The 225,149-nt window shown below is 67.9% G+C and carries 209 protein-coding genes, 4 tRNA genes and 1 pseudogene (1 of these 214 running past the window's edge); 130 read left to right on the forward strand and 84 right to left on the reverse strand.

Features of this window, described 5'->3' with window-relative positions; translation table 11 throughout:
* Positions 1 to 55: the 3' end of an SH3 domain-containing protein gene (locus tag ACX40P_RS06445; protein WP_459125500.1), read on the forward strand. The gene continues 434 nt to the left of window position 1, outside the view; 55 of the gene's 489 nt are visible here — the last part of the coding sequence; its start codon lies off the left edge, out of view; the stop codon is at positions 53 to 55.
* Between the two features lie 12 nt (positions 56 to 67).
* The gene (locus ACX40P_RS06450) at positions 68 to 445 is read left to right on the forward strand and encodes a VOC family protein (protein ID WP_459125501.1); all 378 of its coding nucleotides are present in this window, start codon (positions 68 to 70) and stop codon (positions 443 to 445) included.
* Between the two features lie 33 nt (positions 446 to 478).
* Here ACX40P_RS06450 and ACX40P_RS06455 read toward each other — a convergent pair whose 3' ends face one another.
* The 4 genes from ACX40P_RS06455 to ACX40P_RS06470 all read right to left on the reverse strand — a co-directional run bounded on the left by ACX40P_RS06455 (position 479) and on the right by ACX40P_RS06470 (position 4,955).
* The gene (locus ACX40P_RS06455) at positions 479 to 1,669 is read right to left on the reverse strand and encodes an acetyl-CoA C-acyltransferase (protein ID WP_459125502.1); all 1,191 of its coding nucleotides are present in this window, start codon (positions 1,667 to 1,669) and stop codon (positions 479 to 481) included.
* Between the two features lie 44 nt (positions 1,670 to 1,713).
* On the reverse strand, positions 1,714 to 3,321 hold the full coding sequence (locus ACX40P_RS06460) for a DHA2 family efflux MFS transporter permease subunit (protein ID WP_459125503.1): 1,608 nt from the start codon (positions 3,319 to 3,321) through the stop codon (positions 1,714 to 1,716).
* Between the two features lie 118 nt (positions 3,322 to 3,439).
* Positions 3,440 to 4,516 (reverse strand): HlyD family secretion protein, encoded by a 1,077-nt coding sequence (locus tag ACX40P_RS06465; protein ID WP_459125504.1) that lies wholly within the window; start codon positions 4,514 to 4,516, stop codon positions 3,440 to 3,442.
* Positions 4,509 to 4,955: a MarR family winged helix-turn-helix transcriptional regulator gene (locus tag ACX40P_RS06470; protein WP_459125505.1), complete on the reverse strand. Its 447-nt coding sequence runs from the start codon at positions 4,953 to 4,955 to the stop codon at positions 4,509 to 4,511. The genes ACX40P_RS06465 and ACX40P_RS06470 overlap by 8 nt, the downstream gene beginning before the upstream one ends.
* A gap of 65 nt (positions 4,956 to 5,020) precedes the next feature.
* Between ACX40P_RS06470 and ACX40P_RS06475 the strand changes: the two genes are divergently transcribed.
* The 4 genes from ACX40P_RS06475 to ACX40P_RS06490 are packed head-to-tail and all read left to right on the forward strand — an operon-like array spanning position 5,021 to position 8,856.
* The gene (locus ACX40P_RS06475; RefSeq protein ID WP_459125506.1) at positions 5,021 to 5,461 is read left to right on the forward strand and encodes a GFA family protein; all 441 of its coding nucleotides are present in this window, start codon (positions 5,021 to 5,023) and stop codon (positions 5,459 to 5,461) included.
* Positions 5,436 to 6,212, forward strand: coding sequence for an alpha/beta fold hydrolase (locus ACX40P_RS06480; protein ID WP_459125507.1), 777 nt, complete (start codon positions 5,436 to 5,438; stop codon positions 6,210 to 6,212). The genes ACX40P_RS06475 and ACX40P_RS06480 overlap by 26 nt, the downstream gene beginning before the upstream one ends.
* A gap of 59 nt (positions 6,213 to 6,271) precedes the next feature.
* Positions 6,272 to 8,107, forward strand: a complete 1,836-nt coding sequence (locus ACX40P_RS06485; RefSeq protein ID WP_459125508.1) for a M2 family metallopeptidase — start codon at positions 6,272 to 6,274, stop codon at positions 8,105 to 8,107.
* A complete protein-coding gene (locus ACX40P_RS06490; protein WP_459125509.1) occupies positions 8,101 to 8,856 on the forward strand; it encodes an SIMPL domain-containing protein in 756 nt (251 codons plus the stop codon). Before ACX40P_RS06485 ends, ACX40P_RS06490 begins: the two co-directional genes overlap by 7 nt.
* A gap of 91 nt (positions 8,857 to 8,947) precedes the next feature.
* Here the strand turns inward: ACX40P_RS06490 and ACX40P_RS06495 are convergent, their stop codons facing one another.
* The 4 genes from ACX40P_RS06495 to ACX40P_RS06510 all read right to left on the reverse strand — a co-directional run bounded on the left by ACX40P_RS06495 (position 8,948) and on the right by ACX40P_RS06510 (position 12,466).
* Positions 8,948 to 9,466, reverse strand: coding sequence for a hypothetical protein (locus ACX40P_RS06495; protein WP_459125510.1), 519 nt, complete (start codon positions 9,464 to 9,466; stop codon positions 8,948 to 8,950).
* A gap of 179 nt (positions 9,467 to 9,645) precedes the next feature.
* Positions 9,646 to 11,100, reverse strand: a complete 1,455-nt coding sequence (locus ACX40P_RS06500) for an AMP nucleosidase (protein WP_459125511.1) — start codon at positions 11,098 to 11,100, stop codon at positions 9,646 to 9,648.
* Between the two features lie 489 nt (positions 11,101 to 11,589).
* On the reverse strand, positions 11,590 to 11,904 hold the full coding sequence (locus ACX40P_RS06505) for a hypothetical protein (protein WP_459125512.1): 315 nt from the start codon (positions 11,902 to 11,904) through the stop codon (positions 11,590 to 11,592).
* A gap of 79 nt (positions 11,905 to 11,983) precedes the next feature.
* Entirely contained in the window at positions 11,984 to 12,466 is a 483-nt protein-coding gene (locus tag ACX40P_RS06510; protein ID WP_459125513.1) for a redoxin family protein, read from the reverse strand.
* Positions 12,467 to 12,586: 120 nt separating this feature from the next.
* Here ACX40P_RS06510 and ACX40P_RS06515 point away from each other — a divergent pair, with 120 nt between their 5' ends.
* The 11 genes from ACX40P_RS06515 (at position 12,587) to ACX40P_RS06565 (ending at position 28,716) form a co-directional block, all read left to right on the forward strand.
* On the forward strand, positions 12,587 to 13,147 hold the full coding sequence (locus ACX40P_RS06515) for a YqgE/AlgH family protein (RefSeq protein WP_459125514.1): 561 nt from the start codon (positions 12,587 to 12,589) through the stop codon (positions 13,145 to 13,147).
* A 45-nt stretch (positions 13,148 to 13,192) separates the two neighbouring features.
* Positions 13,193 to 14,032, forward strand: coding sequence for a sterol desaturase family protein (locus ACX40P_RS06520; protein WP_459125515.1), 840 nt, complete (start codon positions 13,193 to 13,195; stop codon positions 14,030 to 14,032).
* 80 nt (positions 14,033 to 14,112) lie between these two features.
* Positions 14,113 to 15,534, forward strand: coding sequence for an adenosylhomocysteinase (ahcY, locus tag ACX40P_RS06525; protein ID WP_459125516.1), 1,422 nt, complete (start codon positions 14,113 to 14,115; stop codon positions 15,532 to 15,534).
* A gap of 148 nt (positions 15,535 to 15,682) precedes the next feature.
* The gene (locus tag ACX40P_RS06530) at positions 15,683 to 18,028 is read left to right on the forward strand and encodes a sensor histidine kinase (protein WP_459125517.1); all 2,346 of its coding nucleotides are present in this window, start codon (positions 15,683 to 15,685) and stop codon (positions 18,026 to 18,028) included.
* A complete protein-coding gene (tsaE, locus tag ACX40P_RS06535) occupies positions 18,025 to 18,468 on the forward strand; it encodes a tRNA (adenosine(37)-N6)-threonylcarbamoyltransferase complex ATPase subunit type 1 TsaE (protein ID WP_459125518.1) in 444 nt (147 codons plus the stop codon). Before ACX40P_RS06530 ends, tsaE begins: the two co-directional genes overlap by 4 nt.
* Positions 18,465 to 19,430 carry an aminoglycoside phosphotransferase family protein gene (locus tag ACX40P_RS06540; RefSeq protein ID WP_459126022.1) on the forward strand — a complete coding sequence of 322 codons (966 nt, stop codon included), beginning with the start codon at positions 18,465 to 18,467 and terminating at the stop codon, positions 19,428 to 19,430. The genes tsaE and ACX40P_RS06540 overlap by 4 nt, the downstream gene beginning before the upstream one ends.
* Entirely contained in the window at positions 19,427 to 20,185 is a 759-nt protein-coding gene (locus tag ACX40P_RS06545) for a nucleotidyltransferase family protein (RefSeq protein WP_459125519.1), read from the forward strand. Before ACX40P_RS06540 ends, ACX40P_RS06545 begins: the two co-directional genes overlap by 4 nt.
* Positions 20,178 to 23,111 carry a double-strand break repair protein AddB gene (gene addB / locus ACX40P_RS06550; protein WP_459125520.1) on the forward strand — a complete coding sequence of 978 codons (2,934 nt, stop codon included), beginning with the start codon at positions 20,178 to 20,180 and terminating at the stop codon, positions 23,109 to 23,111. Before ACX40P_RS06545 ends, addB begins: the two co-directional genes overlap by 8 nt.
* A gap of 138 nt (positions 23,112 to 23,249) precedes the next feature.
* Entirely contained in the window at positions 23,250 to 26,660 is a 3,411-nt protein-coding gene (gene addA / locus ACX40P_RS06555) for a double-strand break repair helicase AddA (protein WP_459125521.1), read from the forward strand.
* Positions 26,661 to 26,709: 49 nt separating this feature from the next.
* Positions 26,710 to 27,033 carry a thioredoxin gene (gene trxA / locus ACX40P_RS06560; protein ID WP_459125522.1) on the forward strand — a complete coding sequence of 108 codons (324 nt, stop codon included), beginning with the start codon at positions 26,710 to 26,712 and terminating at the stop codon, positions 27,031 to 27,033.
* Between the two features lie 84 nt (positions 27,034 to 27,117).
* On the forward strand, positions 27,118 to 28,716 hold the full coding sequence (locus tag ACX40P_RS06565; protein ID WP_459125523.1) for a methyl-accepting chemotaxis protein: 1,599 nt from the start codon (positions 27,118 to 27,120) through the stop codon (positions 28,714 to 28,716).
* Between the two features lie 41 nt (positions 28,717 to 28,757).
* On the opposite strand, the gene ACX40P_RS06570 is transcribed toward ACX40P_RS06565, so the two are convergent.
* Both ACX40P_RS06570 and argJ read right to left on the reverse strand, forming a co-directional pair.
* Complete coding sequence (locus ACX40P_RS06570; RefSeq protein WP_459125524.1) at positions 28,758 to 28,973, reverse strand: hypothetical protein; 216 nt, start codon at positions 28,971 to 28,973, stop codon at positions 28,758 to 28,760.
* Positions 28,974 to 29,206: 233 nt separating this feature from the next.
* Positions 29,207 to 30,430 carry a bifunctional glutamate N-acetyltransferase/amino-acid acetyltransferase ArgJ gene (gene argJ, locus ACX40P_RS06575; protein ID WP_459125525.1) on the reverse strand — a complete coding sequence of 408 codons (1,224 nt, stop codon included), beginning with the start codon at positions 30,428 to 30,430 and terminating at the stop codon, positions 29,207 to 29,209.
* Between the two features lie 181 nt (positions 30,431 to 30,611).
* Here argJ and ACX40P_RS06580 point away from each other — a divergent pair.
* The 4 genes and pseudogenes from ACX40P_RS06580 to secA form a co-directional block, all read left to right on the forward strand.
* A pseudogene (locus tag ACX40P_RS06580) lies at positions 30,612 to 30,812 on the forward strand (energy transducer TonB); the annotation flags it as partial.
* Between the two features lie 81 nt (positions 30,813 to 30,893).
* Positions 30,894 to 31,106 (forward strand): hypothetical protein, encoded by a 213-nt coding sequence (locus ACX40P_RS06585; protein ID WP_459125526.1) that lies wholly within the window; start codon positions 30,894 to 30,896, stop codon positions 31,104 to 31,106.
* 160 nt (positions 31,107 to 31,266) lie between these two features.
* A complete protein-coding gene (locus ACX40P_RS06590; RefSeq protein WP_459125527.1) occupies positions 31,267 to 31,512 on the forward strand; it encodes a hypothetical protein in 246 nt (81 codons plus the stop codon).
* 82 nt (positions 31,513 to 31,594) lie between these two features.
* Entirely contained in the window at positions 31,595 to 34,333 is a 2,739-nt protein-coding gene (secA, locus tag ACX40P_RS06595) for a preprotein translocase subunit SecA (protein WP_459125528.1), read from the forward strand.
* A gap of 199 nt (positions 34,334 to 34,532) precedes the next feature.
* On the opposite strand, the gene ACX40P_RS06600 is transcribed toward secA, so the two are convergent.
* The 6 genes from ACX40P_RS06600 to moaA all read right to left on the reverse strand — a co-directional run bounded on the left by ACX40P_RS06600 (position 34,533) and on the right by moaA (position 38,796).
* Positions 34,533 to 35,120, reverse strand: a complete 588-nt coding sequence (locus ACX40P_RS06600; RefSeq protein WP_459125529.1) for a CC0125/CC1285 family lipoprotein — start codon at positions 35,118 to 35,120, stop codon at positions 34,533 to 34,535.
* A gap of 164 nt (positions 35,121 to 35,284) precedes the next feature.
* Complete coding sequence (locus ACX40P_RS06605) at positions 35,285 to 35,803, reverse strand: phosphoribosyltransferase (RefSeq protein WP_459125530.1); 519 nt, start codon at positions 35,801 to 35,803, stop codon at positions 35,285 to 35,287.
* The gene (locus ACX40P_RS06610; protein ID WP_459125531.1) at positions 35,800 to 36,816 is read right to left on the reverse strand and encodes an adenosine deaminase; all 1,017 of its coding nucleotides are present in this window, start codon (positions 36,814 to 36,816) and stop codon (positions 35,800 to 35,802) included. Before ACX40P_RS06610 ends, ACX40P_RS06605 begins: the two co-directional genes overlap by 4 nt.
* Before the next feature lie 63 nt (positions 36,817 to 36,879).
* Positions 36,880 to 36,954: transfer RNA gene (locus ACX40P_RS06615), tRNA-Asn, on the reverse strand.
* Positions 36,955 to 37,018: 64 nt separating this feature from the next.
* Positions 37,019 to 37,795 (reverse strand): NAD kinase, encoded by a 777-nt coding sequence (locus tag ACX40P_RS06620; protein ID WP_459125532.1) that lies wholly within the window; start codon positions 37,793 to 37,795, stop codon positions 37,019 to 37,021.
* 11 nt (positions 37,796 to 37,806) lie between these two features.
* On the reverse strand, positions 37,807 to 38,796 hold the full coding sequence (gene moaA, locus ACX40P_RS06625; protein WP_459125533.1) for a GTP 3',8-cyclase MoaA: 990 nt from the start codon (positions 38,794 to 38,796) through the stop codon (positions 37,807 to 37,809).
* An 88-nt stretch (positions 38,797 to 38,884) separates the two neighbouring features.
* Between moaA and ACX40P_RS06630 the strand changes: the two genes are divergently transcribed.
* A complete protein-coding gene (locus ACX40P_RS06630) occupies positions 38,885 to 40,456 on the forward strand; it encodes an EAL domain-containing protein (protein WP_459125534.1) in 1,572 nt (523 codons plus the stop codon).
* Positions 40,457 to 40,526: 70 nt separating this feature from the next.
* On the opposite strand, the gene ACX40P_RS06635 is transcribed toward ACX40P_RS06630, so the two are convergent.
* The 3 genes from ACX40P_RS06635 to ACX40P_RS06645 all read right to left on the reverse strand — a co-directional run bounded on the left by ACX40P_RS06635 (position 40,527) and on the right by ACX40P_RS06645 (position 44,965).
* Positions 40,527 to 41,003: a hypothetical protein gene (locus ACX40P_RS06635; RefSeq protein WP_459125535.1), complete on the reverse strand. Its 477-nt coding sequence runs from the start codon at positions 41,001 to 41,003 to the stop codon at positions 40,527 to 40,529.
* A gap of 119 nt (positions 41,004 to 41,122) precedes the next feature.
* Positions 41,123 to 44,578, reverse strand: coding sequence for a transcription-repair coupling factor (gene mfd / locus ACX40P_RS06640; RefSeq protein ID WP_459125536.1), 3,456 nt, complete (start codon positions 44,576 to 44,578; stop codon positions 41,123 to 41,125).
* A gap of 123 nt (positions 44,579 to 44,701) precedes the next feature.
* A complete protein-coding gene (locus tag ACX40P_RS06645) occupies positions 44,702 to 44,965 on the reverse strand; it encodes an FAD assembly factor SdhE (RefSeq protein ID WP_459125537.1) in 264 nt (87 codons plus the stop codon).
* A gap of 180 nt (positions 44,966 to 45,145) precedes the next feature.
* Here ACX40P_RS06645 and recG point away from each other — a divergent pair, with 180 nt between their 5' ends.
* Entirely contained in the window at positions 45,146 to 47,209 is a 2,064-nt protein-coding gene (recG, locus tag ACX40P_RS06650) for an ATP-dependent DNA helicase RecG (protein WP_459125538.1), read from the forward strand.
* Between the two features lie 23 nt (positions 47,210 to 47,232).
* Here recG and ACX40P_RS06655 read toward each other — a convergent pair whose 3' ends face one another.
* From ACX40P_RS06655 to ACX40P_RS06675, 5 genes are read right to left on the reverse strand one after another with little or no spacing between them, the layout of a single operon-like run.
* Positions 47,233 to 48,585, reverse strand: a complete 1,353-nt coding sequence (locus ACX40P_RS06655) for a sensor histidine kinase (RefSeq protein WP_459125539.1) — start codon at positions 48,583 to 48,585, stop codon at positions 47,233 to 47,235.
* Entirely contained in the window at positions 48,582 to 49,571 is a 990-nt protein-coding gene (locus tag ACX40P_RS06660) for a DUF2336 domain-containing protein (protein WP_459125540.1), read from the reverse strand. The genes ACX40P_RS06655 and ACX40P_RS06660 overlap by 4 nt, the downstream gene beginning before the upstream one ends.
* 36 nt (positions 49,572 to 49,607) lie before the next feature.
* Complete coding sequence (locus ACX40P_RS06665) at positions 49,608 to 50,789, reverse strand: hypothetical protein (RefSeq protein WP_459125541.1); 1,182 nt, start codon at positions 50,787 to 50,789, stop codon at positions 49,608 to 49,610.
* Between the two features lie 5 nt (positions 50,790 to 50,794).
* Positions 50,795 to 51,991 carry an exo-beta-N-acetylmuramidase NamZ family protein gene (locus tag ACX40P_RS06670; protein WP_459125542.1) on the reverse strand — a complete coding sequence of 399 codons (1,197 nt, stop codon included), beginning with the start codon at positions 51,989 to 51,991 and terminating at the stop codon, positions 50,795 to 50,797.
* Positions 51,992 to 51,994: 3 nt separating this feature from the next.
* On the reverse strand, positions 51,995 to 52,528 hold the full coding sequence (locus ACX40P_RS06675; RefSeq protein ID WP_459125543.1) for a DOMON-like domain-containing protein: 534 nt from the start codon (positions 52,526 to 52,528) through the stop codon (positions 51,995 to 51,997).
* A gap of 395 nt (positions 52,529 to 52,923) precedes the next feature.
* On the opposite strand from ACX40P_RS06675, the gene tyrS reads away from it, so the two are divergent.
* Together tyrS and ACX40P_RS06685 are read left to right on the forward strand one after the other, a co-directional pair.
* Positions 52,924 to 54,153, forward strand: coding sequence for a tyrosine--tRNA ligase (gene tyrS, locus ACX40P_RS06680; protein ID WP_459125544.1), 1,230 nt, complete (start codon positions 52,924 to 52,926; stop codon positions 54,151 to 54,153).
* A 91-nt stretch (positions 54,154 to 54,244) separates the two neighbouring features.
* Positions 54,245 to 54,556 carry a PilZ domain-containing protein gene (locus ACX40P_RS06685; protein WP_459125545.1) on the forward strand — a complete coding sequence of 104 codons (312 nt, stop codon included), beginning with the start codon at positions 54,245 to 54,247 and terminating at the stop codon, positions 54,554 to 54,556.
* Positions 54,557 to 54,560: 4 nt separating this feature from the next.
* Here the strand turns inward: ACX40P_RS06685 and ACX40P_RS06690 are convergent, their stop codons facing one another.
* Genes ACX40P_RS06690 through gltX form a run of 3 tightly spaced genes read right to left on the reverse strand, consistent with a single transcriptional unit; the run spans position 54,561 to position 57,514 of the window.
* Positions 54,561 to 54,758 (reverse strand): hypothetical protein, encoded by a 198-nt coding sequence (locus ACX40P_RS06690; RefSeq protein ID WP_459125546.1) that lies wholly within the window; start codon positions 54,756 to 54,758, stop codon positions 54,561 to 54,563.
* Positions 54,759 to 54,763: 5 nt separating this feature from the next.
* On the reverse strand, positions 54,764 to 56,038 hold the full coding sequence (locus ACX40P_RS06695) for a citrate synthase (protein ID WP_459125547.1): 1,275 nt from the start codon (positions 56,036 to 56,038) through the stop codon (positions 54,764 to 54,766).
* Positions 56,039 to 56,077: 39 nt separating this feature from the next.
* A complete protein-coding gene (gene gltX / locus ACX40P_RS06700; RefSeq protein ID WP_459125548.1) occupies positions 56,078 to 57,514 on the reverse strand; it encodes a glutamate--tRNA ligase in 1,437 nt (478 codons plus the stop codon).
* Between the two features lie 58 nt (positions 57,515 to 57,572).
* Between gltX and ACX40P_RS06705 the strand changes: the two genes are divergently transcribed.
* Positions 57,573 to 59,459 (forward strand): ComEC/Rec2 family competence protein, encoded by a 1,887-nt coding sequence (locus tag ACX40P_RS06705; protein WP_459125549.1) that lies wholly within the window; start codon positions 57,573 to 57,575, stop codon positions 59,457 to 59,459.
* Positions 59,384 to 59,686, forward strand: a complete 303-nt coding sequence (locus ACX40P_RS06710; RefSeq protein WP_459125550.1) for a hypothetical protein — start codon at positions 59,384 to 59,386, stop codon at positions 59,684 to 59,686. The genes ACX40P_RS06705 and ACX40P_RS06710 overlap by 76 nt, the downstream gene beginning before the upstream one ends.
* Positions 59,687 to 59,755: 69 nt before the next feature.
* Here the strand turns inward: ACX40P_RS06710 and lexA are convergent, their stop codons facing one another.
* From lexA to ACX40P_RS06750, 8 genes are all read right to left on the reverse strand, one after another.
* Positions 59,756 to 60,442: a transcriptional repressor LexA gene (gene lexA / locus ACX40P_RS06715; RefSeq protein ID WP_459125551.1), complete on the reverse strand. Its 687-nt coding sequence runs from the start codon at positions 60,440 to 60,442 to the stop codon at positions 59,756 to 59,758.
* Positions 60,443 to 60,498: 56 nt separating this feature from the next.
* A complete protein-coding gene (locus ACX40P_RS06720) occupies positions 60,499 to 61,680 on the reverse strand; it encodes a molybdopterin molybdotransferase MoeA (RefSeq protein WP_459125552.1) in 1,182 nt (393 codons plus the stop codon).
* Positions 61,681 to 61,788: 108 nt separating this feature from the next.
* Positions 61,789 to 65,094, reverse strand: coding sequence for a glycosyltransferase (locus ACX40P_RS06725; protein ID WP_459125553.1), 3,306 nt, complete (start codon positions 65,092 to 65,094; stop codon positions 61,789 to 61,791).
* 75 nt (positions 65,095 to 65,169) lie between these two features.
* On the reverse strand, positions 65,170 to 65,886 hold the full coding sequence (locus ACX40P_RS06730) for an AcvB/VirJ family lysyl-phosphatidylglycerol hydrolase (RefSeq protein WP_459125554.1): 717 nt from the start codon (positions 65,884 to 65,886) through the stop codon (positions 65,170 to 65,172).
* 1 nt (position 65,887) lies between these two features.
* Positions 65,888 to 68,521 carry a bifunctional lysylphosphatidylglycerol flippase/synthetase MprF gene (gene mprF, locus ACX40P_RS06735; protein ID WP_459125555.1) on the reverse strand — a complete coding sequence of 878 codons (2,634 nt, stop codon included), beginning with the start codon at positions 68,519 to 68,521 and terminating at the stop codon, positions 65,888 to 65,890.
* Positions 68,514 to 68,930: a DUF2147 domain-containing protein gene (locus tag ACX40P_RS06740; protein ID WP_459125556.1), complete on the reverse strand. Its 417-nt coding sequence runs from the start codon at positions 68,928 to 68,930 to the stop codon at positions 68,514 to 68,516. Before ACX40P_RS06740 ends, mprF begins: the two co-directional genes overlap by 8 nt.
* A gap of 33 nt (positions 68,931 to 68,963) precedes the next feature.
* Complete coding sequence (locus ACX40P_RS06745) at positions 68,964 to 69,686, reverse strand: AcvB/VirJ family lysyl-phosphatidylglycerol hydrolase (protein ID WP_459125557.1); 723 nt, start codon at positions 69,684 to 69,686, stop codon at positions 68,964 to 68,966.
* Positions 69,683 to 70,033, reverse strand: coding sequence for a hypothetical protein (locus ACX40P_RS06750; RefSeq protein ID WP_459125558.1), 351 nt, complete (start codon positions 70,031 to 70,033; stop codon positions 69,683 to 69,685). Before ACX40P_RS06750 ends, ACX40P_RS06745 begins: the two co-directional genes overlap by 4 nt.
* A 60-nt stretch (positions 70,034 to 70,093) precedes the next feature.
* Here ACX40P_RS06750 and ACX40P_RS06755 point away from each other — a divergent pair, with 60 nt between their 5' ends.
* The 4 genes from ACX40P_RS06755 to ACX40P_RS06770 all read left to right on the forward strand — a co-directional run bounded on the left by ACX40P_RS06755 (position 70,094) and on the right by ACX40P_RS06770 (position 73,231).
* Positions 70,094 to 70,837, forward strand: coding sequence for a winged helix-turn-helix domain-containing protein (locus ACX40P_RS06755; protein WP_459125559.1), 744 nt, complete (start codon positions 70,094 to 70,096; stop codon positions 70,835 to 70,837).
* Positions 70,834 to 72,213, forward strand: a complete 1,380-nt coding sequence (locus tag ACX40P_RS06760; protein ID WP_459125560.1) for a sensor histidine kinase — start codon at positions 70,834 to 70,836, stop codon at positions 72,211 to 72,213. The genes ACX40P_RS06755 and ACX40P_RS06760 overlap by 4 nt, the downstream gene beginning before the upstream one ends.
* An 80-nt stretch (positions 72,214 to 72,293) precedes the next feature.
* Positions 72,294 to 72,761, forward strand: coding sequence for an RNA polymerase-binding protein DksA (gene dksA, locus ACX40P_RS06765; protein ID WP_459125561.1), 468 nt, complete (start codon positions 72,294 to 72,296; stop codon positions 72,759 to 72,761).
* Positions 72,762 to 72,868: 107 nt separating this feature from the next.
* Positions 72,869 to 73,231, forward strand: a complete 363-nt coding sequence (locus ACX40P_RS06770) for a PilZ domain-containing protein (RefSeq protein ID WP_459125562.1) — start codon at positions 72,869 to 72,871, stop codon at positions 73,229 to 73,231.
* Positions 73,232 to 73,331: 100 nt separating this feature from the next.
* Here the strand turns inward: ACX40P_RS06770 and ACX40P_RS06775 are convergent, their stop codons facing one another.
* Positions 73,332 to 73,532, reverse strand: a complete 201-nt coding sequence (locus ACX40P_RS06775; RefSeq protein WP_459125563.1) for a YdcH family protein — start codon at positions 73,530 to 73,532, stop codon at positions 73,332 to 73,334.
* Between the two features lie 90 nt (positions 73,533 to 73,622).
* Here ACX40P_RS06775 and ACX40P_RS06780 point away from each other — a divergent pair, with 90 nt between their 5' ends.
* Together ACX40P_RS06780 and ACX40P_RS06785 are read left to right on the forward strand one after the other, a co-directional pair.
* A complete protein-coding gene (locus tag ACX40P_RS06780) occupies positions 73,623 to 73,820 on the forward strand; it encodes a YdcH family protein (protein WP_459125564.1) in 198 nt (65 codons plus the stop codon).
* Positions 73,821 to 73,918: 98 nt separating this feature from the next.
* Entirely contained in the window at positions 73,919 to 74,383 is a 465-nt protein-coding gene (locus ACX40P_RS06785) for a DUF1465 family protein (RefSeq protein ID WP_459125565.1), read from the forward strand.
* Positions 74,384 to 74,555: 172 nt separating this feature from the next.
* Here ACX40P_RS06785 and ACX40P_RS06790 read toward each other — a convergent pair whose 3' ends face one another.
* Positions 74,556 to 75,512, reverse strand: a complete 957-nt coding sequence (locus ACX40P_RS06790; protein WP_459125566.1) for an NAD(P)H-dependent flavin oxidoreductase — start codon at positions 75,510 to 75,512, stop codon at positions 74,556 to 74,558.
* A 158-nt stretch (positions 75,513 to 75,670) separates the two neighbouring features.
* Between ACX40P_RS06790 and ACX40P_RS06795 the strand changes: the two genes are divergently transcribed.
* The gene (locus tag ACX40P_RS06795) at positions 75,671 to 78,259 is read left to right on the forward strand and encodes a M1 family metallopeptidase (protein ID WP_459125567.1); all 2,589 of its coding nucleotides are present in this window, start codon (positions 75,671 to 75,673) and stop codon (positions 78,257 to 78,259) included.
* A 52-nt stretch (positions 78,260 to 78,311) separates the two neighbouring features.
* Here ACX40P_RS06795 and ACX40P_RS06800 read toward each other — a convergent pair whose 3' ends face one another.
* Together ACX40P_RS06800 and ACX40P_RS06805 are read right to left on the reverse strand one after the other, a co-directional pair.
* Positions 78,312 to 78,962, reverse strand: a complete 651-nt coding sequence (locus tag ACX40P_RS06800) for a peptidylprolyl isomerase (RefSeq protein WP_459125568.1) — start codon at positions 78,960 to 78,962, stop codon at positions 78,312 to 78,314.
* 134 nt (positions 78,963 to 79,096) lie between these two features.
* Positions 79,097 to 79,684: a PEPxxWA-CTERM sorting domain-containing protein gene (locus ACX40P_RS06805; protein ID WP_459125569.1), complete on the reverse strand. Its 588-nt coding sequence runs from the start codon at positions 79,682 to 79,684 to the stop codon at positions 79,097 to 79,099.
* Positions 79,685 to 79,860: 176 nt separating this feature from the next.
* Between ACX40P_RS06805 and ACX40P_RS06810 the strand changes: the two genes are divergently transcribed.
* Complete coding sequence (locus tag ACX40P_RS06810; protein ID WP_459125570.1) at positions 79,861 to 80,322, forward strand: hypothetical protein; 462 nt, start codon at positions 79,861 to 79,863, stop codon at positions 80,320 to 80,322.
* A 7-nt stretch (positions 80,323 to 80,329) separates the two neighbouring features.
* On the opposite strand, the gene ppk2 is transcribed toward ACX40P_RS06810, so the two are convergent.
* The gene (ppk2, locus tag ACX40P_RS06815; RefSeq protein ID WP_459125571.1) at positions 80,330 to 81,064 is read right to left on the reverse strand and encodes a polyphosphate kinase 2; all 735 of its coding nucleotides are present in this window, start codon (positions 81,062 to 81,064) and stop codon (positions 80,330 to 80,332) included.
* Between the two features lie 90 nt (positions 81,065 to 81,154).
* On the opposite strand from ppk2, the gene nadC reads away from it, so the two are divergent.
* The 3 genes from nadC to ACX40P_RS06830 all read left to right on the forward strand — a co-directional run bounded on the left by nadC (position 81,155) and on the right by ACX40P_RS06830 (position 83,208).
* Positions 81,155 to 81,994, forward strand: a complete 840-nt coding sequence (gene nadC, locus ACX40P_RS06820; protein WP_459125572.1) for a carboxylating nicotinate-nucleotide diphosphorylase — start codon at positions 81,155 to 81,157, stop codon at positions 81,992 to 81,994.
* A 78-nt stretch (positions 81,995 to 82,072) separates the two neighbouring features.
* Positions 82,073 to 82,495 (forward strand): hypothetical protein, encoded by a 423-nt coding sequence (locus tag ACX40P_RS06825; protein WP_459125573.1) that lies wholly within the window; start codon positions 82,073 to 82,075, stop codon positions 82,493 to 82,495.
* Positions 82,495 to 83,208 carry a ribonuclease T2 family protein gene (locus ACX40P_RS06830; protein ID WP_459126023.1) on the forward strand — a complete coding sequence of 238 codons (714 nt, stop codon included), beginning with the start codon at positions 82,495 to 82,497 and terminating at the stop codon, positions 83,206 to 83,208. Before ACX40P_RS06825 ends, ACX40P_RS06830 begins: the two co-directional genes overlap by 1 nt.
* Before the next feature lie 4 nt (positions 83,209 to 83,212).
* Here ACX40P_RS06830 and ACX40P_RS06835 read toward each other — a convergent pair whose 3' ends face one another.
* The 7 genes from ACX40P_RS06835 to aroA form a co-directional block, all read right to left on the reverse strand.
* A complete protein-coding gene (locus ACX40P_RS06835) occupies positions 83,213 to 83,626 on the reverse strand; it encodes a DUF4112 domain-containing protein (protein ID WP_459125574.1) in 414 nt (137 codons plus the stop codon).
* Positions 83,627 to 83,634: 8 nt separating this feature from the next.
* Complete coding sequence (locus tag ACX40P_RS06840) at positions 83,635 to 84,891, reverse strand: ABC transporter substrate-binding protein (protein ID WP_459125575.1); 1,257 nt, start codon at positions 84,889 to 84,891, stop codon at positions 83,635 to 83,637.
* Between the two features lie 161 nt (positions 84,892 to 85,052).
* Positions 85,053 to 85,139 (reverse strand) — tRNA-Leu (locus tag ACX40P_RS06845).
* Between the two features lie 290 nt (positions 85,140 to 85,429).
* Positions 85,430 to 85,711, reverse strand: coding sequence for an integration host factor subunit beta (locus tag ACX40P_RS06850; protein WP_459125576.1), 282 nt, complete (start codon positions 85,709 to 85,711; stop codon positions 85,430 to 85,432).
* A 165-nt stretch (positions 85,712 to 85,876) separates the two neighbouring features.
* Positions 85,877 to 87,583 carry a 30S ribosomal protein S1 gene (gene rpsA, locus ACX40P_RS06855; protein ID WP_459125577.1) on the reverse strand — a complete coding sequence of 569 codons (1,707 nt, stop codon included), beginning with the start codon at positions 87,581 to 87,583 and terminating at the stop codon, positions 85,877 to 85,879.
* Positions 87,584 to 87,779: 196 nt separating this feature from the next.
* The gene (gene cmk, locus ACX40P_RS06860) at positions 87,780 to 88,415 is read right to left on the reverse strand and encodes a (d)CMP kinase (RefSeq protein WP_459125578.1); all 636 of its coding nucleotides are present in this window, start codon (positions 88,413 to 88,415) and stop codon (positions 87,780 to 87,782) included.
* Positions 88,412 to 89,758, reverse strand: coding sequence for a 3-phosphoshikimate 1-carboxyvinyltransferase (aroA, locus tag ACX40P_RS06865; RefSeq protein ID WP_459125579.1), 1,347 nt, complete (start codon positions 89,756 to 89,758; stop codon positions 88,412 to 88,414). The genes cmk and aroA overlap by 4 nt, the downstream gene beginning before the upstream one ends.
* A gap of 102 nt (positions 89,759 to 89,860) precedes the next feature.
* Between aroA and ACX40P_RS06870 the strand changes: the two genes are divergently transcribed.
* Both ACX40P_RS06870 and ACX40P_RS06875 read left to right on the forward strand, forming a co-directional pair.
* Positions 89,861 to 90,178 (forward strand): TIGR02300 family protein, encoded by a 318-nt coding sequence (locus ACX40P_RS06870; protein WP_459125580.1) that lies wholly within the window; start codon positions 89,861 to 89,863, stop codon positions 90,176 to 90,178.
* 118 nt (positions 90,179 to 90,296) lie between these two features.
* A tRNA-Ala gene (locus ACX40P_RS06875) sits at positions 90,297 to 90,372 on the forward strand.
* Between the two features lie 11 nt (positions 90,373 to 90,383).
* On the opposite strand, the gene ACX40P_RS06880 is transcribed toward ACX40P_RS06875, so the two are convergent.
* Both ACX40P_RS06880 and ACX40P_RS06885 read right to left on the reverse strand, forming a co-directional pair.
* Complete coding sequence (locus ACX40P_RS06880) at positions 90,384 to 91,583, reverse strand: M24 family metallopeptidase (protein WP_459125581.1); 1,200 nt, start codon at positions 91,581 to 91,583, stop codon at positions 90,384 to 90,386.
* A 16-nt stretch (positions 91,584 to 91,599) separates the two neighbouring features.
* Positions 91,600 to 92,814 carry an NAD(P)/FAD-dependent oxidoreductase gene (locus ACX40P_RS06885; RefSeq protein ID WP_459125582.1) on the reverse strand — a complete coding sequence of 405 codons (1,215 nt, stop codon included), beginning with the start codon at positions 92,812 to 92,814 and terminating at the stop codon, positions 91,600 to 91,602.
* Positions 92,815 to 92,883: 69 nt separating this feature from the next.
* On the opposite strand from ACX40P_RS06885, the gene ACX40P_RS06890 reads away from it, so the two are divergent.
* From ACX40P_RS06890 to ACX40P_RS06905, 4 genes are all read left to right on the forward strand, one after another.
* Entirely contained in the window at positions 92,884 to 93,798 is a 915-nt protein-coding gene (locus ACX40P_RS06890) for a dihydrodipicolinate synthase family protein (RefSeq protein ID WP_459125583.1), read from the forward strand.
* Between the two features lie 14 nt (positions 93,799 to 93,812).
* Positions 93,813 to 94,811: a 4-hydroxyproline epimerase gene (locus ACX40P_RS06895; RefSeq protein WP_459125584.1), complete on the forward strand. Its 999-nt coding sequence runs from the start codon at positions 93,813 to 93,815 to the stop codon at positions 94,809 to 94,811.
* Between the two features lie 61 nt (positions 94,812 to 94,872).
* Positions 94,873 to 95,526: a GntR family transcriptional regulator gene (locus ACX40P_RS06900; protein ID WP_459125585.1), complete on the forward strand. Its 654-nt coding sequence runs from the start codon at positions 94,873 to 94,875 to the stop codon at positions 95,524 to 95,526.
* Between the two features lie 49 nt (positions 95,527 to 95,575).
* Positions 95,576 to 95,785 carry a hypothetical protein gene (locus tag ACX40P_RS06905; protein WP_459125586.1) on the forward strand — a complete coding sequence of 70 codons (210 nt, stop codon included), beginning with the start codon at positions 95,576 to 95,578 and terminating at the stop codon, positions 95,783 to 95,785.
* A 3-nt stretch (positions 95,786 to 95,788) separates the two neighbouring features.
* Here the strand turns inward: ACX40P_RS06905 and ACX40P_RS06910 are convergent, their stop codons facing one another.
* The 3 genes from ACX40P_RS06910 to ACX40P_RS06920 are packed head-to-tail and all read right to left on the reverse strand — an operon-like array spanning position 95,789 to position 101,815.
* Positions 95,789 to 97,369, reverse strand: coding sequence for a family 43 glycosylhydrolase (locus ACX40P_RS06910; RefSeq protein ID WP_459125587.1), 1,581 nt, complete (start codon positions 97,367 to 97,369; stop codon positions 95,789 to 95,791).
* A gap of 17 nt (positions 97,370 to 97,386) precedes the next feature.
* Entirely contained in the window at positions 97,387 to 100,695 is a 3,309-nt protein-coding gene (locus ACX40P_RS06915; protein ID WP_459125588.1) for a TonB-dependent receptor domain-containing protein, read from the reverse strand.
* A gap of 1 nt (position 100,696) precedes the next feature.
* Entirely contained in the window at positions 100,697 to 101,815 is a 1,119-nt protein-coding gene (locus ACX40P_RS06920) for a pectinesterase family protein (RefSeq protein ID WP_459125589.1), read from the reverse strand.
* Positions 101,816 to 102,013: 198 nt separating this feature from the next.
* Between ACX40P_RS06920 and ACX40P_RS06925 the strand changes: the two genes are divergently transcribed.
* Positions 102,014 to 102,190 carry a hypothetical protein gene (locus ACX40P_RS06925; RefSeq protein WP_459125590.1) on the forward strand — a complete coding sequence of 59 codons (177 nt, stop codon included), beginning with the start codon at positions 102,014 to 102,016 and terminating at the stop codon, positions 102,188 to 102,190.
* Here ACX40P_RS06925 and ACX40P_RS06930 read toward each other — a convergent pair.
* The gene (locus ACX40P_RS06930) at positions 102,172 to 103,326 is read right to left on the reverse strand and encodes a glycosyltransferase family 4 protein (protein ID WP_459126024.1); all 1,155 of its coding nucleotides are present in this window, start codon (positions 103,324 to 103,326) and stop codon (positions 102,172 to 102,174) included. The genes ACX40P_RS06925 and ACX40P_RS06930 overlap by 19 nt on opposite strands.
* Positions 103,327 to 103,390: 64 nt before the next feature.
* On the opposite strand from ACX40P_RS06930, the gene ACX40P_RS06935 reads away from it, so the two are divergent.
* The 5 genes from ACX40P_RS06935 (at position 103,391) to ACX40P_RS06955 (ending at position 110,727) form a co-directional block, all read left to right on the forward strand.
* Positions 103,391 to 104,095, forward strand: a complete 705-nt coding sequence (locus ACX40P_RS06935; protein WP_459125591.1) for a glutathione S-transferase family protein — start codon at positions 103,391 to 103,393, stop codon at positions 104,093 to 104,095.
* A gap of 392 nt (positions 104,096 to 104,487) precedes the next feature.
* Positions 104,488 to 105,861, forward strand: coding sequence for a DNA repair protein RadA (radA, locus tag ACX40P_RS06940; RefSeq protein WP_459125592.1), 1,374 nt, complete (start codon positions 104,488 to 104,490; stop codon positions 105,859 to 105,861).
* A 129-nt stretch (positions 105,862 to 105,990) separates the two neighbouring features.
* On the forward strand, positions 105,991 to 106,563 hold the full coding sequence (locus ACX40P_RS06945; protein ID WP_459125593.1) for a CvpA family protein: 573 nt from the start codon (positions 105,991 to 105,993) through the stop codon (positions 106,561 to 106,563).
* Positions 106,564 to 106,716: 153 nt separating this feature from the next.
* On the forward strand, positions 106,717 to 108,945 hold the full coding sequence (parC, locus tag ACX40P_RS06950; protein ID WP_459125594.1) for a DNA topoisomerase IV subunit A: 2,229 nt from the start codon (positions 106,717 to 106,719) through the stop codon (positions 108,943 to 108,945).
* A 210-nt stretch (positions 108,946 to 109,155) separates the two neighbouring features.
* The gene (locus ACX40P_RS06955) at positions 109,156 to 110,727 is read left to right on the forward strand and encodes a putative bifunctional diguanylate cyclase/phosphodiesterase (RefSeq protein WP_459126025.1); all 1,572 of its coding nucleotides are present in this window, start codon (positions 109,156 to 109,158) and stop codon (positions 110,725 to 110,727) included.
* Here ACX40P_RS06955 and ACX40P_RS06960 read toward each other — a convergent pair.
* From ACX40P_RS06960 to ACX40P_RS06990, 7 genes are all read right to left on the reverse strand, one after another.
* Entirely contained in the window at positions 110,697 to 111,884 is a 1,188-nt protein-coding gene (locus ACX40P_RS06960; protein ID WP_459125595.1) for a CCA tRNA nucleotidyltransferase, read from the reverse strand. The two genes, ACX40P_RS06955 and ACX40P_RS06960, sit on opposite strands and share 31 nt — an antisense overlap.
* Complete coding sequence (locus tag ACX40P_RS06965) at positions 111,878 to 112,492, reverse strand: CoA pyrophosphatase (RefSeq protein ID WP_459125596.1); 615 nt, start codon at positions 112,490 to 112,492, stop codon at positions 111,878 to 111,880. The genes ACX40P_RS06960 and ACX40P_RS06965 overlap by 7 nt, the downstream gene beginning before the upstream one ends.
* Positions 112,489 to 113,040, reverse strand: a complete 552-nt coding sequence (locus ACX40P_RS06970; protein WP_459125597.1) for a DUF1285 domain-containing protein — start codon at positions 113,038 to 113,040, stop codon at positions 112,489 to 112,491. Before ACX40P_RS06970 ends, ACX40P_RS06965 begins: the two co-directional genes overlap by 4 nt.
* 86 nt (positions 113,041 to 113,126) lie before the next feature.
* Positions 113,127 to 114,071, reverse strand: a complete 945-nt coding sequence (locus ACX40P_RS06975; RefSeq protein WP_459125598.1) for a Gfo/Idh/MocA family protein — start codon at positions 114,069 to 114,071, stop codon at positions 113,127 to 113,129.
* The gene (araD1, locus tag ACX40P_RS06980) at positions 114,068 to 115,063 is read right to left on the reverse strand and encodes an AraD1 family protein (RefSeq protein WP_459125599.1); all 996 of its coding nucleotides are present in this window, start codon (positions 115,061 to 115,063) and stop codon (positions 114,068 to 114,070) included. Before araD1 ends, ACX40P_RS06975 begins: the two co-directional genes overlap by 4 nt.
* Positions 115,060 to 115,695 (reverse strand): 2-dehydro-3-deoxy-6-phosphogalactonate aldolase, encoded by a 636-nt coding sequence (locus tag ACX40P_RS06985; RefSeq protein ID WP_459125600.1) that lies wholly within the window; start codon positions 115,693 to 115,695, stop codon positions 115,060 to 115,062. Before ACX40P_RS06985 ends, araD1 begins: the two co-directional genes overlap by 4 nt.
* The gene (locus ACX40P_RS06990) at positions 115,692 to 116,573 is read right to left on the reverse strand and encodes a 2-dehydro-3-deoxygalactonokinase (protein WP_459125601.1); all 882 of its coding nucleotides are present in this window, start codon (positions 116,571 to 116,573) and stop codon (positions 115,692 to 115,694) included. Before ACX40P_RS06990 ends, ACX40P_RS06985 begins: the two co-directional genes overlap by 4 nt.
* 122 nt (positions 116,574 to 116,695) lie before the next feature.
* Here ACX40P_RS06990 and ACX40P_RS06995 point away from each other — a divergent pair, with 122 nt between their 5' ends.
* The 3 genes from ACX40P_RS06995 to ACX40P_RS07005 all read left to right on the forward strand — a co-directional run bounded on the left by ACX40P_RS06995 (position 116,696) and on the right by ACX40P_RS07005 (position 120,586).
* Positions 116,696 to 117,568: an SMP-30/gluconolactonase/LRE family protein gene (locus ACX40P_RS06995; RefSeq protein ID WP_459125602.1), complete on the forward strand. Its 873-nt coding sequence runs from the start codon at positions 116,696 to 116,698 to the stop codon at positions 117,566 to 117,568.
* Between the two features lie 98 nt (positions 117,569 to 117,666).
* A complete protein-coding gene (locus ACX40P_RS07000) occupies positions 117,667 to 118,779 on the forward strand; it encodes an aldose epimerase family protein (protein WP_459126026.1) in 1,113 nt (370 codons plus the stop codon).
* A gap of 16 nt (positions 118,780 to 118,795) precedes the next feature.
* Complete coding sequence (locus tag ACX40P_RS07005; protein ID WP_459125603.1) at positions 118,796 to 120,586, forward strand: IlvD/Edd family dehydratase; 1,791 nt, start codon at positions 118,796 to 118,798, stop codon at positions 120,584 to 120,586.
* Between the two features lie 197 nt (positions 120,587 to 120,783).
* Here ACX40P_RS07005 and ACX40P_RS07010 read toward each other — a convergent pair whose 3' ends face one another.
* Positions 120,784 to 121,491 carry a FadR/GntR family transcriptional regulator gene (locus ACX40P_RS07010; RefSeq protein WP_459125604.1) on the reverse strand — a complete coding sequence of 236 codons (708 nt, stop codon included), beginning with the start codon at positions 121,489 to 121,491 and terminating at the stop codon, positions 120,784 to 120,786.
* Positions 121,492 to 121,556: 65 nt separating this feature from the next.
* Positions 121,557 to 123,671, reverse strand: coding sequence for a TonB-dependent receptor (locus tag ACX40P_RS07015; RefSeq protein WP_459125605.1), 2,115 nt, complete (start codon positions 123,669 to 123,671; stop codon positions 121,557 to 121,559).
* A 154-nt stretch (positions 123,672 to 123,825) separates the two neighbouring features.
* On the opposite strand from ACX40P_RS07015, the gene ku reads away from it, so the two are divergent.
* Together ku and ligD are read left to right on the forward strand one after the other, a co-directional pair.
* Complete coding sequence (ku, locus tag ACX40P_RS07020) at positions 123,826 to 124,710, forward strand: non-homologous end joining protein Ku (RefSeq protein ID WP_459125606.1); 885 nt, start codon at positions 123,826 to 123,828, stop codon at positions 124,708 to 124,710.
* The gene (ligD, locus tag ACX40P_RS07025) at positions 124,710 to 127,199 is read left to right on the forward strand and encodes a DNA ligase D (RefSeq protein ID WP_459125607.1); all 2,490 of its coding nucleotides are present in this window, start codon (positions 124,710 to 124,712) and stop codon (positions 127,197 to 127,199) included. Before ku ends, ligD begins: the two co-directional genes overlap by 1 nt.
* A gap of 123 nt (positions 127,200 to 127,322) precedes the next feature.
* Here the strand turns inward: ligD and ACX40P_RS07030 are convergent, their stop codons facing one another.
* The 4 genes from ACX40P_RS07030 to ACX40P_RS07045 are packed head-to-tail and all read right to left on the reverse strand — an operon-like array spanning position 127,323 to position 133,801.
* A complete protein-coding gene (locus tag ACX40P_RS07030; RefSeq protein WP_459125608.1) occupies positions 127,323 to 128,756 on the reverse strand; it encodes an efflux transporter outer membrane subunit in 1,434 nt (477 codons plus the stop codon).
* Positions 128,749 to 131,961 carry a multidrug efflux RND transporter permease subunit gene (locus tag ACX40P_RS07035; protein WP_459125609.1) on the reverse strand — a complete coding sequence of 1,071 codons (3,213 nt, stop codon included), beginning with the start codon at positions 131,959 to 131,961 and terminating at the stop codon, positions 128,749 to 128,751. Before ACX40P_RS07035 ends, ACX40P_RS07030 begins: the two co-directional genes overlap by 8 nt.
* Positions 131,962 to 131,966: 5 nt before the next feature.
* On the reverse strand, positions 131,967 to 133,211 hold the full coding sequence (locus tag ACX40P_RS07040) for an efflux RND transporter periplasmic adaptor subunit (protein ID WP_459125610.1): 1,245 nt from the start codon (positions 133,209 to 133,211) through the stop codon (positions 131,967 to 131,969).
* Positions 133,208 to 133,801 carry a TetR/AcrR family transcriptional regulator gene (locus ACX40P_RS07045; RefSeq protein ID WP_459125611.1) on the reverse strand — a complete coding sequence of 198 codons (594 nt, stop codon included), beginning with the start codon at positions 133,799 to 133,801 and terminating at the stop codon, positions 133,208 to 133,210. Before ACX40P_RS07045 ends, ACX40P_RS07040 begins: the two co-directional genes overlap by 4 nt.
* A 101-nt stretch (positions 133,802 to 133,902) precedes the next feature.
* Here ACX40P_RS07045 and ACX40P_RS07050 point away from each other — a divergent pair, with 101 nt between their 5' ends.
* Genes ACX40P_RS07050 through ACX40P_RS07065 form a run of 4 tightly spaced genes read left to right on the forward strand, consistent with a single transcriptional unit; the run spans position 133,903 to position 138,408 of the window.
* Positions 133,903 to 134,466: a molybdenum cofactor guanylyltransferase gene (locus ACX40P_RS07050; protein WP_459125612.1), complete on the forward strand. Its 564-nt coding sequence runs from the start codon at positions 133,903 to 133,905 to the stop codon at positions 134,464 to 134,466.
* Between the two features lie 32 nt (positions 134,467 to 134,498).
* Positions 134,499 to 135,290, forward strand: a complete 792-nt coding sequence (gene fdhD / locus ACX40P_RS07055) for a formate dehydrogenase accessory sulfurtransferase FdhD (protein ID WP_459125613.1) — start codon at positions 134,499 to 134,501, stop codon at positions 135,288 to 135,290.
* Complete coding sequence (locus ACX40P_RS07060; protein WP_459125614.1) at positions 135,287 to 135,832, forward strand: biliverdin-producing heme oxygenase; 546 nt, start codon at positions 135,287 to 135,289, stop codon at positions 135,830 to 135,832. Before fdhD ends, ACX40P_RS07060 begins: the two co-directional genes overlap by 4 nt.
* Positions 135,829 to 138,408, forward strand: coding sequence for an HWE histidine kinase domain-containing protein (locus ACX40P_RS07065; RefSeq protein ID WP_459125615.1), 2,580 nt, complete (start codon positions 135,829 to 135,831; stop codon positions 138,406 to 138,408). The genes ACX40P_RS07060 and ACX40P_RS07065 overlap by 4 nt, the downstream gene beginning before the upstream one ends.
* Before the next feature lie 137 nt (positions 138,409 to 138,545).
* Here the strand turns inward: ACX40P_RS07065 and ACX40P_RS07070 are convergent, their stop codons facing one another.
* Entirely contained in the window at positions 138,546 to 138,947 is a 402-nt protein-coding gene (locus tag ACX40P_RS07070) for an acyl-CoA thioesterase (RefSeq protein ID WP_459125616.1), read from the reverse strand.
* A 62-nt stretch (positions 138,948 to 139,009) separates the two neighbouring features.
* Positions 139,010 to 140,407, reverse strand: a complete 1,398-nt coding sequence (locus ACX40P_RS07075) for a helix-turn-helix domain-containing protein (protein WP_459125617.1) — start codon at positions 140,405 to 140,407, stop codon at positions 139,010 to 139,012.
* 104 nt (positions 140,408 to 140,511) lie between these two features.
* Between ACX40P_RS07075 and ACX40P_RS07080 the strand changes: the two genes are divergently transcribed.
* The 18 genes from ACX40P_RS07080 (at position 140,512) to mmsB (ending at position 158,165) form a co-directional block, all read left to right on the forward strand.
* Positions 140,512 to 142,038, forward strand: a complete 1,527-nt coding sequence (locus ACX40P_RS07080) for an acyl-CoA carboxylase subunit beta (RefSeq protein WP_459125618.1) — start codon at positions 140,512 to 140,514, stop codon at positions 142,036 to 142,038.
* Between the two features lie 35 nt (positions 142,039 to 142,073).
* The gene (locus ACX40P_RS07085) at positions 142,074 to 142,256 is read left to right on the forward strand and encodes a hypothetical protein (RefSeq protein WP_459125619.1); all 183 of its coding nucleotides are present in this window, start codon (positions 142,074 to 142,076) and stop codon (positions 142,254 to 142,256) included.
* Complete coding sequence (gene mce, locus ACX40P_RS07090; protein WP_459125620.1) at positions 142,253 to 142,672, forward strand: methylmalonyl-CoA epimerase; 420 nt, start codon at positions 142,253 to 142,255, stop codon at positions 142,670 to 142,672. Before ACX40P_RS07085 ends, mce begins: the two co-directional genes overlap by 4 nt.
* Before the next feature lie 92 nt (positions 142,673 to 142,764).
* Positions 142,765 to 144,924, forward strand: coding sequence for a methylmalonyl-CoA mutase (gene scpA, locus ACX40P_RS07095; protein WP_459125621.1), 2,160 nt, complete (start codon positions 142,765 to 142,767; stop codon positions 144,922 to 144,924).
* Positions 144,921 to 145,274 (forward strand): hypothetical protein, encoded by a 354-nt coding sequence (locus tag ACX40P_RS07100; RefSeq protein WP_459125622.1) that lies wholly within the window; start codon positions 144,921 to 144,923, stop codon positions 145,272 to 145,274. Before scpA ends, ACX40P_RS07100 begins: the two co-directional genes overlap by 4 nt.
* A 49-nt stretch (positions 145,275 to 145,323) precedes the next feature.
* The gene (locus ACX40P_RS07105) at positions 145,324 to 145,698 is read left to right on the forward strand and encodes a lysozyme inhibitor LprI family protein (protein ID WP_459125623.1); all 375 of its coding nucleotides are present in this window, start codon (positions 145,324 to 145,326) and stop codon (positions 145,696 to 145,698) included.
* A gap of 4 nt (positions 145,699 to 145,702) precedes the next feature.
* Positions 145,703 to 146,506, forward strand: coding sequence for a heme-dependent oxidative N-demethylase family protein (locus ACX40P_RS07110; RefSeq protein ID WP_459125624.1), 804 nt, complete (start codon positions 145,703 to 145,705; stop codon positions 146,504 to 146,506).
* On the forward strand, positions 146,503 to 146,856 hold the full coding sequence (locus ACX40P_RS07115; protein ID WP_459125625.1) for a hypothetical protein: 354 nt from the start codon (positions 146,503 to 146,505) through the stop codon (positions 146,854 to 146,856). The genes ACX40P_RS07110 and ACX40P_RS07115 overlap by 4 nt, the downstream gene beginning before the upstream one ends.
* Positions 146,853 to 147,839 carry a biotin synthase BioB gene (gene bioB, locus ACX40P_RS07120; RefSeq protein ID WP_459125626.1) on the forward strand — a complete coding sequence of 329 codons (987 nt, stop codon included), beginning with the start codon at positions 146,853 to 146,855 and terminating at the stop codon, positions 147,837 to 147,839. Before ACX40P_RS07115 ends, bioB begins: the two co-directional genes overlap by 4 nt.
* Positions 147,840 to 148,125: 286 nt before the next feature.
* On the forward strand, positions 148,126 to 150,141 hold the full coding sequence (locus ACX40P_RS07125) for an ATP-binding protein (protein WP_459125627.1): 2,016 nt from the start codon (positions 148,126 to 148,128) through the stop codon (positions 150,139 to 150,141).
* A gap of 14 nt (positions 150,142 to 150,155) precedes the next feature.
* Positions 150,156 to 151,655 carry a CoA-acylating methylmalonate-semialdehyde dehydrogenase gene (locus tag ACX40P_RS07130; protein WP_459125628.1) on the forward strand — a complete coding sequence of 500 codons (1,500 nt, stop codon included), beginning with the start codon at positions 150,156 to 150,158 and terminating at the stop codon, positions 151,653 to 151,655.
* A 4-nt stretch (positions 151,656 to 151,659) separates the two neighbouring features.
* Positions 151,660 to 152,046, forward strand: coding sequence for a RidA family protein (locus tag ACX40P_RS07135; RefSeq protein ID WP_459125629.1), 387 nt, complete (start codon positions 151,660 to 151,662; stop codon positions 152,044 to 152,046).
* Complete coding sequence (locus ACX40P_RS07140; RefSeq protein ID WP_459125630.1) at positions 152,043 to 152,474, forward strand: hypothetical protein; 432 nt, start codon at positions 152,043 to 152,045, stop codon at positions 152,472 to 152,474. The genes ACX40P_RS07135 and ACX40P_RS07140 overlap by 4 nt, the downstream gene beginning before the upstream one ends.
* Positions 152,471 to 153,625, forward strand: a complete 1,155-nt coding sequence (locus tag ACX40P_RS07145; RefSeq protein ID WP_459125631.1) for an acyl-CoA dehydrogenase family protein — start codon at positions 152,471 to 152,473, stop codon at positions 153,623 to 153,625. Before ACX40P_RS07140 ends, ACX40P_RS07145 begins: the two co-directional genes overlap by 4 nt.
* A 5-nt stretch (positions 153,626 to 153,630) precedes the next feature.
* Complete coding sequence (locus tag ACX40P_RS07150) at positions 153,631 to 155,298, forward strand: PHA/PHB synthase family protein (RefSeq protein WP_459126027.1); 1,668 nt, start codon at positions 153,631 to 153,633, stop codon at positions 155,296 to 155,298.
* On the forward strand, positions 155,298 to 156,317 hold the full coding sequence (locus ACX40P_RS07155; protein ID WP_459125632.1) for an enoyl-CoA hydratase/isomerase family protein: 1,020 nt from the start codon (positions 155,298 to 155,300) through the stop codon (positions 156,315 to 156,317). Before ACX40P_RS07150 ends, ACX40P_RS07155 begins: the two co-directional genes overlap by 1 nt.
* Positions 156,314 to 157,090 carry an enoyl-CoA hydratase gene (locus ACX40P_RS07160; protein ID WP_459125633.1) on the forward strand — a complete coding sequence of 259 codons (777 nt, stop codon included), beginning with the start codon at positions 156,314 to 156,316 and terminating at the stop codon, positions 157,088 to 157,090. Before ACX40P_RS07155 ends, ACX40P_RS07160 begins: the two co-directional genes overlap by 4 nt.
* Positions 157,091 to 157,268: 178 nt before the next feature.
* Complete coding sequence (mmsB, locus tag ACX40P_RS07165; RefSeq protein WP_459125634.1) at positions 157,269 to 158,165, forward strand: 3-hydroxyisobutyrate dehydrogenase; 897 nt, start codon at positions 157,269 to 157,271, stop codon at positions 158,163 to 158,165.
* 110 nt (positions 158,166 to 158,275) lie between these two features.
* Here mmsB and ACX40P_RS07170 read toward each other — a convergent pair whose 3' ends face one another.
* A complete protein-coding gene (locus ACX40P_RS07170) occupies positions 158,276 to 159,886 on the reverse strand; it encodes an alkaline phosphatase family protein (RefSeq protein ID WP_459126028.1) in 1,611 nt (536 codons plus the stop codon).
* Positions 159,887 to 159,981: 95 nt separating this feature from the next.
* On the opposite strand from ACX40P_RS07170, the gene ACX40P_RS07175 reads away from it, so the two are divergent.
* The 6 genes from ACX40P_RS07175 to ACX40P_RS07200 all read left to right on the forward strand — a co-directional run bounded on the left by ACX40P_RS07175 (position 159,982) and on the right by ACX40P_RS07200 (position 166,359).
* Positions 159,982 to 162,018 (forward strand): protein-disulfide reductase DsbD family protein, encoded by a 2,037-nt coding sequence (locus ACX40P_RS07175; RefSeq protein WP_459125635.1) that lies wholly within the window; start codon positions 159,982 to 159,984, stop codon positions 162,016 to 162,018.
* Entirely contained in the window at positions 162,015 to 162,617 is a 603-nt protein-coding gene (locus ACX40P_RS07180; RefSeq protein ID WP_459125636.1) for a redoxin domain-containing protein, read from the forward strand. Before ACX40P_RS07175 ends, ACX40P_RS07180 begins: the two co-directional genes overlap by 4 nt.
* Positions 162,607 to 163,041 (forward strand): YybH family protein, encoded by a 435-nt coding sequence (locus tag ACX40P_RS07185; RefSeq protein ID WP_459125637.1) that lies wholly within the window; start codon positions 162,607 to 162,609, stop codon positions 163,039 to 163,041. Before ACX40P_RS07180 ends, ACX40P_RS07185 begins: the two co-directional genes overlap by 11 nt.
* 83 nt (positions 163,042 to 163,124) lie before the next feature.
* Positions 163,125 to 164,621 carry a circularly permuted type 2 ATP-grasp protein gene (locus tag ACX40P_RS07190; protein ID WP_459125638.1) on the forward strand — a complete coding sequence of 499 codons (1,497 nt, stop codon included), beginning with the start codon at positions 163,125 to 163,127 and terminating at the stop codon, positions 164,619 to 164,621.
* A complete protein-coding gene (locus ACX40P_RS07195; protein ID WP_459126029.1) occupies positions 164,621 to 165,556 on the forward strand; it encodes an alpha-E domain-containing protein in 936 nt (311 codons plus the stop codon). Before ACX40P_RS07190 ends, ACX40P_RS07195 begins: the two co-directional genes overlap by 1 nt.
* Entirely contained in the window at positions 165,556 to 166,359 is an 804-nt protein-coding gene (locus ACX40P_RS07200) for a transglutaminase family protein (RefSeq protein WP_459125639.1), read from the forward strand. Before ACX40P_RS07195 ends, ACX40P_RS07200 begins: the two co-directional genes overlap by 1 nt.
* A gap of 13 nt (positions 166,360 to 166,372) precedes the next feature.
* On the opposite strand, the gene ACX40P_RS07205 is transcribed toward ACX40P_RS07200, so the two are convergent.
* Both ACX40P_RS07205 and ACX40P_RS07210 read right to left on the reverse strand, forming a co-directional pair.
* Positions 166,373 to 167,155 (reverse strand): arginyltransferase, encoded by a 783-nt coding sequence (locus ACX40P_RS07205; protein WP_459125640.1) that lies wholly within the window; start codon positions 167,153 to 167,155, stop codon positions 166,373 to 166,375.
* Positions 167,156 to 167,266: 111 nt separating this feature from the next.
* Positions 167,267 to 168,511, reverse strand: a complete 1,245-nt coding sequence (locus ACX40P_RS07210; protein WP_459125641.1) for a threonine ammonia-lyase — start codon at positions 168,509 to 168,511, stop codon at positions 167,267 to 167,269.
* Position 168,512: 1 nt separating this feature from the next.
* Here ACX40P_RS07210 and ACX40P_RS07215 point away from each other — a divergent pair, with 1 nt between their 5' ends.
* Positions 168,513 to 169,430: an NAD(P)-dependent oxidoreductase gene (locus ACX40P_RS07215; RefSeq protein WP_459125642.1), complete on the forward strand. Its 918-nt coding sequence runs from the start codon at positions 168,513 to 168,515 to the stop codon at positions 169,428 to 169,430.
* A 3-nt stretch (positions 169,431 to 169,433) separates the two neighbouring features.
* Here the strand turns inward: ACX40P_RS07215 and ACX40P_RS07220 are convergent, their stop codons facing one another.
* Positions 169,434 to 170,261, reverse strand: coding sequence for a DUF4163 domain-containing protein (locus tag ACX40P_RS07220; protein ID WP_459125643.1), 828 nt, complete (start codon positions 170,259 to 170,261; stop codon positions 169,434 to 169,436).
* 69 nt (positions 170,262 to 170,330) lie between these two features.
* Between ACX40P_RS07220 and ACX40P_RS07225 the strand changes: the two genes are divergently transcribed.
* Entirely contained in the window at positions 170,331 to 171,989 is a 1,659-nt protein-coding gene (locus ACX40P_RS07225; RefSeq protein WP_459125644.1) for an amidohydrolase, read from the forward strand.
* A 7-nt stretch (positions 171,990 to 171,996) separates the two neighbouring features.
* Here ACX40P_RS07225 and ACX40P_RS07230 read toward each other — a convergent pair whose 3' ends face one another.
* Positions 171,997 to 172,809 carry a hypothetical protein gene (locus ACX40P_RS07230; RefSeq protein ID WP_459125645.1) on the reverse strand — a complete coding sequence of 271 codons (813 nt, stop codon included), beginning with the start codon at positions 172,807 to 172,809 and terminating at the stop codon, positions 171,997 to 171,999.
* A gap of 137 nt (positions 172,810 to 172,946) precedes the next feature.
* The gene (gene ctrA, locus ACX40P_RS07235; protein ID WP_459125646.1) at positions 172,947 to 173,660 is read right to left on the reverse strand and encodes a response regulator transcription factor CtrA; all 714 of its coding nucleotides are present in this window, start codon (positions 173,658 to 173,660) and stop codon (positions 172,947 to 172,949) included.
* A gap of 315 nt (positions 173,661 to 173,975) precedes the next feature.
* On the opposite strand from ctrA, the gene ACX40P_RS07240 reads away from it, so the two are divergent.
* Positions 173,976 to 177,014 (forward strand): TonB-dependent receptor domain-containing protein, encoded by a 3,039-nt coding sequence (locus ACX40P_RS07240; protein WP_459125647.1) that lies wholly within the window; start codon positions 173,976 to 173,978, stop codon positions 177,012 to 177,014.
* A 2-nt stretch (positions 177,015 to 177,016) separates the two neighbouring features.
* Here ACX40P_RS07240 and ACX40P_RS07245 read toward each other — a convergent pair whose 3' ends face one another.
* Positions 177,017 to 177,949 carry a LysR family transcriptional regulator gene (locus tag ACX40P_RS07245; RefSeq protein ID WP_459125648.1) on the reverse strand — a complete coding sequence of 311 codons (933 nt, stop codon included), beginning with the start codon at positions 177,947 to 177,949 and terminating at the stop codon, positions 177,017 to 177,019.
* A 100-nt stretch (positions 177,950 to 178,049) separates the two neighbouring features.
* On the opposite strand from ACX40P_RS07245, the gene ACX40P_RS07250 reads away from it, so the two are divergent.
* From ACX40P_RS07250 to arfB, 6 genes are all read left to right on the forward strand, one after another.
* Positions 178,050 to 178,790 (forward strand): pirin family protein, encoded by a 741-nt coding sequence (locus ACX40P_RS07250; protein WP_459125649.1) that lies wholly within the window; start codon positions 178,050 to 178,052, stop codon positions 178,788 to 178,790.
* Between the two features lie 75 nt (positions 178,791 to 178,865).
* A complete protein-coding gene (gene wrbA / locus ACX40P_RS07255; RefSeq protein WP_459125650.1) occupies positions 178,866 to 179,468 on the forward strand; it encodes an NAD(P)H:quinone oxidoreductase in 603 nt (200 codons plus the stop codon).
* Positions 179,469 to 179,510: 42 nt separating this feature from the next.
* Positions 179,511 to 179,819 carry a dioxygenase family protein gene (locus ACX40P_RS07260; RefSeq protein ID WP_459125651.1) on the forward strand — a complete coding sequence of 103 codons (309 nt, stop codon included), beginning with the start codon at positions 179,511 to 179,513 and terminating at the stop codon, positions 179,817 to 179,819.
* Positions 179,819 to 180,256: a DODA-type extradiol aromatic ring-opening family dioxygenase gene (locus ACX40P_RS07265; protein ID WP_459126030.1), complete on the forward strand. Its 438-nt coding sequence runs from the start codon at positions 179,819 to 179,821 to the stop codon at positions 180,254 to 180,256. The genes ACX40P_RS07260 and ACX40P_RS07265 overlap by 1 nt, the downstream gene beginning before the upstream one ends.
* Positions 180,257 to 180,282: 26 nt before the next feature.
* Positions 180,283 to 180,936: an RluA family pseudouridine synthase gene (locus ACX40P_RS07270; RefSeq protein ID WP_459125652.1), complete on the forward strand. Its 654-nt coding sequence runs from the start codon at positions 180,283 to 180,285 to the stop codon at positions 180,934 to 180,936.
* Between the two features lie 5 nt (positions 180,937 to 180,941).
* Positions 180,942 to 181,361 (forward strand): alternative ribosome rescue aminoacyl-tRNA hydrolase ArfB, encoded by a 420-nt coding sequence (gene arfB, locus ACX40P_RS07275; RefSeq protein WP_459125653.1) that lies wholly within the window; start codon positions 180,942 to 180,944, stop codon positions 181,359 to 181,361.
* A gap of 4 nt (positions 181,362 to 181,365) precedes the next feature.
* On the opposite strand, the gene ACX40P_RS07280 is transcribed toward arfB, so the two are convergent.
* The 5 genes from ACX40P_RS07280 to ACX40P_RS07300 form a co-directional block, all read right to left on the reverse strand.
* Positions 181,366 to 182,268: an acyl-CoA thioesterase gene (locus tag ACX40P_RS07280; RefSeq protein ID WP_459125654.1), complete on the reverse strand. Its 903-nt coding sequence runs from the start codon at positions 182,266 to 182,268 to the stop codon at positions 181,366 to 181,368.
* Positions 182,269 to 182,305: 37 nt separating this feature from the next.
* Positions 182,306 to 183,433: an acyl-CoA dehydrogenase family protein gene (locus ACX40P_RS07285; protein ID WP_459125655.1), complete on the reverse strand. Its 1,128-nt coding sequence runs from the start codon at positions 183,431 to 183,433 to the stop codon at positions 182,306 to 182,308.
* Between the two features lie 96 nt (positions 183,434 to 183,529).
* On the reverse strand, positions 183,530 to 184,711 hold the full coding sequence (locus tag ACX40P_RS07290; RefSeq protein WP_459125656.1) for an acyl-CoA dehydrogenase family protein: 1,182 nt from the start codon (positions 184,709 to 184,711) through the stop codon (positions 183,530 to 183,532).
* Between the two features lie 136 nt (positions 184,712 to 184,847).
* The gene (locus ACX40P_RS07295; RefSeq protein WP_459125657.1) at positions 184,848 to 186,875 is read right to left on the reverse strand and encodes a 3-hydroxyacyl-CoA dehydrogenase NAD-binding domain-containing protein; all 2,028 of its coding nucleotides are present in this window, start codon (positions 186,873 to 186,875) and stop codon (positions 184,848 to 184,850) included.
* A 37-nt stretch (positions 186,876 to 186,912) separates the two neighbouring features.
* Positions 186,913 to 188,133: a serine hydrolase domain-containing protein gene (locus ACX40P_RS07300; RefSeq protein WP_459125658.1), complete on the reverse strand. Its 1,221-nt coding sequence runs from the start codon at positions 188,131 to 188,133 to the stop codon at positions 186,913 to 186,915.
* A 198-nt stretch (positions 188,134 to 188,331) separates the two neighbouring features.
* On the opposite strand from ACX40P_RS07300, the gene ACX40P_RS07305 reads away from it, so the two are divergent.
* The 4 genes from ACX40P_RS07305 (at position 188,332) to ACX40P_RS07320 (ending at position 192,199) form a co-directional block, all read left to right on the forward strand.
* The gene (locus tag ACX40P_RS07305) at positions 188,332 to 190,035 is read left to right on the forward strand and encodes a class I adenylate-forming enzyme family protein (protein WP_459126031.1); all 1,704 of its coding nucleotides are present in this window, start codon (positions 188,332 to 188,334) and stop codon (positions 190,033 to 190,035) included.
* Between the two features lie 44 nt (positions 190,036 to 190,079).
* Positions 190,080 to 190,856 carry a Crp/Fnr family transcriptional regulator gene (locus ACX40P_RS07310; protein ID WP_459125659.1) on the forward strand — a complete coding sequence of 259 codons (777 nt, stop codon included), beginning with the start codon at positions 190,080 to 190,082 and terminating at the stop codon, positions 190,854 to 190,856.
* A 25-nt stretch (positions 190,857 to 190,881) separates the two neighbouring features.
* The gene (locus ACX40P_RS07315; protein ID WP_459125660.1) at positions 190,882 to 192,057 is read left to right on the forward strand and encodes an AI-2E family transporter; all 1,176 of its coding nucleotides are present in this window, start codon (positions 190,882 to 190,884) and stop codon (positions 192,055 to 192,057) included.
* A 65-nt stretch (positions 192,058 to 192,122) separates the two neighbouring features.
* A tRNA-Asp gene (locus ACX40P_RS07320) sits at positions 192,123 to 192,199 on the forward strand.
* Between the two features lie 255 nt (positions 192,200 to 192,454).
* Here the strand turns inward: ACX40P_RS07320 and ACX40P_RS07325 are convergent.
* The 4 genes from ACX40P_RS07325 to ACX40P_RS07340 form a co-directional block, all read right to left on the reverse strand.
* A complete protein-coding gene (locus tag ACX40P_RS07325) occupies positions 192,455 to 192,670 on the reverse strand; it encodes a DUF2842 domain-containing protein (protein WP_459125661.1) in 216 nt (71 codons plus the stop codon).
* Positions 192,667 to 193,212, reverse strand: coding sequence for a 5-formyltetrahydrofolate cyclo-ligase (locus ACX40P_RS07330; RefSeq protein WP_459125662.1), 546 nt, complete (start codon positions 193,210 to 193,212; stop codon positions 192,667 to 192,669). The genes ACX40P_RS07325 and ACX40P_RS07330 overlap by 4 nt, the downstream gene beginning before the upstream one ends.
* A 189-nt stretch (positions 193,213 to 193,401) precedes the next feature.
* Positions 193,402 to 193,704: a cell division protein ZapA gene (locus tag ACX40P_RS07335; protein ID WP_459125663.1), complete on the reverse strand. Its 303-nt coding sequence runs from the start codon at positions 193,702 to 193,704 to the stop codon at positions 193,402 to 193,404.
* Positions 193,704 to 193,964, reverse strand: coding sequence for a hypothetical protein (locus tag ACX40P_RS07340; RefSeq protein ID WP_459125664.1), 261 nt, complete (start codon positions 193,962 to 193,964; stop codon positions 193,704 to 193,706). The genes ACX40P_RS07335 and ACX40P_RS07340 overlap by 1 nt, the downstream gene beginning before the upstream one ends.
* 135 nt (positions 193,965 to 194,099) lie before the next feature.
* On the opposite strand from ACX40P_RS07340, the gene tkt reads away from it, so the two are divergent.
* The 34 genes from tkt (at position 194,100) to recA (ending at position 225,028) form a co-directional block, all read left to right on the forward strand.
* Positions 194,100 to 196,076 carry a transketolase gene (tkt, locus tag ACX40P_RS07345; RefSeq protein ID WP_459125665.1) on the forward strand — a complete coding sequence of 659 codons (1,977 nt, stop codon included), beginning with the start codon at positions 194,100 to 194,102 and terminating at the stop codon, positions 196,074 to 196,076.
* A gap of 74 nt (positions 196,077 to 196,150) precedes the next feature.
* The gene (gap, locus tag ACX40P_RS07350; protein ID WP_459125666.1) at positions 196,151 to 197,158 is read left to right on the forward strand and encodes a type I glyceraldehyde-3-phosphate dehydrogenase; all 1,008 of its coding nucleotides are present in this window, start codon (positions 196,151 to 196,153) and stop codon (positions 197,156 to 197,158) included.
* A gap of 97 nt (positions 197,159 to 197,255) precedes the next feature.
* A complete protein-coding gene (locus tag ACX40P_RS07355; RefSeq protein WP_459125667.1) occupies positions 197,256 to 197,708 on the forward strand; it encodes an MOSC domain-containing protein in 453 nt (150 codons plus the stop codon).
* Positions 197,708 to 198,898 (forward strand): phosphoglycerate kinase, encoded by a 1,191-nt coding sequence (locus tag ACX40P_RS07360; protein ID WP_459125668.1) that lies wholly within the window; start codon positions 197,708 to 197,710, stop codon positions 198,896 to 198,898. The genes ACX40P_RS07355 and ACX40P_RS07360 overlap by 1 nt, the downstream gene beginning before the upstream one ends.
* Positions 198,899 to 198,942: 44 nt before the next feature.
* The gene (relB, locus tag ACX40P_RS07365; protein WP_459125669.1) at positions 198,943 to 199,179 is read left to right on the forward strand and encodes a type II toxin-antitoxin system RelB family antitoxin; all 237 of its coding nucleotides are present in this window, start codon (positions 198,943 to 198,945) and stop codon (positions 199,177 to 199,179) included.
* Complete coding sequence (locus ACX40P_RS07370) at positions 199,170 to 199,502, forward strand: type II toxin-antitoxin system PemK/MazF family toxin (RefSeq protein WP_459125670.1); 333 nt, start codon at positions 199,170 to 199,172, stop codon at positions 199,500 to 199,502. Before relB ends, ACX40P_RS07370 begins: the two co-directional genes overlap by 10 nt.
* A gap of 17 nt (positions 199,503 to 199,519) precedes the next feature.
* Entirely contained in the window at positions 199,520 to 200,428 is a 909-nt protein-coding gene (locus ACX40P_RS07375) for a class I fructose-bisphosphate aldolase (RefSeq protein WP_459125671.1), read from the forward strand.
* Between the two features lie 12 nt (positions 200,429 to 200,440).
* Positions 200,441 to 200,938 carry a hypothetical protein gene (locus ACX40P_RS07380; RefSeq protein ID WP_459125672.1) on the forward strand — a complete coding sequence of 166 codons (498 nt, stop codon included), beginning with the start codon at positions 200,441 to 200,443 and terminating at the stop codon, positions 200,936 to 200,938.
* Complete coding sequence (thiE, locus tag ACX40P_RS07385) at positions 200,935 to 201,633, forward strand: thiamine phosphate synthase (protein WP_459125673.1); 699 nt, start codon at positions 200,935 to 200,937, stop codon at positions 201,631 to 201,633. Before ACX40P_RS07380 ends, thiE begins: the two co-directional genes overlap by 4 nt.
* A gap of 66 nt (positions 201,634 to 201,699) precedes the next feature.
* Entirely contained in the window at positions 201,700 to 202,701 is a 1,002-nt protein-coding gene (locus tag ACX40P_RS07390; RefSeq protein WP_459125674.1) for a L,D-transpeptidase family protein, read from the forward strand.
* A complete protein-coding gene (locus ACX40P_RS07395; protein ID WP_459125675.1) occupies positions 202,698 to 203,348 on the forward strand; it encodes a M23 family metallopeptidase in 651 nt (216 codons plus the stop codon). Before ACX40P_RS07390 ends, ACX40P_RS07395 begins: the two co-directional genes overlap by 4 nt.
* A 64-nt stretch (positions 203,349 to 203,412) precedes the next feature.
* The gene (gene efp / locus ACX40P_RS07400; RefSeq protein ID WP_459125676.1) at positions 203,413 to 203,976 is read left to right on the forward strand and encodes an elongation factor P; all 564 of its coding nucleotides are present in this window, start codon (positions 203,413 to 203,415) and stop codon (positions 203,974 to 203,976) included.
* A 218-nt stretch (positions 203,977 to 204,194) separates the two neighbouring features.
* Complete coding sequence (locus ACX40P_RS07405; RefSeq protein WP_459125677.1) at positions 204,195 to 204,995, forward strand: inositol monophosphatase family protein; 801 nt, start codon at positions 204,195 to 204,197, stop codon at positions 204,993 to 204,995.
* A gap of 254 nt (positions 204,996 to 205,249) precedes the next feature.
* Positions 205,250 to 205,624: an NADH-quinone oxidoreductase subunit A gene (locus ACX40P_RS07410; RefSeq protein WP_459125678.1), complete on the forward strand. Its 375-nt coding sequence runs from the start codon at positions 205,250 to 205,252 to the stop codon at positions 205,622 to 205,624.
* Positions 205,615 to 206,157 (forward strand): NuoB/complex I 20 kDa subunit family protein, encoded by a 543-nt coding sequence (locus tag ACX40P_RS07415; protein ID WP_459125679.1) that lies wholly within the window; start codon positions 205,615 to 205,617, stop codon positions 206,155 to 206,157. The genes ACX40P_RS07410 and ACX40P_RS07415 overlap by 10 nt, the downstream gene beginning before the upstream one ends.
* 10 nt (positions 206,158 to 206,167) lie before the next feature.
* Complete coding sequence (locus ACX40P_RS07420; protein WP_459125680.1) at positions 206,168 to 207,016, forward strand: NADH-quinone oxidoreductase subunit C; 849 nt, start codon at positions 206,168 to 206,170, stop codon at positions 207,014 to 207,016.
* A gap of 108 nt (positions 207,017 to 207,124) precedes the next feature.
* Positions 207,125 to 208,360, forward strand: a complete 1,236-nt coding sequence (locus ACX40P_RS07425) for an NADH-quinone oxidoreductase subunit D (protein WP_459125681.1) — start codon at positions 207,125 to 207,127, stop codon at positions 208,358 to 208,360.
* The gene (locus ACX40P_RS07430; RefSeq protein WP_459125682.1) at positions 208,360 to 209,034 is read left to right on the forward strand and encodes a complex I 24 kDa subunit family protein; all 675 of its coding nucleotides are present in this window, start codon (positions 208,360 to 208,362) and stop codon (positions 209,032 to 209,034) included. Before ACX40P_RS07425 ends, ACX40P_RS07430 begins: the two co-directional genes overlap by 1 nt.
* A complete protein-coding gene (locus ACX40P_RS07435) occupies positions 209,031 to 209,195 on the forward strand; it encodes a hypothetical protein (RefSeq protein ID WP_459125683.1) in 165 nt (54 codons plus the stop codon). Before ACX40P_RS07430 ends, ACX40P_RS07435 begins: the two co-directional genes overlap by 4 nt.
* Entirely contained in the window at positions 209,192 to 210,499 is a 1,308-nt protein-coding gene (gene nuoF, locus ACX40P_RS07440; protein ID WP_459125684.1) for an NADH-quinone oxidoreductase subunit NuoF, read from the forward strand. The genes ACX40P_RS07435 and nuoF overlap by 4 nt, the downstream gene beginning before the upstream one ends.
* Positions 210,496 to 210,714 (forward strand): hypothetical protein, encoded by a 219-nt coding sequence (locus ACX40P_RS07445; RefSeq protein ID WP_459125685.1) that lies wholly within the window; start codon positions 210,496 to 210,498, stop codon positions 210,712 to 210,714. The genes nuoF and ACX40P_RS07445 overlap by 4 nt, the downstream gene beginning before the upstream one ends.
* On the forward strand, positions 210,707 to 212,737 hold the full coding sequence (gene nuoG / locus ACX40P_RS07450; RefSeq protein WP_459125686.1) for an NADH-quinone oxidoreductase subunit NuoG: 2,031 nt from the start codon (positions 210,707 to 210,709) through the stop codon (positions 212,735 to 212,737). Before ACX40P_RS07445 ends, nuoG begins: the two co-directional genes overlap by 8 nt.
* Complete coding sequence (gene nuoH, locus ACX40P_RS07455) at positions 212,734 to 213,786, forward strand: NADH-quinone oxidoreductase subunit NuoH (protein WP_459125687.1); 1,053 nt, start codon at positions 212,734 to 212,736, stop codon at positions 213,784 to 213,786. The genes nuoG and nuoH overlap by 4 nt, the downstream gene beginning before the upstream one ends.
* Complete coding sequence (gene nuoI, locus ACX40P_RS07460) at positions 213,783 to 214,268, forward strand: NADH-quinone oxidoreductase subunit NuoI (RefSeq protein ID WP_459125688.1); 486 nt, start codon at positions 213,783 to 213,785, stop codon at positions 214,266 to 214,268. Before nuoH ends, nuoI begins: the two co-directional genes overlap by 4 nt.
* Before the next feature lie 45 nt (positions 214,269 to 214,313).
* Complete coding sequence (locus ACX40P_RS07465) at positions 214,314 to 214,928, forward strand: NADH-quinone oxidoreductase subunit J (RefSeq protein ID WP_459125689.1); 615 nt, start codon at positions 214,314 to 214,316, stop codon at positions 214,926 to 214,928.
* On the forward strand, positions 214,925 to 215,230 hold the full coding sequence (nuoK, locus tag ACX40P_RS07470) for an NADH-quinone oxidoreductase subunit NuoK (RefSeq protein ID WP_459125690.1): 306 nt from the start codon (positions 214,925 to 214,927) through the stop codon (positions 215,228 to 215,230). Before ACX40P_RS07465 ends, nuoK begins: the two co-directional genes overlap by 4 nt.
* 1 nt (position 215,231) lies before the next feature.
* Positions 215,232 to 217,337 carry an NADH-quinone oxidoreductase subunit L gene (gene nuoL, locus ACX40P_RS07475; RefSeq protein ID WP_459125691.1) on the forward strand — a complete coding sequence of 702 codons (2,106 nt, stop codon included), beginning with the start codon at positions 215,232 to 215,234 and terminating at the stop codon, positions 217,335 to 217,337.
* Positions 217,334 to 218,893: an NADH-quinone oxidoreductase subunit M gene (locus ACX40P_RS07480; RefSeq protein WP_459125692.1), complete on the forward strand. Its 1,560-nt coding sequence runs from the start codon at positions 217,334 to 217,336 to the stop codon at positions 218,891 to 218,893. The genes nuoL and ACX40P_RS07480 overlap by 4 nt, the downstream gene beginning before the upstream one ends.
* Complete coding sequence (gene nuoN / locus ACX40P_RS07485) at positions 218,890 to 220,338, forward strand: NADH-quinone oxidoreductase subunit NuoN (protein ID WP_459126032.1); 1,449 nt, start codon at positions 218,890 to 218,892, stop codon at positions 220,336 to 220,338. The genes ACX40P_RS07480 and nuoN overlap by 4 nt, the downstream gene beginning before the upstream one ends.
* On the forward strand, positions 220,338 to 221,036 hold the full coding sequence (locus ACX40P_RS07490) for a biotin--[acetyl-CoA-carboxylase] ligase (protein ID WP_459126033.1): 699 nt from the start codon (positions 220,338 to 220,340) through the stop codon (positions 221,034 to 221,036). Before nuoN ends, ACX40P_RS07490 begins: the two co-directional genes overlap by 1 nt.
* 11 nt (positions 221,037 to 221,047) lie before the next feature.
* Positions 221,048 to 221,836, forward strand: a complete 789-nt coding sequence (locus ACX40P_RS07495; protein WP_459125693.1) for a type III pantothenate kinase — start codon at positions 221,048 to 221,050, stop codon at positions 221,834 to 221,836.
* 143 nt (positions 221,837 to 221,979) lie between these two features.
* Positions 221,980 to 223,569: a ribonuclease J gene (locus ACX40P_RS07500; RefSeq protein WP_459126034.1), complete on the forward strand. Its 1,590-nt coding sequence runs from the start codon at positions 221,980 to 221,982 to the stop codon at positions 223,567 to 223,569.
* Between the two features lie 10 nt (positions 223,570 to 223,579).
* Positions 223,580 to 223,849, forward strand: coding sequence for a DUF1467 family protein (locus tag ACX40P_RS07505; RefSeq protein WP_459125694.1), 270 nt, complete (start codon positions 223,580 to 223,582; stop codon positions 223,847 to 223,849).
* A 105-nt stretch (positions 223,850 to 223,954) separates the two neighbouring features.
* Positions 223,955 to 225,028 carry a recombinase RecA gene (gene recA / locus ACX40P_RS07510; protein ID WP_459125695.1) on the forward strand — a complete coding sequence of 358 codons (1,074 nt, stop codon included), beginning with the start codon at positions 223,955 to 223,957 and terminating at the stop codon, positions 225,026 to 225,028.
* The last annotated feature ends 121 nt before the right edge of the window (positions 225,029 to 225,149 follow it).

The following is a 225,149-nucleotide window of genomic DNA, read 5'->3' on the forward strand; positions in this document are numbered from 1 at the left end:
CTTCGTCGAGGCGATCCACCTATGGGGTGTCGATGCCGGCGAGACGCTGCCGTAAGGAGAGATCACGATGCTGCATCACGTCTCACTCGGTACCGTCGACCTCGCTCGTGCTCGCGCGTTCTATGATCCGGTGATGGCCGCGCTGGGTCTTCGACTGACCCTCGATGTCGAAGAGGCGGCAGGCTACGGCGCGGGCATCACCGTCTTCAGCCTCAACCTCCCGACGAACGGCAAACCGGCGACGGTCGGAAATGGAAGTCACGTTGCCTTCGAAGTCGAGAAGCGCGCCGCCGTGGATGCGTTCTTCGAAATCGCCTTGGCGAACGGCGGTAGGGGCGGCGGGCCGCCGGGTCTTCGGCCGGAATATGACGCGAATTACTATGCTGCCTTCGTTCTCGATCCTGACGGCAACAAGATCGAGGCGCTCACCTTCGCAGCGAGCTAGAAGCTATTCGACACAACGCATCGCCGCCGGACTTCAGCCCATCAATTCCACCGCCAGCGCGGTCGCTTCGCCACCACCGATGCACAGCGACGCCAGTCCGCGCTTCGCGCCCCGCGCCTCCAGCGCCGACAGCAATGTCGCGATGACGCGCGCGCCGCTGGCGCCGATCGGGTGGCCGAGCGCGCAGGCGCCGCCGTTGACGTTCAGCACGTCGTGACCGATCGACAGGTCGTGCATCGCGATCATCGCGACGACGGCGAACGCCTCGTTCACCTCGAACAGATCGACGTCGCCGATGCTCCAGCCGGCCTTGTCCAGCGCCTTGCGCATCGCGAAGACGGGCGCGGTGGTGAACAGCGACGGGGCGTGCGCGTGGCCGGCGTGCGCGACGACGCGCGCGATGGGCGTCAGGCCGAGCCGCTCCGCCACGCTGGCGCGCGTCATCACGAGCGCGGCGGCGCCGTCGCTGATCGAGGAGGCGTTGGCGGCGGTGATCGTGCCGTCCTTCGAAAACGCGGGCTTCAGCGTCGGGATCTTGGCGATGTCGCCCTTGGCCGGCTGTTCGTCCAGCGTAACGGTGGTCGTGCCCTTGCGACCCGACACCGCGACGCCGACGATCTCGCGATCGAACGCACCCGACGTCTGCGCGGCCTGTGCGCGCTGCAAGGACGCAATCGCGAAGTCGTCCATCGCAGCGCGCGTGAACTGATAGTCGCGCGCGGTATCCTCGGCGAAGCTGCCCATCAGCTTGCCCGGATCGTAGGCATCCTCCAGCCCGTCGAGGTACATGTGATCCTTCAGCACGTCGTGCCCGATGCGTGCGCCGGCGCGGTGGCGCATCGAGAGGTACGGCGCGTTGGTCATGCTCTCCATGCCGCCCGCCACGATCACGTCGGCGGAGCCGGCGGCCAGCGTGTCGGCGGCCATGATCGCGGCCTGCATGCCGCTGCCGCACATCTTGTTGAGCGTGGTTGCCTCGATCTGTTGCGGCAGGCCCGCCTTCAGCGCCGCCTGTCGCGCGGGCGCCTGGCCGAGGCCGGCGGGTAGCACGCAGCCCATGTAGATACGGTCGATCGCATCGCCCGACACGCCCGCCCGCTCCACCGCACCGCCTACCGCCGCCGCGCCGAGTTCGGTCGCGGACGCGCCGGACAGGCTGCCCTGAAAGCTGCCCATCGGCGTGCGGGCATAGCTGACGATGACGACGGGGTCGGCGGCGGGCATGGTAAATCCTCTCGATGACTTTGCGTGGCGCCGTACCCGGCTTCTCAGTGCAGGTCGACCGGTGGCGCGTCGACCTTCTTGCCGGCGGGCGGCTTCGGCGGCTTCTTCAGGAACACGACCAGCGGCACCGACAGCGCGGTGACGATCGCCATCAGCCAGAAATCGTCGAGATAGGCGATCATCGCCGCCTCCCGGTTCACGATCCCGTCCAGCATCGACAGCACACTGTCGGATGCCACGCCGAAGCGTTGCAGCATCGACAGGTCGTATCCCGCCATCGCCGACGCATTCAGGTGCGGCGCGAGGTCGGCATGGCTGGTCTGGATGTTGCGGGCCAGCAGCGCGGTGACGATCGAGATGCCGACCGACGCGCCGATGTTGCGCATCAGGTTCATCAGCGACGAGCCTTCGGTCCGGAACTGCGGCGGCAGCGTCGCGAACGCCATCTGGTTGAGCGGCATGAAGACGAGGCCGAGGCCCAGACCCTGCACCAGTCCGTCGACGATGAACGGGGTGGACCCCATCACCACCGTCCAGTGCGTCATCTGCCACAGCGAGAACGCCGCGACCGAGAAACCGACGCCGACCAGGATGCGCGGGTCGAACCCGCGCTGCGTCAACTGCGCTGCGACGAACATGCTGACGAGCACGCCGACACCGCGCGGCATCATCAGCACGCCGGTGTCGAGCACGGGATAGCCGTAGATGCGCTGGAGCATCGGCGGCAGCAGCGCCATCGTCGCCATCATCACCACGCCGACGACCAGCATGAAGGCGAGACCGGTGACGAGGTTGCGGTTCGCGAACATCTCGCGTTCGAACATCGGCTTCTTCGCGGTGAAGAGGTGGATGACGAACATCCAGAGCGCGATGCCGGCGATCGTCGCCTCGATGACCACTTCAGGCGAGGAGAACCAGTCTTCGTTCTGGCCGCGATCCAGCATCAATTGCAGCCCGGCGATCCCGAGCGCCAGCAGCGTGAAGCCCATCACGTCGAACGGCCGCACCCGCACCGGCCGCGACGGCAGCAGCGCCCACAGCACGACGAAGCAGAACACGCCGAGCGGCAGGTTGACGTAGAACACCCAGCGCCAGTTGTAGCTCTCGGTCAGCCACCCGCCGATCAGCGGCCCCAGGATCGGGCCGACCATGATGCCCATGCCCCAGATCGCCATCGCCTTGCCCTGTCGTTCGGGCGGGTTGATGTCGAGCATCACCGTCTGGCTCAGCGGGTTCATGAACGCGGCGCTGATGCCTTGCAGGATGCGGAAGATCACCATCTCGGTCAGACCCGTAGCGAGACCGCACAGCGCCGACGACGCGACGAAGCCCGCGACTGACCACAGGAACAGGTTGCGGCTGCCGATACGGTCGGACAGCCAGCCGGTGATTGGGATCGCGATGGCCGACGCGACGATGTAGCTGGTCAGCACCCACGTCACCGTGTCGGCGGTGGCGCCGAGCGCGGTCTGCATATGCGGCAGGGCGACGTTGGCGATCGTGCTGTCGAGGATCTGCATGATCGTCGCGAGCATGACGCCGACCGTCAGCAGCGGACGGTTGGTCGTGGCGAGCGCCGCCACGCCCGCCGGGGGCGGGGCGGGGATGGGGCGCGCGGAAGCGGAGGCGAGGGCGGATGCTGCGGTTGCCACGGCTACCTCCCCTCCCTGGAAGGGAGGGGCCGGGGGTGGGTTGGCATGAGGGGCATGGGCACGTCAGCCAACGGGCCGACCCACCCCCGACCCCTCCCTTTCAGGGAGGGGAGGCGTGTCATCGCACGTCCACCCGCACATCGGCACTCAGCCCCGCGATCAGCTGGCGCGGGCTCTTCTCGTCGATGGCGATGCGCACCGGCACGCGCTGCGTTACCTTCACCCAGTTGCCGTTGGCGTTCTGCGCTGGCAGCACCGAGAATTCGCTGCCCGTGCCCGCGCCGATCGAGGCGACATGGCCTTTCAGCTTCAGGCCGGGATAGGCGTCGAAGCTGACTTCGGCGGCCTGCCCCACGCGCATCTTGTTCAGGTCGGTTTCCTTGAAGTTCGCCTCCACCCACGATCGCGTGTCGGCGACGATGGTGACGGCGGGCAGGCCGGTGACCATCATCTGCCCGACCTGCAACCGGTCGGCCTGGCTGACCTGACCACCCACCGGCGCGCGGACCTCGGTCCGCGACAGGTCGAGCTGCGCCTTCGACCGCGCGACCTGCGCGGCGGCGATCTGCGGGTTCTGACCCGGCACGGCGGCGCCGGTGGCGAGCTTCGCGCGCGCCTCGTTCGCATCGGCCTGTGCGCTCTGGAGCCCGGCGCGAGCCTGTTCCAGCGCGTGCTGCGACTGTTCCAGACGCGCGCGGGTGGTGAAGCCGCGGCGCATCAGTTCGGCCTGCCGCGCATAATCCTCCTGCGCGGCCGCGATCCGGTCGCGGGCGGCGGTGATGTCGGCGCCGGTGCCGGCATAGCTGGTCTGGAGCGTCTGCACCGTCACCTGCGCACCGGCGATCTGCGCGTTCGCCTGCGCGACGGCGATGCGATACGGCTCCGGATCGATGCGGAACAGCAGGTCGCCCGCCTTCACCTGCTGGTCCTCGCGCACGTTCACCGACACGATGCGGCCGGCGACGTCGCTTGCCACGGACACCTTGTCCTGCGAGACATAAGCGTTGTCGGTGTCGACGTAGCGGCCCGACGTCGCCCACAGCCAGGCGACGAACCCAATGACGATCAGCGGCACGCCGAACATCAGCAGCGGGCGGATCCAGCGGCGCTTCGTTTTCGCCGGCGCCGGTTGTTCGGCAACGGGGGTAGCCGTAGCGATCTCGGCGGCGTCGATCCGGGGGTCTGCCTCAGCCATGGGCTGCGTCCTTCAGCATGGGGTCGTCCAGTAGATTGTCGCGGATGCGGGCAAGCGCATCCTTCAATTGGGTTCGCGCGGCGTCGTTCAGCCCACTGAAGGCCGCCTCGAACATCGCGTCGGCATGCGCGCGCATCGTTTCCAGCAGCGGCGTCGCGGCGTCGGTCAGGAAGATCTGCCATGCCCGGCGGTCGGCGGGATCGCGGCGGCGCTCGACCAGCCCGGATTCCTCCAGCCGGTCGATCATGCGGCACAGGGTGATGGGCTCGACCTCCAGCAGGTCGGCGAGCCGGCCCTGGTTGATGCCTTCGTTGCGGGAGAGGGTGACCAGCGTCTTCCACTGCGCACGCGTGGCGCCGAACGACCGTGCGCGCTCGTCGAAACGGCGGCGCATCAGGCGCGAGACATCGCTGATGAGAAAACCTAGAGTATCGCTCATGCCGGCGCATATAATAAGTGTGCTTACTGAATCCAGCAATATTTCGACACGAACGGGAGGATGCGATGACGGCGATGGAGGGTGGGTGCTTCTGCGGCGCCAAACGCTATCGTGCGGAGGTCGGGTCGACCGACGCCTATCTGTGTCATTGCCGCATGTGTCAGCGTATCAGTGGCAACGTCAGCCTCGCGCTCGTCAACGTCCGCAAGGCCGATGTGCGCTGGGTCGGGGAGCTAGATTATTATCGCTCTTCGCCGATCGCCCGTCGCGGTTTCTGCGCGACATGCGGCACGACCCTGACCTTCGAATTCCCCGACAGCGACATGATGGACCTGACCGTCGCCAGCTTCGACGATCCGTCGCCGTTCGTGCCGACGATGCACTATGCGGTGGAGAGCCTGCATGAGGCGTGGGTTGACACCGGCGCGCTGAAGCGCATGCGCAGCGAGGAGAATGACAACGTCGTGAAGAGATGGATGGATGCCTGTGGCAAGCTCCCCGACTGACAAACCCGAGACGGTCTTCTTCGACGGCTTCGACGGGCAGCGTCTCGCCTGCCATGTGATGGGCGAGGGGCGGACCGTCGTGCTGATCCACGGCTATTTCAGCGACGCGAACACCAACTGGATCCGCTATGGCCACGCCGCCGCCATCGCCGCGAAGGGCTTCCGCGTCGTGATGCCTGACCTGCGCGCGCATGGGCAGAGCGCCAAGCCGCGCGACGCCGCCGCCTATCCGGTCGATGCGCTGACGCGGGACGGTCACGCGCTGATCGCGCATCTCGGGCTCACCGATTATGATCTCGGCGGTTATTCGCTCGGCGCGCGCACGACCGCGCGGATGCTGGCGACGGGTGCGACGCCGCGGCGCATCGTGTTCGCCGGCATGGGGCTGGAGGGGGTGACCGACGTGCATCGCCGCACCGATTATTTCCGCCATGTGCTCGGCAATCTCGGCACGCATCCACGCGGGTCGCCGGCGTTCATGGCGGAGGCGTTTCTGAAGACGACCGGCGGCGATCCGGTCGCACTGACCGCGGTGCTCGACAGTTTCGCCGACACCACGCTGGAGGAGGTCGCCTCCTTCCGCCAGCCCGCGCTGGTGGTGATGGGCGAGGATGACGACGAGGTCGGATCGGCGCAGGCGCTGGCCGATGCCCTGCCCGATGCGCGCCACGTCAGCATTCCCGGCGGACACATGAGCGCGGTAACGAAGCCCGAGCTGGGCACCGCGATCGCCGACTTCCTCGCCGCTTGACCGGGGCGGACCGGGGGCGCAGTTTCCCGCCAGTGTCCGCGTATACCGAGGAATTTCCGATGCTTCGTACCGCCGCTTCGCTCGCCGTCCTGGCGTGCGCGCTCCACGCCGCCGCCGCATCCGCGCAGAGCGCGCCGACCATCACGGCGGGTGCGAAGCCGGCCGCGGCGGAGGCCGACCGCTTCGTCGCGGAGGTCGAAACCTACATGGCCGTGCGCAGCGTCGATTCCGCGCGTATCCAGTGGGTCAACGCGACCTACATCACCGACGATACCGACGCGCTGGTCGCGAAGGTTTCGGCAGCGCTCAACACCGATCAGGTCCGTTTCGCGCTGGAGGCGGCGAAGTTCCAGAAGGCGCCCAGCCTGTCGCCCGACACGAAGCGCAAGCTGGACCTGCTGCGCGGCACGATCACCTTGCCCGCTCCGACGACGCCGGGCGCCGCGACGCAGCTGGCCGAAGCGACGACGCGGATGACCTCCATCTACGGCAAGGGGAAGGGCACGCTCGACGGCAAGCCGATCAACGGTTCGGATATCGAGGCGGCGATGGGCACGACCCGCGACCCCGCCAAGCTGAAGGAGATGTGGGTCAGCTGGCACGACAATGTCGGCGCGCCGATGCGCGGCGACTATGCGACGATGGCGGGCCTGACGAACCGCGGCGCGGCCGAGCTTGGCTATGCCGATGCCGGTGCCATGTGGCGGTCGGGCTACGACATGCCGCCCGAGCAGTTCGCGGCGCTGACCGACAAATTGTGGAAGGAGGTCGAGCCGCTCTATCTCGCGCTTCACACCTACACCCGCTGGAAGCTGAACGAGAAATACGGCGACGCGGTGCAGGCGAAGACCGGTCCGATCCGCGCCGACCTGCTCGGCAATATGTGGGCGCAGGAATGGGGCAACATCTACGACATCGTCGCGCCGAAGGGGGCGGGCGACGTCGGCTTTGATGTCGGTGACCTGCTGGTCGAGAAGAAGTTCGACGCGCTGAAGATGGTGAAGGCGGGGGAGGGCTTCTATTCCTCGCTCGGCTTCGCGGCGCTGCCGCCGACCTTCTGGCAGCGCAGCCAGTTCACCAAGCCCGCCGACCGCGAAGTCGTCTGCCACGCCTCCGCCTGGGACATCGACAACAAGGACGACCTGCGCATCAAGATGTGCATCAAGGTGAACGGCGACGATTTCACCGTCATCCACCACGAACTCGGCCACAACTATTATCAGCGCGCCTACAAGGCGCAGCCGTACCTGTATCTGAACGGCGCCAACGACGGCTTCCACGAAGCGATCGGCGATTTCGTCGCGCTGTCGATCACGCCCGAATATCTCGTGCAGATCGGCCTGCTCGACAAAGCGAAGGTGCCGAGCGCAGACAAGGATGTCGGGCTGTTGCTGCGTCAGGCGATGGACAAGGTCGCGTTCCTGCCGTTCGGCCTGCTGATGGACAAATGGCGCTGGGGCGTCTTCTCTGGCCAGATCAAGCCGACCGGCTACGAGGCGGGTTGGAACGCGCTGCGCCTGCAATATCAGGGCGTCGCCCCGCCGGTGCCGCGCGACGAGACGAAGTTCGATCCGGGGGCGAAATACCACATCCCGGCGGGCGTGCCGTACACCCGCTACTTCCTCGCCCGCCTGCTCCAGTTCCAGTTCTACAAGGCCGCCTGCGATCAGGCGGGGTGGAAGGGGCCGCTGCACCGGTGCAGCTTCTACGGCGACAAGGCGGTCGGCGCGAAGCTGGACGCGATGCTGAAGATGGGCCAGTCCAAGCCGTGGCCCGATGCCTTGCAGGCCTTCACCGGCAGCCGCGAGATGTCGGGCAAGGCGATGGTCGATTATTTCGCGCCGCTGAAGACGTGGCTGGATGCGCAGAACAAGGGGAAGCCGCAGGGATGGTAAGGATCGCAACGTTCGCCGCCGCGGGAGCGGCACTGTTGGCAAGCCCGGTCGCGGCGCAGACGATGCTGCCGAGCGGCATCGAACGCGGCGAAACGCTGTTGCAGGTGCAGGCCACGGGCCGCGCCTATTACGCGCCCGACGTCGCGACGATCAGCGTCGGCGTGGTCAGCACCGGCACGACCGCGCGCGAGGCGACCGACGCCAATGCGAAGACGATGACCGCTGTCATCGCCGCCGTGCGCGGCGCCGGGGTCGATGCGCGCTATGTGCGCACGCAGCAGATCAACGTGCAGCCGCGCTTCGCCCGCAATTCGCCCAATGATTACGAGGGGCAGGCGCAGATCACCGGCTATGTCGCGCGCAACACCGTGACGGTGCGAGTGGTGAAGCTGGCGAGTGCACCGGATGTCATCGCCGCGGCGTTCGGCGCAGGGGCCAATTCGGTCAACGGTCCGAACCTGTCGAACAGCGATCCCGATGCCGCGCTAGAAAAAGCCCGTGGCGACGCCGTCGCCAATGCGCAGAAGGAGGCAGAGGATTACGCCAGGGCGTTCGGCTTGCGTGTCGTCCGCGTGCTGCGCATCGGTGCGCGGGGTACGCAGACGGGTTATGACGATATCGTCGTGAGCGGCAACCGACTTTCCGCTCCACCGCCGCCGCCGCCCCCACTGATGATGGCCGCCCCGGTAGCGGGTGGGGAAATGATACGCACCTATACGGTGTGGGTGGACTACGCGTTGGCGAAGTAACAATTCTCACGCGCCGTTCATGCCGGGCGAAGTCCAAGCGCCATGGGATCGATGCGCTTCGACTTCGCTCAGGGCAAACGGATCGGTGTGCTCAGCCGTCCTGCTTCGTCGTCCCGCCTCGCGTGTTGCCGCGGCCGGCGTAGATGATCCCGCCGATCGCCGCTCCGATGGCGGCGACGCCGCCCAGGATCGCGGCGAAGAAGTTGCGGTCGCCGATGCGTTCGCGCGTGTCTGACACCAGCCGGGCGGGGGCGGAGTCGGCGACGGCGCGAGCGGCGGTCTGGCGGGCGGCGCTGGCCTTGGCGCGGACGCTGCGTGCGGCCTTGGTCGCGGTGTCGGTGACGCTTTCGGAGGTAGCAGGCTTGGCGGCGCGTTTGGCCGGCGCCTTGCGCGGCGCGGCGGTGCGGGTCGTGGTGCGCTTGGCGGGGGCGCGGCGCGTTGCGGGTTTAGCGGCGGGCGGCGTGGCAGCTTCGGTTGCCGCGCCCTCGGTCGCCGCAGCCGGTGTCGCGTCCTCGACCTTGGGCGTCGCCTTGCGCGTGGTGCGGCGCGTGGTCGTGCCGGTCTTGCGGCGGGGCGGGGCGGAGGTCGGGGTCTTGGGCGGCTGTGCCATGGTCATGCTCCGGCTGGCGAGGAGTCGTTACGCTCCCAAATCATTTGCGTGCGTAGAGGTTCCCTTGGCAAGGATTCTGCTCTCAAACGCCACGCCGTCAGACGGGACGGCTGCGCCGCCCCGCTGCCCGACGTGGCGAGTCCGCCATTTGCTTGCGCAAATGGACGGCCGCCCGCATCTCACCTGAACGGCGGTTCGCTGAACGCGCGCAGCTTGCGGCTGTGCAGCTTCGGTCCCTCACGGCGCAGTTCCTCGCAGGTTTCGATGCCGATGCGCATGTGTTCGTTGATCGCGCGTTCGTAGAATCGGTTGGCTTGCCCCGGTAGCTTGAGTTCGCCGTGGAGCGGCTTGTCCGACACGCACAGCAACGTCCCGTAGGGCACGCGGAAGCGATAGCCCTGCGCGGCGATCGTCGCCGATTCCATGTCGATGCCGACCGCGCGGCTGAGCGAGAAGCGCAGCGCCGATTGCGAATAGCGCAGTTCCCAGTTGCGGTCGTCGGTGGTGACGATCGTACCGGTGCGCAGGCGTCGCTTCAGTTCCTCGCCCGACTGACCCGACACGGTCGCCGCGGCGCGCGCCATCGCGACCTGCACTTCAGCGATCGCCGGCACCGGGATCTCGGGCGGCAGCACGTCGTCGAGCACATGGTCGTCGCGCAGATAGGCGTGGGCGAGCACATAGTCGCCGATCCGCTGCGACGGGCGCAGGCCGCCGCAATGGCCGATCATCAGCCACGCCTCGGGCCGCAGCACGGCCAAGTGATCGCAGATCGTCTTTGCGTTCGACGGGCCGACGCCGATGTTGACGAGCGTGATGCCGGTGCCGTCCGGCGCCATCAGGTGATAGGCGGGCATCTGGTGGCGGCGGTACGCGGTGCTGTCGCCAGCGATCAGGTCGACGTCGTCCGGGCTGGTGATGACGGTGCCGCCCGCGCCCGACAGGCCGGTGTAGCGCGACGGATGCCCCGCCGCGTCCGGCCCGAGCTGCGACGCGCCCCAGCGGACGAATTCGTCGACGTAACGGTGATAGTTGGTGAAGAGGATATAGCGCTGCACATGCTCGGGCGGCGTGCCGGTATAGTGCCGCAGCCGCGCGAGGCTAAAGTCGGTGCGCAGCCCGTCGAACAGCGCCAGCGGGCGGATGCCGTCGACCGATTCCCAGATACCGTCGGCGATCTCGTCACCGATATGCGCCAGCTCCGTCGCCGGAAAATGGCGGGCGAGGTCGAGCGCGGATACTTCGTCGAGCGCCAGCGCGTGGCCGGGATCGAGCACATAGGGGAAAGGAATTTCCTGCCGCCCCTCCGCCGCACTGACGGCGACGTCGTAATCCTCCATCAGCAGCGTCAGCTGTTCGATCAGATAGTCGGCGACCATCGCGGGCTTCGTTACGCTGATCGCATATTCGCCCGGCGTCACCAGCCGCCCGAACGAGCGCAGCGGTGCGGGCTGAGCATCGCCGGCGCGATAGGTCAGGCGGATCTCGGGATAGGCGAACGAACCGTCGAACCGGCTTTCCTGCGCGGGCGGGGTGCCGTCGGTGAGGTAGCGGGTCAGCGCCGCCTTCAACCGGCCGACGGAGGCGGTGTAGAGGCGGTCGAGTTCGGCGACGATGTCGGATGCTTCGGTCATCGAAGAGGGTTAGGGCCGGACGATGACACTGGCAAGTCGGTCGGGATGCAGGCCCGAAGAGGGGCCAGGGCGAGTGTCATTCAAGCGACATGTTGAGCGTGAATGTTGAGACGAAAACACGTATGATTCCTCTCGTGAAACGGGCCTGAAGCGCAACATGTCGGTTGAGCTTTGATGGTGTGATGCTCAACCGATGCGTCGCGCTTCGCTGGAGCGGTTCCGGGATAGCGATCGCGAGCTTCGTAGGACAGAGCGGGCCAGGAAACGCAGGTCGTTGCCACGCGTCACCCCGGACTGGTTCCGGGGGCCACTGCGCCGCGATCGACACATTCGATCTGCGTGCCGCAGCACAAGCGGCTTGGTGGACCCCGGGACAAGTCCAGGGTGACGTCGAAGGGCCGAAATGCTGCCCTCGCCATACAAGCCAGTCCTGAACGAAAGACGGCGCCGGGTTGCCCCGACGCCGCCGATCATTCGAATGTCGAAGCGTTACTTCTTGGCGGGCGTCTTGCGTGCCGTCGTCGTGCGACGGGCAGGCGTACGCTTCGCCGGCGTGTCCTTCGACAGCAGGGTCGCGCCATAGGCCGCACCGGCTACCGCTGCGACGGCACCGACCGCGATGGCGGCGGCGGTTTTCGGATTGGCCTTCACCACATCGACCGCGGTGGACAGCGCGTCGCTGACGCTGTCCTTACCCTTGGCGATCAGCTCAGCCCGCTCGTCGGCGGTGGTGCCCGTGACCTTGTCGAGCGTTTCGGTGGTGGCGGTGGTCGTGGTGTCGTTGGTCAGCGTGGTGTCGGTCATGACGATCCCTTTCGAAAACTGTGCCGTCCCAACCACCGGGTGCGTAACGAAGTTCCCGCACCCGGCACCATGGGCGGCGTTACAGCCGTTCGAGCAGATATTCGGCCGAGCTGACCTTGAATTCGCCCGGCGCCTCGACGTTCAACTGTTCGACGACGCCGTCGTTGACGATCATCGAATAGCGCTGGCTGCGCGTGCCCATGCCGAACTTGCTGCTGTCCATCTCGAGGCCGGTCGCGCGCGCGAAGTCAGCGTTGCCGTCGGCCAGCATCGTCACCGCGTCGCCCGATCCGCTCGAATCCTTCCAAGCGTTCATCACGAAGGCATCGTTGACCGAGACGCAGGCGATCGCGTCGACGCCCTTGGCCTTCAGATCCTCCGCCTTGTCGGCGAAGCCGGGCAGGTGACGCGCGGAACAGGTCGGGGTGAAGGCGCCCGGTACCGCGAACAGCGCGACGCGACGGCCGGCGAAGAAGTCGTCGGTGCTGACGCCCTCGGGGCCGTCAGCGGTCGCCTTCGCGAAGCCGACGCTGGGAATACGGTCGCCAACCTTGATCGTCATATGATGCGCTCCTGTCGCCGACGCAGGAGGCGCCAGCCGTTCGGCGCACATCTGGCCGTGCGCGGCGATTTTTCAAGCGCGATCGCGCAACGCCGGTCGCCGCGGTCGGTTGAGCGCGGTATGGACGATGCGATGTACCTGACCGGCCAGTTTCTCGTCGCGATGCCCGGCATCGGCGATCCGCGGTTCGAGCGGTCGGTGATCGCGATGTGCAGCCATGATGCGGAGGGTGCGCTGGGCATCGGGATCGGCGCGACCTATGCCGGCATCGGCTTCCACGACGTCCTGCGCCAGCTCGACGTCGATCCGGGCGATGCGACGGACATGGCGATGCACGTCGGCGGGCCGGTCGAGCTTCGCCGCGGCTTCGTGCTGCACACGCTGGACTGGGCCGGCGGCGACACGGTAGATGTGGCGGGCCGCTGGGCGCTCTCTGGGACGCTCGACGTATTGAAGGCGATCGGGGCGGGCACCGGCCCGTCGCGCTGGCTGCCGGCGCTCGGCTATGCCGGCTGGGGGGCGGGGCAGCTGGAGGCGGAGATGACGCGCCACGGCTGGCTGGTCGCCGATGCGGGCGCGGACCTCATCTTCGACACGCTGGCAGAGCGGCGCTGGGACGTCGCGGTCGCCGGCGTCGGCATCGATCCGCGCATGCTGTCGAGCGAATCCGGCACCGCCTGATCGCGCTTTACGATCCGTAAAGCGGCGGCGGTTAGCAGGGAGCGCATGGACCTGCCCGCCCGCCTGATCGACCTCGCCCTGCCGACGATACAGGTGTGGGCGTTCAGCTTTGCCTTCATGACCGCGCTTGAGCTGCTGCTCCCGCGCAGCCGCTACAGCGTGCGCGGTCGCGCGATCGGCGTGGTGTTCTGGTCGATCTGGCTCGTCATTAGTGCAGTGGCCTACAGCCTCTTCAATACCGTGCGCGCGGCAATGGGGATCGAGCCGCTGATCGTCCTGCCGCTCGGCTCGCCCTGGGCAGGGCCGGTCGCTTTCGTCATCGCCCCGGTGCTGGGCGCATTCCTCTACGACTTCTTCTTCTACTGGTGCCACCGCGCGCAGCATCGCTGGTTGTGGCGTTACCACGCGGTGCATCATTCGATCCGGGAGATGTCGGCGGTCAACGCCTTCCATCACCCGACCGAGCCGTTCTTCCAGATCCTGATGATCGCCATTCCCGCCAGCCTGATCGTGTCGGACGCAGCCCCCGCGGTGCCGGCGATGCTCGCCATCCTGCACCTGCAGGCTGCGTTCATCCATTCGCCGTCGACGATGCACCTGGGGCCGCTGCGGTGGCTGTTCGTCGACAACCGTTTCCACCGGATCCACCATTCGACCCAGCAGAAGCACTTCGATCATAATTTCGGCGCGACGACGACGATCTGGGATCGCATCTTCGGCACGGCGTGGATGCCGGCGGCCGACGAGTGGCCCGATACCGGCATCGCCGAGGTGGATCAGCCGCGGACGCTGCGCGACTGGATCATGCTGCCGTCCGATTTCGACGCGGCGCGCGCCGACGGCGTGGCGGAGCCAGCGCGCGACGCTGTTCCAAACCACATATAAAGATATCTTTATATTTGATCGTCGGCGGCTTCCCGGCTAAGGGGCCGCCATCCTATACTGACAGACCGGAGATACCGACCGTGGCCACCGCCCCCGTTTCGCGCGCGAACGATTATGTCGTCGCCGACATCAGCCTTGCCGAATTCGGCCGTCGCGAGATCGAGATCGCCGAGACCGAGATGCCGGGCCTGATGGCGCTGCGCGAGGAATTCGGCGCGTCGCAGCCGCTGAAGGGTGCGCGCATCACCGGTTCGCTGCACATGACGATCCAGACCGCGGTGCTGATCGAGACGCTGACCGCGCTCGGCGCCGACGTCCGCTGGGCGACGTGCAACATCTATTCGACGCAGGACCATGCCGCCGCCGCCATCGCCGCGACCGGCGTGCCAGTGTTCGCGATCAAGGGCGAGAGCCTGGCCGATTATTGGGACTATGTCGGCGACATTTTCAACTGGGGTGCCGACACGGACGGCACCACCGCGAACATCATCCTCGACGACGGCGGCGACGCGACGATGTTCGCGCTGTGGGGCGCGAAGCTGGAAGCCGGCGCGACGCTGGGCGAGCCGGAGAATGACGAGGAAGTCGAGTTCCAGCGCGCGCTGAAGGCGTTCGTCGCGAAGTATCCGGGTTACCTGACGCAGACGGTCAAGAACCTGAAGGGCGTTTCGGAAGAGACGACCACGGGCGTGCATCGCCTGTACGAGATCGCGAAGAAGGGCGAGCTGCCGTTCCCGGCGATCAACGTCAACGACAGCGTCACCAAGTCGAAGTTCGACAACCTGTACGGCTGCAAGGAATCGCTGGTCGACGCGATCCGCCGCGCCACCGACGTGATGCTGGCCGGCAAGGTCGCCTGCGTCGCCGGTTTCGGCGACGTCGGCAAGGGTTCAGCCCAGTCGCTGCGCAACGGCGGCGCCCGCGTGATGGTGACCGAGGTCGACCCGATCTGCGCACTGCAGGCGGCGATGGAAGGCTTCGAGGTCGTGACGATGGAAGAGGCCGTCGAACGCGCCGACATCTTCTGCACCGCGACCGGCAACGCCGACGTCATCACCGCCGATCACATGAAGGCGATGAAGCCGATGTCGATCGTCTGCAACATCGGCCACTTCGACAGCGAGATCCAGATCGCCGCGCTGTCGAACTACGACTGGACCGAAGTGAAGCCGGGCACCGACCTGGTGAAGTTCCCGGACGGCAAGCAGATCATCGTGCTGGCCAAGGGCCGCCTGGTGAACCTGGGCTGCGCGACGGGCCATCCGTCGTTCGTCATGTCGGCCAGCTTCACCAACCAGACGCTGGCGCAGATCGAGCTGTTCACCAAGGGTGAGAAGTACGAGAACAAGGTCTACGTCCTGCCCAAGCACCTCGACGAGAAGGTCGCGGCGCTGCACCTCGACAAGCTGGGCGTGAAGCTCAGCAAGCTGACGCCGAAACAGGCGGGCTACATCGGCGTCCCGACCGAAGGCCCGTTCAAGCCGGATCACTACCGCTACTAAGTCTGTCCGTCGCAAGGCCTGTCGACGCACGCGCGATAGGCCTTGTCCCGGGGTTCACCGTGCCGCATGAGCAACCCATGAGTTGTTCGCGGCACGGCAGACTCCGGCACGCCGGCGCCCACGATCGGGGCGGGGCGACGGAGCGGCAATGATCGCCGTTTCGACCACTGCCGCGGTGATCGCCGGCGCCGTCCTCGCCCTGCTGGTCATCCTGTCCGGCTGGGCGTTGTGGCAGGGCCTGGCCGCGCGGTCGCTCGCCCGCCGGTCGCAGGATATCGCCGCGCGCGACGCCGCGTTGCTGGAGCGATCGCCGGCGCAGCCCGCGGTCGTGCGGTCGGACGGGCGCATCGACCTGTCGCTGCAGGTGGTCGACTGGCTGGGCCTGCCCGCCGCGCCCCGTTACCTCACCGACCTCGGTGGCGCACACTACGGCCTCGATGCCGAGGATGCCGCCGCGCTCTCCGCCGATGTCGCCGCCGCGCAGAAGGCGGGGCGGCCGTTCCGCATGGCGGTGCAGGCGCGGGGATCGGCGCGCAAGCTGATGATCGCCGGCGCGCGCGCGCCCGCCGCGGCGATGGCGCCGGGCGGCGTCGTGCTGTGGTTCTCCGACGCGACCGCGAGCGAGGGCGAGATCGCGCGGCTGGCGCACGATGGCGCGATGATGACCGCCGCGTTCGACGCGCTGTCGGGCCTGATCGAATCGGCGCCGATGCCGATGTGGTATCGCGGTGCCGATCTGGCGCTGGCGATGGTCAACACCGCCTATGTCGATGCGGTCGAGGCGCGCGATGCGAACGACGCGATCGACCGCGCGCTGGAACTGGTCGAGACGACCGGGCCGGGCGGGCCGATCGCCAACGCCGCCGCAGCACGTGACACGACGATGCCGCAGACGATGGACGTGCCGGCGACGATCGGTGGCGCGCGGCGGATGCTACGCATCCACGACGTGCCGCTGCCGACCGGCGGGGTCGCGGGCTATGCGATCGACGTCGAGGAGCTGGAACAGGCGCGCGGCGGCATGAAGCGGTTCGGCGAGGCGCAGCGCGCGATGCTGGACCGCCTGTCGGCCAGCGTCGCCCAATTCGGTCCCGATCGCAGCCTGGTCTTCTGCAACCAGCCGTTCCGCCGCCTGTTCGCGATGCGCGAGGAATGGCTGCGCGATCGGCCCGAGTTCGACCGCGTGCTCGACCGGATGCGCGAGGCGAAACGCCTGCCCGAAGTCCGTGACTTCCCGACGTGGAAGGCGGAGCGGCGGGGCTGGTTCCACACCGCGGCGGGCGAGGTCGAGGAGGACTGGCATCTGTCGGGCGGCGTCCACCTGCGCGTCGTGGCACAGCCGTTGCCCGACGGCGGCCTGCTGCTGATCTTCGAGGATCGCACCGAGCAGGTACAACTCGCCAGCGCGCGCGACACGCTGTTGCGCGTCCGCACCGCGACGTTCGACAATCTCTACGAAGCGCTGGGTGTGTTCGGCGCGAACGGCCGGCTGCAAATCTGGAACCAGAAGTTCCGCTCGCTCTGGGGCTTCGACGAAGCGCTGCTCGACACGCATCCGCGCGTCGATGCGCTGGCACGGGCGGCGGCGCTGAAGCTCGAGAATCCGGCGCGGGCCAGCGCGATCGGCGATCTGGTCCGCTCGGCGACTGTCGACCGGTTGCAGCGCGGCGGTCGCTTCGTCTTCGCCGACGGGCGCCAGTTCGAATTCGCCGCGGTGCCGCTGCCCGATGGCAACGCGCTCTTCACGATGATCGACATCACCGCCAGCCGCCGGATGGAACGCGCGCTGACCGATCGCAACGTCGCGCTGGAGGCCGCCGATCGCGTGAAGACCGCGTTCGTCGCGAACATGAGCTACGAGCTGCGCACGCCGCTGACCTCGATCAAGGGGTTCGCCGAGATGCTGCACGGCGGCTATGCCGGCGCGCTTAGCGACAGCGGCGCCGCCTATGCCGAGGCGATCCTGCAGTCGGTGGAACGATTGTCGGTGCTGGTCGACGATGTGCTCGATCTGACGCAGGAGGAAAGCGTGCGGCAGCGCGTGTCGATCGACCTCGAACTGCTGGGCCGCGCCGCGGCGGAATCGGTCGTCGCGCCGGCCCGCGAGCGCCAAGTCGAGCTGGCGGTGGAGATCGCGGGCGACGCGGGCACGGTCGTAGGCGATCCTGATCGCCTGCGTTCGGCGATCGAGCATCTGCTGAGCCACGCGATCGACGCGACGAAGGAGGGCGGCCGCGTGCTCTTGCATATAGACGGCGACGATCGCGGCGCGCGGATCGTCGTGTCGGACAACGGTCCCGGCATGACGCCAGAAGTGGCGGCGCGCGCGTTCGACAGCTTCGGTCAGGGCACCATCGCCCGCGAGGGGCGCCGCGCGCTGAGCCTCGGCCTGCCGCTCGCGAAGCGCTTCGTCGAGGCGCACGGCGGCACCATCGCGCTGGTCAGCGAACCCGGCGCGGGCACGCTCGTCACGATCGATCTGCCGCGCGCGTGAGGCTCGCCGATCCGGCCGCGTCGGAGCGCTTCGGCGCCGCGCTCGCCGCGCGGGCACGGGCGGGCGATGTCATCGCGCTGTCGGGGCCGCTGGGCGCAGGCAAGACCAGCATCGCGCGCGGTTTCCTGGCGGCACTTGGTCTGGCCGGCGAGGCACCAAGCCCGAGCTTCGCGATCATCCAGCCCTATGACCCGCCCGAAGTGTCGATGAGCGTGCTGCACGTCGATCTCTACCGCATCGACGATCCGGCCGAAGCCGAGGAACTCGGCCTGGACGAGGCGCGCGAGACGTCGGTGCTGCTCGTCGAATGGCCGGAACGGCTGAACGCGGATTACTGGGCCGACGCGCTCTGGCTGACGCTGGAGCTCGACGCGGACGGTGGCCGCGCCTTGACAGCGCGAGTGCCGGCGGCATGGGAGGACCGATGGCTCCCGACATGAATCCGCCGCCAGAGGCACCCGCATTCCTCGCCCGTGCCGGGTGGGAGGATGCGGAGATCGTCCCGCTGGCGGGCGACGCCTCCTTCCGCCGCTATTTCCGTGCGGTGGGGCATGATCGCAGTGCGATCCTGATGGACGCGCCACCCCCGCACGAGGATCCAAGACCTTTCATCCGGATCGCCGAGTGGCTGGGCGAACGCGGCTTCGGGGCGCCGGCGATCCTGGCGAGCGACCTCGACCACGGCCTCGTCCTGCTCGAGGATTTCGGCGACGCCCGCCTGCGCGAGACGGTCGATGCCGCGCCCGAGAGCGAATTGCGCCTGTACGAGGCGGCGACCGACGTCCTCGTCGCGCTGCGCGATCATCCCGCCGCCGACGTGCCGCCCTATGACGTCGCGCACATGCAGGTCGAGGCGGCGCTGCTGACCGACTGGTACTGCCCGGCGATCGGCGCGGACGTGGATGTCGCCGGCTATGTCGCGGCGTGGGACGCGGTGCTGCCGCTGGCCGTCGCCGCGTCGCCGGTGACGGTGCTGCGCGATTATCATGCCGAGAATTTGATGCTGATCGAACGCGGCATGGGGCTGCTCGATTTCCAGGACGCGCTGGCCGGGCATCCGGCCTACGACCTTGTGTCGCTGTTGCAGGATGCGCGGCGCGACGTGCATCCGGATCTTGAGGCGGCGCTGCTCGATCGCTATTGCCGCATCACCGGGGCGGGGGAGGAGTTCGTCACCGCCTACCATGTGCTCGGCGCGCAGCGGAATGCGAAGATCGTCGGCATCTTCACCCGCCTGTGGCGGCGCGACGGCAAGCCGCGCTATCCCGCACTGTGCCCGCGCGTCTGGACCTATCTGAACCGCGATCTGGAGCAAGCCGCGCTGGCCCCCGTGAAGGCGTGGTTCGACGCGAACCTGCCGCCCGAATTGCGCGGCGACCCGCTGGAGATCGCGGGGGCATGACCGCGAAGACGCTCAGCCTGCGCCCCGATCCCGGCGGCCGCGTGCCCGACACCGCGATGGTGATGGCGGCGGGTCTGGGGAAGCGCATGCGCCCGCTGACCGCGACGCGGCCCAAGCCGCTGGTCGAGGTGGCGGGGAAGCCGCTGATCGATCATGTCTTCGACCGGCTGCGCACCGCGGGTATCGGGCGGGCGGTGGTCAACGTCCATTACATGGCCGACGCGCTGGAGGCGCATCTGCGCGCGCGGGCCAAGGGCGTCGACGTCACGGTATCGGACGAGCGCGGGCAGCTGCTGGAGACGGGCGGCGGCCTTGTGAAGGCACGGCCGCATCTGGGCGATGCACCGATCCTGTGCGTCAATTCGGATAATCTGTGGGTCGACGGGCCGACCGACGCGATCCGTGCGCTGGCCGCGCGGTGGGACGACGATGCGATGGACGTGCTGCTGCTGCTGGTGCCGCTGGCGCGCGCGCACTGCCACGGCGGGCGGGGAGATTTCCACCTCGACGCGCATGGTCGCATCACCGCACGGCGTGCGGCGGGGCGGCTGGCGCCGTTCGTCTATACCGGCGTGCAGATGCTGCACCCGCGCATCATCGCCGATGCGCCCGAGGGGCCGTTCTCGACCAACCTGTTCTGGAACCGGGCGATCGAAGCCGGGCGGGCGTGGGGCGTCGTGCATCAGGGCCTGTGGTTCGATGTCGGCACGCCGGCGGCGATCCCGGCGGCGGAGGCGATTTTAGCCGATGGCTGACGCAGCGCGCCTGCGTCTCTATTCCATCCCCGCGCATCGCGCCTTCGCCGACGCGCTCGTCGCCGGGCTGATGCGCCGGTACGGTGGCGATTCGGGCATGGAGCTGGCGCGCGGTATCGTCATCGTGCCGACCAACCGAACCCGCCGTGCGATCGCCGATGCCTTCGTGCGCGCCAGCGGCGGCGCGCTGTTGCTGCCGCGCATCGTCGCGGTGGGCGATGCCGAGCTGGACGAGGGCGTCGGCCCCGTCTTCGACCCCGCCGACGACGCGACGCCGATCCCGCCCGCGATCGAGCCGCTGGAGCGTCGCATGCTGCTCGCGCGGCTGGTGCAGGAGGGCGATCCCACGCTGGATGCTGGCGAGGCGGTGCGTTTGGCCGGCGATCTCGCCCGCACGCTCGACCAACTGCTGGTCGAGGAGATCGCGCCCGAGCGGCTGCGCGACGTGTCGCTGGCCGAGGGGCTGTCGCAGCATTGGGAGCGAGCGCTGTCCAGCTTCGCGCTGGTGCTCGATCGCTGGCCGGCTGTGCTCGCCGAACGCGGGCGGATCGCGCTCGCCGATCGTCGACGGCTGCTGCTCGACCGCGTCGGGCAGTCGTGGCGCCATTCCCCGCCGCCGGGGTTCGTGTGCGCGGCGGGCGTCACTTCCTCCTCGCCCTCGGTCGCGCGGCTGCTGCGCGTGATCGCGGGGCTGCAGCGCGGGATGGTCGTGCTGCCCGCGCTCGATCTGGCGATGGCGGACGACGAATGGACCGCGCTCGGGCCGCAGGCGCCCGATCCCGTCACCGGCCGCCGCCCGCGCAGCGAGACGACGCACCCGCAATATCATCTGAAGCGCCTGCTCGACCGGATGGGCGTGGCGCGCGCCGAGTTCCGCACATGGCGCGCCGCGTCGGAGGTCGATGCCCCCCCGGCGCGCAGCCGCGCGATCGCGACGGCGCTGGCGCCCGCCGACTTCACCCACGGCTGGTCGACGCTGGCGAAGGGCGACCGCAACCTCGCCGGCGTCACCGCGATCGAGGTCGCGACCCCGGCGGAGGAAGCGCAGGCGATCGCGCTCGCGCTGCGCGAGGTGCTCGAGACGCCCGAGCGAACCGCCGCGCTGGTCACGCCCGACCGCACGCTCGCCCGCCGCGTCGTCGCGCATCTTGCGCGTTGGGAGATCCGCGTCGATGATTCCGCCGGCCAGCCGCTGACGCAGACGCCGCCGGGCGCGCTGCTGCTCACGCTGGCGGAGGTTCTGTCGGGCGATGTCGCGCCGTTGCCGCTGCTGACGTTGCTCAAGCATCCGCTGGTCCGCGCCGGCGAGGGGCGGGCGGCGTGGCTGGCGGGCGTGCGCGCGCTCGACATGGCGCTGCGCGGGCCGCGTCCGCCAGCGGGGCTCTCCGGGTTGGCCACGCATTTCGCGGAAGCCGGGAGTGCGGCGGCCGAGTTCTGGCCCGAGGTCGCCGAACTGCTGTCACCCATCGTCGAGCGGTTCGCCGGGACCGAGCGACCGCTGGCCGACATGCTCGCCTGTCTGCGCGATGGCGCGACGCGGCTGTGCGGGGATGCGGTGTGGGCGCGGGCGGAGGGCCGCACCGCCGCCGAGCTGATCGCCGAGCTGGAGCATCGTGCCCCGCTCGGACCGCCGACCGTCGCCGCCGGTTCGCTGCCGGCGCTGCTGCGCACGCTGATGGACGAGGTCGCGGTGCGCCCGGCACAGGGTGGGCATCCGCGCCTCGCCATCTACGGCGCGCTGGAGGCGCGGTTGCAGACCGCCGATGTGATGATCCTCGCCGGGCTGAACGAGGGCGTCTGGCCCGGCATCCCCGCGCCCGACCCGTGGCTGGCGCCGCGCATCCGCGCCGAGCTGGGCCTGCCCGGCCTCGAATTCCGCATTGGTCTCGCCGCGCACGATCTGGCGAGCGGGCTGGGCGCGCCGCAGGTGTTGTTGACCCGCGCGCGCCGCGACGCGCGCTCGCCCACCATCGCCTCGCGCTTCTGGCTGCGGTTGCAGGCGCTGGCCGGGGAGGGCTGGGCGCGCGACGACCGGCTGGTGCACTGGGCGCGCTCGCTCGACGCCGGCGGCGTGCCGCGTCCGGCGGACCGTCCCGCGCCCGCGCCGCCCGCCGCGATTCGCCCGCGCGCCATCGCCGTCACCGAGGTCGACCGGCTGAAGGCCGACCCTTACGCCTTCTATGCGAAGAAGATGCTGCGCCTGCGCGCGCTCGACGCGGTCGATGCCGATCCCAGCGCGGCGTGGCGCGGGACAGCCGTTCATGCGATCCTGAAGGCGGCGTGGGACGAGGACGGGCTGGACCCGACCCGGCTGCGCGCACGCACGGTCGCGTGGCTGGCCGACGCCCACCCGATGATGCGCGCGCTGTGGCAGCCGCGGCTGATCGAGGCGATCGACTGGATCGCGGCCGAGATCGTCACGATGCGCGCAGACGGCCGCGAGGTCGAAAAGGTCGAGCGGCGCGGCGAGATCGTCGTCGCGGGCGTCACGCTGAACGGCACCTTCGACCGCGTCGACCGGCTGGCGGACGGCAGCCTCGGCATCGTCGACTACAAGACCGGCAAGCCGCCGAGCGCCGCGGCAGTGCGGGCGGGCTACAGCCAGCAGCTCGGCCTGCTCGGCTTGATCGCGGAACGCGGCGGGTTCGAAGGGATCGCCGGCACCGCCTCGGCGTTCGAATACTGGTCGCTGGGCAAGGGGAAGGACGGCTTCGGCTACGTCGCCACCCCGGTCGATCCGGCCGGCAAGCGCGATCGCATCCCGACCGCCGACTTCACCACCATCGCCGCCGCGAACTTCGCCGACGCCGCTGGCCGCTGGCTGACCGGCGACGCGCCGTTCACGGCGAAGCTGGTGCCGGAGTACGCGCCCTATTCGGAGTACGACCAGCTGATGCGGCGCGATGAATGGTATGGGCGTGAGTAGGAACTCTCACTCCGTTCGTGCTGAGCCTGTCGAAGCACTGTCCTTCTTTCTTCCTGCGTTGTCGCCGGAGGCACGAAGAAGGGCAGCCCTTCGACAAGCTCAGGGCCAACGGTGTGGGTGTGAGGGCGGCGCGCGCACATGAGCAGCATCGTCCACCCCCTGAAGGGTAACCAGGGCCAGGCCAGCGACCCCGACCGCCACGTCTGGCTCTCGGCCTCCGCGGGCACCGGCAAGACGCAGGTGCTCGCCGCGCGGGTCTATCGGCTGTTGCTGCGCGGGGTCGATCCGTCGGCGATCCTGTGCCTCACCTTCACCAAGGCGGGGGCGGCCGAGATGGCGAGCCGGATCAGCGGCACGCTCGCGCGCTGGGTCCGCGCCGACGACGCGGCGCTGTTCAAGGACCTCGAAGCGCTGGGGGAGGCGTCCGGCCCGGACGAGCGCAGGCTGGCGCGCACGCTGTTCGCCAAGGTGCTCGACGCGCCAGGCGGCGGCCTGCGCATCCAGACGATCCACAGCTTTTGCCAGAGCCTGCTCGCCGGCTTCCCGGTCGAGGCGGGACTGGTCCCCGGTTTCCGCCCGCTGGAGGCGCGCGAGGAGGTCGTGCTGGCGCGCGCGGCGCTGGCCGACATGCTGGTGGACGAGGAAGCTGCCGGCCGCGCGCGCGTCATCGACGCGGTCGGCGCGTTGAGCCTCAGGCTGGGCGAGGGCGGGGCGGAGGGCTTCCTGCTCGCCTGCGCCCGCGCGCCGGACGCGATGGCGGCATTGCCCAGTGGCATCCAGCCATGGCTGCGCCGCGAGCTCGACCTGCCGGAGGGCGATATCGCGCAGGTGATCGCGGCGGGTTGCGCCGACGACGACTTCGACGTCGAATCGCTGCGCCAGATCGCCGACGCCAACCACGCCTGGGGCACTGCTACGGGCGCGGGTCATGCCGGCACGGTCGAGCGCTGGCTGGCCGCCGACGTGCCGACCCGCGCCGCGACGCTTGGCGATTTGGCGGCGGTGTTCCTGACCGGCAAGGGCGAGCCGCGCAAGGCATCGGCCAAGCTGCTCGCGATCAACATCGACTATGCCGACATGGCGCTCGATCTCGGTACGCGCTGCGCCGAACTGCGCTCGCTCGCAGATCGCGCGGCCTATGCCGATCTGCTCGCCGCGAGCCTCGATGCCGGGCGCGCCTATGCGCTCGCCTATCGTGCCGCCAAGCGCCGGCTGGGCGGGGTGGATTTCGACGACCTGATCCGCGCGACGGTCGCGCTGCTCGACGTGCCGGGCATGGGCGACTGGATCCGCTTCAAGCTCGATCAGTCCACCGATCATCTGCTGATCGACGAGGCGCAGGACACCAACCCGCACCAGTGGCGCATCGTCCGCGCGCTGGCTGACGAGTTCTTCGCGGGCGAAGGCGCGCGGCCCGGCGTCGGCCGCACGCTGTTCACGGTCGGCGACTACAAGCAGGCGATCTTCGGGTTTCAGGGCACCAGCCCCGCCTATTTCGCCGACGCCCAGCGTCACTTCACGCGGGCGAGCGTCGCCTATGACGACTCCGGCGACCAATCGGTTCGCCTCAACGCCCTATCCCTCACCAGCAGCTTCCGCTCGACCCGCCCGATCCTCGAATTCGTCGACGCCGCGATCGCGGCGCTGCCGGCGCCGGGTCTGGGTGTCGAGGAACGCGAGCCGCATGCCAGCGAAGTCCCCGGCCCCGGCGCGGTGACGTTGTGGACGCCGACCGTCGTCGGATCGGACGGCGACGGAGAGGCGGAGGAAGGCTGGATCGACGACGCGACGCTGGCCCACGCCCGCCGCATCGCCAAGGCGGTGAAGGGCTGGATCGGGACGCTGCCGCTCGACGCCAAGGGGCGGATGCTGGCGCCCGAGGACGTGATGATCCTCGTCAAGCGGCGGGGCGACCTCGCCGCGCTGATCGTCGCGCGTCTGTATGCGGAGGGCGTGCCGGTGGCGGGCGTCGACCGGCTGCGGCTGAACGCGCCGCTGGCGGTGCAGGATCTGCTCGCCGCGGTGCGCTTCGTGCTGCAGCCCGACGACGACCTCAGCCTCGCCAGCCTGCTGGTGTCGCCGATCATCGGCTGGACGCAGGACGAGCTGATGCATGCCGCGCTGCGCGAGCGCGGCAGCCTGTGGCGTCATCTGCGGGCGACGCAGGATGCGGCACGGCTGGCGCCGCTGACCGACCTGCTGGGACAGGCCGATTTCTCGACGCCCTATCGCTTCCTCGAATCGATCCTGTCCGGCCCGCTCGACGCGCGGCGCAAGCTGCTGGCGCGACTGGGCGAGGAGGCGCGCGATCCGATCGAGGAACTGCTGGGGGCGGCGCTGGCGTTCGAGGGCAACGGCACGCCGTCGCTGCAGCGCTTCCTCGACTGGTTCGATCGCGGCGATGTCGAGATCGTGCGCGATCCGTCCGCCCCGCTCGACGCGGTGCGGGTGATGACCGCGCATGGCGCGAAGGGGTTGCAGGCGCCGCTCGTCATCCTGGCCGACGCCACCGCCGATCCGGCGAACGCGCGGCGCGATATCGTGCGCTGGCCGGTCGGGGAGCATGAGCTGCCCATCTTTCGCCCGCGTGCCGCCGAACGCGCCGGATCGCCGCTGGACGCGGTCATCGCCGAGGCCGAGCAGCGCGAGCTGGAGGAGCATTGGCGGCTGTTCTACGTCGCCGCGACGCGCGCCGAGGAGTGGCTGGTCGTGACCGGCGCGCTGTCGCCGCGTGCGAACGGCGTGCCGCCCACGGCGAGCTGGTATGCCGCCACGGCCGCCGCGCTCGATGCGCTGCATGTGCCGCCGGGGGAGGGCGAGCGCGCGTTCCTCGGCACGACGCTTGCCGCACCGGCGAAGCCCGCGCCGCCGCGCGCTGCCGTCCCCGCCGGAACGCCGCTGCCCGACTGGGCCCGGCAGCCTGCCCCGCAGGAGGCGCGCCCGCCGCGTCCGCTCAGGCCGTCGTCGATCGGCGACGATGCGGTCGCCGATCCGCCGCCCACCGCCGCGATGCGTGCTGCCGCCGAGCGCGGGCGGCTGCTCCACGCGCTGTTCGAACGGTTGCCGGCGCTGGCGCTGGATCTGCGTGCCGCGGCGGCCGATCGCTGGCTGGCGGAGGCGGGGGGTGTGGAGAACGCTGCCGTTCGCGGGGGTATCGTCCGCGACGCCTGCGCGATCCTGTCGGACCCGCGCTTCGCCGCGCTGTTCGATCCCGCAGCGCTCGCCGAAGCGCCGATCGCGGCAACGGTCGGCGGCGCGGTCATCTCAGGCACGGTCGATCGCCTGCTGGTCACGCCCGACCGCGTCCGCGTGATCGATTTCAAGACCGGCCGCCGCGTGCCCGGCGCGATCGCCGACATCCCCGACTATCATCTGAAGCAGATGGCCGCCTATGCCGCCGCGCTCTCCGTCATCTTCCCCGGCCGCGCGGTCGACGCCGCGCTGCTCTACACGGCGGGGCCGGCGCTGTTCGAACTTGATGCCGCGACGCTCGCCGCGCACAAGCCAGTGTTGGCCGCGGCGGAGCAAAGCTTGCCCTCGCGCGCTTGAGCCGCACGCCGCGCGACCCTAGATCGCCATACGTAAAAGGAGACCGGCCATGGCCACGAAGCAGATCACCGACGCGACCTTCCACGACGACGTCATCAATTCGGACAAGCCCGTGCTGGTCGATTTCTGGGCCGAATGGTGCGGGCCCTGCAAGATGATCGGGCCGAGCCTGGAGGAGATCAGCGAGGAGCTGGGCGAGCAGGTGACGATCGCCAAGCTGAACATCGACGACAATCCCGACGCGCCGGGCCGCTACGGCGTTCGCGGCATCCCGACGATGATCCTTTTCAAGGGCGGCAACCCGGCGGCGACGAAGGTCGGCGCGGAGCCCAAGGGCCGGATCAAGGCGTGGCTGGAGGGCGAACTCGCCTGAAGGCCTGCGCGCGCGGCGGTCGGGCGTGAGGGCGGCGGGAACTGGTTAACCCGTTCCTAACCTTGCGGTTTTAAGCGGTCATATATGTCGATCGCTACGCGGCACCTTCTGTCGTCCCTGATACGCACGTTCGGCCTCGGCCGCGGAGAGGCTGCCCTGCCGGGCGAGCTCGTCATCGCGCAGATGCGCGCGGCGCGCCGGGGCTATCCGCTGACGTTCATCGGTACGATGATCGCCGTCGTCGCCATCGTGCATTCGAGCGAGACGGACGTCGAACTCCTGATCGCCACCGCCCTGCTCGTCGGCATTTCGCTGTTCGCGCTGTGGCGTTGGCGTCAGGAGGTGGTGTCCGACTGGGCGAGCATGAACGATCGCCGTGCGATCCTCGCCGTGGCGGGTCAGGCGCTGGCGACGTCGATCGGCTGGGGCTGGCTGATGTCGATCGCGTTGCGCGATGCGGGCGCGGTCGACCGTCAGATGGTGATGTGCGTCATCGTCGGCGTCATGTCGGTCGGCGCGCTGACCGTCGCGTCGCTGCCGCTGGCGAGTCTCGCCTTTCTCGCGGGGTCGATCCTGGTCATCGCGATCGATGTCGTGATCGCGGGCCTGCCGCCAGCGACCTTCATTCTGCTGCTGGTCTTCGTCGTCCTGCTCGCCCGCTCGATGATGGCGCAGGCGAAGCTCATCTCCGCGAACTTCCGCGTCGAAAACGACCTCGCCTCGCTCGAACACGAACGCCGTCTGGCGATCGATCTCGCCGCCAGCGTCCGCGAACGCGCCGATCTGGCCGAGGCGACCGCGGCGCAGGCGCGACGCGAACGGATGATCGAGACGCGCCGCTCCGACATGGTCGCACTCGCCGAACGCTTCGAACGCTCGGTGGTCGCCGCGGTGGGTGCGCTGAGCGGCGCGGCCGACGAGGCGCAGACCGCCGCCCACGCGCTCGCGGACGCCAGCAGCACCCGCGCGCAGGAGGCGCAGGTCATCGCCGGCACCGCCCGCAGCACCAGCAGCGCCGCCCAGTCGATGCGCGCGACCGCGGAGGATCTGTCGCGCTCGGTCCAGGTCGTCGCCGCCCGCGTCGCCGATCAGGAGCGCGTGACGACGGCGGTGGCGCAGGGCACCCGCGACAGCGAACGCGAAATCATCGAACTGATCCGCAATGCCGGAGAGATCGGCACCATTGTCGCGCTGATCGGGGAGATCGCCGGCCAGACCAACCTGCTCGCGCTCAACGCCACGATCGAGGCCGCGCGGGCGGGCGATGCCGGTCGCGGCTTCGCGGTCGTCGCGACGGAAGTGAAGAACCTCGCCGCCCAGACCCGCCGCGCCACCGGCGAGATCGATAGCCAGATCGCGGCGATGCAGGCCCGCGTCTCCGCCGTCGCGCAGGCGATCGACGCGACGCTGGGGCAGGTCGGGCAGGTGTCCACGCTCGCCGCCGCCATCGCGGCTGCCACCAACGATCAGGGGCGCGTCATCCGCGCGATCGACACCGCCGCCCACCGCGCCGCCGACGGCACCAGCGTGCTGGCGACCGACGTCGAAACCGCCGCCCAAACCTCCGCCACTACCCGCGACCGCGCCGATGCGGTGGCGACGTCGAGCGCCGCGATGGTCGTGCAGGTCCGCGCGCTGGCGACGGAGACGCATGCGTTGCTGGCGGATCTGCGGGCGGCCTGAGGGGGCGGGGGCGGGAGCCGGCAAACGGCGATGTTTGGTAGTTAGCTGCCGTTGAGGTGAAGTGCCAGGTCACGCACGCTGGTGACGAAGCTCTTGCGAAAGAACTGGCCGATCTCGTCTACTTCCGCTCGTTCGGCCGCTGAACCGGGCTCAAACCGAACGTGATCCACGTCGCGCCCAACGCAGACCTGACGCCCTCCAAGCACGTGTTCGGACTGGCTCTCTATTCCGAGAAAGGCGATGACCGGATCGTCCAACGACGAGCCACCGCTATCAACTCATAGGTTTAGAACGCTACGGCAGGCGAGGATCAGGTCTGAATTATCAAGTTGGTCTTGGTCGACCAAAGCTTGGAGATCCAAAACTAACTGTCGAAGCTCGACCTTAGCCTGCTCACATTGTGCGGCATCCATACACATCGCTCATGGAAACCCCTACTGCGACCGTTCGCAAGTGGGCGATAGCGGTCATTGCATTATAGCTCCGACCCTTAACTCCGATAATCCGCATTGATGCTGATGTACCCATGCGTCAGGTCGCAGGTCCAGACCGTGGTCCGCCCGTCGCCGAGATACAGCTCCACCCCGATATCGATCTCGCTGCCCTTCAGATGCGCCGCGACCGGCGCTTCGTCATATCCCGTGACGGCCAGTCCGCCCTCGGCCACCTGCGTGGTGCCGAAGCGGATTGCGAGCTTGTCGCGCTCGGCGGGTTCGCCGGCTTTGCCCACCGCCATCACGATCCGTCCCCAATTTGCGTCCTCGCCGGCGATCGCGGTCTTCACCAGCGGAGAGTTGGCGATGCTCATCGCGATGCGGTGCGCTGAGCGGTCGCTTTCGGCGCCCTCGACGGTGATCGCGATCAGCTTGCTGGCGCCCTCGCCGTCGCGCACGACCAGATGGGCGAGCTGCATGCACAGGTCCGACAGCGCCGCGACGAACGCATCCGCCCCCGTATCGTCGCTGTCGCCGATCGGCGCATTGCCTGCCGCACCGGTCGCGAAGGCGAGCACCGTGTCGCTGGTCGAGGTGTCGCTGTCGACGGTGATGCAGGAGAATGTCTTGGTGTTCGCGGCCGACAGCGCACGTTGCAGGAATTCGGGCGTCACCGCCGCGTCGGTGAACACGAAGCCCAGCATCGTCGCCATGTCGGGCGCGATCATGCCCGATCCCTTGACGATGCCGACCAGTTCGACGGTGCGGTCGCCGACCACCGCGCGCGTCGTCGCGACCTTCGCGAAGGTGTCGGTCGTCATGATCGTTTCGGCGGCGCTGACCCAGTCGCACGGCGGCGCGGCATAGGCGGCGTCGAGTCCGGCTTCCGCCTTGTCGATGGGCAACGGTACGCCGATCACCCCGGTCGAGGCGACGAAGACATCCGAGGGCGCGCAGCCCAGATGTGCCGCCGTCCGCGCCGCGATCGCCTCGACCGCCGCGCGGCCACGGTCGCCGGTGAAGGCGTTGGAATTGCCCGCATTGACGACGAGCGCCCGCGCGCGTCCCAGCACCAGTGCCTTGCGGCACCACTCGACTTCCGGCGAGGGACAACGGCTCTGCGTCGTGACGCCAGCCACCGCCGTGCCCTCGTCCAGCGTGACGAAGGTCAGATCGCAGCGATCCCACGCCTTGTACCGCGCCCGCGCGACGCGGCGCGTGACACCGGCGATCTCGGGCAGGGCGGGAAGGGCGGCTGGGGCGAGGGGGGAGCGGGTCATGGGAGCGTATCTAGCCCGGCATCTCAAACACGCAATTGACGAATGACAGCTCGAAACGTCATCCTCCTGCGGAGGCATGGAATGCTCAGAGCAAGCACAGAGAGGTTCAATGCTGTTGTTCGCCATCCTCGCGCAGGTCTATGCGGCAGCGCCCCTGACGGAACCGACGAGTTGAATCTCACTGGCGGACTATCCGACTGAGGCTGTTGCGCAAAAGCGTGAAGGTACCGTCGCGGTCCAACTCGATATAGCTCAGGATGGTCATCCGTCGAATTGTACCGTGGTTGCAAGCAGCGGCACCGAAACTCTCGACCGGGCGACATGCACCGCATTGGCCACACGCGCGCGGTTCGCACCGACTCGTAAGACGTGGAAGCTCGATCGAAAAGTCACTTGGAAGCTGCCGAAGGTGCCGGATGGGCCGTTTCAGCCTACCGAGCCGCTGAAACTGACGCGAACGACGATGAACGACACCGCAACCGCTGTCGAGGTGACGACGGACGGTGATGGCCGCGTCGAGAAATGCGCGGTGAGCGGCTCGAAACCCTCGGATTATGATCCATGCGCAAGTACCCCGGTCGGCGCGAAGATCCATCCCGGTTATCGAAGAAACGGAAAACCGGTACGGTCGGTCAGAACGATGCGCATGAGCGTGCAGACCCGCTTTCTGGATTGATCGATTTTGTCGATCGTCATCGCGGTGCCTGACGGCCAAGTAGACCGCCGCGGATGTTAACCCTCACTGCTCCATAGGTCGATGGCTGGCGGTGCGAATCCGTTGGACGCTACGCGCGCGGAACCCTATGTCCGCGCGAGACTACGACGGACGCGCGCGCTTGAACCTGTTTCTTCTTCTGACGGCGATGCTGTCCGCGCTGACCGGTGTCGGTCGCGCGGTCGATGCGGGTGCGCGGGTGGAAGCGAGCCGGGTGGTGGCGGTTGCGCAGGCGGTGGTGCCGTCTGCGGCCAGCGACGTCGCGCCACGCCCTGACGGCTATGTCGCGCCCGAACCGCTGGTCCTCGACCTTGCCTATGCCCGCGCCGCCGCGCCGCGCGTGGTGCCGGAGCGTCGGCGCGAATAGCGCCCCCACGACGCACCTTTCCGACCTGTTTCTCCCGCGGCCTCATGCATCGCCGCGCATCCATCATTCGAAAGTCACCCCTATGCTCGGCGGTTTTGCCAAGGCCCTGTTCGGCTCGTCCAACGATCGTTACGTCAAGTCGCTGAAGTCCGTCACCGATCGCATCCTCGGCTATGAGCCGACGTTGCAGGCAATGGACGACGCCACCCTGTCGCAGCAGACGGCGCGCTTCCGCGAGCGGCTGGCGAACGGCGAGACGCTCGACCAGCTGCTGCCCGAGGCGTTCGCGACGGTGCGCGAGGCGGCGGTGCGCGTGCTGGGGATGCGTCATTTCGATGTGCAGATGATCGGCGGCATCGTGCTGCATCGTGGCGAGATCGCCGAGATGCGGACGGGCGAGGGCAAGACGCTGGTCGCGACGCTCGCCACCTATCTGAATGCGCTGCCCGGTAAGGGCGTCCATGTCGTCACGGTCAACGACTATCTGGCGAAGCGCGATGCCGAGTGGATGGGGCAGGTGTACCGCTTCCTGGGTCTCACCGTGGGCGTCATCGTTCCCAACCTCGCCGACCACGAGCGGCGCGAGGCCTATGCCGCGGACATCACCTACGGCACGAACAATGAGTTCGGCTTCGACTACCTGCGCGACAACATGAAGTACGACCGCGCGTCGATGACGCAGCGGCCCTTCGCCTATGCCATCGTCGACGAGGTCGATTCGATCCTGATCGACGAGGCGCGCACGCCGCTCATCATCTCCGGCCCGACCGACGACAAGTCCGAGCTGTACCTGCAGGTCGATGCCGTCGTGAAGCGGCTGGCCGACAGCGATTACGAGAAGGACGAGAAGCAGAAGTCGATCATCCTGACCGAGGATGGGACGGAGAACGTCGAGCGGATGCTGGAGACGGCGGGGCTGCTCCAGGGCGCCAACCTTTACGATTTCGAGAATACGCAGGTGGTCCACCACACGAACCAAGCGCTGCGCGCGAACATGATGTTCAAGCGCGACACCGATTACATCGTGAAGGACGGCAAGGTCATCATCATCGACGAGTTCACCGGTCGCATGATGGACGGGCGACGCTGGTCGGATGGCCTGCACCAGGCGGTCGAGGCCAAGGAGGGCGTGACGATCGAGCCCGAGAACCAGACGCTCGCCTCGATCACCTTCCAGAACTATTTTCGCATGTATCCGAAGCTGAGCGGCATGACCGGCACCGCGGCGACCGAGGCGGCCGAATTCTTCGACATCTACAAGATGAACGTCGTCACCATCCCGACCAACGTCAGCGTCAAGCGGGTCGACGAGGAAGACGAATTCTACAAGGACACGCAGGACAAGTTCCGCGCGATCGCCAAGAAAATCCGCGAACATGCCGAGACGGGTCAGCCGGTGCTGGTCGGCACCGTGTCGATCGAGAAGTCCGAGCTGCTGAGCGAGTTCCTGAATCAGGAAGGCGTGAAGCACGAGGTGCTGAACGCCCGCTTTCACGAGAGCGAGGCGCATATCGTCGCGCAGGCCGGGCGGCTGGGCGCGGTCACCGTCTCCACCAATATGGCGGGTCGCGGCACCGACATCAAACTGGGCGGCAACGTCGAATTCCGCGTCGATGACGAGCTGCGCGACATGCCCGCCGGCCCGGAGCGCGACGCCGCAATCGCGAAGATCACCGAGGAAGTCGAGGCGGAGCGGCAGCAGGTGCTTGCCGTCGGCGGGCTGTTCGTGCTCGGCACCGAACGGCACGAAAGCCGCCGCATCGACAACCAGCTGCGCGGGCGTTCGGGCCGTCAGGGCGATCCGGGGCTCAGCCGCTTCTACCTCAGCCTCGACGACGACCTGCTGCGCATCTTCGGTCCGGACACGCTGTTCGCCAAGATGATGCGCAACAACCTGACCGACGGCGAGGCGATCGGCAGCAAGTGGCTGACCAAGGCGATCGAGACCGCGCAGAAGAAGGTCGAGGCGCGCAACTACGACGTGCGCAAGCAGGTCGTCGAATACGACGACGTGATGAACGACCAGCGCAAGGTCATCTACGAACAGCGCGCCGACATCATGGATGCCGATACGGTCGGCGACGTCGTGATCGACATGCGCGCCGAGACGGTCAACGGCATCGTCGGTGACGCCTGCCCGATCGGCAGCTATCCCGAGCAGTGGAACGTCGAGCAGCTGAAGGAGCGCTCGACCAATCTGCTCGCCGTCACGCCTGAGATCGAGGCGTGGATGGAGGAGGACGCGATCGACCCGGAGATCGTCGAGGAGCGTATCCGCGAGCGCGCCGACGCGGTCGTCGAGGCGAAGTCACGCGAGCTGGACGAGCAGACCTGGACCGGCATCGAGAAGTCGATCCTGCTCCAGAACCTCGACCATCACTGGAAGGAGCATCTCGCGATGCTCGACGCGCTGCGCCAGGTTGTCCACCTGCGCGCGTACGCGCAGAAGACGCCGATCAACGAGTATAAGCAGGAGGCGTTCGCGATGTTCGAACGCATGCTGAGCGTGATCCGCGAGGACGTGACGCGCACGCTCGCCTACGCCCAGTTCCGCCTCGCGCCGCCGCCGGGCCTGCCCGACCTGCCCGATTTCATCACCAGCCACATCGACCCGTTCACGGGCGAGGACAATTCGGCCGACTGGGATGCGGGCACCGCCGGACTCATCCCGCAGACCCTGCCGCCGCTGTCGATCCCGCAGCCGAATGCGGCGGACCTGGGCGAAGACCCCGAAAGCTGGCGCGGCGTCGTCAACCGCAACGCGCCGTGCCCGTGCGGGTCGGGCAACAAGTACAAGCACTGCCACGGTGCGCTGACCTGAGGGGCGGGGCGGTGGCGTACGGCTGACCCCGCATCCGCCGTCAGCCTCACCTCCGCGGGAATGATGCGTTGAAAGCGTAGGGGGCTACCCTTTGTCACCCCCGCCCGTGCGGGGGTGACGTCTTCATGCAAAGCCCGGACACGAAAAAAGGGCCGTACGCTCCCGCGTACGGCCCTTTTCGTTCATATGACCGCAGATATTACCGGCGCCGATCTTCCGGCAACTGGATGCTCGGTCCCAGCCGGTCGACGACATCGCGCGCATCGAAGGCACGGACGTTGCCGGCGGGCTTCGGACCACGGCCGACGATGATCTCGGCCGACGCCTCGTAGCGCTCGACGGTGCGGACATCGACGCCGCGATCCCAGAACGGGTCGCCGAAGAACGGGTCCCAACCGCGCCAGCCGAAACCGCGGCCGTAGTAGCGCCACGACGGACCCCAATAGCCGAAGCTCGAGAACCCGCCCCAGCCGCCACCAAAGCCCGGCGTGGTGTAGGTGCGCTGCTGCTTGTCGAGATCGCGGTTCGCCAGAATGAAGTGGTCGTAGCCGCGGCTCAGCGTCAGTTCCGCCGCACGGAACAGCAGGTAGCGTTCGACCCGCTCACGCGAGGTATAGCTGTTGCCGGCAAAGGTGACGGCGAAGCGATCGCGCTCGATCTGCTGGTCGCTGAAGCCATCGCGGTTGAAGCCGTTACCGACGGCCGGACGATAGGGAGTTGGGCCAACACAGGCCGACAGCAACGTCGCACCGGCGAGGGCAGCGGCGAACACGGCCTTGCGCCGCATTCCGCCGTTTATCAAGGGCTTGGCAATCATTCTGCATCTCCGTCGCCCATCCGATACGGACGGCCGATCTATCCAAAGCAACGCATGTCGGGCGGATTGTGTCCGGCCGGCGCCTTGCGCATTCCAGCGATTAACCGAGCCTGGCTTGCGGCAGGCTGAACGGGTCAGGCGATCCGCTCCGGCACGGCATTGGCGTCGTCGACCAGCCGCGTGGCCGGAGCGACCGCCTCCCATGGGAACACGAACCAGTCCTTCGTTACCCGTCGGTCGAAGCTGTCGGCGGCGTAGTCGATGCGCTGGTCCGACGATGTATTGTCGAGCAGCACCGCGAAGCGCGCATTGGCGGCGTCCGCGCCGGCCGCGGCCATCTGCGCGCGGATCGCGGCGATGGTACGGCCCGAATCGTTGATGTCCTCGACGAACACCAGCCGCTCGCCGTCGCGCGTCCGCCTCGCCAGCGTCTCGATCAGCGCGGCATTGAATTCCGGGATCGGCGTCGAGAAATCGATCGACACCATGGGCATTCCCGTCGCGTGACTGAGGAACACCGCCGGGGTCAGCCCGCCGCGCCCGACGCCGACCAGCAGCGTTGCGGCCCAGTCGTCGTCGCGCAATTGCGCGGCGAGCGCCAGCACGCCCGCGACGAAGCGATCGTGCGTGAACGGCGTCAGCGTCGGCGTCATGCCGCACCCTCCACATAGGCGTCGAGCCGCGCCAGATGCGCCGCCACCGCCGCGTCTGGCAGGAACGACCCCAGGAAGCTGTTGCGCGCCAGCATCGTCAGTTCCGCGCGACCCAGCCCGCGCGCCGCAGCCGCCTGCCGGTAATTCTCCGCGACATAGCCGCCGAAATAGGCGGGATCGTCCGAATTGATCGTCGCGCGCAGACCCTGGCGCAGCATCGCGTCGATCGGGTGCGCGTCCATCGATGCGACGTTGCACAGCTTCACGTTCGAAAGCGGACAGACTGTGAGCGTCATCCCTTCGCGCGCCAGCCGTGCGGTCAGCGCCGGGTCTTCGAGACTACGGTTGCCATGGTCCAGGCGATCGATGTGGAGCAGGTCCAGCGCCTCGTAGACATATTCGGGCGGCCCTTCCTCGCCGGCATGGGCGACCAGCTTCAGCCCCTTCGCCCGCGCGGCGGCGAACACGCGCGCAAATTTCGACGGCGGATGGCCGACCTCGGAGGAATCGAGCCCGACGCCGGCGATCCGGTCGAGCCAGGGCTCGGCCTCCTCCAGCGTCGCGAATGCCTCTTCCTCCGACAAATGGCGCAGGAAGCACAGGATCAGCGCGGAGGTCAGGCCGTGGCGCTGTTCGGCTGCGGCCATGCCGTCCAGCAGCCCCTCGACCACGTCGGCCATCGGGATGCCGCGCGCGGTGTGCGTCTGCGGATCGAAGAATATCTCGGCATGCACGACGCCGTCCGCCGCCGCCCGGTCGAAATAGGCGACCGCGAGATCGTGGAAATCGGCGCGGGTGCGCAGCACGTCGGCGCCCGCGTAATAGATGTCGAGAAAGTCCTGCAGGTTCGAGAAGTCGTACGCCGCCCGCACCGCCTCGACGCTGTCGTAGGGGATGGCGACGCCGTTGCGCTCCGCCAGCGCGAACATCAGTTCGGGCTCCAGGCTTCCTTCGATATGCAGATGGAGTTCGGCCTTGGGCAGGCCGGTGATGAAGGCGTCGATGTCGGTCATGCCCGCGACTGTTGCAGCGCGGGCGCCGCGGCGCAACATCGATATGGGCGGAAAAAGGACCGCTGGCTCCCTGAGTAGGATTCGAACCTACGGCCGCTCGATTAACAGTCGAGAGCTCTACCGCTGAGCTATCAGGGAACAGCGTGAGGGCGCGCTGATAGCAGCCTGCGCGGGGTGCGCAAGGGGCAAATTCGCACGGACGCTATGCCGCGAACTGTTCCATCGTGATGCGATCGTCCAGCGCGTGCTCCGGATCGAACAATAGGGTCAGGTCGCGCATATGGTCGATGGCGATATCAACGCGCGCGACGTCGCGGATTTCGCGCTGGTCGGCGACCGCGCTGACCGGGCGCTTCTCCGAATCGCGCACGCGGATCGAGATGCGCGCCTTCTCCGGCAGGATCGCGCCGCGCCAGCGCCTCGGGCGGAACGCGCTGATCGGCGTCAGCGCGATCATTGCGGACCCCAGCGGCAGGATTGGTCCATTGGCGGAAAGGTTATAGGCGGTGGAGCCGGCGGGCGTCGCGGCGAGGATTCCGTCGCACACCAGTTCCTCCATCACGACGCGGTCGTTGACGCTGACCTCCAGATTCGCGGTCTGGCGCGTCTCGCGCAGCAACGACACCTCGTTGATCGCGGGCAGCACGCGGGTTTCGCCGTTGATCGTCGTCGCGGTCATCGACAGGGGCGAGACGCGGAACGGCTTGGCGCGCGACAGGCGGTGGTCGAGATCGGCCAGCCGCCACTCGTTCATCAGGAAGCCGACGGTGCCGAGGTTCATGCCGAACACCGGCACGCTGCGACGCGATTCGAGCATCTGGTGCAGCGTGCTGAGCATGAAGCCGTCACCGCCCAGCGCGATGATGACCTCCGCTTCCTCGATCGGCACCCATTCGTAGGTCCGGAGCAGTTCCTCCTCCGCCGCCAGCGCGGGCGGGGTGGGGGAGGCGACGAGGGCGCGCCGCAGTGTTTCGGTCATCCGCGCAAGCCCTAGCCGCCCGTCACGCTCATGTGCCGGCTGACAGCGGGCGCGGCGGCATCGATGCGGAAGGCGTGCGCGCGCGGCTTGACCGCCAGCGCGCCGTCGATGGCTGCGTCCAGTCCGGCGATGCCGCCATCACGCAACGCCATCTTCAGGTCGACGTGGTCGTCATGGCCCAGGCACGAATAGAGCGTGCCCTCGGTCGTCAGCCGCACGCGATTGCATCCATCGCAGAAATTGGCGGTCAGCGGCGATATCAGGCCGAGCCGCGTCCCCCACGGCGTCCGCCAATAGCGCGCCGGACCGCCGGTGCGGTGATCGTCGCGTACCAGCTGGACATCGCCCGACAGCCGTTCGAACACGCGGGTCAGGGGTACGAAGCGGTCGGTGCGATCCTCGTCGATCGCGCCGAGCGGCATCGTCTCGATCAGGCTGAGGTCGAAACCGTGTTTGCCGCACCACGCGAGCATCGCGGGGATTTCGTCCTCGTTCAGCCCGGCCAGTGCGACCATGTTGATCTTGACCGACAGCCCGGCCGCCTTCGCCGCCAAGATGCCGCCGATCACCTGCGTCAGATCGCCCTGCCGCGTGATGTAGCGAAAGCGATCGGCGTCGAGGCTGTCGAGGCTGACGTTGATCCGCGCGATGCCCGCCGCCGCCAGCGCCTCGGCATGTTGCGCCAGTCGCGTCGCGTTGGTGGTCATGGTCAGTTCGTCCAGACCCGACCCGACATGCCGGCCCAGCCGCCGCACCAGATCGACCGTGTCGCGCCGCACCAGCGGCTCGCCGCCCGACAGGCGGATCTTGCGCACGCCGCGCGTCATGAACCGCTCGGCGATGATCGCCATCTCGTCGAGGCTCAGCAGCTTCGCGCGCGGCAGGAAGGTCATCGTCTCCGACATGCAATAGCGGCAGCGCAGGTCGCAGCGGTCGGTCACCGACACGCGCAGATAGCTGATCGTGCGGCCGTGACGGTCGATGAGCGGCGCGGGTGTCATGATGATGAGAGCTAGGGCCTGTACGAGAGAGCGGCAAGAGGCCTGCAAAGGCTGTCATTCCCGAGCGCTTTGGGCGACAAGAGGTTCCGTGACCGAGACCGATCGCCCGCCCGTCTTCATCCTGTCGTTCCGCCAGCGCGACGAACTGGCCGCGACGGCGGCGCGCGGCGGCTGGCGCACGGTGGCGGCGCGGCGCGGCGACGGGCTGGAGCGGCGGGTGCGCGCGAGCGGTGCGACCGTCGTCGTCATCGATGCGCGCGGCGCGATCGGCGAGGGGTTGGCCGCGACCCGTGCGATTGGGGAAGCGGTGGCGGCGCAGGGCCGCGCGCTTCTCGTCCTCGTCTCGCGCGGCGACGCGGGCGACATCGCCGCCTTCTACGACGCCGGTGCCACCCACTCCCTCGCCAGCCCGATGCGCGAGGTCGAGTTCATCCAGGCGCTGCGCTTCGCCGACCGCCACGCGCGCCGCGTGTCGGGGGGCTGGGTGGCGGAGGCCGCGGCGGCGAGCGAGCCGCTCGGCTGGCGCTACGATCGCCGCCGCCGCTCGTTCGAACTGTCCGCCGCGCTCGCGAGCGCGCTCGGGCTGTCCGAAGATGCCGGCGCGTCGGCGGCCCTGCTGGCGCTGGGCGCGCCGCTGAGGCACGCGTTGCGGCTGGCGGTCCGGCGGACGCTGGCCGAGGGTGCGTCGGCGTTCGCGCACGACCTGACCGGGCTGGGCCGCGTCGTGCAGCATATCCAGCACGATCCGGTCACCGGTCGGCTGCACGCGCTGGTCGAGCCGCTGGGTGCGGCGCCCGATGCCAGTGCGGCGCTGCGCGACATCTTCCCGCGCCGCTCGCGCACCGTCGCCGCGCTGGCCAGCGACCTGCCCGGCGGGCTCGACCGCGACGAGATCGAGATACTGTTCCAGCCGCAGGTCGACATGGCGAGCGGGCGCATCACCGGGGTCGAGGCGCTCGCCCGCTGGCAGCATCCGCGGCTGGGGGAGATCGGGGCGGAGGCGCTGCTGGCGGCGGCGGCACGCGGCGGCCGGTCGCCCGCGCTTGCCGCCTATCTGCAACGCCGCGCATTGCTGGAGGCGAGCCGCTGGCCCGCGTCGCTCGCGCGCCTGCGCATCGCCATCAACGTGACGGCGGCCGAGATCGCTGCGGACCGCTTCGTCGAGCGGCTGTTCGACCGGATCGACGCGAGCGGTGTCACTCGCGACCGGATCACGGTGGAGGTGACCGAGGGCGAGTTGATCGAAAACCTCGCCGCCGCCGGTGCCGCGCTCGACGCGGTGCGTGCGGGCGGCTGCCGGATCGCGCTCGACGATTTCGGGACGGGCTATTCGGGGCTCGCGTGGCTGGCGTCGCTGCCGGCGGACTATATCAAGCTCGACAAGTCACTGACCCGCGGCGTCGATGGATCGCCGAAGCAGGCGGCGATCGTCGGCCATGTCGTCGCGATGGCGCGCACGCTCGATCTGGGCATCGTCGCGGAAGGGATCGAGACGATGGACCAGCGCGACCGCCTCTCCGCGCTCGGTTGCGACAGCTACCAGGGGTATCTGTGCGCGCCACCGTTAGACAGCGTGGCGCTGGCGACGTTGGTGGCGGGGTGGATCACCACACCCGTTCGCCCTGAGCTTGTCGAAGGGCTGTCCTTCTTGCCGTTGTAATCTCGGCACGAAGGGAAAGGCAGTGCTTCGACAAGCTCAGCACGAACGGTGAGTGCGGGACGCGCGCGCCCTAAGCCGCCTGTTCCGCCGCCGTCAGCCGTCCGATCGCATCGCCGGCAGCAACCGCCAACTTCGCGATACGCGCGATGGCGGCGGGGTCGGTCGGGCCGGTCTCGCGCCAGTAGAGCCCGAGCGCGTGATGCATGCCCAACGGGAACACCGCCATGCGGCGCACGAAGGTCGACAGATAGAGGTGCAGCGGCACGCGCGGATCGTGGCGGATGTCGGGGATCACGATCGGCGCCTGCGCGATGATCGCCATCCCGGTGACACACGCCTGCACGGGAAAGCGCTGTCCGGTCCACAGCGGCGCGATCGCGTCCTCGGTCAGATATTCGACCTCGTTCCCGCTGCGCGCGACGACGGTAACGCCATCCGCGCCGGCCAGATCGCGTGCCGAGAGGCGCAGCACCTCGATGACGTCGGCGACGCTGCGGGCGACGATGAAGTCGGGCAGGGGACGCGGCGGCACCGGCGGCGTCGCCACCATGTCCGTCCTCCGTCGCCTGAACCGCTCGAACATCGCCACCCCCATCGCGCCATTCGTAGCATATGATAGTTTACTATCGGTTCAAGGCCAGCGGATTTCCGTTTGATTTCAATCAGTCACCCCGCCGCCTTGGCCAGGCCGCGCGATAGCTGCACCGCGCCATGGAGTCGCGCCTGCGGGTCGCCCCATGCTCGGTTGATGACCAGCTTGTTGTCCGGGCGCAGCTTCGCGACCTCGCCGAGCTTTCCGACATAGGCGAGCAGCCCGTCGACGTTGGGGAAACTGTTCTCGTGGAACGCGACCAGCGCGCCCTTCGGCCCGACGTCCAGCTTGGCGATGCACGCCTGCTTGGCGTTCAGCTTTATCTCCATCAGCTTCAGCAGATTGTCGGTGGCGAGCGGCAGCTTGCCGAACCGGTCGATCATCTCGGCGGCGAAGGCGTCGAGGCCACCGCGCTCGTCGATGTCGTTCAGGCGGCGGTACAGCCCCATGCGCAGGTCGAGGTCGGGGACATACTCCTCCGGGATCAGGATGGGCGCATCGACGGTGATCTGCGGCGAGAAGCCGCTCGGCCGCTCCAGCTTGCCGCCGGCGCGGGCCTCCAGGATCGCCTCCTCCAGCATCGACTGGTAGAGTTCGTAGCCGACCTCCTTGATATGCCCCGACTGTTCGTCGCCCAGCATGTTGCCGGCGCCGCGGATGTCGAGATCGTGGCTGGCGAGCTGGAAGCCCGCGCCGAGCGACTCGAGATCGCTCAGCACCTTCAGCCTTTTCTCGGCGGCATCGGTCATCATCCGCTCGGGCGGGGTCGTCAGATAGGCATAGGCGCGCGTCTTCGACCGGCCGACGCGCCCGCGCAGCTGATAGAGCTGGGCGAGGCCGAAGCGGTCGGCGCGGTTGATGATCATCGTGTTGGCGGACGCGATGTCGATCCCGCTTTCGATGATGGTGGTGGAGACGAGCACCTCGAACTGCTTGTCGTAGAACGCCGACATGCGCTCCTCGACCTGGCTGGCGCTCATCTGGCCGTGCGCGACGACGTAGCGGACCTCCGGCACCACCTCGCGCAGGAAGTCCTCGATATCGGGCAGGTCGGCGACGCGCGGCGTCACGAAGAAGCTCTGCCCGCCGCGATAATGTTCGCGCAGCAGCGCCTCGCGCACCACCACCGGATCCCACGGCATGACATAGGTACGCACCGCCAACCGATCGACCGGCGGCGTCTGGATCACCGACAGCTCGCGCAGCCCCGACATCGCCATCTGCAGCGTGCGCGGGATCGGCGTCGCGGTCAGCGTCAGGACGTGGACGTCCGCCTTCAGCGCCTTCAGCCGTTCCTTGTGGGTCACGCCGAAGCGCTGCTCCTCGTCGACGATGACGAGGCCGAGCCGCTTGAAGTCGATGCCCTTGGCCAGCAGCGCGTGGGTGCCGATGACGACATCGACCTGGCCGTCGGCCAGCCCCTCCTTCGTCGCCTTCGCCTCCGCCGCGGTCACCAGCCGCGACAGCCGCCCGACGCGGATCGGGAAGCCGTCGAAGCGCGCGGCGAAATTGTTGAAGTGCTGGCGCGCGAGCAGCGTCGTCGGGCACACGATCGCCACCTGCATACCCGCCATCGCCGCGACGAAGGCGGCGCGCAGCGCGATCTCGGTCTTGCCGAAGCCGACGTCGCCGACGATCAGCCGGTCCATCGGCTTGCCCGCCGCCAGGTCGCCCAGCACCTCGGCGATGGCGCGTTCCTGGTCGTCGGTTTCCTCGTACGGGAAGCGATCGACGAAGGTCGCGAACCCCGAATCGTCGGGCTCCAGCACGTCGGCCGGCCGCAGAGCGCGCGCCGCCGCGGTTGCGATCAGCTCGCCCGCGATCTCGCGGATGCGCTCCTTCATCTTCGCCTTGCGGCGCTGCCACGCCTCGCCGCCCAGGCGATCGAGCGCCGCGCCTTCCTCACCCGCGCCGTAACGGGTGAGGACTTCGAGATTCTCGACCGGCACGTACAGCTTGTCGCCACCGGCGTAGCTGAGCGCCACGCAGTCGTGCGGCGCCTTTTGCACCGGCACCTGCGTCAGCCCCTCGTATCGCCCAATGCCGTGATCGGCGTGGACGACCAGATCGCCCGGCGACAGCGTGGCGAGTTCGGCGAGGAAGGCATCGGCGGACTTGCGCCGCTTGTTGCGCCGGATCAGCCGGTCACCCAGCATGTCCTGTTCGGTCAGCACCGCCACGTCGGGCGCGGTGAAGCCGTGGTCGAGCGGAAGGACGGCGATGGCGATGCCGGTATCGCCCTTCGCCAGCGCCTGCTGCCAGCTGTCGACCTCGCGCAGCCCGGTCTGGCCGTGGTCCTCCAGCAGCCCCTTCAACCGGTCGCGCGATCCGCCCGAATAGCTCGCCAGCACCGCCTTGCGCCCGGCTTTCTTGACCGTCTTCAGATGGGCGACGACCGCTTCATAGACGTTCCCGTCGCCGCCGCGCTCGGGTCCGAAATCGCGCGGGCCGTCGACGCCGAAGTCGAGCACGGTCGCGCTCTCGGGTTCGTGGAACGGCGTGGTGACGTGGATCGGCGTCTCGACGACCGCGGCCTGCCATTCGTCGTCGGTCAGGTAGAGCGCCTTCGCCGGCAGCGGGCGATAGCTGCCCGGTTCCGATCCGGCCGCCTTCATGCGGTTGGCATGATAGTCGGCGATCGCCTCGAACCGGCCCTCGACCGATCCGGCCACACCCGCATCGCGCAGCACGACCATGTCGGTCGGCAAATGATCGAACAGCGTCTCCAGCCGCTCCTCGAACAGCGGCAGCCAATGCTCCATGCCGGCCAGCCGTCGGCCTTCGCTGACCGCCTGATACAGCGGATCGCCCGTCGCGGTCGCGCCGAACGTCTCGCGGTATCGCGTGCGGAACCGCTTGATGCTCTCCTCGTCGAGCAGTGCCTCGGACGCGGGCAGCAGGGTGAAGCCCTTGACGCTGCCGGTGGTGCGCTGGTCGGCGGGGTCGAAGGTGCGGACCGTCTCGATCTCGTCGCCGAAGAAGTCGAGTCGCAGGCCACTCTCGGAGCCGGAGGGGAACAGGTCGACCAGACAGCCGCGCACCGCGAACTCGCCGGCATCCGCCACGCTTTCGGTGCGGACATAGCCGTTGGCCTGCAACATCGCCGACAATTTGTCGCGCGACACTCGCTCGCCCGGCGCTAGCGACGCGACGAGCTGGCGGATGCGGAACGGCGTCAGCGTGCGCTGGGTCGCGGCATTGGCGGTGGTGACGACGAGGCGCGGGCCGGTGGCCCTCGTCTGGAGCGCATGCAGCGCCGCCAGCCGCTCCGCCATGACGCGAAGGGTCGGCGAGGCGCGGTCGTACGGCAGGCAATCCCACGCCGGAAACGAAATGACCTGCACCTCGGGCGCGAAGAACGGCGCCGTCGCCGCGACACTGCGCATCGCCGCCTCGTCCGGCGCGATGAACAACGCGCCATCGGGCGCCGCCCGCGCGAGATCGGCGAGCAGCACCGGCTGGAAACCGGTCGCGACGCCCGACAGGGTCAGCGGGCGGGGGGCGGTGAGGATTGTCTTGAGGTCGGGCATTCATTCCCTTGCTCCCCTCCCTGACAAGGGAGGGGCTGCGGGTGGGTTGTTATGGGGCGGGTGTCGTGATCGCCAACTGGCCGACCCACCCCCGACCCCCCCCTTGTCAGGGAGGGGAGAAGTTTAATGCACCGGCACGAAATCCAGCTTCGTCATCGCGGCCAGCACCGGCCCCTGCCAACGCTCAGGGACAGCTTGCGTGCCCATCGCCCACGCCATGATATCGACGTCCTGCTCCTCCAGAAACGCCTCGAACCACGCAATTTCGTCGTCCGACCAGCCGGCGGATGCCGCGTCGAAATAGCCGCCGATCATCAGATCGGCCTCCTTCGTGCCGCGGTGCCAACTGCGGAAGCGCAGGCGTTTCAGGCGAGTTTCGCGATCCATGTCGTATCCCAACAGCAAGTACCGGGCGCCGCAAAATTGACGACCGGTTCAGGAGAGCGGGCCCGTCCCCGTTCAGGCTGAGCCTGTCGAAGCCCTGTACTTCCTTCTTCTCGATACAAAAAGGAAAGGCAGGGCTTCGACAAGCTCAGCCCGAACGGGGTAGGGAGCGTTTCAGATACCATGCGTCCCGATATCCTCAACCCGCTGTTCGCCGAGATCACATCGCTGAAGGGCGTGGGGCCTGGTCTCGCCAAGCCGCTGGAGCGGTTGAGGATCGGGCGGGTGGTCGACGTCGCCTTCCATCTGCCGACCGGCTGGATCGATCGCGTGCCGCGCGAGACGCTCGACGCGGCCGATGTCGGGCGGACGATCGCCATCACGCTGACCCCGACCGCACACCGCAGCGGCGGCAGCCCGCGCAGCCCGTCGCGGGTGCAAGCGATCGATGGCGCCGGCAACGGCGTCAGCCTCGTCTATTTCGGCGGGTCGAGCGGCTGGGTGAAGAAGCTGCTCCCGCTGAACGAACCGCGCCGCGTGTCGGGCCGACTCGATGCGTATGGCGAGGAGTTGCAGATCGTCCACCCCGACTATGCCGTGCCGCTGGACGAGGCGCCGGAGGGGACGGGGCGCGAGGCGATCTATCCTCTGTCCGAGGGGCTGACCTCGCGCCGCGTCGCCGCACTCGCTGCGCAGGCGGTTGAGCGGGCGCCCGAACTGCCTGAGTGGATCGAGCCCAGCCTGAAGGCGAAGCACGACTGGCCCGACTGGAAGCCGGCGCTGACGCGTATCCATGCCGATCCGTCCGATGCGGCGGCGCGGGCGCGACTCGCCTATGACGAGGTGTTTGCCAACCAGCTCGCACTGATGCTGGTGCGGGGTGAGGCGCGGTCGAAGCGGGGGGTGCCGCTGGCCGGCGACGGGCGGCTACGCGATGCGTTGCGCCTGCCCTATTCGCCGACGGGGGCGCAATCCCGCACGATCGCCGAGATCGAGGGCGACATGGCGCAGGTCCAGCCGATGCTCCGTCTGCTCCAAGGCGACGTCGGTTCGGGCAAGACTTTGGTCGCGCTGGTGGCGCTGCTGATCGCGGTGGAGGCGGGGGCGCAGGGGGCGTTGCTGGCGCCGACGGAAATCCTCGCGCGCCAGCATTTCGAGACGCTGTCGCGCACGCTCGCCGGCCTGCCGGTCCGCGTCGGCATCCTCACCGGGCGCGACAAGGGCCGGGTGCGCGAATCGACGCTGATGGGGGTCGGTTCGGGCGAGATCGACATCCTGATCGGCACCCACGCGATCTTTCAGGAGGCCGTCGCCTACAAGCGGCTCGGCCTCGCGGTCGTCGACGAACAGCATCGTTTCGGTGTGGCGCAGCGGATGATGTTGCAGGCGAAGGCCGAGCGGCCGCCGCATTTGCTGGTCATGACCGCGACCCCGATCCCGCGCACGCTGACCCTCGCGCAGTATGGCGAGATGGACGTGAGCCGGCTGGACGAGATGCCGCCCGGGCGCGAACCGATCGAGACGCGCGTCATCTCCGACGATCGTCTCGACGAGATCGTCGATTCGCTTGCCCGCCACCTTAGCACCGGCGGGCAGGCCTATTGGGTCTGCCCGCTGGTCGAGGAGAGCGAGAAGTCCGACCTGGCCGCCGCCGAGGCGCGCGCGTTCGCGCTCTCGCAGCGTTTCGGCGACCGCGTCGCGCTGGTTCACGGCCGAATGAAGGGGGCGGAAAAGGATGCTGTGATGGCCCGCTTCGCCAGTGGCGCAGCCGGCGTGCTGGTCGCGACGACGGTGATCGAGGTTGGCGTGGACGTGCCCAACGCCACGCTGATCGTCATCGAACACGCCGACCGCTTCGGCCTCGCCCAGCTCCACCAGCTGCGCGGCCGCGTCGGGCGGGGCGGGGGGCGCTCGGTCTGTCTGCTCTTGCGCGGGCAAGGGCTGAGCGAAACGGCGCGCGCGCGCCTCGGCCTGATGCGGGAGACGACCGACGGCTTCCGCATCGCGGAGGAGGATCTGCGCTTGCGCGGGGCGGGCGAGCTGCTCGGCACGCGCCAGTCAGGAGAGATGGCCTTTCGCCTGGCCACGCCCGACATGATGGCGGGCCTGCTGGCGGAGGCAACGGACGACGCCCGCCTGCTTGTGGATCGTGACGGTGGTCTGGCCGGGGCGCGGGGGCAGACGGCGCGAACGGCGCTCTATCTGTTCGAACGGGATGCGGCGGTATCGCTGCTGCGGTCGGGGTAGGGCAAGGCCCCGCGAGATAACGACTACCGCGCCGGCAGCGTGAAGACGAACCGCGCACCCTGACCCGGCGCGCTGTCGAGCGTCAGGTCGCCCCCCATCGCCCGTGCCAGCCGGCGCGAGATGTAGAGGCCGAGGCCGCTACCGCCCGCTTCCTGTGCATCGACGCGGCCGAACTTCTCGAAGACGAGCTCATGGTCCTGTGGTGCGATGCCGCGGCCCTGGTCGGCGACGATGACGCAGGCGCGGTCGCCATCGCTTTCGACGCGCACCCAAACCATGCTTTCGCCCGGCGAATAGCGCACCGCGTTGCCGATCAGATTGACCAGCACCTGCAACGCGCGGCGGAAATCGCCGCTGGCGGGCAGATATTCGTCCAGCGCCGGCCGGTCGATCCGCACCGCCCGGTCGCCCGCGCGCACCGCCAGCAGCCCGGCCGCGCGCCGTGCCACGTCGGCAAGATCGATCGGCTCGGCGCGCAACGCGAAGTCCGGCCGCTCGACCGCCTCCAGATCGACGAGATCGTCGACCAGCCCCAGCAGATGACGACCCGCCGAGGCGATGTCGTCGGCGTAGCCGGTGTAGTTCTCCCCCAGCGGGCCATCGACCTCGGCGCTCATTTGGCCGGCATGCGCGATGATGCGGTGAAGCGGCGTGCGCAGTGCGGCGTCGAGCCGTTCGCCGAAGCCATCGGCGAACACGTCGTCGACCGGCACCGCATCGACGCCGTCGATCATCTCCGCCCCGCCGACGAAGCCCGCGAAGCGCCCGCGTGAATCGATCTGCGGCCGTGCCGACAGCTGCACGCGCCGCCCGCTGGCGCGCACCCGCGCCGCCTGCCGGTCGAACCGCTGTCGCGCCGCTACCGCGCCAAGGATCGGAAAACCATCGGCCGCGTCGTCGAACGCGAACAGCGCGACGAGGGGTCGCCCGAGCATCGCCGCGGCGTCGAACCCGGCACGCTCGCCCGCCTCGCTCGACAGGCGGGTGATGTGCAGCGCGGCGTCCACCTCCCACGTCCAGTCGGCGCCCGCGGTCAGGAAGTCGCGATCGCCGCGCCCGCCCTCCAGCCGCCAGCCGGGGCGGAACCCCCATCCACCGATCGCCAGCGTCGCGCCGCCCGCCGCGGGCTCGATGCGCACGTCCAGCGCGATCTGCTCGTCGCCATCGGCGACCGTGATGCTGCGCGCGACCGCGATTCCCAGCCGCCGCGCCAGCCGCTCCAGCGCCGCTAGTGCGGGCAGCGGCAGTTCCGCGCCGATCCCCTCGCCACCGGCGCGCCGCACCAGATCGATCAGTCGCGGATCGGCCTCGACCAGTCGCCCATCGCCATCGGTCCGCGCGAAGCCGGGCAGCAGATCATCGTCGAGCGGGCTCATCGCGCACGCTCGATTGCGGCTATGGCGGCGCGATATTCGGGCGGCAGCGCCAGCGGCGCGATCGCCGCCGCGGCCACTGCGGCCGGCAGACGCATCAACGCGTCGAGCGTCTCGCCGAAACCGTCAACGTCGCCCGCCGGATCGGTCTCGACCAGCAACAGCCCGGTCCGCGCGATCGTCTCCCGCGGCAGGTCCAGCGCGCGCAGCGCCAGCCCCAGCCGCGCATCCGCCGGCTCGGTCAGCAGGCCGCGCGCCGCCTCATATGTCACCCCCAGCGCATGGGCGAGCAACGCCGCCAGCAACGCCGGCCGCCGGTCGCTCAGCGCCTCCCCGATCAGCGCGGGCAATTCGTCCGGGCGTGCGTCGATCAGCGTCACCAGCCGCATCGCCGTCGTCTCGACCCGCGCGCCATCGTCAAGCGCGGCGATCGCACGCGCGACGTTATCGGCCAGCACACGGTCGAACGCATCGTCGCCTTCGCGACGCAGCGCCGCAGCGACTCGCCACGCCAGCATCGCATGCTGCGCGGCGGGGAGATCGATCCCCACGCCGCCGTCACTCTGTCGTCGGCTCTCCGCAGCCAGCAAGCCGCCGGCCGCCCGCGCGACTGCGGTGTCGCTGCTGTGCGCCAGCCGGACGAGCAGGCTTGGGCTTGCCGCATCGGCACCCGCATCGAACGGCAGCGCATCGGCGATGCGGTCTAGCCGCGCGCGCGCCAACAGCTCATCCCCCAATCCGCCGATGCGCAGGGTGCCCGCCGCCGCCAGCGTCTCGGCTACCGGCGTCACCCGTTCGGCAATCGCGCGCTCCAACGTCGTGCAGGCGCTGCGGAACCCAGCCGCCACCACCGCGCGGGTCCGGTCGTCGCTGTCGGGAAACACCGCCTGCACCGCCGCCGCCACCGCATCGCGCGGGCGCGCGCGCCCGACCGCGGCGCGGTCGAGCAGGGCGCGCACGTCGGGCGGCAATTGGGCGAGGTGAGGCATCGGCTTTGATCTAACGCAAACGTCGTTAAGACGCTCCTAAGCCTCTTCGCGCACAGCTTCGATCCCCGAACCGAGCGTCAGAAAGGCGTAGGCGGTCGCCAGCGCCAGCCCGATCGTCGCGCTGCCCGCCAGCGTCGGCAGCAGCAGTACCAGCGGATAGGCGGCGGGCGTGCCCGACCACCGCCGGCGCGGCGCCGGCACGCGATCCGCCAGGACCACCGCCGCGATCCCGCACAGCGCCAGCGCGAGCCCCGTTGCCGCCCCGCTCGCGCGCAGGCTCCACACGCCCAGCGCCAGCGCCGACAGCGCGGCCAATGCAGGGATCGCGCGCTCCTGAAACCGTGCCGCGCGATCCTCGCCGCGCAGCCAACTGAGCATCGATCCGGTCGACAGCACCGAGATCGCGACGATCGTCAGCACCAGCGCCAGCGACGGCATCGCTAGCGCATAAAACGCTACCGTACCCGCGATCGCTGCGACCGCCGCGACGATCAGTCCCCAACCGGCGATCCCGCGCGCGACCAGCTGCGGCAGCGTCCATCCCGTCACCGGGGTGAACAGATAGCGGTCGACCCACGCCGTCCGCCGATCCCCCAACGCCGCCAGCACCGACCTCGATCGTTGCAGCAGCGCACCGCCGTCGCGCTCGACGCCGTGCCGCGTCCGCGCGGTGGCGGCGGGTAGCAGCAAGTGTTCGGCGCCCGCCTGCACGCTGTGGCGCAGGAGTGTCGACTGAAAATCATAATCCGCCGGCATCGTCGCGACCTCGGCTAGCCGCCGGGCCGGTACGCGGGCGAGTCCAGCCCACAGATGTGCCGAGTCGACCCGCTCGACGCTGCCGCCCGCTTCGACATCGCCATCGCGCGTGACCAGCAGCACCTCCTGATGCCCCGACGCCATCCATTCGATGACCGCATCGGTGGTGACCAGACCGTCCGCCACCACGATCACCTGCGCCAGCGGATGGACCTTCGCCGCGGCGTCCTCGGCCGATCGGACGACATCGACCGTCATCCCGCGCGCGGCGATCCGGCTCGTCGCCCCCAGTAATGCGGGCGTCGTGCGGGAGACCGCGACCAGCACGTGACCGACGCCGACCGCCGCCAGCAGCCGCGCCTGATATTCGATCAGCGTGCTGCCCCCGAACGGCAACGTCGCCGCCAGCGTGTCGGGGCGATCGTCAGCATCCTCCGTCGCGAAGATCAGGCCGGACAGCATTGGCGTCAGTAGAGCAGGAAGGGCGCGCGCACCGCGATCCACGCCGCCTCGTCGGCCCGCGCCGGCGCGTCGAGATCGGCCGGCAGCGCATTCGCATCGTCGACCCATAGGCGCAGGCCTGGCCCGCCGTTGATGACGTCGATCGCCAGCTTGCCGAACTCATATTCGTACGGAAAATCGCGCCACAGCGGATAATCGGGATACAGCGCGCGGATCGCCTTGAACGCCAGCGCCTGGACCCGCCACGGCCGGAACGCGTCGTGATCGTACACCGGCTCCTCGGCATGGATGTGGACGCCGTGGCACAGCTGGCCGACATGCTTGTGGAAGGTCGGCTCGAAACTGATCGGCCGCAGTGCGCATCCCGCCAGCCACTCGGGCGCGATCCGCTGCATGCGCGCGATCACCGCGCGCGCATCGATATCGGGCGCGCCGAAGATCTCCAGAGGCCGCGTCGTCCCGCGCCCCTCGCTCAGCGTCGTCCCCTCCAGCATCACCGTGCCGGCATAGGCGCGCGCCATGTTGAGATTGGGCGCATTCGGGCTGGGGTTGATCCAGATGCGCTCGTCGGGCCAGCCGTGACCCGGCGCGGCGGCGGGATCATAGCCCTCCATCGTCACGACGCGGCAGTCGACGTCCAGCGCGAACTGCTTGACGAACCACAAGGCCATCTCGCCCAGCGTCAGCCCATGCCGCATCGGCATCGGCCCGGCGCCGACGAAGCTCTCCCATCCGGCCAGCAGCGTCAGCCCCTCGACCGGCCGGCCGGCGGGGTTGGGGCGATCGAGCACCCAGACCTCCTTGCCATGCTCGGCAGCGGCTTCGAGCACGTAGAGCAGGGTGGTGATGAAGGTGTAGATGCGACAGCCGAGATCCTGCATGTCGACCAGCAGCACGTCGAACGTCCCCATCGACTGGCCGGTCGGCCGCCGTACCTCGCCATAGAGCGAGAAGACGGGCACGCCGTGGACGGGATCGTCGAAGTCGGGTGACTCGACCATATTGTCCTGCTTGTCGCCGCGCAGCCCGTGCTGCGGCCCGAACGCCGCGGTCACGTTGACGCCGGCGGCGACCAGCGCGTCAAGCGAATGGGTCAGGTCCGCCGTCACCGACGCGGGATGGGCAAGCAGCGCGACCCGCTTGCCGCTCAACTGGTCGAGCAGCGCGGGGTCGGACAACAGGCGATCGATACCGAATTTCATCGGTCAATCGGTTGCCGGGACTTTCATCGCAAAGCAATCGGGATGATGGAAATCGGGCGCGCCGGGCGGGTGGGCGAGCGCCCAATAGGATCGGGCGCCGTCATGGTGTGTGATGACCATCGACAGTCCGACCGACGCCCCGCCGGGGGGCAGGCCGGACAGGTCGACATCAGCCGTGAGTATCACGTCGTTGCCATTTCGCCTGACATCGACATGCGGCGGCACCGCCTGAGGGGCATCGCGCATGCCGGTGCGGTATGCGTCGAAATCATAGGCTGCCCATTCGCCCGACGGCGACAGGTTGAACTCCCGATACCCCGCCGCGCCGTCCCCGCGCCAGAAGAGCTCCGCGCAGGTCGTCCGCCAAAGCTCGTCGGTCCGCGCGGGCGGGGCGGGGGGAGGGACCACCACTGAATCCGCCCCTGCGATGCGGAACGTCAGCAGCACGTCGTCGCCATCGGTCGCGGTCCACTCCACCGATATGCCGGCGATGCTCTGCGTCGGTGTGTCTGGATGGGGCTTTAGCGTGAGTGGCATGCCAGCGTTGTGGCGCTGGCGACGCCGAGAGGAAAGCGCGAACGTGAACCCTGTGTCCTACATCGTTGCGATCTGCTTCATGCTGCTAAGTGATCCAGACGTTGAGCAGAGGCCTAGCAAAGCGGCTTCGGCAAAAGAGCCAAAAGATACAACAGGGGACGAATGCAGCGCATGTCCGTGACTTTGACGCTGATTCCAAGCACACCGTGCTCCCGCGAAGGCGGGAGCCCAGGGCGACAAGCGCCGGGCTTCGCAACTCTGAACTCCCGCCTGCGTGGCAGCACCGGCGGATGCTTTCCGCCAAAGTCGCTCAAGACTATCGGAGCGCTGCTTCCCCCACCCACCGGCCCCTCGCTTGCGCAACCCTTGCGCCCCCCGCTAAGCGCCACGCTGTCATGACCGATCTCAACTTCCAATCCAGCCTGCTGCGCACCCTGATCGAGCGCGGCTATGTCCATCAGATGACCGATGCCGGGGCGCTCGACGCGCTGGCGGCGAAGGCGGTGGTGCCGGGCTATATCGGTTTCGATCCGACCGCGCCGTCGCTGCACGTCGGCAGCCTCGTTCAGATCATGCTGCTGCGCCGCCTGCAACAGGCGGGGCACAAGCCGATCGTGCTGATGGGCGGCGGCACCGGCAAGATCGGCGACCCGTCGTTCAAGGAGGAGGCGCGCCAGCTTCTGACCACCGATCGCATCGCCGACAATGTCGCCTCGATCCGGCGCATCTTCGACCGTTTCCTGACCTTCGGCGACGGGCCGACCGACGCGATCATGCTCGACAATGCCCAGTGGCTCGACGCGCTGGAATACATCCCGTTCCTGCGGGAGGTCGGGCGGCATTTCTCGGTCAACCGCATGCTCGGCTTCGACAGCGTGAAGCTGCGGCTCGACCGCGAACAATCGCTCAGCTTCCTCGAATTCAATTACATGATCCTGCAAGCCTACGACTTTCGCGAGCTGGCGGTGCGCCAGGCGTGCCGGTTGCAGATGGGCGGCAGCGACCAGTGGGGGAATATCGTCAACGGCGTCGAGCTTGCCCGCCGCATGGACGGGATCGAGGTCTTCGGCGTCACGACGCCGCTGCTGACGACCGCGTCGGGCGAGAAGATGGGCAAGACCGTCGCCGGCGCGGTGTGGCTGCACGAGGATCAGCTGCCGCACTTCGATTACTGGCAGTTCTGGCGCAACACCGACGATCGCGACGTCGGCCGCTTCCTGCGCCTGTTCACCGACCTGCCCCTCGACGAGATCGCCCGCCTCGAATCGCTCGAGGGGGCCGAGATCAACGAGGCGAAGAAGATCCTGGCGACCGAGGCCACCGCGCTGTGCCGCGGCCGGCCGGCCGCAGACGAGGCGGCGGAGACCGCGCGCCGTACATTCGAGGAGGGCGCATCGGGCGCCACCCTGCCGACGCTCAGCGTCGCCGGGGGCCGCATCGGCATCGTCGACGCACTGATCGGTCTGGGCTTCGCCGCCTCCAAGGGCGAGGCGCGGCGTCTCGTCGCCGGCGGCGGTGCGCGGGTCGATGGCGAGAAGGTCGCCGATGAAAGTACGATGATTCTCGTTTCGGCTCCGGTTCGATTATCCGCGGGCAAGAAGCATCACGGTCTGCTGCAGCCCTGACATAATAGCAAACGATCCGCTAACCGGTTTTCATACAAGGATTTTTCAGTCCCTCGGTCGTAGTCAACGTGCCTGTGAACGGGAGCGGATGATGGCGTACGACAATCTGGCCTATGCCGAGCTGCGCAGGGATGTGCGAGACGACGTCCATCACCGCGCGCGCGCTATCATGGCGAATGGGGAGTGGCTGCAACTCGTGGTCGTGAACGTGTCGGCCGGCGGCTTCATGGCACGCTGCGACTCGGAGCTCACACCCGGCGATGCGCTGCGGATCACGTTGCCGGCGATCGGTGCGCGACTGGCGGAGGTGAAATGGGCGCTGGGTGGCCGTATCGGCTGCGCATTCGAACGCGCCGTGCCGCCGCCCGACTATCGCCGGATGCTCGGGACCATATCGCGCTGAAGTCTCAGCGGCGAACCCGCCGGACGAGCAGCACGATCGCGAGACCGGCGACCGCCAGGATCGCACCGCGGTCGATCCACACGCTTTGGTCGATCATGAAGCTCGACTGCGGCCAGCGGATGTAGCCGAGCCCCTGACCGATCCACAGCAGCCCCATCGCCGCCGCGGCGAGCCCGACGACGATGAGAATGCCGCGGATCATGCCGCTCAGCGCTCGCCGATGGGCGTATAGTGCCGCTCGGTCGGCCCGGTGTAGAGCTGACGCGGACGGCCGATCTTCTGCTCGGGGTCGGAGATCATCTCGTTCCACTGCGCCACCCAGCCGACCGTCCGGGCCAGCGCGAACAGCACGGTGAACATCGTCGTCGGGAACCCAATCGCCGACAGGATGACGCCCGAATAGAAGTCGACGTTCGGGAACAGCTTCTTCTCGACGAAATACGGATCCTTCAGCGCGATCTCTTCCAGCTGCAGCGCCGTCTCGAACACCGGATCGGAAACGTTCAGGCTGGCGAACACCTCACGCACCGTCTGCTGCATCACGGTCGCCCGCGGGTCGTAGTTCTTATAGACGCGGTGCCCGAAGCCCATCAGGCGGAACGGATCGTTCTTGTCCTTGGCGCGGGCGATATATTCCGGAATCTTATCCGGCGTGCCGATCTCGCGCAGCATGTTCAGCGCCGCCTCGTTAGCGCCGCCATGCGCCGGGCCCCACAGGCAGGCGATACCTGCCGCGATGCACGCGAACGGGTTCGCCCCCGACGAGCCCGCAAGCCGGACGGTCGAGGTCGACGCGTTCTGCTCATGATCGGCGTGCAGGATGAAAATGCGGTCCAGCGCCTTCTCGACCACCGGATTGACGACATATTCCTCGGCCGGGACGCCGAACGTCATGCGCAGGAAGTTGCCGGTGTAGCTCAGGTTGTTGTCGGGGTAGAGAAACGGCTGTCCGACCGAATACTTATACGCCATCGCCGCGATCGTCGGCATCTTGGCGATCAGCCGGTGCGACGCGATCATCCGCTGGCGCGGATCGGTGATGTCGGTCGAGTCGTGATAAAAGGCGCTCAAGGCACCGACGACGCCGCACATGATCGCCATCGGATGCGCGTCGCGGCGGAACCCGCGATAGAAGGTCGCGAGCTGCTCGTGCAGCATCGTGTGCCGGCTGATCGTATGGGCGAACTTGTCCAGCTCGGCCTTCGACGGCAGTTCGCCGTTCAGCAGGAGGTAGCTGACCTCCATGAAGCTCGACTGTTCGGCCAGCTCGCCGATCGGATAACCGCGATGGAGCAGGATGCCCTCGTCGCCGTCGATGTAGGTCAGCCCGGATTCGCACGACGCGGTGCTGGTGAAGCCCGGGTCGTAGGTGAACATACCCGTCTTCGCATACAGCTTGCGGATGTCGATCACGTCCGGGCCGACGCTGCCCGAGAGGACCGAATATTCGCCGTCGCCGATGGTTACATTGGTGTCGGTCATTGCTGGTCCTTTCACATCTGCCGTCGAGCGCAGCCGCGCTCAGGCCATCTGGTCGGCGATCCGTCCCAGGCTCTCGTCGCGCCCGAGCAGGTCGAGCACGTCGAAGATTCCGGGCGAGGTCTTCCGACCGACGAGCGCGGCGCGTAGCGGCTGTGCCACCGCGCCGAGCTTGACGCCCGCCGTCTCGGCGACCTCGCGTACCGCCGTTTCGAGCGCCTCCGTATCCCACTTGTGCACCGCGTCAAGAGCGGCGTGCAGGCGGGCCAGTAGCGCGGGGGCGTCTCCCGCCAGCAACGCAGCGGCGGCTTCGTCGATCGGGATCGGCCGCTGGCGGAACAGGAAGCCCGCGCCGTCCGCTAGTTCGAGGATGCTCGCCGCCCGCGGCTTCAGCGACGCCATCGCCCGGACGAGCGCCGCGCGCTGATCGTCGGTCAGTTCGAAGCCCAGGTGCGGCACGACCAGATCGGCCAGGCGTGCGTCGTCGGCGGCGCGGATGTACTGACCGTTCAGGTTCTCCAGCTTCTTAGAATCGAACCGCGCTGGTGATTTGCCGACGCCGTCGAGGTCGAACCATTCGATCGCCTGCGCCTTCGAGATGACTTCGTCGTCGCCATGTCCCCAGCCGAGACGCAGCAGATAGTTGAACAGAGCTTCGGGCAGGATGCCCATCTCGTCGCGATAGGCATCGACGCCCAGTGCGCCGTGCCGCTTCGAGAGCTTGCCGCCGTCGCCACCGTGGATCAGCGGGATGTGGGCATAGACCGGCTCGGCCCATCCCATCGCGCGGATGATCGGCAGCTGGCGGAACGCGTTGTTCAGATGGTCGTCGCCGCGGATGACGTGCGTCACCCCCATGTCGTGATCGTCGACCACGACCGCGAGCATATACGTCGGCGTGCCGTCCGAGCGCAGCAGGACCATATCGTCCAGCTCGGCATTGGCGACGGCGACGCGGCCCTGCACCAGATCCTCAATCACCGTCTCGCCCTCGCGCTCGGCCCTGATCCTGACGACGAACGGCTGGTCGGCGGGCGCGGTTGCGGGGTCGGCGTCGCGCCACGGCGACTGCAGGCGGAACGGACGGCGCTCGGCCTCGGCGGCGGCTCGCGCTTCCGCCAGTTCGGCCTGCGTCATGTAACAGCGATAGGCGCGACCGGCGGCCAGCAATTCATCGACCACTTCGGCATGTCTGCCGGCACGTGTCGACTGGAACACGGGCTCGCCATCCCAGTCGAGGCCCAGCCAGTCGAGACCGTCGAAGATCACGTCGATCGCGTCCTTCGTCGACCGCGCCTTGTCGGTATCCTCGATCCGCAGCAGCGCGCGGCCGCCATGATGGCGGGCATAGAGCCAGGCGAACATGCCGGTGCGGGCATTGCCGATGTGCAGATAGCCGGTCGGCGACGGCGCGAAGCGCGTGACAACAGCGGCGTTGGCACCGTGCGCGGATGCGTCGGTTTCGGTGGTTGCGCTCAAGCGCACATGCTCCCAGGATCGAGACAGGATGGCCGTTTCAGCCGCTGCGCGCACTAGCATGGCGTTTGCCCCGCTTCAAATCATGGGCGCATGGCGTCCGTGGTCGATCGAGGCATGGCTGGAGGCCGAGCGCGATCAGCTGCCGCTTTGGATACCGGTCGCGTTTGGTGCGGGGATCGCCGCATGGTTCGTGCTGCCGGATCAGGGCGCCTGGATCGCGGTGCTGCTGGCGAGTTTAGCCGTTGCTGTGGCCGGGGCGGCGCTTGCACCGGGTGGCCGCGCCGGTCGAGCGATGACGATCGCCGGGATTGCCGTTGCGCTCGGCACGGGCGCGACGTGGTGGCGGGCGGAGCGCGTGGCGGCACCGGTGCTGGCGCGACCGGCGATCGTGGCATTCATCGCGCGGGTGGAGCGGATCGAGCCTCTGGCGGCGCGCGAACTGGTGCGGTTGCGGCTGGCGCCGGTTGGGGCGGCGGGGCTGCCGCCGCGGATCCGCGTCAATCTGGCCGAACGCGACGTGCCCGCCGGGCTGGCCGCAGGTGCGACGATCCGGCTGCGGGCGCGGCTGATGCCGCCCGCGCCGGCGGCGGTGCCGGGGGCGCACGACTTCACGCGGGTCGCGTGGTTCGGCGGGTTGGGGGCGACCGGACGGGGGTTCGCGCCGGTCGAGGTGATCGCGCCGGGCGACGCGGGACGGAGCGATCTGCGAGTGCGGCTGTCGAGCCACATCCGCTCACGGCTTGCCGGGGCGGAGGGCGCGGTGGCGGCCAGCTTGGCGACCGGCGATCAGGGCGCCATTCCCGAAGACGATGCCGAGGCGATGCGGCGGTCGGGACTGGCGCATCTCCTGTCGGTCAGCGGGCTGCACATCACCGCGGTCGTCGGCGCGGCGATGTTCGTGGCGCTGCGGCTGCTGGCGCTCAGCCCGTGGGCGGCGCTAAACCTGCGGCTGCCGTTGCTCGCCGCCGGCGTCGGGGCCTTAGCGGCGGTCGGTTACACCTGGCTGACCGGCGGCGAGGTGCCGACGATCCGCAGCTGCGTCGCCGCGCTGCTGGTGCTCGCCGCGCTGGCGATGGGGCGGGAAGCGGTGACGCTGCGGCTCGTCGCGGTCGGGGCGCTGGTGGTGCTGGTGCTGTGGCCCGAGGCTGTGGTGGGCGCGAGCTTCCAGCTGTCGTTTGCCGCCGTCAGTGCGATCGTCGCGCTGCATGAAAGTGCGGCGGGGCGGCGGTGGTTCGGAGTGCGGGACGAGGGGTGGGCGGCGCGGACGGCGCGCGGGCTGATGGTGCTGCTGGCGACCGGCATCGTCGTCGAGCTGGCACTGGTGCCGATCGGACTTTTTCACTTCCACAAGGCAGGGGCCTACGGCGCGCTCGCCAATATCGTCGCCATTCCGCTGACGACCTTCGTCATCATGCCCTTGGAGGCGGGGGCATTGCTGCTCGACGGGGTTGGGCTGGGCGCCCCCTTGTGGTGGCTGGCGGGAAAGGCGCTGGGGCTGTTGCTGGCGATCGCACGGACGACCGCGGCGGCACCGGGAGCGGTGGCGGCGCTGCCGGCGATGCCGCGGGGGGCGTTCGGGCTGATGGTGGGTGGGGGGCTTTGGATCGCGTTGTGGCGGACGCGGGCGCGGTGGTGGGGCGGCGTGCCGGTGCTTATCGGAGCGATGTGGGCGTTGGCGACGCCGGCGCCGGACCTGATCGTGACCGGTGACGGACGGCATCTGGCGGTGCGGATGCCGGATGGGGGCATGGCGTTGCTGCGCGAGCGGGCCGGGAACTATGTTCGCGACCTGCTGGCTGAGGGTGGCGGGGTGGACGGGGAGTTGCCCGCGATCGACGACATGTCGGGCGCCCGGTGCAACTCGGATTTGTGCCTGGTCCGCTTCGGCGAAGCACCCGCCTGCTGGCGACGCGCAGCGGGTATCTGGTCGATGCGCTGCCGCTGATCCGCCTGTGCCGAACAGTCGATATCGTCGTCAGCGAGCGCAACTTGCCGCGGGCGTGTGCGCCCCGCTGGTTGAAGATCGACCGGCGGTTCCTGCGTCGGTCGGGCGGGGTCAGCCTGACGCTCTCACCGCCCGGCGTGACGACGGTCGGCGATGGGGCGGGAGACCATCCCTGGGAGCATCCGCCGACCGTGATGCCGCCCAAAGGTAACGATTGGCGTCGCTAGACTGCGGTGGCCGGTGCCTGCCAAGTGCTTCGACTTCGCTCAGCACGAACCGGGTTTTGGGCAACTGCTTCAATACCGGCGTAGCAGCCCTGCGAGCTTGCCCTGCACCTGTACTTGCCGCGCGGCGTAGCGTTGCGGGTCGTAGTTGCGATTGGCGGGGTCGAGACGGATCATCGCGCCTTCGCGGTGGAAGGTCTTCAACGTCGCCTCGTGATCGTCGATCAGCGCGACGACGATGTCGCCATCACGCGCCGTCTCAGTCCGGCGGATGAGGGCATAGTCGCCATCGAGAATACCCTTCTCGACCATCGAATCGCCGGACACCTCCAGCGCATAATGCTCGCCCGAGCCGAGCAGCGCGGCGGGGACGGGAAGCATCGTCGCCCCCTCCATCGCCTCGATAGGCACGCCGGCGGCGATGCGACCGTGCAGCGGGATCTCGATCACGTCGTTTGCGGGCGACGGCGGCGCACGATCGGGCGTGCTCGCACCCGCGAATGTTGACGAAGTTGAGACGTGCGGCGGCGTCTTCGCCTCCGACCGCTCGGGCATCTTGATGACTTCGAGCGCGCGGGCACGGTTGGCGAGGCGACGCAGGAAGCCGCGCTCGACCAGCGCCGAAATCAGGCGATGGACGCCAGACTTCGACTTGAGGTCCAGCGCCTCCTTCATCTCCTCGAACGATGGCGAGATGCCGGTTTCGTTGAGGCGATCGGCGATAAAGCAGATCAGCTCGTGCTGCTTCTTCGTTAGCATGGACGGACCTCCGTCTGGAACAGATAACGAACGTTTATGTATTGTTCTCGACCCTGTCAAGCGATCGGCAACAGCTCCACGAGATCGTCGATTGCCGCCGGCGGGGCATGCGGCTGACGCAGGACGAGGCAGGTCGAGCGGGCGAGCGTGCGCAGCATCGAACTGTCCTGGATGGCGGCGACAAGAACGCGCCCGTCGATCACCGCGCCGCGGAGATAATCGGTGCGCGGGCCGTTGGCGGGGAGCGGTTCGCCGAGCGGCGCGGTGTAGGTTGGGGGAAAGGGCGCGGACGCCCCGCCCAACGCCGCGACGAGCGGTCGCAGGAACAAGGTGGCGGTGACGAAGGCCGACACCGGATTACCGGGCAGCCCGAGTACCACGGTGTCGCGCATCCGCCCGGCCATCATCGGTTTGCCCGGCCGCAGCGCGATCCGCCAGAAGTCGATCGTCGCGCCCGCCGCTTCGAGCGCGGGCCGGACGAGGTCGTGGTCGCCGACCGACGCGCCGCCGGTGGTGACGAGGATGTCGGCATCGACCGCGGCAAAGGCGGCGGTGAGAACGTCAAGGCGGTCCGGCAGAATGCCAAGCGACACGATCTCGACGGGCAGGTCGGCCAGTAGCGCGGCGAGCAGGACGCCGTTGCTCTCGGGCAACTGCCCGGGCGCGAGCGGGGTGCCTGGCGGGACGAGTTCGTCGCCGGTGGAGGCGATCGCGACGCGCACCCGGCGACGGACGGGGACGGTGGCGTGACCGGCGAGCCCGGCGAGCGCGACGCGCGGCGGCGTCCAGCGCTCGCCCGCGGCGACGACGATCTCGGCTTCGGCGAAGTCCAATCCGCGGCGGCGGACATTGCCGCCGACGCCCTTCGGCCCCTCGCCCGACAGCGTCAGCGTATCGCCGGCCCGCGCCGCTTCTTCCTGCACCAGCACGCAGTCCGCGCCGGCAGGCATGGCCGCACCGGTGAAAATGCGGACCGCCTCGCCCGCGCCGATTTGTCCCGAAAAGGGACGTCCGGCCGCACTCTCACCCACGACGCGCATCGGCGCGGTCCGGTCTGCGAAGCGGATGGCATAACCGTCCATCGCTGACAGGTCCGCATCGGGCTGGGTGCGCGTGGCGGCGACGTCGGCGGCGGCCCAGCGGCCGGCGGCCTTCGCCAGCGGGACGGTCTCGGCCGGGCGGGGTGTGGCGAGCGCGAGCAGGCGGGACTGCGCTTCGGCGACCGGGATGAGGGTCATGCGCGTCGCTCGCGCGCTGGGCTGAACGCAAGAGCGGGAAGGCGAGCACACATAGACGCGCTTTGCCCCCGACGCCCGGACATTGAAAGGCTGTTGGGCGAGGTCGGACTATCTCGGCCCTTCCGCCACCGCGACCCGCCCGCTGCGATCCAGCTTGCTCCAGCCGACCACCCAGCCGCCGATCGCCGATCCGATCGCGCGCAGCACGACGCCGTACATGAGCTGACGGTACACTACCCGCTGCGCGACCAGCAGATGGGCGGGATAGCGCGCCTGCCCGCCGTCGAGCCTATAGGCGATCCAGCCGCAAAAGACGTCGACCGCAGTGAAGGCGACCCAGTAGAGCGCCATCGTCGCGACGTCGCCGGACGTCTGCGCCCAGCCATGCTGCGCGACGCGCAGCGCGGTGCCCACCACCGACACGACCAGCGCGAGGTCGATTACGGGCGAGATGGCGGCGAACAGGATCTGGAAGATCCACGCCTGCGGCAGGCCGACCAGCGCCAGCCCGCGCGGGCGGCGCGACCGCCAGATACCGCGATGCTTCCACAGGCATTGCAGCGTGCCGAACGCCCAGCGATAGCGTTGCTTGCCCAGACCTGCGAAACTCTCCGGCGCCTCGGTCCATGCGACCGCCTCTGGATCATAGGTCACGCGCCAGCCGGCGCGTTGCACGGCGATGGTGAGATCCTGATCCTCGGCCAGCGTGTCCTCCGGATAGCCGCCGACCGCATCGAGCGTCGTACGGCGCCAGGCGCCGACCGCACCCGGCACCACCGTCATCGCATCGAAGCCGGCGAGCGCGCGGCGTTCGAGGTTCTGCGCAGTGATGTATTCGACCGCCTGCCAGCGTGTGACGAGGTTGACGCGATTGCCGACCCGCGCGTCGCCCGCGACCGCCCCGATGCGAGGATCGGCGAACCAGCGCGCCAGGTGGCGGATCGTGTCGGGCTCGAACTGCGTATCCGCGTCGAGCGCGATCACCACTTCGCCGCTCGCGTGCAGCAGCGCACGGTTGAGCGCGGCGGCCTTACCGCCGTTCGGCAGCGTCAGCAGCGTCACGCGATCGTCGTCGCCGAAGCGCGTGCGGACGATCGCGCTGGTCGCGTCGCGCGATCCGTCGTCGGCGACGATGATCTGCAGCGCGGGATAGTCGCTGGCGAGGATGCGTTCGATCGACGTCGCGATCACGCGTTCCTCGTTATAGGCGGGGATGATGACCGAGACGGAAGGCGCGAACACCGGCGGTTCGCTACGGCGCCGCCGGGTCTGCCACCACGCCAGCGCCGCCATCAGCACCGCGCGCGCCATGCCGAGCGCGATCGCGAGGTAAAAGATCCAGCCGATCAGGAACATGACGCCCGCGACAATGATGAAGCTGGCGACGTCGATCCGTACCGCGGTCAGGTCGCGTCCCGCCACCACCGGCATCGCCTGCGCCGGCGATATGCCGACGAGGCGCGAGGCGGTGACGAAGTGATAGCCCTGCGCGCGCAGCGTCGCGATGATACGCGGCAATGCGGCGATCGTCTGCTCGCGATCGCCGCCGCCGTCGTGGAGCAGGACGACGTTCGCCGAGCGGTCGGCGCTGCCGGCGCGGACTTGATCGACCACTTGCCGGACGATCGCGTCGGCGCCCGGCCGCTGCCAGTCGTTGGGATCGACGTGCAGCCCGACGACGGTGTAGCCCGCCTGCTGCGCGGCGAGCGCGGGCTGCAATTCGTCGGTGGTGGTCGGCTCGGCGTCGCCGAAATAGGGCGCGCGGAACAGCGTCATCCGCCGCCTTGTATAGGCCTCGACCACGCGCTGCGTCGCGTTCAGTTCGAGGCTGGTGGACGCGTCCGACGCACCCGCGAGATTGGGGTGGGTGTAGCTGTGGTTGCCCAGTTCGCTGCCGCCGCGGACGATGCGGGCGACGAGGCCGGGATGTTCGAGGACGTTCTCCCCGATCACGAAGAAGGTGGCGGGGACGTGCGCGCGTTCCAGCACGTCGAGGATGCGTGGCGTCCATGTGCCGTCGGGACCGTCGTCGAAGGTGAGCGCGATCGCCTTCGGGTCGGCGGCACCGGCGCGCTGGACGACATAGGGCGTCGGGATGGCGGCATAGCTGGCGGCGCGGATCAGACCGGTGCCGTCGAACGTCACGATGCGCCGGCCGGGCGTCGGCGTCGCGGTGATGCGTAGCACCTCGCCGCTGCCTTCGACATCGGTTTCGAGCAGCGCCCGTGGGTGGGTCAGGTCGGGGCGACCGCCTTTTCGGAACGCGGCGAGCGCGGGCCAGAAATCGGCGTCCTCGCTGCCCAGCCGCCACAGCGCGATGTCGTCGATACCCATCTGTTGCAGCGCGCGCAGCTGGTTCCAGCTGGCTGCGGCGTCCATCATCCAGATCGTGTGACGCTCGCCGCCTTCGTCATAGGCGAAGGCGGTGTTGCCGCTGGCCGGGTCGAAGGCGGGGCGGGCATCGCTGTCGTGCGCGGCGAGCCATGCCTCCTCGATCGACAGCGCATCGGAGTGGCCGCCGTGCCAGTCGTAGCCGTAGCTGCCGAGCGCCACGACCAGCCGGTCGCCGCCGATCGCGCGGCGGGCGTCGGCGACCTGGCGGACGAACCAGTCCTGTGCGGCGATCGGGCCGGGCTCGCCGCCCTGCCAATGCTGGTCATAGGCCATCAGGATGACACGATCGACCGAGGCCGCGATCGCCGCCAGCGGCCATGACGCATCGCCGGCGGGGGCGGTGACGGCGAGCTGACGGCCGGCGGGCAAGGCGGCGCGCAAGACGCGGATGAAGGCGAGGTAGCGCGGCATCGCGGTAGTCGGCAGTGCCTCGAAATCCAGCACCAGACCGCCGTTACCGGGTCGGGCAGCGACGGCGGCGAGACGCGCGATCATCTGAGCGCGCGCGGCAGGATCGGCGAACAGCGCGGCGGCGGCGGCGCCGTCCCATGTCCCGCGATCATAGTTCTGCACCATCGGCAGCACGCGCGGCGGATGCGGCATTGCGGCGATCATGCGAGCAAAGGCCGGGTCGGGATCGACGGTGAGGTCGTGCTTCCGGCCGGTGATGGTGACGGTCGCGGGCACTACCCAGTCGAGCGCGGCGACATTGCGGCGCAACGACGCGATACTCGATTCGTCGCCGGGGACGTAGAAGCCGACCGACAGCGGGGAGCTGGCGGCGGGCGCCTTGATCCGCGGCAGCCAGGCGGCGAGGCCGTGGCGGGGCGGCGTGCCGCGCATCGCGGCGGCATGCGGCTGGGGCAGGGGCAGCGCCAGATCGCGCCCGCGCGGCACTGACACCAGGGTCGATGCGAAGATGACGCCGCCGAGCAGGATCAGCAGGATCGCGATCGCCAAAATACGTTTCGCCCATCGCCCGCGCCGGCCGGTGGGATCGAGGAAGATCGGTTTGCGCATCGAATGTCCCGCTTGTCCGGCGTCGTCGTGGGCGACGCGGGATGATCGGGCGGTGGGCGCCGGATTACGCTTTGGTCATGTGGCGTGGTCGCGCGCCAGCTGGCGCAGGATCACGCGGATCAGCCCGGCATCGTCGTGGCGCAGGAAATGCCCGCCCGGCATGACGATCCGCGTCGCTGGTACGCCGTCGATCAGCGGGCACAGGCTGTCCTCTTCCTGCACGCCCTGGATGCAGGTGACGGGTGCCCAGCGCAGTCCCCGCATCGCCGCGGCGGGGTGCGCGTCGGGCGCGGCGTGATAGGCGAGGCCGAGCGGATCGGCGCGGAAAAAGGTCGCCCGCGCCGGCACCACAAGCACGATCGCGGCGACTTTCGCGCGCAGGTCCTGCGGCAGGTCGGGGGCGGTGGTCGACAACAGGTCGGCACCGAACGACTGGCCGATCAGCACCACGCGCTTCGTGCCCGGCACCGCCAATGCGCGGCGCACCCCGGCTATCACGACGGCGTCGACCGCGGTGCGGCTATGCGTGTCGGCGAAGGCGACGGGCGAGCTGATGCCGATCACCGGGATGCCGATACCGGCGAGCGCGAGCGTCACCGGCCGCCCCATGCCGAAGCGCATCCCGGCATCGCCCGACACGAACAGCGCGACCGTGCCGTGGAACCGACCGGTCGGCGCGATCCGCTGATAGGCCTCGCCCGCGAACATGCTGGGCGCGCACGACACGACCGTCGCGCCGAGCACCAGCAGCGTGCCGAGCGCCAGCACTATGCGGGTGAGCGTCTGTCGCATCTCAGCTGTGCGTCGCCAGAGCGAAGACGGCGCGAGGCGGTTCGGCGCGAGGCGTCGGAGCGACCGCGGGCGGCGCGGCCGGGCGTGGCTCGACGCGGCCGCCGATCAGCCGGGTCGTGTCGCGCAGCGCCAGCAGCATGCCGATACCGTGCGGCCCGGCGACGTAGCGCGGCTCCCAGCGCGGCGCGAACTTCTCCTTGTAGGCGCGCAACCCCCGGAAGCCGTAGATGCGCTCGCCGTGGCGGAAGGCAAATGCGGCGACGCGCGCCCACGCCGGCGCCAGCCGGCGGTCGGCGATGCCCGACAGCGGCGCAATGCCGAGCGAGAAGCGCGTGAACCCCCGCGCCGCGGCCCACAGGATCATCTGCACGAACAGAAAGTCCATCGTGCCGCCCGGCGCCGAATGGCGGTGGCGCATCAGGTCGATCGACGCCTCCGCCCGATTGGGCGTCGCCCAGATGTTGGCAAATGCGATGATCTGTCCCTCGCGCTGCACGATCGCGGTGTCGAAGTGCGAGAGATAGTCGCGATCGAACCGGCCGAGGCTGAACATCTTCTCGCGCTGGTCCTTCGACGCCATCCACTCGTCGGAAACCGCCTGCAGCTCGTCGATGACCACGGGCAGCGCGGCAGCCGGGACGACGCGGAACGACAGCCCCTTGCGCTCCAGCCCGCGGGCCGCGCGGCGTATGGTGCGCAGGCGCGGCGTTTCCAGATCGAACGCGTCGAGTTCGACGAGCGCTTCTTCACCGAATTTGACGATCTCCAGCCCCATGCCGATCGCGAGATCGAGTACCGCGCCCGACACCTCGTAGAGCAGCAGCCGCGCCTGCACCCGGTCCGCCGCCTCGCGCAGCCGCCACAGCAGGTCGGGCCATTCGTCTGGCGGGCCGACGGGATCGCCCATCACCACCCAGCTGCCGCCGGCGATGCCGTACATCACGAAGGCGTCGCCCGCGTCCGACCAGACGAAACGCTTGTCGCCGGTCAACGCCAGCATGGCATCGGTTCGCCCCGCATGGGTCAGCGCGGCGTCGATTCGGTCCGCATCGAACGCCTCGGGCGCCGGACGCGCGCGTACCGGCGCGAGCAGCCGCCACAGCGCGAAGCCGATCAGCACCGCCGCACTCACCACGCTGGCGCGCAGGAAGCGCGGCGCGTCGCCGTGGACGCCGACATGCCACCAGAGGTCGTCCGAATATTGCACGTGGCGGAAGGCGAAGAAGCCCGCCCACACCGCGCCGCCGAACACCACCGCGACACTCGCCAGCCAGCCGGGGCTGAGTGGGGTCTGCGTCAGCGCGGTGCGGCGATAGAAGGCACCGCGCGTCCAGTGCAGCAGCGCCGCGACGCCGAGGCAGACCGCGGCTTCCTCGTAATCGATGCCCTTCATCAGCGAGAAGGCGGCACCTGCTACCAACAGCGCACGGGCGGCGAGGTTCGCACCGTCCAGCCGGCGGTAGAGGCCTGGCGCCAGCAACAGCAGCAGCGTGCCGACGACGCTGGCGGCAAGGTGGCTCGCCTCGATGAACGGCAGCGGCAAGACATGCGCCAACGCCCCCATGCGCGGCGCGAGCGCTGGCAGCGCGCCCGACAGCAGCAACAGCGCCCCGCCCGCGAACGCCGCCGCCGCCAGCAGCAGCGGCGCGACGCTGGCGATTGCGCTTTCCAGCCCCGTGATGAAACGCATCGTGCCGCGCTGGCGGCGCCCCTCGTGCCAAGCGAGCAGCACGATGCCGAAGGCCAGCGGCGCGAGATAATAGATCACGCGATAGGCGATCAACGCGGCGACCAGCGTGACGCGGTCACCGGGCAGCACGCCCAGCACCACCGCCTCGAACACGCCGATGCCGCCGGGGACATGCGTCACCACCGTCGCGGTGATGCCGAGCGCATAGGCGAGCACGAAGGCAGGCAGCAGCGCGGGCGCGGCATCGGGCATCAGCACGAACAGCGCGGCGCTGGCACAGGCCAGATCGACGGCGGCGACCAGCAGCTGGAGCACGAACTGGCCGGGACCGGGCAGGGGTATGACGATGCCGAAGATGCGGATCGGCCCGCGGACGAGGATCGTCGCGGCAAAGACGCCCGCCACCGCGATCAGGATGGCGATGCCGGCCGCCGTCGTCTGTCCGGCGGTCAGCGCGAGGCCCGACAGGTCGAGCGCCCCGCGATGGCAGACCAGCGCGATGGCCGTCACCCCGATCACGCCCGACCAGAAGGTCGCGCCCGCCAGCCCGATGACGCGCGCGATATCGGGGCCGTCGAGTCCCGCCGCGGTATAGACCCGGTAGCGCGCCGACCCGCCGGTCAGCAGCGCGAGGCCGAGATTGTGGCTGAGCGTATAGCTGGTGAACGACGCGGTCGCCGCGGTGCGCCACGGTAGCGGGCGACCGATGATGCGCAGCGCCAGCACGTCGTAGAAGGTGAGCGCGAGATAGCTGAGCGCCGTCAGCGTTCCGGCCAGCACGATCCGGTGCGGCGTCAGCGTCGCCAGCGCCGCCTTCACATCGGCGAAGTGGATCTCGCGCGTTAGCCGGTCGAGCGCGAGCAGCGCGACGGCGAGCAGGACGATCGCCACTCCTGCGAGGAGGAGGCCGCGATAGCGGCCGGCAAGCGCCTTAAGCTCAGCCACGGGGCGGCTCGGCGATCTGCGTCCAGAGCTGCGACTTGCAGATGAAGCCGCCGAGAATACAGCCCTTGATCTTCAGCGTGACGGGGGAGACCTGCGCGATCTCCGAATCGAAGCTGCGCTGCATGTCGGGGACGAATACGGTGCCCTTCCAGCGGTGGTCGCCCTCGGCGCGATAGTCCTGCAGCAGTTTCGTGCCGATCAGCTTTCCGGTGCCCGAATCGCGCGCGTCGCCCTGCGCCTCCGCACTCGCCCAGACCACCCATCCGCACAGCCGCGCGCCGCACGATCCGGTGCGGACCGCGACGCTGTGGCGCGGGTTGATCCAGATGCCCTCCGGCAGGGCGGGCGCCGCGGCGGCGGGCGCGGCCGCCAGCAGCGCCAGCGCGGCGAACGAGATGGACCTCAGCATTTCAGGACTCCAGGTATCGAATGGCATCGCGGGTCACCCGATCGTGACATGCAGCGCACGCAGCAGCGTCGCCGCGACCAGCGCGTCGTCGTGGTCGAGATAATGGCCGCCCGGCAGCGCGACCGACGTCACGTCCGGCGTCCGCCAGATCGGACAAAGGCTGTCGTCCTCGACCTCGCCGTGGATGCACAGCACCGGCACGCCGGTGATGCGACGGGCGTAGGGCAGGGCGGGCCCGTCGTGCGAAACGTCGAACACGCCGCCGGGCGTCGCGCGGAACAACATGGTATCGGCGGGGACGACGAGTTCGACCATCGCGAGCCGGCGCCGGATCGCGGTCGGCAGCGTCGGCACGGCTGCGAGCGCGATGTTGGCGCCGAACGACTGGCCGATCAGCACGACGCGGCGCGTACCGGGCAAGGCCGCGGCAATGGCGATCGCCTGCTCGACCAGAGTCTCCGCCTCCTGCGGCGTGCGGCGGCTGGCGAAGGCGGTGAGCGAATTCACCGCCACCACGGGAATGCCCGCGTCGGCCATGCGCTGCATCATCCGCGGCCCCATGCCGGTGTTGAACCCGCTGTCGCCCGACAGGAAGACCGCGGTGGTGCCGCGCGACGCCGGGGTTGCGACGCGGGTCGCCGGGACCAGCGTGAACACCTGTCCGTCCGGATAGCCGAGATCCCGCAGATAGCCGGTCGCACCGACGACGAGCGCGAACAGCAACGCCATCGCGACCTGCCGCCACCGCTGCTTCACGGGTGCATCCAGTATGTCAGGACGAAACAGGCCGTCGTCAGCAGGCCCATGCCGACGATGAACGCCAGGTCGGCGATGCGCTCGATGCGGTGCAGCCGCACCTCGCTCTGCACCCGCAGGGCCAGATAGGACGCCAACATCGCGACGAGGAACAGCACCGCGTCGACCGACAGCAGGTCGTCGGCCAGGGTGCTGCGATGATGGGGCCTCACGATCACCTGGATGATGCCGATCGCGGTCAGGCAGACGCCGATCAGCCCGGCCGAAACCGGAAAGATCATCTCGCACGCGCGCTCGTCGAGCCGGCTGGCCGATCGCTTGGCTGGGGGACGTGCGGGCTTCGTCATGGTGCCGGCTGTGACGGAGCCGGGCATGCCGCGTGGTGACGGCGACATGACGGATTGGTAATGCGCGCGCCGAACGACGATCCGCTACGCGCGGCGACGCACGACGAACGGGGCCAAGGCGTGAAGATTCTGGTGGTGGAGGACGATGCGGCGACCGCCGACTTCGTCGTGAAGGGGCTGCAGCAGGCGGGCTATACCGTCGATCACGCCGCCAACGGGCGCGACGGGCTGTTCCTCGCGACCGACGGCAGCTTCGACTGCATCGTGCTCGACCGGATGCTGCCGGGCATCGACGGCATGGCGGTGCTGGCGGGCATGCGCGGGGCGGGGATCGCGACCCCGGTGATCTTCCTGTCGGCGCTCGGCGCGCCCGAGGACCGGGTACGCGGCCTGACCAGCGGTGCCGACGATTATCTGACGAAGCCGTTCGCATTCTCGGAACTGGAGGCGCGCATCGCGCTGCTCATCCGGCGCGGCAGCGCGTCGGCGGTGGCGCGGCAGACGGTGCTGAGCCACGACGATCTGGAGATGGATCTGCTCGCCCGTCGCGTCCTTCGCGCCGGCAAGACGATCGAGCTGCAACCGCGCGAATTCCGCCTGCTCGAATTCCTGCTGCGCCATGCCGGGCAGGTCGTCACCCGCACGATGCTGCTGGAGGGCGTGTGGGACTATCATTTCGATCCGGGGACGAACGTGATCGACGTTCACCTGAGCCGGCTGCGGCGCAAGGTCGATGACGGGTTCGGTCATCCGTTGCTGCATACGGTGCGCGGCGTCGGCTATCGGCTGGCGAGCGCGCCGTGAGCCAGGCGAGCACGACGCTGCGGCTCGCGCTGCTGGTCTTCGCCTGCCAGATCGTCGCCGCGGCGGCGATCCTGGCCGGCAGCGGCGCCTATGTCCGCTGGGAGATCGCGCGGCAGACCGACGCCGCCGTCGACGTGCTGCGCGACGACCTGCTGGCGGTCTATGCCCGCGACGGACTGCCCGGTCTGGCCCGCACGATCGGCGACCGGGCGACACGACGCGTGACGCCGGGTGCGGTGGTGCTGCTCGCCGATGCCCGGCATCGCCCGGTCGCCGGCAATCTGTCTGCCTGGCCCGCTGACGCGACACCGGGACGGCACGGCGCGACGATGACGCTGCGGCGGACGGGGCATGACGGGCCTGAAACGGTGCGGGTCCGCGTCACCCGGCTGCCGGAGGGAAGCGCCCTGCTGAGCGGGCTGGCGGTGCGCGGCGAAACCCGCGCGATCGCGGTGCTGGCCGACGCCAGCGTGGCGGCGCTGGTGCTGGCGGCGCTGCTGGCCGCGGTTGCGGCATGGTTGGCCGCGCGGATGTTCGCGTCGCGTCTGGCGGAGCCGGTACGTGCGCTGGAGGCGGCGCAGCGCGGCGACCTGTCGCTGCGCGTGCTGCCGGGCGGCGGGCATGACGCGTTCGCCGCGCTGGCGACTGTGGTCAACGCGACGCTCGACCGGCTGCACGCGCTGATCGACGAACTGCGGCTCGCCACCGATGCGATGGCGCACGACCTGAAATCGCCCGTTACCCGCCTACGCGCCGCGCTCGACCGCGCCGGCGACGCGGCGACCGATCCCGCGGCGGCACGCGCCATCGCCCAGGCGCAGGAGGAGGCGGGGCGGTTGCTGGCGATCATCGAGACCTCGTTGAGCATCCGCCGTGCCGATGCGGGCGTCGGCCACGACGGATTCGTCGCGGTCGACCTTGCCGCGATGCTGTCCGATCTGGCCGAGATCTACGGGCCGGTCGCGGAGGACGCAGGTCGCGCGGTCGTCGTGCTGTCCGGGCCGGCGGCGATGCGGCCGGTACAGCGGGAGCTGTTGGGGCAGGCGATCGGCAACCTGATCGATAACGGACTGAAATATGGGGCAGGCACGATCACGTTGTCCGTGACCGAGACTAGCACTGGGCTGTCGTTGAGCGTTGCAGACGAGGGCCGCGGCATTCCCGCTGCGCTACGCGAGGCCGCGCTGCGGCGGTTTGGGCGGCTCGATTCGGCGCGGTCGGCGTCGGGCGCGGGGCTGGGCCTGTCGCTGGTCGCGGCGGTGGCGCGGTTGCATGGCGGCCACCTGATTCTGGACGATGCCGTACCGGGCCTGATCGCCACCATCCGCCTGCCCGCTGCGGCGGAGAAGGTCGCTTGTGCGCCCACATCCCCTTGACTATAGGCGGCGCGGGGCAAACGAGGCGGCTTCCCGACAGCGCTTTGGCACTCGGGAAAGACCGGTGTGGAGAGTTGGGGATGGCGACTGTTCTAAACGGGGTGAGCGAGCCTGTGGAAGTCTGGCCGGCTGCTGCGAACGACACGGGGGAGGGCTATCGCCCGACCGCCGACGAGGCGTTCATGAATCCGCGCCAGCAGGACTATTTCCGTCAGAAGCTGAACGCGTGGAAGGATGCCATCTACCGAGAGGCGGCCGGCACGCTGAACCAGTTGCAGAATGATCCGCTGCGCGAGGCCGATCTGGCCGACCGCGCGTCGAGCGAGACCGACTGGTCGATCGAGTTGCGCACGCGCGATCGCCAGCGCAAGCTGATCGCCAAGATCGACGCCGCGCTGCGCCGCATCGACGAGGGCGAGTACGGCTATTGCGAAGTGACCGGCGAGCCGATTTCGCTGGGGCGGCTGGAGGCACGGCCTATCGCGACGATGACCGTTGAAGCGCAGGAACGGCACGAACGCAACGAGCGGGTGTCGCGCGAAGACTAAAGTCGAGTGCCGGCGGGCGGATTGTCGACCTTTTACGCTTTGAAAACCAGATTCGTGATGTAGGGACGCAGTCGACCCTTTTTTCCGTCTAACTACCGGATTCCATGATGGATCATCGTCCCACCGGCCAGGACAACAGCGATGAGGCGCCAGAGGGCGCCACGCGGACCGCGCGCGACAGCCTGCTGCTCGCGGCGACGCTGACCGTGACGGGTCAGACCGGGCCGGTGCAGGTGCGCGTACGCAACCTGTCGGAGGGCGGGTTGATGGCTGAGTTCGTCGGGCCCGGGGGCACCGGAGACATGGTCGTGATCGAACTGCGCGGCGTGGGGCAGGTTCGCGGCACGATCGCCTGGGTGGCAGAGGGACGCATCGGCGTCGCCTTCGACTCGCCGATCGATCCTATGCTGGCGCGTAAGCCGGTGACGGCGACATCGCGACGGTTCACCCCGGTGTTGAAGCCGTTGTAATTGCGGCGGCGCCGCTCGTTTCTACTCTATGATATCGGTTGGACTGACCTCGCGACCTTGACGGGCGCGACCGGTCCGGTGCGCCCGCCGTCGTCGCGGTTCAGTTTACGCTGATCTCTTCCTTCAGGCGCAATTTCTGACGCTTCAGTTCCGCGATGGCGGCCTGGTCGGGCGCTGGGCGGCCCTGTTCCTCGGCGATCCGTGCATCGAGCGTGGCGTGCTTCGCCTCGAGCGCCAAACGGTGCGTTCCGTGCATGAAGGTATCTCCTGCTTGGTGGTGCGGGATGGACGAGTAGAACATGACTTGGTTGCCTTGTCGCGCCCGAAATTCGATGCAATCGGTGGATCGAGCCATTTTCGGCGATGGGCCGTGTCACGGACGGAATTTGCGATGGACGATGCCGAGATCCGCCAGCGGATCGCCTATTTGCGGACGGAACACCGCGACCTCGACGCGGCGACGGCTGCGTTGATGGCGGGGACGGGCCCCGACCAGCTGCAGATCGCGCGACTGAAGAAGCGCAAGCTGGCGCTGAAGGACGAACTCGCGCGTCTGGAGGACATGTTGGTGCCCGATATCATCGCCTGACCGGTTGCGTACCGCGCCCCGCAACGGGACAGTAGTTCAATGACTTGGGAGTTTCCGCGGGCGGACACCGGTGGCAAGGTGCGGGGGTGAACGCAGACATGACGACATTGCCGCAGGGCCATTCGCGGATGCACCGCCGGCTGATCGATTCGCTATACGTCGAATCGATGCTGCTGGCCGACGAGGCGCGCGGATACTTCGATGAGGCCGGACGGCATGACCGCGAAACCATGGCGCCGCTGGCGCGCGTCGTCTTCTCCTGCGAATCGATGAAGGTGACGACGCGGCTGATGCACGTTATCGCCTGGCTGCTGACGCAGCGCGCGGTCGCGACTGGCGAGATCGACGCGCGCGATGCGATGGACCCGGCCCGCCGGCTGGGCGATGCGCCGGCGACCGATGAGGCCGCGATTGCGCATCTGCCCGACGGCGCGCGGCTGCTGATCGCTGCGAGTGTCGATCTCCACCGCCGCGTCCGCCGCTTCGACGAGGCGCAGATGGGTAAGCGGATGGACGTCAGCCCGGCGCGGTCGATGCAGGATCGGCTGGCGTCGTCGTTTTAGGGTGAGTGCCGCCTAAAGGTCATTCGGGGCGGAACAGCACTTCCGAAGACGTCATTCCCGCGCAGGCGGAACAGATTGACGCCGACGCTGCTCATATCCGCTGCGGTTGCCTAAATGCTTTCCCGCCTTCGCGGAAATGACGTTTGTGGTGTGGCAGCGGCCTGCCGTAATTTCAGCTAATTCGCGCCTTCGCCGCCGCATATTCCGCCGCGAAGCGCGCCACGCGCGTCGCGACCGGTTCTACCGCCTGCACCGCGCCGACGCCCTGGCCGGAGCCCCAAATGTCTTTCCACGCCTTGGCCTTGCTGCCTTCGTTGCCGCCGAAGTTCATCGTCTTCAGATCGCCTTCCGGCAGGGCGTCGGGGTCCATGCCGGCGGCCTCGATCGAGGCGCGCAGATAGTTGCCGTGGACGCCGGTGAAGAGGTTCGAATAGACGATGTCGCTGGCGCGTGCGTCGACCACCGCCTGCTTATAGCCGTCGACCGCATTAGCCTCCGTCGTCGCGATGAAGGGCGAACCGATGTAGGCGAGATCGGCACCCATTGCCTGTGCCGCGAGGATCGCGCCGCCATTGGCGATGGCGCCGGACAGCGCGAGTGGCCCGTCGAACCACTGGCGGATTTCCTGAATGATCGCGAAGGGCGACAGTCGCCCGGCATGGCCGCCGGCGCCGGCGGCGACCGCGATGAGGCCGTCCGCACCCTTCTCCACCGCCTTGCGCGCGAAGCGGTCGTCGATGACGTCGTGCAGCGTGATCCCGCCCCAGCCATGGACGGCGGTGTTCAGATCCTCGCGCGCGCCGAGCGAGGTGATGACGATCGGCACCTGCCATTTGGCGCAGGTCATCAGATCCGCCTCTAGTCGGTCGTTGCTGCGGTGGACGATCTGGTTGACCGCGAACGGCGCGGCGGGGCGATCCGGGTGGTCGCGATTGTGCGCGGCCAGTTCCTCGGTGATGCGGTGCAGCCATTCGTCGAGCATCGCCTGCGGCCGCGCGTTCAGCGCCGGAAAGGCGCCGACGATCCCCGCCTTGCACTGGGCGATGACCAGTTCGGGTCCCGAGATGATGAATAGCGGCGACCCGATGACGGGCAGCGACAGGCGATCGAACAGCGGCGGCAACGACATGGGACGCAGGTGTAGCGGGCGCGTGCGTGCTGTCCAGCGGGTGAGGGCGTGCCGTCCAGCGGGCCGCCCCTGCCGTTCGCTTCATCGCGATTACGCCACCGCTTGCGCCCGCGCGCGGGACGGCGCAGGGCGGCGGCATCACCTTACGGAGTTCGTCGATGAAATCGCTCGCCCTGACCGCTCTCCTGCTGACCGTATCCTCGCCCGCGCTGGCGCAGGGACAGTTGCCGCGCACGGTCGTGCCGGTCAGCTACGACATCCGCATCGAGCCCAACGCCGAGGCGATGACCTTCAGCGGTGGCGAGACGATCAACGTGCGCGTCACCGCGCCGACACGGACGATCGTGCTGAACGCCGCCGACCTTGATGTCACGCTGGCGACATTCGACGGGGAGCAGGTGAAGGTGGCGGCCGATGCGGCGACGCAGCGCCTGACGCTGACCCTGCCGCGCCCGGCGACGGTCGGCAATCACCGCATCGCCTTCACCTGGACGGGGAAGATCAACACATCGGCCGCCGGCCTGTTCGCGATCGATTATACCGAGGCCAACGGCAAGAAGCAGCGGATGCTGGCGACGCAGTTCGAGGCGCCCGACGCGCGTCGCTTCGCACCGATGTGGGACGAGCCGTCGTTCAAGGCGAAGTTCACGCTGCACGCGATCGCCCCCGCGGGTCAGCTGGCGTTCTCGAACATGCCGGCGCGCGTGACGACGGTGGCCGGCGGTCGCCGGCTCTACACCTTCGCCGAGAGCCCGATCATGTCGAGCTACCTCCTCTACCTCGGCATGGGCGAGGTGGAGCGCAAGACGATCCGTGCCGGCAAGACCGAGATTGGCGTCATCACGCGTAAGGGCGTGGTCGACCAGGGCGACTATGCGTTGCAGGCGGCGAAGGACCTGCTCAACTATTACAACAACTACTTCGGCGTACCCTATCCGCTGCCAAAGATGGACATGATCGCCGGGCCGGGATCGTCGCAATTCTTCGGTGCGATGGAGAATTGGGGTGCGATCTTCTATTTCGAGCCGACCCTGCTGTTCGATCCCAAACGCGGGACGGTCAGCGACAAGCAGCGCATCTATTCGGTCGTCGCGCATGAGATGGCGCACCAGTGGTTCGGCGATCTCGTTACCATGCGCTGGTGGGACGACCTCTGGCTGAACGAGGGCTTCGCCAGCTGGATGGAGGGGAAGGCGACCAATGACCTGAACCCCGCGTGGCGGTACGAGAACCAGAACGTCGCGACCGAGCGCGAGGCGGCGATGCGGCTGGACGCGACCGCGGCGACCCACCCCGTCATCCGCAAGGTCGAGACGGTCGACCAGATCGGCGAGGCGTTCGACACGATAACCTACCAGAAGGGGCAGGCCGTGATCGGCATGCTGGAGGGCAGCGTCGGCGCGACCAAGTTCCGCGACGGCGTCCGCCGCTACATGGCGAAGTACAAGTACAACAACACCGTGACCGACCAGCTGTGGGCGGAAATCTCCGCAGCCACGGGTCGCGACGTGGCGCCGTTCATGCACGACTTCACGCTGCAGGGCGGCGTGCCGCTCATCAGCGTGTCGAACATCGCCTGCGCGGGTGGGCAGACCACAGCGCGGTTCGCCCAGAGTCGCTTCGGGCTGGATGCCGCGTCGAAGACCGCGCAGACGTGGCGCGTGCCGGTGACGATGACGACCGTGGGCGGCGGCACTGCCACGCCGGCGACGAAGGAAATCCGCGGCGCGACCGCGCAGCCGGCGAGCGTCGCCGGTTGCGGCACGCTGGTCGTCAATCCGGGCAAGACGGGCTATTATCGCACCCGCTACGATGCGGCCGGGCACGCTGCGATCGTGCGCGATTTCGCACGGCTGGCGGTGGCGGATCAGGTCGGCCTGCTGGGCGACGACATGGGTCTGGGGATGAGCGGCGACCAGGATCTGGGCCGCTATTTCGAGACGGTGGCGGCGGTGCGCGCCGATGCCGATCCGCTGGTGTGGACGATGGTGGCGGGCCAGCTCGCGCGGATCACCGACCTGTACGACGGCACGCCGCTGGGCGACCGGGTGAAGGCGCGGACGCTGGCGGCACTGGCGCCGGCGCTTGACCGCTATGGCCTGGAGCCAAAGCGTGACGATGCGCCGCAGGTGACGATCCTGCGCGAGACGTTGGTATCGCTGCTGGGCAGTGCGGGCGATCCGCGCGTGGTGGAGCGGTCGCGCCGCTATGCCGGTGAGCTGCGTACGAACTCCGCCGCAATCCCGCCGGCGCTGCGTCGTCCGGTGCTCGGCACTTTCGCTGCCAATGCGACCCCGGCGGAGTGGGAAGGCCTGCTTGCGCTGGCGAAGAGCGAGAACGATCCGGTCGTGAAGAACGGCTATATCAATCTGCTGGGCGCGGCGAAGGATCCGGCGCTGGGTGCGCGCGCGCTCGAACTCGTTCGCGCGTCCGACTTCACCGATCAGCAGCGCGTCAGCTTGCTGGCATCGGTGGCGGGGGCGCATCCCGACATGGCGTTCGATTTCGCCAGCAAGAACGGCGCCATCGTCAACCCGCTGCTGGAAACCAGCTCGCGCTCCAGCTTCATCGTGCAGCTGGGCGGGCGATCGAACGATCCGGCGATGATCGGCAAGATCCGGACCTTCGCCGAAACCCTGCCGGCGACATCGCGCGGGCCGGCGGAGCGGACGATCAATTCGATCCGCAACCGGGCGACGTTCGCCGATCGCCTGCGTCCAGCGGTGACGACCTGGGCTGGGAACTGAGCCGAGGGGCGGTGGTCGCAGCGGCCACCGCCTTACCCGGTTTCGGTAGGCGTTAGCCGCCCACGCCCAGCAGCCAAGGCTTCACCATGCCGGTGGGTTGAGGCTTGCCGTCCAGCCTCACGGCGCGGCGGATGGTGATTGTCTGGAGCAGCATCTGCCCCTTCATCGCGCCCGATCCACCGCCGGTGGGGAGCGCGAGGATGCGCTTCACCGTGTCCATGCCGGCAACGACGCGGCCGAACGCGGGGTAGCCTTCATATTGCCCGGCCGCATCCATGTTCGGCGCGGGGCCGATTGTCAGGAAGAAGTTGCCGCCCGCCGATCCGCCATAGGCCGGGCGCGCCATCGAGATCGTCGCGTCGAGGTGTTTGATCCCGGTCTGCGTCGTCTTCTCCAGCCGGAATGGTGGAAGCATGCGGCGCGCATCGGTGCGGATGCCGCCCTGGATGAAGCCGAACTTCGGCGCGACCTTCTTGCGGGCAGACCGGTAGAAGGCGGTGCCGTCGAAGCGGCCGTCGTCGACATAGGCGAGGAAGTTCTTTGTCGTCGCGGGTGCGCGCCGGGCGTCGAGCGCGACGACGATGTTGCCGACGTTCGTCTCGATCCGCACACGGACATAGCCGGGCGTCGGCCGGTTGGGCGGGATCTGCGCGGTGGCGGGCAGGGCGATCAGGCACAGCAGGAACGCGATCAGGCTACGCATCGGATACTCGGGTCGGGGACGGGAACGACCCCCCGATAGGGTGGGCGGCGGTCGTTTGGAAAGCCGCCGGACGCAAAACAGCCGCCGGTCTTGCGACCGACGGCTGTGCGCCCAGTGTCTTTCGGTGAAGGAATTCAGGCGAAACGCACGCGCGTCGCCACCTTGGCACGGCGGCGCATCGCGAAGCCCACCGCGCCGAAGCCGAGCGTCATCATCGCCCAGGTCGCGGGCTCCGGCACGGCGGCGATCGCTTCGTCGTAACGGAAGGTGATGGTGCCGCGGGTCCAGATCGCATCCGGGCTGACGGACGAATCGTTGAAGGTCTCGAAGAACTCGAGACGCAGAATGCCGTCGCTGCCAACCGTGAAGTTCAAGTCCTCCGCGGTCAGGTCGACGGCATCGACGTATGTCCCGCTGCCGGGCGAATTGACGCCGACGCCCGGCGTCAGAAGCACGCCGGCGGTGTTGGCGCTATTGGTGAAGGCCAAGGCGGCCTCGCTGAGATAGCTGGGGGAGGAGGCAGTGATCGTTACGTCGTAGCCGACTCCCGTGACGATCGAACCGGCACCTATATTGACGGTGCGGATGACGTTTCCGGCGGCGCCACGCGCGCCGAAGCTCTGTGCGCCGGTGACGTCGACGACGATGATCGCCGCATGCGACGCGGTCGGAACGGCGGCGGCCAGTGCGGCACAAGCCAAAGTCGTTTTCAGCATCGTCATGATCGTATGTCCCCGTTTCGCGGCCTCTGCCACGACGATCCTGTTAACCCGCTGTTAATTAGATAGCTATCGATCTGGATCAAGGGCGACAGCGATTGGTCGATTTCGTTCGGTGGTGGATGGTCCTTGCGCTGGCGTAACGGATGCCCGTTTCCTATCTCCCGCCAAGAGCGAGGATGGAGATCGGGCGCGTGACGGCAGTGGCGGTGGCGGTGATGGTGTGGGCGGCGCTGATGATGGCGCGCGGTACCCCGGTCGGACGATTGCTCGAAGACTGGCTGGTGGTGGCGCCGGGGCGGTGGCTGGGGCGCTTGTCGCGCGGGCATGTGTTCATTGCGATCGGACTGGTCGTGTTCGTCGCGCTGGTGCTCGCCATTTTCGAGATGGAGGGGGTGCAGCTCCTGTCGATGGCCTCGCCGGAGATATTGAGCGTCCTCGCGACGGCGGAAATCGCGACGTACGTCGACCTGATCGTGATGGGAACGATCGCGGCATCGACGACACGGCTGCGTCCGCTGGTGGCGCGGCTGCGCGGCATCGTCCGGCGCCCGCGCCGCGCGCGGCGGTCGCGGCCTGCGCAGACGCGACCGACCGCCAACGACGACGACCGACCGGGGCATTACGCGCTGGCGGCGTAGCGCCGGGCTATTTCGCCAGCCGCTCCTTCGCGGTGTCGGGATCATAAATGAACAGCACGTCCGGATCGGGTGCCTTCACGTCGTGGGCGATTTCCTTCGGCGCGACGGTGCGCAGGATATGGCGGATCGCCGCCTTGCGCGCGGTCGGCTTATCGTCGGTCGCGACACAGACCCAAGGTGCCGCGGCGGTGTGCGTCGCCAGCAGCATTGCGTCGCGCGCGGCGGAATAGTCGTCCCATTTTTCCTGCGCGACGGCATCCAGGGGTGACACCTTCAGGGCCTTCAGCGGGTCGGCTCGGCGCGCGTCGAGGCGCTTGGCCTGCTCCTCCTTGCCGATATCGAGCCACAGCTTCACCAGCCGGATGCCGCTTTCGATCAGCATGCGTTCGAATTCGGGCACGTCGCGCAGGAACTGCGCCTGCTCGACCGGGGTCGAGAAGCCGTTGACGACCTCCACTCCGGCCCGGTTGTACCAGCTGCGGTTAAAGATCACGAACTCGCCCGCGGCGGGCAGGTGCGCGACATAGCGCTGCAGATACCATTGCCCGCGCTCGCGATCCGATGGCTTGGGCAGCGCGACGACACGGGTCGCGCGCACCGACAGATGCTCGGTCAGCCGCTTGATGAGACCGTCCTTGCCCGCGGCGTCGCGCCCCTCCAGTACCAGCAGGATTCGCTCGCCGCTCTTCTGCGCGGCCAGCTGCGTCTCGACCAGCGCGCGCTGGAGCCTGTGTTTTGCCACCTAGCTGTCCTTCCTGTGAAACCGAGGCGGGTTATGGCACAGCCGCGTCGATTGACCACTCGCGGTCGTGCGCACGAAGGATCACAAGCGTTGGACATCCCCGGTTTCGATATCGACGGCTTCGTCGCGGCCACGCTGGCGGAAGATCTGGGCGACGGGGGCGACATCACCTCGGCTGCCGTGATCCCGGCGGATGCGCGGTTCGACGGGGTGATGGACAGCCGCGACGCGATCGTCGTTGCGGGGCTGGAGATCGCTGAAGCATTCTTCCGCGCGCTGGATAGCGACGTGCGGGTCAAGCGACTGGTGGAGGACGGCTCGCGCGTGTCTGCGGGGACCGACGTGATGCGCTTGTCGGGCCGTGCCCGCGCGCTGTTGACTGCGGAGCGGTCGGCGCTGAACACCGTGCAGCATCTGTCGGGCATCGCGACGCTGACGCGCCGCTATGTCGATGCCATTTCCGGGACGGGCGCGACGCTGCTCGATACGCGCAAGACGATCCCCGGCCTGCGCCTTCTCGAGAAGTACGCGACCCGTATGGGCGGCGCGCGCAATCATCGCATGGGGCTGTGGGATGCGGCGATGATCAAGGATAACCACGTCGCGGTCGCCGGTTCGGTGGGGGAGGCGGTCGCTAGGGCCGTGCGCGCCGGCATTGCCGACATCATCGTCGAGGTCGATCGCATCGACCAGATCGAACCCGCGCTTGCCGCCGGCGCCACCCACCTGCTGCTCGACAATATGGACGCCGCGACGCTGCGCGGGGCGGTGACCCTGGTCGGGGGGCGGGTGCCGACCGAGGCGTCGGGCGGCGTCACGCTGGAGACGATTCGCAGCATCGCGCAGACCGGCGTCACCTTCGTCAGCGTCGGGCGGTTGACCCAGTCAGCGCCGGCGGCCGACATCGGGCTCGATTTCGCGACCGCCTGACGCGGATCGCCCCTCACCGATTGCGCGCGGCAACGCGCGCGCTAGGATCGTGCGCAGGGACATCGGGGAAGGGATTTCATGCAGCGGCCACCGTCGATCGTCGCGTTCGAGCGATGCTATCTGGGCGCCTGGGTGATCGGGCTTGGAAACACGATGTTGGGTTGGGGCGATGTGCAGGCCAATCCCGATGTCGTCAGCGCGACGCAACAGCTGGGCGGCTGGTTCCTGCCGACGATCACCGCCATCTACTTCGCGGTGCCGCTGGTGCTCTGGTATCTGATCGCGCGGCAAGGCAGCGTGATCGCCAAATGGGTGCTGACGATCTGCACCGCGCTGTGGACGGTCTGGGTCGGTCTGTCGCTCGGCGGGGGCGCGTTCACTGCGACGACGGAGACGGTGGTAACGTTGCTGTCCTTCGCGCTGACGCTGGTCGCGACCTATTTGATGTTTCGGCCGGATACGCGCGCGTGGTTCGACGACGGGCTGGAGGATGTCGAATGATGCTCGCCCGCTCGCTCGCCGCCATAACCCTCATCGTCGCGCCCGCCGCGGCCTCCGCGCAGGCGTTGCAATGCGCGGTGCCCGACCAGATCGAGACGCCGCGCGCCGACGGGCCGAGCGTGCGCGAGCCCAAGCGCGACATCCCGATCGGCAGCTATACGCTCGCGATCACCTGGGCCCCGCAATATTGCCATGAGAACGGCACGCGTGATTCGGCGCGGTTCCAGTGCGGATCGGGCAATCGCTTCGGCTTCACGCTGCACGGGCTGTGGCCGGATGGGCAGGGCAAGACCTGGCCGCAATATTGTCGCCCGGCGGCGATCCTGCCGGCCGACCTGATCCGCCGCAACCTTTGCGCGACGCCGTCGGTACAGCTGCTGCAGCACGAATATGCCAAGCACGGCACCTGCATGGGCATACCGCCGGCGACCTACTTCGCGCGATCGACCGCGCTGTATCGCGACCTGCGCTATCCGGACATGGATGCCCTGTCGCGGCGCAGGTCATTGACCGCGGGGCAGTTCGCTACGGCCTTCGCGCGTGTCAATCGCGGGCTCACGGCGCGGATGATGCGGGTGACCGCGAACCGGCAGGGGTGGCTGGACGAGGTGTGGCTGTGCCTCGACACGCGCTTTGCATACGTGACCTGTCCCGAGCATCAGGGTGGGCTGAAGCCCGGCGCGCTGCTGAAGATCTGGCGCGGGGGACGCTGAGCTCTCAGCGATCGATCGTCATTGTGCCGGGGTGATGGCGATCGAGATGCTTGCGGATGATCCGCAGGTTGCGGGTGTTGGAGCGGAAGAAGAAATCCGCCGCATCGCCGACCAACGGCACGGCGCCGAGCAGCGCGTCGAAGCCGACGTTGGCCGACATGCGCGCCAGCTGCCACTTCGACATGCCGAGGTTGCGCGCCTCCCACACCAGCCAGCCGCCCATCGCCGCGGCGATCAGGTCGCCCGCCACCGGCACCAGCCCGACGACGAAGTCGAGCCCGAACTTGCGGTTGATGCCGGGCATGGTGAAGCTGCGCTCCAGCAGCTTTTCCAGCGCCTCGACCCGCTGCCGTACAGCGGCCGGATCGGTGCCGAGCGACAAGCGGGCGGCGGCGGGCGGCATGGGCATGGGTTTCATCATCACCCCTAATTGGGTGGGCTGCGCAGGTGGTTCAACGGGTGGACTCCGCGCGCGTTCGTGGTGAAGGCGTCGAGCCGGGCAGCGACCAGCGACCAGCGCCACGGCCGTGCGATCGGCACGAAGGCGACGTCCGCCGCCAGCGCCGCATCCGCCGCCGACAACAGCTGCGCGCGCTCGGCCAGCGTATCGGCATCGCGCGCGCCCTCGATCAACGCGGCGACCGGCGCGGCGCACGGTTGGCACGCGGTGCGCAGATACCAGCGGACGCTGTCATACGGCGCGATGGCGTCGACCAGCCGCAGGTCGGCGTCGTCGTCCGCGGCGACCCGGACGGTATCGATGCCGACCCGACGCAGCATCGCGCCCAGCTGTCCGTAGAGCAGGGTCATGCCGGGGCCGGCGGGCAGGGCGATGCGCAGGCGGACCGGCTGTGCCCAGCCCGCCACGATCGCGGCGGCGGCGGTGGCGCGCTGGTCCGCGGCGACGGTCGACCACAGCGGGAGGACGGGCGCGGAGGCGGCGTCGAATTGGTCGGGCAGCAGCGTCTCGGTGCCGGGCCAGCGGTCGCGCAACGCTGCGGTCAGCGCGCGGCGATCGATCGCGAGCGCAATGGCGGCGCGGCGCTCGGGCGTAGCGAGAAACCCTGCCCGACGGGCGATGGCGAGGCCGAACAGACCGGCGGCGGCGTCGACGCGGATGTTCGCGGGCGCGACCCTCGTTTGGGCCAGCAGCGGCCAGTCGGCGATCGTGCCACCAGTAACGAGGTCGGATCGCTTGCCGGCGAAGCGCAGGATCGCGACGGACGCACGCTCGCCGCGCAGCTGCACGAAATCCTCGGGCGCCGGCGCGGCATCGTCCTCGCCGCCTTCGTCGACGATCGGACGCAGCAGGATCGGGCGACGGTTGCCGTCGATGCGAAACGGACCGCCGCCGGCGATGCCGCGACCCGGCGCGGGCACGGTCAGCTCGGGCTGCGCGAACAGGTTGAGCAGGTCGGGCCGGGGCCGGGCGAGGCGGACCTCGATCACCTGCGGCGTCATCGCGACGATCTCGTCGATCGCGGTCAGATATGGGGTGAGGGTCGCGTCGCCGCGTCCGGCGATGGCGCGGCGGAGGACGGCGACAACGTCCTGTGCGACGATGGGGCGGCCATCGGGCCACGTCCCGTCACGCAGGCGAAAGATGAAGCTGCGGTTGTCGTCGCGGACGATCCAGCGTTCGGCCAGGCCAGGCTCGATACCGCCCAAGGCATCGAACCGCACCAACCCCTGCGCGGTGGCGCTGCGCAGCGTGCGGGTGGCGAGCGAAGGATCGCGCGCGGCGGTGATGGCTGCGGGGCCACCGATGACGCTGACGACGACCGGGATGTTGTCGGGCCGCCGGTCGCATGCGGCGAGCGCGAGGCAGGCGACCAGCAGTCGGGTGGTGCGGACGGCGGGACTCGAACCCGCACGCCTGTTCAGGCGAGGGATTTTAAGTCCCGTGCGTCTACCAATTTCGCCACGTCCGCGCGCTGACACGGAGCAGAGCAAGCGCAGCTTGGTCGTCACCGTGTCGAGCCGGCCGGCAGGCGTCAGCCTGTCCGACGTCATGCGATTTACTCGCATGACGGCTCGATACGCTAGCGTTTTCATGAGGCGACTGTGCCGGAAAATTGCGTCACAGCAAAGGCTGCGGACGGTTCCGCCTGCAACGCGCCGCGGCAAAGCCGCGTCGTGACGTCGAACCTTGCTTGCAGCAAGGCCGGCCGGCGTGCGGCGCGTCAGCCAATAGCTACGCTATCTGCTGCCGCCTTACGCCCTACTCGACGTTGAGGCGAGCGCGCATTTCCTTGCCGGGTTTGAAATAGGGGACGCGCTTGGCGTCCACCGCCACCGTCTCGCCGGTGCGGGGGTTGCGGCCCTGGCGGGCGTCGCGCGCGCGGGTCGAGAAGGCGCCAAAACCGCGCAGTTCGACGCGGCCATCAGCGATCAACCTGTCGACAATCTCTTCGAAGAAGACGTCGACGATTTTTTCGATGTCACGCGGTGCGAGATCGGCATGATCGCGCGCCAATAGATTTACCAGTTCAGATCGGATCATTCCGCCCCCCCAGAGCGTCCCCGAGCAGACAAGCCGTGGTTGGCCGCCCTTGCGTGCATGCTCTTAGGCAGCGATTGTAATTTAAATCAACTACTACAAACGAAAAGGGGCAGCGATTCTGATCGCTGCCCCCTCAAGTTCAACTCAAGCTACCCCATTGTGGGATTACTTGGTGTCGGTGCTGCGCGCCTTCAGCGCCTCGCCCAAGATGTCGCCGAGCGATGCGCCCGAATCGGACGAACCGTACTGCGCAACGGCCTGCTTCTCTTCGGCGATCTGCATCGCCTTGATCGAGAAGGTCGGCTTCTTCGAACGATCGAAGCCGGTGACCATCGCGTCAAACTTCTGGCCGACCTGGAACCGCTCCGGACGCTGCTCGTCGCGATCGCGGCCGAGGTCGGTGCGCTTGATGAAGCCGGTCGCGCCATCGTCGCCCTGCTGCACTTCGAGGCCCGCATCGCGGACTTCGAGAACGGTGACGGTGACGATGTTGTTCTTGCCCAGCTTGTCGCCGGCGTTCGGGGTGACGGGGCCGCCACGCTCGAGCTGCTTCATGCCGAGCGAGATGCGCTCCTTGTCCGGCTCGATCGCCAGCACGACCGCCTGGACGGTCTCACCCTTGCGATGCAGGTTGAGCGCGTCCTCGCCCGAGATGCCCCAGGCGATGTCGGACATGTGGACCATGCCGTCGACATCGTTGTCGAGACCGATGAAGAGACCGAATTCGGTGGCGTTCTTGACTTCGCCCTCGACCGTCGAACCGACCGGATGCGCGGCCTCGAAGGCCTCCCACGGGTTGGCCTGAGCCTGCTTGAGGCCGAGCGAAATGCGGCGCTTGTCCTGATCGACCTCGAGCACCACGACTTCGACTTCCTGCGAGGTCGAGACGATCTTGCCCGGATGGACGTTCTTCTTGGTCCAGGACATTTCCGACACGTGGACCAAGCCCTCGATGCCGGCTTCCAGCTCGACGAACGCACCATATTCGGTGATGTTCGTGACGCGGCCCGACAGCTTCGCGCCGATCGGATACTTGGCGCCGGCGCCGTCCCACGGATCGCTCTCAAGCTGCTTCATGCCGAGCGAGATGCGCTGCGTGTCCTTGTTGATGCGGATGATCTGGACACGGACGGTATCGCCGATGTTCAGCACTTCGCTCGGATGACCGACGCGCTTGTAGCTGAGATCGGTGACATGCAGCAGGCCGTCGATGCCGCCGAGATCCACGAACGCGCCGTAATCGGTGATGTTCTTGACGACGCCGTCGATCACCTGACCCTCGGCCAGGCTCTGGATCAGGCCCGAACGCTGCTCGGCGCGGGTCTCTTCCAGCACGGCGCGGCGGCTGACGACGATGTTGCCGCGCTTGCGGTCCATCTTCAGGATCTGGAACGGCTGCGGGATGTCCATCAGCGGGGTGACGTCACGCACCGGACGGATATCGACCTGCGAACCCGGCAGGAACGCGACGGCGCCCGACAGGTCGACGGTGAAGCCGCCCTTCACGCGGCCGAAGATCACGCCCTCTACGCGAGCGGTGTTGGCGAATTCGGTTTCCAGCGTGTCCCAGGCGGCTTCGCGGCGGGCGCGGTCGCGGCTGAGCATCGCTTCGCCGTTCGCGTTCTCGACGCGATCGACATAGACCTGCACTTCGTCGCCGACCTTCAGCTCGGCCTTCTGGCCCGGCGCGGCGAATTCGCGCAGCGGCACGCGGCCTTCGCTCTTCAGACCGACGTCGATGACGGCCAGATCGTTCTCGATCGCGGTGACGGTGCCGATGACGACGCGGCCCTCGAAGCCGTCGGCCTGGCCGAGCGTCTGCTCGAGCAGCGCGGCGAAATCGTCGCGAGTGGGGTTGGCGGCAGTTGCCATATGAAACGGGTTCCTGTTCAGTATTTTCCGGCCAGCCGGTTGTATCCGGCGGTCTTGGCCAAAACGTCGCGGCGGCCGTACGCCGGTCGCGACATCCCGCATGCGTCGACGCCGTGGTGGCCATGACAGACAGATGCGAAAACGGCGCGGCCGGCGGCGCCCGTCGAACGGGTCGGTCACCTCCGCGCTCCGCAGGCTATCGCTTGCGCGCGATCGCCGTCCGAGCCTCCACAAGCGAAATCGCCCGCTGGACGGCGGCGTCTATAGAGAGAAAGCTGGTGTCGAGCAAGGCGGCATCGTCGGCGATGCGCAGGGGGGCCAGGCTGCGCGTCGAGTCGCGATCGTCGCGGGCGCGGATGTCGGCCAGCACCTTGTCGAAGCTGACGTCCGAACCGCGCGTGCGCAGTTCGGCATGGCGGCGGCGCGCGCGGATCATCGGGGTGGCGCGGATGAACAGCTTCGCATCCGCCTGCGGCGCGATGACCGTGCCGATGTCACGCCCGTCGAGCACCGCGCCGCCGGGCTGGGTGGCGAAGCGACGCTGACGCTGGAGCAGCGCGGCGCGCACCAGCGGGTGGGCGGAGACGATCGAGGCGGTCTTGCCGATCTCGTCGTCCTTCAGCCGATCCTGCGCCAGCAACGCGTCGTCGAAGCTGGTGGCGGCGACGGCGTCGGCCTCGATTTCCGGGTCCATGTCCTCGTCCAGCACGGTCGCGGCGACCGCACGATACAGCAGGCCGGTATCGAGTTGGGGCAGGCCGTAATGGCGGGCCAGCGCGCGGGCGAGCGTGCCTTTGCCCGAGGCGGCGGGGCCATCGACCGCGATAATCATGCCGCAGCCTCCGTCGCGCCCGACACCGAATCCAGCGTGGCAAAGAAGGTCGGGTAGCTGGTCGCGACCGGGGCGGCATCGTCGATCGTCACCGGCTGACGCGCATACAGTCCGGCGACCGCCATGCTCATCGCGATACGATGGTCGAGCAGCGAGGCGATCGTCGCACCGCCGGGGATAGCCTCGCCGCCGTTGCCGTGGATCAACAGGCCGTCGGGATGCTCCTCCACGGTGATGCCAACCGCGGTCAGCGCGGCGGCCATGGCAGCGATGCGATCCGATTCCTTGACGCGCAGTTCCTCCGCCCCGCGCGCGACGGTGCGACCGGTGGCGAAGGCGGCGGCGACGAACAGCACGGGATATTCGTCGATCATCGATGGTGCGAGATCGTGCGGCACGTCGATGGCGGTCAGCGCGGCGTGACGCGCGCGCAGGTCGGCGACGGGCTCGCCGCCGACGATGCGCGAATCCTGCTCGACGATGTCGGCGCCCATCAGGCGCAGCGCCGCGATCAGCCCGGTGCGGGTCGGGTTCAGTCCGACGTTCTCGACGACGATGTCTGATCCCGGCACGATCGACGCGGCGACCAGCCAGAAGCCGGCCGACGAAGGATCGCCGGGGACGGTGATCTGCTGGGGTGTCAGTTCCGCTTCGCCGCGGATCGAGATGACGCGGCCGATGTCGGTTTCCTCGACGGTCAGCTCTGCGCCGAAGCCGGCCAGCATGCGCTCGCTATGGTCGCGGGTCGGCACCGGCTCGATCACGCGGGTGATGCCCGGCGTGTTCAGCCCGGCGAGCAGGATCGCCGACTTCACCTGAGCGGAGGCGACGGGCAGAGTGTATTCGATCGGCACGGCGGGCACGATGCCGCGCACCATCAGCGGGAGGCGGCCACCCGGACTGGCGGTGATCTCGGCGCCCATCGTCGACAGCGGATCGATCACGCGGCCCATCGGCCGCTGGGTGAGCGAGGCGTCGCCGGTGAAGGTCGCGGTGATGGCGTGGCTCGCCACCAGTCCCATCAGCAGGCGCGTCGAGGTGCCCGAATTCCCCATGTCGAGCGCGGTCGCCGGCTGCAGCAGCCCGCCGACGCCGACGCCGTTGATCCGCCAGCGCCCGTCGCCCTCGCGCACGATCGTCGCACCCATGGCGCGCAGCGCGGCGGCGGTGGCGAGGACGTCCTCGCCCTCCAGCAACCCCTCGACCGTGCTTTCGCCGACGGCAAGTGCGGAAAACATCAGCGCGCGGTGGCTGATCGACTTGTCGCCGGGCACACGGACCCGGCCGGACAGCGCGCCGCGGGGAGCGATGGTGACGGGGGAGGGAGATGCGGTATGGGCCATCGGGCGCGGTCTTTGACAGTGCGCCTGCGCTATGGCAAGGCGCGCCCAACCTCGCCGGCCTGCGTCGGCGACATCCCTTTATTCGAATTGTGAGAGCGGTTCATGGTGAATCCCGAATGGGGCACGAAGCGTGCGTGCCCGAAGTGCGGAACGCGTTTCTATGACCTCGGCAAGGACGATCCCGTCACCTGCATCGAGTGCGGCGTGAACTGGAATCCCGAGCCGATCCTGAAGTCGAAGCAGCCGATGCCGTTCGAGCAGGTGAAGTCCGACAAGAAGGAAGCCGACGCCGATCTGGGCGCCGACGACGATCTGGACGTGGACGTCGAGGAGGAAGAGCCCTCGGCCGACGACGACGTCGATCTGGGCGGCGACGACGATCTGGGCGTCAAGACGGCCGACGAGGACGAGGAACGCTGACAATCGGAGGCAAGTGGGCAGGGGCAAGAGATTCTTCGGATCGACCGCCTAACCCGCTTGCCAACCGCGCGATGCCCGCCTAGAGGGCTCGCCTTCCCAGGGTATATCCCGAAGGTTCGGGGCCGTAGCTCAGCTGGGAGAGCGCTGCAATGGCATTGCAGAGGTCAGGGGTTCGATCCCCCTCGGCTCCACCACTTCCCCCTTTTTAGCGCAAAGCTGCGCCCCAGCCGAACGGCCGGTCGATCGACTGCTGCGGCTGGGTGAACCACGCCGCCCCGGTTTCGGTCACTTGGAAATGATCCTCGAGCCGGATGCCGAAGCGGTCGGGCACGACGATCATCGGTTCGTTCGAAAAGCACATGCCGGGCTCGAGCACCGTCCGGTCGCCGCGCACCAGGTACGCGGGTTCGTGGATCGACAGGCCGATGCCGTGGCCGGTGCGGTGCGGCAGGCCGGGCAGGCGATAGTCGGGGCCCAACCCTGCGCGTTCCAGCACGGCGCGGGCGGCGGCGTCGATCGACTCGCAGGTCACGCCCGGGCGCACGGCGGCGAAGGCGGCGGCCTGCGCGGCTTTCTCCAGCGCCCAGATGTCGTGCACCTCCTGCGCCACCGTGCCGAAGGCGTAGGTGCGGGTGATGTCGGCGTGATAGCCCTCCAGCGTGCAGCCGGTGTCGACCAGCACCAGCTCGTCCTCCTGCAGATATTGCTCACCGGGCAGGCCGTGGGGGAAGGCGGTCGCGCGGCCGAACTGCACGATGCAGAAGCTCGATCCCGCCGTGCCCAGCGCGCGGTGCGCGTCGTCGATGAAGCGCACGACTTCGCTGGCGGCGATGCCGGGACGCAGGATCGCGGCGGCGCGCTTGTGGACCTCCAGCGTCATCGCCTTCGCCTGCGACAGCAGCGCCAGCTCGGCAGGCGACTTCACCATGCGGCATCCGTCGATCGCGCCGGCGCCGTCGACCAGCGTCAGACCCGCCGCCTGCAACCGCCGGGTCCAGGTGAAGGGTAGCAGCGGATCGACCGCGAGCGTCGCGCCCTGCGTCAGCGCACCGGCGACCAGTGCGACCGGGTCCTCATCCTCTTCCCACAACAGCAAATCGGCATCGATGCCCAGATCGGCCTCCAGCGTGCCGCGTTCGAACGCCGGGCAGATCAACCGCGGCGGTCCTGTCACCGGCAGTAGCAGCGCGACCAGCCGCTCGCTCGCGCCCCACGGCACGCCGGTGAAGTAGCGCAGCGAGGCGCCGGCGTTGACCAGTAAGGCCGTGGCGCCGGCGGCTTCCGTCAACGCACGCGCGCGCTCGATCCGTGCCAGCCGCTCGTCGCGCCCGATCGGGGCGGGACTCGTCCTGGGCGGGGTCAGGGCGGCCAGTTCGGTCGCCGCGTTCGATCCACCAATGCTCATTCTGTCGTCATTCCTGTTAGCCGAAGCGGGTGATATCGAAGGGCCCGATCGCGACCGGCGGGGTTTCGCCACGGGCCAGCGCGCCGACGATCCGCGCGGTGATCGGCGCGAGCGTCAGCCCGACGTGCTGATGCCCGAATGCATAGAGGAGGTTGGCCGCACGCGTCGACCGCCCGATCGCGGGCAGATAGTCGGGCAGGGTGGGGCGGGCGCCGATCCAGCGCCGATACGGGCCGCGGACCGGCAGGCCGAGGTCGGCGACGTGGCGCTCCAGTCGCTCCCACTTGCGCGGGTCGGGCGGGGCATCGACGCGGTTCAACTCGACGAAGCTCGCTGCCTGCACGCAATCGGCATAACGGGTGACGACCATCGATCGGTCCTCGAACACGACCGGCGGCAGGTCGGCGGGCCAGTCGGTCGCCGCGGCGCGGAGGTGATAGCCGCGCTCGGCGATCATCGGCGCGCGGTGACCGAGCGGCGCGAGCAGCGCGGCCGATCGCACGCCCGCGCTGACCAGCAGCACGTCCGGTTCGTCACCGTCGATCGCAGCCTTGCCGTCCGTCAGGTGCAGCGTCGCATGGCGATGCTCGATCCGCCCGCCCAGCGACTGCAGCGCGGCCTCCAGCCGGTCGGCGAGCGCGGCGAGATCGGTGACCTGTCCGCTGCCGGTGAAGCGAATGGCATCGTGTACCGCGGGCGACAGGGTCTGCAACCACGCCAGCTCGCCGGGCGTCGCATCGGTGAAGCCCGCCGTCCCGGTATCCGCCGCCGCCCAGGCGGACCGGCCGGCGCTGGCGCTCGCATCGCTCTCCCACGCGACGAAGTGTCCGTCGGCCCGCAGCAGATCGCGCCCGTCGATGTCGTCGGTCAGCGTGGTCCATGCCGGCATCGCCTGCTGCAACAGCGCACCCAGTGCGGCGCTGCCATGCGCGAACCGGCGTGGCAGCGATGCCGCCAGCATCCGGGCGGCGAACGGAAGCCACGTGGAGACGGCGTCGCGCGGCAGGTCCAGCGCGCCGCCCTTGCCGAACCGGCGGCCGGGCGCTGAGCGGATCGATGCCAGCGACGCCAGCGGTGCGACCTGTTCGATCGCGATGTGGCCGGCGTTGTTCCATGACGCTGCGGCACGGCCGGGATCCTGTTCCAGCACGGTCACGGCAAGGCCGCTGCGGGCCAGTTCGACCGCGGCACATAATCCGACGATTCCACCTCCCACGACCGTCGCCCGCACGCTATTCTCCTGTTGCACTGCACCGCCGCGTATCGTATACGATATGCGAACTCAAGTAAGGCGAATGTAATGTCGATTGGTTGGAGGGGTGTTTTTCCGGCGGTCACTACTCAATTGCGCGAAGATCTGTCGATCGATCTGACGGATACACAGCGCGTCGTCGACGATCTTATCGAGGATGGCGTGACCGGCATCATCGCACTCGGCACGGTGGGTGAGAACAACTCGCTGACGTTCGAGGAAAAGACGACGGTTCTGGAGGCGCTGGTCGAGGTGGTGGATGGCCGCGTGCCCGTCATCACCGGCGTGTCGGAATACGACACCCGCCGCGCGGTGCGCTATGCACAGGCGGCGGAACGGGCCGGCGCCGACGGGCTGATGCTGTTGCCGCCGATGGTCTATGTGCCCAAGGCGCACGAACTGGCGCTGCATTTCAAGGGCGTGGCCGAGCACACCGGCCTGCCCATCATGCTCTATAACAATCCGCCGGCCTATCGCACGATGATCGACAGCGCGGTGCTGGCCGAACTGGTCGATGTGCCGAACATCGTCGCGATCAAGGAATCGGCCCCCGATACCCGCCGCTTCAGCGATATCCGCGCCGATTTCGGCGATCGGTTCGTGCTGTTCGCCGGGCTGGACGATGTCGCGCTGGAGGGACTGTACCTCGGCGCGCAGGGTTGGGTGTCGGGGCTGACCAACGCCTTCCCGCGCGAATCCGTGGAACTGGTCGCGGCGTTCGAACGGGGCGATCATGCCAAGGCGATGGAGATCTATCGCTGGTTCATGCCGCTGCTGCATCTCGACGCCGAGCACGATCTGGTCCAGTCGATCAAGCTGGCCGAGCAGGTGATGGGCCGCGGGTCCGAGCGCGTCCTGCCGCCGCGCTATCCGCTGGTCGGCGAGCGCCGTGCGCAGGTGATCGCGATGGTCGAGCAGGCGGCGGCGACGCGGCCGTCGCTCGGGCTGGCCAAGGCCGCCTGACGGCGCGCGCGGGAGTGCGGCACACCTTCTTCTGCATCGACGGGCATACCGCCGGCAATCCGGTCCGCCTGGTCGCCGGCGGCGCGCCGCTGCTGAAGGGCGCGTCGATGTCGGAGCGACGCCAGGACTTCCTGGCGCGGTTCGACTGGATCCGCACCGGGCTGTGCTACGAACCGCGCGGGCACGACATGATGTCCGGCGGGTTCCTCTATCCGCCGACGCGCGAAGATGCCGACATCGGTATCCTGTTCATCGAGACCTCGGGCTGCCTGCCGATGTGCGGGCACGGCACGATCGGCATCGTCACCTTCGGACTGGAGCACGGCCTGATCGTACCCGCGCAGCCGGGGTGGCTGCGGGTCGAGGTGCCGGCCGGGGTGATCGACATCAGCTATAGCGTCGATGGCGCGAAAGTGACGTCGGTGCGCATCACCAACGTGCCGGCTTTCGTCGCAAAGACGGGCATTGCGATCGACGTCGAGGGCCTGGGTCCGCTCAGCGTCGATGTCGCCTATGGCGGCAATTATTATGCGATCGTCGAGCCGCAGGGCAATTACACCGGCCTCGACGATCTGGGCGCGTCGGCGCTGATCGAACTGAGCGGTCGGGTGCGGGAGGCGGTGCGTGCCGCATTCGAACCCGTCCATCCGCTCGACCCGACGATTCGCGGCGTCAGTCATGTCCTGTGGGCGGACGCACCGCGCGGCGACGGCGCCGACGGGCGCAACGCGGTGTTCTACGGCGACAAGGCGATCGATCGCTCACCATGCGGGACGGGAACGTCGGCGCGGCTCGCGCATCTCGTCGGACAGGGGCGGCTGGGGGTGGGCGCCCGCTTCGTCCACGAAAGCTACATCGGCAGCCGCTTCATCGGCCGGGTCGAATCCGCCACCTCCGTCGCGGACAAGGTGGGGATCGTGCCGTCCATCGAGGGGACGGCGATTGCCACCGGTTTCAACACGATCTGGATTGATCGCGACGACGCGTTCTGGGAAGGTTTCCAAGTCACATGAATCCCGCCGGTCGTACTTCGCGATCGAAATGATTTGACGTGTGCCAAGGAGCGCGGCTGCCATGACTATCGTCATCCGAACCCTGTCCGAACGCGTGTTCGAGATCGTCCGCGAACAGATCGTCACCGGCCAACTGCCCGAGGACGTGCCGATCCGTCAGGATGCGCTGGCCAGCGATCTCGGCGTCAGCAAGATCCCGCTGCGCGAGGCGCTGGCGCGGTTGGAGCAGGAGGGGCTGCTGACCAGCCTCGCCAATCGCGGCTATTTCGTGCGCGGCATGTCGGCGGACGAGGCGGACGATATCTACGCGCTGCGCCTGGCGATCGAGCCCGCCGCCGCTGCCTACGCGTCCACCGTGGCGTCGGAATCCGACCGTGACACCGCTGTCCGTGCGTTCGAGGAACTGGATCGCGCAGCGAACGACAATTTGTGCGACGTGGCGATCCGCAATCGTGATTTTCACACCGCGCTGGTGCGGCCGGGCGGGCGCTTGCTGACCACGCAGATGGTCGAGCGACTGTCGATTTTGGCCGAACGCTATGTCGTCGCGCATCTGAAGCCGGCCGGCCGCAACGCACGCGCGCATGTCGAGCATCAAAAGCTGATCGACGCATGGATGGCGCGCGACGCGGAGCGTCTGCAACTGCTGATGACCGAACATATTTGTGGCACGCTCCACGACCTGCGGGCGCAATTCAGCGCGCACGCGGACTGATACACATGCCGGCACGCCAATAGTCTTCATCTCGGTCGGCGCCTGCCGGATGGTGCTGCGCCGGACCGCGTCGGACATGCTGGGGGCTGTTCCGTTATTCCGCGCCTTATCTGGTGCGGACCTCGCGATCCTCCGCTGCCTCCCCCTGCCGTTCAGCCTGCCGAGCTCGACGATCGTGCGCTTCTGTTTTTGGAACGCGATCGGGCTGGCGATCCACTTCGCCGACAGCCGTCAGCGCAGTCTGTTGAAGACCGTCTGATCCTTAAAGCGCGCGAAACCGGAAGTTGCGGAACGTCGCGGTGCCGGTCCCCGCTGAATAAAGGCCAGGCCGCAGCATCAGGAAGCCGCCGCGGACGTTGTGGTGATAGCCCGATACTTCCATGCCCCGGTCGAACCGCTGCCACGTCGCGCCGCCGTCGCCCGATGTGTGGAAGCTGACGATGTGGCGGTCGTTGGTGACGCGCAGGCGCATCCGCCGGCCGTGGGGATTGGCGGGTCGGCCGCGTTCGATGCCGTATTGGTGCGTGACGAAACGCTTCTCGTCGAAACCCAAGCCGCAATAGAGCTTCTCGTCATAGAACAGGATCAGGCCAGCGGTGCCGCCGGGCGCGATCTCGATATCGCATTCGAAGCTATAGGCCTGGTCGCCGGCGATCAGTAGCAGCGGGGAAGAGTCCGACGGCGCCTTGCCGCGCGCCGCCAGCCGGAGCGCGCCGTCCGCGACGCTGGCGCGCGACGCCTCGTCGGCAGCGGGTTTGAAGAAATTCCATTTGCGGCCGATCGCCAGCGTCGTGAAGTCGTCGCTGAGCGGTTGTCCGTGCGAGCCGACCTTGGTACCGCCGCGGGGCTTCGCGATGGGTTGCGACAGGTCGCCGCCCTTCATGCGGAACCAGCCGTCCGCGGTCCATTCGACCGGATCGAGCAACGTCTGGCGCCCCAGCGTCCAGTAGCCGTTTTCGTACCCGTGGTAGACGCTCCACCAGTCGCCGGCCGGTCCCTCGACGAGGGTCGCATGGCCGCGCGACCACCATTTCTCGGAAAGATCGGTGGTGCGCACGAGCGGGTTGTGCGGGCAATTCTCCCACGGGCCGTTGATGGAGCGGGAGCGGGCGGCGATCACCATGTGACCGGTCGGCGGGCCGGCGGTGCCCCCGACCGCGAGGATCAGGTAGAACCAGCCGCCCCGGCGCAGCACCTTCGGCCCCTCCGGCGCGAAGCCCTCCACCGTCCAGTCGGATGGAAAGCGCCACGGGTCGTAGACGTGCTCGGGTTCGCCGATGCGGCGGAGGCCGTCGTCTGACAGGCGCACGCGGTCGCCGCCCGACAGGAACAGCCAGCGGCTGCCGTCCTCTCCCACCGCATGGCCGGGATCGATGTGGCTCGGCAGTTTCAGGTCGACGGGATCGCTCCAGGGCCCGCGGATGTCGTCGGCCCAAATGACCCAGTTGGTCGTCGGGTTCTTGGTCGGGATGTAGAGGAAATAGCGGCCCTTGTGCTTCGTCAGCTCGGGCGCCCAGACCGATCCGATGTTGCGGGTCAGCGCAGCGGTGATCGGCACCCAATTCACCAGATCGCGCGAATGCCAGATGACGAGGCCGGGATAGGAATCGAACGTCGAGAACGTCATGTAGTAATCGCGACCATCCTTCAGGATCGTGGGGTCGGGATGGTCGCCCGCCATCAGCGGGTTGAGGAAGCGGCCGTCGCCCAGATCGGCGACGCGCTGATGGTCGTAGCCGCGCGCCCAGTCGGGCGCGGCCGGCGACCGGCGCTGGCCGATCGCCGGCGATGCGACCGCCGCGACGAGGGGGAGCCCGAAGGCGGATCGTCGGGTCAGTCGCATCCTTACGGTTCCTATCGTCAGAAGGTCATGCGCAGGCCGGCGGTGATGATGCGCCCGGTGCTGGCATAGGTCTGCGACACCGGGTTGGCTTCGTACATCGTCCGATACTGCGGGTTATTAGTCAGGTTGCGCCCCTCGAGCGACAGCTTGGCCCAGTCGGTGACGTTGAGACCCAGCGCGAAGTCGAGGTTCAGCGTGTCCTCGTTATAGCCGAAGTCCGCGACGACCGGCGAGTTGCAGGCCGCGCCCGCATTGGTGGTCGTGCCGACCGAGCAGGTGCCCGACGCGAGCGGGAAGCGGTTCACGTAACGCTTGCGGAACGCGCCGGAGAGGCGCGCCGAGAACAGGCTGTTCTCGAAATAGAAGGTCGCGTTGAACGCATCCGGGGAGGTGTTCAGGAAGGGTCCTTCGGCAAACGTGTTCACCGCGGTCGATGCCGAGCTGCCCGCCACCGTCGAAAGAACCGTGCCGGTCAGATAGTTCAGCTTCGATTCGATGTGCGTGTAGTTCGCCGCCACGCCGAACTGGTCGAAGGGGGCGGGCAGGAAGAAGAAATTCGACTGCACGTTCACCTCGACGCCGCGGATGGTACCGCCCGGCGCGTCGTTGAACTGGCGAACGGCGTAGACGCCGTTCTGATTGGTGTAGTCGCGCAGCGCTACGTTCTGGATCGACGCCAGCACGGCCTGATACACCGCCGGCTCGAATACGGCCGACAGTGGGACTTCCGCGGCGATCTGCTGTGGGAAGCTATCGATCTTCTTGCTGAACAAAGTCACGCCGACGAGGCCGCCGCGGCCGAAGTATTTCTCGAAGCTGAGGTCGAGGTTCGTCGCGCGGAACGGGCTGAGGTAGGGATTGCCGACCGTCACCGACGGGGCGGAGCCGTTGGTCGGCAGGCCGCTCGGGAAGGCAGTGGTGCCGGGCGTCAGGCTGGCCAGCTGCGGGCGCGCGATGACCTTCGCCGCGGCGAAGCGGATGAGGAAGTTGCGCGCGGGTTCGTAGGTCAGGTTGGTCGAGGGCAGCCAGTCGAAATACTGGTTCTTCGCGCTGACCGGCAGGCCGGCGACGCCGTCGCTGCCGCCGACGTTGCCGCGGCCGTTCACCCGCGTGCGGGCGACGCGCATGCCGACGTCACCACGCAACGGCGCGCCAAATACGTCGAAGTTGAAATCGACCTGGAAGAAGCCCGACAGGTCGCGCTCCGTCACCGAATTGCGCTGACGCCCGTCGACCACCGCGCGGAAATCGCCCCATTTGTTGACGCAGTTGCAGTCGATGCCGAACTGCTGCCGGAACTTGACGAGATCGGGGGCATAGAAACTGCCCGGCGTACCGGCCGGCACCTGAAGACCCTGCCCGAAGCCGACCGTCTGGCCGAGATCGGTAATCGCCAGCCGCGCCTCCGCCAGCGTCGGGTTGATCGCCTCGATCGACTGGTTGCGGCGGCCCTGATCGCTTTCGAAATCGAACTGCTTGATCGTGCCGCCGAAGCGCAGCGTCAGCTGATCGGGGATCGCATCGAGCGCGAAGTTCAGGCGCGCGACCTTGTACTCGTTCGACACAATATTGGTGAAGTAGCGGATGGTCGACAGCCCCTTCACCAGCGACCAGTTGGTCGGATTGGCGACGTCGAAGCCGGGGTTGAACACCGGCATCTTGCCGCCGCCGCGCTCGTCGAAGGTGTAGCCGTCCTGATCGATCGCGTTGAATTCGGCGAGCAGGCCGGTCGCCTCGAACGTCGACTTCGAATAACCGGCCGTCAGCTCGGCGCGGAAGCGATCGGTGATCTCCTGCGTCGCGTTCAGCGTGCCCTGATAGAAGTCGGTCGTGCCGAACTGCGCGTCGGCGTAGCTGCGCCAGTCGACGTCATCGAGCACCAGATAATCGGCCTGTCCGGCGGCGTTGACGTTGGCGGCGCGGATCTTCGTGTTCGGGCGGCCGATCAGCTCGTTGTAATAGGCGATCGACTGCGCATTGGCGATGTAGCCGGGTGAGCGCGTCGCGTTGTAATAGTCGTAGGTGTTCAAGTTGTTCGGATTGTAGCTGGCCTGCGTGCCCGGCAGGATGGTCGCGCTGCCCTCCGTGCCCGCGCAGTTGACGATCGCCGAGGGTACGCAATTCGCATAAAGTGCAAGCCGATCGGCCAATCCGTTCGCGGTATTGGCGGCGCGCAGCGTATTCTGCGCAACGCGCGCATTGGTGCCGTTGCGGTTCAGGCCGATCGTGGTGATGCCCTGCTGGATGCTGTCCTGCTGATAGCGCGAGAACACGCCGTCGAGGATGATCTCGGTCCGGCTGCTGGGGCGCCACTGCGCCGTCACCGTTGCGCCGAGGCGATCGTAGGACAGCGTCTGACGCTGGATGGAGGCGAGGGCGGGGATGATCGTCGTCGGCGTGATGAGGTTGTAGGCCGCGGGATTGGATCCGAAGGTCGCGCCGGTGCCGGCCGTCGACGGACGCGCGAAGCCGTAGGTCGGCGGCGTCACGCCGTTCAGCTGCGATCCGCGATAGGCATAGTCGAACGCGCCGATCGCGCGGCGATAGCCGTCGATCTGCTGTTCCTGCTTCTGGTAGGCGACCGTCGCGAGGATGCCGAGCGTATCGGTCAGGCGACCGGAGACGAGGCCGGTCAGGCGCGGATTGATGGTCTTGCCGTTCTCGCGATACTCGGCCTCGGCCCCGAACGAGTAGCGCGCCTTCTTGAAGGACAGCGGACGCCCGGTGGTGAGGTCGATGATCGCGCCCAGCGACCCTTCGTCGTTCACCGCAGCGGTCGACTTGGTGATCTTCACGCCGCCGAACAGTTCGGAAGCGAAGGTGTTGAAGTCGAACCCGCGCGAACGGTTCGCGCCACTATCGGACCCCGCACCGCCCGCCGCGGACTGGGCGTCGACCCCGTTCAGGCGGGTCTGCTGGAAGTCGCCGCCGAGCCCGCGGACGGTGATCGTCCGACCCTCGCCATTATCGCGATCGATCGAGACGCCAGGCAGACGCTGGATCGATTCGGCCAGGTTGGCGTCGGGGAAGTCGGCGATGTCTTCCGCCGTGATCGCGTCGATGATCTGGTTCGAGCGGCGCTTCAGGTCGAGCGCGTTTTCCAGGCTGGCGCGGAAGCCGGTGACGACGATGTCGGACGCCTCGGCATCCGATGCCTGTTCGGGCGTCGTGGCGGTCGTCGCCTGCTGGGTGATGGGAGTGGGGACCGCGGCCGGCTTCGGCGTAGCTTCGTCCTTAGCCGAGGCCGGCGTCGCGCCGATCAGCGCGGCGACCGCGATCGCCAGCGTGGAGGCGGCCCCCAGCCGCATCGTCGTCGAAGTCTTCATGTCATTTCCCTCCCTGGGTCGTGTCCTGCGTCGCGCTTTTGCGCGATCGCCCGTTCGTGATCTGGGTCGCCGCCAGCATCGCAGCGGCGGCGCGCGCGTCGAGCATGCGGCGGGTGTCGCCGGCGGGCCCGGCGCCGGGGCCGCGGCTGCCGTATTCGAACAGCCGCGCTTCCTGCGGCGTCAGCATCGGGCGGGTGCCGTCCGGTGCCGAATAGCCCATACTGGTCCAGCCATCGCGACGGATGTGCGCATCCATCCAGCAGTCGATGAAAGCAGCGGCACCGAGCAATGCCATGTTGCCGCCGGCGCGCCACGGTCGGCCGAGATAGACGGTGGCGTCGGCGAGGCCCGCCTCCCGTTCGAGGCGGCAGCGGTGGAAGACGAAGCCGATGGGCTTGACCGCGGGCGTGCTCGGCGCGGCGATATAGCCGGCGACCGGAGCCTGCACGGCGCGGCTGACGATTCGGCAGCGGTCGAAGCGAGCCTGCGCGCCGCCGAAGATGAAATCGACACCGCCGACGATGCGGCAGTCGGTGAACCACTGTCGCCCGTCGCGGATATAGAGCGTGTCCTGATAGCCCGTCAGTGTGCAACGCTCGACCCGAGCGGTGCAGCCGGCGCCCGGCGCGATCGACAGGGCAACGGCCTGCGCACCGTTGCCGGCGGCGTCGCGGCGACTGCCGAGATAGTCGAAGTCGTTGGCGATGGTCAGGTCGCGCAGGATCAGGCCGGGCGCGGTGACGGTCAGAGTCGCCGATCCGCCGGTGCCGTAGCGGGTGCCGTCGGGGCGGAAGTGACCGGCGGCGGTGCCGTGGACGAGGATCGAGTCGGGGCCATCGCCGACGATCGTCAGGTCGGCGACGTCGACGACCGGCTTTTCGCGCCACACGCCCTTCGTCAGCCGGATGGTCACGGCGGTGTTCAGCGTGGCCGCCGCGGCGATGGCGGTGGTCAGGGTCGGGAAACGATCGCGGCCCGGCGTGGTGCTGACGGTCAGGACGGGCTGGGTGCGAGCGGCGGCGGGTAGGGGAGCTAGAGCGACGGTCGCGGCGGCGGCAATAAGGCTGCGACGGTCGAGCATCGCCCGGCCGATATCGCCCCTGTCGCCATCACGCTGCATCCGTCCCCTCCCTCAAGATACGCGGCGGATTATGCTCCGCTCAGATGTTCATGACACCGGTATCACCAACGCATCTACAGCGACACGAACGGCTTCGCAAGTGGCTGGGGCGGGCGTGATGGGCCGTCCCGAACCGAGACGGCGTTAACCAATGGTAGGGGATGGTCCGAAATCTAAACGGCGCGTTAACATCCCATGATGAAACGACGTTATCTGGTCCTGACCGACGAAGCCCGTCGCCACCCCTTCCGCCGGACGCTGCCCGTGCAGCGGGTGGTGTCCATCGACAAACCGCGTGACGACGACAACGACCTGAAGCTGTTCGCGTTGAGCTTCACCGCCTTCTTCATCTGCTTCTACACGCTGATCGCCTGATCCAGCACGGCGCGATAAGCGTCGAGCACGGCTTCGTTGGCGGTGTCCCAGCGATAGCCCGCCGCGCGGGCGGCGCCGGCTTCGCCCATCGCCGTCTTGAGCGCAGGATCGGCGACGATGCGGGCAATCGCGTCGGCATAGCCGGCGATGTCGGTCGGCTCGACCAGGAAGCCGGTGACTCCGTCCTCGACCAGATCGACCGCGCCGGTCGCGCGCGCGGCGACGACGGGAACGCCCGCAGCCATCGCTTCGGTGGTGACGTTGCCGAACGTCTCGGTGACCGACGGGTTGAAGAAGATGTCCATCGACGCGACTGCCCGGCCGAGGTCGTCGCCCGACTGGAAGCCCGCGAAGATCGCGCCGGGGGCCTGGGCGGCGAACCAGTCCTGTGCCGGTCCCTTGCCGACGACCAGCACCTTGTGCGGCACGCCGCGGCGGGTGAGTTCCTTCACGACCTCGGCGAAGACGTCGAGACCCTTTTCCTTCACCAGCCGACCGAGGAACCCGACCGCGATCTCGTGATCGGCGATGCCGAGGCTGCGGCGCCAGCCGAGGGCGCGCCGCTGCGGCGTGAAGCGGTCGTGGTCGATGCCGCGCGACCAGATCGACATCGGTGCGGTGACGCCCCAGTCCTTCAGCAGCGCGATCATGCTGGGGCTGGGCACCAGCACGCGGTCGAAGCGATTGTAGAAGCGCGTCATCAGCGACTTGATGAACGGTTCGACGAAGCCGATCCGGTAATATTGGAAATAGGTTTCGAAGCGGGTGTGGAACGAGGCCACCGATGCGACGCCGTTTTCCTGGGCCCAGCGGACCGCGGCGTGACCCAGGAATTCGGGTGCCGAGACATGGACGATGTTCGGCGCGAACGCCTCCAGGTCGGCGCGAGGCGCGGCAGGCAGGCCGCGAGCAAGCCGGTATTCGCCGCGTCCGCCGATCATCGGGAAGGACGGCACGCTGACCAGGTCGCCGGTTGGCGCGAACGCCGGATCGGGAACGGTCGGCGAATAGACCCGCACCGTGACCCCGCGATCGAGCAGATGCCCGACCAGCAGGTTCAACGACTGGTTCGCCCCGTCGCGCACGTAATTGTAATTGCCGCTGAAGAGCGCGACGCGGATATCGGACGGCTGCATCGCTCCGCCCATAGCGGGGTGGGTCATGCTTGCCTATCTCCGGCACTTCAGGAGGAGTTCCATCATGGCGACGCTCGACGACTTTCCGATCACCACAAAATGGCCGGCACAGCACCCGGACCGCATCCAGCTTTACTCGCTGCCGACGCCCAACGGGGTGAAGGCGTCGATCATGCTGGAGGAAACCGGCCTGCCGTACGACGTCCACAAGATCGACTTCGCGACCGAGGACCAGAAGTCCGACGCCTTCGTCTCGCTCAACCCCAACGGCAAGATCCCGGCGATGATCGATCCCGACGGCCCCGGCGGCCAGCCGATCGGACTGTTCGAGAGCGGCGCGATCCTGTTGTATCTCGCCGAGAAGACCGGCACTTTGCTGGGCGATGGCCCGGCCGAACGTTGGCAGGCGATACAGTGGGTAATGTTCCAGATGGGCGGCGTCGGGCCGATGTTCGGGCAGGTCGGCTTCTTCCACAAATTCGCCGGCAAGGACTATGAGGATAAGCGCCCGCGCGATCGCTACGTCGCGGAGGCCAAGCGCCTGCTGGGCGTGATGGATGGCGTGCTGGCCGACCGCGAGTGGTTCCTGAAGAGCGGCTATTCTATCGCCGATATCTCGATGCTCGGATGGGTGCGCGGGCTCGTCGATTTCTATGGTGCGGGCGAGCTGGTCGGGTTCGATGCGTTTCCGAACGTTGCGGCGTGGCTGGAGCGTGGGCTGGCGCGACCGGCGGTGCAGCGCGGGCTGACGATACCGTCGCGGGATTGAGCGGCGAAGGCGTCGAAGGTTCCGGGAAAGCGACCCATCTCGGAACCTTCGGTTGGTGTTGTGTAGGGGTGTTGTCCGGGTTGGCGCGGAAAGGCGAGCACGGCGTCATCGGTGCGGTGAAGAAGCAGATGCGGGCGGTGTAGGACAGCGGTTTTTCGGATCATCGGGGTATGCGGATGCGGGGAAGCGCCCTCCGCCGTTTGCCTTGAGCTTGTCGAAGGGCTGCCTTCTTCGTGCGGTCGGGCGCGGGGCGACGAAGAAAGGCAGTGCTTCGACAAGCTCAGCACGAACGGGGGTGGATGGGCGTGAGCGGGGGCGGAGGAGTGTGAACGGCTCGCCGGACACATGCCCCGTTCCCTAATCGTTCCGGTTGCGCTATGCCGGCGCGCATCATGGCGAAACCCCAGAAACGCTACGTTTGCCAGTCCTGCGGTTCGGTGTCGCACCGGTGGGCGGGGCAGTGTTCCGACTGTTCGGAATGGAACACTTTGGTCGAGGATGCGGCGACCGTCGCGACGCCGTTTTCGGCGCGGCACAATCTGCAATCGGGCGGGCGGGCGATCCTGTTGTCGGGGTTGGACACCGACGTCGCGCTGCCTGACCGGATGGCGACGGGGATTGCCGAGCTGGACCGGGCGCTGGGCGGCGGGTTCGTCGAAGCGTCGGCGACGCTGATCGGCGGCGATCCGGGGATCGGAAAATCCACCCTATTGTTGCAGGCGGCGGCGAAGCTGGCGCTGGCGGGGAAGCGCGTCGCCTATGTCTCGGGCGAGGAGGCGGCGGATCAGGTGCGGCTGCGCGCGCGGCGGCTGGGGCTGGGCGATGCGCCGGTGCAGCTGGCGGCGGCGACGAGCGTTCGCGATATCCTGACGACCGTCGGTCAGGGGGCGGTGCCGGACCTGCTCATCATCGATTCGATCCAGACGATGCATTCCGACCTGATCGAGGGCGCGCCGGGCACCGTCAGCCAAGTGCGCGCGGCGTCGGGCGAGCTGATCCGCTTCGCCAAGGAACGCGGCACCGCGGTCGTGCTGGTCGGGCATGTGACCAAGGACGGCGCGATCGCGGGGCCGCGCGTGCTGGAGCATATGGTCGACACCGTGCTGGCGTTCGAGGGCGAGCGCAGCCACCTGTACCGCATCCTGCGCGCGACCAAGAACCGCTTCGGCGGCACCGACGAGATCGGCGTGTTCGCGATGGAGACGGGCGGCCTTTCCGAGGTGTCGAACCCGTCGTCGCTGTTCCTGACCAGCCGCGACGAGAGCGTGACGGGGACGGTGGTGTTCCCCGCGCTGGAGGGCACGCGGCCGGTGCTGGTCGAGGTGCAGGCGCTGACGGTGCGGCTGGCGTCGGGCGCGACGCCCAGGCGGGCGGTGGTCGGGTGGGACAGCGGGCGGCTGGCGATGATCCTGGCGGTGCTGGAGGCGCGGTGCGGCCTGAGTTTTTCGGCGTGCGAAGTCTATCTGAACATTGCCGGCGGTTACCGAGTGCAGGATCCGGCTGCCGACATGGCGGTGGCGGCGGCGCTTGTCTCCGCCCTGAGCGAGCGGCCAGTGGCGGCGGACGCGGTGGCGTTCGGCGAGCTGGCGCTGTCGGGCGAAATCCGGCCGGTGGCGCACGGCGCGTTGCGGCTGAAGGAGGCGGCGAAGCTCGGCTTCTCGCGGGCGATGGTGCCGGCGAAACAGGCGGCGGACGGGGCGAAGATGGAACTGGCGAGCTTCGGCAATCTGGGGCGGTTCGTTGACCATATGCTGGGGCGGGGATAGTTACGGGTCCAGCCTTTACGTTCGTGCTTAGCGCAGTCGAAGTACCGGGCCGGGCGCAGGTGCTTCGACTTCGCTCAGCACGAACGGTGTTGGGATGAGGGCGAACAGCGTTGAGGCTGGGGGAATGACATGGGCCTGACGGCGCTCGACATCATGGTACTGATCGCGGTCGGCGGGGCGGCGGTGCTGGGCGTCATGCGCGGCTTCGTGACCGAGGTGCTGTCGCTGATGGCGTGGATCTTCGTCGTCTTCGCGCTCAAGCTGTTCCACACGCCGCTGACCGCGATGATGGCGCCGAGCGTCGGCACGTCGGCGGGCGCGGCGACGTTGGCGTTCGTGGTGATCGGCGGCTGCACGTGGTTCGGCGGGCGGCTGGTCGCCAACGCGATCGGCAGCCGGACGCGCACCAGCGTGCTGGGGCCGCTCGACCGGGCGCTGGGCTTCGGGTTCGGGGCGCTGAAGGGGTTGATTCTCGCCAGCCTCGGCTTCCTGCTGATGGTGCTCGTCATCGACACGCTGGGCGGCGGGCCGACGCGGCGGCCGACGTGGATCGTGATGTCGCAGACCTATCCGCTGCTGAACGTCACCAGCGCGTCGATCGCCGATTTCGTCGACCGGCGGCGCAAGGGCGAGCCGATGTTCTGGGAGGACGACGGCAATGCGAGCGGGGCGGTGAAGCGGAAGGGGCGTGACGAGGAGTGACGCCTGTCGCGGCGTGAGTGCATCACCCTCACCCTTCCGGCGCTACGCGCCTCCCTCCCTCTCCCGTCGGGAGAGGGAGGGGTGAGGGTGACGCAAGCCCCCTTCGCCGCCACTGGCCCCCCGCCCGCCCGCTTGCTAGGACGTTAGCCGCACATGGCCAGCCAACCCGTCGATCCCGTCACCGAAACGCAGTTCGATCGCGCGCTCGAGGAACGCTACCTCGTGTACGCGCTCTCGACGATTACCGCGCGGTCGCTGCCCGATGTGCGCGACGGGTTGAAGCCCGTGCACCGGCGGCTGCTGTGGGCGATGCGGCTGCTGCGGCTCGATCCGGCGGCGGGGTACAAGAAGTGCGCGCGCGTCGTCGGCGATGTCATCGGCAAATATCATCCGCATGGCGACCAGTCGGTCTACGACGCGATGGTGCGGTTGGCGCAGACGTTTTCGCTGCGCTATCCGCTGGTCGACGGGCAGGGCAATTTCGGCAACATCGATGGCGATAACGCCGCCGCCTATCGCTATACCGAAGCCCGGCTGACGCAGGTCGCGATCGACCTGATGGACGGGCTGGACGAGAACGCCACCGACTTCCGCCCGACCTACAACGGCGAGGAGGAAGAGCCCGAGCTGTTCCCGGGCCTGTTCCCCAACCTGCTGGCGAACGGGGCGCAGGGGATCGCGGTCGGCATGGCGACCAGCATCCCGCCGCACAATGCCGCCGAGCTGATCGACGCGGCGATCGCGCTGATCGACAATCCCGATGCCGACGTGCTGACGTACGTTCGCGGTCCCGATTTCCCGACCGGCGGCATCGTGGCCGATGCGCCCGCCGCGATTGCCGAAGCCTATGCCACCGGGCGCGGATCGTTCCGGGTGCGCGCGCGGATCGCGGTAGAGCGCGAGAAGGGCGGCGGCTGGCAGCTGGCGGTCAGCGAGATCCCGTACGGCGTGCAGAAGGGCAAGCTGATCGAGGGCATTGCCGCGCTCATCAACGACAAGAAGCTCCCCATCCTCGCCGACGTGCGCGACGAGAGCGACGAGGTGGTGCGCATCGTGCTGGAACCGCGCGCCCGCACGGTCGATCCGACGATGCTGATCGAGAGCCTGTACCGGATGAGCGACCTGGAGGTTCGCGTGCCGCTGAACCTCAACGTGCTCGACAAGACGCGCACGCCGCGGGTGATGTCGCTGCGCGAGGCGCTGTCGGCGTGGGTCGAGCACGGGTTCGAGGTGCTACGGCGGCGGTCGGAGCATCGGCTGGCGAAGATCGCCGACCGGCTGGAGCTGTTGGGCGGTTACCTGATCGCGTTCCTCAATCTCGACCGGGTGATCGAGATCATCCGTACCGAGGACGAGCCCAAGGCGGTGATGATCGCCGAATTCGCGCTGACCGACCGGCAGGCCGAGGCGATCCTGAACATGCGGCTGCGCTCGCTGCGGCGGCTGGAGGAGATGGAGCTGGTCCGCGAGCGCGATACGCTGTCGAAGGAGAAGGGCGAGCTGGAGCTGCTGCTCTCCTCCGACGCGCGGCAGCGGACGCGGTTGAAGCGCGATCTCGGCAGGATCCGCACGCGCTATGGGCCGGAAACGGTGCTGGGTGCGCGGCGGACGGACATCGAGGAGGCGGCGCCGGCGCGGGACATCCCGCTGGAGGCGATGATCGAGCGCGAGCCGATCACCGTCATCCTGTCGCAGCGCGGCTGGATCCGGGCGATGCGCGGGCATGTCGAGCTCGCGTCGTCGGACACGATGAAGTTCAAGGAGGGCGATGGCCCCGCCTTCGCGTTCCACGCGCATACTACCGACAAGCTGCTGCTCGCCGCCGATACCGGGCGGTTCTACACGCTGGCGGCGGATCGGCTGCCGGGTGGGCGCGGGTTCGGGGAGCCGGTGCGGCTGATGATCGATCTCGACGGGGCGGCGGCGATCGTGACGCTGATCCGCGCCGGGGCGGCGGAGCGCATGCTGCTGGCGGCAAGCGACGGGCGGGGCTTCGTCGCGAAGACCGCCGACATGATCGCCGAGACGCGCAAGGGTAAGACGGTGATGACGCCGCGCGCGGGCGAGAAGCTGAAGGTCGTGCGGCCGGTGGGCGCGACCGACGATTATGTCGCGGCGATCGGCGACAACCGCCGCATGCTGGTGTTTCCGCTGACCGAGCTGGCCGAGCTGTCGCGCGGGCAGGGGGTGCAGCTGCAGCGATTCCGCGACGGCGGGCTGTCGGACGCCGTCACCTTCCGGTTCGATACCGGCATCAGCTGGACGATGGGCGGCGAGGCGGGGCGGACGCGAACGGAGGGCGACCTGTCGGCCTGGCGCGCCGCGCGCGGCGCGGCGGGGCGGATGCCGCCCAATGGCTTCCCGCGCGACAACCGTTTCTGATAGCCCGGTTTTCGCCGCGGTGCAGGTTAGTCCGGACTTAACCAATGCCCGGCTATCGCAGATGGAATGTTGTTTCGCAGATCCCGAACGGCCGTCGCGGCGCCATCCGGCCAGGATGGCAATGTGCTGCCGCCCGACGCCCGCCCGGCGGGCGTCGACGATAGCGAACGACTGATCGACCTGCTGCCGATCCCGGCGGCGGTCGTTCGCATGAGCGCGGATACGATCGCATTCGAATCGACCAACACCGCGTTTCGGCAGCTCGGGCTGGGCAGCGTCGCGGCGACCTCGCCGCTGGTGCGGTTGCTGGGCGGGCGTATCGCGGCGTTCTTCGCCGACCATCTGCTGCGCGACGAATTCGACTGGCAGTTCGGCGACGCGATCGACGCGCGCCATTTCCGCGTGGTGCTGGCGCGACGCGTCGAGCAGACCGAGCCGCGGTGCATGTTGTCGCTGATCGACGACACCGGCGTGCACCGGACCGAGGCCAGCCTGCGGCGCGAGATGCATTCGGATGCGCTGACCGGACTGCCCAACCGCGGCGGCTTCGGCGACGCGCTGGAGGCGGCGATCACGCCGGAGACGGCAGCCAGCCATGCGGTGATGATCGTCAACCTCAACCGGTTCAGCCGCGTGAACGCGTGCATGGGCGGCATGGCCGGCGATGAGCTGCTGATCTCGGTCGCGCGACGGATCAAGGGCGCGCTGCGCGGGCGCGACATGCTGGCGCGGATCGGCGGCGACGAATTCGGCGTACTGCTGGCGGTGGAGGACGGCGCATCGGATGCCATGAACGTCGCCGGCCGGATCGAGGCGGCGCTGGCGACGCCGTTCCGCCTGTCGGACTTCGAAATCCGGCTGGAATGCGCGATTGGCATCGCGCTGGGCGGCGACGATGGCGACGATCCCGAGGACCTGATCCGCTACGCCCAGTTCGCGGTCAAGCGAGCCAAGCGGACCGGCGAGGCGGAAGTCTACAACCACTCGAACTTCGACGCGGTGCGCGCGAGCTTCTCCATCGAGACGCAGTTGCGCCGGGCGATCGAGAATGGCGAGATGCGGCTTAACTATCAGCCGATCTGGGACCTGTCGTCGGGACGCGTCACCTCGTTCGAGGCGCTGGCGCGCTGGTCGTACGAGGGGCGGGACGTGTCGCCGGTCGACTTCGTGCCGGTGGCGGAGGAATGCGGGCTGATCGTGCCGCTGGGGCGCTGGGCGATCGAAGCAGTGGCGCAGACGATCGCCGACTGGGATGCGCGCAGCGGCGGCGACTGTGGCGCGGCGATCGCCGTCAACCTGTCGGCGATCCAGGTCCAGCGCGACCATATCGCGCCCGTCGTCGGGCGCGCGATCGAGACGGCGGGCATCCGCGGCCGGCGGATGACGATCGAACTGACCGAGAGTGCGATCGTCAGCGATCCCGACCGAGTGGCAACGACGCTACACGCGCTGAAGGAACTGGGATCGACGGTCGCAATGGACGATTTCGGGACCGGCTATTCGAACCTGGCGCTGTTGCAGCGCCTGCCGATCGACGTGCTGAAGATCGATCGCAGCTTCGTGTCGGGGATGCTCGCGGATCGCGACAAGGTGGCGATCGTGCGCGCGGTGCTGAGCCTGGCGCAGGCGCTAGGCATGCGCACGACGGCCGAAGGCGTCGAAACGTGCGAACTGGCGCAAACGCTGGCGGCGCTCGGCTGCACCTATGGGCAGGGCTATTATTACGCCCGCCCGCTGGAGCTCGACGCGGCCTATGCGTTTCTGACGTCGCGCAACGCCTGATCGACCGCCGCGTCGGCGATATCGCCCACGCGCGCGTCATCGGGGAAGCCTTCGGCGATCCACTGATCCTCGATCACGCGCAGCGTGCGAGCGACATCCGGGCCTTTGCGAATGCCGCGCGCGACGAGCATGCCGCCACCGATCGGGAAGGCGGGGCGAGGCCATGCCGCCGCCCTCGCCGCTTCCTCCGTGGGGCGATCCGACAGCAGCAGCCGATCGACCGCACCCTCCGTACCGGACCGATAGGCGAGCGCTTCGTGAGACGCGTCCCCGGCGGGCGTGGCGGCAAGCGCGAGGCGCTTGCGCTCGGCATTCGACAGCTTCAGTCGCGCGCCGACGCCATCCACATCCGCAGCCGGTAGCAGCGCGACGAGGCGGCGGAACGGGTCGGGCGCGATGCCGGCGTCCTGCTCTCGCGCGACGAGGCGGGCGAGTGCATCGACGCTGGTGATCTCCGGCAGGACCGGACGCAGGATCGCGTGATCGAGCATTAGCGCGAGGACGGAGACGGCGCCGGGTGCGACCAGCAGCTTCAGCAGTTCGTCGCGGATACGTTCGCGCGACAGCGCCATCAGGTCGTTGGCGCGCGTCGTGCAGGCGGCGAGTCCCTCGGCATCGGGCGTGTCGCCGAAGCGGGCGAGGAAGCGGAAGAAGCGCAGGATACGCAAGTGATCCTCGGCGATGCGACCGAGCGGATCGCCGATGAACCGCACGCGGCGTGCATCGAGATCGGCGAGGCCATCGAAATAGTCGATGATCTCTCCGCTGACCGGATCGGCGAACAGCGCGTTCATCGTGAAGTCACGGCGCGCGGCATCTTCGCGCCAGTCGTCGGTGAAGGCGACGACGGCATGGCGTCCATCGGTCGACACGTCGCGGCGCAGGGTCGTGACCTCGACGGGACCACCCTCGGTCAGCGCGGTGACGGTGCCGTGGGCGATGCCGGTCGGTACCGAGCGGATGCGGGCAGCGTCGAGACGATCGACGACGTCGGCGGGGGCATGGATCGTCGCGATGTCGATATCGGCGACCGGCAGGCCGAGCAGCGTGTCGCGCACCGCGCCGCCGACGAAGCGCGCGTGACTTTCGCCGAGCGCCGCGACGAGCGAGTCCAGACCGGGGCGATGCCGCCACGAGGCGTCGGGCAGCGTCACCATGCCAGCCGCCGCGACAGGTTGACGATCATCGCCGCGGTGGCGCCCCAGATGCGGCGACCCTGCCAGTCGATCTGATAATAATGACGCTCCTGGCCCTTCCACATCGCGCTGGCACGGCCGTGGTTGGCAGGATCGAGGATGACGGACAGCGGCACCTCGAAAACCTCCGCCACCTCCGCTTCGCTGGGGACGAGCGCGACGTCCGGTGCAACGACGCCGAGCACGGGCGTGACGCGGTAGCCGGTACCGGTGCGATAGCTGTCGACCGCGCCGATGACGCGCACGGCGGCGGGATCGAGCGCGATCTCCTCCTGCGCCTCGCGCAGCGCCGCGGCGGTGGCGTCGCGGTCGTCCGGATCGATACGACCGCCGGGGAAGGCGACCTGCCCGGGGTGTTTGCGCAGGTTCGCGTTGCGGCGGGTCAGGATGACGCCGGGTTCGGCGCGGTCGGTGACCGCGACCAGCACGGCGGCCTCGGCCGGAGCGGCGGCGTCCTCAAGCTCGAAGGCCGAAAGGTCGCCGGACAGGAGTTCGGGCGTGCCCCGCCGTCCGGCCTCCAGCGCGGCCGACAATCTTTGAACCAGCGTCGGGCGCTCGACGAGGGTCATGCCGGCTCCAGCGCGAAGAAGGCGCCATCGCTCCACACGCCAGCGCGGCCGTCGTCGCCGGCTTCGGCCATCGCGGCGAGTTCGTAATAGATCGGGCGGGCGATCAGCGCGTCGAGGCCGCCGCGGACGCGGACATAGGGGCGCGGACCGTCGCTACCGGCCTCGACGCGGATCGGATGGTCCGGTCCCGCGACGACGAGATCGCCGACATTGGTCTGGAACGCGATGCGCCCGCCGTCCGCCTTCATCGCGGTCGCGACGAAGGGGGCGTCGTCGATGGCGATCGTCAGCCGCTCGCCCGGATTGACGAGGACGTAGCTGCCGTCCGCCTCTCGCCGCAGGATGGTGGCGAACTTGCGGACCATTTCGGTGCGGCCGATCGGCGAGCCTTGATGATACCAGCGGCCGTCCGCGGCGATCCGCATCTCGCTGTCGCCGCAATGCGCCGGGTTCCACGCCTCGACCGGCGCGGGCGTGGCGGCTGCGACATGCGCCACGACGGCGTCCATCGACATCGCGGCGAGATCGGGGAGCGGGGGCATCGGCATGGCGACGCCCTTACGCCCGATGGGAAGGGTTGGAAATGCCGTGCCGTGCTCCCGCGCAGGCGGGAGCACGGCCAAACATGTAGCCTCTACCAGTCGAACGGCTCGACCACGACGTGCCGCGCGCGGAGGAACGCGTCCGCGACGAGCCGCAACGGTGCGACGTCCACGTCGGCGGTGCCGGCGTGGATGATCGCGGCGAAGCGCGCATAGAGGCCGGGATATTCGCCGTGCAGGTCGGCGGGGCTGTCGTCCGCCGGGTGGCCGCCGGCGATCGAGAGCTCGCCGCCGCCCTTCGACAGCGTCAGCGTGCCGGCGTCGGTATCGACGACGATATCCCAGCTCTGCGGGCCTTCCTGCCGGAAATCGAGGTCCATCGTAATCGGCACGCCGGCGGTGTCGCGGAAGTCGACGCGCGCGGCGATCGGCGCGGCGCGGTTGCTGGGCACGTCCAGTTCCGCCTGCTCGACGATCATCGGACGCGGCAGGATGCGGGTCGCGATCGACAGCGCGTTGATGCCGGGATCGAACACGCCGAAGCCGCCGGGTTCGAAGATCCAGTCCTGCCCGGGATGCCAGTGGCGGACATCCTCGCGCCAGATGATCGAGGCGCGGCGAATCTGGCGACCGGCCAGCCAGGCGCGGGCCGGCTCGACCCCGTCGGCGTAGCGCGAGTGCCAGCTGGCGAACAGGCTGACGCCCTTCGCCGCCGCCGCATCGCGCAGCGTGATGACCTCGGCCAGCGTGGCGCCCGGCGGCTTTTCGAGGAAGACGTGCCAGCCCTGATCGATGCAGAATTGCGCGATGGCGCGTCGGACCTGCGGCGGGGTGCAGAGCGCGACCGCATCGATGGCGATGCCGCTGGCGGCCAGCGCCTGCACGTCCGGGAAGAACGGCAGGCCGTCGACGCTCTCGCCGCTGCGGCTGACGGTCGCGACCAGCTCGAATTTCGAGGTGCGGTGGATCGCGGGCAGATGCTGGTCGTGCGCGATCTTGCCCATGCCGACGACGGCGATGCGGATCGGCGCGGTCACAGCGCGCGCACCGAAACGGGGGCGGCGTCGGCGATAGCAAGTGGGTTGCGCAGCGGCAGGGTGAATGGCGCGGCCTCGATCTCGAACACGTCGCCGACCTGCGTGCGGACGCCGTCCGAGAAGGACAGGGTGGCGGTGCCGAAGAAGTGCACATGGATATCGCCTGGGCGGCGGAAGCCGGCGTACTTGAAGTGATGCGTTTCCAGATTGGCGAGATGGTGAGACATGTTGTCCTCGCCGGTCAGGAACGGCTTTTCCCACAGCGTCGTGCCGTCGCGGACGATGCGGCTGGTGCCGCGGATGTCGGACGGCGGGGTGCCAAGCAGCAGCTCCGGCCCGAGCGACGCCTGACGCAATTTCGAATGCGCGAGCCAGAGATAGTTGTGACGTTCGGTCACATGGTCGCTGAATTCGTTGGCGAGCGCGACGCCCAGCCGCAGTGGCGTGCCGTCCGTGTCGATCAGGTAGATGCCGGCGAGTTCGGGTTCCTCGCCGCCGTCCTGTGCGAAGGCGGGGGAGACGAGCGGCTCGCCGGGGCCGACGAGACCCTGGCCGTCGCCCTTGTAGAACCATTCGGGTTGCTGACCGCTCGTGCCGGCGGCGGGCTTGCCGCCCTCGACCCCCTCCAGGAACATGCGCATCGAATCGGTCGGGCGCTCGGCCGACGCCGCGGCCTTGTGCATCGCGTCGCGGCCCTCGGCCGACCCGAGGTGCGTCAGGCCGGTGCCGGCGAGGACGAGGCGGGCGGTGTCGTCGTGGTCGATTGCGGGCAGCAAGTTGCCGGCGTCGAGTTCGGCGACGATATCGACGCTCTCGGTCGTGCGGCGCGTGTCGGCGGCCTGGGCTAGCGTGTGGCCGGCGGATGCCGCGGCGGCGGCGAGCTCGCGCGTGCTGGTCACGCCTGACAGGAAGACGGCGGCGCCGCCTTCGGCGAGGATGACGCGGCGCGTGCCGTCGGCGGCACGATGCTGGAGCAGGCGGGTGGCGGTCATGCGTTGGTCCTTGGAAGGGCGGAGACGAAGCGGGCGGCGTCCTGCGCCACCTCGGCGGCGGGCTTGCCGACACGGTAGAGGTTCGAGCCGAGGCCGAAGCCGTCGGCGCCCGCGGCACGCCAGCTGTCCATATTGTCGGGCGAGATGCCGCCGACCGCGAGCACGCGCAGGTCCTTCGGCAGCACGGCGCGCTGCGCCTTCAGAAAGGCGGCGCTGGCGCCGTCCGCCGGGAAGAGCTTCAGCGCGGTCGCGCCGGCGTCGATCGCGGCGAAGGCTTCGCTGGGGGTGAAATAGCCGGGCATCGAGATCAGCCCGGCGGCGGCGCTGGCGCGGATCACGGCGGTGTCGGTATTGGGCGAGACGATCAGCGTGCCGCCCGCGTCCGCTACGCGCGCGACCTGATCGGTCGACAGCACGGTGCCAGCGCCGATCAGCGCGCGCCCCGCGAACCGCCTCGCGAGCAGCGCGATGCTGTCATACGGGTCGGGCGAGTTGAGCGGCACCTCGATCAGCGTGAAGCCTGCGTCGACCAGCGCATCGCCGATAGCGGGCGCCTCCGCCGGGGTCAGTCCGCGCAGGATCGCGACGAGCGGACAGGCGGCGAACGCGGCGGCGAAATTGTCCGGCGTCATCGAATGATCTCCCAAAGGGCGTGGATGCCGGCGACGAAGCCGGTGTCGCTGTCGACTGCGTTCGTGCGACCGCCGGCTTGCGTGATGGCGACGGCATAAAGGTCGGCGAGCGCGCCGCTCGCCAGCAGGTGGACGTCACGACCCGACAAGTCGTCGCGCGCGCCGACGTCGGCGCCGATCAGGATGCCGCTGGCGAAGGCGGCGGCATCTTCGGGGGCGATGGCGCCCAGCAGCACGCCGGCGCGCACCTCGAACAGCGCGACGGTCAGGTCGCGGCAGCCGTGCCCGCGGGTGAGGCCGTCGCGGAACGCCGGGCCGTCGGCGACGGGTCCGTCGAGCATGCCGGCGAGGATGCCGTTCGCGCGCAGCAGGGCGAACAGCTCGCCGGTCATCGCGGTCGTGAAGTCGGTGATGCGACCGGCGGTGGTCGCGATCCATTTGTTGTGCGTGCCGGGCTGACAGAACAGTGCGTCGGCCGGCGCGAGACCGGCGGCGATGGCGCCGAGCACCTGTATCTCCTCGCCGCGCATCACGTCGGCGCGGGCGTGGTCGCGGCGGGCGACGCCGGGCACGATCGAGACGCGGGGGGCGGCCTCCACCATGCCGGCGGCCAGCGTGTCAAACCCCGCCGGCAGCGCGGCATAGGGCACGTCGACCCAGCCGCGCGTCGAGCCGACCATACCGGCGGCGATGACGGGAAGCTCGCCGTGTCGGGCGCGGATCGCGGCGATGTCGGCCGCGTACTCCTCCCGGGATAGCGATAATACGCCGCGATCGTCGCGGTCGGTCGCGACGCGCGTACCGTCCGCTGCCACGGCATGCACGCGGCGGTTCGTCGTTCCCCAATCGATCGCGATATACGCGGGGCCTTCTGGCATCGTCAGCACTCTCTCCTATTTGTAGGACATAAAGGCTTGGCAGATCGGGTCAAGTCGTGGCTTATGTGCGCGAGCCGCCAACGTCGCGCAAAGGCGTGGCAAACATGATTGGGAGAGGTCGATTGGTCGAGATCACGCGGTGCTGGAACGGACAGGCGATCCTGGGCGAAGGACCGGTGTGGGATGCGCGCAGCGACGTCGTCTGGTTCGTCGATATCAAGGCGCCGCGCGTCCACCGCTATGATCCGGCGACCGGCAAGACCGACAGCTGGGATGCGCCGACTCGCGTCGGCTGGGTGCTGCCGTCCGAGGGTGGTGGCCTGATCGCCGGGCTCAAGACCGGGCTGGCGCGGTTCGATCCCGAGACAGGGCAGTTCGCACCGCTCGCGGTCGTCGAGCCCGACCTGCCGGGCAACCGGCTGAACGATGCGACGGTCGCGCCAGACGGGACGATCTGGTTCGGATCGATGGATGACGGCGAATCGGCGGCGACCGGCCATGTCTATCACTGGGACGGGTCGAGCGTGACGCGTACCGATATCGCGGCGGTGCCGATCACCAACGGCCCCGGCATGGCGCCGGATGGGCGCACGCTTTATCACGTCGATACGCTGGGCGGCGTGATCCATGCGATTCCGGTCGATGTCGACGGCAGCGTCGGGGTGGCGCGCCCGTTCGTCACGATCGATCCGACGGACGGCAATCCCGATGGGGTGAGCGTCGATTCGGCGGGCAACGTCTGGGTCGGCCTGTGGGGCGGCAGCTGCGCGCGGCTCTATGCGCCCGACGCGACCTTGCTGACGGAGGTGCGGCTACCCGCGGCAAACATCACCAAGGTGGCGCTGGGCGGGCCCGACCTGAAGACCGCCTATGCGACATCCGCTCTCATCGGGATGGACGATGCGGCCCTCGCCGCGCAGCCCGATTCGGGGGCGCTGTTCAGCTTTCCGGTCGAGGTCGCGGGCCAGAGCGCGCCGTTGGCGCGGATTGCGTAGCGGCAGCTTGCCACCGCGCATTTGTCCGACTATATAGTCGGCAACGCGAAGATGCGACGATGGAGGGGCTGGCGATGGCGAAATGGGGGGCGGCTGCGATGATCGCGGCGGTGGTGGCGATGACGGGATCCGCGCAAGCGACCGAAGCGAAGCGTTCCGCGGCAGGCCGGCTGAAGGACGGCACCGCGATCGAGGCGATCACGCTTTCCAACGCCAAGGGCGTGTCGGCCCGCATCCTGACCTATGGCGCCACGCTGCAATCGCTGATGGCGCCCGATCGCGCGGGCAAGTTCGCCGACGTCGCATTGGGCTATGACGACGTCGCCGATTACGAAGCGAAGCCCAATTACTTCGGCGTCACCGTCGGCCGCTATGCCAACCGCATCGCCGCGGGCAAGTTTACCATCGACGGGCAGAGCTATCAGCTGCCGCTCAACAACAATGGCAATTCGCTGCACGGCGGCACGGTCGGGTTCGACAAGCGGGTCTGGCGTGTGGTTTCGGTCCAGTCAGGCCCGAGCGCGAGTGTGAAGCTGGCCTTGACCAGCGCCGATGGCGATCAGGGCTATCCCGGCAAGCTCGAAGTCGGCGTGACCTACGCGCTCGACGAGAGCGGTGCGCTGACGATCACCTTCGACGCCGCGACCGACAAGCCGACGATCGTCAACATGACCAACCACGCGATCTTCAACCTGAACGGGGAGGGTGCGCCCGGCGGTACCGCGCAGCACCGGCTGACCGTGCCGGCCCGTGCCTACACGCCTGTCAGTGACAAGCTGATCCCGACGGGGGAACTGCGCCCGGTGCAGGGGACGGTGTTCGATTTCCGAAAAGCGCGCCTGATCGACGCGGGCATCCGCGACGGGCGCGATCAGCAGATCCGCTATGGCCAGGGCTACGATCACAACTTCGCGCTCGACAAGGGACTGACGGCAACGCCGGGCCTCGCCGCGCGGCTGGAGGACGGTGCGAGCGGTCGCGTGCTGGAGGTGCTGACGACCGAGCCGGGCGTGCAGTTCTACACCGGCAATTTCCTCGACGGCACCTTCCTCGGCAAGGGCGGTCATCTGTACCGCATGGGCGACGGCATCGCGCTGGAGCCGCAGAAGTTTCCCGACGCGCCCAACCAGCCGTCGTTCGTTTCCGCACGCGTCGACCCGGGCAAGCCCTATCGCCACGTGATGATCTATCGCCTTTCCACGACCCGTTGATCCGGACCCGCATTCTATGACCGACGCCCCGAAGCTGCGCAGCCGCGCGTGGTTCGACAATCCCGACAATATCGACATGACCGCGCTGTATCTGGAGCGGTATCTGAACTTCGGGCTGAGCCTGGAGGAACTCCAGTCGGGCAAGCCGATCATCGGCATCGCGCAGACGGGGTCGGACCTCTCGCCCTGCAACCGCCACCATCTGGTGCTGGCGGAGCGCGTGCGTGACGGCATCCGCGAGGCCGGCGGCATCCCGCTCGAATTCCCGGTCCATCCGATCCAGGAGACCGGCAAGCGGCCGACCGCGGGGCTCGATCGCAATCTCGCCTATCTGGCGCTCGTCGAAGTGCTGTACGGCTACCCGCTCGATGGCGTCGTGCTGACGATCGGGTGCGACAAGACGACGCCGGCCTGCCTGATGGCGGCGGCGACGGTGAACATCCCGGCGATCGCGCTGTCGGTCGGCCCGATGCTGAACGGCTGGCATAAAGGCGAGCGCACCGGGTCGGGCACGATCGTGTGGAAGGCGCGGCAGATGCTGGCCGCGGGCGAGATCGACGATGCGGAGTTCATCCGCCTGGTCGCGTCGTCGGCGCCGTCGACCGGCTATTGCAACACGATGGGCACCGCGACGACGATGAATTCGCTCGCCGAGGCGCTGGGCATGTCGCTGCCGGGATCGGCCGCGATCCCCGCGCCGTACCGCGACCGGCAGGAAGTGTCGTGGCGCACCGGCAAGCGCATCGTCGAGATGGTCGCCGAAGACCTGAAGCCGTCCGACATCCTGACGAAGGACGCCTTCCACAACGCGATCAAGGTGAATTCGGCGATCGGTGGCTCCACCAACGCGCCGATCCATCTGGTCGCGCTGGCGCGCCACGTCGGCGTCGACCTGCCGATCAAGGACTGGGAGACGGAGGGGCACAGGATCCCGCTGCTCGTCAATCTGCAGCCGGCCGGCGAGTATCTGGGCGAGGATTACTACCATGCCGGCGGCGTGCCGGCGGTGGTCGCGCAGCTGATCGGGCAGGGACTGATCCACGAGGACGCGCTGACCGTCAACGGCCGCACGATGGGCGACAATTGCCGCGATGCGACCATCGAGGACGAGAACGTCATCCGCCCGTTCGACCGGCCGCTGCTGGAGGACGCGGGCTTCATCGTCCTGTCGGGCAATCTGTTCGACAGCGCGGTGATGAAGACCAGCGTCATCTCGCCCGAATTCCGCGCACGCTATCTGTCCAACCCGGACGATCCCGAGGCCTTCGAGGGGCCGGCGGTCGTGTTCGACGGACCGGAGGATTATCACCACCGTATCGACGATCCCGCGACCGGGATCACGCCGGAGACGTTGCTGTTCATGCGCGGCGCCGGGCCGATCGGCTATCCGGGCGCTGCGGAGGTCGTGAACATGCGGCCGCCATCGTATCTCATCACCGAGGGCGTGCATTCGCTGCCCTGCATCGGCGACGGGCGCCAGTCGGGGACCAGCGGATCGCCGTCGATCCTGAACGCCAGCCCCGAGGCGGCGGCGATGGGTGGCCTGGCGCTGCTGCGCACGGGGGATCGGGTGCGGATCGATCTCAACACGGGCAGCGCGAACGTGCTGATCTCCGACGAGGAACTGGCCGAGCGTCGCAAGGCGCTGACGGCCGAGGGCGGCTATCGCTATCCCGCCAGCCAGACGCCGTGGCAGGAGATGCAGCGTTCGGTGGTCGGCCAGATGGGATCGGGCGCGATTTTGGAAGGTGCGGAGAAGTATCAGCGCATCGCCCAGACGATGGGCCTGCCGCGCGACAATCATTGATCGGATGGGGCGGCGCCTGAGGCGCGCCGTCCTGGCCGGGCGCCGAGCGTTGGGTGTCGATCGTGCCTAGGCTCGCGGTCGACATTTCCGCGGGAAGCGGGAAACGATCGATGCGACGTTCCGCTGTTGGCGGCGACCGTCTTCAGAATGGTTTCCCGCCTTCGCGGAAATGACGGCGGCTCTTGGGGGCGGCCGTCTTACTCCCCCAGCGCCTTCTCGGTATCAAGCTGCGCCTGCCGGATCAGTTGCGCTGTCGCCTCGCGGGCGCCGTCGGGATCGGATGCGGCGATCGCCTCGTACAGCAGGCGGTGCTGCGGGATCGGATCGCGCGGCGTTGTCATCATGCGGTATTTGAAGAAGGTGGTCCAGCGGACCGCGGCGGCGATGCCGGCCGACAGCGTCACCAGCAGTTCGTTGTCGGTCGCCTCGAGCAGCACGGCGTGGAAGGTCTGGTCGGCGCTCTGACCTTCGGGCGTGTCGAGACCATGTTCGGTCATGCCTTCGAGCGCGACGCGGATGCGATCGAGTTGATCGTCGGTGCGGGTGCGGGCGGCGATCTCGGCGGCGGCGGGTTCGACGATCATGCGCAACTGGAACAGGCTGCGGACGAAGCCGGACGGGGGCGAGCCGCTGAACATCCAGCCGAGCAGGGTCGGGTCGAGCAAATTCCACTCGCTGCGTGGGCGGACGCGCGTGCCCGCCTTCGGCCGGCTCTGGATCATCCCCTTGGCGACCAGCATGCGCAGCGCCTCTCGCACCACGCTGCGCGAGACGCCGATCGTGTCGGCGAGGTCGATCTCGCCGGGCAGCAGCGTGCCGGGCGCACGTTGGCCGGTGACGATTTCGGTCCCGAGTTGCCGCGCGATTTCGACATGAGCCGACCCGGCGCGCTTCAATCCTGGCAAATCGCTCCCCTCCATAAATGCTGGTCGGAGAGAAGGTAACGAATTCGGTACGATCCGTCGAATGGTTAGAAGCCGAAACGCACTGTCGCGCGCACGTCGCGACCCGACAGCGGCGCGAAGTCCTTCAGCACGCTGCTGTGACGGCGGGCAAGCACATCGAAGACGTTGCTGGCGCTGACCATCAGCGTGGTGCGATCGGTGCCGAATGGCTTCCAGGCGACCGACGCATTGACGAGCGTGTAGCCGTTCGTCGGCGTCTCGAACGCGGCGACGCGATCCTGATCGAAGGCGTGTTCGACCTCGGCGCGGGCGGTCAGGCGGTCGCCCTGTGCCTCCAGCCCCCCGAGCAGCCGCATCGGCGGGATGCGCGGGATGGGGCCGCCGCCGCGGATGTCGGCGTGGACATAGTCGCCGACCAGATCGGCGTTGACCGTGTAGCCGCCGATCCGCGCGAGGCGCACCGAGGCGTCGGCTTCGAAGCCGTAATAGCGCGCGCCGGCCTGGAGATAGCGGAAGCAGGGCAGGTCGACATCCTCGCCCGCCGCCGCGACGCAAGGCGCGTCGCCGGTCTGCGCCTCGTAGATATAGTCGTCGAACCAGCTGTGATAGGCGGACGCATCGAAGCTGAAGCCGTCGCTGTGCGCGTGGAGAGTCGCTTCGAGCCCCCAGGCTTTTTCGGTGCGGAAGTTCGGGTTGCCGAGTTCATAGGCCTGCGTGCCGGCGTGCGGGCCGTTGGCGAACAGCTCCTCGGCCGATGGCGCGCGCGCGGTGCGTGAGCCGTTGAGGCCGATGCGGATGCCATCCGCAACCTCGAACGAACCGCCGAGCGAGCCCGACAGTGTCTCGAAGTGGCGCTCGGCGGGCGTAAACCGACCGTCCCCGATCACCTCGCGCGCGGCTTGATCGGTGTTTTCGTAACGCAGACCGGCCTCGCCGCGGAACGGGCCGTTGGCATATTGCTGGAGCGTGAAGATGCCGACCTGATTGGTCTCGCTCTTCGGCAGGAACGCCTCGTCGCCGACGACGTCGAAGTTGCGGTTGAAATACTGGATGCCCGACGCGCCCTGCCACCCGCCGCGGTTCGCCTGTACCAGTTCGAGGCGCCCTTCGGTGCCCTTGTTGTAGAAGGCGGTGCCGATCGATCCGTCCTCCTCCAGTTCGAAGTGGCGGTAGTTAGCGTGGCCGGCACGCAGGCGGATCGATTCGAGGATCGTACCGCCGGTCTTCACCTCTGCACGCAGATCGACACGGTCCTGCGCGATGTCGAGGCGGGGCGCCTCCTGCTCCTGGCCGACTTCGGTCGCGTAGCGGATGGGGACGCCGTAGAGGCTGTCGTAATGGCTGTACGAGATGCCGAGCGAGCCGGTGTCGGTGATGATCGAGGCGCCGGCACCGGCCGTCCACGTCTCGATCGCGGTGTTGGGCAGGCGATCGCGAAGGGCTGCGCTGGCGGCGAAGTCGATCGGCTCGTCGACACCGGTCTGCGGGCGCCCGACCTGCGACAGCGCGGCGGCGCGGGCGGCGGGCGAGAGGATGAAGCCGCGCCCGGTGCGGAGGTCGTCGGCCTTCAGATACGAACCATCGGCGTGGAGCACGATCTTGTCGGTCAGCGCCACATCGCCGGCAAGGCCGCCCGAGCGTTCGTCGGCGGCCGAACCGTAGGTAGCGATGCCGTTCACGCGGAAGCCCTCGGTCGGCACGGTGCGCGGTATGCGGGTGTCGATGACGTTGACGACGCCGCCGACTGCCGACGATCCGAACAGCAGGGCGGAGGGACCGCGCAGCACCTCGATCCGCTCGGCGAGCAGGGGATCGATGATGACGGCGTGATCGACCGAGGTGTTCGACACGTCGATCGCGCCGATGCCGTCGGTCAGCACGCGGATGCGCTCACCCTGGAAACCGCGCAGGATCGGGCGCGACGCGGCAGGGCCGAACGAGGTGGCCGAGACGCCCGGCAGGCGCGACAGCGTCTCGCCGATCGTGGGGCGCAGGTCGCGCGTCAGCTTCTCGCCGGTGACGATCGAGGTGCCCTGCAGCACGTCGGTCTCGCTGGTGCGGACGGGTGCGGTGACGACGATGTCGGCGGCGCGGGTCGTCGGGAGCGGGGCGGTCTGCGCCGACGCGGGGGCGGCGAGGGCGATGGCGAGCGTGCTGGTGGCGAGCAGGGTGCGGTGCATGACGATGATCCCGTGGAAGACCGCGCCCCTCTAAAGGCCATGTTACATCATATCAACTGCCGTTGAGCGTGTCGGTGGTGCGTTTCGCGGCAATCGTCCGGATACGGAACCGAATGCGACGGCGCGACTTGGTCCGACGCGGAGGACGGACATCATGGCGGCACGGGCATATTGGCAGGGGCAAATCAAACTGGCGCTCGTCTCCATCCCCGTGGAGGTCTATCCGGCCACCAAATCGGGTGCGACGGTGGCGTTCCACCAGATCCACGAGCCGAGCGGGCAACGCATCAAATACGAGAAGACGGCGCCCGGCGTGGGCCCGGTCGACCGCGACGATATCGTGAAAGGCTATGAGGTCGCGAAGGGCGATTACGTCCTGCTCGACGATGCCGAGATCGAGGCGGTGAAGATCGAGAGCCGCAAGACGCTGGACCTCGTGCAGTTCGTCGATTCCGACGAGATCGACGTGCTCTATTACGAGAAGCCCTATTTCGTGGTGCCGGCCGACGACCTGGCCGAGGAGGCGTATATCGTGCTGCGCGATGCGCTTAGGGCGGCGCGCAAGGTCGGGCTGGGGCAGCTGTCGGTGCGCGGGCGCGAGCAGCTGGTGTCGATCAAGCCGTGCGGGCGCGGGCTGGTGATGGAGGTGCTGCGCTACGCCGACGAGGTCCACAAGGCGCAGGGCTATTTCCGCGAGATCGACGATGCGAAGCCCGACGAGGACCTGCTTGACCTGGCGACGACGCTGATCGAGAAGAAGACGGCGCCGTTCAAGCCCGCCGAATTCCACAATCGCTATGTCGAGGCGTTGCAGGGGCTGATCGAGAAGAAGCGCAAATCGAAGACCAACCGGCGCATTATCGAGGACAAGGATGGCGACGGCGGCTCGCGCGGCGACAACGTCATCGACCTGATGGCGGCGCTGAAGAAGTCGGTCGGTAGCGGCGCGAAGGCGCCGGCCAAGGCGGCACCGGCCAAGAAGGCGCCCGCGAAGGCGGCGCCAGCGAAGAAGCCTGCGGCCAAACGCAAGGTCGGGTGATGGCCAAGGCCGACACCCTCGCCGACTATAACGCCAAGCGCGATTTCAAGCGCACGCCCGAGCCCGCGGGCAAGGCCGCGAAGACCGGCGGCAACAGCTTCGTGGTGCAGAAGCATGTTGCGACGCGGCTGCACTATGACTTCCGGCTGGAGGTGGATGGCGTGCTGAAGAGCTGGGCGGTGACGCGCGGCCCCAGCATCGATCCCGAGGACAAGAGACTGGCGGTGCGGACCGAGGATCATCCGCTGTCCTATGGCGGGTTCGAGGGCACGATTCCCAAGGGCGAATATGGCGGCGGCACGGTGATGCTGTGGGATCGCGGTACCTGGGCGCCGGTGCCGGGCAAGAGTGCGAAGGATATCGAGAAGGGGCACCTGCACTTCACCCTGTCGGGCGAGCGGATGAAGGGCGAATGGCTGCTCGTCCGGATGAAGCCGCGCGCGAAGGAAAAGCGTGAGAACTGGCTGCTTCGCAAGGTGTTCGACGACGATGCCGGCGTCGGCGACGTGCTGGTCGAGCGGCATCTGACCAGCGTGTCGACCGGGCGAAGCATGGCGGAGATTGCGACCGACACGGGCGGCGCGCGCTCGCTTGAGGGCAAGAGCGACGACGACTTCACGAAGACGATGCAGTCGGCGGCGCGGCATACGAAGGCGGCGCGAAAGCCCGTCAAGGCGGCGAAACGCCCCGAGTTCCGCAAGCCGCAACTCGCGACGCTGGTCGATGCAGTGCCGGCGGGCAACGATTGGATGCACGAGATCAAGTTCGACGGCTATCGCGCGCTGGCGGCGGTGAACGGTGACGACGTGCGCATTCACACCCGGTCGGGACTGGACTGGACCGAGCGGTTCGCGACCGTGGCTCAGGCGCTGGCCGCGCTCGACCTGCCGTCTGCGCTGATCGATGGGGAGATCGTCGCGCTGGATGCTTCGGGCAACCCCGACTTCTCGACGTTGCAAGCGGTGCTGAAGGATCAGGCGAGCGCGCCGCTGACCTTCTTCGCCTTCGACCTGCTGAGCGCGGGGGGTGAGGATTTGACTGCGCTCCCCAACATCGAACGCAAGGAACGGCTGGAGGCGCTGCTGGCGGACAGCGAAGGCGTGGTGCGGGTGGCGGATCACGTCATCGGCGCGGGCGAGCGGCTGTTCGCGGCGATGTGCAAGGCGGGGCAGGAAGGGATCATCGCCAAGCGGATCGACGCGCCCTATCGCGGCGAGCGATCGCGCGCCTGGGTCAAGGTGAAGTGTACCCGGCGGCAGGAGTTCGTCGTGATCGGCTGGGCACCGAGTGCAGCCAAGGGGCGGGCGTTCGCCTCACTCCTGTTGGGGCAGAGGGAGGGCGACACGCTGGTCTATCGCGGCAAGGTCGGCACCGGCTTCGATACGGCGACGATGGAGGATGTCGCGGCGAAGCTGGCGAAACGCGAGCGCAAGGGCGCGCCCGCCGACGTACCGCGCGTCGAGGCGCGCGGTGCGCGGTGGGTGCGGCCCGATCTGGTCGCCGAGGTGGCGTTTGCCGAGATCACCGGCGACGGGCGGGTGCGGCACGGCAGCTTCGTCGGGCTGCGGCGGGACAAGGCAGCCGACGCGGTGACGGCGGAGGTGGCCGAACCTGCGCCGGTTGCGAAGCGCGCGGTGAAGATCAGCAATCCCGAACGGATCATCTTTCCCGACAGCGGCCAGACAAAGGGCGATCTCGCCGATTATTACGAAGCGGTGGCGGCGATCATGCTGCCCTGGACGGCGCAGCGTCCCGTCAGCCTCGTGCGCTGTCCGCAGGGGCGGGCGAAGCACTGTTTCTTCCAGAAGCATGACAGCGGCGCGTTTGGCGAGCACGTGCGTCAGGTCGCGATCACCGAGAAGGATGGCGGGGCGGAGGATTATCTATACGTGATGGATGCGGCCGGCATCCTGACGTGCGTGCAGATGGGGACGATCGAGTTTCACGGCTGGGCCTCGCGCAGCGACGATGTCGAGCGGCCGGACCGGATGATCTTCGATCTCGATCCGGATGAAGGGCTCGATTTCGAGGCGGTGAAGAGCGCCGCCACGCATATCCGCGACCGGTTGGCCGATTTGGGACTCGTCAGCTTCGCGATGCTGTCGGGGGGCAAGGGCGTGCATGTCGTCGTGCCGCTGACGCCGGGCCATGACTGGGACGCGCACAAGGATTTCGCGAAACGCTTCGCCGAGGCGCTGAGCATTGCCGAGCCGGAGCGCTTCGTGGCGACGATGAGCAAGGCGAAGCGGAAAGGGCGCATCTTCATCGACTGGTTGCGCAACCAGCGCGGGAGCACGGCGGTGCTGCCCTATTCGGCGCGGGCGCGGGTGGGGGCGCCGGTGGCGGTGCCGATCGCCTGGGACGCGCTGGCGGATGTGAAGGATGCGCACCCGTTCGGGATCGGCGATGCGGCGGCGCTGGTCGAGCGGGCGCGGGGGGCGGACCTGCGTGGCTGGGGGTTCGCGGCGCAGGTGCTGCCGGAGATTTGAGGCGATCGCTTGCCCCTCCCTCGTGAAGGGAGGGGTTGGGGTGGGTGGGTATGGGGCGAACGCGTCGCGTCCTTTCGGGCCGACCCACCCCCGGCCCCTCCCTTGTCCAGGGAGGGGAGGGCGTCAGCTCGCCGACGTTTCCTTCAACCCGCCACCCAGCGCCACGTACAGCGAAACCTCGCTCTGCAACTGCGCGCTGCGTAGCGCCAACAACTGCTGCTCGGCGGTGAACAGGCTGCGTTCGGCGTCGAGCACCTCGAGGTAGATCGACAGGCCGTTGTCGTAGCGCAGGCGCGCCACACGGGTCAGGCGGCGCTGGGCGTCGAGTGCGCGCTGCTGGGCGGTGATCTGCTCGGCGTAGCGGCGGCGGGCAACGAGGGCATCGGCGACTTCGCGGAAGGCGCCTTGTGCCGCGCGCTGATAGGCGGCGGCGCGTTCGTCGAATTGGGCGCGGGTCAGGCGGATGCCGTTGCCGGCCTTGCCCCAGGTGAGCAGCGGCTGGGTCGCGTTGGCGCCGACGTTGTAGCGGAACGAGTCGCCGCCGACGAGACTGCTGAGCGCCGGCGAGATGAAGCCGAGCAGGCCGGTCAGGCTGATCTGCGGCAGGACGCTGGCGCGGGCGACGCCGATGTTGGCGTTGGCGGCGCGCAGCGACTCCTCGGCCTGACGGATGTCGGGTCGGTTGACGAGCAGGTCGGAGGGGAGGCCGGGCTGGACGTTCGCGTATAGGGCCGGATCGGCGAGCGGGCGCGGCGCGGGGAGGGTAGTGGCGATGGGGCCGCCGACGAGGACGGTCAGCAGGTTCTCGCTCTGCTGCGTCGTGCGGCGCAGGTCGGCGAGTTCGGTTTCGGCCTGCGTCACGAGGAGGGCGGACTGGTCGTAGTCGACGGTGGAGGTGATGCCGGCGTCGAGGCGGCGTTTGGCGATGCGAAGCCCCTCCTGACGACCGGTCACGCTGCGCTGAGCGAGCGCGATCTGTTCCTCGCCGGCGCGGATCTGGAGGTAAGTGGCGGCGACCTGGCCGATCAGCGAGAGTCGGAAGGCGCGCTCCGCCTCGACGGTGGCGAGATATTCGCGGCGGGCGGCCTCCGACAGGTTGCGGACGCGGCCCCAGAAATCGAGCTCGAAGCTCGATACCTGCGCGCCGAGCGAAAACTGTTCGAAGGTGAACGAATTCGGCGTGTTCGGATCGGTCGTGCCCGTGCCTGTCGTCGGGAAGCCCAGCGCGTTGATCGGCTGGCGGCTGCGGGTGTAGCCGGCGACGGCATCGACCTGCGGCAGGCGATCGGCGTCGGTGATGCGATATTGCGCGCGCGCCTGCGCCACGCGGGCGACCGACTGCGCCAGATCGCGATTGTTGGCGAGCGCGGCGGCGATCAGCGCCTGCAACCGCGCGTCGCCGAAGAATTCGCGCCAGCCGATGTCGGCGGCGGCGCGCGATTGCGATCGAGCCTCCGGGAAATTGGCCGCGACGGGCGCGGCCGGCGCGGCATATTTTGGCGTGAGGTTGCACGCCGAAAGCGCCGTCGCGCCGGCGAGGATGGCGAGTTTACGCATGGGTCTGGACACCATTCGATGGGGTTTCTGCGGCATTCGCCGGCGTAGGCGGCACGTCGGCGGGACGGCGCGCCAGCCATTTGCGCGCCGCGAAGTAGAACACGGGCGTGAAGAAGATCCCGATCAGCGTCGCCGCGATCATCCCGCCCATGACGCCGGTGCCGACCGCGTGGCGGCTGGCCGCGCCGGCCCCACTGGCGATGACCAGCGGTACCATGCCGAGGATGAAGGCGAGCGAGGTCATCAGGATCGGTCGCAGACGCTGGCGCGATGCCTCCAACGTCGCCCCGCGGACGCGCTCCAGCCCGTCGCCTTTCTGGTGTTCCTCGTCATCGATCGCGAATTCGACGATCAGGATCGCGTTCTTCGCAGCGAGACCGATGATGGTGATGAGGCCGATGTTGAAATAGACGTCCGCCGACAGCCCGCGCAGCATCGTCGCGAGCACGGCGCCGAGCACGCCGAAGGGGACGACCAGCAGCACCGACAGCGGGATCGCCCAGCTGTTGTAGAGTGCCGCCAGCAGCAGGAAGACGACGACGAGCGACAGGCCGAGCAGCAGCCCGATCTGGCCACCGGCCTGCTTTTCCTCGAACGCGGTGCCGGTCCATTCGTAGCTGAAGCCCGGCTTCAGGACGCGGGTGGCGATCTCCTCCATCGCTTCCAACGCCGCGCCCGAGCTCTGGCCCGGTGCCGCCTGACCCGAGATGGTGAGCGAGGGATAGCCGTTGTAGCGCTGGAGCTGCGTCGGACCCGCCGTCCACGACACCTTCGTGAAGGCGGAGAAGGGCACCATCTCCCCGCTGCCGTTGCGCACGCGCAGCCGCAGCACGTCGTCCGCGGTCATGCGATGGGGCGCATCGGATTGCAGATAGACGCGCTGCACCGTCCCCTGATTGGAGAAGTCGTTGGCATAGGCCGAGCCGAAGCTGATCGCGAGCGTCGCGTTGACGTCGGCAATCTGCAAGCCCAGCGCGCGCGCCTGTACCCGGTCGATATCGACGTAGAGCTGCGGCGAGGGGGCCTGACCTTCCGGACGAACGCCGGCAAGGACGGGGTTCTTCGACGCTTCGGCCAGAATGGCGCCCATCGCGGCCTGCAGCCCGGCGGGATCGCTGCCGATGCGGTCCTCGATCTTCATCGAGAAGCCGGTGGCGTTGCCGAGCGCCTGGATGGCGGGCGGGTTCAGCGCGAAGATCGTCGCGCCGGGAATCCCCATCGTCGCGCCGAACGTCTTGCCGATCAGCGCGTCGACCGAGTTCTCCGCACCATGCCGGTCTTCATAGGGCTTCAGCATGACGAAGGAGAGCGCGGCCGACTGGCCCTGACCGAAGAAGTTGAAGCCGATAACGGAGAACATCCGTTCGAACTGCGGTTGCTGAAACAGGAATTTCTCGGTTTCCTTCACCGCGGCTTCGGTGCGGGCGACGGTGGCGCCGACGGGGGCGTCGTAGCTGATGACGTAATAGCCCTGATCCTCCTCCGGCAGGAAGCCGCCGGGCAGGCGCCCGAAGAGTAGAAGGGTGACGCCGAGGATGGCGACGAACACCGCCAGCCAGCGCACCGGACGCGACAGCATGCCGGTGACGCCGCCGATGTATTTGTCCGTGGCGCGGCCGAAGCGGTCGTTGAACCAGTTGAAGAAGCGCTGCGGATAGCCGCGCCAGCCGGGCGCGGGCACGCGTTCTTCGCCGGGCGCATGCTTGTGGGGCTTGAGCAGCGTCGCGCACAGCGCCGGCGTCAGGGTGAGCGCCAGCACGGCCGAGAAGAAGATCGAGACGGCGAGCGTCACCGAGAACTGGCGGTAGATGCCGCCGGTCGAGCCCGGGAAGAACGCCATCGGGATGAACACCGCGATCAGGACGAGCGTGATGCCGATGATGGCGCCGCGGATCTGGCCCATCGCCTTGATCGTCGCCTTGCCGGGCGGCAGGCCTTCCTCGGCCATGATGCGCTCGACGTTCTCGACGACGACGATCGCGTCGTCGACGAGGATGCCGATCGCCACCACCATCGCGAACATCGACAGCGTGTTGATCGAGAAGCCGAACATCCAGAGACCGAGACAGCCGCCGAGCAGCGCGATCGGAACGACGATCGCCGGGATGATCGTCGAGCGCCAGTTCTGGAGAAACAGGAACATCACGGCGAAGACGAGCACCATCGCCTCGACGAGGGTGCGCACGACGTTATCGATCGAGCTCGAGATGAAGGGGGTGGTGTCGTATGAGACTTCCCAGGTGATATCCTCGGGGAAGGTGCGCTGCAGCTCGCGCATGCGTTCGCTGACCGCGTCGCGGGTGGCGAGTGCGTTGGCGCCGGCGGCCAACTGCACGGCGACGCCGGCGACTTCCTTGCCGTTCAGCGTCGATTTGAACTGATAATTGTCGGCGCCGATCTCGACCCGCGCGACATCGCCCAGCCGCACGGTCGAGCCGGCGGTGTCGGACTTGATGATGATGTTCCGGAACTGCTCCGGCGTCTGGAAGCGGTTCTGCGTGACGATCTTCGCGTTGAAGTCGGCGCCCGGCGCGACCGGCTGGTCGCCGATGCCGCCGCCCGCGGTCTGGCTGTTCTGTTCCTGCACGGCGAGCAGCACTTCGCTGGGCGACAGGTTGAAGCCGGCGAGCTTGTCCGGATCAAGCCAGATGCGCATCGCCTTTTCGGAGCTGAACAGCTGCGCGTTGCCGACGCCGGGGACGCGGCGGATTTCGTTCACGATCTTGGTCGATGCGAAATCGCCGAGCTCGAGCGCGGGGGTGCGGCCGGTCTTGGACTGAATCGACAGCACCTCGAGGAAGCCGGCGGAGTTGTCGGTGATCTGGATGCCGAGACGGCGCACGTCCTCCGGCAAACGCGGTTCGGCGCGGTTCAGGCGATCCTGCACCTGCGTGCGGGCGACGTCGAGGTCGGTCCCCGACTGGAAGGTGACGATCAGTTCGCCGGTGCCGTTCGCCCGGCTGGTCGACGCCATGTAAAGGAAATTGTCGACGCCGTTCAGTTCGCGTTCGATGACCGCGGTGACGTTCTTGTCCATCGTCTCCGCATCGGCACCGTTATAGGTGTAGCCGAGCGTCAGCGAGGGCGGGGCGACCGAAGGGTATTGCTCGATCGGCAGGTTGATGAGCGCCATCGCGCCGAACAGCGCGATGAAGGCGGCGATGACCCAAGCGAAGACTGGGCGATTGACGAAGAAACTGTCCATGACGGTTACTTCTGCGCCGGCTGTTGCGGGGCGGCGGCGGGAGCGGGATCGCCCTTCACCTGGACCTTCATGCCCGGCTGCACCTTCTGCCAGCCGTCGAGGATGACGCGCTCACCGGGCTTCAGTCCGCCCTTGATCGACCAGCCGCCCTCAACCTGCCCTGCAAGCTGGACCGGGCGCGGTGTCGCCGTGCCGTCGGCGCCGACGACAAACACGGTCGCGCCGCGATCGCCGATCTGCAGCGCGCGCGCCGGGAGCACGATGCCATTGGGCGAGGTGCCAATGGCGATGCGCCCGCGCACGAATTGGCCGGGCAGCAACAACCGCTCGGCGTTCGGGAAGACCGCGCGCAGCACCTGGCTGCCGGTTGCGGGATCGACCGTCTGGTCGGCGAAGTCGAGGCGGCCGACGGGGCCATATTCCTGCCCGTTGGCGAGGATCAGGCGCACCGCGACCTGCGCGAGCGAGCGCAGATCGGTGGCGCCGGTTGCGGCCTGACGCCGCAGATCGAGGATCGCCGAATTGGATTCGGTGAAGACGGCGTAGACCGGGTTCGGCTGTTCGATCGTCGTCAGCAGCGTCGCCTGCGTCGCGCTGACCAGCGCGCCCTCGGTCACCTGAGCGCGACCGACGCGGCCCGAGATCGGCGCGCGGACGGTGGTGTAGCCGAGCTGGAGCTGCGCACGCTGGAGGGCGGCGCGGGCTTCGGCGACGTTGGCGCTTTCGGAGCGTAGCGTCGCCTGGGCGGCGTCGTTCTCCTGACCGCTGACCGCGCGTTCGGCGACGAGGGGGCCGTAGCGGCGGACGACCGACTGCGCATTGGCCTGCGCGGCCTGGGCGCGCGACAGCGCAGCCTGCGCCTGTGCGACGGCGGCGCGCAGATCGCGCTGGTCGATGCGGAACAGCGGCTGGCCGGCGACGACGTCGGTCCCCTCCTGATACAGGCGGCGTTCGATGATGCCGTCGGCGCGGGCGCGGACCTCAGCGGTGCGGACCGCGTCGATGCGGCCAGGCAATTCGACGATGTTCGGCACCGTCTTCGCCGTCACCGTCATCGCGGTGACGAGCGGCGGCGGCATCTGGCCCGGACCGCCGGGACCACCACCGGGTGCGGCATCGCCACCCCCGCCGCAGCCGACGAGCAGGAACGACAGGGTGACGGCGAGCGCGCCGCGGAGGAGGAAAGGCTTCGAAGTGCGGGTCACGGGAGTCTCCGGGGCGAGGGCCGGGTGGATGGGGGCGATGGTCATGATATCGGTTCGGACGTGATCGGATCGGGCAGGGTCAGCGCGATCAGGGCATCGTAGACGCCCACGGGTAGCGGCGGCGGCGGGCCGCACTGGCGCAGCGAGGCGAGCCAAGCGCCATCGGCGGCTAGGCGGACCAAGGTGCAGCTCGGGTTGTCGTCGGTCACGGCGAAATTGGCGAGCTTGCCCTCGACCCAGCGTGCCCAGCGATCGCTGAGATCGGGATCGGCGAGCGTCGCGAGGCAGAGGGCACGCGACGAGACGCCCTCGATCGACGGGGCATCGCCCAGCACGCCATTGAGATAGGCGCGCGTGAAGGCGCCGTGGGCGACGGGGTCGTCGGCCATCATCGCGCTGAGCTGGATATCGGCATCGGCGAGCATCGTTTCGACGACGCCCTCGAGCAGATCCTGCTTGGTCGGGAAGTGGTGGAACAGGCCGCCTTTCGTCACGCCGGCGCTACGCGCGACGGCATCGACCGTCAGCTTGCCCAAACCCTGCTCGGCGATCAGACGCGCGGCCGCGGCGATCAACGCGGCGCGGACCTTTTGCGGATCTTTCCGACGCTCGTATGGATTGCACAGGGGCAGCACGAAACCTGACTTTGCTGGAAACCGACCGGGCGGTATCTTCCTGATCGGCGACGGTCAACGCCTTTTCGCAAGTGCAGCAATTTGTGGATGATTTTGGTGCCATGGCGAGCGGTATGGGGTGTCTGGGCGCGGTGCTGGCCGGCGGTGAGTCGCGTCGGTTCGGTGGGGACAAGGCGCTGGTGGAGATCGACGGCGTGCCGCTGATTGAGCGCGCGACCGCGGCGTTGTCGCCGTGGGTCGCCGATGTCGTCATGTGCGGGCGGAACTGGCCGGGGCGGACGAGTTTGCCGGATCGGCCGGGCGGGCGGATCGGACCGCTGGGCGGGCTGGCGGCGGCGCTGCATCATGCGCGTGGCGCTGGGTTCGATCGCGTTCTTACGATCGCTTGCGACATGCCGGTGCTGCCTGACGATATGGCGCGCGCGCTGGTCGCCGCAGAGGGTAGCTGCGTCGTGGCCGGGCAGCCGATGCTGGGATGCTGGCCGAGCGCGCTGGCCGGGCAGCTGGATGCGCATATCGCGGGCAGCGACGACCGGTCGATGCGCGGGTGGATCGTGGCGGCTGGCGCGGTGACGATTGCTGCGGACGGGCGGGCGGTGCCGAACATCAACACGCGCGCCGATCTGGCGGCCTATATCGGGACGGTGCCGGGGGCGGGGGCTTGACCGGGGCGGCGGGTTCGTGGCCTGCGCAATTCGTGTCATCGGCGTATACAGCAGCGGTCGGCCACGCGTTCCGGCGGATCGGGTCGGACGGCGTCGCCGTCGCGTGCGAGCGCCCGGTCGCCACCGAAGTGCCCGTCGCGATCGAAGTGAACGGCATCGGCTATGCCGTACTGATGGCGACGCCCGCCGATCTCGACGATCTGGTGGTGGGCTTCGCGCTGGCCGAGCGGCTGGTCGACGGAGCGAATGAAGTAATCGATGTCGTGCGGCATGAGGCCGCGGCGGGAATCGTTCTGCGCATCGCGATCGTCGCCGCGCGGGCCGAGCGGATTCTGGAGCGGGTACGGCATCGTACGTCCGAGTCCGGGTGCGGGCTGTGCGGGATCGAGAACCTCGAACAGGCGATCCGCCCGCTGCCGCGGGTGACCGCGACCAGCGCGGCCGACGACGCGGCGGTGTTCGCGGCGCTGGAGCGACTGCGCGCGCATCAGCCGCTGAACGCGGCGACGGGGGCGGTGCATGCCGCCGCGGCGTGTTCGGCGGAGGGCGAGCCCTGGCTGGTGCGCGAAGATGTCGGGCGGCACAATGCGTTCGACAAGCTGATCGGTGCGATCGCGCGGGGTGGGCGGGACTGGGCGGGCGGTTTCGCGCTGCTGAGCTCGCGCTGTTCCTATGAGCTGGTGGAGAAGGCGGTGTTGGCTGGGTGCCCGATGCTGGTAACGCTGTCGGCGCCGACGACGCTGGCGGTGGCGCGGGCGAAAGAAGCCGGGCTGGCGCTGCGGGTGCTGGCGCGGAACGACGCGATGCTGGCGGCGACATGGTGAGCGGCGCGCGCGGACTGCTGCGGAGCGCGACGGCGGCGGCGCACGAGCGGGTCGATGCCGCATTCGGTGCGGCGGATCTGGGCAGTCGGACGGGCTATGCGGCGTTCCTCGCCGCGCAGGCGAGCGCGCATCTGCCGGTCGAGGCGGCGCTGGAGGCGGCAGGCGCCGCGCGGGTGCTGGCCGACTGGCCGACGCGGCGGCGGACGGAGGCGTTGATCGCGGACCTGGCCGACTTGGGCGAGCCGCTGCCGCCTGCAATCGATCCGCCGATGTTCGACACGCCGGCGCGGATGCTGGGCGCGATCTATGTGCTGGAGGGATCGCGGCTGGGCGGGGCGATGCTGAAGCGGAGCGTCGCGCCGGGCCTGCCCACGCGTTTTCTCGGCAGCGCGGTGCCCGGCGGCTGGCGCGCCCTGATCGAATTTCTTGACCAAATGCTGGCGACAGAACAAGAAAGCAACCAGGCGACGGAAGCCGCATTGGCGGTTTTCGACAGGTTCGAGCGCGCCGGGCTTAACTTCTTGAAGGCACGACCGCTTTGACGAAGATCGACGAACATATCGACCTGACCAATTGCGATCGCGAGCCGATCCACATTCTAGGCGCCATCCAGCCGATCGGTTTCCTGCTGGCGCTGACCGCCGACTGGCTGGTGTCGCGTACTTCCGCCAATGTCGCGCAATTCCTTGGGATGACGCCCGAGGATATGCTGGGCCTGCCGCTGGGCGAGATCTTCTCGCATCAGGTCGTCCACGATCTGCGCAACCGTGCGGCGATGTTGCGCGGCCCCGACGGGGTGGAGCGACTGTTCGAATGCAAGCTGCGCGAAGGTGGCGAGGCGTTCGACGTCGCCATCCACATCATCGGCGGCGAAGTGGTGATCGAGGGCGAGCCGGCGAGCGGCGAGCATGGCGATGCGACCGGCATGGTCCGGTCGATGATTACGCGGCTGGATCAGGCCGATACGATCGAGAGCTTCTACCGCGAGGGCGCGCGTCAGGTCCGCGCGCTGATCGGGTTCGACCGGGTGATGGTCTATCGTTTCGCGGCGGACGGATCGGGTGAGGTGGTGGCCGAGGCGGTGAAGCCGGGCATCGGCAAGTTCATGGGGCTGCGCTATCCGGCCAGCGACATCCCGGCACAGGCGCGCGAGCTGTATCGCCGCAACCTGCTGCGCATGATCCCCGACGTGAGCGCCGAGCCGGTCGCGGTGTTGCCGCGCTTCAACACGCAGGGCAAGCCGCTCGACCTGTCGCTGTCGGTGCTGCGCGCGGTGTCGCCGATCCACATCGAATATCTGAAGAACATGGGCGTGCAGGCGTCGCTGTCGATTTCGATCATCGTCGACGGCAAGCTGTGGGGGCTGATTGCCTGCCACCATTATACGCCGCGCTGCCCGTCGTTCGAGCGCCGATCGGTCAGCGAGCTGTTCGCGCAGATGTTCGCGATGCGGCTCGAAAGCCGCGAGCGCCAGCAGACAGTGGAGTTCGAGCGGCGCGCGCGCGACATTTCCGACCAACTGCTGGGCGCGGTCGCGTCCGACGATACGTTGCTGAACGATCCCGACTGGCTGGGCGACATCCTGACCGAGGCGATCCCGGCAGACGGCGTCGGCGTGTGGATCGCAGGCAACTACGCCTTTTCAGGCGTGACGCCGCCCACCGAGGCGTTCCGCAAGATCGTCCGCGCGCTGAACGCGACGGCGGCGGGCAAGGTCTATGCGACCGATCATATTGCGTCGCTGGTACCGGGCGCGGAGGAATTCGCCGCGACCGCATCTGGACTTCTCGCCATCCCCATCTCGCGATCGCCGCGCGACTATGTCGTGCTGTTTCGCTCAGAGATGATCCGCTCGGTGCGCTGGGCGGGCGAGCCGGAGAAGAAGGTCGATTATGGTCCCAACGGTCCACGCCTGTCCCCGCGCGAGAGCTTCGCCGAATGGCGCGAGCTGGTGCAGGGCAAGTCGATGCCGTTCACCGCGTCCGAACTGCGCGTCGCCGAGACGCTGCGCGCGACGCTGATCGAGGTGGTGCTGCGGCTGGCCGACGATGCCTCCCGCGAGCGGCAGCAGGCGAGCGCGCGGCAGGAACTGCTGATCGCCGAGCTCAACCACCGCGTCCGCAACATTCTGGGCGTGATCCGCGGGCTAATCCGCCAGTCGCAGCCCGAGGACGAGGCGGTGAAGGACTTCGTGCGAATGGTCGACGGACGCATCCATGCGCTCGCCCGCGCGCACAACCAGATCACCGACGACCATTGGGGCCCCGCGCCGATGCAGGCGCTGATCGATGCTGAAGCGGCGGCGTTCGTCGACGAGCAGGATCGCGTCGTGTCCGAGGGCGAGCCGGTGATGCTGAACCCGCAGGCCTATTCGACGATGGCGCTGGTGATGCACGAACTGGTCACCAACTCAACCAAGTATGGCGCCTTGTCGGTGCCCGAGGGGCGGGTGACGATCAGCTGGCACCGCGACGACAATCAGGATCTGATGATCCGCTGGCTGGAGCGGGACGGTCCGCCGGTGGTGGCGCCCAAGCGGCAGGGGTTCGGCACGACGATCATCGATCGTTCGGTCCCCTATGATCTGGGCGGCGACGCGCGCATCGATTATGCGATGGACGGCGTCGAAGCGACATTCCGCATCCCCGGCCGCCACGTGTCGGCACAGACCAAGGCGATGGCGCAGCGCATCCGCATCCCGCGCTCGTCGACGGGCCACCCGCAGCCGGCGCCCGCCGAGGTGCTGGCCGGCCTGGACGTGCTGCTGGTCGAGGACAGCCTCATCATCGCGCTGGATGCCGAGGACATCGTGACCCGGCTGGGCGCGGATTCGGTGGCGACCGCGGCGTCGGTCGATGCCGCGCTGGACGTGATCGAGACGGTGCGGCCGACGATGGCGATGCTCGACATCAACCTGGGCGACCGCAACAGCTTCCCGGTCGCAGACCGGCTGCTCGAACTGGGCGTGCCGTTTCTGTTCGCGACCGGATACGGCGAGCAGGCGCAGCTGCCCGACCAGCACCGCGCGCGACGGGTGGTGCAGAAGCCCTATACGCTGGAAAACGTCGCGCGGGCGACGGCGGAGATGCTGGGCAAGACCGATATGGTGGCGGGTTAGGAGTTTTGCGTTCGCTTAGATCAGCGGACCAAAACTTCCCGTTCGTACCAAGCTTGTCGAACGTTCTTTGATCCACGAACGCGCCGCCCGTGGCCCGAAGCACGGTGCTTCGACAAGCTCAGCACGAACGGTGAGGGTCACTCCGCCGGAAAGAACCGCTCGATCACGGATCGCGCCAGCCGGGCGGGGCGCTTCGTCTCCGCGTCGATGCAGCACCAGCGCGACTTGACCTCCGCCAGCACGTCCTCGCCGCGGCGGATGATCGTGTCGTAGAAGGCGCTGGCGCCCTGCACCTTTTCGAGCACGACCGTCGCGATCACGTCGTCGTCGAGGAAGGCGGGCTTGCGGTAGGTGATCTCGTGCTTCAGCGCGACCCACAGGTGGCTGGCGACCGCATCGACGGGCGCCAGGCTGCGCCAGTGGCTGAGCACCGCGTCCTGCACCCAGCGCAGATAGCTGGCATTGTTGACGTGCCCCATGAAGTCGATGTCGGCAGGATCAATGCCGATCGGGAAAAGGTGGGCGCGCGCGGTGGTCATGATGGGGATGGTACAGGGTCGCGCGGCGGACGCCAACGGCTATTTACACACGTGTCAGTGCTTCATGCGAAACGATAGGGCACGACCGCGCGGCTGTCGGGATCGATGCTGAGTTCGGTGCCGGCGGGCGGAAAGGCGCGCTGGTCGCAGTCGGGGCGGGGGCAGATCCGGCAGGAGATGCCGATCGGCGTCGGCGGCTGGCCGGCAATCGCATCCGCATAGATGAAGTCGGCGGCGTCGCCCTCTTCGCATCCCAGCGCGACGGCATAGCGACGTGGCGAACGCGCGAAGCTGCCCGAGGGCTTCACCAGTCCCTTCGCCATCGAAACGTAGCGGGTGCCGTCGGGCATCTCGGCGCGCTGGACGAGGATGCGGTCGGGGATCGCGACCGCCTCGTGCACTACCCACAGCGGGCAGGCGCCGCCGAATCGCGCGAACTGCAGGCGGGTGGCGGAATGGCGCTTGGTGATATTGCCGGCCATGTCGACGCGCAGGAAGAACAGCGGGATGCCGGCGGCACCGGGCCGCTGCAGCGTCGAGAGGCGGTGGCAGGCCTGTTCGAAGCTGACCGCGAACCGCTGACGCAGCCGGTCGATGTCGTGGCGCAGGCTGTGCGCGGCATGGCGAAAGGCGCCATAGGGCATCAGCAGCGCGCCGGCGGCGTAGTTGGCGAGACCCTCGCCCAGCAACTGGCGCGAGGCGTCGAAGCGCAGGCCCGCGTCGGCGACGATGGCGGCGATATCCTCCGCCATCTCCAGCCGGACCAGCTGGTGCGCGAGCAGGAAGCCGGTGCTTTCGGGCGGCAGCGCGCGGTCGAGCGTCAGCGTGCGGGCGGCGGCGTCGAAGCGGCGGATGGTGTCGCCGCCGCTGTCGATGCGTTCGATGCGCACGCCGTGTTCGTCCTCCAGCCGCGCCGCCGCATCGCCGCCGACCGCGGCGGCCAGCGCCTCCGCCCGGCGATCGAGCGGGTCGATGTAGTTGCCCTCGGCATGGAACCAGTCGCGCACCTCCTCCCACGGCAGGCGGGCGGTGTCGCCGCCACGGGCATCGACGCTGTCGTCGAGCAGGCGCAGCTGTTCCTGGCTGCGCCGCCACGCGTCGTGCACGGCGACGAGGCGGCGCGCGAGTTGCGGCTGTTGCTCCACCGCGCGGCGCAGGTCGGTTGCGCCGAGCGCCCCAGCGATGCTGGGATCGGTGGCGGCGGCGGCAGCGGCGAGCAGACCGGGCTCGTCCACCCCGGCGATCCCCGCCCAATCGTCGGGCCACGCGCGGGCGAGGGCGAGCAGCACGGGCGGGGTGAGGGGCCGGTCGTTGCTCTCGATCTGCGAGAGATACGGCACGGAGATGCCGAGCGTCGCGGCAAGCGTCGCCTGACTGGCGCCGACCTTGGCACGGAGGGCGCGGACCTCTGGGCCGGCGAAGAGGCGGCGTCTGGTGGGCGTCACGCGGTCATTCAGCATGAATGGCCGGGGTTTGCAAATATCTTGCGCGCCATTTTGCAACATTGCATTTGCCTCCGCGCTCCCGTCTTGAAAGAGGGATTACGCAACGTCCGGGAGCCCGCATGTCGTCGACCATCGAGGAACTGGAGCGCCGCCGTGCCGCCGCGCGGATGGGTGGGGGCGAGAAGCGGATCGCCGCGCAGCATGCCAAGGGCAAGCTGACCGCGCGTGAACGGGTCGAGGTGCTGCTCGACCACGGCAGCTTCGAGGAGCTCGACATGTTCGTCGAGCACAACTGCGTCGATTTCGGCATGGAGGCGCAGACGGTGCCGGGCGACGGCGTCGTCACCGGCAGCGGCACGATCAACGGCCGGCTGGTGTTCGTCTTTTCGCAGGACTTCACCGTTTTCGGCGGGTCGCTCAGCGAGCGTCATGCCGAGAAGATCTGCAAAATCATGGACATGGCGCTGCGCGTCGGCGCGCCCGTCATTGGCCTGAACGATTCGGGCGGCGCGCGCATCCAGGAGGGCGTCGCCTCGCTCGGCGGCTATGCCGAGGTGTTCCAGCGCAACGTGCTGGCATCGGGCGTCGTGCCGCAGCTCAGCCTCATCATGGGACCGTGCGCTGGTGGTGCGGTCTATTCCCCCGCAATGACGGACTTCATCTTCATGGTGAAGGATTCGTCCTACATGTTCGTCACCGGCCCGGATGTAGTGAAGACCGTTACCAACGAGATCGTCACGCAGGAGGAGCTGGGTGGTGCGGTGACGCACACCACGAAGTCGGGGGTCGCCGATGTGGCCTTCGACAATGATATCGAGGCGCTGCTCGCGGCCCGCGACTTCGTGGACTTCCTTCCCGCCTCGAACCGGGAGGCCCCGCCCGAGCGTCCGTGCGACGACCCGTGGGATCGTATGGTGCCGAGCCTCGACACGCTGGTGCCCGCGAGTGCCAACCAACCGTACGACGTGCACGAGCTGATCCGGAAGGTCGTCGACGAGGGCGATTTCTTCGAGGTGCAGCCGACCCATGCCGGCAATATCCTGATCGGCTTCGCGCGGATCGAGGGGCGTACGATCGGCATCGTCGCCAACCAGCCGATGGTGCTGGCGGGCGTGCTCGACATCAATTCGTCGAAGAAGGCCGCGCGCTTCGTGCGCTTCTGTGACGCGTTCGAGATTCCGATCGTGACCTTCGTCGACGTTCCCGGCTTCCTCCCCGGCGTCGCGCAGGAGCATTCGGGGATCATCAAGCACGGCGCGAAACTGCTCTACGCATATGCCGAGGCCACGGTGCCGAAGCTGACCGTCATTACCCGCAAGGCCTATGGCGGCGCGTATGACGTCATGGCGTCGAAGCATCTGCGCGGCGACCTTAACTACGCCTGGCCGACCGCCGAGATCGCGGTGATGGGTGCGAAGGGCGCGGTCGAGATCATCTTCCGCGGCAAGACACCGGAGGAGATCGCCGAGCGTACCGCGCAGTACGAGGCGCGCTTCGCCAACCCGTTCGTGGCGGCGAGCAAGGGCTTCATCGACGAGGTCATCATGCCGCATTCGACCCGGCGTCGGATCGCGCTGGGGTTGCGGAAGCTACGGGGGAAGAAGCTGCAGAACCCGTGGAAGAAGCATGACAATATTCCGCTATGACGCCTCCGCCATTCTTTCCTTGGCTCATGCTGGCCTTGGCGATCGTCTTTGCGCTCAACGTCTGGCGCGGCATTCGCACTGGCTATGTCGGCATTAATATCAGCGGTGCAAAGCGGGCTGATAGCCCGAAGACGTTCTGGTTCGGAATGGTTTTAAGCTTGTCTGGGGCCATTGTCATGACGCTGGTCGCAGCTAGCGGTTTTGGGAGACTGTCGTGATCCTCGGCCGCCTGAACCATGTCGGCGTCGCGACGCCGTCGATCGGCGACAGCGTCGCCTTCTATCGCGACGTTATGGGCGCGACGTCGATCGGGGCGGCGTTCGACCTGCCGGCGCAGGGGGTGCGGGTGTGCTTCGTCGATACGCCGAACACGCAGATCGAGCTGATCGAGCCCTTGGGCGACGACAGCCCGATCGCGGCGTTCATCGCCAAGAACCCGGCGGGGGGGCAGCATCACCTATGCTACGAAGTGCCGGACATTCAGGAAGCGCTGGCGTGGTTCCGGGCGAAGGGCGCGAAGGTGCTCGGGGAACCGCGGATCGGGGCGCATGGGACGCCGATTTTCTTCGTGCATCCGCGCGACATGGGCGGTGTGCTGACCGAGATCATGGAGAGCCCGCGTGACCAACACTGACCGGTGCTCCCGCGCAGGCGGGAGCCTAGAGTTTCGGAGGACACTGTTCGCGGCCCTAGGCTCCCGCCTGCGCGGGAGCACGGGGGTGTTTTGTGGCTGACAAAAGTCTCACCGACTGGTCCGCCCTCGCCGCGAAGGAGGTGAAGGATCGCGACCTGACCTGGCACACGCCGGAAGGGATTGCGGTCAAGCCGCTGTATACGCAGGACGATGTCGCCGACGATCCCGGCCTGCCCGGCTTCGCGCCGTTCACCCGCGGCGTGCGCGCGTCCATGTACGCCGGGCGTCCGTGGACGATCCGACAATATGCGGGTTTCTCGACCGCCGAGGAATCGAACGCCTTCTACCGCCGCAACCTCGCCGCCGGGCAGAAGGGCTTGAGCGTCGCCTTCGACCTCGCCACCCACCGCGGCTACGACAGCGACCACCCGCGCGTGCGCGGCGACGTCGGCAAGGCGGGGGTCGCGATCGACAGCGTCGAGGACATGAAGATCCTGTTCGACGGCATCCCGCTCGACCAGATGTCGGTCAGCATGACGATGAACGGCGCGGTGATCCCGATCCTCGCCTTCTTCATTGTTGCGGGCGAGGAACAGGGCGTCGATCGCAAGTTGCTCGACGGGACCATCCAGAACGACATCCTGAAGGAGTTCATGGTCCGAAACACGTACATCTACCCGCCCGAGCCGAGCATGCGGATCATCTCGGACATCTTCGGCTACACGTCGCGCGAGATGCCGAAGTTCAACAGCATCTCGATCTCCGGCTATCATATGCAGGAGGCCGGGGCGACGCAGGTGCAGGAGCTGGCCTTCACCATCGCCGACGGCATGGAATATGTGAAATACGGCGTCGCGAGCGGCCTCGATATCGACAGGTTCGCCGGGCGGCTGTCGTTCTTCTTCGCGATCGGCATGAACTTCTTCATGGAGGTCGCGAAGCTGCGGGCGGCGCGCGTGCTGTGGCACCGCGTGATGACCCAGCTGGGCGCAAAGGACGAGCGCAGCAAGATGCTGCGCACGCATTGCCAGACGTCGGGCGTCTCGCTGACCGAGCAGGACCCGTATAACAACGTCATCCGCACGACGATCGAGGCGATGGCGGCGATGCTGGGGGGCACCCAGTCGCTGCACACCAACGCGCTCGACGAAGCCATCGCGCTGCCGACCGACTTCTCCGCGCGCATCGCCCGCAACACGCAGCTGGTGATCCAGGAAGAGACGGGGATGACGAAGGTCGTCGATCCGCTGGGCGGTTCCTACTACGTCGAAGCCCTAACCAGCGAACTCGTCGACAAGGCGTGGGAGATCATCCAGCGCGTCGAGGCGGAGGGCGGCATGGCGAAAGCGGTCGCGGCCGGCTGGCCCAAGGCGATGATCGAGGAAGCCGCCGCGGCCAAACAGGCGCGCGTCGATCGCGGCGAGGACGTGATCGTCGGGGTGAACAAGTACCAGCCGGCGAATGCCGACGAGATCGAAATCCTGGCGGTCGACAACCATGCGGTGCGCGAAGGTCAGGTCGCGCGGCTGAAGCGAATCCGCGAGACGCGCGATACGGTGGCGTGCGAGGCGGCGCTGGGGCGGCTGCGCGATGCGGCGGGTGCCTCCGCGCCCCGGAAAGGAGCCGAAACCAATCTCCTGGCCCTCGCGGTAGAAGCCGCCCGCGCTCGTGCCACGCTCGGCGAGATCAGCGCGGCGATGGAGGTCGGTTTCGGCCGCTACGAAACCGTGCCGACACCGGTAAAGGGCATCTACGCCGGCGCGTTCGATGCCGATCCGCGCTGGGGCCGGCTGACCGATGGCGTCGCCGCCACCGAACGCCGCCTCGGCCGCAAGCCCCGTATGCTCGTCGCGAAGATGGGGCAGGACGGGCACGACCGCGGCGCCAATCTGGTCAGCAGCATGTTCGGCGACCTGGGCTTCGAGATCGTGGCGGGTGCGCTGTTCCGCACGCCGGGCGAGGTCGCGAAGCTGGCGATCGCGGAAGGTGTCGACGTGGTCGGCGCGTCCAGCCTCGCCGCCGGACATCTGACGCTGATCCCCGAGCTGATCGACCAGTTGCGCGAGGCCGGGCGCAGTGACATCCGCGTAATCGCCGGCGGCGTCATCCCGCAGCAAGACTATCAGGCGTTGCGCGACGCGGGCGTGCAGGCGATCTTCGGTCCCGGTACCAACCTGATCGCGGCGGCGGAGGAAGTGCTGCGGCTGCTCGGGCACAATTGGGCACCGGGTGGCGAGGGGGCGGCGGAATGAGCGACGAATCCGCATCGGTCGAGCCCGATCCATCGCAGGACAAGATCGTCCTGCTGTACGACTATTCGAAGCATCTGCTGTCGCTGGCCCTGCTGGGGCTGGGCGGGATCGTGTCGTTGGCGCAGTCTCCGCAAGGCCAGAAGATACCGGGGCCGATCGTGGCGATGATGCTCGCCTGTCTGGCGATATCCGGCGTCTGCTCGCTCAGCTGCACCGCCAGCATTCTTCGATCACGTCAACGGGATTTGCCCGTCGGTCGTGGGGCATGGACGACCAGCCAGTTTGCCATGATGTTTCTCGGTATGGGGGTTGGCGGCTTTCTCGTGATCTGGATCGAGACGTTGGTATGAGTGTGTGGAACGACGAGCAGATTGCCGCACCGGAGGCTGAGGGAACGGCATGAGGACGATCGCAGCCTGCATCGCACTCTCGCTGGCGAGCCCTGCGATGGCGCAGACGCAGGCGCAGATGAACGCGCAGGCTGGTGCCGCCTATACGCGGGCCGACGCGGCAATGACGTCGGCGTGGCGCGTCGCCTATGCGGCGATGAAGGCGCGCGATGGGGCGGATACCTCGCGCGGTGGTGGGTTCGGCTATGCCGCGGCGCTGCTGGCGAGCCAGCGGGCGTGGCTGACGTTCCGCGACGCGCAATGCGTGATCGAGGGTGGCGAATTCGCGAGTGGATCGTTGCAGGGCATGACGATGGCGCGATGCCGCACTCGCCTCACCAACGAGCGGACGGCGCAGTTGCGCGCGCTGCGGTGGACGCGGTGATCGTATGACGCTTGGCTGGACCGTGGAGGCACTGGTGCCGGCTGCGCGCGGCGGCGGGGCGCTGCGCATGGGTCTGCGACGGCTGGCCGAGCAAGACTGGCTGCAGCGCAACGTGGACCTGACCGCGCGGGCGGCGGTGTTCGATGCGCTTCCGGACAGCGTTCAGCGCCTGCCATGGGCGACCGACGCCGAAGCGGAGGCGGCGGCGATGATCGGCGTTCCGGACGGTGATCTCGAGGCAGCGGGGCGGTCGGTTTGGGAGGATCTCTGCATCGTCCAGTCGCCGCCGGGCGGCGGGGTGCCGGTGCTGGCGGCGGGGGCGGTGGCGTTCCCGACGGACTGGCGGCTAGCGGACAAGATCGGCCTGCCGCTGGCGGCGGTGCATGCGCCGATCCACGGCTATGCCGAGCAATTGTCGACGGGTGTCGACCATCTGGTCGCGACCCTGCCCGCGGATACGATCGTGGGGCGGGCGAACTGGTTCGTCGTAGCGACGGATGCGCTGGCCTATCTGCCCGACGAGGCGCCGTCGGAGCAGTTCGCGCATGTCACCGCCGAGAATGCCGGGGAGACGCTGTTCGTCCGCTGCGAGCGGCAGACGATGCGGCGACTGCCTGAGACCGGGGCGATCCTGTTCACGATCGGCGTGCATGTCGCGCCGCTCGGCAGCCTGTCGGACGCCGTCGTCACGCGGATCGTCGATGCGGTCGCGAACGTCCCCGCCGGCGAACGCGAGCGTCGGGCCGCCCCCGGCTACAGCGACGCGATCGCCGGCTATGCGCGGCGTAACCGGCAGGAGGCGGCATGATCGACGAGGATAGCGACCATGACGACGACCTGCCGTTCGCCCGGTCGTATGATTCCTTCAAGCACATGGCGGGCATCTCGCTGCTGTCGCTCGGCGGCATCTTCGCCTTCGCCGATAGCAGCGGGTTGCGGTTCGCGCGTCCGCAACTCGTCGTCGTGCTCGGCTTCGTCCTGCTCGCGGCGGTCACCAGCATCTACATGGCGGGGTCGCTCGCCGCGCTGGAAGTGCGGCCCGAGCCGCGCGAGACGGTCGCGCGCCGCATCCGCATCGGATCGCTGATGGTAGGGATGTCGCTGTCGTGCGGGCTCGGCGGATTTACCTTCAACTTCATATCGGCGCTATTCAAATGACCCGTACCGACTGGACCCGCGACGAGATCGCGACGCTCTTCAACCTGCCGTTCGACGAACTGATGTATCAGGCACAGACCGTCCACCGCGCTCACCACGCGGCGGGGGAGGTGCAGTTGTGCACCCTCCTGTCGATTAAGACCGGCGGCTGCCCGGAGGATTGCGGCTATTGCTCGCAATCGAAGTCGGCCGACAGCGGGGTCAAGGCGACCAAGCTGATGGACCCGCGCGCGGTGTTGCAGATGGCGGCGCGGGCGAAGGATGCCGGGTCGCAGCGCTTCTGCATGGGCGCGGCGTGGCGCAACCCGAAGGACCGCGACATGCCCGCCCTCGTCGAGATGGTGAAGGGCGTGCACCAGATGGGGCTGGAGACATGCATGACACTCGGCATGCTGACGCCGGCGCAGGCGGGGATGCTCGCTGACGCGGGCCTCGATTACTACAACCACAATATCGACACGTCGCCGGAGCGTTACGACCAGGTCATCACGACGCGGACCTTCGTCGAGCGGCTCGATACGCTGGAGCATGTGCGGCAGGCGGGGATCAACGTGTGCTGCGGCGGGATCGTCGGGATGGGCGAGAGCCGCGAGGACCGCGTCGGCTTCGTCCATGCGCTGGCGACGCTGCCGCGACACCCGGAAAGCGTGCCGGTCAACGCGCTGGTCCCGGTGAAGGGCACGGTGCTGGGCGACATGCTCGCCGACACCCCGCTGGCGAAGATCGACGATATCGAGTTCGTGCGGACGGTTGCTGTCGCGCGGATTACGATGCCGCTCAGCATGGTGCGGCTGAGCGCGGGGCGCGAGAGCATGTCCGAGGCGACGCAGGCGTTGTGCTTCATGGCCGGCGCGAACTCGATCTTCACCGGTGACAAGCTGCTGACCGCCGGCAACCGCGGAGACGACGCGGATGCGGCGCTGTTCGCGAAGCTGGGCGCGCGGCCGATGACGGCGGATGAGCCAATGCGGGTAGTGGCGTGACATCACGATCCGTCTTGATCGCGGCATTTGCCATAGCGTTCGTCATCTACGTAGCTTGGGTGATATTTAATCTGTCTATGTTTTCCGAACTCGCATCTAACTGCGATTCCTGGATGGATCAGCAACTCGTATGCGTTGCTGTGTTTAAGCGAACTGTGATGTTTCGTGTAGCCGGAGCTACGCTGGTCATGGCGGCTTTCGCGTATTTAGTGTTTAAAGAGCGGAGCCGGAGTTAGTGTTCAAAAAGATCCTTATCGCCAATCGCGGCGAGATTGCGTGCCGGGTCATGCGCACGGCCAAGCGGATGGGGATCGCCACCGTCGCGGTCTATTCGGATGCCGATGCGCGCTCCCCCCATGTCCTGATGGCGGATGAGGCGGTGCGGCTCGGGCCGGCGCCGGCGGCGGAGAGCTATCTGAAGGCGGACCTGATCCTGCTCGCCGCCAAGGAGACGGGCGCGGACTGCATCCATCCGGGCTATGGCTTCCTGTCGGAGCGCGAGAGCTTCGCGCGGGCGTGTGCCGAGGCTGGCATCGCCTTCGTCGGGCCGCCGCCGAACGCGATCGCGGCGATGGGCGACAAGATCGAGTCGAAGAAGCTGGCGAAGGCCGCGGGCGTCAACGTCGTGCCGGGCTATCTGGGCGAGATCGCCGATACCGACGAGGCGATGCGGATCGCTGGCGACATCGGCTATCCTGTGATGATGAAGGCGAGCGCGGGCGGCGGCGGCAAGGGGATGCGGCTGGCGTGGTCCGAGGCCGACGTCCGCGAGGGCTTCGAGGCGACGAAGCGCGAGGGACTGGCGAGCTTCGGCGACGACCGCGTGTTCATCGAGAAGTTCATCGAAAGCCCGCGCCACATCGAAATCCAGGTGCTGGGCGACCGGCACGGCAATATCGTCTATCTCGGCGAGCGCGAATGCTCGATCCAGCGGCGCCACCAGAAGGTGGTCGAGGAGGCGCCGTCCCCCTTCGTTACGCCCGACATGCGCCGCAAGATGGGCGAGCAGGCGGTCGCGCTGGCGGCGGCGGTGGGTTACCATTCGGCCGGGACGGTCGAGCTGATCGTCTCCGGCGCGGACACGACCGGCGACGCCTTCTACTTCCTCGAGATGAACACGCGGCTGCAGGTCGAGCATCCGGTGACCGAGGCGATCACCGGCCTCGATCTGGTCGAGCAGATGATCCGCGTCGCCTATGGCGAGCGGCTCGCGTTCGGGCAGGACGACGTACGGCTGGACGGCTGGGCGATCGAGAACCGGGTGTATGCTGAGGACCCGTATCGGGGGTTCCTGCCGAGCACCGGTCGGCTGGTAACGTATCGGCCGCCGGCGGCGGTCGAAACGCCTTATGATAGTGCTTCGAGTTCGCTCAGCACGAACGGGGAGGGAGTGCGCGAGGCCGCCGCCTACACCCGCGTGGACGATGGCGTCGTCGAGGGCGGCGAGGTCAGCATGTTCTACGATCCCATGATCGCCAAGCTGGTGACATGGGCGCCGACGCGCGAGGAGGCGGCCGATCGCCAGATCGCGGCGCTGGATGCGTTTCGGATCGAGGGGATCGGGCACAACATCGATTTCCTGTCGGCGATCATGCAGCATCCGCGCTTTCGCGAGGGCGCGCTGACCACCGGCTTCATCGCGGAGGAATATCCCGAGGGGTTCGTCGGTGCGCCGGCGTCGGGCGAGCTTTTAAAGAAGCTGGCGGCAGTGGCGGTGCTGATCGACCTCGACCGCACGAGCCGCGCCGCCGAGATCTCCGGCCAGCTCGGCGGGCGGGTGTACGGCACGACCGAGCGGGTCGTGACGATCGCGGGGGAAAGCCATGACGTCATCGTCGATGGCTACGATCGTGGGTTGTTGGTCAATTTCGACTGGAACGATCCGCCGCTTGACATCCGCCACCGCTACGCGCCGGGATCGCCGCTGTTCACCTGCACGATCGACGACGTGCCGTTCCATGTCGGGGTGAAGCGCGACGGATCGGGCTGGGTGCTGAACGCGCATGGTGCCAGCCACAAGGTGCGCGTGTACCAGAAGCATGTCGCGGCGCTCGCCGGACACATGATCGAGAAGGTACCACCCGATACGTCGAAGTTCCTGCTGGCGCCGATGCCGGGCCTCCTGACGCGGATCGACGTCGAGGTAGGCGATACGGTCGAGGCGGGGCAGCCGCTGGCGGTGATGGAGGCGATGAAGATGGAGAACATCCTGCGCGCCGAGAAATCCGGCACCGTCCGCGCCGTCAATTTCGCGGCGGGCGACAGTGTCGTCGTCGATGCCGCAATCGTCGAATTCGAGTGATTGGAGAGAAGAACGTGCGTGATATCGACCATGTGATTGCGGGCGGTGCCGCCGGTTCGGCGACCCGTTTCGGCGACGTCTTCGACCCCAATACGGGTCAGGTGCAGGCCCGCGTGGGCCTCGGCACCGCGGCCGACCTCGAGCGGGCGGTGGCAGCGGCGCAGGCGGCGCAGCCCGGCTGGGCGGCGACCAACCCGCAGCGGCGTGCGCGCGTCATGTTCCGCTTCAAGGAACTGGTCGAGGCGAACATGGACGCGCTGGCGCACATGCTCTCGTCCGAACATGGCAAGGTTATCGCCGACAGCAAGGGCGACATCCAGCGCGGGCTGGAGGTGATCGAATTCGCCTGCGGCATCCCGCACGTGCTGAAGGGGGAGTATACCCATGGCGCGGGGCCGGGCATCGACGTCTATTCGATGCGCACCCCGATCGGCATCGGCGCGGGGATCACGCCGTTCAACTTCCCGGCGATGATTCCGATGTGGATGTTCGGCGTCGCAATCGCCTGCGGCAACGCCTTCATCCTGAAGCCGAGCGAGCGCGATCCGAGCGTGCCGGTGCGCCTTGCCGAACTGATGCGGGAGGCGGGCGCGCCCGAGGGTATCCTGCAGGTCGTGCACGGCGACAAGGAGATGGTCGACGCGATCCTAGACCATCCCGCGATCGGCGGCGTGAGCTTCGTCGGGTCGTCCGACATCGCGCATTACGTGTACCAGCGCGGCGTCGCGGCGGGGAAGCGCGTGCAGGCGATGGGCGGCGCGAAGAACCACGGGATCGTCATGCCCGACGCCGATCTGGACCAGGTCGTCGCCGACCTGTCGGGCGCGGCGTTCGGATCGGCGGGCGAGCGCTGCATGGCGCTGCCGGTCGTGGTGCCGGTGGGCGAGAAGACCGCCGACAATCTGCGCGAGAAGCTGATCCCCGCGATCGACGCCCTGCGCGTCGGCGTGTCGACCGATGCCGAGGCGCACTACGGCCCGGTCGTGAACGCCGCGCACCGCCAGCGGGTGGAGAACTGGATACAGACCGGGGTGGACGAGGGCGCCGAGCTGGTCGTCGATGGCCGAGGCTTCGCGCTGCAGGGGCATGAGGAAGGGTTCTTCATCGGACCATCGCTGTTCGACCATGTCACGCCCGACATGCGCAGTTACAAGGAGGAGATCTTCGGCCCCGTCCTCCAGATCGTCCGCGCGCCCGATTTCGAGACGGCGGTGCGCCTGCCGAGCGAGCATCAGTATGGCAACGGCGTCGCGATCTTCACGCGCAACGGCCACGCCGCCCGTGAGTTCGCCGCGCGGGTCGAGGTCGGCATGGTCGGCATCAACGTGCCGATCCCCGTGCCGGTCGCCTATCACACCTTCGGCGGGTGGAAGCGCAGCGCGTTCGGCGACACCAACCAGCACGGCATGGAGGGCGTGAAATTCTGGACCCGCGTCAAGACGATCACGCAGCGCTGGCCCGACGGCGGCGTCGGCGACGGCGCGAACGCCTTCGTCATTCCGACGATGGGGTGAGGAGATGGCCCGGCAACGCGCATCCTCCGGTTCGCCGTTCGAGGCGACCATCGGCTTTTCCCGCGCGGTTCGCGTCGGCAATCGCATCCTCGTGTCCGGCACCGCACCGGTCGAGGACGATGGCAGCTCGACACCGGGCGATGCCGAGGCGCAGGCCGAGCGGTGTCTGGCGGTGATCGTTCGGGCGATCGAACAACTGGGCGGATCGGCGGAGGATGTCGTGCGGACGCGGCAGTATCTCGTCGATCCGGCCGATGCCGACGCGGTCGGTCGCGCGCATGGGCGCTGGTTCGGCGATGTGCGGCCAGCATCGACGATGGTGGTGGTTAGCGCGCTGCTGCGTCCGGAATGGCGGATCGAGATCGAGGCGGAGGCCGAGGTTTCGGCATGAGGTGCGCGCTCGTCCTCCTGCTGGCGCTGGCGGGTTGCTCGCAACAGCCCGTCGCTCAGAACGAAGCGACACCCGCTCCCGTGGGGACACCGGCCGTCGTAGCGACGCCCACTGCCACGCCGGCGGCAGCTTTGCCGCCGGGCATGATCGGCACCTGGACCGCCGACCCCGCGAAGCGGTGCGAGGCCGGCACGCCGCTGCGCATCGTCATCACCGCCGATACGATCCGCTTCTACGAAAGCGTGGCGCGTATCACCGCAGTGACGCAGGTCGATCCGCATAGCTGGGGCATCGACGCCGAAGTCACCGGCGAAGGCCAGACCGAGCGGCGCAGCTTCGACCTGAACCTGAACGAGGACGGCACGTTGACCCGCGTCGAAGTACCGATCTCCGACATCACCTACTCCCGCTGCAAGGCACGATCATGACCGACCAGACCAACCAGTTCGACCTGACCGACGACCAGCGCGAGATCCAGGAGCTGGCGCGGCGCTTCACCGCCGATCGCATCACCCCGAATGCTGCCGAGTGGGACGAGAAGCACATCTTCCCGCGCGACGTCATCAAGGCGGCGGCGGAGTTGGGCTTCGCGGCGATCTACGTCAGCGAGGAGAGCGGCGGGATCAATCTTGGCCGGCTGGAGGCGGCGCTCATCATGGAGGCGATGGCCTATGGCTGTCCGTCCACCTCCGCCTTCATATCGATCCACAACATGGCGTCGTGGATGATCGACCGCTTCGGATCGCAGGCGGTAAAGGATAAGTATCTGCCGAGCCTCGTCACGATGGACCGGCTCGCCAGCTACTGCCTGACCGAGCCGTCGTCGGGCAGCGACGCGGCGGCGCTGAAGACCCGTGCGATGCGGGACGGCGACGACTGGATCGTCACCGGCAGCAAGCAGTTCATCAGCGGCGGTGGCGAGAACGAGGTCTATGTCGTCATGGTGCGAACCGGCGAGGAAGGTCCGAAGGGCATCAGCTGCCTCGTCATCGAAAAGGATATGGCGGGCGTCAGCTTTGGCGCGAACGAGCGCAAGCTCGGATGGCATTCGCAGCCGACCGCGCAGGTAAACTTCGACGGCGTGCGCGTACCAGCGGAGAATCTGGTCGGCGGCGAGGGCGAGGGGTTTCGCATGGCGATGATGGGGCTGGACGGCGGGCGGCTGAACATCGGCGCCTGTTCGCTGGGCGGCGCGCAGCGATGCCTCGACGAGGCGGTCAGCTACACCAAGGATCGCAAGCAGTTCGGCAAGGCGATTGCCGATTTCCAGAATACGCAGTTCACGCTCGCCGACATGGCCACCGATCTGGAGGCGTCGCGCGCGCTGCTCTACATGGCGGCGGCGAAGGTGACCGCGAACGCGCCAGACAAGACCAAGTTCGCGGCGATGGCGAAGCGGCTGGCGACCGACAATGGCTCCAGCGTCGTCGACCGCGCGCTGCAGCTGCACGGCGGCTACGGCTATCTGATGGACTATCCGATCGAGCGCTTCTGGCGCGACCTGCGTGTGCATTCGATCCTGGAGGGCACCAACCAAGTCATGCGAATGATCGTCGGTCGGGAGTTGACGCGGCAGTGACCCAGATGTGGAGCGATGCCGTCGCGCAGATGACGCGGGCGATGCGTACGAGCGCGCCCGGCGGGTCGACGAAACCCTATGATCCGTTGGCGCTGACGCGGACGATGCTCGATTTCGGCAGCGGGTTCGATCCGACAGCGCTGATGACGGCGCAGATGGATGCGGCGCGCGAATGGGGCAGCTTCTGGGCGAGCGTGTGGACGCAGCCCGCCGAGACGCCGAAGGACCGGCGATTTGGTGCTACCGCATGGCAGGACGATCCGTGGTTCCGCGCGATCCGCGACGGCTATCTGCTGGCGTCGGCGCAAATGCGGCGGCTGGTCGCGGACGGGCAGGGCGATGCGAAGACGCGGGCGATGGCGAACGTGCTGCTCGACAGCTGGCTGAACGCGGTCGCGCCGACGAACTTCGCGATGACCAACCCGGCGGTGATCGAACGCACGGCGGAGACTGGCGGCGCGAACCTGATCCAGGGGTTCGCGAACCTGATGGAGGACGTGCTGGCCGGCAAGGGCATCGTCCGCCGCCGCACCGATCCGAACGCGTTCGTGAAGGGCGAGACCATCGCCGCGACGCCCGGTGAGGTCGTCTGGCAGAACGATCTGTGCCAGCTGATCCAATACACGCCGACGACACCGGACGTGGCATCCGAGCCGCTGCTGTACGTGCCGCCGCTGGTCAACCGCTTCTACATGATCGACCTTCAGCCGAAATCGAGCCTCGTCAAATGGCTGGTCGATTCCAGGCGGACAGTGTTCGTCGTATCCTGGGTTAACCCGACCGAGGCACACCGCGACATGGGCGTCGAGGATTACGTCCTGACCGGTATCGTCGCCGCCGTGGAGCAGGTGCGCGCGCGCACCGGCCAGGCGCCGGACCTGTTCGCCTTCTGCCTGGGCGGCACGCTAGTCGCGGTGGCGCTGGCGTGGCTGGCGGCGCAGGGGCGCGGGGGCGATGTCCATTCGGCGACGCTGATTGGCAGCATGGTCGATTTCGCCGACATGCGCGACTGGTCGGCGTTCGTGCACGAGGCGCATCTGGACGCGCTGGACGAGCATCTGGAGCGGCAGGGCTTCATCGATTCCGCCGAGCTGCAACAGCTGTTCGCAGCGATGCGCGCGAACGACCTGATCTGGTCGGCGGTGGTGAACCATTACCTGCTCGACAAGCCGGCGCCGCCGTCCGACCTCCTCTACTGGTTCGAGGACGGCGCGCGCATCCCGGCGAAGTTCCTGACCTCTTACAACCGCAAGCTGCTGTACGAGAATGCGCTGGCCGAACCCGCCGGGTTCGAGGTGGGCGGGGTCGCGATCGACCTTGCCGCCATCCAAACGCCGGTGCTGTCGGTGGCGCTGAAGGACGATCACGTCTCGGCATGGGAGGCGGTGTTTCGTGGGGCGAAGCTTCTGAAGGCGGACTTCGTGCTGGGCGGATCGGGACATAATGCGGGCGTCATCAATCCGCCCGCCGCCAATCGGCACGGCTATTGGACCAACGACGCCGCGGCGGACAGCGCCGAGGCATGGCTGGCGACGGCGACGCGGCACGAGGGGTCGTGGTGGCCGATGTGGACCGACTGGCTGAACGGCCACGGATCGGGCGAGCGGGTGCTCGCGCGCACGATCGCCGATGGTCTGGAGCCTGCGCCCGGCAGCTACGCGAAAGCGGCCTGATGGACAGTGTCATTGCGACGCGCGACGGCACCGCCGGCCGCCTGCGTCTGAACCGTCCGAAGGCGTTGCACGCGCTCGACCTGTCGATGGTGCGGCAGATGACCCACGCGCTGCTGGCATGGCGCGACGATCCAGACGTTCGCATTGTGCTGATCGATCATGCGGAGGGCAGGGGGTTCTGCGCCGGGGGCGATGTCGTCTCGATCGCGCAGGCGGTCGAGGGCAAGCAGGGCGCGGCGCGCGCGTTCTTCTTCGAGGAATATCGCCTCAACCACCTGATGTACACGTTCCCGAAGCCGGGCGTGGCTTTCATGGACGGTGTCACGATGGGCGGCGGCGTCGGCATCGCCTGCCCGTGCCGCTATCGCGTGGCGACCGAGCGGACGGCGTTCGCGATGCCGGAAACGACGATCGGCATCTTCCCCGATGTGGGCGGTGGGCGATATCTGTCGCGGCTGCGCGGGCGGCTGGCGCAGTATCTGGCGCTGACCGGGGCGCGGCTGAACGGTGCCGAGTGCCTCGGCGTGCGGCTGGCCACGCACTATCTGCCCTCCGACGCGCTCGACGAGGCGAAGCGCCGCATCGCCGCCGATCCGTTCCGGGTGGAGGCGATCCTCGACGAACTGTCGGTCGAGCCGCCGCCTGCGGACCTGCTGGCCCGGCTGCCGCTGATCGATCGCTGTTTCGCCGGCGACGATCTGTCGGCCATCCTGACGTGCCTCGACGCCGATGGCGACGCCTGGGCGAACGCGACCGCCGCGACGATCCGCGCCAAGTCGCCCACCGCCTGTGCGGTGTCGCTGCACATGCTGGTCGAAAGCCCCAGGCAGCCGCATTTCCTCGACGAGATGCGGATGGAATATGCGCTGATGGTGCGGATGATCGCCTTCCCTGACTTCGCCGAAGGAGTGCGCGCGCTCCTGATCGACAAGACCGGCGACCCGCAGTGGCAACCGCAGGCTGACACCGACGCGTTTTTCGAACCTCTGCCTGTCCACGAAGCCTGGAGCCCGCTATGACCTCTTACGAAACCCTGATCGTCGAGCGGCGCGACGCCGTGACGCTCATCACGCTGAACCGGCCGCAGGCGCTGAATGCGCTGAACGCTCAGGTGCTGAGCGAGCTGATCGACGCGCTGGCGGCGTTCGATGCCGACGAGACGCAGGGCTGCGCCGTGCTGACCGGCAGCGCGAAGGCGTTCGCGGCGGGCGCCGACATCAAGGAGATGTCGGACATGGACTTCGCGGCGATGTACGGCACCAACCATTTCGCCGGCTACGAGCAGGTAACGGCGACGCGCAAACCCGTGATCGCCGCGGTCGCCGGCTATGCGCTGGGCGGCGGGTGCGAACTGGCGATGATGTGCGACTTCATCCTGGCCGCCGATACGGCAAAGTTCGGTCAGCCGGAGATCAAGTTGGCCGTCTCCCCCGGCATGGGCGGGTCGCAGCGCCTGACCCGCGCGGTCGGGAAGGCGAAGGCGATGGAGATGTGCCTGACCGGCCGGATGATGGACGCCGCGGAGGCCGAGCGCGCCGGCCTCGTCTCCCGCATCGTGCCCGCCGACGATCTGGTCCAGGAGGCGGTGAAGACCGCCACGACCATCGCCGCGATGGCGCCGCTGGCGGTGAAGGCGAACAAGGAAATGGTCAACGCCGCATTCGAAACCGGCCTGACGCAGGGTGTATTGTTCGAACGAAGGCTGTTCAACGGACTGTTCGGGACGCAGGATCAGGCCGAGGGAATGGCGGCGTTCGTCGAGAAGCGCGCGGGGAAGTGGACGGGGCGGTAGAACTACGCGCCCTCTCCCGTTGGGAGAGGGTTGCGCAGACTTGGCAGCTTGCTGCCTAGTCGGAGCTGGGTGAGGGTGTCACCCTATCGATCGGGCATCCCCTCATCCAACCTGCGCTAGCCAGCAAGCTGGCAAGCTTCGGTATCCTTCTCCCTCTGGAGAAGGCTAGGAGAGTATCATGGCACGCATCGCATTCATCGGGCTCGGCAACATGGGCGGCGGCATGGCCGCAAACCTCGCGAAAGCTGGGCACGATGTTCGCGCGTTCGACCTGTCGGAGGAGGCGCTGACTCGCGCCGAGGCGGCGGGGTGCCTGCGCGCGGAGAGCGCGCCGGCGGCGTGCGACGGGGTGGAGGCGGTGGTGACGATGCTGCCGGCGGGGAAGCATGTCGAGAGCGTCTATGCCGACAGCGTGTTCGCCGCGGTGCCGGCGACCGCGATCCTGATCGATTGTTCGACGATCGACGTCGCGACCGCGAAGCGGGTGGCGGAGGCCGCCGCGGCGAAGGGGCTGACGATGGTCGATGCGCCGGTGTCGGGCGGGATCGGCGCGGCGAATGCGGGCACGCTGACCTTCATGGTCGGCGGGTCGGCGTCGGCGTTCGAGCGCGCCGAATTCTTCCTGTCGAGCATGGGCAAGGCGGTGATCCACGCCGGCGCCAGCGGCAGCGGACAGGCCGCGAAAATCTGCAACAACATGCTGCTCGGCGCGACGATGGTGGCGACGTGCGAGGCGATGGTGCTGGCGCAGCGACTGGGCCTCGATCCGCAGAAATTCTACGATATCGCCAGCGTGTCGTCCGGGTCGTGCTGGTCGCTCAACACCTATGCGCCGATGCCCGGCGTCGGACCGGAGACGCCGGCTGACAACGACTATCAGGGCGGGTTCGCCGCCGCGCTGATGCTGAAGGATCTGCGCCTCGCGATGGCGGCGGCGGACGACGTGTCGGCGCGGACGCCGATGGGCGCGCGGGCGGCGGAACTGTACGAGGCGTTCGTCGCGCAGGACGAGGGCGGGCATGACTTCTCCGCGATCATCCGCACGTTGGCGGGGGACGAGACGCCGACCGCGTAAATCCGTTCGTCCTGAGCTTGTCGAAGGACCGCTCTTCGATCCGCAAACGATACGCTGGCGGCCCGAAGAACGGTGCTTCGACGACGCTCAGCACGAACGGTGGTGAAAGTTCACTTGCACGTATCCACCGGCCCGCTCGCCAGATCGAGGCAGCGGCCATCGACCTCGCCTGCCGGCAAGGGCAGGCGGATGAGCGCGGCCAGTGTCGGGGCGATGTCCACCGTCTCGACGCCCAGCGGCTGTTCGTAGCCGGCGATACCCTTTCGCCAGAACAGGATCGGCACGCGGCGGTCATAGTCCCAGAAGCTGCCATGCGTCGCGACCGAACCCCTGGTCGGATCGGCGATCGGGGTGACCCGCGGTTTCAGCACGACGACGAACGCGCCCGAACGCTGCTGATTGTACGACGCGCGGGCGCGCTCCAGCAGCGACCAGGTGTCGGGCGGGGTATTCGGGATGGTCGTCGCGGCGATGGCTTCGGCGGTCAGCACCGTCTGGACCTGCGGATGCGCGGCGAACGCCTTAATCCCTTCGGCGATCACCTGCCGGCGTTGCGCCGTGGTGAGCGTCGGATCGACCCAGACATCGCCGAAGCTGCCGCCCCACAGCAGCTGTCCCGACAGGCCGAGCTTCGCGGCGATGGCGGTACCGATCGTCTTCGCGTTCAGCGCCGGATCGACGCGCTGTGCCGTCGGCGCCGAATCCTCGCGGTGGCGTTCGGGCAGATCGAGTCCGCCGTGATCGGCGGTGAGCGCGACGACATAGTCGACGCCGGTCGCATCCAGCACGTTCAGGAAGTCGCCGAGATCGCGGTCGAGCGAGGCGAGTTGCAGGCACATCTCGCTGCCGCCGGTGCCATAGGTGTGACCGACATAATCGGTGCCTGACGCGCCGACGGTGATGATGTCGGTGGTCGGCCCCTTGCCGAGCTTCATGTCCTGCACCATCGCGGCGGCGAGCGCGAGGGTCGCGCCGTCGAACGCCGGCGACGCCTGCCACGCGCGCTTCGCTGCGCCCGGCGCGCGTTCGAAGCGGCCGGTGCCGACCGTCTTGCCGCCGCCGACGGCGACCGCGTGGTCGCGGGAGCGGCACCAGACGGGCAGGTCGAGCGCAGGCTGGCCCGCGGCGATCAGCTTCGCGACCGCGGCATTGGCGCGCGTGACCGAGGCGGGGGCCGCGCGGTCGGCGTAGCTGACGTAGGCGCTCTTGTCCGAGTCCCACCACCAGATCTCGTCGAGCCTGTGCCCGCCGGTCATCACCGCGGCGCGGTCCTTGCCCGCGACCGAGACGACGCGCGTTGCCGGGTTGGCGGTCTTCATGCGCTCGCCGAGCGTCGGTACGAGCAGATGCTTGTCGGACACGGTGTAGCTGGACGAGGTCGAGCCCGCGACGCTCTCGTCCTCCGCGCAATAGACGGTCTTGTCGGCGCGCGGGGTCTTCAGGTCGACCCAGTCGTTGGCGATGATGCCGGTGCGCGCCGGCCGGTCGCCGGTTGTGATGGTGGAGTGGCCCGGGCAGGTCTCCGTCGCGGCATGGCTCTGGTAGCCGTTCGGAAAGACGACGCCGTCCTGCAACCGCGCGAGGCCGCCGGTGAAATGGCGACGGTATTCGTTGAACACGTCGCCCGAGAACTGGTCGATCGAGATGACGACGAGCAGCTTGGGCGGCGTCGCGGGCGTGGCGGGCGCCTGCTGCGCCGCGGACGGCATGGCGGCGAGCATCGAGAGGAGAACGAGTGGGGCAAGCTTCACGGGACGGCTCCGATGGGGCAAGGATGACGACCGCACTAGCCATTCGTGCGGCGACAAGGAAGCGCATGCGATTCGTCTGTTTCGTCCTGATGACTCTGTTCGCGGCGATGGCGTTGCCCGCCCAGACCGCAGCGCCCGGCGCGCGCCACATCGCGATCACGCTGATTCCCGAGACGGCGACACCGGCGAGCGGGAGCGAGGTGACGCTGGCGTTCGCATCGGTTCCGGAAAAGGGCTGGCACGGATACTGGGAAAACCCGGGCGATGCGGGCGTCGAGACGACGGCGGCGTGGACGCTGCCAAGCGGCGTGACGGCCGGCGCGATCGCGTATCCGGTGCCGCATCGGCTGCTGATCTCCGGGTTGATGAATTACGTGTACGAAGGGCCGTTCGCGCTGTTCGTGCGGCTGAAGGTGCCGGCGGGGCTGGCGACGGGGACGAAGCTGCCGGTTGCGGTGAAGCTCGACTATCTCGTCTGCACCGAGGAGGTCTGCGTGCCGGAGAGCGCGTCGCTGACGACGGAACTGACGATCGGTGACGGCGCGATTCAGCCGGACGTGCGCGCGCGGTTCGATGCATGGCGGCGGGCGGTGCCGAAGCCGCTCGGCAGCGCGGTGCGCTTCAGCGTTGCGGACGGACGGATCCGCATCGCGGTGCCCTATCCGGCGGGATCGCCCGCCACCGACGCCTATTTCTTCCCGCTGACCGATGGCGTGATCGATTACGCCGCACCGCAGACGGTGACGCGCGACGATGACGTACTGACGATCGCGACCGCCGCAAAGGGCGCGGCGACACAGCGGATTGAGGGCGTGCTGTCGGTCGGCGACGGGCGGGGGTTTGCGGTCAGTGCGGTGCCGGGGGCGCTGCCGTCCGGCGGCGGCGGCGGCGGCGGTGGCGAAGGCGTCGTCTGGACGTTGCTGGTCGCGCTCGGTGGCGCGATCGTCGGCGGGCTGATCCTGAACGTCATGCCCTGCGTCTTCCCGATCCTGAGCCTGAAGGCGCTGAGCCTCGCCAAGTCCGGCGGCGCGAATGCGCGCGGCGAGGCGCTGGGTTACACGGCCGGGGTGATCGTGACGTGCCTAGCGCTGGGTGGCGCGCTGCTGGTGTTGCGGGCGGGCGGGGCAAGTGTCGGCTGGGCGTTCCAGCTGACCGATCCGCGCGTGATCCTGATCCTGCTGCTGCTGGTCACGGCGATCGCGTTCAACCTGACCGGCCTGTTCGAGCTGTCAGCCCCTGACGCGGTCAACCGCATGGCGGCGGGCGGGACCGGCGGCGCGTTCGGCACGGGGGCGCTCGCCGCTTTCGTCGCGACTCCGTGCACCGGCCCGTTCATGGGTGCGGCGATGGGGACGGCGTTGATCCTGCCGTGGTGGGGTGCGCTGGTGGTGTTCGGCGGTCTGGGGTTCGGCCTCGCGCTGCCGTTCCTGTTGATCGGGTTCGTGCCGGCGCTGCGTCGTCGCTTGCCCAAGCCCGGTTCGTGGATGGAGACGTTCCGTCATATCCTGAGCATCCCGATGTTCCTGACCGCGCTGGCGCTCGCTTGGGTGCTGGGGCAGCAATCCGGCGTCGACGGCATGACGATCGGGCTCGGCGCGGCGGCGCTGTTCGCGGCAGGGCTGTGGTGGACCGGGGTGCGGCAGGGCAAGGGGCGTACGCGCGCATGGGCGCCGGGAGCGCTGGCGGGCGTACTCGCTTTGGGCGCGATGACGATGGTGTCGCGGGCACCGGCGGAAGCCCGCGTCGTGGCTGGCGCGGAGCCCTTCACGGAAGCGCGTCTCGCCGCGCTGCGCGCGGAGGGGCGTCCGGTGTTCGCCTATTTCACCGCTGACTGGTGCGTGACGTGCAAGGTGAACGAGAAAGCGGTGATCGAAACCGCGGCGGTGCAGGACGCACTGGGCGCCAGCAAGGTCGCGGTGCTGGTCGGCGACTGGACCGATGGCGACCCCGCGCTCGGCCGCTTCATCGAACGGCACAATCGCGCGGGCGTGCCGTTGTACCTGTGGTATGCTGCCGGGACGAACGCGCCCGCCGTGCTGCCGCAGATTCTGACGAAGACGTTGCTGACCGACCTCGCGAAACGAAAAGGAGAGACGCCATGAAGACCCTGACCCTGGCTGCCATCGCATTCGCGCTCGCCGCACCCGCCGCCGCGCAGCAGACGACCGGCGCCCCCGCCGGCAACTTCAAGCTGACCGACATGACCGGGCGGAACGTCAGCCTGTCCGAGTATCGCGGCAAGACCGTGGTGATCGAATGGAACAACCCCGGCTGCCCCTTCGTGAAGAAGCATTACGACAGCGGCAATATGCAGCGAACCCAAGCTGCGGCGAAGGCCGGTGGCGCGGTATGGCTGACCGTCAATTCGGGCGCACCGGGCAAGCAGGGCCATATGACGGGCGCCGAGGCGCAGGCCTTCGTGAAGGACGCAAAGGCGGTGCCCACCGCATACCTGCTCGACCCCAAGGGCGTCGTCGGCAAGGGTTATGGCGCGAAGACCACGCCGCACCTCTACATTGTCGATCCCGCCGGCAAGCTCGTTTATCAGGGCGGCATCGACGACAAGCCGACCGCGAATGCCGGCGATATTGCCTCGGCCCGCAACCACGTGCTGGCGGCGCTGGGCGAGATGAAGGCGGGCAAGTCGGTGTCGGTCGCCGACACGCGCCCCTATGGCTGCTCGGTGAAATATGCCGACTAACCTGTTCGCCGCCATCGCGATCGTCGCCGCTGCCCAGGCACCGGCGGCGAACGCCGACCTGACCGCGATCGTCGCGGCGATGAATGCCAGCGCGGCCGGCTGGAATGCCGGCGACGTGGTGCGCTTCATGGGTGTCTATTCGGACAGTCCTGCGGCCAGCTTCGTCACGTCACGCGGTATCCTGCGTGGCAAGGCGGCGATGCTGGAGAACTATCGCAAGCATTACGACTTCGCCGATCCAGCCAAGCGCGGGCGATTGTCGTTCGAGACGGTCGACTATCGACCGCTTGGTCGCGGCAACGCGCTCTACATCGCGCGCTATACGCTCACCTATCCGGACGGGAAGACGACGAGCGGGCTCACATCGCTGGTCTTCGCGCGCGAGCCGGGCGGATGGAAGATCATCGCTGACCATAGCAGTTAACCATCGCAAAATCTTTGCTTGTGCGCCGCACAATGTGACGGCAGCATGCAACTTATGACGACACCGCAGCTTTCTTCGTCCTGATGGTATCAGGGGGCGCATTCGACGAAATCCGGGGACACGGCGGGCCGAATGGCGTCCGTCCCGAATTCGCCGCGCTCGGGCGCTGGCTCGAGACGACACCGCCGGCCGAGATGGACCGGATGACCGCCGCCGCCGAGGCGACGTTCCGGCAGCTGGGTATCACCTTCGCGGTTTATGGCGACGTCGATGCGGGCGAGCGCATCATTCCGTTCGACATCGTGCCGCGCATCTTCACCGCGAACGAATGGAGTGGCCTGAGCGAAGGCCTGATCCAGCGGGTCGGCGCGATCAACGCGTTCCTCGACGACATCTATGGTGCGCGGGAAATCCTGCGCGCGGGCGTGCTGCCGCCCGACCTTGTCTATCAGAACCCGCAGTTCCGGCCGGAGATCGCCGGCGCGCGGCCGCCGCACGGCATCTGGGCGCATATCTGCGGTATCGACTGTGTGCGCACCGGACCGGACGAGTTCTTCGTGCTGGAGGACAATGCCCGCACGCCGTCGGGCGTGTCGTACATGCTCGAGAACCGCGAAGCACTGATCCGCCTGTGCCCGGAGCTGTTCCGCGAATTCCGCGTCGCGGCGGTCGACAGCTATCCCGACATGTTGCTGGAGACGATGCGATCGGTCGCGCCCGCCGGTGCGGGGCAAAACCCGGTGTGCGTCGTGCTGACGCCCGGCCACTTCAACTCCGCCTATTACGAACATAGCTTCCTTGCCGATTCGATGGGTGTCGAGCTGGTTGAATCGGTCGACCTGGTCGTCGACGACGACGTCGTGTGGATGCGCACGATCGGCGGGCGGGTGAAGGTCGATGTGATCTATCGCCGCATCGACGACGATTACCTCGACCCGCTGGTGTTCCGCCCGGATTCGTTGCTGGGCGTGCCCGGACTGATGGCGGCGTATCGCGCGGGCAATGTCGCGCTCATCAACGCGCCGGGCAACGGGATTGCCGACGACAAGGCCATCTACAGCTACATGCCCGAGATCGTCCGCTTCTATTCGGGGCGCGATGCGAAGCTGCCCAACGTGCAGACGTTCCGCTGCCGAGAGCCGGATTCGCTGAAGTACGTGCTCGACCATCTGGATGAGCTGGTCGTGAAGCTGGTCGATGGTTCGGGCGGCTACGGCATGCTGGTCGGCCCGACCGCGAGCCGCGGGGAGATCGACGCGTTCCGCGCCGCGCTGGTCGCCGCGCCCGACCGCTATATCGCGCAGCCGACGCTCGCGCTGTCGACCGTGCCGACGATGACAGAGCTCGGGCTGGCGCCGCGCCACGTCGATTTCCGCCCGTTCGTGCTGACCGGGCGCGACATGACCCGCGTCGTGCCGGGCGGGCTGACGCGCGTCGCGCTGAAGGAAGGGTCGCTGGTCGTGAACTCCAGCCAGGGCGGCGGGACCAAGGACAGTTTCGTGCTGCTACCGGAAACGTGCGCGCCGACACAGACGCAGACGATGGGCGGGATGAGCCAGTCGCAAGGGGCGGGCGCATGATGCTTTCGCGCACCGCGGCGTCGCTCTATTGGCTGGGGCGCTATATCGAGCGTGCGGATTTCGCCGCGCGGCTGGTCGAGGCGACGATCCGGCTGGACGCGCTGTCGCCGCGTCCGGCGGGCGAGGCGGCGTGGGCGTCGACCCTGTCGGTGACCTATTCCGACGAGGTGTTCGCGGCGACGGGGCAGGAGCTGACCGCCGCCAACGTCACGCGCTTCCTGACCACCGATACCGCCAACGGCGGCTCGATCGCCGCCTGCCTCGACATGGCGCGCAACAATGCCAAGGCGGTGCGCACCGCGCTGACCCGCGACGCCTGGACGGCGATCAATCGGGCGTGGCTGATCTTCAACGCGCGCGGGCGGCCGGCGACGACGATGGCGCCGCTGGCACTGGTCGAGGCGGTGAAGGCCGAGACGCGCGGGTTCGAGGGCGCGACCCACTGGATGATGCGCAATCAGGCGACGTGGTTCATTCGGCTGGGCGCGGCGATCGAGCGGGCGGACAACACCGCGCGGCTGCTCGACGTCAAATATCACCTGCTGCTGCCCGAGGGCGAGCGAGTCGGCGGCATCGTCGATCGCGATCAGTGGACGACGATCCTGCAGGTCGTGTCCGCCGTCACCGCCTATCGCTGGCTGTACAGTGAGGGGCTGAAGCCATCGCTGGTCATCGACCTGCTGACGGTGCGGTTCGAGCTGCCGCGCAGCCTGGCCGGCGCGACCGAGGAGGTGGTGGAGGTGCTGACCCTGCTCGGTAAGCGCACCGGCCTGCATGGCGAGGCCGACCGCATGGCGCGCGCGCGCCTGTCGACGATGCAGCGGACGCGCAGCCATGCGGTGATCGTCGCGGGGCTGCACGAATATCTGCGCGACTTCATCGCGGAGAACGAGCGGCTGCACGCCGCGATCGCCCGCCAGTTCCGGTTTTCCTGATGCGCATCCTCGTCGATCACGTCACCCGCTATCGCTTCTCGAAGCCGCAGGATCGGCTGGTGCAGCTGATGCGCCTGACGCCGCAGGATTCGACCGACCAGACGGTGGTGCATTGGCACATCGGGGTCGATTGCGATGCCCGGTTGCGCGAGGCGCGCGACGGCTTTGGCAATATCGTGACCATGCTCTACGCCGACGGGCCGCTCGACGGGATCGAGGTGCATGTGCGCGGCGAGGTGCTGACGGCGAGCGACACCGGCATCGTGCGCGGCGTGCCGGAGCCGCTGCCCCCGGCGCTGTTTTGTCGAGAGGGCGCGCGGATCCGCACGTCGCTCGACTTCCTCGCCTTTGCCGCCGATATCGCGGTCGGGGCGCGGGATCAACTCGACCAGCTTCACCGGTTCTGTGCGGCGCTGCACCAGAGGTTCGCGGTCGTCGAGAAGCATCACGACGATGGTCTGACCGCGGGCGAGGCGTTCGCGCGTGAAGACGCCGCGCCGCGCGATTTCGCGCACATGATGATAGCGATGGCGCATGTCGCGCATGTGCCGGGGCGCTATGTGTCGGGCTATCTGCGCAATCAGGACGGGGCGGCGCATGCCCCGCATGCCTGGATGGAAGCCTATGTCGAGGGCGTGGGCTGGGTCGCGTTCGACGGGTCGCGCGGGATCTCTGCGGATCGGGACTATGTGCGGGTCGCGGTCGGGCTCGACGCCGCCGGCGCTGCGCCCCTGGCGGGTCAGCGGATTGGGGCGGGCGCCGAGCAGCTCGACGTGGATGTGCAGGTCGAGGCCGTCGAGTAGTTCGCCGCCGCGCTCAGACCAGTTCGCGCATCCGCGGCGCATGGCCGGGGGCAGGGTCGACATCGGGATCGAACGACGACCACCCGTCGGGGCCGAGCGCCTCGATCGGGCGATAGCGGGCCTTGTACTCCATCCGCTGTGACCCCTTCACCCAATAGCCGAGATAGACATAGTCGAGGCCGGCGGAATGGGCGCGCAGGATGTGGTCGAGGATGATGAAGTTACCGAGGCCCGGGCGGGCATCGGGACCGCTGTCGAAGAAGCTGTAGATCATCGACAGGCCATCGGCCTGCTGATCGGTGATGCAGGCCCCGACAAGCTTGCCGCGGCGCCCGTCGATCGAGGGTTCGCGATATTCGACGACGAAGCTGGTGACCGGGCTCTGCTCGACCATGTCGGCGAAGTCGCTCTCGTCCATCATCGCCATGCCGCCGCCGGGATGGCGCGTGCCGAGATAGGCACGCAGCAGCTCATACTGCTCGTCGGTCGCCCAGGGGCGGCAGGCGTGGACCTCCAGATCGGCGTTGCGCTTGATGAGCTTGCGCTGGCTGGCGTTGGGCTGGAACCCGCCGGTGACGACGCGCACCGACACGCAGGCGGTGCAGCCTGCGCACGACGGGCGGTAGGCGACCGACTGGCTGCGGCGGAAGCCGATACGGCCCAGCGCATCGTTCAGCTCGCCGGCATGGACGCCGTTCAGCTCCGTGAAGACCTTCCGCTCCTCCCGCCCCGGCAGATAGGGGCAGGGGGAGGGGCTGGTGACGAAGAACCGCGGATAGCGAAAGGGTGCCGTCACCGGATGAACCTCACGTCGCGGCCCGGAATGGCCGCTTGGCAACCCATATGGCGGTTCCGAAAAGGTGTGAAAAGCGCCTTAACCACGAATATGGGTTAACGTGCCGGCCGGCTACGCCAGCTCGACGAGGCTGACGTCGTATTTTTCCTGTCGCAGTGCCGCCAGCAGCCGGTCGAGATGGGCGCGGTCGCGGGTTTCGCATTCGACGTCGAGGCTGAGGCCCTTTGCCGGCAGGTTTGTGAAGATGCGCTGGTGCGACAGTTCGAGGATGTTGACCGAGGTCTGCTCGAAGATGCGTGCGACCTGATAGAGCGTGCCGGGACGATCCTGCACCTTGATCCGCAGGCGGGCGAGGCGGCCCGAGCGGGCGAGGTCGCGCAATAGCACATTGGCAAGCAGGCGGGTGTCGATATTGCCGCCGCAGATGACGATGCCGACGGTGCGGCCCTGGAACCGGTCGCGGAACGCCAGCAGCGCGGCGAGGCCGGCGGCACCGGCACCCTCGGCCACCGTCTTTTCGATCTGGAGCAGCAGGCTGACCGCCTCCTCCAGCCGGCGTTCGCCGACCAGCACGATATCGTCGACCAGCGCCTCGACCACCGTTGCGGTCAGGCCGCCGGGTTGCTTGACGGCGATACCCTCGGCCAGCGTATCGCCGCCGCATTCGAGATGCGTGCCGCGGACGCGGTTGTACATCGAGGGGTAGAGTTCGGCTTGCACGCCGACGATGCGGATCTCGCGCGACTGCGCCCGCGCGACCGTCGCCATGCCGGAGATGAGTCCGCCGCCGCCGATCGGGACGACCAGCGTATCGATTTCCGGCACATCCTCCAGCATCTCGAGCGCGACGGTGCCCTGTCCCGCCATGATGCGAGGATCGTCGAACGGATGGACGAAGGTCAGATCCTGCTCCGCTTCCAACTGGCGGGCGTGTTCGTACGCCGCGTCGAATGTCTCGCCGTGGAGGATCACGGTCGCGCCGTGGCCTTCGGTCTGCATCACCTTCACCGTCGGGGTCAGGCGCGGCATGACGATGGTGACGGGTACGCCCAACCGGTTGCCGTGATAGGCGAGCCCCTGTGCATGGTTGCCGGCCGAGGCGGCGATCACGCCCTTCGCCCGCGCCACGTCGTCGAGCTGTAGCAGCGTGTTGAGCGCGCCGCGCTCCTTGTAGGCGGCGGTGAACTGAAGATTTTCGAACTTGATCCAGACATTGGCGCCGGTCAGCGCCGAAAGCGTCTTCGAATGCAGCGTTGGCGTCCGCACAACATGCCCGGCGATGCGCCCCGCCGCGGCCTGAACGTCGGCGAGGGTGATGGGCAGGGCGGACGCCGTAGCGGCAGGTTTGGTAGCCATGATGGAGCGAGCGACTATCGCATCTGGCGCGTCGTTGGAATGGCGCTTATCGAGCGCGGCCATGACTAGTCCTACACCGTCACGCATCGCATTCATCGGCACCGGCGTGATGGGCGCGCCGATGGCCCGCCATCTGGCGGCTGCCGGCCACGACGTCACCGTCTTCAATCGCACGCGCGCCAAGGCGGAGGCGACCGGACTGGCCGTGGCGGATACGCCTGCCGCGGCGGCGAGAGACGCCGATGTCGTCATCACCTGCGTCGGCAACGACGACAACCTGCGTCAGGTGACGCTTGGTGAAGACGGCGCCTTCGCGGCGATGGATCGGCAAGCGCTGTTCGTCGATCATACCACCGTATCGGCGACGATCGCGCGCGAACTCGCCGCGGCGCGCGAAAGCGTCGTCGATGCGCCGGTGTCGGGCGGGCAGGCGGGGGCCGAGAAGGGCGCGCTGTCGATCATGTGCGGTGGCGACAGCATAGCCGTCGAGCGGGCCCGCCCGATCCTCGACGCCTATGCCGCGCGCATCGTCCATGTCGGTGAGGCGGGGGCGGGGCAGCAGACCAAAATGGCGAACCAGATCGCGATCGCGGGTGTGCTCGCCGGCCTGTCGGAGGCGCTGCGCTTCGCCCAGAAATCGAACCTCGATCTGGATGCGGTGTTCGAGGCGATTTCCGGTGGTGCCGCGTCGAGCTGGCAGATGGTCAATCGCTGGGGTACGATGGCGAAGGACGAATTCGATTTCGGCTTCGCGATCGACTGGATGCGCAAGGATCTGGGGCTGGCGCTTGACGAGGCGCGTGCGAACGGCGCGACGCTGGACATCGCGCGGCTGGTCGACGGCTATTACGCCGACGTGCAGGCGATGGGCGGCGGGCGGCAGGACACCAGCGCGCTCGTGCGGCGGCTGGCAAAGTAGCGCTCAGCGCGTGGCGAACGCCGCGCGATAGGCGGGCTTCACCGCGGCGATCACGGCGGGCGTCACCGGCAGCGTGAGGTCGTACGACCCTTCCGCATAGGACCCGGCGACATAGGGGCCGATCAGCAGCCCGATGCGATCGACCGCGCGGCCGTTGGTCGAGCCCAGGATCAGCGTCGCTTCCGACACCTTCGGACACTGGTTGAAGCTGTCGTCGTCGCGTACGACCGGGGCACCGCGGCGCTTGGCGCGTTCGACGTCGAGCACGCGGCACATCGGCGCGGCGAGCAGCTTCTCGAGCGTGGCCTCGGACGCGAAGACATCGGTCGGCGCGATGCGCTGGCCGTCCTGCTTGTCCCACACGACCGCGCGAAAGCCCGGCGAGCCGTGCGCGCCGCCGGTATAGTCGTAGGTTTCGGCCGACAGGCTAAGGAAGCGCGGCGTGTCCGTCACCATCGACCATTTTGTCGTCGAATCATATTTGCGGAATGGGAAGTCGTCCTTGGCGGCATCGCGTCGGGCTTCGCCCGCGTCCTTCGCGACGCTGGCGCGGGCATCCTTGCGCTCCTGGTCCAGCCATGTCGCCAGCGCCGGGATCGCGGCGGCCTTCGCCGGATAGGCGTAGGTGAAGGTGAAGTCGCTGGTGTCCTCGGCGACCTCGCTCGCCTTTGCGGCGGGAACCGGCGTGGCGACGGGTGTCGGCGGGGCGGGGGAAGTGGTTTCCCGGACGACGACCGCGTTGTCGGACGTGCTGGTCTTCTCGGTCGGGGTTCCGCACGCTGCGAGCAATGCGGTCAGGGCCAGCGGGGTCAGGATCGGACGTATGCGCATCGCTCTCTCGCCAAAGTCTTTTCCGGCTCATATGGCATCGCCATGACCAGCCGGATCAAGTCGTTTCGCATGAAAACGCACATCGCCGCGATTTCGCTCCTGACCGCATGCGCCGTTCTGCCCGCACCCGCGTCGGCTGATGCCCTCATCGACAATGTCGATGGTGTGGCACTCGACCGTAGCGGCAAGGTGGTACGCTTCTCCGGCATCCTGATGTCGCTCGACGGCAAGATCGTCCGCCTTATGCAGCGCGGCGACAAGCGGCCCGAGCGGCTCGACTGGCGCGCCGACATGAAGGGGCGGGTGGCGATCCCGGGCATGATCGACGCGCACGGCCATGTCATGGACCTGGGCTTTCGCGCGCTGTCGCTCGACCTGTTCGATACCGTGTCGCTGGACGCGGCCAAGGCGAAGATCGCGGCGTTCTCGGCGGCCAATCCGCAGCGCAAGTGGATCCTTGGCGGCGGCTGGAACCAGGAAGTGTGGAAGCTCGGCCGCTTTCCCACTGCAATCGAGCTGGATGCCGTCGTCGCCGACCGGCCGGTCTGGCTGGAGCGGGCGGACGGCCATGCCGGCTGGGCCAACACCGCGGCGCTGCGGGCCGCCGGCATCACCGCGCGTACCGTGACGCCGGCGGGCGGCCGGATCGAGAAGGGTGCGAACGGCCAGCCGACCGGCGTACTGGTCGATGCGGCGATGGAGCTGGTGAAGAAGGTGCTGCCGGCGCCCACCCCGCGCGATCGCGATGCGGCGTTCCTAAAGGCGCAGGAGGCGTTGCTGTCGACCGGCGTCACCGCGACGGCGGACATGGGGACCAGCGTCGACGACTGGCTGACCTACCGCGGCATGGGTGACAAGGGCGCGCTACGCATCCGCATCATGTCCTATGCCGCCGGGGTCGAGCCCGCAATCCGCGTCGCCGGCACCGGTCCGACGCCGTGGCTGTACGCCGACCGGCTGCGCATGGGAGGGATCAAGCTTTATGCCGACGGCGCGCTCGGCTCGCGCGGCGCGTGGCTGAAGGCGCCCTATGCCGACGCGCCGGGCAATTCGGGGCTGGGCTTCCTGAAGGACGACCAGCTGCTCAACCTGATGAGCCGCGGGGCGATGGACAATTTCCAGATCGCCGTCCACGCGATCGGCGACCGTGCCAATGCGCAGGTGCTCGACGCGATCGACGAACTGGCCGGCAGCTACAAGGGCGACCGGCGCTGGCGGATCGAACATGCGCAGATCGTCGATCCGGTCGACCTGCCACGCTTCGGCCGGAACGGCGTGATCGCGTCGATGCAACCGGTGCATGAAGCGAGCGACTGGCGCATGGCCGAGGCGCGGCTGGGGCCGGCGCGGCTGGGCGGCGCCTATGCCTGGGGGCAGATGCTGCGCAACGGATCGCGGCTCGCCTTCGGGTCGGACTATCCGGTCGAGAGCCCGAACCCGTTCGTCGGCTGGGCGACGGCGATGACGCGCGAGGATGCGACCGGCCAGCCGCTCGGCGGGTGGCGCCCGGAGGAGCGGGTCAGCCGCGAACAGGCGTGGAAGGCGTTCACCGTCGATGCCGCCTATGCGGGCTTCGCCGAGGATCGCTTCGGAACGCTGGCGCCCGGCCAGCGCGCCGACTTCTTGATCGTCGACCGCGATCCGACGATGGCGAGCCCGACCGACCTGCGCGCGACGAAGGTGCTCGAGACGTGGGTCGGCGGTGAGAAGATGTGGGAGCGGAAATAGACGCGGGTCAGGCCGTCACGACGGTGGCGCGCTTCTTCGTGCCCGCAGTCCAGCCCAGCCAGGTGACAACCACGCCGAGTGTCGCACCGGCGACCAGCACGGCGGCGAGCGGCAAACGCGCGATCGATTCGAACGCCACGCGCCACGCCGGCATCGCGCCGAGCAGCTCGAACCCGATCGACTGCACGATGGTCAGCGCACCGACGATCGCCCAAGGTCGCCCGTAGCGCGGGTTGCGGCGATACGCCCACACCGCGATGCCGACGACGATGGCGTTGGACAGATGCATGCCATAACGGAACAGACCGAAGTCGGCTGGACCGCGGATCAGCAGTCCCGGCATGAACTGGTTGAGGAAGCGCCCCAGTGCCGGGCTGACCAGCAGCAGCCCGGTCGACATCATATAGCCGGCGTGGAGCCAGACGCTGCGCCGGTGCCGTAGCGCCAGCCCGGTGGCGGCAAGAAATGCGGCGAACGCCAGCAGATCGAACACCGCCAGCCCAGCGCCCCATAGCGCGTAGAAAGGATTGCCCCCCACGGTCGAGGCCGCCATCGAATGGATGACGCCGGCGGCTCCGGCCGCGAAGAGTGGTACGGCCACGAAGGTGGCGAGGCCTAGTGAGCGGTGGATCGCCAGCCGCCCCGATCCGCCGGTCGCGCTTTGGGCGAGCAGCAGCAGCATCCAGATCGCTGCAGTGATTCCGTGGATGTGGAACCCGGTGGGCGCGGTCGCGAAGACGCCGAAGTAGCTGCGCCAGAAGGCGACGATGGCCAGCGCGAACAACGCGACGACGAACATCCAGGCATGACGATACGGCACGGCTTCTTTCCCCCAAGATCCGTCGATCGCCTGGAAGATTGACTCAATCGCGCGTTATTGTCGAATCGCAACGAAAAGGGGCCGCCGCTCCCCCCTGGAACGGCGACCCCTGTCTCGTGTCGATCGACTCGGGTGTGTCAGGCGACTGCCGACTCCGGCTCAGCCAGGATTGCGCCATCCGGCTCGCGCAGCACATAGCCGCGGCCCCAGACCGTCTCGATGTAATTCTCGCCACCGCATGCCATGCTCAACTTCTTGCGCAGCTTGCAGATGAAGACGTCGATGATCTTCAGTTCCGGCTCGTCCATCCCGCCATACAGGTGGTTGAGGAACATTTCCTTGGTCAGCGTCGTGCCCTTGCGGAGCGACAGCAGCTCCAGCATCGCATATTCCTTGCCGGTCAGGTGGACGCGGGCGCCGTCGACCTCGACGGTCTTGGCATCCAGGTTCACGGCCAGCTTGCCGGTCTTGATGACCGACTGCGAATGACCCTTCGAACGGCGGACGACGGCCTGAATGCGGGCGACCAGTTCCTCGCGGTGGAACGGCTTGGTCACGTAGTCGTCGGCACCGAAGCCGAAGCTGCGGACCTTCGAATCCATCTCGGCGTTGCCTGACAGTATCAGCACCGGCGTCTGGATGCGCGCGACGCGCACCTTCTTCAGCACGTCATAGCCGTGCATGTCGGGCAGGTGCAGATCGAGCAGGATGATGTCGTAGTCGTACAGCTTGGCCAGATCGAGGCCTTCCTCGCCCAGATCGGTGCTGTAGACGTTGAACCCTTCGGTCGTCAGCATGAGGTCGATCGCCTTGGCGGTCGTCGGCTCGTCCTCGATCAGCAATACGCGCATTCGCAGTCCCCTTGCCGATGACGACACCGTGGGTTTCCCTCACCCCGGCGACGTCCGGAAGATTCATTAACCTAAGCACCTCTGAAGGCAAAAGGTTAATTTCTTCCTAACCTGCTGGAATCGCGGATCGCTCGCCCACGGCCCCAAAGCGGACTGATCAGCATTGTTGCGGAAATGTGTCACCCGCGACGGAACGCTCGCGGAAGCGACATCGACAGTTGTAAACCATCGGGTGCGCGCTAGCCTCAACAACGCACGGACCGACCGACGGGGGTCGCGGTCCGCCGGCCATCGGTGCCGCCAGGGGGTTACGACATGAAGACATTGAAGGCAGCGCTGTTCCTGTCCACTGCCATGCTGGTCCAGCCCGCGTGGGCGCAGGTGTCGACGGATGGCGTAACGCCGCCCGCCGCCACGCCCACCGGCGCGGCGACACCGCAGACCGGGGCAGGGCTGACCAACCGGACCGACGACGGCGGCGATATTCTGGTGACGGGGTCGCGCATCAAGCAGGATCCGAACCGGTCGGCGCTCCCCTTGCAGATCATCACGAACGCAGAAATCGAGCGCAACGGTATCAGCAGCCCCGAGCAGCTGGTGATGTTCCTGAGCACCAACGGGTCGGGCGCGGACAACCTCGCGTCCAACGCCGACGTTACCAGCGGTGCGCAGCGTGGCACCAACGGTCTGTCCGCCGCCAACCTCCGCGGGCAGGGCGCGGCCGCCACGCTGGTCCTGCTCAACGGTCGCCGCGTCGCTGCGCACGGCCTGACCGGCGGTGCCGTCGACGTGAACCAGATCCCCTTCGCCGCGATCGAGCGCGTCGAGGTCCTGAAGGACGGCGCGTCGGCGATCTATGGCACCGATGCGGTCGGCGGCGTCATCAACTTTATCACGCGCAAGGATTACGAAGGTCTGGGGCTGCAGGGCTTCGTTGATGCGACCGAGCGTGGCGACGCCAACATCTATCGCGTCAGCGGGATCGTCGGGCACGGCGACCTGAAGGAAGACGGTTTCAACGTCATGGCATCGGTCGCCAAGAGCTGGAACCAGGCTTTGCTGGGGGCGAACCGGTCGTTCCAGAACGGCAACCAGCCAGAGCGCGGCCTGTCGATCGACACGCGCGGGACGCCGATCGCGACGGCCTTTCCGCTAAACCCCAGCGCGACCTTCTTCCCGACCGGCACCTTGCTGGGCAGCACGACGACGACCAGCCCATTCTATCTGTCCAACCTGACCTTCCCGGGAACGACGACGCTGGCCAACGGGGGAATCAACATACTCGACCTGCCGGGCGGGGCGGGGTGTACGTCCGTCGATGGTGGTCTGGCGTATGATGAACAACTATGGAACGCGCCGGGCGCGCGTTATGCGTGCGCTTGGGACACAGGCCGTGCCGCCGTGTTGCAGCAGCCGATCGAGACGCTGACCTATTTTGGCCGCGGTGTCGTCCGGCTCGGTGGCGCGCATGATATTTCGGTCGAGGTCACCGGATCGAAGGCGACATCGGCCAAGCGCTTCTCGAACGCTCAAATTTCCGGAAACACGACCAACCTGCAGGTCGCCTATCCCCTCAACGCCATCACGGCGAGCACGTACAACAGCGTGTACGATCGCATCGCAGCGGTGTTTCCCGCAGTCGGCGCGGTCGGCGACCGGACCGTCGATGCGGTCGGTAATTACGGCAAGCCGATCGCCTATCGCTGGCGCTGCATCGAATGCGGCCCGCGCGAATATGTGACCGATACCAGCACCTTCCGCGTCGCGCTGGGTGCAGAAGGGCCCATTGGCGGCAGCTGGGATTATCGGGCTGGTGCATCCTACGCGAAGAGCGAGTCGTCGTCGGTGCTGGGCAGCGGCTATTATTATCGCGGCACGACGGCGGCGAACGCTCCCGATCCGACCGCTCCGACCGCGCCGGGTGCGACCGCCCCGGGTCTGCTCGGCCTGCTGAACAGCGGGATCATCAACCCGTTCAGCGTGAATCAGTCCGATGCGGCGAAGGCCGGGCTGGCGGCGATTTCGGCATTCGGTCAGCAGCTGTACGGCGGCCAGTATGAGGTGAAGCAGTTCGACGGTTCGGTGTCGGGGTCGCTGTTCTCGCTGTGGGGCGGCCGGGAGGTGAAGATGGCAGCCGGCGTCGACTATCGCCGCGAAACCTATTCGTTCAACGGCACGCCGGCATCGGCGACGGGCCCGGTCATCTTCCTCGCGGCGTTCGACGCGGTGAACGCGCTGACGCCCAAGACCCGCAACGTGAAGGCGGCCTATGCCGAGGTGTTGTTCCCGCTGGCCGAGCAGCTGGAAATGACGGCGGCGGGCCGCGTCGACGACTACACGGGCTTCGGCAGCACCTTCAATCCGAAGGTGTCGGTGATGTTCCGACCGATCGAATGGCTGATGTTCCGCGGCTCGTACAACTCCGGTTTCCGCGTCCCGGCGTTCAACCAGATCTTCAACGGCGTCACCGAATCGCCCTATTCGGGCAGCGATCTCGTCGATCCGATCAAGTGTCCGACGTTCGTGCCGAACACCAGCAATCCGGCCTGCGCGTTCATTCGACCGGAAATTCTGACCGGCGGCAATCTTCAGATCGGGCCTGAGACGAGCAAGCAGTTCAACGTCGGCGTCGTCTTCCAGCCTGCGCGTCTGTTCAGCGCGTCCGTCGATTTCTGGAGCATCGCCGTCGACAATACGATCACCAATCTAACGCTGACCCAGCTGATCCAAAACGCCGCGCTGTTCGAGGAACGCTTCATCCGTGACGCGAATGGCACGATCACCGATCTCGACAATCGCGTCATCAACGCCGGCGCGCGTCGCACTCAGGGTCTGGAAGTCAGCCTGCGCGGCGGGTTCGACAACGTGCTGGGCGGCCGGATCGCGGCCGGGCTTGACGGCACCTACCTGCTGAAGAAGCGCGAAAAGCTGACCGAAAGCTCGGCTTACGGCCCGAGCCTGATCGGCGTGTTCTCCTTTGCGGGCGATCTGGGCCTGAAGTGGAAGCACACCGCGTTCGTCAACTATTCGACGAACGACTTCACACTGTCGCTCAGCCAGATCTATCGTGACGGATACAGGAACGGCGTGCTGCCCGGCATCCTCGCCGGGACGGTCACGCGGCCCGGCTACAACCGGTTCGTCAACGAATACATCATCTACAACCTGTCGGCGTCGTACACGGGGCTGTCGCCGAACTTCAAGATCACGGCCGGTATACGCAACCTGTTCGACACCGATCCGCCGTTCGCCATCACCTATGACGGCAACACCGGTGCGGGCGGATCGTGGGAGCCGCGCGTCGCCGATCCGCGGCTGCGCTCGTTCACGATCGGCGTCGAAACCAAGTTTTGATCCTACTCCGGGTCCGGCCGCGCGCCGGACCCGGCAACCTCGGCACAGATCTGGCGGAACCGCTCCGCCAGAAAGGCGATCACTACTTCCACCCGCGCGGGGCGCAGCGGGCTGGGCGGCGTCATCAGGTTGAGCGCGATGCCGCTCGGGCGCCAGTCGGGGAGGATCTCGACCAGGCGTCCGGCGGCGATCTCGGTGTCGACGATGAAGTCTGGCAGGCGCGCGATGCCCAGACCTGCGCACAATGCCGGCATCATCGCATCGCCGTTGTCGGTGGTCAGCGGGCCGGCGGGGCGTACCGATGCTTCCTCGCCGTCCAAGTTGCGGAAATGCCAGGTGCCGATCGCGTTGGCGTAGGAGAAGCAGGCGTGCTGCCCGAGTTCGGCGGGGTGTCGCGGGGTGCCGTGCGCGGCGAGATAGGCTGGTGCCGCCACCACCCGGACGGTGACCGGCGCCAACCGGCGCGACCGCAGCGAACTGTCAGGCAAGTCGGCGATGCGCAGCGCGATGTCGAAGCCTTCGGCGACGATATCGGTGCGCGAATCGGACAGGCGCAGGTCGATCTCGATGCCCGGCTGGTCGGCCAGCAGATCGGCGACGGCGGGGGCGACGAAGCGGATGCCGAAGGTGATCGGTGCCGCGATCCGCACCAGACCTGCCGGTGCTGCGGCGGCGTCGCGCGCGCTGTCTTCGGCGGCGCGTGCCTCTGCCAGGATGCGTCCGGCGCGCTCGGCAAGCGCGGCGCCGCTGTCGGTCAGCGACAGGCGGCGCGACGTGCGGTGGAACAGGGTGGTGCCGAGCGACGCCTCCAGCCGGGTGATCGCCTTCGACACCGTCGCCTTGCTCACCCCGATCGCGTCCGCTGCGGCGCTAAACGAGCGATGCTCGACCACGCAGGCGAAAATCGCCCAAGCTTCGAAATCGGGTAGACGCATTGAGCAGACCTCCGGTTCGACCTCCTTATAATCCGAAACAATCCGTTTCCAACGTTTCCATTTACGCGATGTTCCGGCGACCTACATTGGCGGCAACCCAATGGAGTTTCGACCCATGCTCGGCACCGCCACCACGACGATCGACCGCCGCCCGTTCGAGACGCTGGGCCATGCCAACCATGGCTGGCTCGACGCGCGCCATCACTTCAGCTTCGCCAACTATCACGATCCGAAGCGGATGGGCTGGGGTGCGATCCGCGTCTGGAACGACGATGCCATCGCCGCCAACTCCGGCTTCCCGCCGCATCCGCATCGCGACATGGAGATCATCACCTACGTCCGCTCGGGCGCGATCACGCATCAGGATTCGCTGGGCAATCGCGGCCGCACCGGTGCGGGCGACGTGCAGGTGATGTCGGCCGGCACCGGCGTGCAGCATGCCGAGTATAATCTGGAGGGCGACACGACGACGCTGTTCCAGATCTGGATCGAACCGCGCACCCGCGGCGGCGCGCCGTCCTGGGGGGCAAAGCCGTTCCCGAAGGGCGACCGGTCCGGCAAGCTCATCGTGCTGGCCAGCGGCTTCGAGGACGAGATCGCCGACGGCGCGCTGCCGATCCGGGCCGAAGCCCGTGTCGCCGCCGCGACGTTGGCGGCGGGCGAGAGCGTGACCCACGCGATCGGCGAAGGGCGTCATGTCTACCTCGTCCCCGCGACCGGCGGCGTGGACATCGACGGCGTTTGCTTTTCCGCGCGCGACGGTGCGGCACTGACCGGCGGCCAGACCGTTACCATCACCGCCGTCGAGGACAGCGAGATCGTCCTCGTCGACAGCGAATAAGCCTCCCCCCCGGCCCGGCGCGCGTTCCCCACGCGCGGCGGGCCACCCCATGTTCCCTTTCCGGAGACCCGACCCATGCCGAAAATCCTCGTCCTCTATTATTCGTCCTATGGCCACATCGCGAAGATGGCGGAGGCCGTCGCCGAGGGCGCGCGTGCCGCCGGGGCCGAGGTGGACGTGCGCCGCGTGCCCGAAACCGCACCGGCCGAGGTGGCGAAGGCCTCCGGCTTCCAGGTCGACGACAGCCATCCGCTGATCGAGGGCGTCGGGGCGCTGACCAACTATGACGCGATCGTCGTCGGATCGCCGACGCGCTTCGGCCGCATGTCCAGCCAGATGGCCTCGTTCTGGGATCAGGCCGGCGCCTTGTGGTACAAGGGCGCGCTGAACGGCAAGGTCGGTGCCGCGTTCACCTCCACGGCGACGCAGCATGGCGGGCAGGAAGTGACGCTGTTCAGCATCATCACCAACCTGCTGCACTTCGGCATGACCATCGTCGGGCTCGACTATGGCTATGAAGGCCACAACGGCATTACGGAGGTGAACGGCACGACACCCTATGGCGCCTCGACCATCGCCGGCGGCGACGGCAGCCGCCAGCCGAGCGCGGTCGAACTGGACGGCGCGCGCTATCAGGGCAAGCGCGTGGCGCATGTCGCCGGCAAGCTGGCCGGCTGATTCGCCATGCTGCCCGCGGTATTCGTCAGCCATGGATCACCGATGATCCTGCTGGAGCCGAGCCCGGCCCGCGACTTCCTGTCCGGGCTGGGCCAGCGGTTCGGGCAGCCGCGGGCGATCGTCGTCGTCTCCGCGCATCACGATACGGCCGACAGCGTCGTGACCGCGGTGGCGGCGCCGACGACGATCCACGACTTCGGCGGCTTTCCGCAGGCACTGTTCGACCTGCGCTATCCGGCGCGAGGGCATCCGGCGCTGGCGGACGACATCGCGCGGCGCATCGCGGACGCGGGTTTTCCCGTGACGGTCGATCCGGCGCGCGGCTGGATCATGGCGCGTGGGTGCCGCTGATGCTCGGCTGGCCGGACGCCGACGTGCCGGTCGTGCAGCTGTCGATCAGCAGCAGGCATCCGCCCGCCTGGCATCACGCGATCGGTCGCGCGTTGGCGCCGCTGCGCGCCGACGACGTGCTGATCCTGGGATCGGGCAGTCTCACGCATAACCTCCGTGCGATCTTCGCGGAGGGTCGCGATCACGATGCCGCAACGCCCGACTGGGTCGCCGCCTTCGCCGACTGGATGGCGGAGCGTATTGCGGCGGGGGATACCGATGCGGTGTTGCACGCCGTGGAGCGCGCGCCCGCCGGTCGGCTCAATCATCCGACGCCCGACCATATCCTGCCGTTGTTCGCCGCGATCGGTGCGGGCGGCGAGACGCTGACGGGCGAGCGGCTGCACCACAGCTATACCTACGGCGTGCTGGCGATGGATGCCTACGCCTTCCACTAGGGCGCACTTGGTGGCAGGGGGCGGGGATGACGACGATCGCCGACACCATCATCTTCCTCGACGGCGAGGCCATGGTCCTCGACAAGCCCGCGGGCCTGCCGGTCGATTCCCCGCGCGATCGCACGCCGAGCGTCGAATCGATGCTGGGTGAGCTGACCTTCGGCTTTCACCGCTTTCCGCAGCCCGTCCATCGCATCGACCGCGACACCAGCGGCTGCCTGCTGCTCGCGCGCAATGCCAATGCCGCGAAGCGGTTCGGCCAGGCGTTCGAGGGCGGGTTGGTAACGAAGCGCTATCTGGCGGTGCTCGACGGCGTGCCCGAGGGCGAGGGCGGAACGATCGACCTGCCGCTCGGCAAGACCAGTACGCGCGAGGCGGGCTGGCGGATGGTGCATGATCCGGAAGGGAAATCGGCGCGCACCGACTGGCAACTGGTCGAGGTACGCGATGGGCGCGCGCTCGTCCGGTTCGAGCCGGCGACGGGGCGCACGCATCAGTTGCGCGTCCATGCCGCGACCGGGCTCGGCGTGCCGATCATGGGCGATCCGGTCTACGGCCGCGGCGGGGCGGCGATGATGCTCCACGCGGCGTACCTGTCGCTGCCCCGCGCGAACAAGCCGCCGGTCGAGGCCGAGGCGAAGCTGCCGCCGCGCTTCGGCGCGCTGGGGTTCGTGGTGTGAGTTAGATGGTCGCGATCCCGATCACCCGATCGATCAGCATCGACGACAGCGAGCTGATCGAGAGTACGACGCGATCGGGCGGCGCTGGCGGACAGCACGTCAACACCACCGACAGCGCGGTCATCCTGCGCTTCGATCTCGTCGCCTCCACCTTGCCGGACGCGGTCCGGAACCGGCTGGTGGAACTGGCCGGCTCGCGCCTGACCCGGGACGGCGTCATCGTGTTGCGCAGCGAAGGCTCACGCTCGCAGCACGACAACCGCGCGGAGGTGCGCGAGCGGCTGTTCGCGATGCTCCGTGAAGCGACGATCGTCCCGAAGAAGCGGCGCCCGACCAAGCCGACCAAGGGGTCGCAAACCCGGCGGATGGACGGCAAAACGAAGCGGTCCGCCGTCAAGGCCGGGCGGGGAAAGGTGCGGGAGTAGGGGCTCAGGCCTCCGCTTTTTCCGGCCGCATCCGCATCAGCCCCTCCTGCGCGGTACTGGCCACCAGCCGCCCGTCGCGCGTGAAGATACGTCCGCGGTTGAACCCGCGCGCATGGCCGCCCCACGGGCTGTCCATCGTATAGAGCAGCCAGTCGTCGGCACGGAACGGTTCGTGCAGCCACACGGCGTGGTCGAGGCTCGCGGTCTGCATCCGGCGGCTCAGCCAGTTGACGCCGTGCGGCAGCATCGCCGTGCCGAGCAGCGCCATGTCGGAGGCGTAGGCCAGCATCGCACGGTGCAGCGCGGGATCGTCGGGCAGGGTAGCGCCGACGCGGAACCACGTGTGCTGGACTGGCTCGCTGGGTGCTGGCTCCAGCCAGTCGCGTGCGATGACCGGGCGCATCTCGATCGGACGGGGACGCAGGAAGAACGGGCGCAGGCGTTCCGGAATCGCCGCGATCGTCTCCATGCGCAGGTCGAATTCGGACCGCAGCGTCTCCGGCGCCGGCACGTCGGGCATCGCATCCTGATGGTGCAGCCCGTCCTCGGCGCGCTGGAACGACGCCGCCATGTTCAGGATCGGCTGCCCCTTCTGCATCGCGATCACGCGGCGGGTGGCGAAGCTGCCGCCGTCGAAGTCGCGGACGACGCGGTAGATGATCGGAAAATTCTCGTCCCCCGGCCGCATGAAATAGGCGTGGAGCGAATGCGCCGCCTTGTCCTCCACGCTGCGCTGCGCCGCCTGCAACGCCTGCGCGATCACCTGTCCCCCGAACACCCGCCCGACCCCGCCGGGCTGGCGCGGCCCGCGATAGAGGTCGGTGTCGATCGTCTCGACGTCGAGCAGGTCGATGAGCTGCGCGACGAGGGCTTCAGGTGTGTCGGCGCGGGGTGGCGTGTCAGTCATCATCGTTCCTGCCCGTGCCGGGGAGGATGATGGTAGGTCAATACCCCGCCGCCCGCGCCAGCGCATCAGCGTGGAAGCTCGTGTCACCGAACATCTCCGCCAGAACGCGCGCACGCTTCATGTAGAAGCCGATGTCGTATTCGTCGGTCATGCCGATGCCGCCGTGCATCTGCACGCCCTCCTGCACCGCGAGCGTGGTGGCGAGGCCGGTCATTGCCTTGGCGACCGATACTGCGCCGTCCGCCCGCGCATCGCCGGCGTCGAGCAGTTGTTGTGCCTTCAGCACGGCAGCGCGGGCGACCTCCATTTCGGCGTAGAGATGCGCGGCGCGATGTTGCAGCGCCTGGAAGCTGCCGATGACGGTGCCGAACTGCTTGCGTTCGCGCAGATAGCCGATCGTCATGTCCATCGCGCCGCCGCCGACACCGAGCAGTTCGGAAGACGCGCCGGTACGCCCGGCGGCGAGGATGCGTTTGAGCTGCACGCCGCCACCATCGACGTCGCCGATGACCGCGTCGGCATCGACCTCCACGCCATCGAAGTCGAGGCGGGCGGCGATGCTGCTGTCGAGCAGGCGTTCGGGTGTCGCGGTGAGGCCTGCGGCGTCGTTCGGCACGGCGAACAGGGTGATGCCCTCGGCGTCGCTTGCCGCCCCGGCGGTGCGCGCGGCCACGATCAGCAGGTCGGCGACATGACCGTGCGTGACGAAACGCTTGGCGCCGCTCAGACGGAAGCCGTTGCCAGAGCGCTCGGCGCGCATGGCGATGTCGGCGCGGTGCTTCGGCGCCTCGTCGATCGCGAGCGCCGCGACCGTCTCGCCCGCTGCGATGCCGGGGAACCAGCGCGCGGCGTGGGCGGTGCCCTTCAACCCCTCGACCGCCGCGACCGCCGTCGTCAGGAACGGGGAGGGCGACAGGTTGCGGCCGATCTCCTCCAGCACCACGCCCGCCTCGACATGGCCGAGGCCCAGGCCGCCATCGCTCTCGGGAATGAGGATGCCGGTGAAGCCCATCTCGGCGAAGGACTTCCACAGCTCGCGGCTGAAGCCCGCCGGGTCTTTCGCATCGCGCAGCGTGCGCAGGTGCGCGGGCGGGGCGTGTTCCGCGACGAAGTCCTTCGCGGTGTCGCGGAGCATCGTCTGTTCGTCGTTCAGGTAGAGAGGCATTTCGTCAGTCCTCGTATCCCCGCGCAGGCGGGGATCCAGAGCCCCGAGCGCAGCATTTGTGACCCTGGGCTCCCGCCTGCGCGGGAGCATGGTGCGTCAGGCCGGTAGGTCCAGGATCCGCTTGGCGATGATGTTGAGCTGGATCTCGCTCGTCCCGCCCTCGATCGAATTGGCCTTGGTGCGCAGCCACGTCCGCGCCGCGGCACCGCCGCGCGAGGCGTTGCTTTCCCATTCCAGCGCGTCCGACCCGCCGCTCGCCATCACCAGTTCGTGGCGGGCTTTGTTCAGTTCGGTGCCATAATATTTCATCATGCTCGGCTGGGCAGGGTGGGCCTGACCCGCCTTCAGTTCGTCAATGAACTTCTCCGACATCGCACCGAACGCCTTCGCGCGGACCTCGAACAGCGCGATCTGTGCGCGCAGCAGCGGGTCGGCGAGGCGGCCGTCGTGATCCAGCCCAATTGTCGCGATCGCGCCGTCGACCAGAGGATTGCCGTGTGCGGCGAGGCCCATGCCCGAGATCATCTCGCGCTCGTGACCGAGCAGGTACTTCGCGACGTCCCAGCCCTTGTTGAGCTGGTGAACGAGGTTCTCCTTCGGCACCTTCACATCGTCGAAGAAGGTCTCGCAGAACGGCGAATTGCCGCTGATGAGCAGGATGGGCTTCGTCGACACGCCCTCGCTCGCCATATCGAACAGCAGGAAGCTGATGCCGCCCTGCTTGGTCGTCTTGTCGGTGCGGACGAGGCAGAAGATCCAGTCGGCCTGATCGGCATAGCTGGTCCACACCTTCTGCCCGTTGACGAGGAAATGGTCGCCCTTGTCCTCGGCCGATGTGGCGAGCCCGGCGAGATCGGAGCCGGCATTGGGTTCGCTATAGCCCTGACACCAGCGGATTTCGCCGCGCGCGATCTTGGTCAGGTGATCGAGCTTCTGCTCCTCCGTGCCGTACTTTAGCAGTGCGGGCCCGAGCATAGAGATGCCGAAGCTGTTGAGCGGATTGCGGCAACGCAGCCGCGCCATCTCTTCGCGCAGCACCTTCGTCTCCGCCGGCGACAGCCCGCCGCCGCCATAGGCCTTCGGCCAGTCCGGCACCGTCCAGCCCTTTGCGGCCATGCGGTTCATCCACAGCTTCTGGTCGGGCGACAGCTTCGACTGGTCGCGCCCGCCCCAGCAGGCGTCCTTCTCGCTGCGCATCGGCTCACGCATGGCGGGCGGGCAGTTCTCCTCCAGCCAGGCGCGGGTTTCGGTGCGGAAGGTGTCGAGCGTGTCCGTCATTTCTCTCTCCTGTCCTTCTCCCGCGTGGCGGGAGAAGAGCGAGACTTGGCAGCTTTGCTGCCTTCGTCGCAGCGGTGAGGGACTGGCGGCCAGACCCTCACCCCGACCCTCTCCCGCACGCGGGAGAAGGAGCAGTTCAGTTAAATCGCTCGCCCTTCTCCGCCTTCTCGCGCAGCAGTGGGGCGACCTCCATGCCGTGCTTTTCCAAGCCGGCCACGATCGTCTTCAGGCCGACCGTGTCGGCCCAGAACATCGGCCCGCCGCGATACGGGGGCCAGCCGTAGCCGTAGATCCACACGACATCGATGTCCGACGCGCGCTGCGCCTTGCCCTCGGCCAGGATTTTCGCACCCTCGTTCACCATCGGGTACAGCGTGCGCTCGACGATCTCTTGATCGGTGACTTCGTGCTGGGCGGCGCCCGTTTTCTTGCGGAAATCGTCGATGATCTCGGCGACGCGCGGGCTGTTCGAGGGGGTGCGCTTCTCGTCATAGTCGTAGAAGCCCGCCTTGGTCTTCTGGCCCCAGCGGTTCTCGGCGGCGAGCGCGTCGCGGATGCTCTCGATCCGGGTCGGGTCGCGGTGCCAGCCGATGTCGACGCCGGCGAGGTCGCTCATCTGAAACGGGCCCATCGGCATGCCGAATTCGACATGGACGCGATCGACCTGCTCGGGCGTCGCGCCCTCCATCAACAGGTTCATCGCCTCGATCTGGCGCGGCATCAGCATGCGGTTGCCGATGAAGCCGTGGCAGACACCGGCGACGACCGCGACCTTCTTGATCTTCTTGGCGATGTCCATGACCGTCGCCAGCACGTCGCCCGCGGTCTTGTCGCCGCGCACGACCTCCAGCAACTTCATGACGTTGGCCGGCGAGAAGAAATGCATGCCCAGCACGTCCTGCGGTCGGCTGGTGGCCGCAGCGATCTCGTTCACGTCGAGATAGCTGGTGTTCGACGCCAGGATCGCGCCCTGCTTGCAGATGGTGTCGAGCTTGCCGAAGATGTCCTTCTTGACCGACATCTCCTCATAGACCGCCTCGATGACGAGATCGCAGTCCGCGAGGTCCTCCATGCTCAGCGTGCCCGTCAGCGCGCCCATGGCCGCCTCGACCTGCTCGGGCTTCATCCGGCCCTTCGCCGCCGTCGCCTCGTAATTCTTGCGGATGATACCCAGACCGCGGTCGAGCGCATCCTGCTTCATCTCGACGATCGTCACCGGAATGCCGGCCGACAGGAAGTTCATGGCGATGCCACCGCCCATCGTGCCCGCGCCGATCACGCCGACGCGCTTGATCGGGCGGCGCTGCGTATCCTCGGGCACGTCGTCGATCCGCGATGCCTTGCGCTCGGCGAAGAAGATGTGGCGCTGCGCCGCCGACTGGACGCTCATGATGAGCTTCATGAAGCCGTTGCGTTCGCGCTGGACGCCCTCGGCATAGGGCATCGACGCCGTCTGCTCGATCACGTCGATGATCTCGGCCGGCGCCTCGTACCCGCGGAAGCGGCGCGCATTCGTCTTGCGGAACGCGTCGAACACGCCCGGCTCGACCGTCACCGACTTTTCGCTGGCGCGCGGCAGCGGGCGGGTGGCCGCGACCTCTCGGGCGAAAGCGACGGCGTCGGCCAGCAGGCTGTCCTCGCCCGCCATCCGATCGAGCAGGCCGGCGTCGAGCGCCTTCTTCGCCGGCACCGGGTCGCCCTTCGCCGCCAGTTCCAGCGCGAACTCGACCCCTGCCACGCGCGGCAGGCGCTGGGTGCCACCGGCACCGGGCAGGATGCCGAGCTTCACCTCCGGCAGGCCAAGCTTCGCCGACGGGACGGCGATCCGGTAATGACACGCCAGCGCGACCTCGCAGCCGCCGCCCAGCGCCGTTCCGTGGATCGCGGCGACGACGGGCTTGTCCGCCGCCTCGATCGAATCGACCAGATTGGGCAGCGACGGCTCCTGCATCGGCTTGCCGAATTCGGTGATGTCGGCACCCGCAAAGAAGGTGCGGCCCTCGCACGCGATCACCATCGCCTGTACGGCGTCGTCGGCCAGGCCCGCTTTCACCGCCGCGTCGATGCCCTGGCGGACGGCGGCGCCGAGCGCATTCACCGGCGGGTTGTTCGAGGTGATGACGAGGACGTCGCCGTCCATGCGCGTGCTGATGGGGTCGGTCATTCTTCTCTCCTTCATGCGTCGCCTGCGCGGCGCATCGTCAGTTCAGGGCCGCGTAGATCATTGTCTTGAGTTCGCGGCGGATGGGATAGAGGTTGCTGGGGCTGACCTGGGTCATGAAGATCATGATGATCCGCTCGACCGGGTCGATGAAGAACGCGGTCGAGAACAGCCCGCCCCAGTAATATTCGCCGACCGATCCGGGGATCAGCGTGGGCGGCACGTCGATCGTGACCGCGAAGCCGAGGCCGAAGCCGACGCCCGCGTTGGTGGCCTCTGAGAACATCGACCGGCTCATGCTGGCCAGGTCGGCGCCGCCGGGCAGGTGATTGGTGGTCATCAGCGCGACGGTCTTGCGCGACAGGATGCGCACGCCGTCCAGCGTACCGCCGTCCAGCAGCATGCGACAGAAGCGATGATAGTCGAGCGCGGTCGACACCAGCCCGCCGCCGCCCGACGCCTGCGTCGGCTCGCGACTCCAGGCCGACGCCGCGCCGGCGTCGTACATCACGCGCCCCTTGCCGGGTGCGAAGGCGTAGCAGTCCGCCAGCCGGTCGGTCTTGTCGGCCGGTACGGAGAAGCCGGTGTCGTCCATGCCGAGCGGCGCGAAGATGCGCGTTCGGAACACCTCGCCCAGCGGCATGCCGGTGAGGCGCTGCACCACTAGCCCGAGAATATCGGTCGCCACCGAGTAGTTCCACGCCTCGCCCGGCGAGAATTCGAGCGGCAATTGCCCGAGCGCCGCAGCGAGCCCGTCCAGATCGAGATTGCCGTGCCACGTCTCCAGCCGGCCTTCGCGATAGGCTGCGTCGACGTTGGAACGGTTCTGGAAGCCATAGGTCAGGCCGGCGGTATGGCGCAGCAAGTCGATCATGCGCATCGGCGCGGCAGTCGCCCTCATGCGGAAGGGTACACCGGCACCGCCGCCGTCATAGACGCCCAGCCCGGCGAATTCGGGGATGACATGATGGACCGGCGTGTCGAGCGCGACGCGTCCTTCCTCGACCAGTTGCATGAACGCGACCGAGGTCACCGGCTTCGTCATGCTGGCGATACGGAAGATCGTCGTCGCATCGACCGCCGGGCCGCCGTCGCGCGCGCTGCCCAACGAGGAGAAATGAACGAGGGCATCGCCGCGACCGATCAGCAGCTGCGCGTTGGGCAGCTTGTTCGTGTCGAGATAGTTCGCCTGCAGGAAGGCATCGATCCGCGCCAGCCGACCACCGTCGAAGCCGTGATCGCCGGGCTCCGCGATAATCATCTGTGCTCCATACCCCTGTTTCAAAACATCGCTGGTGGCGCCATTTCGCCGGTGGCACTCTATCGCCTTGAGTGCGGCGCGAATCAACCGTAAACCGCACCCCGGCACGGTTTTCCGCGCCCAAACCGAATATTCTATCCCGGAGAGTATGCCTTGGCCGAAGAACCGCTGATCGCCCTCGATCCGTCCTGGCCGCGCATGTCGGTGGCCGACGTCGAGCGGCTGCTGTGTGCACCCGGCCAGCGGTTCGAGATGGAGACGGTCGACATCGCCGGCGTGCCGACGCGGACATGGAAGAATGCGCCGCCCAGCCTCGCCGCGCTGATCCGGCTCGGGCGCATGCATGGCGATCGCCTGTTCACGATCCACGAGGATCAGCGCATCAGCTATGAGGCGACCTATCGCGCCGTCGCCGCGCTCGCGGCGCAGATGGCGGCAATGGGGGTGGGGAAGGGCGATCGCGTCGCGCTGGCGATGCGCAACCTGCCCGAATGGCCGGTCGTGTTTTTCGCCACCGTCAGCCTAGGCGCGATCATTGTGCCGCTGAATGCCTGGTGGACCGCGCACGAGCTGGACTACGGCATCGCCGATTCGGGCGCGAAGCTGCTGTTCGTCGATGGCGAGCGACATGCGCGGCTGGCGGGGCGTTATCCGACGGGTGGTACGCTGGAACGCGTGATCGTCGCGCGTGCCAAGGCACCGCTCGACGGCGGTGCGACGGCGCTGGAGGCGCTGATCGGCGCGCCCGAAAGCTGGTCGTCGATGGACGAGGTGCCGTTCCCGGATGTCGCCATCGCGCCCGACGATGACGCCACCATTTTCTACACCAGCGGCACCACCGGCGCACCGAAAGGCGCGCTTGGCACGCATCGGAACTTCGTTACCAACATACTGTCGTCGGGCTATACCGGCGCGCGCACCTATCTGCGTCGCGGCGAAATGCCGCCCGAGCCCGAGCCCAAGGTCGGCCTGCTCGTCATTCCACTGTTCCATGTCACCGCCTGTTCGGCGACGATGATGGGCGCGATCGCGACCGGCAGTACGCTCGTCTTCCTGCGCAAATGGGACACGGTGACCGCGATGGAGGTGATCGAGCGCGAGCGCGTGACGCTGACCGGCGGCGTGCCGACCATCGCGTGGCAGCTGCTCGAACATCCCGACCGCGCGAACTACGACCTCTCCAGCCTCGAATCGATCGCCTATGGCGGCGCACCGGCCGCGCCCGAACTGGTGCGGCGCATCCATGCCGAATTCGGTGCGCTGCCGGGCAATGGCTGGGGCATGACCGAAACGACCGCGACGGTGACGCAGCACGGCGCGGAGGACTATCTGAATCGCCCGACCAGCTGTGGCCCGCCCGTCGCCGTGGCCGACCTGAAGATTGTCGATCCCGAAGGCACGGCCGAACTGCCCATTGGCGCGGTCGGCGAGCTGTGGGCGCGCGGACCGATGATCGTGAAAGGCTATTGGCACAAGCCCGAAGCGACCGCCGCCACCTTCGTCGACGGCTGGGTCCGCACCGGCGATCTCGCCCGACTGGACGACGAGGGCTTCTGCTACATCGTCGACCGGGCGAAGGACATCGTCATCCGCGGCGGCGAGAATATCTATTCGAGCGAGGTCGAGGACGTGCTCTACGCCCACCCGGCCGTCACCGACTGTGCGCTGGTCGGCGTGCCGCACCGGACGCTGGGGGAGGAGCCCGTCGCGGTCGTCCACCTGTCTCCCGGCGCTTCGGCCAGCGAAGGCGAATTGCAGGATTGGGTGCGCGAGCGGCTGGCGCCGTTCAAGGTGCCGGTCGAGATCCGTTTCTCCGACACCGTCCTCCCGCGCAATGCCAACGGAAAGATTCTGAAGACCGAACTGAAAACGCTGTTCGCGCGAAGCGATGGCGCCGACTGAATTCGCTTGTTGCGCGGACGCAACGGCACGGCCATCGTGTCGATATGGTTACGGTCGCCTCAGAATTGCTGACATCGCGTTTCTTGATGGGGCGTCGTCGTCGGCAATTGCGTCCCGACGAGTTGCAGGCGCTGGAGGCGTGCATCGTCGATGTGCGCACGTTGCCGGCGCGCACCACCTTCGTCACCCGCGGCGAGCCACTGGCGTTCAGCACGCTGCTGATCGAGGGGTGGATCTCGCGTCACCGCGACACCGCGGAGGGGCAGCGCCAGGGGGTGGGGTTGCAGGTGCCCGGCGATTTCGTCGACCTCCACGGCTATCCGCTCGGCTATCTCGACCATGACCTGACGACGATCACGGCTTGTCGGATCGGTCTGGTTCCGCACGAACGGCTCAGCATCCTGATGGCGGAGCGGCCGCATCTGGTGAAGCTGCTGTGGTTTTCCACCCTGCTCGATGCGGCGATGCACCGCGAATGGATCTTCCGCATCGGTCGGATGGGCGCCGCGCCGCGGGTGGCGCATCTGATCTGCGAACTGCACGCGCGTCTGGCGATCGTCGGGCTGGCGACCGACGCTGGCTTCGACTTTCCGCTGACGCAGCAGGATTTGGGGGAAGCGTGCGGGTTGACCAACGTCCACACCAACCGCGTGCTCGCCACGCTGCGCAAACGCGGTCTCGTCTCCGTCGCGCGGCGCAGGCTCGACATCCTCGACCTGCCCGGGCTCCACGATTTCGCCGAATTCGATCCCGATTACCTGTTCCTTGAGGACGATGCGCGCCGCCATTCGGCGATAGGAAGGCGCGCCGAAGGCGGCTAGGACAGCGCGGGCCAGGAGGACTTACGTGACGGACCAGACCGATGAGACCGGAACGCCGTCACCGCCGGGCGACGATTCGCTGCGTCGCGACCGGCTGTTGGCCGGCATCTCGCTTACGCTGGGCGCGGGCCTCGTACTAGCGGTCCCCTTCGCTCTGCAGGCGGGGTCGAGCTTCTTCCTGCCGACCACCGCCGCGATCGTCATCGCCATCGCGATGGTGCCGATGCTCGAATGGATGGAGCGGCGCCGGGTGCCCGCGGGGCTTGCCGCGTTCCTTTGCGTCATCCTGTTCCTCGCCGCGGTGAACGTCGCGCTCGCCTCGATCGTCGTGCCGGCATGGCAGTGGGTGCGGCTGCTTCCCGAACGTATCGACCTGATCCAGCAGAATCTCTCGCCAGTGATCGACCTCTATTCGAACCTCGAGAGGTTCGTGAACAAGACGCTGCGCCAGATGGCCGATGCGCCGCAGCGCCAGCAGGTCGCACCGGTCGCGCCGCCGCGCTCGATCGTCGAGCTGTTCGCGACCTCGGCGCCGTCGGCGTTCATCGAGATGTTCTTCGCGATCCTCGTCATCTACTTCTTCCTCGCCGGATGGACGAAGACACGCCGTGCGGCGATCACGCGCCGCACCAGCTTCGGCGGCGCGATGGCAACAGCCCGGGTGATCCAGGACGTGGTGGACGATACGTCGGCGTACCTCGGTACGATCACGCTCATCAACGTGTCCCTCGGGCTCGTCGTCGCGGGACTGCTCTACGCCATCGGCATGCCGACTCCGCTGATGTGGGGCGGGATCGTCGCGCTGCTGAACTATGTTCCCTATTTCGGCCCGATCCTCGCCGCCGCGCTGCTGGCGCTGGGCGGGCTGATGACGTTCAGCGACATCTTCTGGGCGCTGATGCCAGCCGCGATCATGGGCGTCGCGCATATCATCGAGGCGAATGCGATCACGCCGCTGGTGGTTGGCCATCGCCTGACCATCAATCCGATCATGATCCTGATCTCGCTGAGCTTCTGGGGATGGGTGTGGGGTACGCCCGGCGCGCTGCTGGCGGTGCCGCTGCTCATCATCATCCAGACCGTGCTGAACGCCTCGGGCCGGCCGGATATCGCCGGCTTCCTGTTCGAACGCGGCACGCTGGCGTCGAGCGACGATCCCGGCGCGCGCCTGCGAATGAACCGGCGCGATCAGGACGCATAGTTTTTCGCAGATGGGTCGTTGACACCCCGGAACCGGGGCCGTAACAGCCCGGCTCCGCCAAGCAAGCGGGTGTAGCTCAGTTGGTTAGAGCGCCGGCCTGTCACGCCGGAGGTCGCGGGTTCGAGCCCCGTCACTCGCGCCACTTGGCGCCAGTCAGGAGACGCCGCAGCACAGCTGCGACGCACCTGACCGGCCGGCCGGCGGGGCGCAGCTCCCGACCGACGACGCGGCTTCGCCGCGGCGCCACCCCGGGCCAGCGTCTGTCAAAGCATCTAGCGTTAAATCCGAACCGTTCGTGCTGAGCGAAGCCGAAGCACTTTACGTAGACCTGGCCTTCGACTTTTCTCAGGCCGAACGGCAGAGAATGGGTCGGCCCCCCTTTAGCGGCGTGGCTAGCCTACCTCGGCACTCGCCACCGCCCCGTTTCCATCCACAGCAGTGCCGGGCGCAGCGGCAAAATCCACACGATCCCCGCGACCAGATAGATCGGCGCCTGCGCCAGACCTGGCAGCATGCCGATGATTCGGCTGAAACTCACCACCAGCACCACCCAAAGCGTGATGTAGACTAGGATGCCGATCATCCCGACCGGCTTGCGCCAGCTCGGCGTCATGACGTCACCAGCCCGCGCTCGGTGGCGACGGCGTGCAGCGGGACGTCCCAGTCGTCGGTGTCGAGCGACAATAGCTGTTGCATCGCCCAGGCAACACCCAGCCGCCAGGCCTCCGGATGCGCGGCGAAGGCGCGGTCGTAATGGCCAGCACCTTGCCCCAGCCGGTTGAGCGCATCGTCGAAGGCGACGAGCGGCGTCAGGATGAGGTCGGGAATCGCGACGGCGGCGTCGGCAGCGGGCTGACGCAGGCGAAACGGGCCGGGGAGCAGTGGATCACGCTCATCCCACAGCAGGAAGCGCATCGGGGCCTCGCGGCTTTCAACATGCGGCAGCGCGACGATACAGCCGGCCGCGCGCGCGGCGGCGGCGAGCGGGGAAGGGTCGGCCTCGCTTCCGACCGGAATATAGGAGGCGACGATACGCCCCGGCGCCAGCCGGTCGAGAAACGCGGCGGGCGGGGCGATCATCGCATCGCTGTCCAGCGCGAAGGCGTCGCGTTCGGCGCGCATCCGGGCGCGCAGGATCCGCTTCTCGTCGCTCATCGGGTGCGCTTTCGCAGGGCGGTGGCGGGACCGCCGTGGCCGTGTGCCGGGTTATCCACTGACGCACTGTACGTCAGGTGGGAACCATGTGCTTTGGACCAGGATCCTAGCAGGGACAGCCCCCATTGGATGATGAATAGCCTCAGGGATAATAAAGGCTCGTACCGGGCAGTGCCCGCCGCCACCTATCTAGGCGTTCGGCGCCGCTTCCTCAAGGGTCGCCGCGATCGCTTCCAGCCGTTCGGCGATGCGGGTGAGCACCGCGGGGGAGGGGCCGCCACCTGGAGCTCGCTCGGCCTCGACCAGCTCGTCTGCCAGCAACAGCGCGATATAGAGCATCTGCCGCTCGCCGCCCTGGCCGCCCGCCGCGCGATTGGCAGTGGCAGCGTGCGAATCGAGCCGTCGGCCGAGCGCCTCCAGATCCGCCTCGCCACCGTCCTGACACGCGACGAGATGCGCGCGGCCACCGATCCTGAGCGTTACCTGCGCCATTACTTCGCGTCCTCCGCGATCAGCGAATCGATGCCGCGTACCGCTTCGGTCACGCTGGCGCGCAACCGGGCGTGGCGCTCGATCAGCGCACCGTGCGACTGGTTCAGGCGGCGGGCGGCACCCTCCATTCGCGCGAAGGCGCGGTCGATGCGGTCCTGTATCGTTTCGGCCGCCGCGGTCGAAATAGGCGAGGTCGGGGAGGACGCGGTCGGGACGGGCGCGGCGTCGATCGGCGCGGATCCCGCTGTTTGATCTGTCATATCGTTCGCTTAGCACCATGTGTCGACCGGGCAAGGCGCGAACGACTTGAGGTTCGCCCGGTTGACGCGGACGGGCGACGATGCGCAAAGGCGCGCGCGGCCCACACCCGCCGCGACGATACCGCAGGAGAAGTCATGGCCGCCCCGCAAGCCCAGCTCGCCAACGCCGTCCGGGCGCTGTCGATGGACGCGGTGGAGGCCGCGAACTCCGGCCACCCCGGCATGCCGATGGGCATGGCCGACGTCGCGACCGTGCTGTTCACTCAGTACCTGAAGTACGATCCCGCCGATCCGGCTTGGCCGGACCGTGACCGCTTCATCCTGTCGGCCGGCCACGGATCGATGCTAATCTACAGCCTGCTGCACCTGACCGGCTATGCGCGGCCGACGATCGACGACATCCGCAATTTCCGCCAGCTCGGCAGCCCGTGCGCCGGCCACCCGGAGAATTTCGAGCTGCCCGGCATCGAATGCACCACCGGCCCGCTGGGGCAGGGGCTGGCGATGGGGGTCGGCATGGCGGTGGCCGAGCGGCACCTGAACGCGACCTATGGCGACGATCTGGTCGACCACCGGACCTGGGTGATCGCCGGCGACGGCTGCCTGATGGAGGGCGTGAACCATGAGGCGATCGGCCTCGCCGGGCATCTCAAGCTCGGCCGGCTGATCGTGCTGTGGGACGATAACAAGATCACGATCGACGGCGCGACGTCGCTGTCGACCAGCGAAGACATCCCGGCGCGTTATGGCGCGACCGGCTGGCACGTCGTCGAATGCGACGGCCACGACTTCGCCGACATCACGCGCGCGTTCGACGAGGCCATTGCGGAAGAGACGCGCCCGACGCTGGTCCGCTGCCGGACCACGATCGGCAAGGGCGCGCCGAACAAGGGCGGCAGCCACAAGGTCCATGGTTCGCCGCTCGGCGCGGACGAGATCGCCGCGACCCGCGTCGCGCTCGGCTGGGACACGCCCGCGTTCGAGGTGCCCGCCGACGTGCGGGACGGCTGGCTCGCCGCTGGGCGTGCCGCCGCCGCACCGCACGCCGCGTGGCAGGATCGCCTCGTAAGTCACGACGATGGCGACGAATTCACCGCGCGCATGGCCGGCGACTTCGACCTCGACGCGCTGCGCGCCTCCGCGCTCTCGCACGTCGATGGCAAGGCGGTCGCGACGCGCAAGTCGTCCGAGCTGGCGCTGGAGGGGCTGACCGCCGACTATCCCGCGCTGCTCGGCGGCTCGGCCGATCTCAGCCCGTCGAACAATACGCAGACCAAGGCGACAGGGCCGCTGACGCCAGACAATTACAGTGGCCGCTACATCCATTACGGCATCCGCGAATTTGGCATGGCCGCAGCGATGAACGGCATGGCGCTACACGGCGGCGTCGTGCCGTACGGCGGCACCTTCCTCGTCTTCTCCGACTATGCGCGGCCCGCAATCCGGCTCGCGGCGCTCCAGCAGACCCGCTCGATCTTCGTGATGACGCATGACTCGATCGGTCTCGGCGAGGATGGCCCCACGCACCAGCCGATAGAGCACGTCACCTCGCTGCGCCTGATCCCGAACCTCGACGTGTGGCGCCCGTGCGATTCGGTCGAGACGGCGGAGGCCTGGGCCTGCGCGGTCGCGCGCAAGGATGGTCCGTCGCTGCTCGCACTGACCCGCCAGAACCTGCGCCAAGTGCGTGATACAGATGGTGAAAACCTGACGGCGAAAGGCGGCTACCGCCTGCGCGCCGCAACCGCTGTGCGGCGTGTGGTACTGATCGCGACGGGCTCGGAGGTCGAGATCGCGCTCGACGTTGCCGACAGGCTGGAAGAGGCCGGCATCGGTGCCGATGTCGTGTCGATGCCCTGCTGGTCGCGCTTCGACGCGCAGCCGCAGGCGTATCGCGACGACGTGCTGCCACCGGTCGATCCGTCGCAACTGCTGCGCGTGTCGATCGAGGCGGGGACGACGATCGGCTGGGAACGCTATACGATGGTGCAGGGCCTGCGCTTCGGCATCGACCGGTTCGGCGCCTCGGCCCCCGCCGACAAGCTCTACGACTATTTCGGCCTGACCGCCGACAAGATCGCGCCGCAGGTGATGGCGGCATTGCAGGCTTGAACACCCACCACCGTTCGTGCTGAGCGCAGTCGCATGATCCGCGCAGGCGAATGGACGTTGAGGAGAGAATGAGAATGACGAAGGTAGCGATCAACGGTTTCGGCCGTATCGGACGTCTGGTGGCGCGCGCGATCCTCGAGCGGCCCGACTGCGGGCTGGAGCTGGTGACGATCAACGATCTGGCCGACGCCAAGTCGAACGCCTGGCTGTTCAGCCGCGACAGCGTCCACGGCAAGTTCCCGGGCGACGTGGCGGCCGAGGGCACCGATCTCGTCATCGACGGCAAGCGTATCGCCGTCACCGCCGAGCGCGATCCCGCCAACCTGCCGCACGGGACGCACGGCGTCGACATCGTGCTGGAATGCACCGGCTTCTTCACCGATCGTGAGAGCGCGCAGAAGCATCTCGACGGCGGCGCGAAGCGCGTGCTGATCTCCGCGCCGGCCAAGGGCGTCGACCTGACCGTCGTGTTCGGCGTCAACGACGACAAGCTGACCGGCGATCATCACATCGTCTCGAACGCCAGCTGCACGACCAACTGCCTGGCGCCGGTCGCGAAGGTGCTGAACGACAGCATCGGCATCGAGCGCGGCCTGATGACCACCGTCCACGCCTATACCAACGACCAGAAGATCCTTGACCAGATCCATCCCGACCTGCGCCGTGCGCGCGCCGCCGCGATGAACATGATCCCGACCACCACCGGCGCGGCGCGCGCGGTGGGCGAGGTGCTGCCCGAACTGAAGGGCAAGCTCGACGGTTCGGCGATCCGCGTGCCGGTGCCGGACGGCAGCCTGATCGACCTAACCTTCACGCCGAAGCGCGACACCAGCGTGGAGGAGGTCAACGGCCTGCTGAAGGCCGCGGCGGAAGGCCCGATGAAGGGCGTGCTGCACTTCTCCGACGAGCCTCTGGTGTCGATCGACATCGTCCACACGCCCTATTCGTCGACCGTCGACAGCCTCGAGACGGCGGTGCTCGACGGCAAGCTGGTGCGCGTCGTCAGCTGGTACGACAATGAATGGGGCTTCTCGAACCGCATGGTCGACACGGCCGTCGCGATGGCGAAGCTGCTGGGGTAATGCCGACCGCCTCTCATCCGTTCGTGCTGAGCGAAGTCGAAGCACCGCCCCAGGCCATGCCCTTCGACTTCGCTCAAAGCGAACGGAGCGAGAGGCGATGACCGGCACACTGGCCGGCATCGCCCGGCACGCGCGGCCAAAGGGGCCGATGGACACCCTCGGCCACGCGCTCGTCACACCAGAGGGCGGGATCGTCGGCGACTTTCGTGGCGCGATGAAGGGGCGACCCTACAAGCGCCAGGTCACGCTGATGGAGGCGGGCGACTGGGCGGCGGCGATGGCGGAGGTCGGTCACAATATCGACTGGTCGGAACGGCGCGCCAATCTGCTCGTCGCCGGGCTTGACCTGCCGCAGACGCCCGGCACCCGGCTGCGCATCGGCGAGCATGTGGTGCTGGAGATAACGCGCGAGACCGATCCGTGCGAGCGGATGGAGGCGCTGGCCGAGGGCCTGCGTGCCGCGCTGTCGCCCGACTGGCGCGGCGGGGTCTGTGCGATGGTGATAACCGGCGGCGCGATCGGCGTCGGCGACACGATAAGGATCGATTGATGACCAAGCCATTCCGTACGCTGGACGACATCGGCGACGTCACGGGCAAGCGCGTGCTGGTGCGCGAGGACCTGAACGTGCCGATGGCGGACGGCAAGGTCACCGACGATACGCGGATGCGCGCGACGCTGGCGACGGTGTGCGAGCTCGCCGACAAGGGCGCGATCGTGCTGATCCTCGCCCACTTCGGCCGACCTAAGGCGCCGTCGCCGGAGTTCTCGCTCGAACAGATCGTCGCGCCCTATGCCGAAGTGCTGGGCCGCCCCGTCCGCTACATCGATTGGGAGGGCGATGCGGACGCGGTTCGCGCGCTCAGCGACGGCGACATCGCGGTCCTGGAGAACACGCGGTTCTTCGGTGGCGAGGAGAAGAACGCGCCCGAAACGATCGACCGCTTTGCCGCGCTCGGCGATCTCTACGTCAACGACGCCTTCTCCGCCGCGCACCGCGCCCATGCCTCGACCGAGGGGCTCGCGCACCGCCTCCCCGCCTTCGCCGGCCGCGCGATGGAGGCCGAACTGGTCGCGCTCGACAAGGCGCTCGGCAATCCCGAGCACCCGGTCGCGGCCGTGGTCGGCGGCGCCAAGGTGTCGTCGAAGCTCGACGTTCTGCGTCAGATGGTGACGAAGGTCGATCATCTCATCATCGGCGGCGGCATGGCCAACACGTTCCTCGCCGCGCGTGGTGTCGATGTCGGCAAGTCGCTGTGCGAACATGATCTGGCGGAAACGGCGGAGGCGATCCTCGATGCCGCCGACGCGGCGGGCTGCACCGTCCACTTGCCGTACGACGTGGTGGTCGCGAAGGAGTTCGCCGCCAACCCGCCATCGGTGCGCACCTGCAACGTCCACCAAGTCGCGGCGGACGAGATGATCCTCGACATCGGACCGGCTGCGACCGAAGCGCTGGGCGATGTGCTCAAGAACTGTCGTACGCTCGTCTGGAACGGTCCGCTCGGCGCATTCGAGACGCCGCCGTTCGACACCGCCACCGTCGCACTGGCCCGCACCGCGGCCGCGCTGACGAAGGAAGGCGGGCTGGTCTCCGTCGCGGGCGGCGGCGATACCGTCGCCGCGCTCAACCAGGCAGGGGTGGCAGACAGCTTCACCTTCGTCTCGACCGCGGGCGGCGCGTTCCTGGAATGGATGGAGGGCAAGGACCTGCCGGGCGTCGCGGCGTTGACGCGTTGACGGCGATCACCTATGTTTAACGTGTTAAACGTAGAGGTGCCGCGATGCTCGGCGTGCGATTGGATGATGAACTCGAACGGCGCCTGACCGCCGTCGCGCGGACGCAGGGTCGCAGCAAGAGCGACATCGCGCGCGATGCCGTGCGCCGGTATGTCGAACTGCATGACGAAGCCTATCTGGCGGAGGCGCGGCGTCAGTCGCTTGCCGCGTCGCTTCGCGACGATTCGAGCGATTGGGGATTCTTCGAGGCGATCGAAGCCGAGGATGGCCAGTGGAAATAACGCGGGGGGCAATCGTCCTCGCTTCCGGCCCAGGCGAGTACACGAGCAAGCCGCGGCCGTTTCTTATCGTTCAGTCGGATGTCTTCAACCCCAGCCACGGCTCATTCAGCCTCTGTCCGATCATCTCTCACGTCGGGGCGGAAGGATTGTTCCGCGTGCTGCTGGAACCGAGCGAGCAGACCGGACTGATCGACGACAGCGAAGTACAGGTCGACAAGGTTCAGACGCTCCGTCGCAACCGTATCGTCCGCATTCTCGGGCGCGCGCCCGCAACCACCATGGAACAGGCTGACCAGGCGCTTCGGCGCTGGCTGGCCCTTTGATAACTGGAGCTCTCCCAATGACACCGACCGTAAAAGCCATCCTCGCCAACTATGAATCCGACAATCCGGGCGTAAAGGGCAACCTCGCCCGCATCCTGATGCAAGGGCGTCTGGGCGGCACTGGCAAGCTCGTCATCCTGCCGGTCGATCAGGGTTTCGAACACGGGCCCGCGCGCAGCTTCGCGGTCAACGCTCCGGCCTACGACCCGCACTATCACTATCAGATGGCGATCGACGCGGGCCTGTCGGCCTATGCTGCGCCGCTCGGCATGCTGGAGGCGGGCGCCGACACCTTCGCCGGGCAGATCCCGACGATCCTGAAGTGCAACAGCTCGAACAGTTGGTCGACCACCGCCAATCAGGCGCTGACCGGCGGCGTCGACGATGCCTTGCGCCTGGGCTGCGCGGCGATCGGCTTCACCATCTATCCGGGGTCGGACGACGTGTTCGACATGATGGAGGAGATCAAGGAGCTGTCGGCGGAGGCCAAGTCGGTCGGCATCCCGACCGTGCTCTGGTCCTATCCGCGCGGCGGCATCCTGCCCAAGTCGGGCGAACTGGCGCTCGACGTCGGCGCCTATGCCGCGCACATGGCGGCGCTGATGGGCGCGCACATCATCAAGGTGAAGCTGCCCAGCGACCATATCGAGCAGGCCGACGCGAAGAAGGCCTATGAGGGCCACGACTTCTCGAAGCAGGCCGACCGCGTCCGCCACGTAACGCAGGCGTGCTTCAACGGCCGCCGCATCGTCGTCTTCTCGGGCGGTGCGACCAAGGGCGAGGACGCGGTCTATCAGGACGCGCGCGACATCCGCGACGGCGGCGGCAACGGCTCGATCATCGGTCGCAACACCTTCCAGCGCAGCCGCGAGGACGCGCTGGCGATGCTCGACAAGCTCGTCGGCATCTACAAGGGCGAGCAATAAGCGACAGGCGCGGTGACGGCGGAGTATTCGATCGATGATCGCCGCTTCACCTACCACCGCGCCATCGCACCCATGATGTGGGTGCTGGTCGGCCTGTCGCTCGTCGAATTGCTGGTCGTCCACCTGTTCCTCGCGCACTGGTTTCCGCGCGCGGCGATGCTGCTGTCGGTAGTGACGGCCTCCGGAGTCATCTGGCTGGTGGTTGCGATCGCAGGCTTCGCGCGGCGACCGATCGAGATCGACGAGCGTGGCGTGTTGATGCGCGTCGGTATCATCCGACAGATATATCTGCCGAGATCCGCCATCGCCGGCGTGCGCCGCGCCATCGCCGGGGACGAGCATCGGTCGCAGACCGTGCTCAACCTGGCACTGATCGCCTATCCCAATGTCATCGTCGATCTGACCGCGCCCGTAGAGATGCGCCGACGTTCCATCCGCGCGGTCGCGCATCGGCTGGATGATCCGGCGGCTTTCGCCAACGCCATCGACGCGCTAGGCGCAGGCGCATGATCGACCACGACGAAGACCCCCTCGGCCCGCTCGACCCCGATTTCGCCCAGCAGTTCGCGCGGGACGAGAAAAGCGGGCATCACCGCGGCGCCTGCAAGCTCTATCTCATCTCGCCGCTCGACGTGTCGGGCGCGTTCTCGGACCGTCTGCGCCGCGCGCTGGACGCCGGGCCGGTCGCCGCCTTCCAGTTCCGCGTGAAGGGCGTGGACCAGCACGAGGCCGCGCGGCTGGCCGATCCGTTGCGTCGCATCTGCGCCGACGCCGACGTCGCCTTCATCGTCAACGACAGCATCAGCCTCGCCAAGCGGCTGGGTGCGGACGGCGTGCATCTGGGGCAGGGTGACGGCGATCCCCGCGAGGCGCGCGACGTGCTGGGACCGGACGCGCAGATCGGCGTGACCTGCCACGACAGCCGCCACCTCGCGATGGAGGCGGGGGAGGCGGGCGCCGATTATGTCGCGTTCGGCGCCTTCTATCCCACCACAACCAAGACCGTGCAGCACGTGCCCGATCCCTCGATCTTGTCGTGGTGGGGCGCGCTGTTCGAGATCCCTTCCGTGGCGATCGGCGGCATCACGCCGGCCAACGCCAAGCCGCTGGTCGCGGCCGGCGCCGACTTCCTCGCCGTGTCGAACGCGGTGTGGGGTGGGGACGAGGCGGCGGCGGTGAAGGCGCTGCTCGCCGCGATGTCATAACGGCAGGGAAACCTTCGCAGCGTCCCTCGTTTGACTCGGCAAGACCGAGTTCGAGAGGAATACTGAATGCGTAAGCGTATCGCCGCCGGCCTGTTCGCCGCATTGACCGCCACCGCCGCGCTGGCACAGCCGGCCGCGGCACCGGCGGTCACCCCGCTCGATCCTTCGGTGATGCATGTGCAGGTGATCCTCGACAAGCTGGGCTTCGGCCCCGGCGTGCTCGACGGTCGCGGCGGCCAGTCGCTGACGGCCGCGCTGCGCGGATTTCAGGAGAGCCGCGGCCTGCCGGTCACCGGCAAGACCGACGCCGCGACGCTCCGCGCGCTCTATCCGCACCGTGAGTGGCGCCCGGTGAAGGCGATCACATTGACCCCCGAGCTTCTCGCTGGACCCTATCTCAACCCGATCCCCAAGGACTATAACGATCAGGCGAAGCTGCCCTCGCTGGCCTATCGCTCCCCGCTCGAAAAGCTGGCGGAGATGTTCCACACCACGCCCGAGACGCTCGTCGCGCTCAACAGCCGAGACACGATGCTGCGCGCTGGCACGCGGATCGTCGTGCCCAACGCGCTGCCGACCTCGCGCGACTACAAGATCGAGGATCAGGCCTTCCGCGCGACGCTCGCGATGCTGAACGTCGATGCCGCCGTGCCGACCGCAGATCATATCGTCGTCGACAAGTCGGAGGGCGTGTTGAAGGTCATGGACGCCGAGGACAATCTGATCGCGCAGTTCAGTGCGACGATGGGGTCGGCGAAATTCCCGCTGCCGCTGGGCAACTGGACGATCAAGGGGGCGGCCTACAATCCCGACTGGAAGTTCGATCCCGATCTGATCGCGAACACGAAGCCGGGCGCGAAGGAAGCGGTACTCCCCCCGGGCCCGAACAACCCCGTCGGCGTTGTCTGGCTTGACCTGTCGAAGCCGCATTACGGCATCCACGGCACCGCCGAGCCGTCGCATATCGGCCGTACCGAGAGCAACGGCTGCATACGCCTCACAAACTGGGATGTCGCCCGCCTCGCACTGATGGTGAAGCCGGGCACTAAGGCCGTGTTCCGGGCGTGACGCCGGGGGCGTCCACGCGCGCCGACGCCGCCCGCCCGTCGCGCGTGCGGCGGGGACTGCGGCGCACAGGGCTGTTCGTGCTCGCCTTCGTCGCGATGCTGGTCGTGGCGGCCTTGTCGATGGTGCGCTACACCGGCAGCCGGCCAGAAGCAGCGGTGAAGGATGTCGTTGCCCGCGCTCGCGCACCCATCGGGGCTGCGCCCGCCGCGCTGGTGATCCCCGTGCAGGGCGTGGCGTCCGCCGCGATCACCGACACCTGGGGCCAATCCCGCGCCGGCGGCGCGCGCGCGCATACCGGAACCGACATCATGGCACCCGGGGGCACGCCGGTCGTCGCCGCGACGCCGGGGACGGTCGAGAAGGTGTTCGACAGCGCGGCCGGCGGCCACACACTCTACATTCGCTCGGACGATCGGCGCTGGACCTATTACTACGCGCATCTCGCCGCCTATGCGCCGGGCGTCGCGGAGGGTGCGCGCGTCGCGGCGGGTCAGCACATCGCCTTCGTTGGGGACACCGGCAATGCGGGAGCGGGCAACTACCACCTCCATTTCGGCGTTTCGCGCATGGGGCTGGGCGACCGCTGGTGGCAGGGTGAGCCGGTCAATCCCTACCCCCTGCTTGTCGGACGCGCCGCCGCGCGGTAAGGGCGCCCGCATCGGCGTTGCCTGACCGGCCGCGCCCACGCTCTTTCACTCAGGCAGGCATTTCATGAAGATCAGCGGCGTCGACATCCGTCCGGGCAACATCATCGAGTATGAGAACGGCATCTGGCGCGCGGTGAAGATTCAGCACACCCAGCCGGGCAAGGGTGGCGCTTACATGCAGGTCGAGTTGAAGAACCTGCGCGACGGCCGCAAGAACAACGTCCGCTTCCGCTCCGCCGAGAGCGTCGAGCGCGTGCGTCTCGATACCAAGGATTTCCAGTTCCTGTTCGCCGACGGCGACAATCTGGTCTTCATGGACAAGCTGACCTACGACCAGACCACGCTGCCGCGCGACCTGCTCGGCGACGCTGCCGCCTTTCTGCAGGACGGCATGGACGTCGTGATGGAGCTGTACGACGAGGAAGCGATCAGCGTTCAGCTGCCCGACACGATCGAGGCGACGATCGTCGAGGCCGACGCCGTCGTGAAGGGGCAGACCGCCTCGTCCAGCTATAAGCCAGCGATGCTCGACAACGGCGTCCGCGTGATGGTCCCGCCGCATATCGGCGCGGGCACGCGGATCGTGGTGGATGTGTATGAGCAGACCTATGTGAAGCGTGCCGACTAAGACGGGTTCGCGAATGCTAATCCGCATCGTCGGCCGCTCGGCCGGCGGGCATAGCCCGTCCGACGACGCGGGCTTCGCCCGCGGCGCGTGACAAGATCGCTCCCCTCCCTGGACAAGGGAGGGGCAGGGGGTGGGTCGGCCGGAGGCTTGTCCGGAACCTAGCCCCATACCGACCCACCCCCGACCCCTCCCTTGTCCAGGGAGGGGGGAGTTATCTTATGGTTTCCCACTCCGGCCTCATCACCGTCATGGACCGCGCTGTGCGCAAGGCGGCGCCGCGCCTGCGCCGCGATTTCGGCGAGGTGCAGAACCTGCAGGTCAGCCGCAAGGGGCCGGCCGACTTCGTCTCGATGGCCGACAAGCGCGCCGAGGAGACGATCGTCGCCGAGCTGCGCAACGCGCGGCCCGACTGGGGTCTGCTGGTCGAGGAAGCGGGTGAGATCCCCGGCGATCCGACCAAGCCGCGCTGGATCGTCGATCCGCTCGACGGCACCACCAACTTCCTTCACGGCATCCCGCACTTCGCGATCTCGATCGCGGTGGACGATCCGATGACCGGCATCACCCACGGCATGATCTATCAGCCGGTGACCGACGAGGCGTTCTGGGCGGAGAAGGGGCGGGGCGCCTGGGTACAGGGCAACCGCCTGCGCGTGTCGTCGCGCCGCGACCTCGCCGACTGCATCATCGCGACCGGCATCCCCTTCCTTGGCCACGGCGACTTCACCCAGTGGAGCCGCATCTTCGGCGCGGTCGCGCCCGAAGTCGCCGGCATTCGCCGCTTCGGCTCGGCCGCGCTCGACCTCGCCTGGGTCGCGGCGGGGCGGTTCGACGCGTTCTGGGAAAGCGGGCTGAAGCCATGGGACGTCGCGGCCGGCTGGCTGCTGGTGAAGGAAGCCGGCGGTTTCGTCACCGACTATCGCGGGTCGGATAGCGCGCTGGCCAAGGGCGAGGTGCTCGCCGCCAACGACCAGCTCCATTCGCGCCTTCACAAGCTGGTCGCGACCTCACTGCGGTAACTCCCTCTCCCGGCGGGAGAGGGAAGGGGCCCGCGCCGCAGGCGTGGGAAGGGTGAGGACAGGGGGTTGGCGCGCGGCCATCCCCTCATCCAACCTGCGCTAGCGAGCAAGCTCGCAAGCTGCGGTATCCTTCTCCCTCTGGAGAAGGTTTGAAAGCAATTTGAGAATCATTCTCACATCCTCAAACCCTTGCCCCTCGGGAACCCCCGGCCTAAAGCCCGCGTCATCCTTTTGTTCGCATCTGCGAGAGCGCTTTGGTCGATCTGTCGCACTATCTGCCGATCCTGATGTTCCTCGGGATCGCACTCGTCCTCTCGACGGCGTTCGTCGTCCTGCCGATGGTCGTCGCGCGCCTGACGGGCGCGCACAAGCCGACGCCGGAGAAGCTGACCGAATATGAATGCGGCTTCCCCGCGTTTGAGGATTCGCGCAGCCAGTTCGATGTCCGTTTCTACCTCGTCGCCATCCTGTTCATCATCTTCGATCTCGAAGCCGCCTTCATCTATCCGTGGGCGGTGACGGTGTTCGATCTGGGCTGGGTCGCCTGGACGTCGATGATGGTCTTCATCGCCGAGCTCGCGCTCGGCCTCGTCTACGCATGGAAGAAGGGAACACTCGATTGGGAGTAGAGCTCACCCAGACGCCTCCGGCCGCGGGTACGCTTCCGGATCAGGGTTTCTTCAACGACCTGAACGGCGAGTTGAACGACAAGGGTTTCCTGGTCACCTCGACCGAGGACCTGTTCCAGTGGGCGCGCACCGGATCGTTGTGGTGGATGACGTTCGGCCTCGCCTGCTGCGCGGTCGAGATGATCCACGTCAACATGCCGCGCTACGACCTCGAACGCTTCGGCGCCGCGCCGCGCGCGTCCCCGCGTCAGTCGGACGTGATGATCGTCGCGGGCACGCTGTGCAACAAGATGGCCCCGGCGCTGCGCCGCGTCTACGACCAGATGTCGGAGCCGAAATACGTCATCTCGATGGGCAGCTGCGCCAACGGCGGTGGCTATTACCATTATAGTTACAGCGTCGTGCGCGGGTGCGACCGGATCGTACCGGTCGACATCTACGTGCCCGGCTGTCCGCCGACCGCGGAGGCTCTGCTCTACGGCATCATGCAGTTGCAGCGGAAGATCCGCCGCAGCGGGACGATTGAGCGATGAGGGGCTCACGATGAAGGCTCCTGCACCCCGCTATACGCCCGACCTGAACGGCGCGACGATCGACGCTGCAACCGCCGCGCTGGGCGCGATGCTGGTCGAGGCGACCGATACGGTGGGCGAGGCGTCGCTGACCGTCGACCGCGCGTCGCTGGTGCCGGCGATGATGCTCTTACGCGATACGCCCGGTCTCGAATATCAGCAGCTGATGGAGATCGCCGGCGTCGACTATCTGTCGCGGCCGGAGCGGTTCGACGTCGTCTACTGCCTGCTCTCGCTGACCCGCAACCATCGCATCCGCGTGCGCGTCACCACCGACGAGGTGCAGCCGGTGCCGTCCGTCACCGGCATCTGGCCGGTCGCCGGCTGGCTGGAGCGTGAAGTCTACGACATGTACGGCGTGCTCTTCTCGGGCAATCCCGACCTGCGCCGCATCCTGACCGACTATGGCTTTCGCGGCCATCCGCAGCGCAAGGACTTCCCGCTCTCGGGCTTCGTCGAGCTGCGCTATTCGGAAGAGGCGAAGCGCGTCGTGTACCAGCCGGTGCAGCTGGCGCAGGACTTCCGCAACTTCGACTTCATGAGCCCGTGGGAGGGCGCGCAGTACGTGCTGCCGGGCGACGAAAAGGCCGCCGGGACGCCCGACGGCGCGCTGCCGCAGGCCAAGGGTGCGCCGTCGCCGGTGACCGCGGATCAGGTCGTGAAGGCCGATGCCGTGAACAAGGTCGAGGCCGACGTCGACAAGCCCAAAACGACCGAGGACCGGTCGCAGACGGGCGCGGGCACGGCTTCGCCCGATGCGGCGCCCAAGCCCGCCGATCCCGACGTCGTGCCCACCGAGGGCAAGGGGCAGAACCAATGACTTTCACCCCGTTCATCCTGAGCTTGTCGAAGGATTGTCCTTCTTCAACTCACCTCGACAAGAACGGGCAGGGCTTCGACAAGCTCAGCCCGAACGGGTGCGTGTGCAATGGCTGATGTAATCGAGCAGATGGAAGGCGTCCGCGACGCCGCCGATCCCACCGCGGGCGACGTCGAGATCCAGAACTACACGATCAACTTCGGCCCTCAGCACCCGGCTGCGCACGGCGTGCTGCGTCTGGTCATGGAGCTGGACGGCGAGATCATCGAACGGATCGATCCCCATGTCGGCCTGCTCCACCGCGGCACCGAGAAGCTCATCGAGCACAAGACGTATCAGCAGGCGCTGCCGTACTTCGATCGCCTCGATTACTGTTCGCCGCTGTGCATGGAGCACAGCTATGTGCTGGCGGTCGAGAAGCTGCTCGACCTCGAGGTGCCGCTGCGCGCGCAATATCTGCGCGTGTTCTTCGCCGAGCTGACCCGCATCTCGAACCACATGCTCAATCTGGGCAGCCATGTGATGGACGTCGGCGCGATGACGCCGAACCTGTGGATGTTCGAGATCCGCGAAGACTGCATGAACTTTTTCGAGCGTGTCTCGGGCGCCCGCATGCATTCGAACTATTTCCGCGTCGGCGGGGTGCATCAGGATGCGCCGCTCAAGCTGCTCGCCGACATCGGCGACTGGCTCGACACGCGCCTGCCGCGCCTGTTCGAGGATGCGATCAGCCTCGTCGCCGAAAACCGCATCTTCAAGCAGCGCAACGTCGACATCGCCGTGGTCAGCCGCGACGATGCGGTGAAGTGGGGCTTCTCCGGCCCGATGATCCGCGGCTCGGGCATCGCCTGGGACCTGCGCAAGTCGCAGCCCTATGACGTCTACGACCGGATGGAATTCGACGTGCCGGTCGGGACGCGCGGCGATTGCTACGACCGGTTCATGGTCCGGGTCGAGGAAGTGCGCCAGTCCGCGCGCATCATGAAGCAGTGCCTGGCCGAGATGCCCGAAGGCCCGATCATGACGTCTGATCGCAAGGTCGGCCCGCCCAAGCGCGCCGAGATGAAGCGTTCGATGGAAGCGCTCATCCATCACTTCAAGCTCTATACCGAGGGCTTCCACGTCCCCGCGGGGGAAGTGTACGTCGCGACCGAAAGCCCCAAGGGCGAGTTCGGCGTCTATCTAGTCAGCGACGGCACCAACAAACCCTATCGCTGCAAGATCCGCCCGACCGCGTTCAGCCACCTCCAGGCGATGGACTTCATGTGCAAGGGCCACATGCTGGCCGACACGACGGCCGTGCTCGGCGCGATCGATGTTGTTTTTGGGGAATGTGACCGCTGATGGCTGACGCACCCAACATCCCCGACGAAGCTGAAACCCGCGCACGCTGGGGCGGTTTCGCCTGGACGGATGACAATCAGAAGAAGCGCAACGAGATCCTCGGGCGCTATCCTACCGGACGCGAGCAGTCCGGCTCGATCCCGCTGCTCGACCTGGCCCAGCGTCAGGTTGGCGCGGAGACGGGCACGCAGGGCTGGCTGCCCGTGCCGGTCATCGAATTCGTCGCACGCGAGATCGGCGTGCCGTACATGCGCGTGTACGAGGTCGCGACCTTCTACACGATGTTCAACCTCGCGCCCGTCGGGAAGTACCATGTGCAGGTCTGCGGCACGACGCCGTGCATGCTGCGCGGGTCGGACGACGTGATGGCGGCGTGCAAGAACCACGGCCTCATCAAGGGTCGGACGACGCCGGACGGCCTGTTCACGCTGACCGAGGTCGAGTGCATGGGCAATTGCGCCTCGGCGCCGATGGTCCAGATCAACGACGACAATTTCGAGGATCTCGACTACGACCGCACCACCGCGATCCTGGAAGCCTTGGCGGCGGGCGGCAGCCCGAAGCCCGGTACGCAGGAGCCGGGCCGCCACACCGTCGAGCCGCTCGGCGGCCCGACCTCGCTGACCGCGATGGTGGGCGAGAACCACGATTACCGCCCGGAGTGGTCGGCATGAGCAAGAACACCCTCGTCACCATCCTCGCGATCATCGGCGCGATCGTCGTCGCCGGCTGGGTGCTGAAGCTTTCGTTCAAGCTGCTCGGCGTGTTGATCGGCGCGGGCCTAGTCATCGCCATCCTTGCAGGTGGGCAGAAGCTGCTGGGGAGCGGCAAGTGAGCCTTACCGACAAGGACCGCATCTTCACCAACCTCTACGGCTATCAGCCGTGGAACATCGACGCTGCGATGCAGCGCGGCGACTGGGACGATACGAGGGCGCTGCTGGCGCTCGGTCAGGATACGATCATCGATCGGATCAAGGCGTCGGGCCTGCGCGGTCGCGGCGGCGCGGGCTTCCCGACCGGCATGAAGTGGAGCTTCATGCCCAAGGAACCGCGCCCCGACCGGCCGAGCTTCCTCGTCATCAACGCCGACGAATCCGAGCCCGGCTCGTGCAAGGACCGTGAGATCATCCGTCACGATCCGCACAAGCTGATCGAGGGCGCGCTGGTCGCCGGCTTCGCGATGCGTGCGCGGGCCGCCTATATCTACATCCGCGGCGAATATATCCGTGAGGCCGAGGTGCTGTTCGCGGCGATCGCCGAGGCGTACGACCGCGGCTTCCTCGGCAAGAACGCCTGCGGGTCGGGCTACGACTTCGACGTCTTCGCGCACCGCGGCGCCGGCGCTTACATCTGCGGCGAAGAAACCGCGATGCTGGAGAGCCTTGAGGGCAAGAAGGGCCAGCCGCGCCTGAAGCCGCCGTTCCCGGCCGGTGCTGGCCTCTACGGCTGCCCGACGACGGTCAACAACGTCGAATCGATCGCGGTCGCCCCGACCATCCTGCGCCGTAGCCCGGAATGGTTCGCGAGCTTCGGCGCCGAGGGCAACAAGGGCACGAAGCTCTTCCAGATCTCGGGCCATGTGAACACGCCCTGCGTGGTCGAGGAGGCGATGAGCATCCCGTTCCGCGAACTGATCGAAAAGCACTGCGGCGGGATCCGCGGCGGGTGGGACAATCTGCTCGCGGTCATCCCGGGCGGTTCGTCGGTGCCGCTGGTGCCGGCGGCGCAGATCATGGACGCGCCGATGGACTTCGACGGGCTGAAGGCGGTCGGATCGGGCCTCGGCACCGCGGCGGTCATCGTGATGGACAAGTCCACCGACATCGTCCGCGCGATCAGCCGCCTGTCCTATTTCTACAAGCACGAGAGCTGCGGCCAGTGCACCCCGTGCCGCGAAGGCACCGGCTGGATGTGGCGCGTGATGGAGCGGATGCGCACCGGTGATGCCGACATCAGCGAGATCGACACGCTGCACCAGGTGACCAAGCAGGTCGAGGGCCACACCATCTGCGCGCTAGGCGACGCGGCGGCGTGGCCGATCCAGGGTCTCATCAAGCACTTCCGTCCCGAAATGGAGCGGCGGATCATCGAGCGGCAGGGCGGCTCGCTCGCCCCGATGCAGGAGGCGGCGGAATGAGGCGCTTCAGCATCCTGCTGCTGGAAGTCGCCTTGCTGTTGTCGGCGATCCTCGCGGTCATGTATCTCGTTCGGGTCATCGCCTCTTGGTTCCTGCCCCTTGACTGGTACTGGGGCGGCGCACTTGTGGCTGTCGGGGCAGCACCCTTGATCGCACTTGCGTTGCGTTTGCTCGACAAGCATCCCGTTTCTTCGGAAGTCACGACCCATGCCTAAACTCAAAGTCGACGGGATCGAGGTCGAGGTCGCCGCCGGAGCCACCGTGCTCCAGGCGTGCGAGGCCGCCGGCAAGGAGATTCCGCGCTTCTGCTATCACGAGCGGCTCAGCATCGCCGGCAATTGCCGGATGTGCCTGGTCGAGGTGAAGCCCGGCCCGCCGAAGCCGCAGGCGTCGTGCGCGCTGCCGGCGGCGGACAATCAGGAGATCCGCACCGACAGCGCGATGGTGAAGGCCGCGCGCGAGGGCGTGATGGAGTTCCTGCTCATCAACCACCCGCTCGACTGCCCGATCTGCGATCAGGGCGGCGAATGCGACCTGCAGGACCAGTCGATGGCCTATGGTCGCGGCCATTCGCGCTACACTGAAAACAAGCGCGCGGTGACCGAGAAATATATGGGGCCGATCGTGAAGACGGTGATGACGCGGTGCATCCAGTGCACCCGCTGCATCCGCTTCGCCGAGGAGGTCGCCGGGGTCGAGGATATCGGCGCGATCTATCGCGGCGAGGCGATGCAGATCACCTCCTACCTCGAAAACGCCGTCCAGTCCGAACTGTCGGGCAACGTGGTCGACCTCTGCCCGGTCGGCGCATTGACGTCCAAGCCCTATGCGTTCGAAGCGCGGCCGTGGGAGCTCAAGAAGACGCTCGCCATCGACGTGATGGATGCGGTCGGCACCAACATCCGCCTCGACAGTCGCGGGCGTCAGGTGCTGCGCGCGCTGCCGCGGATCAACGAGGATGTGAACGAGGAGTGGGCGCACGACAAGACGCGCCACGCCGTCGACGGTCTCGTCCGTCGTCGCCTCGACCGTCCCTATGTGCGGCGTGACGGCAAGCTCGTCGCGGTCAGCTGGAACGAGGCGTTCGACGCGATCGCCACGGTGGCGCGCGATGCGGGGTCGAGCGTCGCTGCCGTGCATGGCGACATGGTCGATTGCGAGACGATCTTCGCGACGAAATCGCTGCTGGCCGCGCTCGGCTCCGACCTCCACGAGGGGCGACAGACCGGCGCGAAGTACGACACCTCCAGCCTCGCCGCGGTCAACTTCAACTCGACGATCGCCGGCGTCGAGCGGGCGGACGCGATCCTGCTCGTCGGCACCAACGTCCGCTGGGAAGCGGCGCTGGTCAACACGCGTATCCGGAAGTCCGTGAAACGCGGCGCGAAGGTCTTCGCGATCGGTGCGGAAACCGACCTGACCTACAAGGTCGAATGGCTCGGCAACGACCTGTCGCTGCTCGGCAATCTGCCCGCGGCGGTCACGGACGCTTTCAAGGGCGCCGATAGGCCGATGGTCATCGTCGGCGGCGCGCCGCTGAACGTAGCGCAAGGCGCGACGCTCGGCCTGATCGAGACGCTCGGCCTCGTGAAAGATGCCGCTTCGACCGGCTCAGGACAGGGCTGGAACGGGTATAACGTTCTGCACTTCTCGGCGTCGCGGATGGGCAGCCTGATGCTCGGCTTCACCCGCCCGGGCGGCGTCGCCGACCTGATCGATGCGAAGCCCAAGCTCGTGTTCTTCATGGGCGCGGATGAGGTGAACCATGCCGCGTTCGAGGGCGCGTTCAAGGTCTTCGTCGGCCATCACGGCGACGCCGGCGCGCATCATGCCGACGTGATCCTGCCGGGTGCGGCCTACACCGAGAAGGCCGGCACCTACGTCAACATCGAGGGCCGGGTGCAGCGCGGCGAGCGTGCGGTGTTCCCGCCGGGCGATGCGCGCGAGGACTGGGCGATCCTGCGCGCGCTGTCGGAGCGCATCGGTACGACCCTGCCGTTCGACAGCTTCGAGGAACTGCGTGCCAAGATGTACGCCGCCGTCCCCGCGCTGGCCGAGAAAGGGCTCGCGCGCTTCGACTGGTCGGTGCCGTCGCTGTCGAGTGATGCGTCGGGCGAAGTCGGCTATCCGATCAAGGATTTCTACCTGACCAACGCGATCTGCCGCGCATCGCCGACGATGCAGCGCTGTTCGGCCGAACTGGTGCATGGCGAAGACTTCGCGGAGGCTGCGGAATGACCGCCTGGTTCCAGTCCTGGGGCATGCCGTACGAGGCGGCGTGGACCGTCGCGAAGCTGGTCGGCATCCTCGTCATCGCGCTGCCGCTGATGCTGGCGGTCGCGATGATCATCTACGCTGATCGCAAGATCTGGGCGGCGATGGCGCTGCGGCGCGGCCCGAACGTCGTGGGGCCGTTCGGCCTGCTGCAGTCGTTCGCCGATGGCCTGAAGGTCTTCCTGCAGGAAACCATCGTGCCGTCGTCGGCCAATCGCGGGCTGTTCCTGCTGGCGCCGATCATCACCTTCACGACCGCGCTGATCGTTTGGGCGGTGGTGCCGTTCTCGGCGGGCGCGGTGGTGGCAGACATCAATGTCGGCCTGCTGTACGTGCTCGCCGCGTCGAGCCTAGGTGTCTACGGCATCATCATCGCCGGCTGGGCGTCGAACTCGAAGTATCCGTTCTTCTCGGCACTGCGCGCCGCCGCGCAGATGGTGTCGTACGAAGTCGCGATCGGCTTCATCCTGATCTCGGTCGTGCTGTGGGCAGGCAGCTTCAACCTGTCGGCGATCGTCATCGCGCAGACGGGGCACGTCTTCGGCCTGCTCAATGGCTTCGGCTTCAACCCGCTCCTGTTCCCGATGGCGGTCGTCTTCCTCATTTCGTCGATGGCGGAGACGCAGCGCGCGCCGTTCGACCTGACCGAGGCGGAGAGCGAGCTCGTCGCCGGTTATCAGACCGAATACAGCTCGATGAGCTTTGCGCTGTTCTGGCTCGGCGAATACGCCAACGTCATCCTGATGTGCGCGCTGAACGCCATTCTGTTCTGGGGCGGCTGGCTGCCCCCGATCGACTGGGCGCCGCTCTACTACGTGCCCGGCATCATCTGGCTCTTCATCAAGATCCTGACGTTCTTCTTTATCTTCAGCTGGGTGAAGGCGACCGTCCCGCGCTATCGCTACGACCAGCTGATGCGGCTGGGGTGGAAGGTGTTCCTGCCGCTGTCGCTGTTTTTCGTCTTCCTGATCTCAGGCTATCTGATGATCCAACGTGTGGGATCGCCGCTATGAGCCTCGCCCAGGTCGTCCGGTCGTTCACCTTGTGGGAGTTCGTGAAGGCTCACGCGCTGACCTTGAGCTATTTCTTCAAGCCCAAGGCGACGATCAACTATCCTTTCGAAAAGAACCCGATCTCGCCCCGCTTCCGCGGCGAGCATGCCCTGCGCCGCTATCCGAGCGGCGAGGAGCGGTGCATCGCGTGCAAGCTGTGCGAGGCGGTGTGCCCGGCACTGGCCATCACGATCGAGGCCGAGCCGCGCGAGGACGGCAGCCGCCGCACCACGCGCTATGACATCGACATGACCAAGTGCATCTACTGCGGTCTGTGCGCGGAAGCGTGCCCGGTGGATGCGATCGTCGAGGGGCCGAACTTCGAATTCGCGACCGAAACGCGCGAGGAGCTGATCTACGACAAGGCCAAGCTGCTCGAAAACGGCGACCGCTGGGAACGCACGATCGCGGCGAACCTTGCCGCCGATGCGCCGTACCGGTAAGCGCGCCATGATTTTCGTTTCAACGGTGGCAGGGGGCCACCCGGCATGATCCAGGCCATCGCCTTCTACCTGTTCGCAGGCGTCGTCATCCTGTCCGCAGGGCTGACGATCTCGTCGCGCAACCCGGTCCATTCGGTCCTGTGGCTGATCCTAGCGTTCTTTAACGCGGCGGGGCTGATGGTGCTGTGCGGCGCCGAGTTCATCGCGATGCTGCTCGTCATCGTCTATGTCGGCGCGGTCGCGGTGCTGTTCCTGTTCGTCGTCATGATGCTCGACATCGACTTCGCCGAACTGCGCGCGGGCTTCGTTCGCTATGTGCCACTCGGCATTGCGCTGGCGCTGGGTCTTGCCGCGGAGGTGGTGGTCGGCTTCTTTGGCTATACCGCGGGCGGTGTCGAACTCGCTGCGAAGGCCGCGCCGGTGCAGGCCGACGTTCCCAATATTGAGGCGGTCGGACGGCTGCTCTACACCCGCTACCTTTTCGTATTCGAAGGCGCCGGCCTCGTCCTGCTGGTCGCGATGATCGGCGCGATCGTGCTGACGCACCGCGAGCGTGGCGGCGTCAAGAAGCAGTCGATCCATCGCCAGATCAACCGCCGGTCGAAGGATGCGGTGCGCAACGTGAAGGATGTGCCGGTGGGGCAGGGGGTCGAACTGTGATTGGGTTGACCCATTATCTGGTCGTCGCGGCGATCCTGTTCGGGCTGGGCGTGTTCGGCCTGATCGCGAACCGCAAGAACCTGATCCTCATCCTGATGGCGATCGAACTGATCCTGCTGGCGGTGAACATCAACCTCGTCGCCTTCTCCGCCTATCTCGGCGATCTGGTCGGGCAGGTGTTCGCGATGTTCGTGCTGACCGTCGCCGCCGGCGAGGCCGCGATCGGTCTTGCCATCCTCGTCATCTATTTCCGCGGCCGCGCGACCATCGCGGTCGACGACGTCAACCGGATGAAGGGCTGACATGATCGCTCTCATCGTCTTCCTGCCGCTGCTGGCGGCTGTCCTCGCCGGTTTGTCCAACCGTGCGTTCGGCATCGCGTTGCCGAAGCTGGTAACGACCGGCGCGTTGTTCGTGTCGGCGGCGCTGTCGTGGCCGATCTTCCTCGGCTTCATGTTCGGCGAACAGACCGCGCACGTCGTCCCCGTGCTCAACTGGGTCACGTCGGGCAGCATGGTGTTCGACTGGGCGCTGCGCGTCGACAGCCTGACCGCGGTGATGCTCGTCGTCATCACCAGCGTCTCCGCGCTCGTCCACCTCTATAGCTGGGGGTATATGAGCGAGGACCCGGATCAGCCGCGCTTCTTCGCCTATCTGTCGCTGTTCACCTTCGCGATGCTGATGCTGGTGACGGCGGACAACCTCGTCCAGATGTTCTTCGGCTGGGAAGGCGTGGGCCTCGCCTCCTACCTGCTCATCGGTTTCTGGTTCCGCAAGCCCAGCGCCAACGCCGCCGCGATCAAGGCGTTCGTCGTCAACCGCGTCGGCGATCTCGGCTTCATGCTCGGCATCTTCGGCACCTATCTCGTCTTCGACACCGTCTCGATCCCCGCGATCCTCCAAGCCGCACCCGGCATGGCCGGCAGCACGATCGGCTTCCTCGGCCACCGCTTCGATACGATGACGGTGCTGTGCCTGCTGCTGTTCGTCGGCGCGATGGGCAAGTCGGCGCAGCTTGGACTGCACACCTGGCTGCCTGACGCGATGGAGGGTCCGACCCCGGTGTCGGCGCTGATCCATGCCGCGACGATGGTCACCGCCGGCGTGTTCATGGTGTGTCGCCTGTCGCCGATGTTCGAAACGTCGCCGACCGCGCTCGGCTTCATCACCTTCATCGGCGCCGCGACCTGCCTGTTCGCCGCGACGGTCGGCACGGTGCAGACCGATATCAAGCGCGTCATCGCCTATTCGACCTGCTCGCAGCTCGGCTACATGTTCTTCGCGGCCGGCGTGGGGGCGTATGGCGCGGCGATGTTCCACCTGTTCACGCACGCGTTCTTCAAGGCTTTGCTGTTCCTCGGTGCCGGCTCGGTCATCCATGCGATGCATCACGAGCAGGACATGCGGTTCTACGGTGGCCTCAGGAAGCACATCCCGGTCACCTTTTGGGCGATGATGATGGGCACGCTCGCCATCACCGGCGTCGGCGTCTACTGGATCCACGCGGGCTTCGCGGGCTTCCATTCGAAGGACGCGATTCTGGAGGCGGCCTTCGCGAAGGGTGGCACAAGCCAGCTTGCCTTCTACGTCGGCGTGTTCGCTGCGTTGCTGACCAGCTTCTATTCGTGGCGCCTGATGTTCCTGACCTTCTGGGGCAAACCGCGGTGGATCAACAGCGAGCATATCCAGCACGCGGTGCACGATGCGCACGGTCATGACGAGCATGCGCACGACACCCACGGCGATGTCGCCGCGCATGCCCATCATGGCGAGGCGGCGCAGGAAGACGCCGGCCACGCACCGCGCGCCCATGCGCCGGGCGCGCACGATGTCGGCGATGGCACCGGCGGCTATCATCCGCACGAAAGCCCGTGGGCGATGCGCCTGCCGCTCATCATCCTGTCGGTCGGCGCGGTGTTCGCGGGCTTCGCGTTCAACCACTGGTTCATCCAGCCGGAAGCGAACGCGGCGTTCTGGAACGGCTCGATCGCTTTCGACGAGCATCTGATGCACGCGATGCACGAGGTGCCGTTGCTGGTGAAGCTGTCGGCAACGATCGTGATGCTGCTCGGCTTGTTGATCGCCTACCTCGCCTACATCCGTTCACCGGAATTCCCCGCCAGGTTCGCCAGCATGTTCAGCGTGCTGTACGATTTCCTGCTGCACAAATGGTATTTCGACGAGTTGTATCATGCGATCTTCGTGCGTCCGGCATTCGCCATCGGCCGCTTCTTCTGGAAGAAGGGTGACGAGGGAACGATCGACCGGTTCGGCCCGAATGGTTCGGCAGCCCTCGTCAGGTTCGGCAGCGGTATCGCGGGCCGGATTCAGACCGGATATCTCTACACCTATGCCTTCGTCATGCTGCTCGGCCTGACCGCGGCCGTCACCTGGGCGATCACGCGATGACCGGTTTCCCGATTCTGTCCGTCATGCTGGCGGTGCCGCTGGTGGCGGCGCTTGCCTGCCTGTTCGTCGATGCGAAGACCGCGCGCTGGCTGGCGCTGGGGGCGACCCTGGTCGATCTGGCGCTCGGCATCGCGCTGTGGGCCAGCTTCGATGTCGCCGGGGCCGCGCCGCAGTGGCAGTTCGTCGAGTATCTGCCGCTGTTCGGCCGGTTCAGCTGGGCGCTCGGCATCGACGGCTTCGCGCTGATGCTCATCATGCTCAGCGTCTTCCTGATGCCGATCTGCATCGGCGCGTCGTGGGAGGCGATCACCGATCGCGTTCCCGAATATATGGCGGCCTTCCTGCTGACCGAGGTGCTGATGATCGGCACGTTCGCGGCGCAGGACCTGCTGCTGTTCTACGTGTTCTTCGAAGCCGGCCTGATCCCGATGTACCTCATCATCGGCATCTGGGGCGGGGCGAACCGCATCTACGCGTCGTACAAGTTCTTCCTCTACACGCTGCTCGGCTCGATCGTGATGCTGATCGCGATGCTGTGGATGTCGACGACGGCGGGGACGACGTACATTCCGACGCTGATGGCATACGATTTCCCGGTCGGCGCGCAATACTGGCTGTTCCTCGCGTTCTTCGCGTCGTTCGCGGTCAAGATGCCGATGTGGCCGGTCCACACCTGGCTGCCCGATGCGCACGTGCAGGCGCCGACCGCGGGGTCGGTGATCCTGGCGGGCGTGCTGCTGAAGCTCGGCGGCTACGGCTTCCTGCGGTTCTCGCTGCCGATGTTTCCGGAAGCGTCGGCGGGGCTCGTCTGGCTGATTCTCGGCCTGTCGGCGGTGGCGGTGGTCTACACCAGCCTCGTCGCGCTGGTGCAGTCCGACATGAAGAAGCTGATCGCCTATTCATCGGTCGCGCACATGGCGATCGTGACGATCGGCCTGTTCGCCTTCAACCGGCAGGGGATCGAGGGCGCGATGGTCGTCATGCTCTCGCACGGGCTCGTCTCGGCGGCGCTCTTCCTGTGCGTCGGCGTGATCTACGACCGGCTGCACACGCGTGAGATCAGCCGTTACGGCGGGCTCAGCATCAACATGCCGCGCTACGCCATCTTCTTCCTGCTGTTCACGATGGCCTCGATCGGCCTGCCGGGCACATCGGGCTTCGTCGGCGAGTTCCTGAGCCTTGCCGGCACCTATCAGGTGTCGACGTGGATCACGCTGGTCTGCACGACCGGCATCATCCTCGGCGCCGCGTACATGCTCTATCTCTACCGCCGCTTGGCGTTCGGAGAGATCGTGCACGACGACGTCCGCGCGATGAAGGACGTGAGCCCGCGCGAGATCGCGCTGCTCGCGCCGATCGCCGCGGTGGTGCTGTGGATGGGCGTCTATCCGGAAAGCTTCCTGCGTCCGATGCGTGCCGACGTCGCCACCTTGCTCGACCGGCTCGACCGGGCGAAGCCCGCCGGGGATTCGCGCCCGACCGCCGGCAACCCGGCTGCGGCCGCGGCTGCCGGCCATCATGAAACCACGCCCGCCGCGCATGGGGGCGCGCACTGATGGATACCAAGGACTTCCTGCTGATCCTGCCCGAACTGGTGCTGACGATCGGCGCGCTGGTGCTGATGCTCGTCGCCGCCTGGGGCGGACAGTCGTCGTCGCACGCGGTGGGCTGGGCGGCGGTCGCGGTGCTGGCGGGCGCGGCGATCAGCCTCGCCGGGCCGGCGACCTCGGGTGCCGATGCGTTCGGCGGTCTCTATCGCGCCGATGCGTTCGCCGGGTTCGCCAAGGCGCTGATCTACGGTGCCACCGCCGTGTCGATCATCGTCGCGCCGGGGTTCTTCGAACGCACCAGCGGTGACGACCTGCGTCCCGAATATCCGGTGCTGATGCTGCTCAGCGCGGTCGGCATGGGGATCATGGTGTCGGCGGGCGACATGCTGTCGCTCTACGTCGGCCTCGAACTTCAGAGTCTGGCCGCCTATGTGCTGGCGAGCTTCATGCGCCGCGACACGCGCTCCGCCGAAGCCGGTCTGAAGTATTTCGTGCTCGGCGCGCTGGCCAGCGGCATCCTGCTCTACGGCATCAGCCTCGTCTACGGCTTCTCGGGCTCGACCGATTTCGCGACGATTTCCACGGCCTATGCCGGCGCGCGCAGCACGGGCCTGACGGTCGGGCTGGTGTTCGTTTTCGCCGGGCTCGCGTTCAAGATTTCGGCGGTGCCGTTCCACATGTGGACGCCCGACGTGTACGAAGGCGCGCCGACCCCGGTCACCACCTTCTTCGCTTCCGCGCCGAAGGTCGCCGCGGTCGCGCTATCGGTTCGCGTCGCGATCGAGGCGATGGGCCCGGCGACCGCCGACTGGCGACAGATCGTCATCTTCGCCAGCCTCGCCTCGATCTTCTTCGGTGCGGTCGCCGCGATCGGCCAGACCAACATCAAGCGGCTGCTGGCCTATTCGTCGATCAACAACATCGGCTTCGCGCTGATGGGGCTGGGGGCCGGCACAGCCGAGGGCGCGGCGGCGGTGCTCAGCTACATGAGCGTCTATGTCGTCATGACGCTCGGCAGCTTCCTCGTCGTGCTGCAGATGCGCGGCACCAACGGCCAGCCGATCGAGACGATCGCCAGCCTGTCCGGGCTTTCGCGCACGCGGCCGGCGCTGGCGGCGGCGCTCGCCATCTTCATGTTCTCGCTCGCCGGCATCCCGCCGCTGCTCGGCTTCTGGCCGAAGCTGTCGGTGTTCTGGGCGGCGACCGATGCCGGCCTGTTCGGCTTTGCGGTCGCCGGCGCGATCGGATCGGTGGTCGGCGCCTACTATTATCTGAAGATCATCAAGACGATGTACTTCGATGCGCCGGCGCATGAGATCGCCAGAGGCGGCGGCAACGGCGTGGAATATGCGCTGATCGCGATTGCGGCGGTGTTCGTGTCGCCGCTCGGCTATCTGCTCATCAAGCCGATGGCGCCGATGACGGCGGCGGCGGCGGGCGCGCTGTTCTGATCGAGATCGTCTCCGTCGCCACGACGGTATCGACCAATGCCGACGTGCTGGCGCTGGCGACACGCGGCGCGGCGGAGGGGCTGTGGCTGCGCGCCGGCGTCCAGACCGCGGGGCGCGGCCGGCAGGGACGGACATGGGTATCGCCGCCCGGCAACCTTTACGTCACCACGCTCGTCCGCCTGCGCGCCGCCGACCCGCCCGCGGCCACGCTGGCGCTGGTCGCCGCGATCGCATTGCAGGAAGCGGTCGCGCTGTTCGGCGTCAGTCCTCACATCAAATGGCCCAACGACCTGCTGGTCGCCGGCGCCAAGCTGTCGGGCATTCTGCTGGAGCGGCAGGGCGATGCCATCGCGATCGGCTTCGGCGTCAACGTCGCCCACCATCCCACGCTGCCGGACCGACCCGCCACCAGCCTCGCCCGGCACGGCGCCGCGGTCGAGCCCCATATCCTCGCCGAAACGCTCGCCGAGGTGTTCGCCCGCTGGCTCGAGCGCTGGCGTGGCGAGGGCGTGGCTCCGGTCCGCCGCCGCTGGCAGGACCTCGCCCATCCCCCCGGCACCGCGCTCAGCGTACGCACCGCCGACGGCGGGGCGATCGACGGGCTCTATGTCGCGCTCGACGACGACGGCGCGCTCATCCTCCGCTTGGCCGACGGCACCGCGCGTGTCATCCATGCGGGCGACGTCTTCCTGATCTGAAAGGCCGGTTCATGCTGCTCGCCATCGATGCCGGCAATACCAACGTCGTCTTCGCCGTGATGGACGGGGGCGAGGTGCGCGCGCGTTGGCGCATCGCCACCGATCCGCGCCGGACGGCGGACGAATATGTCGTCTGGCTGACGCAGCTGCTGGCGCTGGAGGGGCTGGACCGCGCCGCGATCACCGGCGTCGCGATCGGCACCGTCGTGCCGCGCGCGCTCCACAATCTGCGCATGCTCGCCACAAAGTATTTCGGCTGCGAGCCGCTGGTGGCGGGCGAGCGAGGCTGGCCGATCGTCCTCGACGTCGAGGAGCCGCATGCGCTGGGCGCCGACCGTGCGCTCAACGCCATCGCCGCGCATGCCGCCCACGCGGGCGACCTCATCGTCGTCGATTTCGGCACCGCCACCACCTTCGACGTCGTCGACTATTCGGGCGCGTACAAGGGCGGCATCATCGCGCCCGGCATCAACCTCAGCCTCGACGCGCTTGTCACCGCCGCCGCCAAACTGCCGCGCATCGCCATCGAAGCCCCCGTCGACGCCAGCGTCATCGGCCGCAATACGGTCTCGCAGATGCATATCGGTATCTTCTGGGGCTATGTCGCGATGATCGAGGGGCTGGTCGCGCGAATGAAGGCGGAGGTGGGGCGCCCGGTCCGCGTCATCGCTACCGGTGGCCTGGCCGTGCTGTTCGAGGCGCACACGCAGGTGTTCGACCATGTCGAACACGACCTGACGCTGACCGGACTGGCGATTCTGTGGGAAAAGGCCCATATGGCCCCCGTTGCCGGCGCATGATCGCCGGCTCCCGTAATTTCAGCTGTGACAGCTACCCGCACCGGCGTCGTTGCCGGCAATAGACCATGTATCTAGGATAAATCTTGACCAACCCTGACAACCAACTGCTCTTCGTCGCGCTCGGCGGATCGGGCGAGATCGGCATGAACGTCAACCTGTACGGGTGTGACGGCAAATGGCTGATGATCGACTGCGGCATCAGCTTCGCCGACCCGGCCTATCCGGGTATCGACGTGCTGCTGCCCGACCTCAGCTTCATCGAGGATCGCCTCGACGACCTCGTGGGCATCGTCATCACCCACGGGCATGAGGATCATATCGGCGCGCTGCCGTATCTCGCCGCCGATCTCGGCGTGCCGGTCTACGCCTCGCCCTTCACCGCTGGCCTGATCCGCGAGAAGTTCGACGAGGAGGGTATCACCAACCAGGTGAAGCTGCGCATCGTTAAGGAGGACCAGAGCTTCAAGCTCGGGCCGTTCGGCATCAGCTATGTGCCGCTGGCCCATTCGATCCCGGAAGGGAATGCGATCCTCCTCGACACGCCGTACGGCAAGGTGCTGCACACCGGCGACTGGAAGATCGACGATTCGCCACTGCACGGTGCCGCCTCCACCGCCGCGGAACTGACCGCGGTCGGCGATCAGGGCATCTTCGCGCTCGTCTGCGATTCGACCAACGTCTTCAATCCCGAGGCCTCGGGTAGCGAGACCGACGTGCGCGCCGGGCTGGACGAGGTCGTGGCGGCGGCGAAGGGCCGCGTGCTGGTCACCACCTTCGCCTCCAACGCCGCGCGGCTCGCCACGCTGGGCGAGGTCGCGAAGGATACCGGGCGCCAGCTCTGTGTCGCCGGCCGCTCGCTCGACCGGATCATGCGCGTTGCGAAGGCGACCGGCTATCTGAAGGATTTCCCCCAGACGGTCGACTGGGACGCCGCGATGCGGCTGCCGCGCGACAAGGTGTTGATCGTCGCGACCGGGGGACAGGGCGAGGCGCGCGCCGCGCTTAATCGCGTGTCGGAGAACAATCACCCGATCAAGCTCGACCGCGGCGACACGGTCGTCTTCTCCTCCAAGCAGATTCCCGGCAATGAAAAGGCGATCGGCGACATCCAGAACCGTCTCTCGGCGATGGGCGTGGAGATCGTCACCGATCGTCAGGCGTTCGTCCACGTCTCCGGCCACCCCGGCCGGCCCGAGCTGGCGCAGATGTACAAGTGGATTCGGCCGCAGATGGTCGTGCCCGTGCACGGCGAGATGCGGCATCTCGCCGAGCATGCCCGCTTCGCGATCGAGAGCGGCGTGCCCGGCGCGGTGATCCAGAAGGACGGCGACATCATCCGCCTGGCGCCCGGCACGCCGCAGAAGATCGGCGAGGCCCCGGTCGGTCGTCTCGCCATCGACGGCGACGTCATCCTGCCCGCCGACGGCAGCACGATGAACGAGCGCCGCCGCCTCGCCGAGTTCGGTCAGATCTCGGTCGCGGTCGCGCTGGCAAAGGGCGGTCGCCTGTTCGCCCAGCCCGAGGTTCGGCTTCAGGGTATTCCGGTCGAGGAAGACCGCGATCCCTTCACCGCCGAGGCGGTGAAGGCCGCGGCGGATGCGGTGAACAAGGGCGCGTCGAAGGGCGGCGACCGCGAACGCCTGCGCGAATCGATCCGCCTTGCCGTCCGCCGCGTCGCCACGCGCTGGACCGGCAAGAAGCCCGTCGTCGACGTGCTGATGATCGAGGCCTGACGCACCGGCCATGCTCTGGACCTCCGCGCTCGCCATCTACATCCTGTTCTGGGCGTTCTCCGTCTTCCTCGTCCTGCCCTTCGGGGTACGGACGACGGACGAGGCGGGGGGCGAGCGCATAGCCGGGCAGGCGGAGAGCGCCCCCCACGTCTTCCGCACCGGCCTCGTGGCGTGGCGAGTAACGCTCGTCGCAACGATTCTCTTTGTTCTGTTCTACCTCAACTATGTGAATGGCTGGGTGACGGCAGGGATGCTCGATTGGACCCGTTGGGGCGACTGAAAAAACTCGCTTTGTTCCGCTCTTGTTCTCGCGGAACGGAAATGGTACATACTGCCTGTAGAGATTGAACCCCGGGCGATGATGCCCTAGCGACGGGAGCTTCCAGTGGCAGCGAACCTGAAGGTTATCGACAGCGGCATGGCAACGGCAAGCACGGACAGGCAGAAGGCGCTCGACGCCGCATTGGCGCAGATCGACCGCGCCTTCGGCAAGGGCTCGGCGATGAAGCTGGGCGCCAAGGAGACGATGCAGGTCGAGGTGATCTCGACCGGCTCGCTCGGGCTCGACATCGCGCTCGGCGTCGGCGGGCTGCCGCGCGGCCGGGTGATCGAGGTCTATGGCCCCGAAAGCTCGGGCAAGACAACGCTTGCCCTCCATGTCATTGCCGAAGCTCAGAAAAACGGCGGCACAGCGGCCTTCGTCGATGCTGAGCATGCGCTTGACCCCGTCTATGCCAAGAAGCTCGGCGTCAACATCGACGAGCTGATCGTGTCGCAGCCCGATACAGGCGAGCAGGCGCTCGAGATCGTCGACACGCTGGTGCGGTCGAACGCGATCGACGTGCTGGTGGTCGACTCGGTCGCGGCGCTCGTGCCGCGCGCGGAGATCGAGGGTGAGATGGGCGACAGCCACGTCGGCCTGCAGGCCCGGCTGATGTCGCAGTCCCTGCGCAAGCTGACGGGTTCGATCAGCCGTTCGCGCTGCATGGTGATCTTCATCAACCAGCTGCGCATGAAGATCGGCGTGATGTACGGCAATCCAGAGACGACGACCGGCGGCAACGCGCTGAAGTTCTACGCCTCGGTCCGCCTCGACATCCGCCGCACCGGCCAGATCAAGGACCGCGAGGACATCGTCGGTAACGCGACCCGCGTGAAGGTCGTGAAGAACAAGGTCGCCCCGCCGTTCAAGCAGGTCGAGTTCGACATCATGTACGGCGAGGGCATCTCGAAGATCGGCGAGGTGCTGGATCTTGGCGTCAAGGCCGGGCTGGTCGAGAAGTCGGGTGCGTGGTTCAGCTACGACAGCGTCCGCATCGGTCAGGGTCGCGAGAATGCGAAGACCTTCCTGCGCGAACATCCCGAGATGGCCGAGCGTCTCGAAAAGGCGATCCGTACGCGCACCGACAAGGTCGCCGAGGAACTGATGGCCGGTCCGGGGCCTGACGACGATATCTGACCCGTGTTTCGCGGCCGTCCGTTGGATGGCCGCAGCTCCCGGAAAGGTCCGTCGCATATGCGGCGGGCCTTTTCGCGTCCAGGTGCTCCTGATTGTGATTTTCGTGACTTATGAGTCGGGC

Source organism: Sphingomonas sp. RS2018, from assembly GCF_054489605.1.

What these genes read in the sequence shown, in the direction of transcription:
- ACX40P_RS06450 (WP_459125501.1), top strand. Translation starts at nt 68, where the DNA reads ATGCTGCATCACGTCTCACTCGGTACCGTCGACCTCGCTCGTGCTCGC.
- ACX40P_RS06455 (WP_459125502.1), bottom strand. Translation starts at nt 1,669, where the DNA reads ATGCCCGCCGCCGACCCCGTCGTCATCGTCAGCTATGCCCGCACGCCG.
- ACX40P_RS06465 (WP_459125504.1), bottom strand. Translation starts at nt 4,516, where the DNA reads ATGGCTGAGGCAGACCCCCGGATCGACGCCGCCGAGATCGCTACGGCT.
- ACX40P_RS06470 (WP_459125505.1), bottom strand. Translation starts at nt 4,955, where the DNA reads ATGAGCGATACTCTAGGTTTTCTCATCAGCGATGTCTCGCGCCTGATG.
- ACX40P_RS06475 (WP_459125506.1), top strand. Translation starts at nt 5,021, where the DNA reads ATGACGGCGATGGAGGGTGGGTGCTTCTGCGGCGCCAAACGCTATCGT.
- ACX40P_RS06480 (WP_459125507.1), top strand. Translation starts at nt 5,436, where the DNA reads ATGCCTGTGGCAAGCTCCCCGACTGACAAACCCGAGACGGTCTTCTTC.
- ACX40P_RS06485 (WP_459125508.1), top strand. Translation starts at nt 6,272, where the DNA reads ATGCTTCGTACCGCCGCTTCGCTCGCCGTCCTGGCGTGCGCGCTCCAC.
- ACX40P_RS06490 (WP_459125509.1), top strand. Translation starts at nt 8,101, where the DNA reads ATGGTAAGGATCGCAACGTTCGCCGCCGCGGGAGCGGCACTGTTGGCA.
- ACX40P_RS06495 (WP_459125510.1), bottom strand. Translation starts at nt 9,466, where the DNA reads ATGGCACAGCCGCCCAAGACCCCGACCTCCGCCCCGCCCCGCCGCAAG.
- ACX40P_RS06500 (WP_459125511.1), bottom strand. Translation starts at nt 11,100, where the DNA reads ATGACCGAAGCATCCGACATCGTCGCCGAACTCGACCGCCTCTACACC.
- ACX40P_RS06505 (WP_459125512.1), bottom strand. Translation starts at nt 11,904, where the DNA reads ATGACCGACACCACGCTGACCAACGACACCACGACCACCGCCACCACC.
- ACX40P_RS06510 (WP_459125513.1), bottom strand. Translation starts at nt 12,466, where the DNA reads ATGACGATCAAGGTTGGCGACCGTATTCCCAGCGTCGGCTTCGCGAAG.
- ACX40P_RS06515 (WP_459125514.1), top strand. Translation starts at nt 12,587, where the DNA reads ATGGACGATGCGATGTACCTGACCGGCCAGTTTCTCGTCGCGATGCCC.
- ACX40P_RS06520 (WP_459125515.1), top strand. Translation starts at nt 13,193, where the DNA reads ATGGACCTGCCCGCCCGCCTGATCGACCTCGCCCTGCCGACGATACAG.
- ACX40P_RS06530 (WP_459125517.1), top strand. Translation starts at nt 15,683, where the DNA reads ATGATCGCCGTTTCGACCACTGCCGCGGTGATCGCCGGCGCCGTCCTC.
- ACX40P_RS06540 (WP_459126022.1), top strand. Translation starts at nt 18,465, where the DNA reads ATGAATCCGCCGCCAGAGGCACCCGCATTCCTCGCCCGTGCCGGGTGG.
- ACX40P_RS06545 (WP_459125519.1), top strand. Translation starts at nt 19,427, where the DNA reads ATGACCGCGAAGACGCTCAGCCTGCGCCCCGATCCCGGCGGCCGCGTG.
- addB (WP_459125520.1), top strand. Translation starts at nt 20,178, where the DNA reads ATGGCTGACGCAGCGCGCCTGCGTCTCTATTCCATCCCCGCGCATCGC.
- addA (WP_459125521.1), top strand. Translation starts at nt 23,250, where the DNA reads ATGAGCAGCATCGTCCACCCCCTGAAGGGTAACCAGGGCCAGGCCAGC.
- trxA (WP_459125522.1), top strand. Translation starts at nt 26,710, where the DNA reads ATGGCCACGAAGCAGATCACCGACGCGACCTTCCACGACGACGTCATC.
- ACX40P_RS06565 (WP_459125523.1), top strand. Translation starts at nt 27,118, where the DNA reads ATGTCGATCGCTACGCGGCACCTTCTGTCGTCCCTGATACGCACGTTC.
- argJ (WP_459125525.1), bottom strand. Translation starts at nt 30,430, where the DNA reads ATGACCCGCTCCCCCCTCGCCCCAGCCGCCCTTCCCGCCCTGCCCGAG.
- ACX40P_RS06585 (WP_459125526.1), top strand. Translation starts at nt 30,894, where the DNA reads ATGAACGACACCGCAACCGCTGTCGAGGTGACGACGGACGGTGATGGC.
- secA (WP_459125528.1), top strand. Translation starts at nt 31,595, where the DNA reads ATGCTCGGCGGTTTTGCCAAGGCCCTGTTCGGCTCGTCCAACGATCGT.
- ACX40P_RS06600 (WP_459125529.1), bottom strand. Translation starts at nt 35,120, where the DNA reads ATGCGGCGCAAGGCCGTGTTCGCCGCTGCCCTCGCCGGTGCGACGTTG.
- ACX40P_RS06605 (WP_459125530.1), bottom strand. Translation starts at nt 35,803, where the DNA reads ATGACGCCGACGCTGACGCCGTTCACGCACGATCGCTTCGTCGCGGGC.
- ACX40P_RS06610 (WP_459125531.1), bottom strand. Translation starts at nt 36,816, where the DNA reads ATGACCGACATCGACGCCTTCATCACCGGCCTGCCCAAGGCCGAACTC.
- ACX40P_RS06620 (WP_459125532.1), bottom strand. Translation starts at nt 37,795, where the DNA reads ATGACCGAAACACTGCGGCGCGCCCTCGTCGCCTCCCCCACCCCGCCC.
- moaA (WP_459125533.1), bottom strand. Translation starts at nt 38,796, where the DNA reads ATGACACCCGCGCCGCTCATCGACCGTCACGGCCGCACGATCAGCTAT.
- mfd (WP_459125536.1), bottom strand. Translation starts at nt 44,578, where the DNA reads ATGCCCGACCTCAAGACAATCCTCACCGCCCCCCGCCCGCTGACCCTG.
- ACX40P_RS06645 (WP_459125537.1), bottom strand. Translation starts at nt 44,965, where the DNA reads ATGGATCGCGAAACTCGCCTGAAACGCCTGCGCTTCCGCAGTTGGCAC.
- recG (WP_459125538.1), top strand. Translation starts at nt 45,146, where the DNA reads ATGCGTCCCGATATCCTCAACCCGCTGTTCGCCGAGATCACATCGCTG.
- ACX40P_RS06655 (WP_459125539.1), bottom strand. Translation starts at nt 48,585, where the DNA reads ATGAGCCCGCTCGACGATGATCTGCTGCCCGGCTTCGCGCGGACCGAT.
- ACX40P_RS06660 (WP_459125540.1), bottom strand. Translation starts at nt 49,571, where the DNA reads ATGCCTCACCTCGCCCAATTGCCGCCCGACGTGCGCGCCCTGCTCGAC.
- ACX40P_RS06665 (WP_459125541.1), bottom strand. Translation starts at nt 50,789, where the DNA reads ATGCTGTCCGGCCTGATCTTCGCGACGGAGGATGCTGACGATCGCCCC.
- ACX40P_RS06670 (WP_459125542.1), bottom strand. Translation starts at nt 51,991, where the DNA reads ATGAAATTCGGTATCGATCGCCTGTTGTCCGACCCCGCGCTGCTCGAC.
- ACX40P_RS06675 (WP_459125543.1), bottom strand. Translation starts at nt 52,528, where the DNA reads ATGCCACTCACGCTAAAGCCCCATCCAGACACACCGACGCAGAGCATC.
- tyrS (WP_459125544.1), top strand. Translation starts at nt 52,924, where the DNA reads ATGACCGATCTCAACTTCCAATCCAGCCTGCTGCGCACCCTGATCGAG.
- ACX40P_RS06685 (WP_459125545.1), top strand. Translation starts at nt 54,245, where the DNA reads ATGGCGTACGACAATCTGGCCTATGCCGAGCTGCGCAGGGATGTGCGA.
- ACX40P_RS06690 (WP_459125546.1), bottom strand. Translation starts at nt 54,758, where the DNA reads ATGATCCGCGGCATTCTCATCGTCGTCGGGCTCGCCGCGGCGGCGATG.
- ACX40P_RS06695 (WP_459125547.1), bottom strand. Translation starts at nt 56,038, where the DNA reads ATGACCGACACCAATGTAACCATCGGCGACGGCGAATATTCGGTCCTC.
- ACX40P_RS06705 (WP_459125549.1), top strand. Translation starts at nt 57,573, where the DNA reads ATGGCGTTTGCCCCGCTTCAAATCATGGGCGCATGGCGTCCGTGGTCG.
- lexA (WP_459125551.1), bottom strand. Translation starts at nt 60,442, where the DNA reads ATGCTAACGAAGAAGCAGCACGAGCTGATCTGCTTTATCGCCGATCGC.
- ACX40P_RS06720 (WP_459125552.1), bottom strand. Translation starts at nt 61,680, where the DNA reads ATGACCCTCATCCCGGTCGCCGAAGCGCAGTCCCGCCTGCTCGCGCTC.
- ACX40P_RS06725 (WP_459125553.1), bottom strand. Translation starts at nt 65,094, where the DNA reads ATGCGCAAACCGATCTTCCTCGATCCCACCGGCCGGCGCGGGCGATGG.
- ACX40P_RS06730 (WP_459125554.1), bottom strand. Translation starts at nt 65,886, where the DNA reads ATGCGACAGACGCTCACCCGCATAGTGCTGGCGCTCGGCACGCTGCTG.
- ACX40P_RS06740 (WP_459125556.1), bottom strand. Translation starts at nt 68,930, where the DNA reads ATGCTGAGGTCCATCTCGTTCGCCGCGCTGGCGCTGCTGGCGGCCGCG.
- ACX40P_RS06750 (WP_459125558.1), bottom strand. Translation starts at nt 70,033, where the DNA reads ATGACGAAGCCCGCACGTCCCCCAGCCAAGCGATCGGCCAGCCGGCTC.
- ACX40P_RS06755 (WP_459125559.1), top strand. Translation starts at nt 70,094, where the DNA reads ATGCGCGCGCCGAACGACGATCCGCTACGCGCGGCGACGCACGACGAA.
- dksA (WP_459125561.1), top strand. Translation starts at nt 72,294, where the DNA reads ATGGCGACTGTTCTAAACGGGGTGAGCGAGCCTGTGGAAGTCTGGCCG.
- ACX40P_RS06770 (WP_459125562.1), top strand. Translation starts at nt 72,869, where the DNA reads ATGGATCATCGTCCCACCGGCCAGGACAACAGCGATGAGGCGCCAGAG.
- ACX40P_RS06775 (WP_459125563.1), bottom strand. Translation starts at nt 73,532, where the DNA reads ATGTTCTACTCGTCCATCCCGCACCACCAAGCAGGAGATACCTTCATG.
- ACX40P_RS06780 (WP_459125564.1), top strand. Translation starts at nt 73,623, where the DNA reads ATGGACGATGCCGAGATCCGCCAGCGGATCGCCTATTTGCGGACGGAA.
- ACX40P_RS06785 (WP_459125565.1), top strand. Translation starts at nt 73,919, where the DNA reads ATGACGACATTGCCGCAGGGCCATTCGCGGATGCACCGCCGGCTGATC.
- ACX40P_RS06790 (WP_459125566.1), bottom strand. Translation starts at nt 75,512, where the DNA reads ATGTCGTTGCCGCCGCTGTTCGATCGCCTGTCGCTGCCCGTCATCGGG.
- ACX40P_RS06795 (WP_459125567.1), top strand. Translation starts at nt 75,671, where the DNA reads ATGAAATCGCTCGCCCTGACCGCTCTCCTGCTGACCGTATCCTCGCCC.
- ACX40P_RS06800 (WP_459125568.1), bottom strand. Translation starts at nt 78,962, where the DNA reads ATGCGTAGCCTGATCGCGTTCCTGCTGTGCCTGATCGCCCTGCCCGCC.
- ACX40P_RS06805 (WP_459125569.1), bottom strand. Translation starts at nt 79,684, where the DNA reads ATGACGATGCTGAAAACGACTTTGGCTTGTGCCGCACTGGCCGCCGCC.
- ACX40P_RS06810 (WP_459125570.1), top strand. Translation starts at nt 79,861, where the DNA reads ATGGAGATCGGGCGCGTGACGGCAGTGGCGGTGGCGGTGATGGTGTGG.
- ACX40P_RS06825 (WP_459125573.1), top strand. Translation starts at nt 82,073, where the DNA reads ATGCAGCGGCCACCGTCGATCGTCGCGTTCGAGCGATGCTATCTGGGC.
- ACX40P_RS06830 (WP_459126023.1), top strand. Translation starts at nt 82,495, where the DNA reads ATGCTCGCCCGCTCGCTCGCCGCCATAACCCTCATCGTCGCGCCCGCC.
- ACX40P_RS06835 (WP_459125574.1), bottom strand. Translation starts at nt 83,626, where the DNA reads ATGAAACCCATGCCCATGCCGCCCGCCGCCGCCCGCTTGTCGCTCGGC.
- ACX40P_RS06850 (WP_459125576.1), bottom strand. Translation starts at nt 85,711, where the DNA reads ATGATCCGATCTGAACTGGTAAATCTATTGGCGCGCGATCATGCCGAT.
- rpsA (WP_459125577.1), bottom strand. Translation starts at nt 87,583, where the DNA reads ATGGCAACTGCCGCCAACCCCACTCGCGACGATTTCGCCGCGCTGCTC.
- cmk (WP_459125578.1), bottom strand. Translation starts at nt 88,415, where the DNA reads ATGATTATCGCGGTCGATGGCCCCGCCGCCTCGGGCAAAGGCACGCTC.
- aroA (WP_459125579.1), bottom strand. Translation starts at nt 89,758, where the DNA reads ATGGCCCATACCGCATCTCCCTCCCCCGTCACCATCGCTCCCCGCGGC.
- ACX40P_RS06870 (WP_459125580.1), top strand. Translation starts at nt 89,861, where the DNA reads ATGGTGAATCCCGAATGGGGCACGAAGCGTGCGTGCCCGAAGTGCGGA.
- ACX40P_RS06880 (WP_459125581.1), bottom strand. Translation starts at nt 91,583, where the DNA reads ATGAGCATTGGTGGATCGAACGCGGCGACCGAACTGGCCGCCCTGACC.
- ACX40P_RS06890 (WP_459125583.1), top strand. Translation starts at nt 92,884, where the DNA reads ATGTCGATTGGTTGGAGGGGTGTTTTTCCGGCGGTCACTACTCAATTG.
- ACX40P_RS06900 (WP_459125585.1), top strand. Translation starts at nt 94,873, where the DNA reads ATGACTATCGTCATCCGAACCCTGTCCGAACGCGTGTTCGAGATCGTC.
- ACX40P_RS06905 (WP_459125586.1), top strand. Translation starts at nt 95,576, where the DNA reads ATGGTGCTGCGCCGGACCGCGTCGGACATGCTGGGGGCTGTTCCGTTA.
- ACX40P_RS06910 (WP_459125587.1), bottom strand. Translation starts at nt 97,369, where the DNA reads ATGCGACTGACCCGACGATCCGCCTTCGGGCTCCCCCTCGTCGCGGCG.
- ACX40P_RS06915 (WP_459125588.1), bottom strand. Translation starts at nt 100,695, where the DNA reads ATGAAGACTTCGACGACGATGCGGCTGGGGGCCGCCTCCACGCTGGCG.
- ACX40P_RS06920 (WP_459125589.1), bottom strand. Translation starts at nt 101,815, where the DNA reads ATGCAGCGTGATGGCGACAGGGGCGATATCGGCCGGGCGATGCTCGAC.
- ACX40P_RS06925 (WP_459125590.1), top strand. Translation starts at nt 102,014, where the DNA reads ATGAAACGACGTTATCTGGTCCTGACCGACGAAGCCCGTCGCCACCCC.
- ACX40P_RS06930 (WP_459126024.1), bottom strand. Translation starts at nt 103,326, where the DNA reads ATGCAGCCGTCCGATATCCGCGTCGCGCTCTTCAGCGGCAATTACAAT.
- ACX40P_RS06935 (WP_459125591.1), top strand. Translation starts at nt 103,391, where the DNA reads ATGGCGACGCTCGACGACTTTCCGATCACCACAAAATGGCCGGCACAG.
- radA (WP_459125592.1), top strand. Translation starts at nt 104,488, where the DNA reads ATGGCGAAACCCCAGAAACGCTACGTTTGCCAGTCCTGCGGTTCGGTG.
- ACX40P_RS06945 (WP_459125593.1), top strand. Translation starts at nt 105,991, where the DNA reads ATGGGCCTGACGGCGCTCGACATCATGGTACTGATCGCGGTCGGCGGG.
- parC (WP_459125594.1), top strand. Translation starts at nt 106,717, where the DNA reads ATGGCCAGCCAACCCGTCGATCCCGTCACCGAAACGCAGTTCGATCGC.
- ACX40P_RS06955 (WP_459126025.1), top strand. Translation starts at nt 109,156, where the DNA reads ATGAGCGCGGATACGATCGCATTCGAATCGACCAACACCGCGTTTCGG.
- ACX40P_RS06960 (WP_459125595.1), bottom strand. Translation starts at nt 111,884, where the DNA reads ATGGTGACGCTGCCCGACGCCTCGTGGCGGCATCGCCCCGGTCTGGAC.
- ACX40P_RS06965 (WP_459125596.1), bottom strand. Translation starts at nt 112,492, where the DNA reads ATGACCCTCGTCGAGCGCCCGACGCTGGTTCAAAGATTGTCGGCCGCG.
- ACX40P_RS06970 (WP_459125597.1), bottom strand. Translation starts at nt 113,040, where the DNA reads ATGCCGATGCCCCCGCTCCCCGATCTCGCCGCGATGTCGATGGACGCC.
- araD1 (WP_459125599.1), bottom strand. Translation starts at nt 115,063, where the DNA reads ATGACCGCCACCCGCCTGCTCCAGCATCGTGCCGCCGACGGCACGCGC.
- ACX40P_RS06985 (WP_459125600.1), bottom strand. Translation starts at nt 115,695, where the DNA reads ATGACGCCGGACAATTTCGCCGCCGCGTTCGCCGCCTGTCCGCTCGTC.
- ACX40P_RS06990 (WP_459125601.1), bottom strand. Translation starts at nt 116,573, where the DNA reads ATGCCAGAAGGCCCCGCGTATATCGCGATCGATTGGGGAACGACGAAC.
- ACX40P_RS07000 (WP_459126026.1), top strand. Translation starts at nt 117,667, where the DNA reads ATGATCGCGGCGGTGGTGGCGATGACGGGATCCGCGCAAGCGACCGAA.
- ACX40P_RS07005 (WP_459125603.1), top strand. Translation starts at nt 118,796, where the DNA reads ATGACCGACGCCCCGAAGCTGCGCAGCCGCGCGTGGTTCGACAATCCC.
- ACX40P_RS07015 (WP_459125605.1), bottom strand. Translation starts at nt 123,671, where the DNA reads ATGCACCGCACCCTGCTCGCCACCAGCACGCTCGCCATCGCCCTCGCC.
- ku (WP_459125606.1), top strand. Translation starts at nt 123,826, where the DNA reads ATGGCGGCACGGGCATATTGGCAGGGGCAAATCAAACTGGCGCTCGTC.
- ligD (WP_459125607.1), top strand. Translation starts at nt 124,710, where the DNA reads ATGGCCAAGGCCGACACCCTCGCCGACTATAACGCCAAGCGCGATTTC.
- ACX40P_RS07030 (WP_459125608.1), bottom strand. Translation starts at nt 128,756, where the DNA reads ATGCGTAAACTCGCCATCCTCGCCGGCGCGACGGCGCTTTCGGCGTGC.
- ACX40P_RS07035 (WP_459125609.1), bottom strand. Translation starts at nt 131,961, where the DNA reads ATGGACAGTTTCTTCGTCAATCGCCCAGTCTTCGCTTGGGTCATCGCC.
- ACX40P_RS07040 (WP_459125610.1), bottom strand. Translation starts at nt 133,211, where the DNA reads ATGACCATCGCCCCCATCCACCCGGCCCTCGCCCCGGAGACTCCCGTG.
- ACX40P_RS07050 (WP_459125612.1), top strand. Translation starts at nt 133,903, where the DNA reads ATGGCGAGCGGTATGGGGTGTCTGGGCGCGGTGCTGGCCGGCGGTGAG.
- ACX40P_RS07070 (WP_459125616.1), bottom strand. Translation starts at nt 138,947, where the DNA reads ATGACCACCGCGCGCGCCCACCTTTTCCCGATCGGCATTGATCCTGCC.
- ACX40P_RS07075 (WP_459125617.1), bottom strand. Translation starts at nt 140,407, where the DNA reads ATGCTGAATGACCGCGTGACGCCCACCAGACGCCGCCTCTTCGCCGGC.
- ACX40P_RS07080 (WP_459125618.1), top strand. Translation starts at nt 140,512, where the DNA reads ATGTCGTCGACCATCGAGGAACTGGAGCGCCGCCGTGCCGCCGCGCGG.
- ACX40P_RS07100 (WP_459125622.1), top strand. Translation starts at nt 144,921, where the DNA reads ATGAGCGACGAATCCGCATCGGTCGAGCCCGATCCATCGCAGGACAAG.
- ACX40P_RS07105 (WP_459125623.1), top strand. Translation starts at nt 145,324, where the DNA reads ATGAGGACGATCGCAGCCTGCATCGCACTCTCGCTGGCGAGCCCTGCG.
- ACX40P_RS07110 (WP_459125624.1), top strand. Translation starts at nt 145,703, where the DNA reads ATGACGCTTGGCTGGACCGTGGAGGCACTGGTGCCGGCTGCGCGCGGC.
- ACX40P_RS07115 (WP_459125625.1), top strand. Translation starts at nt 146,503, where the DNA reads ATGATCGACGAGGATAGCGACCATGACGACGACCTGCCGTTCGCCCGG.
- bioB (WP_459125626.1), top strand. Translation starts at nt 146,853, where the DNA reads ATGACCCGTACCGACTGGACCCGCGACGAGATCGCGACGCTCTTCAAC.
- ACX40P_RS07125 (WP_459125627.1), top strand. Translation starts at nt 148,126, where the DNA reads ATGCGCACGGCCAAGCGGATGGGGATCGCCACCGTCGCGGTCTATTCG.
- ACX40P_RS07135 (WP_459125629.1), top strand. Translation starts at nt 151,660, where the DNA reads ATGGCCCGGCAACGCGCATCCTCCGGTTCGCCGTTCGAGGCGACCATC.
- ACX40P_RS07140 (WP_459125630.1), top strand. Translation starts at nt 152,043, where the DNA reads ATGAGGTGCGCGCTCGTCCTCCTGCTGGCGCTGGCGGGTTGCTCGCAA.
- ACX40P_RS07145 (WP_459125631.1), top strand. Translation starts at nt 152,471, where the DNA reads ATGACCGACCAGACCAACCAGTTCGACCTGACCGACGACCAGCGCGAG.
- ACX40P_RS07150 (WP_459126027.1), top strand. Translation starts at nt 153,631, where the DNA reads ATGTGGAGCGATGCCGTCGCGCAGATGACGCGGGCGATGCGTACGAGC.
- ACX40P_RS07155 (WP_459125632.1), top strand. Translation starts at nt 155,298, where the DNA reads ATGGACAGTGTCATTGCGACGCGCGACGGCACCGCCGGCCGCCTGCGT.
- ACX40P_RS07160 (WP_459125633.1), top strand. Translation starts at nt 156,314, where the DNA reads ATGACCTCTTACGAAACCCTGATCGTCGAGCGGCGCGACGCCGTGACG.
- mmsB (WP_459125634.1), top strand. Translation starts at nt 157,269, where the DNA reads ATGGCACGCATCGCATTCATCGGGCTCGGCAACATGGGCGGCGGCATG.
- ACX40P_RS07170 (WP_459126028.1), bottom strand. Translation starts at nt 159,886, where the DNA reads ATGCTCGCCGCCATGCCGTCCGCGGCGCAGCAGGCGCCCGCCACGCCC.
- ACX40P_RS07175 (WP_459125635.1), top strand. Translation starts at nt 159,982, where the DNA reads ATGCGATTCGTCTGTTTCGTCCTGATGACTCTGTTCGCGGCGATGGCG.
- ACX40P_RS07180 (WP_459125636.1), top strand. Translation starts at nt 162,015, where the DNA reads ATGAAGACCCTGACCCTGGCTGCCATCGCATTCGCGCTCGCCGCACCC.
- ACX40P_RS07185 (WP_459125637.1), top strand. Translation starts at nt 162,607, where the DNA reads ATGCCGACTAACCTGTTCGCCGCCATCGCGATCGTCGCCGCTGCCCAG.
- ACX40P_RS07190 (WP_459125638.1), top strand. Translation starts at nt 163,125, where the DNA reads ATGGTATCAGGGGGCGCATTCGACGAAATCCGGGGACACGGCGGGCCG.
- ACX40P_RS07195 (WP_459126029.1), top strand. Translation starts at nt 164,621, where the DNA reads ATGCTTTCGCGCACCGCGGCGTCGCTCTATTGGCTGGGGCGCTATATC.
- ACX40P_RS07200 (WP_459125639.1), top strand. Translation starts at nt 165,556, where the DNA reads ATGCGCATCCTCGTCGATCACGTCACCCGCTATCGCTTCTCGAAGCCG.
- ACX40P_RS07210 (WP_459125641.1), bottom strand. Translation starts at nt 168,511, where the DNA reads ATGGCTACCAAACCTGCCGCTACGGCGTCCGCCCTGCCCATCACCCTC.
- ACX40P_RS07215 (WP_459125642.1), top strand. Translation starts at nt 168,513, where the DNA reads ATGGAGCGAGCGACTATCGCATCTGGCGCGTCGTTGGAATGGCGCTTA.
- ACX40P_RS07220 (WP_459125643.1), bottom strand. Translation starts at nt 170,261, where the DNA reads ATGCGCATACGTCCGATCCTGACCCCGCTGGCCCTGACCGCATTGCTC.
- ACX40P_RS07225 (WP_459125644.1), top strand. Translation starts at nt 170,331, where the DNA reads ATGAAAACGCACATCGCCGCGATTTCGCTCCTGACCGCATGCGCCGTT.
- ctrA (WP_459125646.1), bottom strand. Translation starts at nt 173,660, where the DNA reads ATGCGCGTATTGCTGATCGAGGACGAGCCGACGACCGCCAAGGCGATC.
- ACX40P_RS07240 (WP_459125647.1), top strand. Translation starts at nt 173,976, where the DNA reads ATGAAGACATTGAAGGCAGCGCTGTTCCTGTCCACTGCCATGCTGGTC.
- ACX40P_RS07245 (WP_459125648.1), bottom strand. Translation starts at nt 177,949, where the DNA reads ATGCGTCTACCCGATTTCGAAGCTTGGGCGATTTTCGCCTGCGTGGTC.
- ACX40P_RS07250 (WP_459125649.1), top strand. Translation starts at nt 178,050, where the DNA reads ATGGAGTTTCGACCCATGCTCGGCACCGCCACCACGACGATCGACCGC.
- wrbA (WP_459125650.1), top strand. Translation starts at nt 178,866, where the DNA reads ATGCCGAAAATCCTCGTCCTCTATTATTCGTCCTATGGCCACATCGCG.
- ACX40P_RS07260 (WP_459125651.1), top strand. Translation starts at nt 179,511, where the DNA reads ATGATCCTGCTGGAGCCGAGCCCGGCCCGCGACTTCCTGTCCGGGCTG.
- ACX40P_RS07265 (WP_459126030.1), top strand. Translation starts at nt 179,819, where the DNA reads ATGCTCGGCTGGCCGGACGCCGACGTGCCGGTCGTGCAGCTGTCGATC.
- ACX40P_RS07270 (WP_459125652.1), top strand. Translation starts at nt 180,283, where the DNA reads ATGACGACGATCGCCGACACCATCATCTTCCTCGACGGCGAGGCCATG.
- arfB (WP_459125653.1), top strand. Translation starts at nt 180,942, where the DNA reads ATGGTCGCGATCCCGATCACCCGATCGATCAGCATCGACGACAGCGAG.
- ACX40P_RS07280 (WP_459125654.1), bottom strand. Translation starts at nt 182,268, where the DNA reads ATGACTGACACGCCACCCCGCGCCGACACACCTGAAGCCCTCGTCGCG.
- ACX40P_RS07285 (WP_459125655.1), bottom strand. Translation starts at nt 183,433, where the DNA reads ATGCCTCTCTACCTGAACGACGAACAGACGATGCTCCGCGACACCGCG.
- ACX40P_RS07290 (WP_459125656.1), bottom strand. Translation starts at nt 184,711, where the DNA reads ATGACGGACACGCTCGACACCTTCCGCACCGAAACCCGCGCCTGGCTG.
- ACX40P_RS07295 (WP_459125657.1), bottom strand. Translation starts at nt 186,875, where the DNA reads ATGACCGACCCCATCAGCACGCGCATGGACGGCGACGTCCTCGTCATC.
- ACX40P_RS07300 (WP_459125658.1), bottom strand. Translation starts at nt 188,133, where the DNA reads ATGATTATCGCGGAGCCCGGCGATCACGGCTTCGACGGTGGTCGGCTG.
- ACX40P_RS07305 (WP_459126031.1), top strand. Translation starts at nt 188,332, where the DNA reads ATGTCGGTGGCCGACGTCGAGCGGCTGCTGTGTGCACCCGGCCAGCGG.
- ACX40P_RS07310 (WP_459125659.1), top strand. Translation starts at nt 190,080, where the DNA reads ATGGTTACGGTCGCCTCAGAATTGCTGACATCGCGTTTCTTGATGGGG.
- ACX40P_RS07325 (WP_459125661.1), bottom strand. Translation starts at nt 192,670, where the DNA reads ATGACGCCGAGCTGGCGCAAGCCGGTCGGGATGATCGGCATCCTAGTC.
- ACX40P_RS07330 (WP_459125662.1), bottom strand. Translation starts at nt 193,212, where the DNA reads ATGAGCGACGAGAAGCGGATCCTGCGCGCCCGGATGCGCGCCGAACGC.
- ACX40P_RS07335 (WP_459125663.1), bottom strand. Translation starts at nt 193,704, where the DNA reads ATGGCGCAGGTAACGCTCAGGATCGGTGGCCGCGCGCATCTCGTCGCG.
- ACX40P_RS07340 (WP_459125664.1), bottom strand. Translation starts at nt 193,964, where the DNA reads ATGACAGATCAAACAGCGGGATCCGCGCCGATCGACGCCGCGCCCGTC.
- tkt (WP_459125665.1), top strand. Translation starts at nt 194,100, where the DNA reads ATGGCCGCCCCGCAAGCCCAGCTCGCCAACGCCGTCCGGGCGCTGTCG.
- gap (WP_459125666.1), top strand. Translation starts at nt 196,151, where the DNA reads ATGACGAAGGTAGCGATCAACGGTTTCGGCCGTATCGGACGTCTGGTG.
- ACX40P_RS07355 (WP_459125667.1), top strand. Translation starts at nt 197,256, where the DNA reads ATGACCGGCACACTGGCCGGCATCGCCCGGCACGCGCGGCCAAAGGGG.
- ACX40P_RS07360 (WP_459125668.1), top strand. Translation starts at nt 197,708, where the DNA reads ATGACCAAGCCATTCCGTACGCTGGACGACATCGGCGACGTCACGGGC.
- relB (WP_459125669.1), top strand. Translation starts at nt 198,943, where the DNA reads ATGCTCGGCGTGCGATTGGATGATGAACTCGAACGGCGCCTGACCGCC.
- ACX40P_RS07375 (WP_459125671.1), top strand. Translation starts at nt 199,520, where the DNA reads ATGACACCGACCGTAAAAGCCATCCTCGCCAACTATGAATCCGACAAT.
- thiE (WP_459125673.1), top strand. Translation starts at nt 200,935, where the DNA reads ATGATCGACCACGACGAAGACCCCCTCGGCCCGCTCGACCCCGATTTC.
- ACX40P_RS07390 (WP_459125674.1), top strand. Translation starts at nt 201,700, where the DNA reads ATGCGTAAGCGTATCGCCGCCGGCCTGTTCGCCGCATTGACCGCCACC.
- efp (WP_459125676.1), top strand. Translation starts at nt 203,413, where the DNA reads ATGAAGATCAGCGGCGTCGACATCCGTCCGGGCAACATCATCGAGTAT.
- ACX40P_RS07405 (WP_459125677.1), top strand. Translation starts at nt 204,195, where the DNA reads ATGGTTTCCCACTCCGGCCTCATCACCGTCATGGACCGCGCTGTGCGC.
- ACX40P_RS07420 (WP_459125680.1), top strand. Translation starts at nt 206,168, where the DNA reads ATGAAGGCTCCTGCACCCCGCTATACGCCCGACCTGAACGGCGCGACG.
- ACX40P_RS07425 (WP_459125681.1), top strand. Translation starts at nt 207,125, where the DNA reads ATGGCTGATGTAATCGAGCAGATGGAAGGCGTCCGCGACGCCGCCGAT.
- ACX40P_RS07430 (WP_459125682.1), top strand. Translation starts at nt 208,360, where the DNA reads ATGGCTGACGCACCCAACATCCCCGACGAAGCTGAAACCCGCGCACGC.
- ACX40P_RS07435 (WP_459125683.1), top strand. Translation starts at nt 209,031, where the DNA reads ATGAGCAAGAACACCCTCGTCACCATCCTCGCGATCATCGGCGCGATC.
- ACX40P_RS07445 (WP_459125685.1), top strand. Translation starts at nt 210,496, where the DNA reads ATGAGGCGCTTCAGCATCCTGCTGCTGGAAGTCGCCTTGCTGTTGTCG.
- nuoG (WP_459125686.1), top strand. Translation starts at nt 210,707, where the DNA reads ATGCCTAAACTCAAAGTCGACGGGATCGAGGTCGAGGTCGCCGCCGGA.
- nuoH (WP_459125687.1), top strand. Translation starts at nt 212,734, where the DNA reads ATGACCGCCTGGTTCCAGTCCTGGGGCATGCCGTACGAGGCGGCGTGG.
- nuoI (WP_459125688.1), top strand. Translation starts at nt 213,783, where the DNA reads ATGAGCCTCGCCCAGGTCGTCCGGTCGTTCACCTTGTGGGAGTTCGTG.
- ACX40P_RS07465 (WP_459125689.1), top strand. Translation starts at nt 214,314, where the DNA reads ATGATCCAGGCCATCGCCTTCTACCTGTTCGCAGGCGTCGTCATCCTG.
- nuoL (WP_459125691.1), top strand. Translation starts at nt 215,232, where the DNA reads ATGATCGCTCTCATCGTCTTCCTGCCGCTGCTGGCGGCTGTCCTCGCC.
- ACX40P_RS07480 (WP_459125692.1), top strand. Translation starts at nt 217,334, where the DNA reads ATGACCGGTTTCCCGATTCTGTCCGTCATGCTGGCGGTGCCGCTGGTG.
- ACX40P_RS07495 (WP_459125693.1), top strand. Translation starts at nt 221,048, where the DNA reads ATGCTGCTCGCCATCGATGCCGGCAATACCAACGTCGTCTTCGCCGTG.
- ACX40P_RS07500 (WP_459126034.1), top strand. Translation starts at nt 221,980, where the DNA reads ATGAACGTCAACCTGTACGGGTGTGACGGCAAATGGCTGATGATCGAC.
- ACX40P_RS07505 (WP_459125694.1), top strand. Translation starts at nt 223,580, where the DNA reads ATGCTCTGGACCTCCGCGCTCGCCATCTACATCCTGTTCTGGGCGTTC.